Source organism: Pseudarthrobacter sp. GQ63 (assembly GCF_059758765.1).
In genome coordinates, this window is record NZ_JCAXEF010000006.1 from 1 (window position 1) to 210,446 (window position 210,446).

Here is a 210,446-nt window from a genome sequence, read left to right on the forward strand (position 1 = left end):
TGAATTTGATCATGGCTGGTTCTCCATCGAACTGGCTAGCGCTGGCGTTGCCCCACGGCTGCCCCTGGGGGCCGCCGTGGGGCGGCTGCTGTGGAACCTACTTCGCGGGGGAGTAGTTGTAGATCGACGGGACGGCCTGCTGGAGCTGCGGCGTCACGTTGACTTTGTCGTTGTAGTAGTACATCTGGTTGATCCGGAACAGCGGGGCAAACCATGCCTCCTCAACGAGGTACCGGTTGACTTCCTCCGCCAGCTTGTCCGCGTCCTCCCCGCCGTTCTGCACCGCGTCAATCTTGGCCTGCAGCTCAGGAGTGGTGTTCTTGAACGGGTTGTAGAAGGCCGTGGTGGAAGCAAGCTGGTTGATGGCAACCCACGGCTCCCCCTGGAACAGCGAGAAGTACATGCTGGGGTACTTGCGGGCGGCGACGTCACTGGAGAAGGTGGGCCCCGACCAGGCACCGGCGTTCAAGGTGATGCCCACATCAGCCAGTTGCTGCTTGAGGATATTGATCTGCGTTTCGAAGGCCGGAACCAGCGGAACTTCCAGGACAACTCCTGATTCGTAGCCGGCTTCCTTCAGCAGGGCCTTGGCCTTCGCGGGATCGTACGGGTACTTGTCCTCAAGTTCCTCAACCCACGCCCCGCTTTCCTTGCCGAAAGGCTGGGACGTGGGCGTTCCCTCACCCAGCAACACCTGTTCCAGGATGGTCTTCCTGTCGAACGCGTGGTTGATGGCCTGCCGGACCCGCACGTCTTTCAGGGCGGGGTTCGCAGTGCCGTCACGGTCGAACAGCAGCAGCCCCTGCCAGTCCACCTCGTTGCTGGCGAGCCGCATCCCGGCACCCTCCGCCTGCTTGCCGGTTTTCGGGTCAAGAATTGCAGCATCCACCTGGCCGGAGACCAGCGCGTTGGTGCGTGCGGTGATGTCGTTCAAAACCTTGTACGAGAACTTGGAGTACTTCTGCAGGTCCTTGTTCCAATAACCCTCGCGGGCAGTGAAAACGGCCACCGAGTCCTTGACGGTTGACGCCTTGTCCATGACGTAGGGACCGCTGCCCACGGGCTCAGTCTTGATGGCCTCGGTTCCTAACGCCTCGGGGCTGCCCATGAAGCCGGCTGCCTGGCTCAGGTAGTACTCAAGGGCCGGGTCCGGTGCGCTGAGGTTGAGCTCCACCGTGTCCGCGTCCACCACCTTGACCTCCGAGACGGATGCCAGTTGGGACATCTGGGGACCGTTCGCCTTCTTGAAATGGTCTATGTTGGACTTCGCCGCTTCTGCATCAAACTTCGCGCCGTCGCTGAAGGTGACGTCGGTCCGCAGATCCAGGGTAAGAACGGTGTTGGTCTCGTTATACTTCCAGTCCGTTGCCAGCATCGGGCTGAGCTTCCCATCCGGTTCGCGGAGAAGGAGCGAGTCGTAGGCGATCTGGTAGGGCTGCAGACCGTTGCCGACGTGTGCCTGCGCGGGGTCCCAAGAGCGGACATCCTGCAGCGCTCCGAGGGTCAGGGACGTGACCGTCGGGTTCTCCGGGCTTGAGCCCTGAGTACTTCCTCCACTGGCGCCGTTGCCGCCGCAGGCGGTCAACGCCAGTGCGGCGCTGAGGGTGATTGCGGTCGCTGCCGCCTTGGGACCTAACTTCATCGTTGGCTCCTGATTCATCGCTGATTGGTTGGTGTGTTTGAACCGGCGATGGCACAGAAACCCTGATGGCATTTCCGTGACAACCGGTTGTCAAACTTGTTGCAATCAACAATTGCCCATCAGTCGCGAGTCGGGAACCTTCCAATCTATCTAGCTGGTATTCGTGGTGCGAATACTTGGATGTCAGCACGCGGTATTTCGGCGACCAAAGCCGGCGATCCCCTGCCGCGCATAGCAAAGGGAGCCCGCGGAGGTTTCAGGTCCGCGGGCTCCCTTAATCAGAACTGATTAGTGCGCGCGCTCTCGCGTGGCGGCTTCGATCACGGCATGCCCGGGTTGCGCGCTGGACCGCGCCCCGGCCAGGCGCATTCGCAGGTCAGGACCCAAGCTCCGCAGCGATTTTCCGGGCGCCGCGCACCGCGATGGCCACACTCATCAGCGTGGGATTCATGGCAGTCGCCGTCGGAATCAGCGCATTCCCACCCACCACCAGGTTCTCGTAACCCCACACACGCGACCACGGATCCGCCACGGAAGTACCGTCGTCGGCCTGGCCCATCCGCATGGTGCCCTGGTAGTGCAGGCTGGAGCCGTTCGGCATCAGCCTGGGCTCGGCAACAAAGGCGCCCAGGGCTTTGCCGGCACGCCGCAGCCGCTCGGTGGCCTCGGCAATCTCCTTCTCTTCCCGTTCGGTGAGTGCGTACTCAATGGTCATGTTCGGGAAGCCACGGTAGTCCGGCTCATTGTCGTCGAAGGTGACCGCGTCCTCGTAGCGCGGGTGCTTGCGCATGCCGTAGCCCATGTTGACGTAGCCCCAGCGGTTCTCGGCGTACGGTGTGCCCGGTTCCATGGGGAACGGAGTGGATTCTGAGTACATGACCTGGACGGAGAAGGGATGCTCGGGCTCGGAGAACGGGATGCGGTTCACTGCCGCCACCGGATCCGCCGGGTTGTGTGCACGCCGCGCCAGTTCGGCCTCAAGGTCCTCCCCGGTGGCGTACCGCTCCATCTTTTCGGCGTCGAGCGCCACTGTGGAGATGACCACGGGGTGTTCGGTCAGGTAGTGCCCCAGCGCCTTGGGCCGGACGCCCGAGGCCCACAGCAGCTGCGGGGAGCGGAAGGCGTCGGCGGCCACCACAACGATGTCCGCCGGCACAAAGGACGCCTCCCCCGTCCGGAGGTCCTGGACGGTGATCCCTGTGACGCGGCGTCCGTCCAGCTCCACGCGGCGGACCAGGGTGAGGTCGCGCAGTTCAAACCGCTTCGAGAGCGGGCTGTCCTGATCGATCAGCGGGCCGAGGACGACGTCGGCACCCGCCCAGCGCACGGATCCGTCAGGCTGCGGGTCCCCGGCCACCGGAAGGGTGCCCACACCGTAGCCGCCCGGCAGTTCCGCGCCGAACTCTTCGTCCAGGAGCGAGCGGATCGCCTCGCCAACTTTGGAGTCAGCGAACGCGGCGCTGTGGACGTGGAGCAGCTGCTTGGCGTCCTCAATGAGGCCGTCCCACTCATCATCAGCGATGAACGGAACCTTTTCGCTGAAGGCGGGCGACGGCGTCGCGCAGGTCCAGTGCGCGCCCTGGCCTCCCACGTTGGTTGCCGCAGCCGCGGCCGGGAAGGACGGGGCGTGCGCCGAACCCGCGCCGCCGAAGTCCAGCAGGTGGGTCCCCTGGCGGGCGGTGAACATGCCCTCGGTGACGGTGGCTGCGGGGATCCCGAGCGACTCGCGGTAGGCCCCTGCCTGCGGCCCCTGCGACATCTCCCGGGCACGCGCCTTCTCGGCGGGGTCGGGGATGTTGCGGACGCTTTCGCCGGGAACGTCGGTGAGTTGCGGCCCGGCCTCGAACATCACCACCCGCGCGTTCGGTACATGCTCCAGGAGCAGGCGTGCGTAGGTGGAACCGATGGGTCCGCTGCCGACAATGGCGATAGTGGGGTTGGACATGATGTCTCCTTTGAGATCAGGCCGAAAGGGAGGTGGACGGTGCTTCGGGAGCGGGTACGGGGTCGTCGGAAAGCCGGCCGTGCGGAAGCAGGACCGCCGCAACAATGCCCAGGGCGTAGACGGCTGCCAGGGCGATGAAGATGGGCGTAAAGACCGAGCTGTAGATCTGGGCGACGCCGGCCTGGACTTCCGGCGCCGCCGCGTGGACCAGCTGCGGGGTCAGCGTGGCCGCGTCAAGGCTTGACGGCAGAAGCGCCGCGACACCAAAGCCGATCACTCCGCCAATGATGGCCGTCGCCACTGTTGAACCGATCTGCCGCACCAGGTTGATGGTGGCGGTGATGGTGCCGGTCTGGCTTGCCGGTGCAGCTCCCTGGACTACTGCAACGATCAGGCTCATGAAGGCCCCGGTGCCCATACCCACCACACCCATCACAATCATGGGAGCCCACAGTGGAAGCCCGGCGGGCAGCAACGCCATCACAAAGAGCCCGACGGCCCCCATTGAGGTTCCCAGGATGGGGAAAATCCGGTACCGCCCTGTCCGGCTGGCCAGCCAGCCGGTGAGCAGGTTGCTGATCAGCATGCCGAACACCGTTGCTATGGGAACAAGCCCGGACACCGTGGCAGTGGTCTGGTACGCCATTTGGAAGTACGTGGGCAGGTACGCGGTGATGGAGAAGAGGCCGACGCCGATAATCGCCGAAAGTGCCGTGCCCGCCGCAATTGTTCGGTTGGCGAAGAAGTGGAGCGGCACCATGGGCTCCGCCGCCCGCCGCTCGATCAGGAAGAAGGCGATGAAGCCGGCGATGCTCACCGCGAGCGCAGCAGCGGTGGCAAGTCCTCCGCTGCTTTCGGCGGCCCACGAGACAGCCAGTACCAGCGCCACCAGCGCGGTGGTGAACACAGCTGCCCCTGCAATATCGAAGTGGCGGGGCATGGGGCCGGGCTCCAGGTGCGGAACCGCGACGAGTGCGAGGGCCAGCGCCGCGGCACCCACCGGGATGTTGATCCAGAAAACCCACTGCCAGCCCCAGTAATCGGTGATGGCACCGCCGAGCACCGGGCCCACCAGGATGGCTATAGGGAAAGCTGCGCCGATGATGGCCATATAGCGCGGCCGCTCACGCTGGGTGGTGACGCGGGCAATGATGGTCTGGGACATCAGCTGCAGGCCTGCTGAGCTCATGCCCTGCAGGACGCGTGCGGCGATGAGCCAGGTCATGTCGGCGGCGAAACCGCAGGCCAGGGAGGCGGCAAGGAACATCACGAGCGAACCGAGGAAGATGCGGCGCGCCCCCAGGACATCACCGAGTTTGCCGAGTACTGGCAGCAGCACGGTGCTGGCGAGCGTGTAGCCCACCACAACCCAGCTCATCAGCGTCAGCGCGCCCAGTTCACCGGCAATGGTGGCCAGCGACGTGGACACCACTGTGTGGTCCAGGGCGCCGAGGAAGGAGACCGAGAGCAGTGAAACAACAAGGAGACGGAGTCTCAAAGGTGAAAGTGGCATAGTGATCTGCCCGAACGATCGGGCCGTCGACGCGACGTGGTGTGCCTCCGGCGCAGCATCACGGCGGAGAACGGGTCCGGAAAGAACCCCGGCGCCGTCTCCATTATACGTCACTTTAGTCTGAAAGCAACATAAGAATGTTTGGATTAGACCTGATGCCCGGACGTCGTGCTACCCGAGGTCCGGGCTCCAAAGCCCGCCGCCTCCCCCTCTTATGCTTTTATTATTCATAAGTCGGAAAAATTCTGGCTATAGTCCCATCTAACCGCACCTTAGTGTGCCTCCGTGTGTGAGAATTGTGATCATGACGACAGAGTCCACCCTCCGCTTTGGAGCCCAGACCGATGAAGTGACCAGCCTCCTGCGGATCGTCAACCTGGTGCGCACCGGCGAGGCAACCACCCGCCCCGAAATCGGCAAGGTCACGGGCCTCGGCCGGGGTGTCGTCAGCCAGCGCGTGGACCAGGCCATCCAGTTCGGCTTCCTCGGCGAGGGGGAATTTGGCGCCTCTTCAGGTGGCCGCGCGCCCCGGACCCTGCGCTTTCGCTCCGAGCAGGGGCGCATCATCATCTGCGCCCTCGGGGCGGCCCATATTCGGGTTGGCGTGGCCGCGCTTGACGGGGACATCCTGGAACACACGCACCGCACCTGGGATATCACCCAAGGGCCGGAGAAGACCATCGACGCCGTCATGGCCCTCGTGGACGAGGTCCTGAAAAAGGATTCCGATGTGCCCGTCTGGGCTGTGGTGGTGGGACTTCCCGGTCCGGTCGACTTTGCCTCCGGGCAGCCCGTGTCGCCTCCGATCATGCCCGGGTGGAATGGATTCGACATCCGCACGCCCTTCGAGGAGCGCTTCAACGCCCCGGTCTGGGTGGATAACGACGTCAACCTGCTGGCCCTCGGCGAACGTGCCCGCCGCCGCGAATCCCTGGCAGACCTCATCTACTGCAAGATCGGCTCGGGAATCGGCGCGGGCCTGTTGTCCCAGGGCCGGATCCACCGCGGGGCCAACGGTGCCGCCGGCGACATCGGCCATGTCCGGGTGCTTGACTCCCAAGCGCAGTGCCGCTGCGGAAAGATCGGCTGCCTGGAGGCTGTCGCCAGCGGCTGGGCCCTGGTAAGGGATGTGGAACAGGCCATCCGGGAAGGTGCCACCAGCTCCATGGCGGCGCTGGTGGAAAAGGGGGCACTGACGTTCGAGGACATCACCCTGGCGGCCCAGGCCGGCGACCCGCTGGCCATTTCGTTGATTCAGAAGTCGGCACGCGTGGCGGGCGAGACCATCGCGGCCCTGGTGAACATGTTCAACCCTGGAGTCATCGTGGTCGGCGGGGCCATGGGCTCGGCCGGCGAGGTGTTCCTGGCGGAAGTGCGCCAGCGGGTTTACGAGCTCTCGCTGCCGCTCGCCACCCGGGACCTGACGATCACCCCCTCCGTGAATGACGTGCGCGAACCCCTCCGCGGCGGCGCCGAACTGGCGCGGGAGCAGCTGTTCGATGTCACCTTCCCGCGCTGGTTCGCAGGCGGCCGGCCCTCACCGGAACGGGTGGCAGTTCCTGCCTAGGGTTCCACGGGACACTCCGGGCGCTCCCCCTCAGGCAACGTCGCGGGACACGCTGGGCACAGGCGCGCCGTCAAGTTCGAGCAGGGCCTCCAGGCGGAACGGCAGGACCAGCGGAGTGCCTGGCCGCGCCTGCAGGTAGGGCACCAACAGCTGGAAACCGACCGCGACCGCATGCGGCCCGCCGGAAAGGTGCCGCTGGACGGCGAGCACCAGCCTGTCCTGGATGAACCACCAGCCGGGTTCCTTCGGCAGGGCTTCCGCCGGGACCTGCCGCACGCCCAGCGCGACCGCCAGCTCCCGCCCCACCACCGGAACGCCGTCGACTTCCACCGCCAGCCCCGCCACGGAGGACAGGGGCATCGAGCGGATCCACGGCAGCCCCACCCGCAGTTCGAAGCCGCCCGAAGCGGAGGTCAACGCATCTTCGCGTAAAGCTGTTTGCAACAAGGCTTCCATCCTTTATCCTAAAAGTGACATAAGTTTGTCACTAACAGACATAAAAGGGAAGGCTACCCATGGCTCCCGAAATTCCGTTCGGATGGACGCTCTGCGCCAGCTCGTTCAATTGGGCCCCGGACATCATCTCCGCCCGCAGGACGGCCCGCGATATCGTGACTGGCATCGCGGCTTCGGTGGCACAAACGGTTGAGCTTGAGCCGGGACTGGTCTGGCGGTCCTTCCCCGCGCCGCAGGACGCCGAGGTGGACCAACTGCGCCACGGCCTCGCCGCGGTCCGGGGACGGATCAGCATCGTGGGCGCCAGCTTGGACGACTTCACCTCCCCCGTCGAACGCCGCCCGCTGCAGGAGCGCCTGGATTTCCTGGTTCCCCAGCTCCGCGCTGCGCACCGCGTTGGAGCCAGCGGGGTCCGGCTCCCGATCGGACAGGCGGGAACGGAACTGCTCATGCTGCTGCAACCCCTGCTGCACGAGCTGGACCTGGTGCTCTACGAGGAAATCCAGGGGCAGCAGGCTCCGGGCAATCCGGCGGTCGCTCCGGCCCTTGACGCGATAGCACGGCTGGCTGATGAACGCGTGCGGGTCCTCGTGGATATCAGCATGCTGATGCCCGCCCTTCCCGTGACCTACCTCGAAGAAATGCGCCAGGGCGGACTGTCCCCGGATCTCATGGCGCGCCTGGAGAATGACTGGCGCGATCCCGCAACGCACAACGCCATCACCGCCGTGCTGCGTTCGGGCAACGTGCCGCCGCGGATCCACACCCTTTTCATGAACCTGCTCATCCGCTTCGGCCGCAGCGGCACGGCGGACCTGCAGGACATCCTCCCCCTGGTAGGCGCCTTCCACCTGAAGTTCTGGGACCTGGACGACGACGGCGGGCGCGTTTCCCGGCCGCTGCGGGACCTGGGCGGCCTGCTGGGCAGGAGCGGCTTCACCGGCACACTGACCAGCGAGTGGGGTGGACACGAGTGGTTGCAGAAGGACCCCACGGAGATGACGCGGCGGCACCTCACCCTGGCGGAGGCAACCCTGGCACAGTCAGCGCTGGCGGCCACGGCCTCCAGCTGACAGAAAACAGCCAGCTGACACACACAGAAACGGCCGGCCCCGGGTTTACCGGGACCGGCCGTTCTGCGCAGCGGTGCTGTTTGGTGCTGCCTGTGCTACTTCGTGCTGAAGGCGGCGTCGAATGCCGCTGCTGAAGGTTCATAGCCGGACAGCCTGCGTACGAATGCCAGGGCTTCGGGGGCACCGTCCAGCCTGTCCATGCCGGCATCCTCCCACTCCACGGACAGCGGGCCACGGTAACCGATGGAATTGAGCATGCGGAACGCGTCCTCCCAGGGCACATCGCCGTGGCCCGTGGAAATGAAATCCCAGCCGCGGCGGGGGTCCGCCCAGGCCAGGTGCGATGAGAGGCGGCCATTGCGGCCGTTGGACAGCCGCTTCTTCGTATCCTTGCAGTGCACGTGGTAGATGCGGTCCTTGAAGTCCCACAAGAACCCCACCGGATCGATGTCCTGCCACACCATATGGCTCGGGTCCCAGTTCAGGCCAAACGCCTCACGGTGTCCGATGGCCTCCACGGTGCGCTGGGTGGTCCAGTAGTCGTACGCGATCTCGGACGGGTGGACTTCGTGGGCGAACCTGACCCCCACCTCGTCGAACACATCGAGGATGGGATTCCACCGGTCGGCGAAGTCCTGGTAGCCGGCGTCGACCATCTTCTCGGAGGCGGGCGGGAACATGGCCACGTACTTCCAGATGGAAGAGCCCGTGAAGCCCGTCACCGTCTTCACGCCGAGCCTGGCGGCAAGCCGGGCTGTGTTCTTCAGCTCCTCCGCGGCTCGGCGGCGGACACCTTCAGGGTCGCCATCGCCCCACACCACGTCCGGCAGGATTCCGCGGTGCCGCTCGTCGATGGGATCATCGCAGACGGCCTGGCCCTTGAGGTGGTTGGAGATGGTCCACACCTTGAGGCCGTTGCGCTCCAGGACGTCGAGCTTGCCCTGCACATAGGCGTCGTCGTCCCAGCGCCAAGGGTCCAGGTGGCCACCCCAGCAGGCGATTTCCAGCCCGTCGTAGCCCCACTCGCCTGCGAGCCGGGCCACTTCCTCGAACGGCAGGTCGGCCCATTGGCCGGTGAACAGGGTGATTGGTCGTGCCACGTATTTTCCCTCCCTAGGTGGCCTGGACGGGGACGCCGGAAGCGACCCGGGTCCAGGCGGAATCATTGTCGGAACTGCGTTCGACGGCGTCGAGCACACGCTGCACCTTCAGCCCGTCGCCGAACGTGGGGTGGGGGTCGGTGCCGCCCACGATACCCTCCACCAGGTCCTTGACCTGGTGGGAGAACCCATGTTCGTAGCCGAGCATGTGGCCGGCCGGCCACCATGCCGAGACGTAGGGATGCCCGGCCTCGGTAACCAGGATCTTCCTGAACCCCTGGCGGTCTGCGGGTGCCGTGCGGTCGTAGAACTGGACGCTGTTGAGGTCCTCCAGGTCGAATGCCAGGGCGCCTTTGTCCCCGGAGACCTCAATCTGGAGCGCGTTCTTCCGTCCGGTGGCGAAGCGCGTGGCCTCGAAGGATGCCAGCGCACCGGATTCCAGGCGGCCGGTAAAGATGGCGACATCGTCCACCGTCACCTGGCCGTATCCGCTGCCGGCGGTGCCCGCGAGCCCGGAACCCGAGGAGGATCCCTCCACACGGGGCCGTTCCTTCACGATGGTGTCAATGACACCGGATACCTGCGTGACGTCCTGCCCGGTGACGAACTGGGCGAGGTCGATGGCGTGGGCCCCGATGTCCCCCAGCGCACCGGACCCTGCGTGGTCCTTCTGCAGGCGCCAGGCCAGCGGCGTCTCCGGGTCCACCAGCCAGTCCTGCCGGTAGGAGGCGCGCACCTGGTTGACCGTCCCCACCGCACCTTCAGCGATCAGGTTGCGCAGGAACGTCACGGCGGGAACCCTGCGGTACGTGAACCCCACCATGGCCCTGACGCCCCGGGCGGCGGCCCGTTCCGCGGCTTCGGCCATCGCCTCGGCCTCGGCCACCGTGTTGGCGAGCGGCTTTTCGCACAGGACGTGCTTGCCTGCCTCAAGCGCAGCGATGGCGATCTCGGCATGTGAATCGCCGGGGGTGACAATGTCCACGACGTCGATATCGTCGCGGGCGATGACCTCACGCCAGTCAGTGGCTGACTCGGCCCAGCCCCACTTTTGGGCCGCGGCAGCCACGGCGTCGGCGTTCCTGCCAACGATGACTGCCATCTCCGGCTCGGCGGGCAGGCCGAACACCCGTGGGGCCGTGCGCCAGCCCTGGGAATGGGCGGCGCCCATAAAGCCGTAGCCGATCATGGCCACGCGCAGGGTGTTCATGCGAGCACTACCTTGCGCTCAACCGCCACCCGGTTGCCGACGTAGCGCATGGGTGCGATCTGCATGTACAGCAGGCGCAGGGTGAGGATGACCTCGACGTCGATTTCCTCGCCTGCGTCCGGGACACGGTCCAGCGGGATGATGATGTCCGGCTTGTCGGCAACAAACCAGAGGGTGTCCCACTGGTCCGGAAGTTCGGCAATGGAGTAGCTCTTGCCCTGCAGTTCAAACCGCAGGGCCTCCTTGGGGATCTGCACCCCATTGACGGTGGCTGCTACGTCATCCACGGCGGACAGCCAAAGGCTGCGGTACCAGGGAAGCTGCACCGAGACGGAAATGCCCTCGGGGTGCCTGCGGACGTCGGCGTCCTGGAACAGGGAGTTGTGGGTAGCCATGGTTTTCCTTACTTCGCAGTCTCGACCAGGGTCGGGTGGGAGACAGTTGGATCTGCTGCTTCTTCGATGGCCTGCCGCATGAGGGCGTGCTGCTTCTTGACGAGGTCGATCGGGTCCGATTCGCCCAGGTCGGCAAAGGCGTGGCCTTCCCATTCGCTGGAGAGGAAGCCGGTGTAGCCGCCCTTGACGAACTGCCGGACGATCCGGGGGATGTCCATGGCGGGCTCATTGCCGTTTTCGTCGATGTCATAGAACTTGGCGTGGACGTGGAACATCTGCGGCATGATGTCCAGCCATTCCTCCGGCGGAACCAGCCCGTGCATGTTGAATGCGAGCCGGGTGAACGGCCCCAGCCGGGCAGGGTCGAAGTTGTTCTCCCGCAGATAGTCCTCGAACTCCTGGTTGCGTTCCTGCATGGGCAGGGGCTTGCGCCAGATGTCCTGCATAACGGCGAAATGCTCCTCCGGCAGCCCCATCTGGGTAAGGGTGCGGAACAGCGTGGGCGAGAGGCTGTGCATGGTTGAGCTGAAGTCCGCGGTGAACCCGAGGCGGTCGCTGCCGAGCTCCTCATACATCTCGCGGATCTGCAGGATCTTGGGATCGTTCGGGCCCTGGGGCGCGTGGATCTCGTAGCCGAGCTTCTGGTCGTACTTCTCGGCCAGCGGAAGCAGCCGGCGGAGCAGGTCCTTGCCCGCGGACCGGATAACGATCTTGTTGAAGCCCAGCGTGTTGGCGGTCTTGAGCTGCCTGGCGAAGAAGTCGAACTCCTCGTCGGGCGTCATATCCCGGTCCTTACGGCGGCCCATGTCCAGGTTGGTGCCCACGGCGCTGGGGGTCAGGCCGTAGCGGTCCATGCTGTCCCGCCAGAGCTTCACGAAGTCGTCGTCAACGTCGGGGTAGGTGCGGAGCATCTGGGCGATGTTGAATTCGACGCCGGGGCCAAGGCCTTCGTCGGCGACGGCCTTGATCAGGGTCTCCGGCGTGTAGATACCGGCGGCGAATTCCGAGGTGAGCGAATAGAGGGTGATGCCAAGCTGGATGCCCGAGCCGGCGATGCCTTCTGTCATGGTGTGTGGTCCCTTCATTGGTCAGCCGCGGACGGGCTGGGCCAGGTGGCTGTTGAGGATGCGGCGTGCTTCTGAGGCGTCGGTGATCATGGCTGAGCCGGCGTCCGCCGCAGCCGACCGCTGGACGGCCTGTTCGCCGCGGATAATGTCGAACGGGTCCTGCCAGTTGTTCCAGTGCCAGCCTTCGTATTCGCTGGAGATGGCGCCGGAGTAGCCGTTCTCCACGAGTTGCTTGACTAGGCCGCGGACCGGCACCGACGGTTCCTCCCCGTTCTCGTCAATGCCGAAGAACTTGCCGTGAACGTGGCGGACCCACGGCATGATCTCCAGCCAGGTGTCCAGCGGCGCTGGACCGAAGAGCCCGGTTCCGTTGATGCCAAAGTCGATGCCGAGGTCCGGGCGGCCATTGCGGGCTGCCAGTCCGATGAACGCACCGAAGCGTTCGCCGTGGACCTTCTGGGTGTTGGGCGGACCCTCGGCGTAGAAGCCGTTCCACAGCTCCACCACCTGGCGGAGGAGGTCCTCCGAAGCTCCGCGGCGGCGGTACGCCTCCAGCAGGGAGGGGGCAAAACCGGTGACAGTGGCCCCCCAGTCAGCGGTAAAGCCAAGCAGCGGGGAATCAAGCAGCTCAAAGCGGTCGCGGAGCGCCAGGATCCGTTCGTGCGCGCCATGCTGGTCCGCATGGACCTCCAGGGCCAGGGTGACGCCGTACTGCTCGGCCACCGGAAGCAGGCTCTCCATGGCGTCCGGGGTCAGCGAGATCTGCACCCGGGCAATCGGGAAGCCGAGCCGGGCAGCCACCTCAATCTGTCTGCGCATGTAGTCGACCAGTTCATCGTGGTTCATCAGCCGGTCGCGGCGGAGGCCGGTATCAACATTGACGGCCAGGGACGTGGGGACCAGGTCCACCTCGGCCACAAGATCGCGGAACTGCCCCACGAAGGCGTCGTCTATCCGGTCCGGGAAGCCACGCAGGCTGGAGAAGCCTATAACTTCCAGGCCGGGACCAAAACCTTCCGCCGCCACCTTGCGGATCAGCCCGTCGAGATCGTACTGCCGGGCGTGGAACGCCCGGGTGAAGCTATAAAGGGTAACGCCCTGGATAGGCGTGCCGAGGCTGGTCATCGCTGGGCCACCTTCATGGTCTTGGTGTCGTGCTCTTCGATATGCAGCACGCCGTGGTCGGTGATGATGTACGGGATATAGAGCTTCAGGTCCACCCGGACCTCGTGCTCGGCCTGGCCGTCTTGGACCGGAAGGTCGCCGGAAAGGACGGCCGAGTCCAGCGGGAACCACCATTCGCTGGTCTCATCCACGAGCTCGTCAAAGCTGAACGTGCGGTTGTTCATGGTCCAGCGCAGCGTGTCCGCCGGCGCGGCAACGCCGTCAACCGTCAACGCTGCGCCGGCGATGCATGAGCCCGGAAGGGCGCGGTACCAGGGGATGCGGACTTCGACTGCGGTCCGGCCGTCCTGGGTGGTGAGTGTTCCCTGCTCGATAATGCGGTCGGCGATCATCGAGACCTCCTTGTCTGCGGCATTGCGCGCTTGTGATTGGGCGAATGCCGGTGCTTGATCGGAATGGCAGCAACGTGCCACTTATTCCTTATTTAGTCAGTCTAATGTCTGATTCAGACGTAAGTAAAGCGTTGCTGAGGTCCCGCGCGATTTTCCGCGCTCCGCGTACAGCGAGCGCAACCGCTGTCAGCGTCGGATTGCACGCCGTGGCGGTGGGAATGACACCGTTTCCGGCCACGAACAGACGGGGAACCTGCCATACCTGGCTGTCCGGGGAACAGACGCTTTCGCCGTCGTCCGCCTGCCCCATGCGCGTGGTCCCCTGGTAGTGCAGGGATGCCCCCGGAGGAAGGACGAACGGGCGCTCGTCCAGCGGTTCACCCACCGCCTTGCCCAGGCGGACAATTTCCTGCCGGGCGCGTTCAAGCACCTGCTTGTCCCGGTCCGTAAGGCGGTAGTGGATGCGCATGGCAGGCATTCCGTACGAGTCCCGGGCGCCGTCGTCGAACGCCACGCGGTCCTCGCGCTGCAGGTCTTTGGCACAGAACAAACCAAGCCCCACGATTGAGCCCGGGACAACGGGGTCATCGTCCGCCAGGGGAATCGGGGATGCGTCAAGCTGCATGATCTGGCCGTGGAAAGGCGCCTCGTCCGTGTAGGGAACCCAGGCCACCCCGGCCTGCTCGCTGAGCGCACCGCCGGCGGCTGCCGGCGCAATCTCGGCTTGGACGTCACGCAACCTGCTCGCGAAGACCACCTGAGCCTGGTCATTGAGGTACCGGCCAAGGGCGTCGGGCCGGATTCCTGAGGCCCACAGCAACTGCGGCGTGCGCAAGGCGTCGCCGCCCACCACCACGTACCGGGCGGCCACCCTGCGCGTCTCCCCGCTGCGGCGGTCCTGGACCTCGATACCGGCGGCGGCGCCGTCTTCCACCAGCACACGGGTCACCAGGGACTCATCAAAGAGTTGAAACTGCGGGTTTTCCCGGGTGGCTTCACCCATCACGACGTCGGAACCTGACCAGGCAAGGGCGCCGTCCTCCCGCCGGTGTACTGCGAGCGGCATGGGCTGGACCCGGTAGGCGGGGCCGCGGCCCTTATCCACGGCGGCTGCGAGCCGGTTACGGACGAGGTCCGCGAACGGGGCACCGTCGAAGGCATGGGTGGTGACCCCCAGGAGGCGTTCGGCATCGCCCAGGAGTTGCTCCAGGTCGGCGAGGAACGGGATGCGCTCCTTGCCTCCGGGCCGTGGGCAGGCCGCGGTCCAGTGCGCGGCCATACCCCCCACGTTGCTGGACATGGCAGCGACGGGCATTCCGTCTTCGCCGGGGAAGGCGTACCCGTCCTGCAGAAGGTAGGTTCCGGGGCGTGCCCGGCGTTCCCCGCTCTTGACGGCGCCGGGAGAGCTCACCGTTTCAGCGCCGGCGCCGGGACCTTCCGATGCGCGCTGTGCGATGCTGCGGCGTTCGGGATCCGCGATGTTCTTCACGTGGGCCCCGGGCGGATTGCTGACTGTGGGGCCCACCTCGAACATGGCAATGGTGGCACCGGGGGCTTCCTCGCTAAGGATCCGGGCGTAAGCCGAGGCCGTGGGACCGCTGCCAACGATGGCGACGTCTACGGCGTCCGGATACCGGCTTCCGCTCATCGCCCTGCCACCAGTTCCTGGATGCGCCGCACCGACTTTGCCGAGTCGATGGTGGGGTAGTACTCCAGCCCGATCGGGCCGGTGTAGCCGCTGTTCCGCAGGTCTTCGAAGCGGGCCGGCCAGTCGATGGACCCGGAACCGGGCTCGCCGCGGCCGGGGGCATCTGCGATCTGAACGTACTTGATGAGGTCGCCGGCGTTGGCTAGCTCGGCGGCCACGTCCTCACCCTCCACGGTGGAGTGGTAGAGGTCGTAGAGGACTCCGAAATTCGGTGAGTTGACGCCCTTGGCGACGTAGACGGCTTCTGCTGTCCGGTCAAGGAGTGCCCCGGGGTGGTCCACCCGGATGTTGACGGGCTCCAGGACCAGGGTGATGCCGGAGCCGGCGATGTGCGCTGTGCCCTTGGTGAAGATCTCGATCAGCTCGTCCAGCTGGTCCTGCCGCTTCCGCCCGCCGAAGCCGGTTCCGCTGCCCACCACGATCCGGGGGCAGCCCAGCTGCTGCGCTACCTCGACGCCGGCATCGAGGCCCGAGAAGAAGGGAGCGTGGTCCTTGGGCGGGATCATGAACTGCATCCGGGGTTCGGCAAGTTGGGCGGTGAGCTGGATCCCGGTTTCCTCGAGGGCGTCCTTGAGTGCGGGGATGTCCTTGCCGGTGGGACCCCACATTTCCACCGCGTCGAAGCCCGCGGCTGCTGCGGCACGAACGCGGTCTGCAGGGCTGCTGCCGGCCTCCGAGAACAATAGGTCGATGTTGGGCGCAAGCTGGTACATGCGTGTCTCCTGGGATGTCGGGAATTGGGCAAAAATGGGATGGCGGCGGGCGGGAATGGCCCGTTTTGGGGCGCGGAGGACCGCCGCGGTGCGTTTCAAGCGCTGCGTGGTGGCCGACCGGCGAAGGGTCAGCCCTTCAGGCCGCCGGAAAAGCCTTGGATGAAGCGCTTCTGCGCGAACAGGAACAGGGCAAGGATGGGGACCATGGACACAATCACGATGGCGAAGATTGAGTTCCACTGGGAGACCAGTGAGCCGATGTAGTAGTACATGGCCACCGGCAGCGTCTGGTTGGCCGAGCCTCCCAGGAAGATCAGGGAGGTGAAGAAGTCATTCCAGACGATCAGTCCGGCGAAGATGGTGACCGTTCCCGTGGCGGGGGCCATCATGGGAAACACCACCTTGGAGAAGATCTGCGACTTGGTGGCGCCGTCAATGGTGGCGGCTTCCTCGTAGTCCGTGCCCAGGCCTCGGAAAAAGTTGGCGTACAGGAAGATCGAGAGCGGCAGGAGCATGCCGGTGTAGAGGACGATCAGGCCCCAGGCCGAGCCCGTCAGGCCGATGGCACGCGCACCCATGTAGAGAGGGACGGCGCCGAGCTGCCCGGGCAGGATGATGGCAATCAGAAAGAGGTAGTACGTGGCCTTGCTCCAGCGGCGGGTACTGCGGGAAATGACGTATCCGGTGATGGAGCCAAGGGCAATCAGCCCAACGATGCTGCCTGCGGTGATAATGGTGCTGTTGACGAGGCCCATGACCACGTTGGAGTTGCCGGTGGCGGTCAGGACATCAACAAAATTGCTGAAATCCGGGCTGTTGGGCGGGGCCAGTGGCGACGTCGTGTACATCTCGCTGTCCGGCTTCAGTGCCGTGGTCACCAGGAAGTAGAAGGGTGCCAGGAAGATCAGCGCCAGGGCCCAGAGGCCAACTTCGCGCAGCACGGTGATTTTGGTGTAGCGGAACATCGTTAATCCTCGGGGCTCGTACGCGTCAGCCGCTGCTGGATGACGGCGAAAAACAGGATGATGAAGGCGAGCACCAATGCCAGCGCGGCTCCGCCGCCAAAGTTGCCGAGTGCGAACGCCTGCTTGTAGACCTGGGTGGCGAGTGTTTCGGTGGCCCCGGCGGGGCCTCCCCCGGTCAGCGCCATGATGGGGTCGAAGACCCGGAGTCCCTGGACGATGCCGAGCGTGGTGGCGATGGCGACGGCGGGGCGGATGGCCGGGAGCGTGACGTTGCGGAAGCGCTGCCACAGGTTTGCGCCGTCAATAGCGGCGGCTTCCTCGACCTCCACCGGGACGCCGGCAAGTCCGGCCATAAAGATCACCATGGCGAAGCCAGTGGTGCCCCAGACGAGGACCACCAGTACGGTCCAAATGGCCCACTGCGGGTCAGCAAGCCAGGGTTTGGCCAGGTCGCCTGCACCAATCGAGGCGAGGAAGACGTTGATGGGTCCGTCGAAGTCGAAAATGTACTTCCAGATGTAGGCGGTGGCGAGCGGGCTGAGCACCACCGGCATAAAAAAGAGGGTCCGGAGGATGTACCGCGTCTTCAGGACCCGGTTCAGGCCAAGGGCGATGATGAGCCCGGCGACATTGCCGAGCAGGACGGAGCCGAACGCGAGGAACAGCGTGTTGGACAGTGCCCCCACCTTGGCAGGGTCCTTGAAAATGGCTTCGAAGTTCTGCCATCCCACGATCTGGAACGAGCCAATGCCGGTCCAGTTGGTGAAGGCGAAGAAGCCCCCGATGCCGGTGGCTACGTAGTGGATGGCGAAAACGAGTGCGATGCCGGGCAGGGCCCACCACCAGTGTCCGAACTGCAGGCCGCGCCCGCGGGGGCGGGCGTTGGTGCCCGCCCCCGGGGTGCGTCCGCCTCGCCGGGGTGCTTCAGCTGCTTCGCTCTTGGGTTGCATCGTCGCAGTCATGGTAATCCTTGCTTGTCCCTTGGAGTCGACGGACCGTTGGTGATGGAGAACTGTCACTGTCCCCAGGCTGCGTCCATGGCCTGCAGGACCTGGTCAGGGGTCTTCTGGCCCGTGATGATGCCCTGGACGCCGGTGGCAAGTGCGTCGTAGACCGCGGAGTTGGGCCACTGGATGTTGGGCAGCGGTCCGTACTTTCCGTCCTTGATCAGGTCGCCGACGTTCTTGTAGGCGCCGCCGTCGAAGTCGTAGCTGTCGAGTCCGCTGACCGGCAGGGCGCCGTCGATCTCGGCAAAGGCTTTGGTCTGCTCCGGTTCGGCGGCCCATTCGAGGAATGCCTTGGCGGCATCCTTGTTCTTGGACGCCGCGTTGATGGAGAAGGCGTAGTTGGCGCTGGCATACAGGTATTCGTTGCCCGAGCCTTCAGCCGGAAGCGCGCGCACGTTGAATTCGGAGCCGGCAGCAGCGGACTGCAGCTGCTTCCAGCTGGTGGCCGGGATGAATCCTGCCAGTGACGTCCCGCTGGCAAGGCCCTTGGTAATGGCGTCAAAACCGGCGCCGGCGGCACCCTTCTGGAAGCAGCCGGCGTCCTTCAGGGTGTTGACTGCTTCCAGCGCTGACTTCCAGCCGTCCGAACCTGCGAAGGTAACTTCCTTGGCTGCGCGCTTTTCGTTCCACTGGGGGTCTTCCGCGTAGACGCGGGAGGCTGCGAGGGACATCGCAGTGAGGCCCGTGTTGGGAGGCGCCGCGCCGGCAAGGGCGAAGAGGGATTTCCCGGACGATTCGAGGGATTTGCACTGCTCTTCAAGGGCCGTGAAGTCCGCGGGGAACTCTCCGGCCTCTTTAACCGCGGCCTCGTTCGTGACCAGCGCGGAGACGGTGATGGCCGTTGCCTGGCCGAAAACCTTGCCCTCCGGGCCGAAGGTGCTGGCGCTGCCTTCCGGCAGGAGGTCCTTGGCGGAGTCATCCAGGGGCTCAAGGAACCCGGCCTCCGCCAGCGGAAGGATGCTGCGCCCCTGGCCGCTGCCCGGGGAGGTCACCACGATGTCTGAGGCGTTTCCGGCCTGGAGCTGCGTGCGCAGGGTCTGGTCATAGGAGTCATTGGGCTGCGGGTTGAACGTGATCTTCACGTTCGGGTTAGCCTCCATGTATTTCTCCCCCAAAACCTGGAAAGGGCTCTCAATGGTGTTGGAGGTGGCGAACGACAGGGAGAATTCCTGCGATCCCTGAGCGGAGGAGGTGGTTCCGGTGGAGGCTGCGCAGCCGGTAAGAGCGAGGGCTGCGATGGTGGGAACTGCAAGGGCGCCGGCCTTGAGACCCGAGTAGCGGCGGTGCTGTGTCATGTCCAGCCTTTCTGACTTCGTTGTCGAAAACTATCCGGGAGCCGTGAGCCCGGTCACTCACCAGTATGAGGGAGATGTGCAGAAAAAGCACATAAGTATTGCCGATGACAGACATAAGTCTCACGGGGGTCTGCAGAACCGTTCTGCATCGGTAAATGTGATGGAAACCACCACTCCTATTGATCCCGCTGATAGACTGGCCTGACGAAAATTCACCGTTGAAAGATCGCCGTGCCGTGACAAATAATGTCCTGCTTTCCCGGCTCGACCTCAACCTGCTGATCTCGCTGGATGCCCTCATTACGGAGCGGAGCGTGACGAGGGCGGCCGAGCGGCTCCACCTGAGCCAGCCGGCCTTGAGCGCCTCGCTGGCGCGGCTCCGATCCCATTTCGGGGATCCCATCCTGGCCCGCCGCGGCAACGCCTATGAGCTGACGCCTTTCGCCCTGCGCCTGGCGGAACACACCACCACGGCATTGGAAGCTGCGCGCCGGGTTTTCGAAAGCCAGGCAACGTGGGAGCCCGCCGAGTCCGAGCGCGAGTTTTCCATCTACGGCTCGGATTACGGCTTCACCACCATCGGGCGGGTTGTTTCCGAGCTCGCTGCCGAACGCGCCCACGGAGTCCGGTTCCGTTTTATGCTGCACAACCCGATGGTGGTGGAGGATGCCGCCAACCGCCTGCGCTCGGTGGACGGCATGGTGATTCCGCACGGCTTCCTCACCGGGCTCCCCTACCTGGACCTGTGGCGGGACGGCTGGGTCGCCGTCGTTTCTTCCTCCAACGCCGCCGTCGGCGAGAAAATCACCATGGAGAACATCGCAGAGCTCCCGTGGGTGATGACCTACCAGACCCGCTCGGCGTCAACCTCGGCCGAACGCCACATCATGCAGCTCGGCGTGGAGCCCCGCGTGGACGTGGTGGTGGAGAGCTTCCAGTCCCTGCCGCACTTCGTGGTGGGGACCAACCGGATCGCCCTGATCCAGGCGGCGCTGGCGCCCCTTGCGCTGCGCGTGGGCGGGGTGCGGATCCTGCCGCTGCCCTTCGATGCCACGCCGTTGGTCAACGCCCTGTGGTGGCACCCGGTGCACAACCGGGATTCGGAGCACGAGTGGATGCGGGATCTCTTCAAGGAGGCTGCCGGAATCGTGGCGGCGGCCACCGCCACGGACGCCCCGTAGAAGCCCGGTGCGCTTAAACGCCCCAGTGCCCCTGCCGGCTGACCGGAGGGGCACGGGGCAGTCGGCTCGTTACGCTGGCGCCGGCACTGACCGCATGCTCTTGCGGATCAGGTCGTGCTGCTTCCGGACCAGTACCAGCGGATCCACCTCGCCGAGCTCGGCAAAAGCGTGGCCTTCCCACTCACTGGACCAGTTGCCGCGGTAGCCGCCCTCCACAAAGACCCGGACGAGTTCCGGGTAATTGATCGCCGGTTCGTTGCCCTCTTCATCGATGTCGTAGAACTTGGCGTGGACATGCATGATCTGCGGCATGATGTCCGCCCACTCCGTTGGGCTGACGTGGCCGTGCATGTTGAAGGCGAGGTGTGCGAAGGATCCCAGGCGGGCAGGGTCGAAGTCCTGTCCCCGGAGGTAGTCGATGAACTCCTCCTGCCGTGCGCGCATCGGGGCGTCGGTTGCCCAGATGGCCTGCAACGTCCGGACGGCGTCCTCATCCAGGCCCGCACGGCGGACGGCCCGCAGGAGTGTCGGCGACATGCTGTGCATGGTTGACGAAAAGTCCGCCACGAATCCCAGCAGTGGTGAATCCAGCTCGGCGTACACGTCGCGTACCTTCATGATTTCAGTCGCATTGGGTCCCAGCGGTGCGTGGATCTCGTAGGCAAGTTTGAGCTCCAGGTCCTCTGCCAGCGGCAGGAGCCGGCGCAGCAGGTCCGGTTTTGCGCTTTGGATGCGCACCAGCGGGAATCCCAGCCTCTTGGCGCCGTGGAAGAGGGTCTCTGTGAACTCGTATTCCTCGTCCGGCGTCATGTCGCGGTCGCGACGGCGTCCCATGTCCAGGTTGGCGCCGAAGGAGCTTGCGGTGAAGCCGTGCTTGTCAAAGGCTTCCTGCCACGAGCGGGCGAAGTCTTCGGTGACCCTCGGATAGGTGGGCAGGACCTGGGAGGCAACGATCTCGATGCCCGGGCCGATGCCCAGCTCGGCCACCCTGTTCAAGAGGCCGTCAAAGTCGTACCAGCCGGCCCGGAACTCGGCACTGGCTGAGTACAGGGTCAGCCCCAGCGAGAACGGGTCCTCTGCCGCTTTGGGAGGCGGCGGCGTGAAAGCCGTGGTCAATGCCGGAGCCGGTGCAGACTTGTCCGTGACCACCAGGTCCAGCGTCTGGTTGACGAAGTTGGGCACATACACGCCCGGGCCGCCGTCCTGCCCCGGCGCGATCTGCATATAGGGCAGGCGCAGCTCTCCCAGCAGTTGGACCGTGTGCTGCTCCCCCAGCGCAAGCGGGTTCTCCCTCCTGGCGATGAGCAGGGGATGCTCCTGGAGGTACCAGAGGGTTTCGCCCTGGGCGGGCAGGTCCGGGAGGGCATACCGGACGCCGCCCAGTTCCAGGGACAGGTCCGCGGCGGGGACCTCGTCGCCGTCAACCGTCAGTTTGAGGCTGGAGACGGATGAGAGCCAGAGGCTCCGGTACCAGGGGATGGTCAGGGAAAGAGCTAGGCCCTCCGGGTGGGTGCGCAGGCTTGCATCGTCAAGAAGTCCGTTGGGCATGGTTGTTCTCTTTGCTGGGAGGAGGAGTGGAATTCAGGGAAGTTCCGCGGTGATCCTGCGGATCAGTGCGTGCTGGCGGCGGACCTGTTCGGTGGCCCGCCAGGGCGTGCGTTCGCCCTCGTATTCGCTGGACAGATAACCGGTGTAGCCCGAGTCCTTGAGCACCTTGAGCACGGGCAGCCAGGGAATCTGCTGGTCCTCCAGCTGCTCGTTGATGTCGTGGAATTTCGCCTGGACGAACACCACGTACTGCGCGATGTCCTTGAAATCTGCGGGGTCGACGCCGATGCCGTCCAGGAAGGCGGGCCGGGTTTCACGGGTCTCGCCTTCGCGGAGCGGGATGGGCCGGTCCTGGAAAATCCCGGTGTCGATGAGCAGGCCGAAGTTTTTGGTTCCGGTCCGCTCGATGAGGCCGATGTAGTCATCAACCACCGCATGTTTGATGGGTGTGGGCGAATGGATTTCAGGGCAGATGATGATCCCGAGCTCATGGGCCAGGTCCAGGGAACGCTCCACGGATTCGGTCCAGATGGGGTCCGGCACCAGGTCGCTGGATACGACGCCGATCTTGGGGCGGACGAAACCGAAGCCCAGCCGGCGGGCAAGACGCAGGTCGCGCTGGAGCGCCTCGGCACCCTCGGCAGCGGTCATACTGCGGCCCGGGTGCAGCCGGGTATCAATCCAGGAGCCGTAATTGGTGGGCTCCAGCGAGTACTTCTCGAGCAAGCCGAACCAGGTATCGAGCCAGGCAGGAGACGGTTCAGGATAGCTGGGCATGTGCCCTTCGCCGAGGATTTCGACACCGGTGGCCCCAACGTCGGCAACGGAGGCCAGTGCGGTTTCCAGGTCCATCACGGTGCCGTAGTCACCCATGTAGCTGTAGAGGGAAACACCGTAGCGGAAGGTGCCCCCGCCGCCTTCCGGAGCCAGCGTGATTGAGCGGCTGACGCGGTGGATGGTGGGCTGGTGCTCGACCGGAATGTAGGACATCCGCAGCCGCAGCTCAATGGTGACCTCGTGGACGCCCTGGGGCAGGCCGCCGTCGAAAGGGACGGTAACCAATGCCGCTTCTTCAAGGGGCCAGCGCACGCCCTCGCTATCCCAGAGCTGCTGGAGCGTGTAGGTCCGCCCGCCGAATGTCCACAGCGGAAGGTCCGGGCCGACGTCGACGATGTCGCCTACCCGGACCGCGATGCCGTCGATCAGGGACGCCGCCATGCCACGGTACGACGGCATCCGGACCCGGAACTGGAAGCCGGTCACGCGCCCGCCCTCGGTGACATTGCGGAAGCCGACGGACTGGATGAGGTCTCTTTCGAGAAGCATCATTGCTCACTCTCTGTAGGTGCGACACCAGACTAACAGCATTATGTCGGTTTCACACCTAAGTGAGATGCTTTTCTACTGAACTAGAGAACCGCATCCAGTTCAGCCCGCGTGGGCGGGTTGGCCCCGGGCCGGGAAACCGTCACCGCTGCGGCCCGGGCAGCATGCGCCAGGAGCTCGGCCAGCCCCTCGGCCGGCAGTTCGCGAAGGTCCTTCCGGTTCTGTGCACCGTCCAGGCCGCGGTCCACCAGGCCTGAGAGCAGTGCCGCCATGAACGAATCGCCAGCGCCCACGGTGTCCGCCACCTCAACCCGGGGTGCCGGCACTTTTGCTTCACCGGCATGGCACACTCCCCAGGGCCCTTCTGCGCCGCGCGTGACCACCACCATGGCGGGTCCCTCGGATCCGCCCAGCGACAACCAGCGCCGTGCGGCATCCAGCACGTCCATGTCCGGGTACAGCCAGGCGAGGTCCTCATCGGAGGCCTTGACCACGTCCGCCAGGGTCACGAACTTTTCCGTGTGCCGGCGCGCGTAGTCCACGTCGGTGATGATGCTTGGCCGGCAGTTGGGGTCGAAGCTGATGGTGGCGTGCGGGTGGGCGTATTCGACGGCGGCCAGCACGTCCGTCGCGCCGGGCGCCAGCATGGTGGCGATGGAGCCGGTGTGCAGCAGGGTGGTGCCCTGCAGCATGAAGGCAAGCCGGTCGGCGATGCCGGGAAGCTCCCAGGTGAGGTCGAACGTGTAGGTGGCGGCGCCGTCGTCGTCAATCAGGGCGGTGGCCACGCTGGTGGGCAGGTCATCGGGGCCCATTGGAACCATGACGGAGCTGGCGCGCAGGTGCGCCGCGACGGAATCGCCGTAGGCGTCACGGCCGTACCGGCCGATGAACTGCACCGGGTGGTCAAGGCGGGCCAGGCCCACCGCCACGTTCAGCGGGCTGCCGCCCACGTGGGCTTCAATTCCCGAGGCGCGCTGGACAACGTCAACAAGGCCTTCGCCAATAACAGTGAGCATGGTCATACTCTGCCAGAAAGAGGGCAGCCAACGGCGGTCCGTGACGACGTCCGGGGACGGCAGGCGGGCGTCAGTGCAGGGCGCCGTCGGCTTCCGTGGTCCGCCAGGCGTGGAAGGGAACGGCCAGGCCTGACCTGGTCGGGGCACAGATGAGGGGCCCGGCGTGGGCATCCGCGGCGGGATCGAGCGGGACCAGCCGGACCAACTGCAGGGGCCCGTCGGCGGCGCTTGCCCGGATGGTGAGCGCGTCACCGGCGCGGCTAATCCTGATGAGCACCCGCATCCCCCTCCAGTCCGGAACGGGAGCCAGGGACCAGTCAGACATCCCATCGGTGACCACCGCCCCGAGCTGGCAGGAGCCGTCGGCAAACTCGACGCCGGCCTTGACCCACTGCCCGGCAGAGATGCGCACGAAGATCCCGGCCTGGTCGAACTGCTCGGAAAAGTCAGCGGTAAATTCCACTTCCACCGCGGAATCCGGCGGAAAAGGTGCCAGGAGGGCGTGCTCACTGTCGTGGATAAAACCGTACGAGGTGGTTCGCCAGGCGTCGCTGCCTTCCTTGGCGGTGACCAGCAGATCCGTGCCGTGCTCGACGGCGGAAACGGGCGGGTGGGTCCAGGCACCGTGCTGCCAGGGAATGTCCATGGCCGTCACTGTACTTCAGGACAACTGCGGGCTCGGCACGCCGAGCGCCTCACCGCAGCAGCTCCTGCACAAATCCGCGGCACCTTCTGTAGGCCTGGGACCCTGGATCGATCAGCGCATAGTGGTCCCCGGACACTGTGACCAGCCGCGCAGGCACTGGTCCGGACTTGCCCGCCTCCACGTAGGAAGTGGACATGGCCAACGGCACGTCCTCGTCCTCCGTGGCGTGGACGGCGAAGACGGGAACATCCAGCGGGAGCGCGGCCATGGGGTCCGCGTACCGGTACCGGCCGGGGAATTCCGACGACGGCCCGCCAAGGAAGTTGGCCACGGCACCATCGCTGAGGTTTAGCTTTTCCGCTTCCGCCAGGTCCAGGACGCCGGACTGGCTCACCACCCCGGTGAGGCGGACGCCGTCGTTCTTCACACTCACCTCCCGGTGCTCCGCTTGCAGCCCCAGGTGGGGCAGCCGGCCGCGGCCTGCCGCCCACACGGCGAGGTGCCCGCCGGCGGAGTGGCCCAGCGCCACCACCCTGGCCAGGTCCAGGGCATGGGGACCGGCCAGCTCCTGCAGTTTGTCGATGCCCGCCAGGATGTCCCGGAACGTATGCGGCCAGCCGGCCCCGTTCCCTGCCCGGCGGTACTCCAGGTTCCAGGCCGCCATCCCGTGCGCCGCGAGGTCCCCAGCCAGCGGCTCCCCCAACTCCGCCCCGTACTTTGACCGCCAGTAGCCTCCATGGATCACCACCACCACACCCCGGTGGGCACCGCCGCCGGGCACCTCAGGGAGGAACAGCTCGCCCCACTGGCTGGGGTCTTCACCGTAGTAATGCCTATGCCGCTGCACCATGTGCCGAACGTACCGCCAGCCCATGACAAAGCCCGTTGCCGTGCCATCAGCGCACTGCCATTCTGGGTGAATCCGCACTCCAGAACTCAATGAAGGGACAGGAAAAATGCCTCTGTATTTGTCAAGGTTCAGCTACACACCGGAGACCTGGGGCCGGCTGATCAACAACCCCGAAGACCGGCGGAAAGCCGCGCAGGCGTACATCGAATCGGTAGGCGGAAAGCTGCACGGATTCTGGTATGCCTTCGGCAGCCATGACGGCTACAACCTGTGGGAAGCCCCGGACAACGTCTCCATGGCAGCGGTGGCACTGGCCATCAGCGGAGGCGGCGCGCTGAGCACGTTTGAAACCACGGTGCTGATGAGTGTGGAGGAGACCATGGAAGCCCTGCAGAAAGCCGGTGAGATTAGGTACCGACCTCCCGGCTCCTGAATTCCCAGGCGCCGCCGGACCCACGTGTGCTTCTGCGGCTAGGCTCGGAAACTACATTGCCGCCAAAGGGGACCACAATGACCAGCATCACCGAGCCGGAAACCACGCCGGCAGCAACCGGCCACAGGCTTGCAGCGCCTGCGGATCTTTATCACCTGCCGGACCTGGTGACCTGCGGACCGGGCCGGCCCACGCAGGACTCCCATTCCCCGCTGGACGGCAGCACGGTGGGCGCCGTCCCCGTCTGCACGCCGGATGACGTGGCGGCCGCCGTCGAAAGTGCCCGGGCAGCCCAGCGCGAGTGGGCCGCTGTTCCCCTCCGCGAGCGCCGCGCCGTCGTCGGCCGGTTCCACGCGCTGCTGCTCCAGCGGGAGGCGGGGATCCTGGACCTGGTCCAGGCGGAGAGCGGCAAGTCGCGGCTCAATGCCTTCGAGGAGCTCGCGGACGCCGCCCTGACCGCCGCCTACTACCGGCGCACGGCCGGACGCTTCCTCCGCCCCGCCCGCCGCACCGGAGCGGCGCCGGGCCTGACCCGGACCGTGGAGTACCGGCTCCCCAAAGGCGTGGTGGGCATCATCAGCCCGTGGAACTACCCGCTGACCCTTGCCGTCTCGGATGCGATCCCCGCCCTGCTGGCTGGCAACGCCTGCGTCCTCAAGCCGGATTCCCAGACCCCGTTCACGGCACTGCTCGCCCTGGAGCTGCTGCGGGAAGCCGGGCTTCCCCGGGACCTGTTCCAGATCGTGACCGGTGACGGGCCGACGCTGGGCCCGGCACTGATCAGCGGCGTGGACTTCCTCATGTTCACGGGCTCCTCCGGGACCGGGAAGATCGTGGCACAGCAGTGCGCCGAACGGCTGATCGGCTTCTCGGGTGAGCTGGGCGGGAAGAACGCCACCCTGGTCCTCGCCGATGCCGTTCTCGACAAGGCGGCCAGGGGTGCGGCGCAGGGCTGCTTCTCCAACTCCGGACAGCTGTGCATCAGCATGGAACGCATCTACGTCCACCGCGCCGTCTTCGAGGACTTCCTGGCAACTTTCACTGCGCATGTGGAAGGGATCCGTTTGGGGTCCGGGCCGGGCTGGGACATCGACATGGGCTCGCTCACGGGCCAACGGCAGCTGGACCGGGTCAGCGCGCATGTAGAGGACGCCCGGGCGAAGGGCGCCCGCGTGATCACGGGCGGGCGGCCCCGGCCGGACCTCGGCCCGTACTTCTACGAGCCCACCATCCTCACCGGCGTCACCGGGGAGATGGTGGTTGCGCGGGAGGAGACGTTCGGGCCCGTGGTGGCGGTCTACCAGGTGGAGGACAACGACGAAGCTGTGGCCCTGGCCAACGACTCCCACTATGGACTCAACGCCAGCGTCTGGTCCGCGCGGCACGGCCAGGACGTAGCGCGGCGCCTGCTCGCCGGGACGGTCAACATTAACGACGGCTACTCCGCCGCGTGGGCGTCCCACGATGCCCCCATGGGCGGGATGAAGGATTCCGGTGTGGGGCGGCGCCACGGGAAGGAAGGCATCCTCAAGTACACGGAAGCCCAAACGGTGGCCCAGCAGCGGCTGGTTCCCGTGGGGCCGCCGCCCGGCATGGCCAACCAGCGGTACACCAGGATGGTCAAGGGCGCGCTCATGCTGATGGGACGGCTGCGCTGATGGCCGGCGGGACGCCGCTCTCCGGCAGCACCGTGCTCATCACCGGTGGCGGCAGCGGGCTGGGCCGCCGCATGGCTTTGGCGGCGGCCCGGCGGGGTGCGCGGGTGGTCATCTGGGACGTCTCGGCCAAAGGCGGCAGGGAGGTCCGCGATGAAATCCGCAGCGCCGGCGGCCTGGCGGAAGCGCAGACCGTGAACGTTGCGGACAGGGAGGCCGTGCAGGCGGCGGCCACCGTTGCCGGTCCGGTGGACGTGCTGATCAACAATGCAGGCGTGGTCACGGGCAGGCTGCTTTTGGACGCTGCCGACGAGGATATTGTGCGGACCTTCAACGTCAATGTCCTGGCACTGTACTGGGTGACGCGCGCATTCCTCCCCGGCATGGCTGCCCGCCGCCGCGGCACGGTAGTGACAGTTGCCAGCGCCGCCGGGCTGGTGGGCGTCGCCAGGCAGACCGATTACTCCGCCAGCAAATTCGCGGCGTTCGGCTTCAACGAGTCGCTGCGTGCCGAGCTGCGGGCGGGCAGGACCGGCGTCAACACCCTGGTGGTCTGCCCCTATTACATCGATACGGGCATGTTCGACGGCGTCCGGACCCGGTTCCCGCGCCTGCTTCCCATCCTCAAAGAGGAGGCCGTGGCGGCCAAGGTGCTGGACGCCGTCGAACGCGGGCGGCAGAAGCTGGTCCTCCCGCCGCTCGTTAACCTGGTCCCGGCAGCCCGGCTGCTTCCGGTCGCCGCCTTCGACCGGCTCATGGACGTGCTGGGCATCAACCGGACCATGGACCGTTTCACCGGGCGCCCCGCCGAAGTACCGGGGGCACCCGGCATCAAGCACGACGGCGGCCCCTGACCGGCCGGGGTCCACGGGAGCCACCGCAGTAAACCACGACCCATCCGAAAGACAGCCTGCTGACGAATGAGTTAACGTTCGGCCACGGACGCCGATCCCAACTCACAGTCGGAGGCTCTTCATGACAGAAGTTACTGCCCATCACGGCCTGTTCAAGGACACCAACCTGCACGTCGACGACACGGGCGGCACGGGCCGGCCTGTGGTCCTCATCCATGGGTGGCCCCTGTCCGGGGAATCCTTCGCCGCCCAGGTTCCGGCACTGCAGGCTGCCGGCTACAGGGTCATCACCTACGACCGGCGAGGCTTCGGGCGCAGCGACAAGCCCCACGGCGGCTACACGTATGACACCCTCACGGAGGACCTGAACGCCCTCCTCGAGGCACTGGACCTTAACGACGCGACGCTGGTGGGGTTCTCCATGGGCGGCGGCGAGGTAGCCCGCTACTTCACCAAGTTCGGTTCCGACCGGGTGCGCAGCGTTGTTTTCGCCGCGGCCGTCCCCCCGTACATGATGCAGGGCGAAGACAACCCGGAGGGGCCCCTCACCAAGGAAGCAGCAGCCGAAATGACCGCCGGCCTGAGCAAGGATGAAGAGTCCTTCTACGACGATTTCACCCGCCAGTTCTTCTCCGTCAACGGCGAGCTGAAGGTCACCGAGCAGCAGCGGCAGGATGCCCTCCGGCTGTGCAAGCAGGCTGACAAGAAAGCCGCCCTGGCCTGCATGGAGGCCTTCGGTACCACCGACTTCCGCGGCGACCTGCCCAACGTCACCGTCCCGGCGCTCGTCCTTCATGGCGACGGGGACGGAACCGTGCCCCTCGAAGGATCCGGCGCCCGGACCCATGCAGCACTGCCCAGCAGCGACCTGCACGTCCTCCGTGACGCCCCGCACGGCTGCAATGTGAGCCACCCCGATGAGTTCAACCAGGCGCTCCTGACCTTCTTGGCCAAGTAGGGAATCGGCTGCAAAACGGGAGAGGGTGGGGAGGCCGCAGCGGCCTCCCCACCCTCTCCGTGTTTCCTGGCGTCGCGCACCACGGCGGCGCCTGACGTTACTCCCTAGGCCCGCAGCACCCGCTGCACGTCCGCCGCCTCCGGGTAGGCAGCCTGGGTTCCCTTCCGAGTGGTGGCCAGTGCCGCAGCCACGGACGCATAGGCAGCCGCTCCGGCGAGCGCGTCCCCGGCGGCCAGCCGGACGGCAACGGCACCGGTGAAGGCGTCACCCGCCCCGGTGGTATCCACGGCCTTGACCGTAGTGGGCGCAATCCGGACCACCCGGGAACTCTCGGGCGCAACCGAGTCCAGCACCACTGAGCCCTGCGAACCGAGCGTCACCAGCACCTGCCGGATCCCCTGCTCCGCAAAGCGCAGGCGCACCCTGTCCCACTCGGAATCAGCAGCACCGGGGTCCGGGGCCGCGGCACCGTCGCCCAGGAACAGCGCGGCCTCATGCGCGTTGACCAGCAGGACATCGGTGAGGACGGTCAGCTCCTCCGGCACCTCGCCGTACGGCGAGAGATTGAGCAGGACTGTTGCGCCGGCGTCGTGCCCTGCTTGTGCCGCGGCGAGCACCGTCTCCATGCGCACCTCCAGGCAAAGGCAGACGACGGCGGCCTGCTCCAGGACGTCCGAGGCCTCCGCCACGTCCGCCGGGGACAGGGTGCCGTTGGCGCCTGCCGAGATGATGATGTTGTTCTCGCCGCCGGCATCGACCGCGATGACCGCCACGCCCGTGGGCTCGGACGCTGTGCGGACGTGCCCGACGTCCACCCCGGCGCGGGCGGCGGAGGAGAGCAGCATGGCGCCGTTGGGGTCCTCCCCCACCGCGCCCACCAGGCTGACGCTCCCGCCCAGCTGGCTCGCGGCAACTGCCTGGTTGGCGCTCTTCCCGCCCGGGTTCACCGCGAAGCCGTTGCCGTGCACCGTCTCGCCGGGGAGCGGAAGGCGTTCGCAGTAGATGGTGAGGTCGGCATTCAGGGAGCCGACGACGACGATCCGGCCTGCCTTGTCGACGGCGGCGTTCACTCCGCCACCTCGGCTTCAACCGGCTTGGGGATCAGGAGCGAGGCGGCGAACGCGGCGATGGTGAGCGCGAGGCCGACCACCACGACGGTCAGGTAGGACGCCTTCGCATCGCCGAGGGCCGCCGTCGCCACAAGGACGGCGGGCAGCACCAGGAAGCTGAGGCCTGCGCCGAGGTTGAAGGCGCCCGCGTTCATGCCCGGCAGGAAGCCCGGGTTGCCGGCGGGTGAAAGGACAACACCGAGTCCGTTGAGCATGATGTTGACCGTACCGGCGTACATGATGCCCAGCAACACCGTGCCGGCGATCATCAGGGGCAGGCTGTTCAGGCCGAAGAACGCGATGATGGCCAGCGCCGCGATGCTGCCCAGGAGGCCGATGCGCAGCACCTTGGTGTAGCCGAGCACGGGGGCGAGCCTGCCGCTGAGTGGCCCCACCGCCCAGCCGAGAAGGGCATACGGCGTGAGGATGATGAGCGACATTTCGGTGGGTCCGATGCCGAAACCGGGGTCGGCGGCCTGGACGTAGGCGGGGACGATGCCGTTGATGACGGCGAAGATGCCGGTCATGGTCAGCGTGGTGGTGAGCAGCGGCGCCCAGGTGGAGCGCTGGCGCAGGTGCACGGTCTCAACCATTGGCTGGCTGGCCCGCTTTTCGGTCCGCCAGAACAGGTAGAACGCGGCGGCGGACACCAGCACCAGCGTGAGGCTCAGCATCAGGGTGCCGGAGGAGAAGGCGCCCACCAGCTTGGCGCCTTCGTTCAGGGCGGTGAGCAGCGCGCCCACGGCGACGACAATGAAGAACACACCCTGCCAGTCCATCCGGGTGCCGGCGGCCGGCTTGCTTTCACCGGCCAGGAACGCGATCAGCGCGGAGGCAGCCAGGGCCAGCACCACCATGAGCCAGAAGATGCTGCGGAAGCCGAAGTTCTCGGCGAAGTAGCCGCCCACAAAGGAGTCCACACCGGCCACGCCGCCGTTGACGGCCGTGATCAGGCCCATGAGGGTGCCGTATTTGCGGGGGTTGCTGACCGCGGAGCGCAGCATGATGAGGCAGAGCGGAACGGTGGGGCCGCTGACGCCCTGGATGATGCGGCCCACGAAGAGCCACGTGACGTCCGGTGCGAGGGCTGCGATGACGGATCCCACGGCCATCAGGAGCATCATGCCCATCAGGATCTTCTTGCGGCCCACGATGTCGCTCAGGCGGGGCAGGAACAGGGAGAACAGGGCGGCCGCGGTGAAGAACCAGGTCTGGGAGAGGCCGATGACGGCCTGGTCCGTGTTGAGCTCCTCGCCCATGGTCACCAGGGCGGGACTGAGCATGGAGGCGTTGAGCTGGAAGGCCACGCAGGCTGCCAGCAGGGCGACCATCAGGGCGGTGACGTTGCCCTTGGCGGTTCGGGTTTCGAGGACGGTGGCGGTCATTTACTTCACGCCTCCTACGGTGAGGTCGGCACGTTCCTGGCGGTCGACGTCGGCCGCGTTCTGTGTGGTGCGCGCGGCACCGGTGAGCGGATCACCGATGTTGACCAAGGCCTCGGTGACCAGGTTCCAGAACTTTTCGTGGTCCAGGTCCACGGCGACGCTGGTGTGGCAGTCCGCCGGCGCGGTGGCGCGGAAGTCCGCCACCGTCATGCCGAGCGTCAGCTTGCCCTGCAGCTCAATGTCCACCGGCACCTTGCGGGTGGTGACGATGCTGGGGTCGATCACGTAGGCCACGGCGCAGGGGTCGTGGACCGGCGGGTGGTCGAAGCCCTGGGCGTCCTTGTAGGTATGGGCGAAGAAGTCCATCAGTTCGGTGACGAATTTTGCGGGCCTGGTGCCGATCGCAGCAATTTTTTCCACGACGTCCGGGGTGGCGAGCGCCTGGTGGGTCAGGTCCAGGCCCACCATCACCACCGGCCACTTTTCGTTGAAGACGATGTGCGCGGCCTCGGGGTCGATGATGATGTTGAACTCCGCCACGGCGCTCCAGTTGCCCACGTGGTAGCCGCCGCCCATGAGGACAACTTCCTTCACGCGTTCCACGATGCGCGGTTCCTTGCGGGCGGCGAGGGCGATGTTGGTCAGGCCGGCGGTGGGCACCAGGGTGACGGTGCCGGGCTCGTGCGCCATGACGGTATCGATGATGAGCTCCACCGCGTGGCGGGGGTCCAGGTCAATGTCCGACGGCGGAAGTTCCGGGCCGTCCATGCCGCTGTCCCCGTGGATGTCCGGGGCGGTTTCGGTGCTGCGCACCAGGGGGCGTCCGCAGCCGGCGGCGAAGGGCACACCGGTGATGCCGGCGATGGTGCCGACGGCCAGGGCGTTGCGGGTGACCTTTTCCAGGGTCTGGTTTCCCACGACCGTTGTCACGGCCAGCAGGTCGATGTCCGGGTTGCCGTGCGCGAGCAGCAACGCCACAGCGTCGTCATGCCCGGGGTCGCAGTCAAGAATGATCTTCCTGCGGCCGGGGGATTGCCGGTCAAGGGAAGGGGCAGTGGGTTCCACGATGATCTCCACGTCTTTGGGGCCCGCAGGGGTGCGGGGAGCTGAAGCGTTCAGGAGAGATCATGGCAGTGTTGTGTGGCGTACGTCAAACGCTTGACGTTAACGCAGGTCAAGCGCTTGATGCCAGCGCCTGCCTGGAGGGGTGCTGGATGGTGTGGCGCGTGTATGGGGCCGGGCTAGTGGCGCTTTTCCTTGCCGGGGTGCCCGGCTTCGGGGTGGGCCTGGGCCTCGTGCTGTTCGTACCTTTGGCGGGCTTCCTGGAGGTGCTGTTCAAGCTTCTCCTCCGCCTCCCGCCGGCGCTGCCCAATGGTCCGGATCTCCTGGGTGGTCGGCGCAACGTGGGCGTGCTGGCGGGGGCCAAGGTCCCGCGCTGTTGCATGGCTGGTATCGCTCATACGGGCATCGTCCCACCAGAGCCCCCTGTCCGGAAGGCCTGCATGACTCCCATTTTTCGGGGCGCCGGGGAGCGCCCATTTTCCTGTCCGGCGGCCGCCTCCGCGGCGCGGGATTGCCGTGCCATGTGTGGCCGTGGAGGACAGCCTGCGGGCCCGCCTCCTACTACGATCGAGGTATGGAATCCGCGGAACAGCTGCAGCAGCCCGCGCGTTCGCGGCGGATCACGGCGGCGATGGTGGCCGCGCGGGCAGGGGTTTCCACGGCCACGGTCTCGCTGGTGGCCAACGGCAAGACCGCCGGCCGGGTCTCCGAGGACAACATTTCCAGGGTCCGGGAGGCAATCGCTGAACTTGGCTACGTGGTGGACGGCATCGGCAGTTCGCTGGCCAAGGGCGTGAGCTCGATCGTGATCCTGGTGGCGCCGGATATCTCCAACCCGTTCTTCGCCAAGGTGATCGCCGGGGTGCGGGAGTCCCTGGGCCCGCAGTACCAGCTGCTGCTGTCCGTCACGGAGGCCGGCGAGTCCCCACGGGCCGACGACGTCCGGCGGCTGATGTCCCTGCGTCCGGCAGGGCTCCTGGTGGACGCACCCAGCGCAGGCTTCCTCGAGGACCTCGCGTCGCCGTCGCCCGTTGTGCTGCTGGACGCGCCCGGGCTGGAGGCCTACGCGCCGTCGGTGAACCTGGATGTGGCAAGCGGTGCGCGGGAACTCGCCGCGCACCTGGCGGACGCCGGGCACCGCGAGGCGGCGTACATGGACAGCGTCACGGGCACGGAAACCTTCGCGCTCCGGCGGAAAGCCTTCCTGGAAGAGGCGGCCGCCCGCGGCATCGCTGTGGGGGCGGAACGCATTATCAGCACCACCATCGACGTCGGCACGGCGGCCGCCGCCTTCGCCGCCGCCTGGCCGGGGTGGCAGCGGGAGGGGGTGACCGCCGTCGTCTGCGGCACCGACACGCACGCCTACGGTGTGCTGCAGGAGGCCCGCGTGGCCGGCGTGCGGATTCCGGAGGAGCTGGCGGTGGCCGGCTTCGACGACCTCCCGTATTCGGCCACGAGCAATCCAGGCCTCACCAGCGTCCACCTGCCCGCCACTCCCCTGGGCCTGAAGGCCGGGGAGCAGCTGCGCCTCCTCATGGAAGGCGGGGTGCTCGAACAGGCCGGGGTCACGCTGGAGAGTTCACTGGTGGTGCGGGGATCCACCGCCGCGGCGGAACGCTGAAGGCGCCCGCCGCCGCCGTTCTGTCAGTGCCCGGCCGTAAGCTGGAACCATGCCGAGTCATTGGGACAGCCTGGACGCGAGCCTGCGCGAATCCGTGGAGCAGAACGTTGAGATCTACGAGCGCGTCCGCCCTGCCCTGAAACTGGTCACCCGGGACGTCCTGTTAACCCTGCGGGACATGCTGAAGGACTCCGAGGTCACCCCGCTGTTCGTCACCGGACGCACCAAAACGGTGGAATCGTTCAAGGAGAAGATTTCACGGATCGAGGAACCTCTGGAACCGGGCGGCCCGCCGGTCCTGAAGTTCCCGGACCCGTTCCGGACGCTCAATGACATGGTGGGGATCCGGGTGATCACCAAGCTCCCGGCCGAGAATGCGGTGGTGGCCAACATCATCAAGCACCAGCGCCAGCTCTTCGACTGCCGCGGGGACCGGGAAAAGGACATCGGCTCCATCGAATCCGGCACCTACGGGTATTCCAGCCGGCACCTGATCCTGCGGACCATCCAGAATGAGGCCGTCAAGGAGTACCAGCAGGTTTTCAACCCGGACACCGTACCCAACGGCAGCTACTTCTTTGAGTGCCAGATCCGGACGATCTTTGCCCACGCGTGGAGCGAGATCGAGCACGACATCCGGTTCAAGGCCGAGGACCCGCGCGCGTGGACCCCGCACTTCGACCGGCAGTTCACCGCCACGGCCGCCATGCTGGAGACGGTGGAGACAGCTTTTGCAGACCTCCACGAGCGCTACGAGGAAGTCCGCAGTTTCTGGGATGCCGACGGCGAGGGCGCCGCGCCGCTGACCCCCAACCGTATCCGGGACGTCTGGCGCACCCTGCTTCCCCATGTGGACCGCAAGGTGGACGACGACTGGGGCTGGGCCGCCGAACTCCTGGCCGCGCACGGCCTCAACCAGACCATGCAGCTGGCCGGGCTGCTAAGCGCCAACCGCATCACCGAGGTCCGGAAGGCCCTGGACCACCGCTACTCCCCCGGCCCCGACCGGCTGCTGGACGACCTGCTGCTGTGGCAGTACGGCACCAAGCACATCGACCTCACCGCGGAAGCGTCCGAAGCCGTCCCGCACCCGCGGCGCGACAGCCTGATGCGGCGGCTGCGGCAGATAGAGCGGTACCGGCTCACCAAGAAATAGGATTCCAGGTCTGCCGTTGCCCGGTGACTGCCCCGTGAGTTCCGCCACCTTATTTTGATGCACTCAAAATAAGCCGTACCGTTGATGGCAGGCCACCGAAGCCCTGTCCGGGCTGTATGCGGGTGAACAGTTCCCCGAGCGCCAACGCGCCGGCTCCCCGCGCTGCATCGAACCCCACCCCCATTGCCCCCTGCGGACACCCGCAAGGCTGACGCACATGGGAACGGCAGGGACCCGGATGGCAGCCACCCAATCCTCACGCATCAGGAGAACACCATGACCCAGATCCTCGAACGCCCAGTGACCATCGAAGCAGCCCCTTCCGCCGTGACCGGGACACCCCGGGGCGGCAGCTATGTCACCCTGCCCGGCCACTTGGCCGACTTCCGCCCCACCGAGGCAGGCTACATCTCCCTGCCCGGCAGCGGCACCCGCACCGGGAACACAGCGCAGGGCAGTTACGTGACACTGCACTCTGCACCCCTGGGCGCGACCGACATCAGCTACACGCGCCGGGGCTAAATCATCCGCTTGACGCCGGAGCCCCCATCTCCAGCTGAGACAGGTAGCTGAACAAGGCCGTAATCCCAAAGGTCCAGGGATCCATGTCTTCGGTCCTGCCTGTCCGGTTGATGAGCGCCCCGAGGTGGGGGCTGCTGATGGTGACGACGTCCCCGGGCTTGTGAGTGAAGCCGAGCCCTTCAGCATCGCGGTCCTGGGTGGGGGCGAACAGCGTTCCCGTGAAGAGAGCAAAACCATCGGGGTACTGGTGGTGGCTGCCCCTGGCCGCAGCGATGAGCTCCTCAAAGGGGCGGCTGATGCGGGCCAGGCTGTTGCGGCCTTCCAGGCGGTATCCGTCTGTGCCCTCCACGGTGAGGATGATTTCCTCGGTCCGCAGTGAGTCCAGGGTGAAGCCCTGATGGAATAGCCGGATGAGTGGGCCGATGGCACAGGATGCGTTATTGTCCTTTGCCATGCCGAGCAGAAGCGCGCTTCGGCCCTCTATGTCCCGCAGGTTCACGTCGTTTCCAAGCGTTGCACCCCGAACCCGCCCGGCAGAGTCGGCAATCAGGACAAGCTCGGGTTCAGGGTTGTTCCACAAAGAGAAACCGGGAATCCCCACCCTGGAACCGAACCCCACGGAGGACAGGACCGGGGCTTTGGTAAAAACCTCCGGGTCCGGGCCAAGCCCAACCTCCAAATACTGGGACCACATGCCCTGGCCCGACAACACTTTTTTGACCTCCTGCGCCTCTTCGGACCCGGGCCGCAGTGTGTCCAGGCTTTCCCCGAGAACCTCGGTAACAGTCTTACGGACTTCTGCGGCACGGTTGAAGTCTCCGCCGCAATGCTCTTCGATGACCCGTTCAATCATGCTTTCAACGAACGTCACTCCGCAGGCCTTGACTACCTGAAGGTCGATAGGGGACAGCAGGTAGGGCCTATTGCGGTCCATCGCCAACGAAGCTTCTACCAGTTCGGTCAGGTCCCAGCGGGGAGCGTCAGTTCTGTGGAGTACAAACTCCAGAGGGTTTTCGTGGTCCACAAGCTCTGCAACAGTGCGGACCTCGGGTGTCAGATCGAATACCTTCCCATCCTGAACACAGACAACCCGCGGACCCTGGGAAACCGGGTCCCAGATGCGGCCGATCAGGATCGCGTCCGCAGAGTCGGCCGGAACGATTTGCCGAGGTGCCATGCTCGTCATTTGGCGTTCCCGGCTGCCGCCTTGCGCTCAAGGTTGAAGTAGGAGCGGGCATCCGGGGGCCTAATGTCTGCGACTGCGTCATTGAAGATGCGCATGGGATGCGGTGTGTACGGGTGCTCGGCAATCGCGTCGAAGTCGAGTTCGATGCCCAGGCCCACACCCTCCGGAATGAGGATGTCACCCTCCTCGGTCAACTGGAGTCGCTCATTGGAGATCTCGCTCCGCCAAGGTACGTCCGAGGCCATGATTTCCAGATATCGGAAATTGGGCAGCATCGCGCCCAACTGCAGCGTCGCCGCCGTACTGAGGGGCCCGCTCGGGTTGTGGGGCGCGAAGGGAATGTAATGGGCCGCGGCAAGCGTAGAGATGAATGACAGCTCCAGCAGGCCGCCGGCATGCGTGACGTCCGGCTGAACATAGTCCACGGCATGCCGTGCCAGTGCGGGGACAAAAGTGTTGCGGCCAAACCAGCGCTCACCGGCGGCGATCGGGACCGGCGATTTTGAGCGGATCTCTACGAGGGAATCGATCCCGTCCGGCGGACATGGCTCTTCGAAGAACACTGGCTGGAACTGCTCGATTTCGCGGGCCACCCTGATGGCCGTGGGGACGTCGAACCGGCCGTGCCCTTCAATGAACAGCTCGATATCATCGCCTACAGCTTCCCGGACGGCGGCGACGGGCTCGAGCATCCGCCGCAGGTCCCGCGGCTCAAGGGTGAGGTCAGCGGCTTCGAACGGATCCCATTTAAGTCCGCGGAAGCCCTGCGCAACTGTCTGCACCGCGGCATCGGCGAAATCCTCAGGTGATGTGGCTCCCGAGAACCAACCGTTGGCATAGGCGCGGACCCTGTCGCGGACCTGGCCACCGAGCATGCGGTGGACAGGCACACCCAGCGCGCGTGCCGAAACGTCCCACATAGCCATTTCCAAGGCGCTCAAAGCGGTCATGGTCACAGGCCCGCCGCGCCAGTAAGCATCGCGGTTGAGTTCATAGATATTCTGCGCTATTCGGGTGGGGTCCTTGCCGCGGACAGCGTCGGCAAGGACCGCAATTGCGCCGCGAACGGCGTGCTCCTGGCCTTCAAGCGTTGCTTCAGCGACGCCGGTAAGGCCCTCGTCGGTGCTGAGGCGGACAAAGATAAGGTTCGTCCGGTAGAAGTCGACGACGACTGTGTCGAGGTTGGTGATTTTCATAGGTGGAATGTCATCCCTTAACAGTGCCCGCGGTCATACCGCTGACGACATATCGTTGTGCGAAAAGGTAGAAGGCGACGGCGGGCAGCGTGAAGGGGACCTCAGTCCGCGGGAGGCGCCGTGGAATCGCGGACGATCAGGTGCGTGGCGAGCTCCACGCGGTGGGAGTCCAGGACTTCCCCCCGCGCCTGGCGCAGCACCGACCGAAGCGCTGCGCGCCCCATCTCCTCCAGAGGCTGGGCTACGGAACTCAACGAAGGCACCGATTCTTCGCCCTGGTTCGTCCCGTCAAAACCGATCAGGCTCAGGTCTTCGGGAACCCGGATACCGTGCCGGGCGGCCTCACCAAGAATGCCCAGGGCGATGGTGTCACTGCCGGCGAAGATCGCCGTCGGGAGCTTGTCCAGCTCGAGTAGCGCCTTCAAGCCCTTGACACCGCTTTCCCGGCGGAACCTGCCGCCGGAATAGATGTACTGCGGGTCCACCTGCACGCCGTGCGCCATGAGTGCGGCCATGTAGCCGTGCAGCCGCGCCTGGTTGCATTCGGCCTTCTCTATGCCGCCGATGTACGCGATGCGGCGGTGCCCCAGCGCCAGCAGGTGTTCCGTGGCCGCCTTGCCGCCGGCCCAATTGGTGGCCCCTATGCTGACCACGTCAGCGGAGGGCGGGTTCAGCGGGTCAATCACGACTACGGGAATCTGGCGGCGCCGGAAAGGGTGCAGCTGCGTTTCGCTGAAGGCTGAGGTCACCACGATCATTCCGGCCCTGCCCTCGTCCACCATGCGCTGCGCGCGGCGCTCCGGGCTGCGCCGGCCATGGCTTGCGGGGCCGGTGACGCTGACGAGAATCTCGACGTCGGCATCGGCCGCGGACTGCAGCACGCCGTTAAGCACCTGGATGGTGTACGCGGAATCGAGGACATCGATGACCACCTCCACCACCGTGCCGGTCTCACCGGCGGAACGGCGCTGCAGCGGGGACTGGTACCCGGCCTGCTCAAGCACGGCCAATACGCGGGCCCGGGTTTCCGGCGACACATCCTCGCGGCCGTTCACCACCTTCGAGACAGTGGGCGCGGAGACGCCTGCCTGCTGGGCAACGGAGGCAAGCGTCGGCTTGGCCCGTTCCGGGATCTTCGTTGCCATCTGGTGAGACCTTTCGAAAAGTTTCGTTGACTCATTGTTCAGATTTGCGCTGGCGCGGTCAAGGGGTGCCCAAGTGACCGCGAAACAAATCTGCCAAATTAGGCCTTGACCTTTGCTACTCCGGACCTTTAGTTTAGACCGTGACCTAAATCACGTAGTCGAAATATTTCGAAACCGCTGGTGGAGCTCACGCCCAAACATTTGCAACGAAGCAATTTCAGATGGAGAAGCAATGAAGCAATCCCAGACCTCCCGCCGGTCATTCCTCGCCCTTGCTGCCCTCACCCCCTTCGCCGCCATGACGGCCACTGCCTGTGGGACATCGGGACCGGGTTCCTCCAGCAGCGGCGGGGGCGCCAGCATGTGGTACCTCTCCGGCGAACCCAACCAGACCACCATGCAGAAGGCCGTGGACGCCTTCACCGCGGCGAACCCGGACGACAAGCTCGCCGTCACGTACTTCCAGAACGACGCCTACAAGACCAAGATCAAGACCGCCATCGGCGCCGGCCAGGCACCCACCATCATCTACGGCTGGGGCGGCGGCACCCTGAAGACCTACGCCGAGGCCAGCCAGGTGGACGACCTGACGGGCTGGTTCGACGAGAACCCGGACCTGAAGGACAAGTTCTTCCCGGCGTCGTTCGGTGCAGCCACGGTCGACGGAAAGATCTACGCACTGCCCAACCAGTACGTCGCCCCGATCGTCCTGTTCTACAACAAGGAACTGTTCGAACAGGCGGGCGTCCAGCCCCCCAAGACCTGGGATGACGTCATGTCCCTGGTCAAGACCTTTAACGACATGGGCGTTGCACCCTTCTCCCTCGGCGGGCAGTCCCGCTGGACCTCCATGATGTGGCTGGAATACATCCTGGACCGCATCGGCGGCGCCGAGGTCTTCACTGCCATCTTCGAAGGCAAGCCCAACTCCTGGATGGATCCCGCCGTTATCGAGACCGGAACCAAGATCCAGGAGCTCGTCTCTGCAGATGGGTTCATCAAGGGCTTCTCCTCCATCGCGGCAGACTCCAATGCGGACCAGGCCCTGCTGTTCACGGGCAAGGCGGCCATGATGCTGCACGGCTCCTGGACCTACGGCGCAATGAAAAAGGGCGGCCAGAACTTCGTCCAGGACGGAAAGCTGGGGTTCGTCCAGTTCCCAACCATTGCCGGCGGCAAGGGCGATCCGAAGAACGGCGTGGGAAACCCCGCCCAGTACATGTCGATCTCCTCCAAGGCCACCGACGCGGAAAAGGAGACGGCGAAGAAGTTCTTCAAGGAAGGCATCCTGACCGAGACGGTCATCGATACCTACATCAATTCCGGCTCCGTCCCGATCGTCAACGGCATCGAGGACAAGCTCAACACCTCTGAAGACAAGGACTTCCTGAACTTTGTCTATGACCTGGCCAAGAACGCCCCCAACTTCCAGCAGTCGTGGGACCAGGCCCTCAGCCCCACCGCAGCCGAAGCCCTGCTCAACAACATCGACCAGCTGTTCCTGAAGTCGATCACCCCGCAGCAGTTCGCCGAGAACATGAATGCAACCCTGGGCAAATGAGTAACGCCGCCTCCACCACCCGTAAGCCGGCCGCCCGGGCCGCCCGCCCCAAGGGCGACCCGGGCCACAGCGGACAACGCAACACCGCCCTCGCCTGGCTGACAGTGCCCGCACTGTTCTTCTTCCTGGCGTTCGCCGTGGTGCCGCTGGCCGGTGTCCTCATCCTGAGCTTCGCCAGCTGGGACGGCATCGGCGCCATCGGGTCGGCAGGGCTGGGCAACTGGTTCTCCGTGCTCGCGGACCCCGGGCTGTACAACGCACTGGGGCTGACCTTCCTGATCATGATCGCCTCCTGGCTGGTCCAGACGCCCATCAGCCTCCTTTTGGGTGTCTTCACCGCGGGAAGCCAGCGCTACCGGGCTGCCCTGGCCGTGCTGTACTTCCTGCCGCTGCTGCTTTCATCGGCAGCGGTCGCCATCGCCTTCAAAGCCTTGCTGGACCCGAACTTCGGCCTGGCCACCGGGCTGGGACTCCCCTTCCTGGCGCAGGACTGGCTGGGTGTCCCCCACCTGGCCCTTGGGTTGGTCATCTTCGTGATCGCCTGGCAGTTCGTGCCGTTCCACACGCTCATCTACCAGGGCGGGGTGCGGCAGATCCCCAGGTCCCTCTACGAAGCAGCGGAAATCGATGGGGCGGGAACCATCAAGCAGTTCTTCCACATCACCCTCCCCCAGCTGAAGTACACCATCATCACCTCCTCCACCCTGATGGTGGTGGGGTCCCTGACGTACTTCGACCTGATCTTCGTCCTCACCGGCGGCGGCCCGGGCAACTCCACCCGGATCCTGGCACTGGACATGTACCTGCGGGGCTTCCGGGCCAACCTCATGGGCCCTGCCAGCGTCATTGCAGTCATTCTCGTACTCATCGGCCTTGCACTCGCCTTGTTCCTCCAGCGCCTTGGAGGCAAGGACAAGCAGGGCAGCCAATTGGAAGGTATGTAGGGTGAGCACCGTCCTGAAAAGCAGCACCGAGGAAGTTCCCGCCGGCCCCCGGACCACCGCCGCCGCCCCAAAGCGGGGGCTGGGATCCCGGATGCGGAAGTTGAACGTCCCGGCAGGCCTGGGTGGCTGGATCTGGCTGGCCATCATCATCATCCCGGTGTACTACGTGGTGATCACCAGCCTGAAGACCCAGGAAGGGTACTTCGGCCAGAATCCGCTGGCGCTTCCCACCTCCCCGACGCTGGAAAACTACCAGATGGTCCTCGAGGCGGATTTCGCGCAGTACTTCATGAACAGCACCATCGTCACACTCGGTGCCGTCATCCCCACGGTCCTGATCTCGTTCATGGCCGCCTTCGCGATTGTCCGGGGCAAGGGCAGGTTCCTGAAACTGGTCAATGGCATGTTCCTGATGGGACTGGCCATTCCGCTGCAGGCCACGATCATCCCGATCTACCTGATGATCATCCGCCTGAACCTGTACGACAGCCTGCTGGCACTCATGCTTCCCTCCATTGCCTTTGCCATCCCGCTGACCGTACTGATCCTGTCCAACTTCATCCGCGACGTGCCGAATGAACTGTTCGAATCGATGCGGCTGGACGGCTGCAGCGAATGGCAGACCATGTGGCGGCTTGCCCTGCCGCTGACCCGCCCCGCAATCGTGACGGTCGCCATCTACAACGGCCTGCATGTCTGGAACGGCTTCCTGCTCCCGCTGGTCCTCACGCAGAGCCCGGGCCTGCGCGTCCTGCCCCTGGCGTTGTGGACCTTCCAGGGCGAATACAGCGTCAACATCCCGGCCGTGCTTGCCTCGGTGGTGCTCAGCACCCTGCCCATCCTGGTGCTCTACGTCGTGGGCCGCCGGCAGCTGCTCAGCGGCCTCACCGCCGGCTTCAGCAAGTAACACCCTGGAACTTCACGAAAGGACAGACACATGACCCCCGCACAGCCCCTTCGCGTCGGCATGGTGGGTTACGCCTTCATGGGCGCAGCACACTCCCACGCCTGGCGCACCGCACCACGGTTTTTCGACCTGCCGCTGCAGCCGCAGCTGACCGCCGTCGCGGGCCGGAATGCCGATGCCGCCAGGGCAGCCGCGGACAAGCTGGGGTGGGACTCGGTGGAGACGGACTGGCGCCGCCTGATCGAGCGCGACGACATCGACCTGATCGATATCTGCACACCCGGCGACACCCACGCCGAGATCGCCATCGCAGCCCTCGAGGCAGGCAAGCACGTGCTGTGCGAGAAGCCGCTGGCGAACTCGGTGGAGGAAGCCGAGCGGATGACCCTCGCTGCCGAGACCGCCGCCAAGCAGGGAGTCATGTCCATGTGCGGCTTCAGCTACCGCCGCACCCCGGCACTGGCGCTGGCCAAGCGGTTCGTGGAGCAGGGCCGGCTGGGCGAGATCCGCCACATCCGGGCGCAGTACCTGCAGGACTGGCTCTCCGACGCCAACGCCCCGATGACCTGGCGGCTGGACAAGAGCAAGTCCGGGTCCGGGTCCCTCGGCGACATCGGTGCGCACAGCATCGACGCCGCCCAGTGGGTGGCCGGGCAGAGCATCACCGGCGTTTCGGCACTGCTCGAAACGTTTGTCCCGGAACGCCCGCTGGCCGGGGACCTCGTGGGCCTGGGCGGCCACGGCGACCTCAGCGGGGATGCGCCCCGCGGGAAGGTCACCGTGGATGACGCCGCCATCTTCAGTGCAAAGTTCGACGGCGGTGCCTCCGCAGGCGCGATCGGCGTCTTTGAAGCCACGCGGTACGCGCTGGGCCGGAAGAACGCCATGCGTTTGGAACTAAACGGCACCAAAGGCTCCCTCGCCTTCGATTTCGAGGACATGAACGTCCTGTCCTTCTACGATGCGGCGGACTCCCCGGACGCCGGCTTCCGGAAAATCTTCGTCACCGAACCCGAGCACCCGTACGTCGGCAACTGGTGGCCCACCGGCCACGGCCTGGGCTACGAGCACGGCTTCACCCACCAGGTGGTGGACCTGGTCACCGCAATCGGTGAGGGCCGCCAGCCGGAGCCGTCCTTCGCGGACGCCCTGCAGGTCCAGCGGGTCCTGGCCGCCGTGGAGGCCAGCGCCGCCAATTCCAGCCAGTGGCAGAAGGTCTAGGACCGTGAACACGGGAACAGGAGAAGAAACAGCCATGACACGACCAATCACGCTCTTTACGGGCCAGTGGGCCGACCTGCCCTTCGAGGAGGTGGCCCGGCTCGCCGGCGAGTGGGGCTTCGACGGCCTCGAGATCGCCTGCTGGGGCGACCACCTGGACCCCCGCCGGGCGGCGGAGGACGACAACTACCTCCAGGGCAGGCTGGACATCCTCGAGAAGAACCACCTGAAGGTCTTCGCCATCGCCAACCACCTCACCGGCCAGGCCGTATGCGATGACCCCATCGACGAACGCCACCAGGGCATCCTGTCCGCGGAGATCTGGGGCGACGGGGACGCCGAAGGTGTGCGACGCCGGGCCGCGGAGTCCATGAAGGACACAGCACGGGCCGCCGCGCGCCTGGGCGTCAAGACCGTAACAGGCTTCACCGGCTCGTCCATCTGGAAGGCGGTGGCCATGTTCCCGCCCGCCTCCGAGGCAATGATCGACGCCGGCTACCAGGACTTCGCGGACCGCTGGAACCCCATCCTGGACGTCTTCGACGAGGTGGGTGTCCGTTTCGCCCTGGAGGTCCACCCGTCCGAGATCGCCTACGACTACTGGACCGCCAAGCGCACCCTGGAGGCGATCGGGCACCGCAAGAGCTTTGGGCTTAACTTCGACCCGTCCCACTTCATCTGGCAGGACCTGGATCCGGTGATGTTCCTCCAGGACTTCGCGGACCACATCCTGCACGTGCACGTCAAGGAATCAGTCCGCCAGCTCGATGGCCGCAACGGGCGCCTGGGCTCCCACCTGGCCTGGGCGGACCCGCGGCGCGGCTGGGACTTCGTCACTGCCGGGCACGGGGACGTCCAGTGGAACCGGATCTTCCGTACCTTGAACGCCATCGGCTACACCGGGCCCACCAGCATCGAGTGGGAGGACGCCGGGATGGACCGGCTCGTCGGCGCACCGCAGGCGCTGGCCATGGTCAAGGAACTCGCCCAAATCGCCCCGCCGGCGGCCGCTTTCGACGCCGCCTTCTCCAGCCGCTGACCCAGACCGTCCGGCCCAGACTTTCCGGCCCAGGCCGGCAGCCAAACAAAAGGAAACCCCCGACATGACAGAACGCAAGAACGCCCTGGTGGTCCGCGGCGGCTGGGACGGCCACCAGCCGTACGAGGCCACGGAACTCTTCATCCCCTACCTCAAGGACAACGGCTACGACGTCCGCGTCGAGGAATCCCCCAAGGTCTATGCCGACGCCGAATACATGGCAGGAGTGGACCTGATCATGCAGTGCATGACCATGACCACCATCGAAAAGGACGAGTTCGCCGGGCTGCGGACCGCCGTCGAAAACGGCACCGGCCTGGCCGGCTGGCACGGCGGCATCGCCGATTCCTACCGCAACAACTCGGATTACCTGCACCTGATCGGCGGCCAGTTCGCCTGCCACCCCGGCAAGCACCCGGACGAGTGCGTCGGCGAGCAGTCGGACAACTATGTTCCCTACACGGTCAACATGCTCCCCGCCGCCGCGGAACACCCCATCACCCAGGGCATCTCCGATTTCGACCTGGTCACCGAGCAGTATTGGGTGCTCTCCGACGACTACATCGACGTCCTGGCCACCACCACCCAGAAGGTCCGCGAGTGGGACCCCTGGAACCGCGAAGTCACTTCACCGGCCATTTGGACCCGCCAGTGGGGCAAGGGCCGAATCTTCGTTGCCACCCCCGGACACCGGGTCGACATCCTCCAGGACACCAACGTCCGCACCATCATCGAAAGGGGCCTGCTGTGGGCAAGCCGTTGAAAGTCGGAATCATTGGCTGCGGAGCCATCATCGCGCAGTACCTGGCGAACTTCCGCAAACTCGGACAGATCGACCTGGTGGCCGTGGCGGACCTGGACCCCGCACGCGCCCAGGCCGTGGCGGATGACTACGAGGGCGTCCGCGCCATCTCCGTCGAGGAACTCCTCGCCGCGGACGACGTCGAACTGGTCCTGAACCTGACCATCCCCGCCGCCCACGCCGACGTGGCGTTGAAGGCCATCGCCGCCGGGAAGAGCGTGTACGGCGAGAAGCCGCTCGCCGCAACCACTGCCGAGGCACGCCAGGTGCTGGACGCGGCCCGCGAGGCGGGCGTCGCCGTCGGCTGCGCTCCTGACACGGTGCTCGGCACCGGCATCCAGACCGCGCGCAAGGCGATCGACGACGGACTGATCGGCGCACCCATCTCGGCGAGCGCCACGATGGTGACCCCGGGCCATGAACGGTGGCACCCCAACCCGGACTTCTACTACCAGCCCGGCGGCGGACCCCTCCTGGACATGGGCCCGTACTACGTGACCGCCCTGGTCACCCTGCTGGGCCCGGTGGTCTCGGTCATCGGCGCGGCAAGCCACACCCGCAACGAACGCACCATCGGCTCCGGACCCAGGCAGGGCGGGAAGGTCCCCGTCAACATCGATTCCCATGTCACCGGTGTCCTGGTGCACGCCTCCGGCGCGCTCTCCACCCTGTTCATGAGCTTCGACGCCGTGAAGTCCAAGTCGCCCAACATCGAGATCCACGGCGAGCGCGGCTCCCTGGTGGTCCCGGACCCCAACCACTTCGACGGCGACGTCCAGCTGTTTTCCCTCGGGGCGGAGGACTGGGAAACCCTTCCGGTGTCCGCCGGGTATGTTGACTCCGGGCGCGGCTTCGGCATCGCGGACCTGGCGTCCACTCCTGCGGGCGCCGAGCCCCGGGCAGGCGGGGCCATGGCCTACCACGCCCTCGAGGTCATGGAATCGGTCCTCGAATCAGCCCACAGCGGCGCAGCGGTAGCCATCCGCAGCACCGTTGAGCGGCCGGCGGGCGTCGAACTGGCCGTCCTGGCGGAGGAACTGGACAGGCTCCAGACGCAGGAAGCGGTCTAGGCATGGCCTACACCGCCGAGAACTGGCCCATTACCGCGGCCATGCTGCCCTTCCCGGGCACCAGCGCGCAGGGAACCCACATCAACGACGCCGATCCGTCCGCCTGGGCGGAGGTGCTGACCGAGGTCAAGGAGGCCGGGTTCGCCAACGCGGACCTGACGGACAGTTGGGTCCGCCCGGGCGACCTGAGCCCTGACCGGCTGGCTGAGTTCAAACAGACGGCACAGGACGTGGGCATCGGCACCCCTGCCATCTCCGCCATCCGCCGCAGCGTCATTGACGGGCGGAACTGGGAAACCAACCTGGCGTACAGCCACCGGACCATTGACGCGGCGGCGGAGCTGGGCTGCGAGGTTGTGTCCTTTGGACTCCACCAGGCCATCACGCCGGAGCAGCAGAAACAGCTGTGGTTCTGGACGGTTGAAGGGCACAAGGATCCGGAGGGAGACCGGGAAACCTGGGGCAACGCCGTCACCCGCCTCCGGGAACTCGGCCGGCACGCCGCCGAGGTGGGCCTCCTGCTCTCACTCGAAATGTACGAGGACACGTACCTGGGCACCGCAGATTCGTCCGTGCGCCTTGTCCAGGACATTGGTCTCCCGAATGTGGGCCTCAACCCGGACCTTGGAAACCTGATCCGGCTGCACCGGCCGGTGGAGGACTGGCGGGAACTGGTGGCCAAAACGCTCCCGTACGCCAACTTCTGGCACATGAAGAACTACCTCCGGGACGAGGACGCGTCCCGGGACATGTATGTGGCGATGCCGTCTCCCATGGAGAGCGGACTCATCAACTACCGGGAGGCCTTCAAGGTGGCCCTGGCAGCCGGGTTCCAGGGGATCCTCTGCACCGAGCACTACGGCGGGGACGGACTGAGTGTCTCCGCCAGCAACCAGGACTACCTCCGCCGGCACGTCCTCCCCAAGACCGATGGATACGCCCTGGGCAGCAGCCAGGTAGCCCAGGGCCGGCAGCAGCCGGCCCGGCCCGCCCGCGTGTAATCGCTGCACCACGGCCTATCCCAACCCGAGGATTCGATGAGGAAACCATGACCCAGATCTTTGACAACCCCGCAGACTTTGCGGAGGAGGCACTGGACGGCCTGGTGGCAGCCAACCGCGGCTACGTGGCCAGGGTGGACGGCGGCGTTGTCCGCTCCACCGAGGTGCCCGCCGGCCAGGTGGCCGTGGTGGTGGGCGGCGGCTCCGGCCACTACCCGGCCTTCGCCGGCCTGGTGGGTCCCGGCCTCGCCGCAGGCGCCGTGTGCGGCAACATCTTCACGTCGCCGTCAGCCGGGCAGGCGTACCGGGTGGCCAAGGCGGCCAACGCGGGCGGCGGCGTTCTGTTCAGCTTCGGCAACTACGCCGGGGACGTGATCCACTTCGGCGAGGCGCAGCAGCGCCTCAACGCCGAAGGCATCGAGACCCGCACCGTTTTGGTCACGGATGACATCGCCAGCGCCCCGCTGGACCAGATCGAGAAACGCCGCGGGATCGCCGGGGACCTGACGGTCTTCAAGATCGCCGGCGCCGCAGCTGAAGCGGGACTGGACCTGGACGGCGTCGAACGGCTTGCCGTGCTGGCCAACCACCGCACGCGGTCCCTCGGCGTGGCGTTCGACGGCTGCACCCTGCCGGGCGCTGCCGAACCCCTGTTCCATGTGCCGGCCGGTGGGATGTCGCTCGGGCTGGGCATCCATGGCGAACCCGGAATCTCGGACCATCCCATGCCCACGGCGTCCGAACTGGCCGAACTGCTGGTTTCCGGCCTGCTCCGGGACAAGCCCGATGATGCCGGGAACCGTGTGGTGGCCATCCTTAACGGACTGGGCCGGGTGAAGTACGAGGAACTGTTCCTGCTGTTCGGCAAGATCGACAAGCTCCTCACCGCCGAGGGCCTGACCATCGTGGAGCCGGAATGCGGCGAGCTGGTCACCAGCCTGGACATGTCCGGCCTGTCCCTCACGCTGCTGTGGCTGGATGACGAACTGGAGCGATACTGGACAGCCCCGGCCGACACCCCCGGGTACCGCAAGGGCAGCATAGCACCGCGGGCACGGCGGGAAGTGGCCGCACCGGAAGGTGCCTTGGACGCCGAGGGGGAAGATACGACGGCGGCAGCCGCCGGGCTGGGCCGGCTGGCAGCCGCCGTGCTCGCCCAGGCGAGGGACGCCGTCGTCGACCATGAACGTGAACTGGGCAGGCTGGATGCCATTGCCGGCGACGGCGACCATGGCGTCGGCATGCGCCGGGGCGTGGACGCCGCGGTGGCGGCGGCCGGAGAAGCTGTTGGCGCGGGACTTTCGGTTCACCGCGTCCTTACCGCGGCAGGCGAAGCATGGAGCGAGCGCGCCGGCGGCACGTCGGGGGCGCTCTGGGGATCGGCCCTGGCGGCGGCAGGGCGGGCCCTCGGCAACAAGGACTCGTACAGCGGCGGGGACGCGGCGGCCGCAGTGACCGCCTTCGCGGACGCCGTCACCATCCTGGGCAAGGCTGATGTGGGCGACAAGACCATGGTGGACGCGCTGCTTCCCTTCCGGAACGCCTTCGTTGCTGCGTTCGACGGCGGCACGCCAGTGACCGGGGCGCTGGCCTCCGCGGTGACCGCCGCCCGGCAGGCGGCCGACGCCACCGCATCCCTGCGCCCGCTGAAGGGAAGGGCGCGGCCGCTGGCCGAAAAGAGCCTGGGCCACCCGGATCCGGGAGCGGTGTCCTTTGCACTGATCGCCACCCGGGTCTCTGACTACTTCGAGTCGTCACCATCGCTGTCCTCTCCCAGGGCGGCCGCTGTGGCTGCCGGACAGGGGGCCCAGGCATGAGCGCCGGCGCTGCGGCGGGATGGCGGATCGTCATCGGAAACGACGAGGCCGGCGTCGAGTACAAGGACGCGCTGAAGGCGATGCTCGAGGCCGACAGCCGCGTTGCGTCCGTCCTGGACGTGGGCGTTGGTGCCGGCGACACCACCGCGTACCCGCACGTCGCCGTCGACGCCGCCCGCAAGGTGGCCCAGGGCGAGGCGGACCGCGCCCTGCTGATCTGCGGCACCGGGCTGGGCGTGGCCATCGCGGCCAACAAGGTCCCGGGAATCCGGGCGGTCACGGCCCACGACGGGTACTCGGTGGAGCGCTCGGTGCTGAGCAACAACGCGCAGGTCCTCACCATGGGCCAGCGCGTCATCGGCCTGGAACTGGCCAAAAAACTGGTGGGCGAGTGGCTCGGCTACCGGTTTGACGAGACCTCGGCCTCCGCCGCGAAGGTGGACGCCATCTGCTCCTACGAACCCGAATCCACGAAAGCAGTCTGATCATGACCGAAAATTCATCCCACCCATCTATCGGTTCCAGCTCTGGCGCTCCCGGCGCCCGGAAGATCGCCATCGTGGGCTCTGGCTACATGGGCGGCGGGATCGCGCAGGTCCTGGCGCTGGGAGGTGCCCGCGTGGCTCTTTCCGATGTGTCCGCGGAGGTGGCCCAGGGAAACTACGACCGGCTCCTGGTTGAGTCAGACCAGTTCGTGGCCGATGGGCTGTTCCCTGCCGGTTCCACCGAGATCCTGAAGCAGAACCTGTGGGCCGCGAAGGACATCGAGGAGGCAGTGGCGGACGCGGACTTCATCGAGGAGGCGGTCCCCGAAATACTGGCCATCAAGCACCAGACGCTGGCCCGCATCAGCGCAGCGGCCCGGCCGGACGCCATCATCGGCTCCAACACCTCCACCATTTCCATTGCCGAACTGTCCGCGCCGGTCAGCAACCCGGAGCGGTTCCTGGGCGTGCATTTTTCCAACCCGTCGCCCTTCATTCCCGGCGTGGAGATCATCCCGCACGCCGGAACGTCCGCCGCCACCGTGGGCGCCGTCCGCGAGCTGGTCCATGCCGCCGGCAAGCAGACCGCCGTGGTCAAGGACACCACCGGTTTTGTGCTCAACCGCCTGCAGTACGCGCTGTTCCACGAGGCGGCGCAGCTGGTGGAGCAGGGCATCGCGACGGCGGACGACGTGGACACCCTGGTGCGCACCACGTTCGGCTTCCGGCTGCCGTTCTTCGGGCCGTTCGCCATTGCGGACATGGCCGGGCTGGACGTGTACAACTTCTGCTACAAATCCCTGCAGAAGGAGTTCCCGGAGCGGTTCGCAACGCCTGCGATCCTTTCCGACCTGGTGGAGGCCGGGAAGCTCGGCACCAAGACCGGTGCCGGCTTCCTCAACGTCCCGGCAGAGCGCACCCCCGAGCTGATCGCGTACCGCAACAAGGCTTATGTGGCCATGCAGAAGCTGCTCGATGAGCTGGGGCCGGCGCCTATTGGGTGAGGTGGGTTCTCGTCTTTCGTGAGGGTTTTCAGGTCTCCGTGAAAGCGCGGTTGCGCTGAGCAAGGGTCCGTAGGATGCCGGTGTGGTCGAGGGCACCGTCGCCCCGCGCAACCATATCGTCGAAAAGATCCTTGATTACCGTGCTCAGGGGTAGCTCCAGATGTGCTGCTCCAGCCGCCCCCAGCACGAAGTTGAGGTCCTTCAGCTGGTTTTGGGCGCTGCCGCCACCAGTGAAGTCGCCGTCAATCCATCTGTGCCCTTTTTGACGCAGCACCTCGGAATTCGCCAGCCCACCCCGAAGCAGTTCAAGCATCACCGATGGATCCAGTCCGCCGCCGCGTGCGAGAAGCATGGCTTCGGAAACTGCCGTGACCGTGCCGGCGACCACGATTTGGTTGCAGGCCTTGGCCAGTGCGCCCGAACCTCCGGGGCCCATGTGCCGGATGGTGCTGCCCATGAACCCGAACGCCGGGGTGACCGAGCTAAACGTGTCCTCGTCCCCGCCCACCATGATGCTCAGGGTGCCGTTTTCGGCGCCCACAGTGCCGCCACTGACGGGAGCGTCCAGGACTCGGACGCCATGTTCGCGAAGCATCCGTTCGCCAAAGGCCGCCACTGCCCCCGGCGAGACGGTCCCGTGCACAACGAGTATCGGCCGGGCAATTCCCCGGGCTGTCCATCCGGCTATCAGGCCCTCTTCTCCCGGAAGCAACGATTCGACGTGGCTGAGGTCCGGCAACACGGTGAGAACTATGTCGGCGGCCGCCTCAAAAGGTGAGGCCGCAACGCGGGCGCCCAGGCCCACCAAGGCTTCGGCCTTCGAAGCAGTCCGGTTCCAGACTGTCAGCTCGCCGTAGCCCTTCAGCAGCCGGCGGGCCATGGGTTCCCCCATCGGCCCCAATCCCATCAGGGTAAGCGCTGGGTGGTCATGTTCAGGCATTGGAATCCCTTAGCGATTGGGGCGAGCAGATAGGTTTTGGATTACGAACTGAGGCGTTACTGGTTGGTCAGGAGATCAGCTGGCCACAGGATGAGCTGCGGGAAGATGGCCAGCATGACGACGGCAACCACCATGACCACGTAGAGCGGCACCGCGGCCTTCACAATCTTCTCCATCGACAGCCCGCTCACATAAGACGTGGCAAACAATGCAACACCCACAGGTGGGGTGACGAGCCCGACAGCCAGTGCGGCGACAAGGTAGACCACAAAGTGAACGGGATCGATGCCGGCCGCGGTGGCCGCAGGCAACAGCACCGGTGAGCAGAGCAGGATAGCGGCGACGATGTCCATCACGGTTCCGATAATGATCAGGATCAGCCCGATCAGCAGCATCACGACGATGGGGTTGGTGCTGACGCCGAGGAGCCAGCCGCTCACCTTAACCGGCAGCCCATCGATGGTGAAAATGTAGGAGGCAACGCCGGCGATCATGGCGATGAGCAGGATGGTTCCGGTGGTGAGGCCGGCGTCGATGATCATTTTGGGCATTTGACGCCACTTCATGTCCCGGTAGACGTAGATGCCTACCAGCAGGCTGTAGATGACGGCCACAGCGGCAGCCTCCGTGGGCGTGAAGAACCCACTGAACATGCCGACCAGGATCACTACCGGTCCACCCATGGCCGGTATGCCGGCCAGAATGATGGCGATGCCCTTCTTGAAGGTGGTTGTTGAAATTTCCCCGTAACCGCGGCGGGCCGAAATGATGAAGTTCATGATCATCAGCACGACAATCAGGACCAAGGACGGGCCAAGCCCTCCTGCGAGCGCGGCACCTACGGAAACGCTCGCAGTTGAGGCCGCAATGATGATAAGGATGCTCGGCGGCATGAGGGACGAAAGGGTGGACGTCACCATGGTCATGGCGGCAGCGTAGGGTCGTGGGTACTTGTGGTCCGTCATGGCTTTGATCTCGATTTTGCCAAGGCTGACGACGTCGGCCACAGATGAACCGGAAATTCCACCGAAGATCGCACTGGCAGCGATGTTGACCTGACCAAGTCCGCCGCGGAAGCGTCCGAAAATTACTTCCGCGCCCTGGAAGATCCGGTCTGATATGCCGCCGCCCGCCATGAGGTTGCCGGCGAGCACGAACAGCGGAACGGCCACCAGCAGGAAGCTGTTCATCGAACTCATCATGGACTGCGGGAGCAGATCCAGCGGGATATCGAAGATCAGCAAGGTGGCGATGACTCCGATGCCCAGGGACACTGCAAGGGGAACGCCCAGCAGCAGGAGCACAAGAAAGATGCCCAGCAGGGTCAGGCTCACGCGATCATCTCTCCTTCGAGGATCTTCGCCCGCATGAACGGGGAGAAGTAAACAGTCTTGATGTGGGCGAGGATGGCCAATCCGGCGCTGACCACAAGGGGCAGCGTTACGAGGAACATCTGCAAGCCGATGGCGGGGCTGGATTCCCCGCTGGCGATCTGCTGCATCATCAGTTCCCACGTCTTGTAAATCAGGACGCTGAAGAACACGACGCCGCAGAGGGCATAGAGGTGGAGGCTGAACTTTTTGAGCCAGCCCGGCCCCCACGCCAGCGCAAAGCTGACGCGGGGGTGGGCTGCAGCCCGGAAGCCTGCTGCCATGCCCAGGAAGGTGGTGTCCATAAACAGGAAGCGCGTCAGTTCCTCGGTCCACGGGAGCGAAGCTCCCATCTGCCGGGTGACCACCTGGATGGCGACACTGATCAGCATGGCTGTGATTCCGATGAAGAGGAAGGCGTCAACGGTCTTCCAGATCACGCCTTGCGGCTCCGGGATGTCGCTGACCGGAACCACCTTGATGCTATGTTCGGCCGCCTGGTGTTCGGCCCCCCGGGTGGGCGTGGTTCCATCATCATGCACTGAACTCGTCTCCTGCACTGGACCCGTCACTTTATCGTCCGAGGAATTCAAGGCTTGACTGGACGAATTCCTTGCCCACCTTGCCCTCAAGCTCGGGGTAGACCTTCTGCGCTGCCGCCTGGAACTTTTCCCTGGCTTCGGGCGTCAGCTCATTGATCTTCACGCCTTCGCCCTTCAGCTTCTCGAGGGTTTTGGTGGCTTCGTCGTTGTCGTACTTTGTCTTGAAGTCAGCGGTCTCGTCTGCAGCTTCCTGCAGGACCTTCCGGGTGTCCTCATCGAAGGAGTCCCACTTCTTCTTGCTGAACCCGAGGACGAATGCGTCGGAGATGTGGCTCGTCAGAGAGAGGTAGTCCTGGACTTCGAAGAACTTGTTGTTGACTGGAACTTCCAAGGGGTTTTCCTGGCCGTCGATAGTGCCGAGCTGCAGGGCGGTGTAAACCTCTTTGAAGTCCATCGGCGTCGGGTTGGCGCCCAGTGAGCCAAAGAACTTAACCCAGAGGTCGTTCTGCGGTACGCGGAGCTTCAGGTCCTTGAAGTCCTCAGGCTGGGTGATGGGACGCACCGAGTTGGTGGTGTGCCGCGGAGTACGGGTCAGCATGGTCACGCCCTTGATGCCCAGCTTGTCCAGTGAGCCCAGCAGTTCCTTGCCCGGCTCGCCCTCAAGGTAGTTGGTGACCTCCTCCGTGTCCTTGAAAAGGTAGGGAAGGCTGATTGCATTCATCTTCGGCTCGAAAGACGCGTACACCGAGGTGGACATGATGGTCGAGTCCAGCGTGCCGTTTCCAAGCAGGTTGACGGCTGCGTTCTGGTCCCCGCCGAAGAGGGTGCCGTCGGGGAAGGTCTCGACCTTGACCTTGCCGTCGCTCAGCTCGGCAACCTTGTCGGCAAAATGCTTTGCGGAGACGCCCATGGAAGAGGCTGCGGGGTCCCCGAGGCCGAGGCGCACGGTGGTGCTGGCCGCGCCGGCGCCGCCGGTCGCGCCCCCGCCGCAACCGGTGAGGGCAGTACTAACGGTGAGTGCAACGGCCACAGCTACGGTGGCCAGGATGCGCTTTGGCATCTGATTCTCCTTTGAATACTTGCTGGTTCCTGGCCTTTACGGACAGGGGTACTGATGCATTGATGGCGGTGGTGGAAAGCATTTTGGGCTGTGCGGACATGGTCGAGAAAGTCGCTCTTGCTGCTTTCTCGTCCCGCTTGCCTAGTGCCTTGCAGACGCGGCGGTGCTCGCGCAGGCTGTCTTCCCGCCGTGAATCATCCCGAAGTGGAACCGGTACACTTTTTTACCACAGGGCGGGCGCGGCTGTAAACCATTGAGGAGGGGATGCCAGCTTGTTACTTCGAGAACTGCAGCCGGGCGACGCTGGATCGTTCGACAAGTTCGGCAGCTACGCGTATGATGTTGGGTTTTCCCGGCGTCTTGCCCTGCGTGTTGGACAATGCGAGCTGCACGGAATGCCGGGCGAGCAGATCTATGGGCTGCCTGACGATTGTCAGGGCCGGGGTCATGAGTTCGGTCCAGGGTGAATCGTCGAAGACGATGACGGACAGGGCGCTCGGGATGTCGATTCCGGCGTGGGAGAGGCGCCGTAGAACTTCGGTTACCTGGGCGGTGTTTGCCACCACCAGAGCGGTGGGCGGCTCCTCGATATTGAGCAGCGCGGACGCGGCGTCTCCTCCCGCTGGCCCGCGGAACGCGGCGTGCCGGACGAGGAGCTCATCCTGCTCCAGGCCGGCTGTTTCCAGGGCTTGCCGGTAGCCGGCGATCCGGTCCCTTCCGGTAGTGGAGGCAGCCGGCCCTGAGATTATCCCAATGCGGCGGTGGCCGTGGGCGGCCAGCAGCGCCGTTGCGGACCGAGCGGATTCAAAGTTGTCGATGCTGACAACATCAACTTCGGGGAGCGAAGGTATGGATCGGTCGACAAAAACCACCTCAGTGCCCAGATCCTGGAGCTGCTTCCAGATGGCCAGATTGTTGCCGGTCGGGGTAGCGATAATCCCGCTGACCCTGCGTTCGATCAGGGTCGCAAGACGCTCCGACTCCAGCTGGTCATCCTCCTGCGTCGTCATCAGCAGCACCTGGATTCCGCGGGCGTGCGCTTCCTGCACCACCTGGTCCGCGAGTCGGGCGAAAAAGGGGTTGGAGACATCGGCGAGCAGCAGCCCCAGCGTAGTAGGCGGGCCAAACTTAAGCTCCCTGGCTGCCGTGCGGGGGTGGTAGCCCAGGTTCTTCATGACGTCGTTCACCCTGCTGCGGGTAGCTGCAGCGACTGGACCTGACCCCGGATTCAGCACCCGGGAGACCACTGCAACGGACACCCCGGCCGCCTGGGCAACATCGCGGATGGTCGGTTGTTTCTGCACGCCTACTCCTTTGTCTGGCACTTCCTGGACATCTGGAACCTTTTTCAGCCTAGGGCTTGACCTTGGGCCTGCCCCTGTGACATAAAAGTGTACCGGTTCCACTTATTTTACCTTAGTTCGATTCGATCCCGCCTGTTCTGCAGCCTCACTACAAATGGCGGCGAGCCGCAAGGTGAAAAGTAAGTGCCCCAAAAGCTGCGGTTGATCCCAGACCAACCCGCATCCCTTCCGGAACAGCGCCGTATCCCTTGAAAGGCAACCCATGAATCTGCACCATCTCCTGACCCAGCGCGAGACCGACGGAAAGCCCATCCGGGTCGGCCTGATCGGCGCCGGACGCTACGGGACGATGTACCTGGCCCAGGCAAACAACATCCCGGGCATCCACGTCGTCGCCATCGCAGACATCAACGTCAAGCGCGCTGAAGGTGCTTTTGAACTCGTTGCATGGCCCAAAGACCAGATCGCGCCCGACATAGCAACCGCCCTGAGGGACCGCTCAACCGCGATCGTGGCCAATGCTGACGAGCTTTTCGACGTCGACATCGACATCATCGTGGAAGCCACCGGAAACCCCATCGTTGGCGTCAAGCACGCGTTGCGCGCCATCGAAACGAAGAAGCACATCATCATGGTCACGGTTGAAGCCGACGCTTTGGCAGGGCCCGCTCTTGCCAAGCGGGCAGAAGCAGCCGGTGTTGTCTACTCAATGGCGTACGGCGACCAGCCGGCCCTCATCATGGAACTTGTCGACTGGGCCCGCACCAGCGGATTCGACGTCGTCTGCGCCGGCAAGGGCGCCAAATTCCTTGAGCACTACCACGAGATGAACCCCGACAACGTCTGGGAAAACTGGGAATTCTCCAAGGAACTCACCGACTCCGGGCAGCTGAACCCCAACATGCACACCTCCTTCCGCGACGGCACCAAGGCCGCCATCGAGATGGCTGCCGTCGCCAACGGGGCAGGACTGGTCCCCTCTGACACCGGGCTGACGTTCACGCCCGGAGACGTTGAGGAAATCGCCTCAATCTGCCGCCCCGCCGACGTCGGAGGAGCCCTCGCACATGAAGGGACCGTCGACGTCATGTCCAGTGTTAACCGTGACGGCACCTGGATCCCCCACAACACCCAGGAAGGCGTCTTCGTCGTCGTGAAGGCAACCAACGCCTACGTCTCCGGTTGCTTCAACGAATACCCCTGGCACCCGGACCCCACCGGCCAGTACGCCGCCCTCTACCGCCCCTACCACTATGTCGGCCTGGAACTGAACGTATCAATCGCCAACGCCGTCCTCCGCGGAATCCCCACGGGTTCACCCATCGGGTTCTTCGGCGACGTCGTCGCCACCGCCAAGAAAGACCTCAAAGCCGGTGAATTCCTCGACGGCGAAGGCGGATACACCGTCTGGGGCCAGCTCGTTTCCGCAAAGCACTCCGTCACTACCGGTGCACTGCCGGTCGCGCTGGCCCACCACGTGGAACTGCGTAGTGACGTCGCCAAGGGCGGGATCGTCCGCTGGGACGACGTCATCATGGACGACTCACTCGCCCAGGCCCTCGAACTGCGCCGCGAAACCGAGGCCCTTGCCCTTGAGACAGCGTCGAAGTAGCTAAGTCTGAAAACCACCCTGCGGATGTTCGGCGCGGACCGGCGGGCTTTAGCCGTCGGTCCGCGCCGCGTCCTCAAGGACCCTCCCCCGCCCCTCAAGGGGCGCCCTTAAAGCTAAGGACAACTCACCATGACCGTCGTCGTCACCGCTGCTTTCAGCCCGAAGGAAGGCGCCTTCGACCAGGTCGTCGCCGCCCTCTCCCCCGCAATCAGCGAAGTGCACCAGGAACCCGGCTGCCTGCTCTACGCGATCCACGAAGCCCCCAACAACCAGATTCTCATGATCGAGAAATGGGAATCGGCTGCGCTGCTCGATGCCCACGGCCAAGGCGAACCGGTCAAACGCCTGAACGCATCCCTCGAAGGCCTGTTGGAAAAACCCGTCGAAGTGACCCGGCTGACGCCGATCCCCGCAGGAACAGCACAACAAGGAGCCCTGTAGTGCATAGCCCCATCGTCGTCATGGGCGTCTCGGGTGCAGGCAAGACTGAGGTCGGCGCTGCCCTGGCAGCCCGGCTCGGGGCAACCTTCAAGGACGCTGACGACCTGCATCCCTTGCCGAACGTCGAAAAGATGACGGCTGGCGTACCGCTCACCGATGAAGACAGATGGCCCTGGCTTCGCCTGGTCGGCTCAGAACTCGCGGCCGAACACCCGCATGGGATCGTGGTTGCGTGTTCGGCCCTGAAACGCGCATACCGCGACGCGATCCGCGCCGCCGCTCCTTCCACCAGGTTCATCCTCTTAAAGGTTGACCCTTCGGTGCTGATGGAGCGGCTGGTCCAGCGCCCAGGACACTTCATGCCTCCTTCTCTTCTCACCTCACAGCTGGAGACACTTGAGGCCCTGGAGGCATCCGAAGCCGGAATGACTGTGACCTCCGAAGGCGGCATTGAGGCACTGGTTGATCAGATTCTCGCAAATTTGCGCCAAGAACATCTTGCAGTACCGGCCGGTACCGATCAGAACCAAAGATGAATTTCTAATCCAACGGCGCGCAGGAAGGCCACTTCAAAAATCCGAAACTACGGGCTTGATTCTGCGCGAAGACGTCCCACTGCCCATACTGGGGACGATACGACTTCGGCGACAGCTGGCTTCACCGGCTCGAGGTCGTTTACCGCCGGCCCGCGGACGACGACAGTTTTCCGGCCCGACTGAGGGGCGGCGCCCGACGCGGCCCGCTGGAAGACTCCGCAGGCTTCCCCGGCTATGAGGAGATCATGGATGCCTTGGCAGACCCGTCGTAGCCCGGGTGGTCCACACAGTCGGCACCGATGCGTCTTTTGACCCGGCCTTCCTGGACATTCCCGCCGGAAACCGGGCACTGGCAAAGCAGTTCTGATCCCGCGTATTCCGGTGAAAATCGCCACTAACGACGGGCGCATCAGCCCCTTTGGAGGCTCCCTTCCTGTTTCAAAAGGCCGATAACGGACCTTCCGTTCAAGCTACGGCCGGCCCGACTATGTCACAACGATGGCGACAGCGGGGGCGCGGTTCAGGCCAGTTTGGCGTGGCGCAGGTAATGGTAGACCGTCTCCCTGCTGATCCCGTAGTCACGGGCAAGGATGGCTTTTGGAACACCGGTTTCGGCACGCTGGACCAGCTCGGCGGCGAGATGCCCCAAATATCAAGGTGTCCCGCCGCCGGCCGTACGGATGAAGGAGACCTTGTGGCATGTAAGGCATCGTGGAGGCCAAATGATGCATCTGATGCAATACGCAGCCCTTAGCTTTACATAACGTCGGTTATCGGCTTTTTTAAAATTGGCGGGGGAGTGCCCCGAAAAGGGGCTGTTTCTGCCCGTCACTTACCGCGTTTTTCCCAGACCGCGTACGTCGGAACTGCTCAGCCAGCGTCCGGTTCACGGTGGGAATGTCGAGAAAAGCAGGGTCAAAAGGCGCGTCGGAGCCGGTTATGTCAGCGACCCAGGCTGAGTGCTCGGCGTGGTCTGCATGCGTCGGGTCGGCCAGCGTATCCATGATCTCTTCGTACCCGGGAAAACCGCCGGAGTCTTCCAGCGGGCCGCGCCGCGCGCCGTCAATCAACCGGGCCAGCGGACTATCTTCGTCCGCCGGCCGACGGGAAACCAGCTCAAGCCGGTGAAGCCAGCTGTCACCAAAGTCGTACTCGTAAAACACCTCGGCAGAACCCAGCGCGAGCAACTGATCCAGGGAGCAATCCTCCTCATGCCTGTCCGCCGGTTCTTCACATTCCTGCCCTGGGAGCCGCTGCAGGACTTCCGGGAATTCGCCGTCAACCGGCCGCAGCGGCGCAAACGGGTCGCTTGCTACAAACCTGTGCAGGTGCGCGTCCTCCCAGCCAAAGGCTGTCTGCAGGACCTGGTGCACCTGGTTCAGAGCCAAGGAGCTCCGAAGCTGGAATAGGCGCCAAATCTCAGGCTCGCTGTCGATCAGCACCACGCGCACCTCCAGAATCGAGTCCTGGTCGGCCCCCGCCCCGGCGTTGAAGATGTCCATGAAATCCATTCTTACAGGGGGCCGCTGCCATACCTGTAAGTCGGAGTGACCTCTACCCACGGGGTCTCCTAGTTTGGCGACAGGTCAGTTATTGGCGTTTTTCACCTGCCGATGAGGGATCTGTCGGCAGGCGGCGGGACCGCCCCCGGGTCCGCGTCGATGCTGTAGATGGTGTCGAAGGTGTCAGTAATCCTGGTGATGTCCTCAAGCGTGATGTTGATGGACGCGGACCGTTTCTTCAGGTGCCGGACCAGTTCGGTCTGCGGCCACATCAGCTGGTCCATGTAGGTGTTGAATGATCGTCCGGTGGCCTTGGTGTAGTCCGAGAGCGCCTGCCGGTCTGTGATTTTTCTGCCGTACGTGAGCTCGAGGTCGACGTCGCCGAGTGGATCGATGCCCGGGCTGAGGTAGCTTCCGAAAACCCTGAGCGTGCCGATGAACAGGGGTTTGCCCGGATCACCGTTGTAGGTGTGCGCCCGTTCCACCGACCCTGCTACCAGGCGGTCTGCGGTTTTTCTGCTGATGGGCTTTCCGAAGCTTGCCATTGCCAGGGCATTGCCCTGGATGGTCGAGTCCCACCAGACGTCGCCCTGAGTGTCGACCCGGACCTTCTCCATGTACCCGGCAGCTTCCAGTTCCGCAAGGACGGCTTCATATTCGTATCCGGTCCCTTCGAGCAGATCCGCCACCATTTCACGGCCTCTAAATTTGCGGACAATCGAGCGGGTCAGCACGGCCGGCAGCACGGCGACGGTGTCGGTCTTTACAACCCTCATGCCCAAAGCGTAAGCATCAAAAGTGGAAGCATCGACCGGGATGACGGTCCGTGATGCCTCGAGAACCGTTCACCCTTCCCAGCCAACTTCAAGGTTCAGCCTGCAGGATGTGGAATGGAACTTCGGCCAACCGCTATTTGGCCGGAGTTTCGCCATTTCCGGCACCTGCCACAAGATGCGGAGTGATTCGGCGCGGCCCCGTTCTACAAATGCTCCCCCTGCCGGGGCAGCACAGAACCACGCGCAGACCCCTCGACCGGCCTCGGTCGTCAAGCTAGCTTGACTTCATGAAGGAGGGTGCGGGGTCGGTCGAGCAAGCGCTCAGCGGCGGAGATGTCCACGAGCTGCTTAGAGTGTGGGAAGACTTCAACCGCGGTGAGACCTGGCGGGAAGTTTCTTTCAGCGGCAGTGACGAAGCCCGGGTGGCGGCCGCGCAGTTCCTCGCGGAGGTAAGAGAAGTCGCAGCGCTGGAGGCGCTGCGTGCAAACGCGAAGGCCGTCGAGCTGCTCACCGCCCGGCGCTGGTACGTCATAAAATCCACCCGAGAGGCCGGCGCGACGTGGGCCCAGATCGGCGAAGCGCTGGGGATCACGAAACAAGCCGCCCATGACTTCTACCGGTGCAGGATTGAAGAGCAGGAAACATGGCTGCTGGTCCTTCACGACACCCCAGCGGCACGTGCAGTCTTGGAAGGAGCGAAGGAAGACTAGCGGCGTAGACCGCGAGGGCCCTCCAATAGCTGGCAGTGGGCCCCACCAAACACTCCCCCAACTCGCCAACCTTTACAGGACTTGTATGATCGGCTAAGAATCAGGCTAGTTTCTGGCCGGACTTTTGGCTATTATTGACGTGTGAGAACTGTACCGCTCAGTGAGGCCAAGGACAAGCTTTCGGCTTTGGTTGAGGAAGCTGACAAGACGCACGAGATCATCCAGATCACCCGGCACGGACATCCGTCTGCGGTGCTAATGTCTGCCGATGACCTGGAGTCGCTGCAGGAAACGATTCACTGGCTGTCGCAGCCCGGGATCCGCGAGGACCTAGAACAGGCGAAGCGGGACATCTCGTCCGGCGAGACTGTCAGCGGTGAGGAGCTGCGTCGAGAGTTCGGGCTGCCGCCGAGGTGAATGAAGCAGCCCCGGCTTCCGATACTGGACCATGGAGAGTTGAAGTTACCAGCCCTGCGCTGAAAGGATTCCGGCGGCTGCCGGAGAAGGCTGCCGCCGCGATCGTCGAGTTCGTTACCGGCGTCCTGGCCGACAATCCCTACCGACTCAGCAAACCGCTGACCAACGAACTGCTGGGCTTGCGCACCGCCCGCCGGGGTGACTATCGTGTCCTTTTCACCCTCGATGTCGAAGTCCACGTTCTCTACGTGCACCGCATCGAGCACCGTTCAGACGTCTACAAACCGCGCTGATGCTTAGACCAGGGCGACCGCTTCGTCCGTTGTGAAGCCTGCTCCGTTAGGACCACAGAATGCTGACTGCGGCCGCTATCTGGCGTGTGGTATTGCAGCGGGTGCATTGGGTGGTGGCTCCTGGCCCTTTTACCCACCTGTGCGTTTCCTCCAGTCGATATTCGTAGTGGATGCCAAGCTGCTGCAGCCGGTTGAGCGCGCGGCTCGCTGTCTCCCAGGAGCTCCAGCGGCCGATAATCTCTCTGCTGCCGTTGAATATGACGTTGCACCCACCATCGCCCAGTTCGGCGGTGGTTCTCTTGCGCTTCGGCGGTCCGTCACCGCCGTGCACTGCCCTGTACTCATCAATGGTTGCCATGTTCATCGATTCCCAGTTCAAGAGCTCAAGGCGTGGGATGGAGGGGTGCGCCTTTCGTCGCGGCGCCCGCGACGTGGATAAGGGGACGTCAGCGGCCACGGCTGCTCCTTTCCGAAACCCGTCCCGCGCCCCCAATCCAGGACGGGGGTTTTGCTTCGATGTTTTCCGCCACGTTCGGCCTGCATTGGAACACTGTTCGCGATATCCGTTAGGGTCAAAAGCTATGTGACAGGATGGCAGGCCTTCCCCAGTCGGGTACAGGGTCTAAAGTCCCGTGACGGCTGGTCTCGGTACTAATCGGCAGGTGGGCTCCGCCGCGATCGGCTCAGCCCATGTTTGCCCAGCCGCGGCGGCAGAGCACAGAGGAGTCGGTGGCGGCGGCGAACCGGGGCCCCGTTCGAGCCGACAGCGAGTGATGCGGTCCACCTAAGTCTGGATTCCCCTGGGAGTTTCCGCATCATGTGTCAACAACATTTGCAGATGCTGTTCTGTGCACTCTCCCTGCCGGCAGGGGTCGGAGACATGAGTGACCAACCTGTGGTCTACGCTGTGGGCCGCGTATTTCAGCAGGTTGAACGCGAGCTTTCCCAGCGCGTCTCCCCTTTGATGACGACGTTCTGGGAATTTGTGCGGCACGTCCCGCCGTCCTCGGTCACAGTGCTTTGGCTGCTTAACTTTGTCACGGTGTCCGTGACGGTGTAGTGAGTTTTGTCGTCGAAGGACGATCCGGCGATTGTTAGCTGGTCGCGGGCGTTGGTCGTGTAGTGACCTTCGACGTTTCGGGTCGCGGCGCGGTACTCAGAGGTGAAAGTCCCGTCAGGGCTGCCGGATTCGACATGTTCTACCTGGGCGCTGTTGCTGCCCGGCTCGGATCCTGGGGCAGCCAATGCCGGCGAGGCCGTGACAGCGAGGGTCAGCCCGGCGCTGGAGGCGAGGATGAAGCGGATCAAACGGTTCATGGTGGGGCCCTTCCGCTACTTGTCGGGCTCCCCAGCGCGCAGTCTGGGAAGTCTAACGACCGGTTTGAACTCCGTCAGCAAGTTGCGTAGTCACTCCCTAAATGGATCGGGTTACCACCCAGTCTCCGAAGTTGTTGGCGGTAAGTCGCCGGGTGCAAGTCGAACGCCCTGGGCAGGCCAGCTCAGCTAAGGAACCAGTACTGGGCCGGTGTGGCCCCCAGATAACGTGGCCGTTGCACCGTCCACAGGGACGCGGCACTGCGGTGCCATACTATCGACCCGGCTGGCAGGGCATCCTCAATGCGCCCGTGTCAGCCCGGGCGTTTTTTGAAAGGCTTGACTAAATATTGAGCCGTTCCCTGCGAAATGTGTTGCCACCCTTGAGCATGGCAACGCAAAGTAGTTCGTGAAAGGTCTGGCGAGCACGGTTGTGCACCTGGATGCTGGGTCCAGTAGGTCAGGGCTTGGTCGGGGGTAACCCGATGGTTTCAGCGCTTGGCGGTGTCATGCAGCAGCAGGCACCGCCAAGCCGAACCCATTGCAGGCTGGGCCAGCCAAAGACTGGGTCGATTCTTCACCCACATTTTGGATCACAACGGGGCAGCCCGGGCCATCATTGAAAACCAAGAGCTGAAGTCCCGCACGACATCGCCTACCCCGAATTGAAGCATCGTGTTAACCCACCGCCGGGCTTTGTGCGGGCCGCGTGCCCGTGGGCTCTCACCGGCCCCGGCCACGACCAGCGGAACGTCACAACGGATACCAGGCGGGGCACCAGGATGATGTACAGGGTAGCCAGCGCGGCGCAGCCGATAAGCAACCCGCAGCAGCCAAACGCAGGGGAAAAAAACCCTTCACGCTGTGAGGTTGGCCATCCCGTGATGGCGGCTTCAGTATTGCTTGCCGCAATTTTCCACCAAATGACCTGACCTGTTCGGGTGCCGACTGGCTGAAGCGATCTGTCGTCAGTTCGCGCCCGACTGCTGTTCCGGGTCTTCACCCTCGACGGGCCAGGGTTCGGTTCCCGGCTGATGGTGGATGTCGCCCACTTCTGGTGACGGACAGACAGGAAAGGTGCCGCCCGTCCCCTGATCGGGCGTGCGGCACCTTTTCTGTGGGATACGGCTGGGCCCATCCAAGAAGACAGCTACTGGGCAAAGGGTTCCCCACGACGAAGCCCAGTCATAAGATTGAGGGGCTGGGGCGACGGTGCCGCCGCAGGTCTGGCCGGATCCGGTGCCGCGGGCGGCCCCGAACCTGTAACGACGTCCCGAGTGGATGCGGCAATGAGCACGAAAAACCGCGTGTGGAGGCGGGCGGCCCTCGCAGTCGTCCTCCTTGTATCTGGCTGTACCTCGTCCACCGATGAGCCCGCACAGTCATCAAGCTCACCGAATCCCTTCGCTTCCTTGGAGCATCAGGTCCAGCTGTTTCTTGACGAGGGCGCGGTGGCCGCTGTCGTCCAGATTCGCTGGCCCGAGGGCGAGTGGTCTAGGGCCTACGGTGTGCGTGACCTTGAGACCAGGACCCCGGCGCAGCCAACGGACCGTGCTGCTGTCGCCAGCGTCACCAAGACGGTGACGGCTGTGGCCGTGCTGAAGCTCGTGGATGACAACCTCATCGGCCTCGACGATCGCGTCAACGACGTCATTCCCGGATTCACGACTTCACTCACGCCACCAGCCCCGATCACTGTGAGGCAGCTGCTTAGCCATACCTCCGGAATGCCCGAAGTCACCGATGCCCTGCCGAAGGATGTTGACTTCCGCCCTGTGCTCGCCCAAACGTTGACGATGGAGCGGGGCCTGCAACTGGCAGGGACCCTTCCCTGGAGCTCTGATGATGTGGGGGCATTCAAGTACTCGAACACCAACTATCTCGCACTCGGCCTCCTCATCCAGACGCTGCGGGACAAGCCCATCGTCCACGTGCTGCAGGAGGAGGTCTTAGGCCCTCTCGGTTTGAAGAACACCAGCCTGGACCGTATTGACCCGCACGAAACCGGTATTCTGCACGGCTACGTGACCCTGCGCGGTGAACTAGTAGACACCACTGACAACACCTTCATGGTCGGCAACCCGGCCGGGGGCGCTATTTCGACGATGGCGGACCTGAACCTCCTCATGGCTGGAATCTTCCAGGGGCGGGCGGTTTCAGCGTCGTCCCTGCGGGAAATGAAGACCAGCCCAGGCTTTCACCCGTACGGGCTGGGCGTGTGGGGGCATGCGGACGGTTGCTCGAAGGACTCGCGGCACGAGGGCCGTGGCGGGTTCTGGGATTACCAGACCGTCGCGGTCAGCAGCGCGGACGGGCGGTATCAGGCCGCGATGACAGTCACAACACCACCAATGCCCACGGAACTTGAGGACCCCTCCACCCAAGACAAGCGTGACTCCCTGAACGACCGGATCGAGTCCACACTCAACGAAACATTGGACCGCATCTGCAAGCCGCCCAACTGAAGGCGGTTTGGCCCCGCTGACGCCGCCTTCGTTAGCTTACTAAGCATTAGTGCAGCCCCGGGAGCGTCCAAATGCTGCCTGGTTGGACCGTGGGGTCTAGGTACTCACAGTGAAGAAGCTTGTCGGGTCCTCGGCGCCCAGCAGGTCGTAGTGGAAGGCGATGGCATCGACAGCCCCGTGTGTCTACGAACAGCAACAGTCGCAGGGTGGGCGATGACCTGAACAGCGCTGCCGCGTTTCACGCGCCTGTCCAAGCACCAAAATTACCCCCTCCCCTGGTGTGTTCATCGTCGTCTTTGCCGCACCGCCGACAGCGCTTGTACACATTTCCGTCTTCGGCGTGTTCGACATGCCAGTCGTGACGGATATTCAGCTTGCAGAGCAGGGCCCGGATCATGACAGTCTCCGATTCAAAACACAGCGGACTGTACCTCTTATCATGGGCCTCCTACCCCTCCCCGGGGAACGGGCAATAGACCGGGGAGCGGTCGTCCCCACGACGGAAGTCTGCTTGTTGGTTTCCCTTCGGGCGACCTACCACCACCTACGTAGAGCCCAACCGTTGGTGACCCCGTCCCCACCGCCGCCATCCCTGCCGCAATAAAGACAGCGCTTGTACAGGCCTCCATCCTCGGTGTGTTCGACGTGCCAGTGGTGATGGAGGTTGAGCTTGCACAGCAGTCCTGTGATCATGACGATCTGCGCGGCCCTAGTAGTAGTCGCAGGTGTGAGGACTTTCGGGGTGGTCCCCTTTTGAGGGCCTCCCCGCCCATCGGGCGGTGTGGGGGTCTTCCTTCCCGCAGTAAATGCAGTGGCGGCGAAATTCGCCATCGTTCATGTGGGCCAGCCGGTGGTGGCCGATCCCGCATCTGCAAAGCAGTTTTCGGATCATGGTGATGTTCTTTTCTAGAATTGCCCAGCGTTCTCCTGCTGGTAGCCGGCGCAATGGGGCCGCTAAGACTCAATCATGGCCTTCGCGAAGCACCAGGAGAAGAAGCAATCAGGACAGCGACATCCTGGGAGTGGACCACTGTGTAGCGGGTGAGGGTCTTCCACCCAGGAAATGGATCCCGGTGTAATCCTCGACGGACAACCCGTCACCGAGCAAGCCCCGCTCCTCGAGCGGGTCGTAGACAAGATTCCAGGCGAGATCCATCAGTTCATGGATGGCTGCCTCAACAGTTGGAGCCGTCATAGCTCCATGGTGCTCCCGGGCACCGACAGTCTTGTGGAGCTGGAGGCGTGTGTCTTCGCCCTGTTTCGCGCCCCAAGGCCAAGCGCCCGGTCTACGTTTTACCGCATCACGGCGGCGACATATTGGGGGAAATTATGTCGTTCGGCTGGCCAGCGCTGTTGTCGTTCGAACCAAGGGAGCTTGACGGAAGCTCCATTATCGGCCTTCTAAAACAGGCGGGGAGTGCCCGAAAAGGGGCTGTTTCCTGCCCGTCACTTACAGCGTTTTTCCGCAGACTGCGTACGTCGGAACTGCTCAGCCAGCGTCCGGTTCACGGCGGGAGTACCGAGGAATGCAGGGTTAAAAGGCGCACCGGAGCCGGTTATGTCGGCGACCCAGGCTGAGTGCTCGGCGTGGTGAGGATGCGTCGGGTCGGCCAGTGCGTCCATGATCTCTTTGTAGCCGGGAAAACCGCCGGAGTCCTCCAGCGGGCCGGGCCGGGCGCCGTCAATCAGCCGGCCCGGCGGACTGTCTTCATCTGCCGGCTGGCGGGAAACGAGCTCGAGCCGGTGAAGCCAGCTGTCACCAAAGTCGTGTTCGTAGAACGCTTTGCCTGAGCCCAATGTAAGCAGCTGATCCAGGGAGCAATCCTCCTCAGGCCTGTCCGCCGGTTCTTCACACTCCTCCCCTGGAAGCCACTGTGGGACTTCCGGAACTTCGCCGTCGACCGGCCGCAGCGGCGCGAACGGGTCGCTTGCGACAAACCTGTGCAGGTGCGCGTCCTCCCAGCCAAATGCTGCCTGCAGGACCTGTATGCGCCTGATCCAAAGCCAGAGAGCCCCGGAGCTCGAGCTGACGCCAAATCTTCGGCTCGCTGTCGACCAGCTCCACGCGAACTTCCAGAATCGTGTCCTGTCCAGCGCTGGGCGCGGCCTCAAATTTGTCCATGCCACCCATTTTTACAGGCCTCACGGCCCTACTACTAAGACCGGTAACCGCTCCCCCGCGGCTCCCCCCAATGCCTCGGCCTTGCTTATTCTTCGCCAGCCTGCCCCCAAAAGGCGCCGAAGGGATACGGCTCGCTATGGTAGCGACAAGTTAGGCTGCTGCAACGGTAAGGCACCTCAACTACTTCAGCACCTCGGTCCAGGCTGCGCCTCTCTAAGGCCCTGGTGACGACCCCCGCGCCACACTCAGGGCAGTGAACCTTTGTCATTTCAGCCACCTTTCGAACTCGGCGGAAGGCCCCCGCCAAGGCCTAACACGCCACGCTAGCCTCCACCAAACCAATGCTTCGCGTTAGGGTCCATGTACCCCAAGAATTGAGTTGACGCCGGCAGCATTGAGACCGGCGGTGGCATTTCTTGCGTCCGCAAACCGTCCCACCGCCTAGCTGGCAGCGGCGCCCATTTCGATGGTCCTGGTGTTGCCGGTTCGGAACAGCTTAACCAGGGCCTGGTTCACGGCGGAAATGTCCAGGAAGGCTGGGTCAAAAGGCGCATCGGAACCGGTTATGTCGGCCACCCTCCTGCGTGTTCGGCGTAGTCAGGAGCGATTCTATTCAGCGGAATCCGGCAACGGATTAGACAGAACCGGTGGCTGCCCCGCTGCGGGACTAGGAGGTCCAGAAAAGGGGTGCCAAGGCAAATCCCACGGACCTATCATGGCACTGTGGATACGCCGTCTGGCCCTCACGTCGTCCGGGCAGGTGAGGGCGACGTTAGTGGAGAACCAGGGTTCCAGGACCGGTACCTTCTCGAGAGCGCAGCTTCCTCTGGCAGGGTTGCGCTGGTCGAGCACGTGCTCGGGCCAAAGATGTTGGCCGCACCTATGCACCGGCACAGCCGCGAAGACGAATACACCTTCGTGCTGGCCGGCACACTCGGGGTGATCGAGGAGGGCATCGAGATCACGGCAGCGCCGGGCGATTTGGTAGCCAAGCCCCGCGGACGCTGGCACACCTTCTGGAACGCCGGCGACGACGAACTCCGTGTGCTCGAGATCATCGTTCCGGGCGGCATCGAGGCACTGTTCCGCCGACTCGGGGAGCCTGGCGGCGAATACTCCCCCGATACACTTCCCGCCCTCGCAGCTGAGTACGGCGGCGAGGTGGATTTCGAGGCAACAATGCCGCTAATCGAGCGGCACGGGCTCATCTTCTAGGGGGTAACTGAAGTGTCAGGGATGTCGCAATCGGAAGTAGCACAAGCTATCAGCAGGTCTCGGCAGTACTTGAACGAAAACCCCGAGAAGGCCCACTCCCGCGACTCAACGGCCACCGCCGTCCTGGAAGATGGGCTCCGGGTCCGGGTCGGCGGCCCCCACGGCTGGTCCTTGGTCACGGACATGGGGGCAGGAGTTGGCGGGAAGGGTTCCGCACCTACTCCAGGATGGATGCTGCGCTCGGCAAGCGCCGCCTGCTTGGTCTCGCTCATCGCCATGCGTGCCGCCGAAAAGGGAGTCAGCCTAAACCTACTCGAAGTTGATGTTGACAGTGATTCAGATGACCGCGGTCTGCTGGGAGTCGGTAAGGACACTCCTGCAGGACCCCTCGCTCTGCGCACAGTGGTCCGCATAGCGGCCAATGACACGGAAGAAGCCGCTCTCCACGACATTGTTCGATGGGCAGACGAGCACTCCCCCGTTGACGACGCGCTCCGCCGCGCTGTCCCAGTGGAGCTGACCGTTGTGATCGGCCGAGCGGAGAACGGCTGACGAGAAGGCAGCATCCAGAAGCGTTCAACGGTAAGAGGTTTGCAGTGTTCTCGCAGCGGCCGCCGTCTTGTGGAGGGCTTCGAGCCTAGGCGCAGTACGCCGTGCGGGGCGACGTTGCCCGGTCTGCCGATTTCCTCGCCGATCGCCCGTAGGACAGCGGTCTTTTCCCGCTTCAGCGTGTGCACTGAGTTAACGGGATATCAATTATTGGGCATTCCAAAAATGTCTGGCAGGGCCTGAAGGGCATTCCTTCACTTGGGCGGGTTGTTGTGCCCAAAAACTCTGTCGGCGTTCCGTTCGTGCTGGTGAACACCGGTACGTCGAGGCTCGCGTTACAGCTTCATAGCGAGTCTCGTTCCTCCACTCCCGGTTGTATGCCTCGTGTCATTTCCGGCATCCGTTGGATCGCTGCAGTCACCAAGGTTGTTGGCGGGTAAGTCGCCGGGTGCAAATCGCACGCCTGGGCGGGTCAGCTCAAGTAAGCAGCCAGTACTGGGCGGGTATGGCCCTAGCTGACGTGGCCGTTGCACCGTCCGCAGGGACGCGGCACTGCGGTGCCATGCAGCTATTGACCCGGCTGGCAGGGCATCCTCCATGCGCCCGTGTCAGCTCTGGCGTTTTTGCAAGGCTTGACGGAACATTGAGCCGTTCCCTGCGAAATGTGTTGCCACCCTTGAGCATGGCAACGCAAAGTAGTTCATGTGAGGTCTGCCGCGCACAACTGCGCACCTGGACGCTGGATCCAGTCGGTCAGAGCTTGGTCGGGGGGGTAACCCTGACGGTTTCAGCGCTTGGCGGTGTTGAGCAGCAGGTACCGCCAAGCCGAACCGATAACGGCTGGGACGAGGTTTCGCCGCAGGCCCTAGTGGTTAGCCAGTGCTGCGCAGCCGATGAGAACCCCTAGCAGTCAAGGCAGGACCCAATGCCATAACTATTCTGGGAGCCGACCTTGCCGTCCTGGTTCTTGATGACAGGCTCAACCTTGTTGGCCGGGGCAGCCGACCTGCAGTTTCTGCCTCACCTCTGGTGCCGTGGCCACTGGAGCGTCCGCATGGCCAAGAGTTCCTACGGTGAGATAAAGGGCGAGGAAGGAGCAATTCCGTTCAAGCCGCCGTCACCGGGATTTTCCGGACCGCCCCTGCCGATGCGACCAGGAACCATCCTGCTGTGGCGATCGTACTTTCCGCACCACGTGCAACGCCTGCGGAAGTAGCCGTCCTGGACCTCTGTGGCTAACCAGTGATGCGCCAAGTTCATTCTACAAAGCAATGTTTTGAACATGGTCATTCCATCCTTGCTACGCGGCATTAAAACGAACGCACCGCATGTTCCAATATTAGGCTTGCAGATGGGAACTAACCACGCCTAAGGACTGCACTGGACAGAAGAACAGCAACACCCTCCGGCAGCGGCCAGAGCTGTGCGCGTAGGGTATCGGCCCATCACGGGGTGCGGCCACCGCCCAGTAATGAAGACGCTACTCCTGGGCCCTCGTCGAGGCTGATGGACCCGCTGGCGGGAGGAAGGGACGGTATGCCTGCAGCGTGCCGTCCAACACCGGGGTGGAGAACTCTTCCTTCTCCGAACCGACAGCCACCGAGATGGCGACCCTGGAACCTGTGATGTCACTGACTGAGGAGAGGAGAAGCGGGTTGGTATCAAAACCCAGTTCTCCCTGAGGTCCAACGCGGACAGTGACACTTTCATCAGAGTCCGACAAGACCACATCCACGGGCTCGGTCGAGGTATTGAAAAGAGTGCCAAGGAACCGTCCGGGGTGGCTTGCGTCCCGGGAGACGATCAACAGGCTACGCACGTCCACGGTCCCAACGTCCCCGTCGACGCCGTTCGCTATTGCATGCCAGTCCTCATCAGGGGTAGCAGTGCTGCATCCCAACAGGCCGACCAGAATCACACCCATAAAACCGGCGCCGAGCAGCTGACTGCTGGGCCAATGAAGTCCTCGCATGCCCCCTCCTGACTACGCTGACCCTACCTCATGGACCGGAAAGTCCCATCAGCCTGCCACCATCTTCGTGGAGCAACAAGTGCATGCTTGGTCGCGGAATCCGTGGGCGGCTGGCGGGTTACGGGTACATCCACCTGGGCACTGGCGTTCCCGACCTTCACCGTGACCGGCCGGGTTGCGGCTCAGCGACGTGCGTTGATCGGCTCTATGGCACTGCCAGCGTGGAAAGAGGGAATCACAAAAACCCAAGCAAATCTTCCTAACCGACGGTCTGCAGGTATGGCTGTGGGCTCTCATCGCCACGGTTATCGCCGCGGCTCCTGCAGCTCTGGCCAGGACCGCGTTCCATCGTGTGGAACGATTGAGTGATCCCGAGCAGCAGGGATGCAGAGAGAGCGGCCAGCGCTGGACCCGTGGACCCGTGGACCCGTGGACCCGAGCTGAGAGTAGTCTTTGTGGAAGACCCGCGACTGACAGTGCGATCCATGATTGAACGCGGCGAAGTTGACGTCTGTGAACTCTGGCTTCAGTACATCGCCAACGGCGGTAACGCATCGCAATTAGAGTTCGAAGCATTCCTCTACGACGCTTCTGAGCCCAGTGCCTTAGACCTGAACCTTCTTGGGCTCACAGTAAGAGGGCTGCTCGCCTTCAGGAAGCCGTCCTAGTTCAGGCCCCGCTCTCAATCTGACGAAAACATGTGACTGCACTGCTGCCTATCACTGACAGGCCCTCACGCCGGCGCGGCCAAGATGACAAATACCGCCGCAAAATGCGGCCATTTATCTGCGATCCACAACGCGGGGTCAGCATTCTGTTGGCGGCAGCGGACGGATGTCTTGAAAAACTTTTGTCTATCAGGACAGCGTATTAGCTGAACTTGAGGACTCCAGTGGAGAGTTGACCCCCCTCAAGCACGATGATGGCGGTTGGGCTCGTTCACCTTTACGCTGTCCATAAGAAACAGCCGTTGATGACTTGATAGGTAATTTAGATGAAGACGTTCGTGAAGACTCTTGGCATTACCAGCGTTTTAGTTCTTCTAACGGCATCATGCAGTGGATCGCCGAATGCTCAAAGCACCACGGCGGCAGTTCTCATGCCTGCAGAGACTTCCGCCCCGGCGCCGGCCACACCGACGCTTGGAAGCAAGCCTACTCAGACACAGTCATCTGCGTCGCAAGCAACTTCACGCTTTTACGCAGAAGGATGCGCGGACGCAATTGGTACCGCCGGCTATACATACAACTTGTGCTACATAGGCCGGAGCGAAGGTTTCTACAGCAAGGTCACAAATGCTGCGCCCGGTTTTACTGACATCTTCTATAGAGAAGGAAAATCCTCAGGATCGCTCAAAAACACCACACCCCAGAGGCAGGCGCCACGCAATCAACTGCAGTTCAGCTTTCATGCTATTTATCCCACCGATTCTCTTGTTTGCCAAGCCAGCGACGGGTCCGAGAAACTGATCGGTACCCCCCTTGATCTTGACGATGACGACAATCCCGAATACTGCTCGGTTGCATGGAGCGATGAGGCGTCCAGCACTCAACCACCAGGCACTGGGGACCTCCCCGTTGATGGAGTCATCAAGTTTCATTCTTTTGGTACAGCCATCGAGAACATTCCCGAGGCGACCGCGCCTGCGCTTCTCGAGGCGCTGAACAACCCGCAATCACTCGGCGTGTTCGTAAGATATGGGGGCACTCTGACTTTGCCCGGCGCATGTGAACTCAAGGCGATGGACTCATTCCTCATCCCGGTCGAGGGATATAAGCCCATTTGCTGAGTGCCACCAGCCCTTGACCCCATTCCTCAGCGGCTGCTCGCGCTGGTACTCTACCGAGTGGTCGACCTGGAGGGACAGCGGGCTGTCGTCGCAGTGGGCCACATCGACGAATCGATCAATCCGGAGCTGGTGAGAGAGGCACGCGCCGTTTTCGACTCGATCGTGTTCAGGTCCTACAAGTGACCAGCTGATCCGATCGGCGATCCCGCCTGCGGGCTCCTGCTCCTTCTCTGAACTCACCGGGGGTGTCTCGTACCCCAGCGTCTCGAAACGCTGGGGTACGAGAGTGAGGTACTAGGCCAGAGCCTCGGTCCGTGATGATTCTAGGAGCCATTTACCGATCACAAAACGCCGCCAATTAGCGCCAAGAGCCACAGGGTTGAAACCCGGACTTCAGCACACGCCCGTGAGAGGGTCTTAGATCTCAACTGGGCGTTTTGGGTTGCTGATATGGCTGCCCGCGCCATGGTCTTGAGCAAGGGAGTGATGTGTGTGCGGCTGGTTCAAATTGTTGCCCAGCCCCGGGTGGTTCCTCTGACCTTGCTCCAGCGGCTGGAGTAGGGCCAAAATAGCGCTCAGGCTGGGCTTACTTCGACGGCATGCCTCGTCAGTCCTTGAAACGGAGTTTTGTGATGTCTAGCAAATGGGATCAAATCGCCACCATGTGCGCAGCTGCGGGTCTGATCGTTACCAGTTATTTCTCATGGCAAGCTCAACTCCTTTCTGAAAGGTCTGTGAGAATAGCGCAGGACGCTTACGCCGTTAGCGAGTCCGCTTACACATCAGCACACGCCAGTAAGTTCTATTTAGGGGAAGTGCCGCCATCGGAGGGTGAAACTGCTGGCAAATTGGCCGCTATCAACGCAAATCCTATCGATATCTACCAAGTGTGGGTTGAGGGAAGCTTGAACGGAGAACCTGCGGTTGCCCGAATCTGGACAGTTCAAGCCTGCACAGGGTACCGGTTCCCTTCCGGGTACCAGCCTGACCTCCTGTACTTTTTTGACGGTACAAACTGGTGGACGCGCAGCAGCGATGGTCAACTGACTAGGAGTACCAATAAAAACCCTGTTCCCATTACGGGCAGCTTTGTCGACACGTACACCTTCAAATCCTCGGGGTGTGCATAAGTTTTTCGTTTGATGGGCTTCCTGCTGGCGCGGTCAGCTAGCTTTACGTTCCCGAGACGGGCCCTGACTTGAGGCTGGCGGACTTACGCGCTTTGCGTTCCGTGTAGTCCTCGATGCAGAATTTGCTCAACTACGCCTGGTCGCGCTTCTACACGCCAGGATCGACCGTCTCGAAATGTTGGGCATGTTCCCTGCCGTGGCTTCGTTCTTCACGTACGACAGCGGGTTCCACCACCAGCGACGGCTCTTCCTCAGGGCTGATGACGTCGAGGCTGTCACGTTTGTTCGACGTGGCGATCACCGCGCCTGGTGCGTCCAGAATGGCGGGGCGGCGTAGGAGGTGGTTTTCATTGTGCTGGGCACGGCGATGAAGATCAGCATGTCCTTCCATAATGCCCAGAGTGGGCGCACGGCCGTGGCCGTGGCGCCTTGATTGAGAGGTGGTTCAGGTCCTTGCCCCGGAGGGTCCGGAAGACAGTTTCTGCACTTCCTCTGCAAACAGTCTCAGATCAAACCGACAGCCGACCCTGGTGATGAGCTTGAGTCGGCGGGTGCCTGACAATTGTGCAACAGTCTGTTGCGCAATTGTCCAGAGACTGTCTGGACAATCAGTTCCGCTGCCCACAACCGGGGACAATCCTGATGGGTTATCCACCGCTACGGCTGCTGGGGGAGCTACCCCAATGGCTCCCAATTTCCAGCCGTGGATAACCCGGATTGACCCCAACCGTGGACTGCTCCGTTCTCTGCGTGCCGTTACGACATGGACCCCGCTCCCCCATTTTCGTTCAATTGTTCAACAAACTGATAACCTTATTCCATGGCAAAAAAGACAGTAGTGCTGCTGGAAGACGATATTGACGGCTCGAAAGCTAGCGAAACGTTATCTTTCGCCCTTGACGGCAGTGACTATGAAATTGACCTCAACGAGGGTCACGCTAATGAACTGCGTGAAGCCCTGGCCCGCTTTACCAGCGCTGGCCGCAAGGTAGCTGGCGGACGTGGCCGTCCGGCAGCTCGAACCAAGTCCTCCTCGCACGGTGGCCCGGACGCGAAAGCGGTACGGTTGTGGGCTGCTGAGAACGGTATACCAGTAAATACGCGTGGTCGTATCCAAGCGGAAGTTGTAGAGAAGTATGAAGCGGCTCACTAGAGTCAAGAAAAAAGAAAATCAGGGCTGGAATTCATTACCGATTCCGGCCCTGATTTTTTATTTGCCCCTATACAAGCCGCATCTAGTCTTTTAGGCAGAGATAGTCATCACATCGGGAAACCAACCATCCGGAGCCTTTTTGGGTTCGAGGTGTTCGGGGTCCCGGTGTTTTTGCATGTCGCATTTGTAGAACGGGCCGCGTGGGTCGAGGAGCACGCTCATGTGGTGGTCGGCGTGGTCTTTGAACCAGACGCTGATGCCGGTGGCTCCGTCGAGTCGTAGGTGTTCCCAGGCCCCGCCACAGTGCTTCCACACGGGAGACAGCTTCCGGGTGGAAATACCATTCGATGCACCATTTTGCTGCACGCCCGTCAACATCGCGGACGTAAGTGGGGAGCAACTGCTCGTGCAGGAACTCTTCGGCTGAGCCGTAGAGCAGCTGCGGGGGTTTCTGCTGTTCGGCGGCCTTAGCGCCAGTGTCCTCGGCGTCCGAGCTGGGAGCTTCACTGAACCGGCCAATTTCGATGGTCATGCCCTACTCCCTTACCCGGTCACCCATGGATTTGCGGCCGGTGCCGCTGCTACCGGTACGGGTTCTTCCTCTGGCTGCGGGCTGTACTTTTTGATGGAAGCTTCCACAAAGTCCTTGTGGGGCCCCCTGTACCAGGGCATGGTCCGTACCAGGGTGGCGGGTGCACCGGAGGCGAGGATCACGGCGCGGCCGCGGTCCAGCTCGGCCAGGTTGGAGACACCGAAGATGCGTTCCTTGCTCTCCTGCCGGGGTAGTTCTCGGTATCTGGCAGGCCGTTTACCCGATAATCCAGGCCGAGCTGTTCCCGGCCTCAGTCCGGGTAGCAGGCATCGGTTTCGCGCACCAGATCGTCATCGCCGTCTTCGGTGGCACCGCACCACTGATCGCCGCTGCATTCGTCGGCGCCGGACAGCCCATGTTCGTTGCGTACTACATGATCGCCATTGTCACCCTCTCCCTCATCGTCTACTTCACGCTCCCCGAGACCGGCAGCAAGGGCCCGCGTGCCACTGTCGCACCGGCAGACCCCGAAGTACTGGAAGGAGAACACCTGCTCTTCGATACTCCACACGGCGGAATCCAGACGAAGGATTCCAGGCCGTAGGCGTCCTTCTCCTGCCCCCGTGACCATATAACGCCCCCGCACTTCGGGGATCGCCCTCGACCGAGACTCTGGTCGAGGGCGATCCCCTGCCCGGCCAAGGCCAGCAACGGGCACAAGTGATTCGCGGACACCTTTAAAGTTCACCCTTTCCGGAAACAGGCGCAGTCCGGCGGAACCTCGTATCCCGATTGAGCTACACCCAAACCTGACAAAATTCGAGGCTGGTCTTGACTTCTTTCTAAGACGAGCCTAGAACTCAACCTGACGGGTTCGGGGTTGGAGGCAATCAGTGGCCGGACAGCGGATTGGGTACGTGCGTGTCAGCACGCTGGACCAGAACGAGAAGCGCCAGCTCGAAGGCCAGGTGCTGGACCGTGTGTTCACGGACAAGGCATCCGGCCGGGACACGTCCAGGCCAGAACTGACCGAGCTGTTGCGGTTCGCCCGCGACGGAGACACCGTCGTGGTTCACAGCATGGACCGGCTCGCCCGCAATCTCGATGACCTGCGTGCCCTCGTTCAGGGCCTCACCCGTAAAGGCGTCCGAGTGGAGTTTATTAAGGAGAGCCTGGTCTTCACCGGCGAAGACTCCCCCATGGCCAACCTCATGCTCTCCGTCATGGGCGCCTTCGCCGAATTCGAACGTTCCCTCATCAGGGAACGCCAGAAGGAAGGGATCGCTCTGGCCAAGCAACGCGGCGCCTACAAGGGGCGAAAAAAGACCCTGACGCCGGAGCGGGCGGCCGAGCTCGTCCAGCGCGGCGGCAGCGGCATTTCAAAAGTCGTCCTTGCCCGCGATTACGGGATCAGCAGGGAGACGGTCTACCAGTATCTGCGCCAAGCCAGGACGTCGGGAACCCCCTCCCCTGCCGAGTCAAACCACTTGCCGCAGCCTACGGAACGGCCACCGTCGGCGTTAGAGCAGGACGAATAAATGCGGATGAGGAGATGGGTTTCATCCTGTTTTGTAAGCCGGGCTCGTTGGCCGGACGACTAGCTTCCCTCCGCTTTGGGGACTACCATGAGTCGAAACGAACAAAACGATAATTTCGTAGAAAACGGATAAGCGAGCAAACCATGGCTACGAGTACAGCGACCAAGGAAACCTTCCTCGCACCAGAGGCGCCTCAAACGGGGAAGATCTACAACTTCATGGAGGCCCATGCCGAGAAGAACGGCTCTCAACCTTCTCCTCAGTTCTTTCTTTCCGGCGTTGATGCCGGCGACCAGGTTGAGATCCCCCACGAAATTTATGAAGTTCTCGTTAAAACCGTGGAAGCAATGCGTAAGGGCCTGGCCATTACCATCACACCCAGTTCCATGACTTTGACTACTCAGCAGGCGGCAGAGCTGTTGGGTGTTACGCGTCCAACACTCGTTCGCCTCCTCGATGCAGGAAAGATCCCCTTCGAAAAGCCTGGTACTCACCGGCGCATCAAGCTTGAAGACGTCCTAGCTTTCAAGGAAGTCCGAAAGGCGGAGCAATACGAAGCTTTGGATTCCTTGGGAGCGCTTGACGATGAAAACCCCGAAGCAGCGATGACCAGGATGAAGAAGGCTCGTGCTGTAGCGGCGGAGCGCCGCCGACAGCACAAGGAATGACACGATAGGAACCATGTTCACCGCCCTTCTTGACAGCTGCGTCCTTTGGCCGAGTACGCAACGCGATTTTCTGTTATCTCTGGCATTCGAGGGGGCTTACCGCTTCATCTTTAGCGATGCCATCCTCATGGAGGTCGAGGCAAACGAAGAGATTAAGCGTGTCGAGCGAGGGGACAGCGTGGAAGAAGCACGGGAAAAGGCCTTGCATCTGGTCGACCGCATGCGTTCCAGCTTCGGAGACGCGATCGTCACGAATTGGGAAGGGCTCGAGGGGACCTACGGTTTGCCTGATCCTGATGACGAGCATGTGTTGGCTGCAGCAGTTGTGGGCGGCGCTGGCAGCATCGTAACCGAGAATTACCGCGACTTCCCTGAAGAAAAAATGCCTGCTGGCATCCAGGTAGTGAGTGCCAATGACTTTGCCTTTGACACGGTGTCCATGAGGCCGGATCTGGGTCTCCATGCCGTCCTGGCCATGTCTACCCGGTCAGGGCGCAAGGGTACAGCGTCCTCCCCAGAGGACATTCTGGATACCTTGAACAAGCTGTACGGCATGGATGCGGCCACGGCACTAATTCGGGATCTCCTCTAGCGAACTGGCAGACCCCTAACAAGCCAGACCTCGAATTGTCCAAGGCACTTTGGACAATTGGCCACAGCCGTTCTCCGTCCATTGACCGCGATCCGAAATCCCGTCACAATCCGCAGCTTAAGTAGCTCATGTCAGCGACCTGACCCCAAGTGCGCTACTTGACGGAAGATCCGTTATCGGCCTTAGAAACCTGCCGGGAGAGTGGCCTAAATAAGGCCCGTTTTGCCAGTATTTACGCGGCTTTTTGCTCTGAAAGTAGCGCGACTTCCTCAACCTCGCTGTGGGGGTGTCCGGGCACTCGCGACTGTGTTGCCGCCTGGGATCGGTTCTGGGACGTCTTGATGTCGGAACAGACTCGTCGTAGTCCGTGCCCTACTTAACACCTGGGCATGGCCGACACTAGTTGCGCTGCTTTCGCCTATGCTGCTCGCTCGAGTGCTCCGTTTGCGCAGTTTGGTTCGCTGCAACTTCCTGCATTGTCGCTGGCCAAGGAAGGTCGATGTGCCTCCCATACTCGTTTCATCTCAACCGAATCCAGCCCACGACGCATCTGCAACAAAGCGTTGTCAGAGAACCCACTTATTTTTTGGGCACCGAATACAAACTCGTGCCGACAGTTCGTGTCTGCATCGATGCCCAAGTGCTTTCTCAAAGCTAGGGACTTCGGTTGAGAAATGCCCAGCGACGCTGCCAAATCACTTGCAGAGCGATGGAACTTCTTCTGCAGGTCAACTTCCCTTATTGCCGCGGCGGACTGTGCGTCCGCGACGAAATGGACGGCTGCGCCTTGTTTCTTAGTGAAGTGCACCTTTACCGAGACACCTTCGCCAGCGACCATGGTGCCAATTTTCTCCAAGACCGGGAAGACCGCGTGGCGATCTTGGCCGCTGCGTATGCCCTTTTCTACCCTGTCAACGTCCTTGCTTGATACTCGCGTCTCGGAGTCGAGGTGGGCTTCCATTGCAAGCAGTGTGCGTATCCGCGCCCTTGCCTCGTGGCGGGCTCTCCTCCCGGGTGCCAAAAGTAGCCGAATCTGCGAGTATTCCTCATCCATAAGGAGGTCCAGGTTTCGGGGCGCATCCACGGAAATTGGCAGCACTCTGCCCGGCAAGAAATCTGCGAGGTGCTGTCCGAAAACTCTTTCAAGGATGTCATCGAACAGAGTGATTGCCGCGCGAGCGTGGATGTAGAGGAGTTGCTCGCTGACTTGGTTGAACCAATGTTGCTCGTCGTCCCTTAGCGCATCGATGGCCCGGACAGTTCCGGCTTCTTCAGGGGTAAGCCTGATAGTCGCATTCCCAATGGCCAGTTTTACGCAGTCCTCAAATCCGAGCGACCGTCCAAGCTTCTTATCGAAGACCGTTTTACCAGAGTGAACGAGGGCCGCTTTGAGCAGCATTTCAAACGCATGCTGGAACCCAAGAAGCACTCTAGTGGGGCGACCATCGTCGTCTGGAGAGTTGAAGGAGGCGGTAGCCCAACGCACCGATGACAGAGCCTTTGTGTGCAGAACCTTGACCTCTTGTTTAAGCCGCAAACTGACTCCCCTGATATCTCGATGCGTCTATTTTTGCGAATGATTATCAAGAACAGGCAGACCTGCGCTCAGTTTTCGCTCAAGGTTTGATGACGGGCAGCACGGCACCGCCCCTGTTGGTCCAGTGGGCCGGCAGCGGCATTTCAAAAGTCGTCCGTGGGCCGCGATTACGGGTCAGCAGGGAGACGGCTCACCAGTGCCTACGCCAATCCAGGCCAACGGGAACCCACTCCCCCGCCGAGCCGCCCCTCTTGCTGTCGCTTTACGGAATCACCATTATCGGCGCTTTAAATCACGGAGAAAAGCCCGCTAAAGAGGCCGTGTAGAGTGCCTTCTGATTCGCGACTTGGGCCGACCGAAGTAACTGCCAGTAATGGTCAGAACCTTCACTGGGTTGTCCCGTCGCAGGTCAGTGCGCTGTCACCGCGCCAGGTTGAGCAAAATTGGGCAGAAGATGCCCGCGCCCCCGCAGGTCCGCCCGGGAACGTGTTCACCGCGTATCCTCCATCGCCATTTGGCGTCGCCCGAAGTCCGAAGCAGGATGTGATCTTGACAACATTGGCACGTGTACCTTCTAATGGATTCGAATCCATTTTCCCGCCAGCAGTCACGGCGGGCCTGTGGTGGATTCGAATCCACTGCAACGACGTAAACTTGAAAGCAGGCCAACGTTGACCTCCACTCCTTTCTCACTGCTCATGCACCTTGTCGGCGACGCCCGACAGGCCGAGCTCTTTTCTCCGGCGGAAGCTGTTGAGTCCTGGCTTGCCGCCGAAAGGGCGCTGGCTCTGGCCCAGGGCGAGCTGGGCATCATTTCCCGCGGTGATGCCCAGGCCATAGCCAGGGCAGCTGTTCCGGCCAACATCGATCCGGACCGCCTATGGGCCTCGGCACGGAACGTGGGCTACCCGATTCTGGGTGTGGTCCGTGAAATTGCCGCTGTGCTGCCCGAGGGCGCCAACGGCCGCGTGCACTATGGCGCAACCACGCAGGACATCATGGACACTGGTCTGGCCCTGCAGCTCCAGCGCTCCCTCAGGCTTTTGGATGAGGACTTGGAACGGTTGGGTGACCGTCTTGCGGAGCAGGTCCTGGCTCACAGCGAGACCATTATGGCCGGGCGCACGCACGCCCAGCAGGCAGTCCCGACAACGTTCGGCGCCACGCTCGCTACGATGCTGAACCAGTTCACCCGGCAGCGGGAGCGCATCGCACAGGCGCTCCCCCGCATCGCCGTTATTTCAATGTTCGGCGCCGGCGGTACCTCTGCAGCCTACGGTCCACAGTCCGCGGTACTGCGTACCCGGGTCGCGGAACTTCTTGGCCTCGAGGACACGGACGTGCCGTGGCATGTGGAACGTGACAGCCTGGCGGAGTTCGGCTGGCTCTGCGTCACCATTACCGCCTCCTGCGCGAAGTTTGCCCGTAACATCGTGGATCTGTCCCGCACCGAGATCGCCGAAGTCTTCGAGCCTTACACCCCGCACCGGGGAGCATCGTCGACCATGCCGCAGAAGGTCAACCCGATCTCATCCGAACTGGTCATCGGGCTCTCGGGAACGGCGGGGGCACTTGCTTCCTCGCTGGCCCGGATCCAGGAAGCAGGCCACGAACGCAGCGCCGGGGAATGGCAGATCGAATGGCAGGTCATCCCCCAGCTTGCCTCCCTGGCCGGAAGCGCCCTCCGGGAAACGCTGGTCATCGTTGATGGCATGCGTGTCGATGCCGACCGGATGCGCCGGAACATGGAACTCGACGGCGGCCTCGTCCTCGCCGAGGCCCAAATGATCCAGCTCGCCGACAAGGTCGGCCGCGAGGACGCCCACGACCTCCTCTACGCAGCATCCACACGCGCCCGGGAAACCGGCACCGTGCTCAGCGAAGCACTCCGCGCCGTGGCCGCGGAGCAGGGCATGTCAGAGCTGCTCCCCGAATCCCTCGTACAGGCCCGCGATTACCTGGGCGAAGCGGATTCGATCTGTAAGACTGCCGTCAGCATCTGGCACTCGCACACGCCACTGCAGGCTGCCTGCCCTCCCATCGCTGATCTCGCAACAGCCCCCAGCGGAGCCGAAGGAGACCCCGCATGAGCGCAACAGAAGTAACCACCCACAACGACGTCGGCGAAGCCAGCCGCTTCGACTACCTCCGCGCACGCGCCGGCCTCTGGGCAGCGCTGCCGCTCATGGCCCTGGCACTCTTCCTGGCCCAGGAACTGCCCTGGGAACAGCGGGCCATGCTCGGGGTCCTGAGCTTCATCGTCCTTTTCTGGATCACCGAGACCATCCCTATTCCGGCGACCGCCCTCATCGGCATCGCACTGCTTGTACTCCTCGGCGTTGGTTCCCCGTCCGAGGTGTACTCCGCCTTCGGGTCCCCCACCGTGTTCCTGGTCATCGGCGCTTTCATCCTCGCCCGCGCCATGACCGTCCACGGTCTGGACCGCAGGTTCGCACTCCGCGTCCTGTCCCTCCCCAGGGTCGGTGACAGCACCCACCTGACCGCGCTGGCCTTCATGGTCGTGGCAACCCTGCTCGCCATGCTGGTCTCGGCCTCCGCAACCGCCGCCATGCTCCTCCCCATCGGCATCGGCGTCGTCCGCACCGTCGGAGACCTCATCCACGACCCGGCCAGCGGACGGAAGAGCTACCAGACCCGCTTCTCCTGCATGCTGATGCTGGCCATCGCATATGGCGCCGGCGTCGGCTCCGTCCTCACCCCCGTCACGGGCATCGCCAACGTCATCGGCCGCGGCACCGTCGAACAAATGACCGGCTACCAGATTCCCCTCTTCGACTGGGTATCCATCTCCGGTCCCTACGTCCTGGGCCTCGGCACCCTCATGTTCATCGCTCTGGTGCTCATGAACAAACCCGAAACCCACCACATCCCCAACGGCACAGCCTCATTCCGGCAGCAGTACGCCGAACTTGGACCCATGACGCGGGGAGAGAAGACCGTTGCGCTCGTCTTCGCCCTCACCGTCCTGTTGTGGACCTTCCCGGCCGTCGTCACAACCTTCGACATCACCAATCCGGTCATCAAGACGATCGCCTCCCACCTCAATGAGGGATCCGTTGTGGTCCTGCTCGCCGGTCTGTTGTTCCTTATCCCCTCAGCGAAGAAAACCCCTACGCTCGAGTGGAGCGAAGCGGCAAAGATTGACTGGGGAACCGTGATCCTGGTTGGCGTGGGACTCACAGTCGGGGCCATGATGAAAGCCACCGGCCTCGCTGAAACCATCGGGACCGCCGTCGCAGACGTCACCGGCGTCAACAGCGTCCTGCTGCTCTGCCTCGTCGCCGTGGTTCTCGGGATGGTCATCTCCGAAACCACCAGCAACACCGCCAGCGTCGGCATCGTGGTGCCGATCATCATCCCGATTGCCCTGGCGATCGGTGTGGACCCGCTCATTCCCGCCATGGCAGCCATCTTCGGCGGCAACGCCGGGGCCATGCTCCCCGTCTCCACTCCCCCGAACGCGATCGTCTACGGCTCCGGCTACGTGCCCATGCTCCGCATGATCAAAACCGGTGTCGTGGCCGACCTGCTTACCATTCCGCTGATCCTCCTGACCGTCATCGGCGTCGGCTCAGCCATCGGGCTGTCCCTGCCGTAACCACTCCGTACCCGACCCCGCGAATAGGATGAAGTCCATGGTCAAACTCACGGACGTCGCCCGAGCCGCCGGGGTCGGGTACGGCACAGCGTCGCGCGCACTGAGCGGTAAAGGCCCCGTGGGTGGTGACGCACGTACCCGCGTCCTTGAAGCAGCACGATCGCTGGGCTACACCACCGACGCCACCGCCCGCGCACTGCGCGAACGCCGCACCCGAAGCGTCGGGCTCATCGTCCCCGACATGACCAACGAGTTCTATACCGCCAGCGCCGAGGTCCTCCAGGAGGTCCTGCGGGCCGCCGGCCACCACCTCTTCGTCGCAACCACCGGCAACCACCCAGGACGTGAGCAGGAAGCCCTGCAGGAAATGGCCGCCCGGCGCGTCGACGGCGTCGTCCACGTCCCTTCCGGAGCCGCCGCCACCCAGCCGTCCCCTGTCCCGGTAGTCGAGCTGAACCGCTACAGCGGACGGAACGTCCCGGCCGTGGTCAGTGACGACTACACGGGTGTCAAAGAACTGACCCAACTGGCCATTGACGCCGGCTACACCGACATCGTTGCCATCGTCGGCCCCGACGCCTACAGCACCAGCCGCGACAGGCTCGCCGGCTTCAGGGCAGCCGCCGAACAGGCCGGCTTCGACGAAAACGCCGCAACCGGTAAACGCCTCCGCGTGGTGTCCACCGACTTCACAGCCGAAGGCGGCGCCGGTGCAATGCGCACCCTGCTGGCCAAGCCGCCCCAGGCCGTCCTTCCACTGAGTAGCCGGCTCGTCATGGGCGTCCTGCGCACCACGCGGGAAGCCGGCATCAGCGTCCCCGATGACCTTGCCCTTGCCGGATACGGGGACCCTGACTGGTTCGAAATCTGGGGACCAGGGATTACGACGTTCGCTCCCCCACTTGCCGAAATGGGCGCACGAGCAGCTCAAATACTGCTGGACCTCATCAACGGAGACCACCCGGTACCCGAAGTCAACAGGATCAAAGGCCAACTACGCCTTCGTGGAACCCTGGATCAGAGGACTCCTACAAACCGATCCGCCTAGGCATCTTGGTCAGTGCGAACTGCTTCTGTGAGTTCTCGGAGTCCACCTCATGCTCCTGCCCAACGCCTGAGTTGCCCGCCACGCCAAGCTGGAGTGGCCGCTCCCTGCCGGCGCCGTCACGGCTGAGCTTTACGATCAGCCGATAACAATCTTGATTGTGTTCAATGCGTCTTCAGGGGTGGATCCCGGGGTGTTATGGATGGCAGCTGAGTAATAATGCCCGTCAGTGCATAGCATCGCCTGTTGTGCGCCATCCAACCCTCCCGTCCAGCCAATCCAACCGCGTGACACGACCCAGTCTTCATCGATGTTTTTGGCGTTAGCAGGTGCAGGCTTGGCTCCCGCGCAGACTTCCCTGAACCTCGTGTAATTCTCACTGCCAGGGGCGGCCCGCATGGCGTGGAGTGAGGCAAGTCGGGTGGGAAACTGGGACGAATGGTAAGTGCAGCTCCCCTCCAGTATTGGATCCGAAGTTTCGCCAGCTATTGGCTTTAGGAGTTCGAAGCCGGGGAATTTGGCCAGCTGCTCTGTAACACCTTCACAGAATTCTTCAGAAGGAGTTCCGTTCCTCGGCAGTTGCTGCTCCTGCTGAGGAGAGGGCCCTGCCGTCGCAAACTGGGAGGCATTTGGAGAAGACCCTTGGTCAGCCACGGGACTGCTGGGCACCTCGGCCGTCGACTGGGAGCCGCAGCCCGTTAGGACTAGCACTGAAAGGGCAGAAAGTATGGCGAAGCGACGCTGCATGTCATCCCTCGGTTCGTTGAAAGTGGCTTCACACTAGCAGTAGACATCTTGTCTACCGCTTCTCGGCTCTCCGCCCTTTAGTAGACCCCTTTATGGGCCACGAATCTCGACCTCATTCTGCTGCTTAGGTAAGGCACCTCGGACAGCAGCGCCGCGACCACCTGCGGGGACACACCTGAGCCGAACTTCGACCTACGAATTTTCCTGGGCGGTCGAAGTAGTAGCCGGTTGAGGTAAGCGGCGGCGCTCCAGCCCGGTCCGGTGATCGCACAGCCTCGCTTGGGACACCACTGCTTCCCGGCCGAAGGCTAGCTGTAGCTGCTTCCGACTACCAATAGCGGCCGGGCTGCTGCGCCTGACGGGCCTGAGAGCCAAGAACGATGAATCTTGCTCCCCTGCTGAAGGATCCTGCCACGGTGGACCCAGGCTGCACTTCACGAGGCCAGCGTGAACTCCAACGGCTCCCAATTCCAGCCGCGGATAACCTGCATTGACCCCGCCATGGACGGATCAGAGTCGCCGCCAGTTCCGGTCGCGCAATCAGCCAGCGCGGGGTTGCCCTGCAGAGGCAGGTTGACGGAATCACGGTTATCGGCGTTTAGAAATGGCCGGGGGAGAGGTCGGAAATAGGCCCTCCGCCTATCTACCGCCCGGTAGGATGGTCAGCGCCGTCCGGATGAGGGCGTTATTGGGGGAGAAGTAATGAAAGTTCCAGTCAGGCATGGGCTCGGCAGAAAAATCATGACGGCGGCTGCCGCAGTTGTGCTGCTGCCCGGCATCAGCGGCTGCAGCCTGTTCCCGTCGCCGCCGCCTCTGCCGGATATCGCTCCGGCCACGCCTGTGTCGGCGCTTCCGCCGGAGTGCCCCTTCGTTGGCCAGAACGACCTAACGCCGGTCCGGATCCCCCTGGGCACCCCGCGCGAGACGATCGGCAGTGTCCTGAACGCTTACAGCGGCTGGTTCAACGCCGGTTCCGAGCTGATCGCCGCCTGGAGTCCAGGCACGGCCGTCCCAGAGAGCTGTGTTGAGCGGCTCGCCGCAAGGAACGCGGAGGCCTACTCGGCCACCCTGTTCACCACGCACAGCGACGTGGCCTGGCAGCAATACTTCACCTCTGTAAAGGTGATGAACCAGCAGAACCTGGCAGCGGTCCGCTCTGCCGAGCCGGAGGGCAGCGGGCGGGGGAAGTTCGAACTGTTGCAGGAGATCGATTCGAGCGCCACAGACAGCGGAACGTTCCTGAAGTTCGATGCCGTCTACCGCCCCGTAGTGGCCGGCGAGGGCAATTGGGAGGACCTGGACAAGCCGACCCGCTGGTACGTGGAACTGGTCCCGGCGGGAGAGTTCCTGGTCATCAACTACATCGAGACCAAACCCGCCGCCGGTTAGAGACTCTCCTTAGCATCACTGGCTTGCCCGGCCGGGGCGCCCGTCTTGCCGTAGCTTTACCGAATATCCGTTATCGGCCTTTTAGAATCGGTGGGGGATAGCTGCATGTCCTCGGACAACCGCGACTCGTTGATCGCGTCGTTGGGTCTGATATCAAGGGTGATAATTCTCTCCGGAATGACCCAGTGGGTGGGCAAGGCGGCCTATTGATTCGGTGACGCAAGCACCCGTTCCGCGTCGGCTTACGCATCGATGTACGTCGTAAGCACGGTGCACCGCTCAGGTTATTTTCTCGAGGTTGTCCATGCATTTTGTGACTTCCCTCGGTGGAGAGTAACAGGCACGCTGATGGCCACGCGACAGAGGTAAAGGCAGTGTCACCGCCGTTTCGGCTGTGACACTGCCTTTGTTTGTTGGGGGTCGGACTTCTAGCCGATGAGGGTGGTGATGAGTCTGATGGAGGAGGCGATGTTGTAGCGGTGGTATCCGACGGCCTGGCGGGAGATGTGCCAGTTCTTCTGTTCCACGTGCGCCCCGTCGTCTTGTTCCCTGAACGGGACCTGGTGAAGGTCAGTTTCTCCTTGGCCTAACCTCATCGATGGGAATGCCCTTGCTTTGAACGGCGAACATATCTCGTCTGGATGTCTGTCGCGACGTGCATGCTACGCCTTCTTTCCGGACTTAGGACACTTCTTCAAACGAGACGTGAGCGAAGCGCCTCATCCCACCGATGGCGAACCCCGCGACTCCGATGACCGGCACAAACAGCCACAACCATTGGGCAGCGGGTGCATCCCCCGCCAGCAGTTCGTAGTTGCTCAGGGCGAGCCAAACGGCCGCCCCGAAGATCAGGGTGGACAGGGCCGGTGCGATGTAGGCGTTCCAGATGTTCTCCTCGTGTCGCTCGCGGACGTGATAGACGAGCGTCGCGGCGGAGCTGAGGACGATGAGGAAGAGCGAACCAACAGTGGCCAGTCCGATCAGCCAGGTATAGAGGTGCTTATATGGATCAGCACCGACGAGCCCGAAGACGAGCACGAGGACGAGCGTGATAACACCGGTCGAAACTACGCCGAGGTGCGGGGACTGGAACCGCGGGTGAGTGACACCTAGCCGCGGCGGCAGAAGGCCCGCGCGTCCGAGGGCAAACTGGTACCGGGAGGAGATATTCGTGAAACCGATGAGGATTCCCGCGAAGCTGACGATGACGATGACATTGAGGATGTCGCTCCATACTCCGCCGAGGGTCTCGGCGGTCAATGTGAAGATGAACCCGCCCGGATTCGCAGCCGCAGCCTCCGCGATGCGGTCGCCACCGATGCCTGCGACAACCGCCCAGGTGCTCACCACGTAGAAGGCGCCGATCACAATGATGGCAATGTAGAGGCTTCGTGTGATGGTCTTGCGCCGATCTTTGACCTCTTCCGAGTAAACAGCGACGGATTCAATCCCCCCGAAGGAACCCAACGCGAAAAGCATGGCCGCACCCAACGCCGGGCCAAAGACGGCACCTGGCCCGAAGGAATCGAAACTCACCGCACCGCTGGTCGCAGCGTTGGAAATCACGGCTCCGTCAAACACGAGCACCACCAAGACTCCGGCAATGAGGATGACGCCGAGGAACCGAACGCTCATTTCAATCCGTGCATAGCTCACAGCAGTGAAGATCACGAGGCTTATGATGGCGATCAGGACCCAGTTCACGTCGAGCGAGAAGTACTGCAACAGAGCCTGTTGGACGAAGAGGGTAAAGATCCCGTAGAGAGCAGTCAGGAACAGCGGGTAGGTGAGGAGCGTGATGTACGCGGCCGCGACACCTGCCCGCCGTCCGAATCCATGCGCGATGAAAGCCACGAAGCCACTCGCGCTCCCAAACTTCCTCGCCATGGCCAGGTAGCCTCCAGCGAAGATGGCGTAAGCGACAACCGCGATGACGTACACACCCGGCGCGCCTTCTCCGGCCATAATGAAAACTAGGGGTGTCGCACCTATAAATGCGGCCACCATGCCAATCGTTGCAGCGACCGTGAAAACTAGCGCCGACACACCTAGGGCGTTTGCACGCAGCCCGCGCGTCTGTTGCTTTTCGTCCATAGTCGACAGATGTTGCGTCATTGCAGGAGTCCTTCAATTAGTTGTGTGGAGCAAAGGAAGTGGGCCGGTCAGCCGACCAGGGTGACGAGAGACCGCAGAACCTTGTGTGCTGTCGAAATCCCGGTGTCGATTGCCCCGTCGATCAGCGGTAGGAGCCTGTGGCAAAGTCCGCCCCCGGAAGGCTAGTCGTCCGCTGAGATCGGCTACCTTGAGCAACGTGTCCAGCTGATTCGTCCGGGGAACTGCCTCAGCTCAGTGTGGCTGCGTCTCGCCCGGCGCGGACTCCCGTTGCGATAGCACCATCGATGAGGGCGTACGATCCGCTGGCGATGTCAGCCCCTGCGAGGAGCACACGTCCGTCGCGTGCTTCGATCGCGTCCAATTGTTCTCGAAGCTGTCCAGGACCTGGAACTGCCCAGGTACCACGGTAAAGATCGTCCTTCGTCCAGTTGTGGGTGGCGACTTCGAGAACCTCGATGTCGGGAAGCCACGTCCGCAAGACTCGCTCGACTTCGGCAGGAGACGAGCCGTCAACGGCGCTGGCGTTGGAGCCGAAGGCAACCGCAATGTGGTCTCCGTCGATAGGGCGGTCGTATTGCACAAGTACAAAGGGATGGCCTTCAGGTGCGAAAGCCATGTAGGGAGTCCGGTTGCCCTTGATCCGACAAACTACTTTTTGTCCGCCCGATATTTGACCTGATGCGGCCAGCTTCTCAGCGTGAGGGTGGCTTGGATTAAAGGTGATACGCGACAAAACGTTCACCGGCACTGCGCAAACCACAGCAGCGGCGGAAACTGTCGAGTTGTCCGCCAAGGTCAAGGTTACTTGGGTCCCCTCCTCCGAAACATGCGTGACCGCTTTGCCCATGATGAAATCGGCTTTGGTGTCCGAAAGGATTCCATCGGACAGGAGCCCCATGCCGCCGACGATCTTGTACCTCGAGATCACGTCCAGCATTACGCGCCAGTCCCAGCCAGCCAGTGCCAGCCACCGCAGAGGCAGGGTAAGACCTGCCTTCTCCAACGGAGCCTGGCAAGCTGCAGCCCAGAAGGATGACGTCATGTCCCGCTCAAGCCTGGACATCGTGACTCCGTCGAGGAACTCCCCCAAGGTCAGCTTGTCGTAGTCGATCGCTGCGTTCGAGAAACGGGGCTCGTGTGGACGTTCGTAGAGAGTTCTCGCAAGATCTGCCAGGGCCGACATACCCTTTTCCATCAGACCGAAGACAGTTTCCTCAGATCCCTCCCGCACTTGTCCATCGTCCAGGTAGAGGAGTTGTTCCGGCGGGGTGAACTCCTCGAGATTCAATTGGTACCGCTTGATTTCGGACCAGACGTGAGGCTGGAGCCAGTGGACGTCTGTTCCGCCGAGTTCAATGCGTGTGCCAAGACGGTTTTCGGTCCAAGTTCGTCCGCCGAGGCGTTCGGATGCTTCAATCAGGACAACGGATTTGCCCAGGCTGCTGGCTTCGCGTGCTGCGGCCAGACCTGCGAAGCCGCCTCCTATGACGGCCACGTCGTAGTTCTTGCTCATGCCCCGGCCCTCTGGATCTCGACCGAGAATTTGCGGAATGGTGCGTGGAAAGTCCAGGTGGACTCGCTACCTTGGGGGAAGAACGCCGAGTCGCCGGCACGCAACACCACCTCTTCGCCATCTCCCGAGGAGATGTGCACTTCACCCTCGATGACCCAGATGTACTCATCGGTCTCAAAGAGGTAAGGGACCGGAACCCTGTCGGGGTATTGGCCCTCGAGCACGCGGAAAACACCGGTGCGGACGTCATCGCGGCCGGGAACTTCAGAGAGTTCCCCTGTTACTTCACCTTCGACAATGAAGGGTTTGTATCCTGCCGACAGTTGGTCGGCGAAGATCAGATGGCGTGGGGTTGTCATGGTGATTCTTTCGTAAGGATGTCAGGCTGTTTAGTGATCCACTGCAGCGCTTGCGGGCGTACTTACTGGTAGGGGTAGTTCCGCCGTCCGTGGTTGACGGAGATCCACTTGAGGCTGGTCAATTCGTCAATGCTGGAATGGCCGTTGAGCCGGCCAACGCCCGATTGCTTCTCTCCGCCGAAGGGAACGATGGGCTCATCGGCAATGGTGGTGTCGTTGACGTGGATCATGCCGCTCTGAATCTCTTTGGCGATCCGCACACCGCGGGCGATATCGCGGGTATGAACGGCGCCGCTGAGACCGAAATCTGTGTCGTTGGCGATATCAATGGCTTCCTGGTCATCGTCGAACTCAAGCACGATGATGACGGGCCCGAACAGTTCGTCGTGTGCGATCAGGGATCTCCGGTCGACGTTCTCAAGAACCACAGGCGGGAAGATATTGCCGTCAGGTTCTCCGCGCAGTATGGCCGTGGCTCCCGCTGCGACCGCGGCGGTGACCTTGTCGTCCAGTGCTGCGACCTGCCGTGCGTTGATAAGTGGTCCGATGATGGTGCCGGGCAAGGACGGGTCACCCGTAGGAAGGGCCGCAACCTTTTCGATGAACCGCTTCTTGAACTCTGCAGCGATGCTGGAGTGCACGAGCAGGCGGTTGGCTGACATGCAGATCTGTCCCTGATGTGTGAATCGGCTAAAGACTGCTGCGTCCACGGCGTATTCAATGTCGGCATCTTCGCAGACAATGAAGGCGCTGTTGCCGCCAAGTTCGAGGATTGACTTTTTGAAATGGCGGGCGGCTACCTCACCGACGTGCCGGCCCACACCGGTGGAACCGGTGAACGCGATGACCCGCGGAACCGGGTGTTCCAGGAAATAATCGCCGATGACCGGGATTTCTGTCACTGTCACGTTCAGCAGCCCGGCAGGCAGACCGGCCTCTTCGAAAATCGAGGCCAGGAGGGTGCCACCTGTGATCGGTGTTTCCTCGTGAGGCTTGATAACCACACCGTTGCCCGTAGCCAGGGCGGGAGCCACGGACTTCATCGAGAGGAAGAACGGGAAGTTGAAAGGGCTGATGACGCCAACCACGCCGACAGGGACGCGGTAGACGAAGTTTTCCGTGTCTTCCACGGGCGACGGGTAAATGCGACCTTCAATGCGCAGCGGCAACGTTGCCGCCTCTTTGAGGGCGTCGATCACAAGGCCAATTTCGAAACCCGCTTTGAGCGCGGTTCCTCCTACTTCCGCCGTGATGAGCTTTGTGATTTCTTCCCGGCGTTCTTCAACGATCGTTGCTGCCGCTTCGAAGACACTTCTCTTCGCATAGGCATTGACCTTGTTCCAAGCCGTTTGTGCCGCAGCAGCAGCAGCGTAGGCCTCATCGATGTCGTCGGTGGTTGCGACAGGGAACTCACCTAGGGTCTTGCCCGTAAACGGGTTCAGGTCGACCAGTACTTTCTCTCCTGAACCGGCACGCCAAGCGCCCCCAATGTACTGCTGTGCAAGCTGCGCGGTGTCCATGTGTTTCTCTACCTTTCGGGCTCACTTCCAAGCCATACCGAATTTGTTTGCCAACAATGACATGCGTCACATAGCATGCGCGTCCGTATTTCCACGGAGGTGCTTACGGATCTTTCCGGGAAAACCACAACGCTGCGAGCGTGGCTGAAGGACGGTCTCCAGTTGCAGCGCCCATTTGTCTTGGGTCTGCTGCGGCTGCGCCCCTTGGGCTTGGCCTCAGCACTCGCCCCACACTGATACCTCGCAAGATCCCCCGAGACCTTGCGACGGGGCCAGGTACCGCGTGCTGCTGTTACGACTAGGGGCAGTCATTTGGCATGTGAAGGGCTTGCTACGGCGAGAGAGAGTTTGTCCACACCATGCATGGCATCCGCGGCGCGGACAAGGGCCAAATGCGAAAATGCCTGAGGGAAGTTACCGGCCATGCGCTTTGTCTTAGGGTCAAATTCTTCGCTGAGAAGCCCCAAGTCATTAGCGATCCCCACAAGCTTGGACATCAGGACGCCGGCTTCCTTCCGACGTCCACTGTGGGCATACTGCTCGACCAACCAGAAAGAACAAGCGAGGAACGGGTTTTCGCCCGGCGCCAGTCCGTCAACTCCGCTATGGGTCTGATACCGGAGTAGGAGACCGCTTTCTGTCAGCAGTTCCGCCTCCAGCTGCGCGACGGTCCCAAGCATGCGTTCATCGTCGTATGGCAAGAAACCAACTTGCGGCAAAGCTAGCAATGCAGCGTCCATGTTTGATCGACCGTAGGTCTGGGTAAACGAGTTCAGCTTCCGGTCGAAACCGCGATTCAGGATCTCCAGCCTCAACCGTTCACGGAGATCAACCCAGTGCTCTATTGGGCCAGAGAGCCCGTGGTCGCGGACGGCGCGGATCCCGCAGTCGAAGGCGACCCACATCATGAGTCTGGAATGGGTGAAGTATCGCACTGGACCGCGCACTTCCCATAGGCCACAATCCTTATCGTGGTAATGCTTCTCCACGAATTCCAGCAGCGTCCGCTGCAGAGTCCAGGAAAAGGTGTCTTCCTTGCCGCCGGCGAGCCGAAGCTTCTCGAGGGCCACCATAACCTCGCCGATGACATCGGCTTGGTACTGCGAAACTGCCGCATTGCCGATGCGCACTGGACTGGCGCCCTCATAGCCTGGGAGATGAGGAAGAACTTTCTCTGGCAAGTCCCTTTCGCCTGCTATCCCGTACATAATCTGAATGTCTTCCGGGTCCCCCGCGAGTGCCCGCAAAAGCCAGTTCCGCCACTTGAGGGCCTCTGTTTCGTACCCGTGAGTCAGCATCGACTCAAGGGTCAGAGCCGCGTCGCGAAGCCAGCAGTATCGGTAGTCCCAGTTGCGGGAACCCCCGAATTTCTCCGGCAATGAGGTCGTAGGTGCCGCGACGATGCCGCCTGTTTCGAAGTTCGTCAGTGCGCGCAGGACCAGCAGCGATCGTTGGACACAATCGCCGTAAACTCCTTCTGAGCGGCAGTGGCCACCCCACTCGGACCAGTAGTCAGCGGTCTCCTGAAGGTTTATGTCGAAATCTAGGCGTGGAGGAGCCTTGCGATACGAAGGGAACCAAGTCAGTTCGAAATCGAGATGTTCTTCCGCCGAAACCGCGAACTCCCCCACGTGACGGTCACCTTCCGCTTCAGGAAGTCTCACACCCCTCATCGCCCACGCGTCCGGGCCGGCCATGGCAAGCAGCACTTCCTCGCTGCCGGCCCGGGTATTTTCACGACCGCGGCTTATCCACGGTAATGCTGCACCATACCGAGGACGGATCCTGAGTTCCTGACGCAAACGAACACGGCCCCCAATGCCGCTGACTCGCCGCAGAAGAGAAGAGAGACCTCTTCCAACAGGCATGAAGTCGATGACGCGGATTTGCCCGGCACCTGTTTCCCAGATCGTTTCCAGGACAAAGGTTGATTTCAGATACCGTCGGCTTACGACCCGGGCGTCCGCGTCAGCCGGAGCAAGCAGCCATCGGCCATGTTCTTCGGTGCCCAAGAGCGAGGCAAAGACAGATTCGGAGTCAAAGCGGGGAAAACAAAGCCAATCGATACTCCCATGTCGGGAGACGAGGGCTCCGGTGGAGAGATCTGACAAGAACGCGTAGTCCTCGATCAGGACTGCCATACGCCCACTAAATCACAACGGGGATCTCCGTGAAAGATACGGCGAAATGGAACGACTAAGTCTCGGGGTAATCCCACTCATTGGAAGTCGGTAGAACTACCCATGTTCTAAGTCGGGTAGGAAACCAAGTAGATTCCCCCACGCGGATAGCAGACGCCGCGAGACATAGTGATGGAGAAGCAGCGGCCGGTAGACAGATCAGAAGGAGCGCCGAGATGACCCGCGAAGAAGCATACTCTCATTGCCCACCTGACTCCTATGTGGAGTACTACAGAAGCCAGTGGCTCATCATCCCGTTCGCGCCCGTTGAACAGCCAGCATTTTTCACATGCGCGCCCAACACCGAACGATCTTTGCCTGCCTCAACCGGACACTGATTCTTACCCCAGAGATTGGGCAATTCGCGTTCTGAAATGGCTGGGAAACGCTGACCATCAACGCATGATGACTTCACTCTCGAAGTGATGCGAGCATCTCCGCTGCACGGTAGTCTCGCAGATCAACCCAGTGTAATGAATCGGTCAGGGACGGCGGGAGCGCGGGTACTGATCGCCTCAGCCAGTAACTGCATGAGCTGTCCCCTGGGTGTCCTGGGCTTCGCCCTAGACGCAGACGATGCGCTGGCGGATTCCCTCGGTAGCTCGACATCGGGTGGGTGCCCGAGTACTAATAGGGCCTCCTCCAGCCTGTCCTTCTGTATGTCGAATAGCAGATCGTGTCCCGTTTACAAGATCCCCGCCGGAGGTGTGGCCCGGTTTCCAGGTCTTCCGCAGGCGCATGACGTAGTACGATTCCCCCGCGCCCACCGCAGCCAGCCGCGGAAGAGATTTTTGTTTTCATGAGCTGGACGCTTGAGGAACCCTCACCAGTGGCATCCCACGCCCGTCTCCAATTGGTTTTACGCAGCACGGGACGCTTTCCGGCCAAGGCCTGGGTGGGGCGGAGAAATCCGACCCCGGTCTGAGTAATGGTAAGCCATCGCACTTCGTCGTTACGCAGCGCTGCAGCAGCCGACCTGGCCTGGCCTGGTGAGGCTAGAGCCGCATCAGTACTTCCTGCGTCGAAAGCAGGCGGAACGTCTGCACACGCATTGAATCGGCGGAGCCTCTCATATTCCTGATCGATTCTCGGGTGCTTGCCGACGTTTCATGCATGCGGTTCTTCAGGGTTTCAAGCCACTGTTGCAGGTCGTTTTCCGTGCTCGGACCAATCTGCATCGTTTCCACAAGTTCCCTCCCCGACATCGGTGCGTATCGGGCGAAGGTATCCTCTGGACGCAGCGCCCACGTGGACATGCGCTCCAGCTCGGCGGCGGAGGACTGGATTTTCCAATCGTAGGAAGCCACAGTTCCACTGCTGTCGTAAGCCCAGGCAGTGGCCAGGTTTTCAAGAATGAGTGACTCCTCAGACCAGCCAGTCAGGGCCGCATGAAGAAAATCAGTGCTGTGAGGGGGCATATCAGGTACGGCCAGGCGTGTTATTGCGCGATCGTTGATTTCAGCAAGAAGGGCTGCGGGATCCTCTTTAACCAAGATCTCGTGCCGGGGTGGCCACACGTCGAAGCTACTGTGGTCTCCGTGCATTCGGCCTACATGAAAAACGTAGATTTGAGGGTACTGTGCTGATCTTTCTCGTCTCTCTGGCCGCGCTTCGTAATGCAGCAGAGCGCCAAGCTGCATCAGGAGGCTCGCACCGAGAGATCCCCATGGTTCACGTACGACGATTCCAAGCCGGTCCCGCAATGACCAGTCGGGGAGAATCTCATCCGTACCGACACGGTTGCCGTGGACGGAAATAGTAAACATGTCTTTGCGGATGTCGGTAGCAACGTGCATCTTTCACTCCACTCCAAATCACCTGGCAGTCCTCATCTGCGGCGTGAGCGCAGCGGACAGGTCGTAAAACAGTGGCACACGAAGACGACGCGTGCGTCCGTATAAACACTGATTTGGCTACTGAGCTTCGGCTCGAGGCCTCTGGGGAGGAGCACGCCGTTGGCCCCGGCAACGACGGGGTCAAGATCCGGTCGAGTCGGGGTGCAGGCGCGCCCACGCGGCGGCCATTTGTGCACGGTTCTCAAGGCCAAACTTCGCGAGGATGTTCTCAACGTGCGTTTCTGCAGTTCGCGGAGAAATGGTCAACTCTGACGCTATTTCGCGGTTACTTAATCCGCGGCCTAACAAGGCGGCTACTTCCTTTTCGCGGCGTGTGAGGCGGACGGCAGTCTCGGGCTCAGGGCCGGTGATCCGATCCTGACCTGCAGCCTCCTGCAGAAGAAGGTCGCTGGCGTCTGTTTGAAAACCTTCCGCATAAGCCGAATCGAATGCTTTTTGCCCGAGCGCATCACGGCAACGCTCGAAGGATTCCCGACGTTGAGCCCCTATGTTGTGAAAGCCTGAGAAATCTCCACCCATAAACTTCCAGAGCCGGTCGGCGCCTCCGAACAGGATCGCCGCTCGGGTATTTTGCCCGCCCTGCTGGGCGCACCATGCCAGAAGTTCGATACAGTGCGCCAGCAGCAGCTGGTCGTGGACATAACCAGCAACCTTTAACGCCAATTCGCGGGCATGGGTGGGTTCATTTTGAATCCAGTCGTGAACGGCCAGGGCATATTCGATGTACCCGCGCCACATGTAGTCATCGAAGTCATCGCAAAGCTCCAGCCCCGCCCTGCTCAGGTCGGCTACTCGACCGTTGTCACGATCGAACGCGGCGAGCAGCACCGCGATGCCGATAGCGTCCATCGTGAAAATCTCCGCCGCAGGCCCCGGGACGCGTTTGTAAGTAGCGAGAGCTTCGTCCAGTAGCTCACGGGCTAACGTGACCCGGCCATGTCCTGCCTCTACGACCCCGGAAACCTGAAGCGCCAGGGCATGATTCAGGACATCCCCGGTCATTGCCTGACTTGAAGCGGCCAGTTCAAGAAGTTTCTCCGCAGACCGCAATTTGCTTTGTAGAACGCACAGATAGGCATGAATACAGAGGGCATACTCACGCTCTCGGGGGTAAGCGTCGGTATTTGCCGAGGCCAGCACCCTTCCCAAGGTGGAACGCCCCTCCGAGAGCTGGCCTACGGCAAACCAGAAAAACCACAGTCCCGCCGCCATCCGAAGGCTCCCGGCACTGAGATCCGGGTCGTGTAGACCATAATCAATGGCGGCCAGAATATTGGGGTACTCCAGGCGTAGACGCTCTATGCGTTCGCGCTCACTGCTGCCGGGAAAATCAGTGGTGATTCGATTGAACGATCCCTCGTAATAGGCGAGGTGCTTGTTGTGCAGATCCTGCCTTTCACCGAGGTCATCCAATCGGGACTCGCCATAGTCGCGGATGAGACGCAGGAGACGGTACCTCACTTGGTCACCGACGTTATCCGCCACAACAACTGATTGGTCCACTAAAGAGGCCAGCAGGTCCAGAAGGTCCGGAGCTGTCAACGGCGGTTGTCCGCAGACCGCCTCCACAGCGGGAAGGTCAAACGTATTCTCGAAAACGGTAAGACGGGACCACAGCAACTTCTCATCGTCACTGCACAGTTCATAGCTTCCTGCCGTCAGGGTCCGCAGCGTCCTGTGACGAGGTTCGGTTGATCCTGCCCCGGCACGTGGGAAGTCCCGATGGCCTTCCATTCGTTCGATAATTTGCTCTATCGACAACGCTCGCGTCCACGCCGCTGCGAGTTCTATTGCCAGAGGCAACCCGTCAAGCCTGTGGCAAAGCCGTGAAAGCGCTTGAGCTTGTGACTCGGCAACAGTGAATCCGGGCCGAACCAGCCTGGCGCGGGCAAGAAAGAGCTTGGCCGACTCGGTCCCCAGAACATCGGAAAGGTGAACTTCGGACGTCGTATCCGCAGGAAGTGACAACGGAGAGAGGTTGACCACCTGGCCGCCGTCCACGTAGAGCGCGCGCCGACTGGTCGCCAATATCGTGCTTTGAGTGCCGGACGCGACGAGATCCTGAAGCAGGAGCACGCAGTCTGAGTCCAGAGAGTCACAACTGTCCAAAACAACAAGAGCTTCAAGATCCTGCATGAAGTCGTGCAACAGTACTGGTGAAACCTGCCCACTGTTCCGCATGCCAAAAGCAGCGGCTGTCCGGGCACAAAATTCCGCGGGATGACTGACTCCAGCAAGGTCCGCGAAGAATACGCCCTCGGCAAACCTCTCTCCCAGCCGCTGAACCAGGTCAGAAACGAGCCGCGTTTTCCCAACTCCACCAGGGCCAACCAGGGTAACGAAGCGGCTGACCTCAAGCGCGCTGCCCAGCGTTGACCGCTCGGCCTCTCGTCCAATGAACGTGGTCACATACCTGGGAAGTTGGGCCCTCAGGGTCTGGTCGGTCATTGAATAACCCCTCTCGTCAAGACAACCTGCCCCTCGGAGGCTCCCTTTGTCATCCAGCGGACAGGCGTCCTAGCCCTTTTGTGAGGGGTTCCGCGGCATGTGCGGGCCAACCCATAACCGTTCGGCTGTTCACGCCTGGGCAAGCTACCGGCCCGGCGGCGATCTGTGCTCAGTTACAGCCCATCATGGACCCAGCTCCTGTGCCGCCAGCACCGGCAACGTTGCCGCTGCCGAAGCGCGGACGTGGTCGATGCACGCCAGCCGCGCCTGGATAGGATCACCGGCGAGAATAGCGTTAACAATGCGCTGAAGACCTTCAATCGTGGGCTGGGCACGGTCCCTCATGGACAACGAGACCCGGCGAATCTGATGGATGCGCACGTGCAGACGGTTAACAGCTTCGCGCAGCTCTGTGTTACCGGACCCGGCCAGAAGGTAATCATAAAAAACGTCGCTCGCCTGCAACATGGTAGTCGTGTCGGGGCCTTCAAGAGCCTCCCGTACAGGCTCGAGAGACTCAGCAAACAGTTTTTTCGCCGACGCCGATCCACGAATGGCGAACAGCTCGCCGGCCAAGCCCTCCAAGACCGCCCGGATGTCATAAATATCTGCGGCTTCTGCGTAATCGAGCTCCCGCACCCGTGCACCCCTGTTCTCGGTAAGAACAACTATGCGTTCTGCAGCCAGATGCCGCAGGGCATCACGTACCGCGGTACGGCCGACCCCGTACTTCACGGCCAGCTCCCGTTCGCCGAGTTTTGTGCCCGGGACAAGGTCACCGTCGGCAATGGCACGCCTCAGCATTTCCGGAAGATCCCGAACGTCGTCCGGCGCCTCATTCGTCTGCACAAGCGACATGGCCTTCGGTGCTCCTGGGTCGGTGAGTGGTGGTTCTTGATTGAGCATACAGATCTCATCGTGAATTGAAACGGGTAAATCGGAATTTTGTCGACAAATATCTGAGCAGGGACCCGCCCTCTTGTTGGGGTATTCCGAAGCTAAAGCGGAACGTACCCGCCGTATTGGGCGGAGGAGGTCGCTGGATTTAGGGAGTTTGGGAGGGCGGTGTCTCCACCGCTTCTGCAGGAGATCCAGAAGATACGTGGAAATACGGAGTTTTTTTGTCGACATTTGTCCCTAAGCTGGCTCCATTGCTCGACGCGGTGCAGGGATCGACTCAGATCTGCGCTGGTCGGGAACCGCGCCAAGAGTCATCCGATCCATTCGGGACCGAAGTAACTGGCGCAGCACAGCACCGAATGAGGAATGGAGGAGCACCGGTTGTACAACTTGCACAAGCTGCTGTGGGACATCCGCAAAGATCCCACTCTCGCAGAAAGTTTTCGGAGCGACCCGGGTCCGATTCTCGATCAATACGGGGTGGACGGCGAGGCACGGACGGCAATGCTGGAGCTCGATTTCAAGAAGCTCCACAAGATCGGAGCGAACCCGTATCTGATCTACTTCTGCGCCATCCAGCTGGCTGTTGATCGTGCCGCGTATTACACACAGATCCGTGAGGAGGAGAACTGATGGGCAAGATCGTAGGAGCATTCGCAGCATCGCATTCCCCTGGAGTGACCGGCTGGCCGGAACGGGCCGAGCCACGCAAAAGGGAAGCAATCGAAGGAGCCTTCGCTGAGGCCCGCCGGCGCATCGACGCTTTGGAACCCGAAGCAATCATCGCCATTTCCGTCGAACACTTCACCAACTTCAACTTCGGAAACCTGCCGGCGTTCGCGATTGCCACCGCGGACTCCTACCTGGGGCCTGTAACCCCGGAGATGAGCAACTTCCTGAGGGTGGAGCAGCACCAGTATCCCGGGAACGGAAAACTCGGCCGCCACATCTACGAGTTCGCCATCTCGAATGAGTTCGACCCCTCCCTTGTGGAAGGTGGCCTCGATTTCGACGAAAACTTCTGCGTTCCGTTCAAACACCTCGATCCCGACTCCAAGTACCCGCTCGTTCCCATCATCGTGAACGGCGTGAACCCGCCCTGGCCCACAGCAAAGCGCAGCTACGAATTTGGCGAAATGCTTCGCCGCGCCGTTGAAGCGCAGGACGCGGTCGAACGTGTTGTGGTCGTCGGAACCGGTGGCCTCTCCCACTGGGTAGGGCTGCCCGAAGCAGGCCAGGTGAACGAGGAATTCGACCGCGACTTTATTACCCGAATCGAGAGCGGCGACCCCGAGCAGCTCAAGAGCTACTCGCCGAAGGAAATCGACGCAGCAGGCAACGGGGCTCACGAAGTCCGCACATGGATTGCCGCTGCCGGCGCCATTGGCGCCCCCTTCGAGGTACTCGCCTACGAACCGGTTCCTGAATGGCTGACCGGGACCGCCGTCGCAGCAGCAACGCCCGGTTTGAAGCTCTAAGACCCCAACCCCAGACGGCTCCGCACCCGCGGAAGCCGAGCACCACCAAGGAGAAACAAGAACATGAGCAAACTTCCCAAGATCACAGGTCGCGATATGCGTGGCGTCATGTCCTACCCGCCCACGCCTGCTCTGCCCGGCGCGGACCAGGTGGAGGCACAGAACACCGTCGATCTCGCCGAGACCGAGCGCATGGTCCGCCAGCTGATCGCCGATGGCGTAGACGCCATCGCGTTGAACGGCACCCTCGGCGAAATGGCCACGCTGACTCTTGACGAATGGAAGGCCTTCGCTGAGTGCGCGGTACAAACAGCGCACTCTGTAAATCCCGACTTCCCCATCTTCGTCGGCTCAACTACCCTGAGCACCCGCGAAACCATCTCCCGGATGCGGTTCCTCTCGGAGCTCGGCGCCACCGGTACCCTCCTGGGCCGCCCAATGTGGGGCGAGATGGTGGCCCCTGTCATGGAGAAGTTCTACCGTGACGTCGCCGAGGCCGTTCCCGAAATGGCCATCGTGGTCTACGACAACACCGCAGCCTTTGGCGGCATCATCCCGCGCTCGGTTTACCGCACGCTGGTCCAGCTGCCCCAGGTAGTGGCCGTGAAGTACGCCGGTGGCGCCTCTGTCGGCTTCCGGTACCACAACGACATGGCCCACACCGGGGACAAGTTCCCGCTGATGCCCATCGAGACCGACTGGTTCCCGGCTTGGGAGATGTACGGCGAGGAACTCGTTGGCATGGCCTGGTCGTCCACCACCGCCATGGGCCCGGACCCTGTCCTGCACCTGCGCGATGCACTGCAGCAGGGTCGCACCGATGACGCCCGCTGGCTCACCGAGCGGTTGCGCTGGGCACATGAGCCCTTCATCGTTGGCCAGGACTTCTTTGAGTTCGCCAAGTACAACATCCCGCTCGAGAAGATCCGCGTCAACAAGGCAGGCTACATCAACGTAGGCCAGAGCCGAGTTCCGTACACCGAGGACCTCGTACCCCAGGCGCACTGGGACTCCACCGCAGAACACGTCGAGCGTTACCGCAAGATCGGCGCGGAGATCGAAGCGCGACTCGGATCCCGCAAGAAGTAAAGACCAGGAATAGATAGAGGAATCAGCGAGGTCATCAAAATGACAACGGAGTCGGTAAACCCGGACACGGATGCTCATCTGCGCGAGATCCGGGAAGGGATCAAGCAGGGGCGGTTTCCGGCCCATGTCTTCAACGATCAGCAGATCTTCGACCTGGAGCAGGAACGGCTGTTCGGCCAAGCGTGGACCTTCTTGGCCCACGAATCGGAGATCCCGAAGCCGGGTGACTACGTCACCCGGTACATCGGAAACAACAACATGATCGTTGCCCGGGACGAGCACGGCGAGATCCACGCAAATCTCAACATGTGCCGGCATCGCGGCAACATGATGTGCAAGTCGGAGATGGGGAACGCCTCCCACTTCCGTTGCTCATACCACGGCTGGGTGTACAAGAACTCTGGTGAGCTCATCGGAGTTCCGTACATGGCCGAGGGTTATGAAGGCCGGCTGAAGAGGAAGGACTGGAGCCTGGTGGGGGCCCGTGTGGACAGTTACGCGGGTTTGGTGTTCGGAACGTTCAACCAGGACGCTCCAACACTGGAAGAGTACCTCGGCGGGTTCCAGTTCTACCTCGACCTCTACCTCAAACAGGGCTTGGCCGGCAGTGAAGTGCACGGTCCGCCCGATCACTGGATCACCGAAACTGACTGGAAAATTGCGGCCGAGAACTTCGCGGGCGATGGCTACCACACCCCTGTCGCCCACCAGTTCGGCTTCAACCTGGGGTACTTCCCCTCATCAGGCGCGACACACAGCCAAGGCTGGGCTGCCAGCATCCCCGGCAAGGGACATGGCATCGGACTCGGGCACACACCTGGACTTACCCCCTTTGCAGGCTTTCCGGATGACCTGACCGAAGAGATGCGTCGCAGCTTATCCCCTGAACAGGTAGAAGTGTTCAGCAACACCCGTACAGCGGTTGGCACAGTGTTTCCAAACTTGTCCTTCCTGATGCAGCCCTTCAGCCTGACACCCGGTGAGACGGGTGTGCGGTTCGTGACGATGCGGCTGTATCATCCGATCGGCCCGGGAAAAACGGAAATGTACTCCTGGTGCCTAGTCCCCAAGGACGCCTCCGAAGAGTACAAGGAAGCTGCCTACCAGGCATACACCCTCGCATTCGCCCAGGCAGGTACGTTCGAGCAGGACGACCTGGAGAACTGGGCGCGCGTAACCCGCATGGCAAAGTCCTCGGCAGTGCGCGGCATCGAATTCCCGTACATGATGGGTATCGAGAGTAAACAGGATCCCGACTTCCCCGGTCCCGGCCACGTCGTCAAGCCCTACGTCAACGACTCCAACTTCCGGAACCTGTGGACCCGGTGGGCGGACTACCTGCTGGGTGAGGCCTGATCATGACCGTACTCAGTGCCGTTGACCGGACCGTGCAACAAGACATTCAGGAATTCATGTTCCGGGAAGCACTCGCTTTGGATGAGCGCCGCTTCCGCGACTGGCTCGAATTTCTCTCCGAAGACATTACCTATGATGTGCCCCTTCGGGTGGTTCGTGAAGGACTGGCCGAATGGGAACTCTCCCCCAACGGCAGGATCTTCCAGGACAACAAGCAGACCCTCGAAGTCCGGGTGCGTCGCCTCGAAACCGACTTTGCCTGGGCCGAACAACCGCCCTCGCGCACACGTCACTACGTGACAAACGTGCTCGTGGACGCCGGTGAGCAGGACGCCGAGTACGAAGTCAGCTCTTACTGCCTCATTTACCGCAGCCGCGGAGACAGTATCGAGCCGAACTTCGTCTCGGTGTTCCGGAAGGACCTCGTGCGCAAAACGTCCGACGGTTACGAGATCGCACGCCGCTGGGCAGCCATTGACCAGGCGGTCATCAACGCCCACAACCTGTCCATCTTCATCTAGGAGGAATGAATCATGTCCGAATCGACAGCAAGGCCTCAGGCGGAGAACCCGGACACCGGTGAAGTGCTTGAGGTTCCGAAGGACGGCGGCAACAGCGGCCCGATCGTGATTGCCAACGAGTTCGCGGATGTCGTTGTCCGCAAGGTCGAAACACGAAACGGCGTCCGCCTTGAGCTGTGGTCCCCCCGTCGTGGGACCTGCGTACGCTTTGACGCCGTTGCCCTTGATGTTTTGAGCTACCAGGAACCGGAGTTCATCACCAAGCTGCTGAGCAGGACGCCAGGCGCATGAGCGAAACACTTTCAGGGCAGCACATTCTGGTCACGGGCGGGGGGTCAGGAATCGCCCGGGCGGCCGCCGAACGCTACCACCGTGAAGGGGCAAAAGTTACTGTCCTGAACCGGTCCGCAGGTGGTGCCCAAGCAGTCTCGGAGTCCTCCGGCGGCGCCGTTCAGGCCCTCGTAGGCGACGCTACCGACGCCGGCGTCCTCCGGGACGCCATCGCGGCCGCGGCTGACGCAGAGGGACGACTGCACAACATCACTTGCGGCGTCGGAGTGTTCGACAACTACGCCAAGGTCAATGAGCTGTCGTCAGAGGAGCTCTTGACCGCGGCCGAGGAGGTGTGGCGGGTCAACGTGCGCTCAACGTTGCTCGCGGTCAATCTCGCCGTGCCGGCACTGCGCGCAGCGGGGGGATCTGTCACCCTCACCCTCTCCGAATCCGCGTTCAACGCCATCGGAGGCGGCGTGCTTTACGGCAGCTCCAAGTGGGCACTGCGCGGAATTGTTGACCACCTCGCTGCCGAGTTGGCACCGGAAATCCGGGTCAATGGCGTGGCACCAGGCGGCACTGGGGGAACCCGTTTCGGCGGATTGTCGACGCTCGGGCAAACCTTGACAGCTGACCGTGTGGAAGGCCGCGACGAGCGAATCGCCGCCCACACTCTGCTCGGCTTCACCGCCACACCTGAAGACCACAGCGGGGCCTACCGCTTCCTGGCCGACCCTGTCGACGCCCGCGTTGTCACCGGAGTGGTGATCCGCACCGACGGCGGACGACGCCTCTAGCAGACCCCCCAAAAAACCAGGAAAGCGGTACGCCGTCGTACCGAAACCAGAATGAGGAACACAAATGGTTCAGAAGTCCATCGAAATCCGTAAGACCTTCGCACAGGTCGAAGAAATCCGCACATCGGCCGGAAAGGGCGACAGCGGCGGGCCGCTGCGTAAAGTCGCCGTCTGCGCCGTGATCACAAACCCCTACGCCGGGCAGGGCTTTGTCCAGGACCTCTCAGCACTGGTCGAGGCATCGCAGGAAATCGGAACGCTGCTGGGCAAAGAGGCACTGGGGCTGCTCGGCGGCCCCGTCGAAAGCTACGGCAAGGCAGGCCTCGTCGGGAGTGCAGGCGAACAGGAACACATCAACGCCGCCCTTACCTCAGTATTCGGAGACGCCTTCCGCGAGGCCATTGGTGGAGGTGCGGCCTGGATCACGTCGGTGACCAAGCCCGCCTCCGCAGGTACCGTCATCGACGTGCCGACGGCTTTCAAGGACGAAGTCTGGGTCCGCTCGCACTACGACGCCATGGAAGTACGGGTGCCGGACGCACCTCACCCCGACGAACTGGTCGTCATCGCCGCCGTAACAAATCGTGGACGGCTGAACGCACGCGTCGGCGGCATGTCCATCGCAGAGGCGAAGGAGAAGGGGCTGTGACAGGATCGATCGCAGTCGTCGGAGCGGGCACAATCCTCTCCGGAGACTGGCAGTCACCCATCATTAGGGACGCTGATACCGTCATCACCAGGGACGGGATCATCACAGCCGTTGGCCGCAGGCAGGATCTGCTTGCCGAAATTGACGCCTCGTCCCATGTTATCGACGCCAAGGGCACCACACTCGCACCCGGGCTCATCGACTCTCACTGCCACGTGGTCATCGGCGACTACACACCCCGCCAGAAAACCGTGGACTTCCTCGCCAGCTACGTTCACGGCGGCATCACTAGCGTCGTATCCCCCGGCGAAATCCACGCACCCGGCCGGCCAAGCACCGCCATAGGAGTCAAAGCTCTCGCCATTGCAGCGAAAGAGTGCTTCGATAACTTCCACCCCAACGGCATGACCGTCCACGCCGGTGCCGTTGTCCTTGAACCGACACTGCAGGAAAAGGACTTCGTTGACCTGCAGGAGGCCGGGGTTCACCTGGCCAAGTTCGGGTTCGGCCGCTACATGGATCCCGCCGACGGCGTAGACCAGGTCCGGTGGGCAAAAGAACACGGGATCACCGTCATGTGTCACTCGGGAGGGGCGAGCATCCCGGGAAGTAAGCCGATCACTCCGAAGCACCTCCTCTTGCTGGCCCCGCACGTTTGCGGCCATGTCAACGGTGGACCGACCTCACTCGATGAGGCCGGCGTGGACCTCATCATGGACGAGACTGACATGGCTCTGCAGCTCGTGCAGGCCGGCAACCTGCGCTCTGCAGTGCGGATTATTAACCGTGCCGCTGACAAGGGCATGTTCGAGCGTGTGGTGATAGGTTCGGACACCCCAACAGGTACCGGCGTCATGCCCCTAGGTGTGATGAAGACCGTAGCGGAGCTGTCATCGCTCTCCGACGTCGACCCGGCTCTCGTATGGGCGGCTGCCACCGGCAACAACGCCCGGGTATGGGACCTGCCAGCAGGTTTCATCGCCCCCGGACGCGCCGCCGACCTCGTGGTTCTCGACGCCCCTTGGGGATCAACCCGTGACGACGCCCTCGGCGCGCTGTCCGTAGGAGACATCCCGGGCATTTCAGCAGTCATCACCGGCGGAGTTGTCCGTACTCTCCGCAGCCGGAACACACCACAAGCTGCACGCGCGGCCGAGGTCACGCCACGCATCGAGCACCTCGAATCCTCAGGCCACTGAGAATTCGAGCATCAAAGGAGACAAAGACATGGCATTCAAGATCACGGTTGATCTTCCGGCTTGCCAGGGTTACGCAAACTGCCTCATCGAAGGTCCTGCACTTTTCGACATCGATGATGACACCAACAAAGCGGTAGTGATCGGCTCTGACGAACACGACGAAGCTTTGCGGGCCCAGGCAGAAGCAGCCCGGCGCGGGTGCCCGGCACACGCCATCTTCATCGAGGACATCTGATGCAGCGAATCGTCGTGGTCGGAGGCTCACTCGCCGGAGTGCACGCAGCTGAAGCGCTCCGCGAGCGTGGGTTTGACGGGGAACTGACACTCGTGTCCGCTGAGCAGGGGCTGCCGTATGACCGCCCGCCCCTGTCCAAGGAACTCCTGCTTGACGGCATGACGCCCGAGCAACTTCTGCTCCGCCCGGCCCCCTGGTACGAGGCACAAGGCATTGAGCTGCGGCTCAACACAGCCGCCCGTGGCATAGATGCCGACAAAGGGTTGCTCGCCCTCACCGACGGATCCGACCTTCCCTACGACGGCATGGTCATTGCCACAGGCTCCGCCGCCCGCCGCTTCCCCAGTGCCGCCCAGGCCCGTGTGCACGTGCTCCGGACCCTCGACGATGCCCTCGAACTCCGTCCCGAACTCATACCGGGCAGGCACCTCGTAATGATCGGTGGTGGATTCGTTGGCCTCGAAGTCGCGGCCGTAGCCCGGGGGCTCGGACTGGACGTCACCTTGATCGAAGGATCCCCCATGCCCCTGGCACGGGCCTTCGGCACCGAGATTGGCTCATGGTACCGGGAGCTTCACGAAGGCAACGGCGTCCGCCTGATCTGCGGGTCATCCGTGCAAAGCCTGCAGGACTCTCCCGGCGGGGTCACGGTCACCCTCAGCAACGGTGAACGCCTCAGCGCTGACGTCGTAGCGGCAGGCATCGGTGCCACTCCCGCTGTCGAGTGGCTCGCCGGAAGCGCCGTCGAGGTTGCCAACGGTGTTAGCTGCACACCAGAACTGCTGACCTCGGTTCCGAACATCGTCGCTGCCGGAGACGTCGCCGCATGGCGCAACCCGGTCTTTGACGAGGAAATGCGCATCGAACACTGGTCCAACGCAGTGGATCAAGGCCGGCATGCAGCAGCAACACTGCTTGGCGAGAGGGACCCGTTTGCGTCAGTGCCGTACTTCTGGACAGACCAACATGACAAAAAGATGCGGTTTGTGGGCCGCACCGTCGGTGCCACCGACATCCGAATCGAAGAAATGTCGGACGACAAACTGGTTGCCACCCTCGGCCGCGACGGGCTGCTAATTGGTGCACTCTGCGTTTGCGCTCCCCGGCACCTCGCCAAATACAAAGTCGCGATCCAAAACCGCACACCTTGGGAAGCCACCGACGCAACCCGGCTGGCCCCGGCCAACTAAATCTTCCTTTCCCACCCGAATCCAACCAAGGAGACACACATGAACACCGTCAAAACGGGCGACGCACTCTCGCTCATCGAGCTCTTCCCCCAGGACGAAGACTGGTCCCTGCAGACCATGAGGCTGCTTTCCCAGGTCGCAGTCGGCGGTTCCGACCTGTTTGAATGCGCACGTACCGCAGCCCGCATCGGCCGCGAAACAACCGACGGCGAAACCTGGCACCGCGAGTGGAGCCAAACAGCAAAAGACATCGCAGCCACCGGCTACGAAGCCCTCGAACGCGGCGACATCACAACTGCCCGGCGGGCCCTGTTCCGCTCCATGAGCTACTGGCGCCACTCCGAATTCTTCCTCGACTCCTTCGACGAGCGACGCACCGAAGCCTACGTCGAGGGCACCAAAAACTTCCAGAAGGCTGCCGAGCTGTCCGACGGACTGATCGAGCGGATCGCCGTACCGTTTGAGGGCAAGGAAATGGAGGGCTACATCGTCCGCCCCGACAACTCCGGTCAGGCCCGCCCCACGGTCCTCTTTCTTGGCGGCGCCGACTCTTGGGCCGAAGAACTCTACTTCCTGGGCGGAACCGAATTCCCGGCTCGCGGCATGAACGTGGTCATGATCGACACCCCCGGACGCGGCAGCTCGCTGCGCTTCAAGGAAATGTACAGCAGGCCCGACTATGAAGTACCCGTCGCCGCCATCTTCGACTTCCTTGAGAAGCGCAGCGATGTCGACGCGGACCGGTTCGGTCTCGCCGGCGTGAGCTTCGGTGGCTACTACGCCCCGCGTGCTGCAGCCTTCGAACCCCGAGTGAAGGCAGTAGCCGCCTGGTGTGGAACGTGGAGTATCCTCACGGACTTCTACGAGTTCTACCCGCCCCTGCAGAAGCAGCTCCAGTGGCTCAGCGGCTCAAAAGACGATGCAGAAGCCCGCGAGAAGCTGGCCAAATTCACCCTGGACGGTGTTGCAGACAAGCTCAAGATCCCCGTCTACGTTATGCACGGCACCGCCGACATCATCATGGACATCAAGGGCGCCGACCGCTTCGTTGAGGCGCTTACCTCCGATGATGTCACCGTCGATATCTACGACGGTGCCGGATCGCTGCACTGCAGCTACGACTACATGTCAGTAGCAGGTGCACGACTGAGCGACTGGTTCCTCCACCGCATCTAACTGCATCCCGGCTGGTTCCCAGCAGTCATTTTTCGAGGATGCATCTCGTCTCCCCTGCCACTCCAACGTTCCGCGTTGGGGTGGCAGGGGAACCCGCGAACCGCACTTGCGGAGGTGATGAGGAACCGCGCACCACTCGCGCCCGGACCGGAGCGCTGAGGTAAATGACAGATTCAAGGAAGAAGGACCCTCACGTGGCAGATCTTTTGGTCCAGCGCGAAATCGCAGAGATATTGCCCTCCCTCACCCCATACCCGCCATTGAAAGCGAAGGATTGGGCTGGTTTTACTCCTGGGGACAGGCTGTACGTCCAAAGGGAAAATCAGCTGCTCATGCGTGGCACTGTGGACGACATGGTTCCGGATGGATCGATCTTCTGGATCTGGATCGACGGCGGAGGCGGCCGGATCGCCGTCCACAAGGATGATGACGTCCGTGTGTGGCTGGCGGAGGAGCCTTCCGGTTCCCGCATCAAGAGACGCTTCAACGGTGCTGCACTGACGCCTACGGCAGAGGTCCGGTAAGAACGGGATGCAGTCCCTGCGACCGGCAAGGAATTTCAGATGTACGTCGAGCCTATTGATCCCTTCCTGATGCATCCCCTCGCTGAGCCGGGAGGAGCCTGGGGCTTTATCTTCGGCGAAGATGCTGATCCTACTGCCAGTATCACCCTTGCCGTGGTCACAGTCGTTGGCCTGGCAGTCCAGCTATGGCTGATCTATAGGACGGGCCGCAGAGGAGAGCAGACCATGAAGGACTCTGAGGCAGCCGTACACGTCTACCTTCCTGTCTGCCTGCACGGCGACCCCCTTTTCTATCATCGACCCCCTTCGGAAGATGAACCGGAGTAAGCCAGGCCCGCTCAAAATTCACCACCAGAACCACCGCCTCCATCGGATGCGCACAACGTAACTATTGGGTATAGGAGCCAAGATGCCGATACAGACTTCGATTACCGTCGTTGCCCGGGACCGCGTCTCACGAGACCAGCAACTCGATGAAGCGACTCGCCTGCTCCGTGAGGAGCAGCCTCATTGCGGCATCCTGGTAACACGACACACCTTTACAACCTTCACCGTTGCTTTACACCCAGAAATCGGGCACGAAATGATCCAAGAGAAGGATTTAGTGACGTTGTAGGCGATCTGCGTTGCGCCCATCCAACGCCCCTATCGCTCTACTGCTCTCGAAGCGCCCACCTGGCCCATAAACGCCTACGCCGTTGAAAGCCCCATTGTTTCGACGCCGGATCGTCCCGCGGCTCCTTTGGACTGTGTTCTACAGCATCATCCTCGCGGCGCCGAAGTATAAAACCTGGCATCGCACACTTATTGAGGAGACCTCCCGCATGACCACTTCAACCGTAATAGCCCCTGCCATAAAATCCGAACGCGAGCAGAAGCTCCTTGCTTCCGTGCCGACCGGCCTGTTGATTGGTGGTGAGTGGCGAGACGCATCCGACGGCGGAACGTTCGACGTGCACGATCCCGCCACCGGCGAGGTGCTTGCCACCCTCGCCTCGGCCACAAGTGAGGATGCAATCGCCGCGCTGGACGCCGCTGACGCGGCCCAAGCGTTCTGGGCGCAGACCGCACCACGGGTGCGGGCAGAGATTCTCCGCCGTGCGTTCGACCTCGTGACCGAACGGGCGGAGGACTTCGCGCTGTTGATGACCCTGGAAATGGGCAAGCCTCTGGCCGAAGCCCGCGGCGAGGTGACCTACGGGGCCGAGTTCCTGCGCTGGTTCTCCGAAGAAACCGTCCGGGACTACGGCCGCTACCTCACCACCCCCGAGGGCAAGAACAAAATCCTCGTCCAGCACAAACCCGTCGGCCCCTGCCTGCTCATCACACCCTGGAACTTCCCCCTTGCGATGGCGACCCGCAAGGTCGCACCCGCCGTCGCCGCAGGCTGCACCATGGTCCTCAAACCAGCCAAGCTCACCCCGCTCACGGCACAGCTTTTCGCCCAGACGATGAGGGAAGCCGGCCTTCCCGCCGGCGTCCTGAACGTCGTCCCGTCATCCTCCGCGGCAGGGATCTCGGGGCCGCTGCTGAAAGACTCCCGGCTCCGGAAAGTGTCGTTCACCGGGTCCACTCCGGTCGGTAAGCGGCTGATCGCCGACGCCGCCCAGAACGTGCTGCGCACCTCCATGGAACTCGGCGGAAACGCCCCGTTCATCGTGTTCGAAGATGCCGACCTCGACAAGGCGGTCGAAGGCGCTATGGCGGCCAAGATGAGGAACATGGGCGAAGCATGCACCGCAGCCAACCGGTTCCTCGTCCACGCCTCCATCGCGCAGGAATTCACCCGGAAGTTCGCAGCCGCGATGGGCGCCCTCACTACCGGACGCGGCACCGACCCCGCTTCACAGGTCGGCCCGCTCATTGACGCCAGCGCACGCGCCGATGTCCACAACCTCGTCACGGCCGCAGTCGACGCTGGAGCAGTGGTCGTCACCGGCGGCGCGCGCGTGGATGGGCCCGGTTACTTCTACCAGCCCACTGTCCTCGCCGACGTGCCCAACAATGCGGTGATCCTAAGCCAGGAGATCTTCGGCCCCGTCGCCCCCGTCACCACCTTCACCACCGAGCAAGAAGCCATCAAACTGGCCAACGCCTCCGAGTACGGACTCGCGTCCTACCTCTACAGCAAGGATCTCAACAAGCTCCTCCGGGTCGCGGAACAGATCGAATTCGGCATGGTCGGGTTCAACGCCGGCGTCATCTCCAACGCCGCAGCACCGTTCGGCGGCGTCAAGCAATCAGGTCTCGGCCGAGAAGGCGGATCGGAAGGCATCGCCGAGTACACCACCACCCAATACATCGGCATCACCGACCCTTACGCCCGCTAACAAACTACTTGTAAGCGCCCTCGGGCAACTTTGCACGGTTACAGAAAGGCCTGGCCATGGCACAAACCACGACTGGACAAGAAGACCCCAGCTCCCTGGCTTATGCACTCCGGAATGGAAAAATGAACCGGAGAGCATGGACTATCACCGGCATGCTGGTAGTCCTCCAAATTATTGCATTTGCAGACCGGGCGGTACTCGGACTCGTAGCCCCCTCAGCAATCGCCGAACTTGGGATGACGACTACCCAGTTTGGCTTTATCGGAAGCTCCTTCTACTTCCTCTACGCGGTCATAGCCGTCGTAACGGGCGTCCTAGCCAGCAAATTCTCAGTCAAGTGGATCCTGTTCGTCCTTGGACTGACTTGGGCATTGATGCAGTTTCCATTGCTGTTTGGCGGAGGCGCCGCAGCGCTTCTCGTCACCCGCATCATCCTGGGAGGTGCGGAAGGTCCTGCCACTCCGACATCGTTGGCAGCAGTTCACTCGTGGTTTCCGGCATCACGTCGCGCCCTACCCTCAAACCTTGTTGCAATCGGGTCAACTCTCGGGCCGGTAATCGCCGCCCCGCTGCTGGGTTTTGTTATCGCCGCTTGGGGATGGCGCTGGGCTTTTGGTGTCTTGGGGATCCTCGGTTTGCTGTGGCTGGTCGCCTGGCTGGTCCTAGGTAAAGACGGACCATACGCCCCTAATGCCAGGACCGCATCCCCGGCCGAAAATGACAACACAAGAAGCACTGATGCACACGAAAGCAGTGCGTACACCTGGTTCGACACACAAACCCAGGTGCCGATATTCAAGGCGCTCCTCAGCGGAACCTTCCTCATCACCGCTTTCGGCGTATTCACCAACTTCTGGACCATGGGCTTCTTGACAACATGGCTGCCTCAGTACCTGAAAGTATCCGCAAACCTCACGATCGAGCAGGTAGGCATCGTTACAGTATTCCCCTGGCTTTTCGGCGCCACAGTCCTGCTGGTCCTGGGAATTATCAGCCGCCAGCTCATGAAGAAGGAAAAAAGCGTGCGTCAGGCGATGGGCGCCCCCTACAGTCTGACGCTCGTCACCGGCGGACTAGGTTTCGTGCTTGCAACCCAAACATCGGGAGTGCTCGCCATCGTGCTCCTTACCATTGCCGCCGGGTGCAGCATCATTTATCCAATGGGAGCAGCCATGGTCGCTTACATTGTCGGCATGAAACAACGGCCCATAGTCATGAGCGTCTTGGGTGCAACCGGATCCATAGGTGCCATTGTTTCGCCAGTTTTGGTCGGTTGGCTCATGGAGAACGCCGGATATCGAACTGCCCCCGCAGGAACGGCACAGACCGCAGAAATGGTCGGCCACATGGTCACCGGAGTGAACCAATCCTTCCTGATTGCAGGGCTACTTCTTCTGGTCTCCGGTCTGCTCGGGCTGGCCTTTATCCGCCCTGACCGAACTGCCAAGAAGCTGCAGGGGCCCGCCACCCTTTAGCGTGCAACTCCTGCTGCGCCAAAGCACACAATGCGAATGAGCACCCCGACACTTCGCGGACACCGTGAGTTCGCGCAAAAGATGGGAGCGCGCCACACCGCGATCGCGGCGGAGCGGGAAACGCTGGCCAAGGTAGCCCAGTAGGCGGCTTTTCGGAGTGACCACATACTAGGGAAAGGCGCGCCGGGAATCCCGGGGCGCCTTTCCTGCCGCCCGAACGAAGCACGACATTTGCCGGTCCGCTGACTTTCTTGGCCGTCGCAAGAGTTCGAGCCAACCAGCGCTGAAATGTCTGTAGTCAGAAGGTGTCTACGATCACCTGCGCTCTGCCAGTCAGCTTTCGATGCCGCTGACAATCTCCTTGGTGGTTTCGACAAAGGCCGTGATGTCGTCGTCGGTCATTGGCAATGACAACGAGAAGTCACCACGAGCGACCGGGAAGAAACCTCGATTAGCAAGTTCCAGCGAACAAATTTGTGTTCCGGTACCGTCGAAGTTCCGCCAGTAGTCGCGATGAGTCCGAATGCTCAAGCCAGGTTCACGCATGAATCCATAAGCGAGGTGGGAGATGCCCTTGCCGTACACGGCGAAGCTGCTACCCCGCTGGTTGCTCCAGTCGTTGAGCTCCTCCATCACGCGCGTGGCCATTCCATTCAGCCGGTCGAAAGCCCCTTGGGTGAGCTCCCTCATCGTGGAAATACCGGCGGCCAAGGCGATCTTATGGCCGTGGTGAGTGCCGGAGATGGAGACAAGCCCTGACTCCAGGACGCTCATGATCTCGGCAGATCCGCCTACTGCACCGAGTGGGAAGCCTCCACCGATGATTTTGCCCATTACCGTGAGGTCAGGTGCCACCCCGTACTCCCCCTGCATCCCCTGATAGCCGGCACGAAGGGTTACGGTCTCATCGAAGATCAGGACAATTCCCAGCTCCGAGGTCAGTTCACGAAGGCTCTCGACATAGTCCTGCTCAAGGGTAACAACGCCGCCGGAAGCACTTTCGAGCTCGAGGATAACGCAGGCGATCTCACTTGCATGAGCTCGCAGGATTCGCTCCGTCCCCCCGCGATCGTTCTGGCTTAACACGACCACGTTGGCCACGTCCTCCGCAGGGATGCCTCCACTGTCAGGGATGGCCTTTGGGGCGTCATCGGGACCGCAGTCTCCATCGTGGTCGGGGTGCCACGAGACCTGAAGCGGATCAGTGAAACCGTGGTATCCGCCTTCGAACTTCGCGATCTTAGTGCGGCCCGTGAAGGCACGCGCTACACGGACCGCAGACATGCAAGATTCAGATGCGGAGCAGGAGAATTGCACCCGTTCAATGGATGGAATCCGATCAACAAGCAGTTGCGCGAGTTCGGTCTCCAGAGCCACGGGGTTACCAAATGACACCCCCGTTTCGATGGACTCGCGTAAGGCCCTCTGCACCGCCGGGTGGTTGTGCCCGAGCACATTCACGGTGAAATTGTTGTTCAGGTCCAGGAGCCGGTGCCCTTCGACTGTAGAGATGTAAGCACCGTCTCCGCTCTCGACATAGATCGCGTGCGGGCCGAAATTGAAGGAGTTGCGGCTGTAGCCGCCGGGGATAACTTGCTTCCCACGCTCTGTCAGCTTCGCCGATACCTCAAAACGACGGGAGAACGTCGCGAGGGAAGATTCGAGGGTAATGGCGCTCATGTCCAATGCTCCTTGGTACGTTGCGGGTAGCCGCCCTGCAGAGATGCCAGGCGGCGCCGGACTGCCATACACCAACGCACCGAGACTGGGAGTCGTCATAGTCGACCTAGATAGCTGGTACAGCCTTCCGCCGCTATGAGATTAGAGCCGGACAACCAAAGACGGTCAGTCCCCGTTCGGCTACAGTTTGGGCACCCCTCGTTCGAGGGGGGGGTAACTATTCGATGTCGGCGGCCACAGCCATGCGAACAAGCTCTACTCTGGAACGTGCACCGGTTTTCTTGAAGATCTCCCGAATGTGGCCCTTGATAGTGTGCACGCTGAGATTTAGATGCTGCGCTATCTCGGAGTCACGCAGCCCCTTGCTCGCCAGCATCATCACTTCCGTCTCGCGTGACGTCAGGGACTGCCGAAGCCATTCCGGCGGTCCTTCTGTACGTGAGCCGGTGCGAAGGAAGGCAACAATGCCTTCACCGCACCGGAGCGGCACGATGCGCGAAACTAATCCATCGTCCGAGACCTGTCGATGTTCACGGTTTTGGAACTTGATGACCGCTTCGTCAAAAGACGGGGCGTCGCGTTGCTGTCCCTCCAGCACGCGCTGGGCAGCACGATTCATATAGCGGGTGGCTCGCCTCACATCGCTGATTACGACTGCCTCGTTCCCCAGGTCGAATGCAGCGCGCAGAATCCCGATTTCATGTTCAAGGAGCTCCTGTCGCTGCAGCGATTCCATCAGTGAACTCAGGAGCCCGGCGATTTCCTTCGCATCCTGCAATTCCGTCTGTGAGAAAGGGCTCCGCCCCTCGGCGCGCCCTAGGTTGAGCGTCCCAGCCACTTTGCCGGCGACAACGACCGGCACATACACGAGGTTCGTCATCCGGTGTAGCGAGAAAGCCTCGCGATAGACCGGCAGCTCCCGCCATTCCACCTCAGACATCATGGCGAGGTTGTATGCGATATCCCCGCTGAGAATAGCGTGGTTCAACACTGGGTCGGAGGCCCGGCCAACACTGTCGTATCGAGCGAGAAAGAACTCGCTCACGCCGTGGGCTGAGGTGGACAGTAAGCGATGGGTATCCGGGTCGAGTAGATCAAAGCCCACGACAACCGAGTCAAAGACTTCATCAATCTCCGAGTAGAGGCGTTGAATGAGATCCTCGACAGAACGGGCTTGCGAAAGTTTCACCGCAAACTGCAGTTTGCTGGTTCTGCGGTGTTGCATCTCATGTTTATAGGGGAGCGCGCTGCCCCAGTCAAGCAACATGCCCTCCTCTCGGATATGAGTATTAGAAAGTCGGCGGTGCGGCGTTTTAGCCGATGCCAGGGTGCCCCGAGGGGGCAACTAGTACAGATAGAGCACACCCCAACCTGACAGCCGGGCAGTGATTCCCGCTTTACCCTGAGAGTAGAGGAGGCAACCACCGCCCACAGCCGGGGACAATTTCTCATAGGTTATTCACCGCTACTGCTGCCAGGGAGCTACTCCAACGGCTCCCAATTTCCAGCCGTGGATAACCTGAATTGACCCCAGCCATGGACGATCAGAGTCACAACCACTTCCGGCCGGATAATCAGCAAGCCAGGGTTGGCCCCGCCGGGCAGGTTGACGGAATCTTTAAATTGCTCTGCGGACAACCATGGGCAGCGCCCATTAGGCCATAAAAGATCATGCCAGCTTCAAGGCCTCCAGTCGGCAGCGAAAGCTGGAGGTGGCGGATTGCCCCGTCATTCCTTCTGACATGTGTGTTGTTTCCTTTTGTTTCAGCCGTGGACGGGCTGGGCGAGGTGGCTGCTGAGGATGCGGCGGGCGTCCGTTGCGTCGGTGATCATGGCGGAACCGGCATCGGCTGCGGCCGAACGCTGGACGGCCTGCTCGTTGCGGATGATGTCGAACGGGTCCTGCCAGTTGTTCCAGTGCCAGCCTTCGTATTCGCTCGAGATGGCGCCGGTGTAGCCATTCTCGACAAGCTGGCGGACCAGGCCGCGCACCGGCACCGAAGGCTCTTCACCGTTTTCGTCAATGCCGAAGAACTTGCCGTGCACGTGGCGGACCCACGGCATGATTTCCAGCCACGTGTCCAGCGGTGCAGGGCCGAACAGTCCCGTTCCGTTGATCCCGAAGTCGATGCCCAGGTCCGGCCGGCCGTTCCGCGCGGCCAGGCCAATGAAGGCGCCGAAACGTTCGCCGTGGACCTTCTGGGTGTTGGGCGGACCTTCTGCATAGAAGCCGTCCCACAGCTCAACCACCTGCCGGAGCAGGTCCTCGGATGCACCACGACGTCGGTAGGCCTCCAGCAGGGAAGGGGCGAAGCCGGTGACCGTGGCGCCCCAGTCCGCGGTAAAGCCAAGCAGCGGCGAATCGAGCTTCTCGTAGCGGTCGCGGAGGGCAAGAACGCGCTCATGGGCGCCGTGCTGGTCAGCATGGACTTCCAAGGCCAAGGTGACGCCGTACTTCTCGGCGACCGGCAGCAGGCTTTCCATAGCATCGGGTGTCAGCGAGATCTGCACGCGGGCAATCGGGAAGCCGAGCCTGGCCGCCACCTCGATCTGCTTGCGCATGTACTCGACCAGTTCGTCATGGTTCATCAGCCGGTCCCGGCGGATGCCCGTGTCCACGTTGACTGCCAGGGACGTGGGGACCAGGTCCACCTCAGCCACCAGGTCGCGGAACTGGCCCACAAAGGTGTCGTCGATGCGGTCCGGGAAACCGCGCAGGCTGGAGAACCCGATTATTTCAAGCCCCGGGCCGAAACCCTCAGCCGCCACCTTCCGGATGAGGCCATCGAGGTCGTACTGCCGGGCGTGGAAGGCCCGGGTGAAGCTGTAAAGGGTGACGCCCTGGATCGGCGTGCCGAGGCTGGTCATCGCTGTGCCACCTTCATGGTCTTGGTGTCGTGCTCTTCGATGTGCAGCACGCCGTGGTCGGTGATGATGTACGGAATGTAGAGCTTCAGGTCCACCCGGACCTCGTGCTCTACATCGGCATCCTGAACTGGAAGGTCGCCGGAGAGGATGGCCGAGTCCAGCGGGTACCACCACTCGCCGGTCTCATCCACGAGCTCCTCGAAGCTGAACGTCCGGTTGTTCATGGTCCAGCGCAGCGTGTCCTCGGGGGCGGCGATGCCGTCAACCGTCAGCGCTGCCCCGGCGATGCACGAGCCCGGAAGGGCGCGGTACCAGGGGATGCGGACTTCCACGGCGGTACGGCCGTCCTGGGTGCTGAGTGTTCCCTGCTCGATCATGCGGTCGGCGATCATCGAGACCTCCTTGTCTGTAGTGATGGTGTCATTGGTACCGAGGCGGCCAATGGCGTCTCGAGTTCCTTGGAAATCCTGCGGGCCCCGCGCACGGCTAGGGCTACGGCTGTCAGTGTGGGGTTGCATGCTGTGGCGGTGGGGATGACGCCGTTGCCGGCCACGAAGAGGCCGGGGACCTGCCACACCTGGCTGTCCGGGGAACAGACGCTCTCGCCGTCGTCCGTCTCGCCCATGCGCGTGGTGCCCTGATAGTGCAGCGAGGCACCCGGCGGCATCACAAATGGGCGCTCATCGATCGGTTCGCCCACAGCCTTGCCCAGGCGGACAATCTCCTGCCTCGCGCGGTCCAGTAACTCGTGGTCCCGCTGGGTGAGGCGGTAGTGGATGCGCATGGCGGGCATGCCGTAGGAGTCGCGGGTATCGTCGTCGAACGCTACCCGGTCCTCGCGCTGCAGGTCCTTGGCGCAGAACAGGCCCAGCCCCACGATTGAGCCGGGAACGATGGGATCATCCTCGGCCAGTGGCACCGGGGAAGCGTCCAGCTGCATGATCTGGCCGTGGAAGGGTGTCTCGTCCGTGTAGGGAACCCAGGCCACGCCGCTCTGTTCGCTGAGCGCGCCGTCCGCGGCCGCATGGCCCTGCGGCGCCGTGACGCCCCGCAGCCTACTGGCGAACACCACCTGCGCCTGGTCGTTGAGGTAGCGGCCCAGGGCGTCGGGCCGGATGCCGGAAGCCCACAACAACTGTGGCGTGCGGAGCGCGTCCCCGCCCACCACTACGTACCGGGCGACCACCTGGTGAGTTTCGCCGCTGTGGCGGTCCTGGACTTCGACGCCGACGGCAGCGCCGTCCTCCACCAGAATGCGGGTCACCAGTGACTCGTCAAAGAGCTCAAACTGCGGGTTTTCGCGGGTCACGTCCCCCATCACGACGTCAGAGCCTGACCAGACGAGGCCGCCGTCCTGCCGCCGGTGTACAGCAAGCGGCATGGGCTGGACGCGGTAGGCAGGCTTTCGGCCCTGATCCACTACCGTGGCGAGTCGTTCACGGACCAGGTCCGAGAAGGGGGCGCCGTTGAAGGCGGAGGTGGTGACGCCCAGGAGGCGGTCGGCGTCGTCAAGGAGCTCGTCCAGGTCCGGCAGGAACGATATGCGTTCCTTGCCGCCCGGGCGGGGGCAGGCGGCGGTCCAGTGCGCGGCCATGCCGCCTACGTTGCTGGACATGGCCGCGACGGGCATGCCGTCCTCGCCGGGGAAGGCGTAGCCATCCTGCAGCAGGTAGGTTCCAGGCCGTGCGCGGCGTTCTCCGCTTTTGACGGCGCCGGGCGAGTTCACGGTTGCGGCACCTGCGCCGGGTCCTTCCGACGCCCGTTGGGCCAGGCCGCGCCGCTCGGGGTCCGCAATGTTCTTGACGTGCGCCCCGGGCGGATTGCTGACGGTGGGGCCCACCTCGAACATGGCAATAGTGGCGCCGGGGGCTTCCTCGCTGAGGATCCGCGCGTATGCCGATGCCGTGGGGCCGCTGCCAACGATGGCAACATCGACAGCCGCGGGATAACGGTTGCCGCTCACCGCCCCGCCACCAATTCCGGGATGCGGCGGGTGGATTTTGCATGGCTGCGGCGGGAAGCTCCGGTACCACTACCGATAACGGCAAGGTCCTGGCGGCGGGGAAAAGATCTAGTCATTCCTGCTCTTTTCGGGTCAAGGGTTTGTAGAAAGAGGAAATCCAAAGGGTTAGTCTCCGTGGCGGGAGGGCTTAGAACCGCTCATGTCAGGCGTCCAACTCTTTCGCGACTTGATTGATCACGTGGGGTGGCACCGAAAACAACGCAATCTGCAAGGGCGTGCTTAAGGTCCAGTCGGTGCGCCGGCGGACCATTTCGGCGAGGTGGCCGTCGTGGCTGGCGAGTACCTTCATGACAGATGCGAACGCCTCCGGGTTGTCCACGACCTCGGATACAGGTGACCACATATGCACAGAGGCGGCGGCCGCCCGTGTGGGCTCGGTTGTGGTCCATTCGTGGACGCCCGGCCCGACCTCCAGCTCGACGCCCGGGAGGCGCACCGCGGCTGTCGCGTGGGCGGGCACTCTGAGCTTCCAGTGGATTACCCCCTGTTCACGCCGCCAGCCTCCTTCTGTGCGTCCTGCGGGTGTGTCCACGATTGCTGTTGCATGGTCGAGGCCAGGAAGAATGGTCGGGGTGAAATGGATTTTCGAGTAGCCCGGAGCTGCGGGGGCGATTCCTGCTAGACGTCGATACAGCCAATCGGCTACTGCCCCCAGCGCATAGTGGTTGAATGAGGTCATCTCGCCTGGGTTGATTGACCCGTCGGGGAGCATTGAGTCCCAGCGTTCCCAAACGGTTGTCGCGCCCATGGAGACGGGGTAGAGCCAGGATGGGCAGCGCGTTTGCAGCAGGAGCGCTGCTGCATGGCTGTCGTACCCGAAGTCCGTGAGCGCGTCGAGTACCAATGGGGTACCAATGAACCCGGTTGAGATGTGGTAAGCGTCCCTTTTTATGACGTGCGCGAGACGACGTGCGAGAGCTTCCCGCGTGGACAGGTCCTGAATCAGGCCGAACTGCAGGGCCAAGGCATAGGCAGTCGGGGCGTCCGAGACCAGTCGGCCTTCACTGGTGAGGTAGGCGGCTGCGAACGCTGCCCGGACGTCGTCGGCTGACGTACGGGCCCGGGCTGCAGTTTCGTCCTCGCCGAGGTGCGCCGCTGCCTTGGATAGGAGGTCAAGGGACCGGTACAGGTACGCGGTTGCCACCAGCCCGGGCTGGGTTTTGGCGGCACCGGCCATGTCAGCGGGTGCGTCGGGGTCGAGCCAGTCACCAAACTGGAGGGTCGTTTCCCACAGCCCCGGACCGCCCGCTGCTGTCAGCTCGGATGAGACCCACGCCTGCATACTGTCCAGGGACTTGGTGAGCAAGTCATCGTCGGCGAACCGTTCGGCCAGCACGGTCGGGATCACGGTTGCGGCATCTCCCCATGCCGCGGCAGGCCAAGCGAAACCAAAAACGTTGGGCACAATGTTCGGCACGACGCCGCCGGCCCTATCCTGTTCAGCGCGGAGGTCGACGAGCCAGTTGGCGAGGAAGCCGTTGCAGTCGAAGAGTGTCGCAGCGGTCGGGGCGAATATCTGGGCGTCTCCAGTCCATCCGAGTCGTTCGTCGCGCTGCGGGCAATCCGTGGGCAGGCTGAGAAAGTTCCCCCGCATGCTCCACACAATGTTTTCGTGAAGCTGGTTCAGGAGCGGATTGGAGGTTTCCAGCCAACCGGTGCGGCGCAGGTCGCTTTGGAGCACAATGGCGCGCACCCGCTCAGGGTCCACGTCTCCTGGATGCCCTGATATCTCTGCGTATCTGAAGCCATGGAAAGTACCAACGGGTTCGAACACCTCGGTTCCGGTTCCGGAGAGAATAAACGTGTCCGTCGCCGCCGCCCGGCGCAACGGCCGGGTTGCAAGTTCCCCGTCTTCCAGGACCTCGGCGTGACGGATATCGATCCTTGTGCCGGCGTCACCTTGGACCTCGATGCGAAGTCGTCCAACGAGGTTCTGGCCAAAATCGAGGATGGTGCCGGCGGCGGAGGACGACACTTTTACGGGCGCCAAGGTGTCTACCCGCCGGACGGGCTCATTCATGCGGGCGACGGGAACCGGCTGGTCGGGTCCGACGGCGGCAGCCTCCCAGTCACCCTCCTGTGGGTCCCACCAGCGGAGGCTTCGGCGGTGGTCGATGGTGTCGCCTTCGTATATGCCGGAGGCGACCACTTCGCCACCCGCAGTCGTCTCCCAGTCATCACCCGAGGCAATGATTTCTTCTGACCCGTCGTCGAACTGCAGGTGCAGCTGTGCCGCGGCGTAGGGTTGCTCTCCGTAGAACCGGCGGGCCTCGTCGGCAAAGCCGTAAACCTCTGTATACCAGCCGCCTGTGACTTCGAGCCCGATCGTGCGCCATCCAGGCTCCAGCAGGGCAGTTACGTCTGTTGTCTCATGAAGCACCCTGTCTGCATAGCTCGTCCAACCCGGTGCCAGAACAGAGTCGTCAACGTCGACTCCATCAATCCGGGCTTTTACCGCACCAAGGGCGGACCAGTACAAGGTGGCCCGCGCTGGCTTCCGATCAAGCAGGAACCGGTGGCGGATAACAAAGGGTTGAGCCTCTTGACGTGGTGCGGTCAGTCCGCTGAAACGAGCCTGCCACTCCCCCTGCACGAGTGTACCCAGCCGAATATCCAGCGGGTCGCTCCAATCGGTCCAGATCCCATCTGTGCCTTGGAGCCGAACCTGCACCTGGTATGTTTCGCGGGCTACGAGGTCCTCAAAGGGCCAGTCGACGAACACGTTCAGGGTCCCGTTGATCTGCTCGATCCGGTCGTCATTGAGACGCAGTTCGGCTGCGGCCTGGCACCAACCCGGCGGCGCCTGGGTGAAGACCCAACTCAGGCGCGGCCTCGATGTTGCCACCCACGGACTGTCCCGCCGATATTCTGCGCTTAGTTGCAGTCCGCTCCCGGTCACTGTGCTCCTGCTTTGCTCAGCTCTGGGTTACGGCTGGAAAGCGATAGCCCCCACCCGGCCGGGAACAACGGGTCCGCCGTGTCATTTGCCACATCCGGGTTGCTGGCTTCAACCGCTGCCATGTTCCTGGGCAACTCGAACGGCAGTCGGCCTTCTGCGGCACGCCCACCTGTCAAGACTTCCAGGAGAACGTCATCTGCAATGCCAAATTCCACCAGGAGCGCATCGACAGCATCCACCAGTGGTGTCAGGATCGTCGGCCGATTCAATGTCACAACGAGGATTGTGGGAAGACGCCGTCCCAAAGCGGCGATTCGCTCAACTTCCTCCTCCGGAAAGTCGAGCGAGCCCTGCTGCATCCCGGCCTCGAGAAAGTAGCGGTCACGATGTTCGTACGGGGCGGATACGCGAACAATAGCCACTTCAGCCGTGTCCGCGTCCACAGCGGACCACCCGGCCGGAAGGGCTTCCTCGGACAGGTTGACCAGGTGCACCTTGCGGGGCCCGGCAAGGGGCAGGAGGGGAAGGTCGTCACTTCCGTTTGTCAGCACGGTCACTGCCCGGGCTTGGGCCTGTTTTCCCAAGGACACGTCTTGTGGAAGCGGGAGCAGCGCCGCTGAAGGCCTGGTGTCCGTTTCGTTGTCGATGAGGCCAAGGTCGAGCATCAATTTTACCAACCGCGTCGCGGAGACCTTCACCCGTTCGGGGCTCACGAGCCCTTCGGCTACAGCGCGCAGGATAAGCGGAGCGTCCAGCTCACCCCCGAGCTGGTCGACACCGGCGTTAAACAGTCGCCCGACCCGTTCGAGCGGCGAGAGATGCTCTACACCCCATGCACAGGCGGGAAAGGGTTTGCCGCCGATTTCGATGTCGGTCACCAGCCCGAAGTCACTTAGCACAACACCGTCGTAGCCAAGCTTCTCCCGCAAGAGGTTTGTGATGATCTGGCGATTGAAAGCGAATCCGACGGGCTCGATGAGCTCGCCGTCCACCGTAAGGTCAACGGGCATCCCGTAGTACGGCATTATCGCTGCTGCGCCCGCTTCGATGGCAGCGCGGAAAGGCGCGAGGTGTTCTTCGAATCTGCCCCCGGGATACACCTGCTCGCGGCCATAAGGGAAGTGCGGGTCCTCGCCGCCGAGTTGAGGTCCTCCCCCGGGAAAGTGCTTCACGGTGGCGGCGATGCCTTCCGGCCCGAGGGCCGGACCCTGCAACCCTTCAAGGAAGGCCAGGAGCAGTTCGGTTGTCCGGGCAGGATCCGCCCCGAAGCTTTGTGCCTGCCTTGCCCAGCGCGGCTCCGTTGTGAGGTCGACCTGCGGGTGCAACGCCATTCTGATACCCATCGCGAGGTAATCCTTGCGCAGGATGTTGGCGTAGTTGCGAACCAGCTCCGTGTCGCCGATGGCGCCCAGGCCCAAGTTTTCAGGCCATTGTGAGACGCCGGCGGCACGGTGCGCGGCCCCGTCATTCTGCATGAACGAATGGCGGGGATCTGTCGAGAACACAAGGGGAAGTCGCGATCCGCTTCCCCGTGCAATGTCCTGCAACCGGTTGAGGATTCGGGAGGTGGAAGCAGGGTCGGGAATACTGCCAAGGCAAAAGAACCTGATGCCGTACTCTTCAATGAGCTGGCGGAGCGTTGGCCCACCAAAGCCTGAAGAGGCGTCGGGGTCCCCATCGTTGTCAATGATGATGATGGGATGCAGAAGCAAACCCACCTGCTGCTCGAGTGTCATGGCGTCTGCCAGGGCACGAGCTGCGGCGGTATTTGAGTGAGTCACGGATCAGACCATTTCTCCGGCTGCCTGCCGGGTGTTCAGAGATTGAAAGTACGCGGCGCGGCGGGCCGACTGGAGCGCCGGGTCGGCTACCGGCGCTGCGAGTAGGAGTTGCTGCGTATATGGATGCCTCGGGTTGGAGGTGACTTCGCCGGCTGTCCCGCTCTCGAGGATCTTTCCGCCGCGCATGACCGCAACACGGTGGCTCATTACCCGCACAACCGACAAGTCGTGGGAAATGAACAGGTATGAAACGCCGGTGCGCTCCTGAACCTCAAGGAAGAGTTGAAGGACGAGCGACTGAGTGGTCAGGTCCAGAGCCGAGACAGGTTCGTCACAGACGATGAGGCGTGGTTCAAGAACGAGGGCACGTGCAATGGCAATTCGTTGCCGCTGCCCGCCGGAAAACTCGCGTGGAAGCCGCTGGATCGCGTCGAACGGAAGGCGAACAAGGTCCAGGGCTTCCGCTATCCGCGCATTTGCATCACTACGGCGGACGTTACGCACCCGCAACGGCTCGGCAAGAGTCTCACCGACTGTCAACGATGGGCTGAGCGAGGAGTAAGGGTCTTGAAATACGACCTGAATCCGTGATGCAAGCTTTCGGCGTTCTTGGGTGCTGGCCTGGGCAAGGTCACGCCCGTCGAAGAGGATCTTTCCTCCGCTTACGGGTGCAAGTCCGAGGACGGCCCGGCCCAGCGTCGACTTTCCGGAACCGGATTCACCGACCAAGCCGACCGTCTCACCTTCACGGACGTCAAGTGATACCTGATGCAGGGCCTGGAAAGGGGGCTTTCGCCAACCACGCCGGGGATATGTGACCGAGACGTCCTGGATATCCAGCAAACTCACTGTCGGGCCTCCGTTTTCGATGTCAAGGGCTGGCGGGTGGGTGCGTGATCAAGAACCGCCTCGAACAGTCCCTGCGTATAGGGATGCTTCGGCCTGGCGAACACGTCGGCAACCGTTCCGGACTCGACAACGGTTCCGGCGCGCATGACCGAGACCCGGTCGGCGAGATCCGCGACCACCCCGAAGTTATGGGTGACCAGCAAGACAGCAACCTGCAAATCAGCTTGAAGGTCACGCAAGACCTCCAGCACCTCCGCCTGGACGGTGACGTCAAGCGCTGTCGTGGGTTCATCGGCAATGATCAGCGAAGGGTTACAGGAAATCGCTCCGGCGATCAGGATTCTTTGCGCCATCCCGCCGGAAATCTGGTGCGGGTAGGATTTCATCGTCCGTTCCGGGTCGACAATACCTACCCGGTCCAGCAGTTCCAGAGCCCGCCGTCGCGCCTGGTCTTTCGACATTCCTCCAACGACCCGCATGGGTTCCATCAGCTGAAAGCCGATGGTGTAGGACGGGTCAAGGTTTGAAAGAGGTTCCTGAGGGATGTAGGCGATGCGCCGACCCCGCAATTTCGCGAGCTCCTCGGCACCTTTTGATGTAAGTTCCTCCCCGTCGAGTTGAATGGATCCGGAAACAACCCGGCCGCCCTCGGGAAGGAGACCCAGCGTGGCCCATGCCGTCTGCGTCTTGCCTGACCCGGACTCGCCAATAAGGGCGTGGACTTCGCCAGGAGCGACGGTGAGGGAAACTCCATCAACGACCGTGGTCCATTGGTTTTCCGAGGGATACGCCACAGCAAGGTCTGTAATTCTTAGCAGGGGCGGCTCGGAGGCGTGGTCTCCGTGGACGACCGGCGGGGCCGGGCGCGGTTGGAGCGGGACCCAGGGGGCGCGGGCTCTGGATGCCCGATCACCGGTGAGCTCGAGTTCGTCCCGCAGCGCTGTACCGAGCAGGGTCAGTGCGATGCAGGTAATTCCGATTGCCAGGCTGGGCCAGAGCATGAGCCAGGGAGCGCGGAAAATATTGTAGAAACCCTCGCCCAGCATTCCGCCCCAAGTGGGCAGGGACGGGTCGCCGAGGCCAAGGAAATCCAGGATTGCCTGGATGCCAACACCGACGGCGAAGATGCCGGCCACCAGAAGCACTGCGGGGGCACGAACAGCCGTGAGCACGTGACGGCCGATGATCCGGGCATCGCTGAGGCCGGCCACTTTCGCTGCATCAATGTAGAGTTCCTCCCGCACGGCCCGAACCGATCCGGAAACAACACGGTAAAACGAGGGTGAAATGAGCACCCCAAGAATTGCCATCACCAGCCACATGGATGGGCCGACCACAGCGCGGACTGCAAGCAAGACAACAAGCGCCGGCAGAGCCATCAGGAGTCCGGAAACCCACGCGGCAGCGGTATCAAACCAACCTCCGTAGTAACCAGCAATCAGGCCCGCCGGAACGCCCACGAGGGCAGCGATGGCCACGGTCAGCAGCGCCCCGCCCAGGCTGACGGAACTGGCAACTACGAGTCGTGAGAACACGTCACGACCAGCGCTGTCGCTCCCGAGGAAGTGCCCGTCACCCGGACCAGCGAGGACGTTGGATAATTTCGCCTCGTTGGGATCGAACGGAATCATCAACGGACCCGCAACAGCGACAAGCGCCAGCAACACCAGATACACGATGGCGATCATGCCAATGGGGTTGCGCATGAGTCGGCGGAAGAGTCCGCGCCGTAGCGGCGCAGGGCCCTGAGGTAAGGGACTAGCCAAAACTTCACTCATGAGAGTCGCACCTTGGGGTTGAGCCAGCCCTGCAGGAGGTCGATGGCGAGATTGACGAGAACAACGAGCACGGCGGTGACGATGACGACGCCCATGACGACGGGAAGGTCCCCCTGTGTGGTGGCTTTTACCGCTGTCTGTCCGATTCCGGGGAGCGAGAAGACCTGTTCGATGATCACGGCGCCACCGAAGATGACGACGAACTGCAAGCCAAGGACCCCAAGAGCGGGCCCGGCAGCGTTGCGCAGTACATGGCCGTATACCACCCGGTGTGTGGGAATGCCGCGGGAGCGAAGGGTGCGCACGTAATCCATTCTGAGTACGTCAATCATCGAGCCGCGGACCTGCTGGGCCACCCCGGCTGTCGCCCCAATCGAAAGGGCGATGATCGGTAGCGTCACAGTCGACAACCAGCCGGTGATGGACTCCGAAGCGGAGATGTAGCCAGTGGCAGGCAACCAGCGAAGGATAAGACCGAAAACCGTGGCCAGGGCAAGGGCGAAGAGAAAACCGGGCACGGCAGCGGCGATGACCGACGCGATCTGGATGGTGCGGTCCAACCAGCCACGCTGCCCGGCAGCGAGGGCGCCTAGCAGGACCGCCAGAATGCCGGACACCAGCGTTGCGCCGATGGTGATTGAAAGCGTAACCGGCACGCGCACTGCGAGAGTCTGTAAAACCGGTTCGCCGGTGAACCACGACCGGCCTAGGTCGCCGACGATAACCTGCCCCAGCCAATCGCCGAATTGTACGATCAGCGGTTTGTCGATGCCGAGTTCGGCGGCCTTGCGGGCTAGGGTCTCAGCCGACGCCGACTGGCCAACGATGTTACGTGCCGTGTCCGTCGCGCCCAGGTACAGCAGAAAGAAAGCGAGTGCGCAGAGCGTCGCGACAGTGACGATGCCGGCTCCGAGCCGACGAAGGATGAAAGCAATCATGGGGGTCCCGTCCGGGTCGGGGCGGGCGTAGCATCACACCCGCCCCGGCGATTATTTTTTGGGCTCGATGTTCCAGAGGTAAGGCGCGATGTTGTCGTCCTGCATGACAACCTTCGTGTCCGCGTCGCTGAAGAATGCGCTCTGGAGACGGTAACTCGGCGCGAACCATGCCTGGTCCACAATCCACTCGTTTACCTGCTTGGCGGCAGACGCAGCATCCTCGCCCTTCGCCGTCTGCAGTTTCGCGGCCAGTGCCGACAATTCGTCGTTCGCGACGTGGAATGGGTTCCATGTCGCGGATGGCAGTACGGCGAACTGCAGCGTTTGCCATGCAGTCGGGTCAGACTGGAGCTGGAACGGGAACGCCGACCAGGTGCCGCCCAGCATCTTCGGGAAGAGGTCGTCTCCGGTCTGCTCCCATTGGACCTTGATGCCGACCGCTCCGAGCTGTTCGGCGTAGACAGCAAATTCGGACTCGGGCACGAAATTGTTCCGCGGCATGACCAGAGTAAAGCCCTCCGGGTAGCCCGCCTCAGCGAGAAGCTTCTTAGCCTTGTCCGGGTCATACGGATAGCGTTCGTCGAGGTCGGCAACGTAGGCATCGCTGCTGGCGGAAACGATTTGGGTTGTTGGCGTGGCATATCCAGCAGCGAGAGCTTGTACAAGTCCATCGCGGTCAAGAGCGTGGTTGATGGCCCGGCGAACGCGGACGTCACCAAGGGCCGGGTTAGTTTTTCCTTCTCTGTCGACCAGCAAGAACCCGGCCCAGTTCAACTCAGTAAGGTTGGCTTCGTAGCCGGAAGCTTTGGCGTCAGGGATTTGGGTGGGTGTGTTTGATGCGCTTACGTCCAGCTGGCCACTCTTGAGCGCATTAACAAGCGCCGTCGAATCGGCATAGACGTTCACAACGATCTCGTCGTAATGGACGGACTCCGAATCCCAATAATCGGCCTTCTTGTCAAAGACGTACTTCGAACCCACCACGGACTCTTCCTTATTGAGTTCGTAAGGGCCCGAGCCGACCGGGGTGGTTTTGGCCTCAGGAGAGTTCCACATCGACGGGCTTCCGATGATTCCAGCATTCTGCGACAGATAGACGAGGAATGCCGGGTCGGGCTCCGACAGTGTCAGGACGAGAGTATGCTCGTCTGCTGCCTCGGCGGTCTTCAAAGCGCGCAGGAATGAAGCGTTGTCGCTGGTACCGTCGCGGAAACGAGTAAGGTTCCCGGCGGCGACGTCTGCGGTTAGCGCCTGGCCATCACTAAACTTCACGTCGTCACGCAGTTTCAAAGTGAGTTTGGTCAGCGTCTCGTCCCAGTCCCACGTGGAAGCCAAACCCGGCTGTATGTTGCCGTCCGGATCCGCTCGAAGAAGCGTGTCATAGACCGGTTGGAGATAAGCAACATCCCCTGCCCAACGCGCTTCCCAAGGGGCAAAAGAGTTGAGAGCGGCTGCCGAGCCGTAACGAAGGGTTGTCTGCTCCTGCGCGGTTCCTCCCCCGCCAGCTCCGGAGCAGGCAGAGAGGGCAAGAGCGCATGACAGCCCAACCCCTACAGCCCAATGCTTGCTTGTGTTGTGCTTCATTGCACGTCCTTTCGACGTTGAACGGGATCGATGTGACGGTCGATACATTTACCGTAGCACGAAAAACGGATGATCTTCCGGTTTTCGTTGAATGATTGGTATTGTCAAAGGATGAGTACCAATACGACTCGGCGTGGAGAGTACGCAAAGACGGCCCGCCGCCGGCAGCAGATTGTGGACGCCGCATCCGTTGTCTTCGCCAAGGTAGGTTTTCTAAACGCTCCTTTGGGTGAAATCGCGTCCTTGGCGGGCATGAGCGTTGCTGGCTTGAACCATCACTTCCCAACCAAGACCTCTTTGTTGGAAGCCGTCTTTGAACAGCGTGACGCTGAAGCGGAGACGTTTTTCGAGGGGAACAGGGGGGCCGCGTTGCTGCAAGGCCTAATTGATGTCGCTGAACGAGATCAGGCCAACCCATCAGTAACCCGCTTTTTCGCAATGATGTCCGCAGAGTCGACGGCAGAAGACCACCCAGCAAACGCGTATTTCAAGCGTCGCTACGAAGCCATTCTCAGCCACGTGGAAGGGGCGTTCAGGGATGCCCAGGCCGAAGGGGAACTTCATCCTGGAATCGAACCGATCGAAGCAGCACGCGCATATGTTGCCCTTTCAGACGGGCTGCAGATCCAGGGCCTCTACCAACCCGGCGCCTTCTCACTGCCTCAGATTACGCGGAAGCTCCTTGAATCGTTCTTGGTTCATCCCCTCTCACCATGAGTGTAGGCACCGCGGCCAGTCAGCTATGGCGGATCGGAGGTCCCGAGCGTAAGCCCTGTCAGCTGCGATGCCAGCCTTTCCTTCCCACCTTTCAAACGTTCCGACGGTGGAAGCCCAAGGCGCCAGGGCACGGTGTTTCAAATGCGCTATCGTCTGAATGCATCCGAGGGGTGAGACCGCTTTTGGACGTAGGAAGTACACCCCAACCTGACGTCAGATTTGCACGACAAAAGCGTCAGATTGGGATCCCTAACGAGCATCCCGGACACACCCCGTGGAAGGCCTCAGACCCCAACCTGACACTCATCCGAACGGGTCTGGAGCGGCCGGTCCTCTACGGCAGGCCTGGAAAGCCCCAAGCCCCAACCGCCTCAGCCCTTCCGGTCCGCCCGGTACGCGCTGGGGCTTACCCCGTGCAGCCGGCGGAACTGGCGCGAGAAGTAGAACTGGTCTGCCAGCCCGATTTCCCGGCCCACCTCCGCAATCGTCAGGTCGGTTGTGTCGAGCAGGAGCCGGGCCCGGGCCATCTTCAAAGCTGTGTGATGGGCCAGCACGCCCCCGCCCGTCGCCTCCCGGAACAGCTTGCTCAGGTGCGACGGCGAAACACCCACCACCCTGGCCAGGTCCGGCAGCCGGATGGCGCCGTCCACCCGGTCCTCGAGGAACTTCACGGCCTGCTGCAGCGGCGTTCCCTGTTCCGGGAGGCGGCGGTCCACCGCCAGGGTGGCCAGCAGCTTCCAAGCCATCCCGGCCGTCGCCACCAGGCGGGCCGGCGACTGATCCTGCTCCAGGGCAGTGATGATCTCGTCCAGCATGGCGGTCAGCCGGTCCACCGCCACCAGCGGGATGATGGGCCGGCCGGCGCGCACCCCGGATTCTGCAACGAGTTCGGCAACATCGGAGCCACGGATGTGGCACCACCAGATGGTCCAGGGGTCCTCAGCAGAGGCACCGTACGCATGGGCCTCACCCGTGTTGCCGGGAAGTACGACGGCGGTTGCCTTGCCGACGTCGTAACGGTTACCGCCGGTTTCCACCCACCCCGTTCCCGCGACGCAGAGGATGACGATGGTTTCCTCCGCGCCTTGGGGACGGTACCGCCCGTGCTCCCCGGCGGCCGGAAAGACGCCGGCGTCCGTGACCACCAGCCGTCGCGTAATGGGACGCTCCAGAGCCTCCCGGACTAAGGGCCGGGGAACAACCACCAGGCGCTGGTTGGGAAACCCCGTTGCCCGCTCCACCCCGCACTCCTTCCGCCACGAAGTGTCCATGCTATGGCACAACGCGGCAGCTCAAGCGGGCTCCTCCGTCCACCTTGCCCACTGGAGGAGTTCCAGGCTGTCCAGGGAAAACAGGTCACCGGCAACCGTGTCCCGCCGGCGCTGCGCCTCGGCCGGCAGCCCAACCTCTGCATCTTTCGGGAGAGGCAGGATCTGGAGCCTTACGTCCGAGCCCGGGCGTATTCCAGCGTCGTTGGTTTCGATAATCCATGGAGAACCATCCCAGAACCTGTCCGCCACCACGGTCCCGTCAACCACCAGGCGGGCGACATCCCCGGCCCAGGAAACCTCCAGTTCCGTATGGTCCCCGGACAGGTCCGCCCCCGCCACGTCCACCGCATAAACAGCTGCCAGCTCGTCAATGTCCGCCTCCGCGGGCGCGGCAGCGCGGCCAGCCAGGGAGCCGAAGGACTCCGGGACGGGCTTCGCGGCGCGGATCCGCTCGGCAGGCAGCGTCCGGCGAAAGGGTTCAGGCTTCAAGGTGCCTGTCCGCACGTCCTCGAACAGACCGGTCGCGGTGGAGTAGCGCCGGACGGCGGGTTCTCCCTGCGACCTACCGGCCAGGCGGCCATCCGCACCTACCCAGAGCGGGCCTGCGGACAGGACCAGCTGCCGCCCCTGCGGTGTTTCCAAAGCCCACGCCTGGCTGTCCAGATGGGAGGGCAGGACAAGAATGGCCAACGAGCCGGCGTCCGAGCTCGCCGTCAACGTGACCGGACCGCCGCCGTCAACGGCGTACACGCCCCCACCCAGCGCGGTTGCCGGACCGTCCAGAACGGTTCCTTCCGGCAGGCACAGCTGCGGCACTATTCCTGCCTCGGCAGCGAGGACCAGCGTGGGCGCACCATCCGGGTCCAGCAGTGTGAAGGCCGACGCCGTTGCCCATCGAAGGCGGACACCTGCCACTTCCAGTTTAACGGGCCAGCGCGCGATGGTTCCGGCAGGAATGGTGAGGCCCCCGCGCGGAAAAATGAGTGTTTCCCCGTCCAGGAGGAGCCTGAACTGGGCTCCCGGGTAATCCGGCAGGGGAATGTGCGGCTGGTGCCAGGTGACGAACAGGAATCCGGACCGGCCGTCCGAGCGCATGGCCCAGCGGAGCGTGGCCGCGTCATCAATGCTTGCAGGAAGGTCATCCGGCATGGTGGACGGCATCGGGGCAAGCCGGGCACCAAACGCCGCCAGGAACGCGTGCTGCTTCCGCAGTTCTGCGAAGCTGGGCGCCAGCCGTCCCGCCGCACCGATGGGGGCGTGGAAATCGTAGTCAAACACCGGAAGATCGTTGGGGTAGCCCGTTGCCTGGGATTCCTGTATTCCGCCCGGGGGATTAATTCCGCCGGTGAACATGTAGTAGCCCTGCCACGCGGAGCCACTGCCGATCTTGTTGTTGGCTACCGCCGCAACATCCTTTCCGCTGGGCCACGGCCGCCGCTGGTAGGCCGTTGCCATGCCGCCGGTGAGTTCGCAGGTTGCCGGGGGATAGAGAGTGGACGGGGAGCGGGACGGTGCCGCGCCGCTACCCGAGAAGTGTTCTCGCAGGTCCGCACCGATCCCCGGGTCATCCCACCCGTGGCTGAAGAAGTAATGCTCCCGGAAGGTGGGGTCCCACGGGGCGTCGGCATCGACCCAGAAACCGTCCCCGTAGCCACCGAAGACCGGCATGACGTCGTCCTCCGGGATGTCGGCTGCGCCCCAGGCCGTTGCCGTCCAGACGGGTGCGCCCAGCCCTGCCGCCCTGGCCAGTTTCTTGAGCTCGGTGATGTGCCGGGGCTGGTCGTAGAGCTCATTTTCCAGCTGGATGCCAATGACGTTGCTGTCCGGGCCAGTGAGGCCGTCCAGTTCCCTGCCGATGCGGTTAAACCAGCGCTCCACCATGGCCAAGTAGGCGGGGTCATTGGTCCGGTGCGCCACCGGCGCGGCCTGCACCCAGTCCGGGAAGCCGCCGTTGCGGGCCTCGCCGTGGCACCAGGGGCCAAGGCGCAGCACCACGTCCAGGCCAACGTCAGCGCAGCGCCGGACGAACGCGGCCACGTCCAGGTTGCCGTCAAAGCGTGCCTCGCCCTCGGCCGGCTCGTGGTGGATCCAGAAGATGTAGCACGCCACCACGGTGATCCCTCCGGCCTTCATCAGCCGCAGCCGCTCTTCCCAGCGGGACCGGGGCAGGCGGCTGTAGTGCAGCTCCCCGGAGACCGGCACGGCCGGGACGCCGTCGTGTTCGATGTACTGGCTGGTGAGCCGCCACCTCTTGTGACGGTCCTCGATGTTGCTCATGGGCGGGAACTGCAGTGCCAGTTCATGCGGCCGGTGCGCGGCGCTAAGCACCCCGGCGCCGGGCTTGCTGGTGTTGGGCATCCCAAGGGTGACGTGTTCGGTTGGCATGGACAGTTCCTTCAACTTGTGGGGGCGGTAAGGATGCGGCGGTTGATGCGGAGTTGCCACGGTTCGTCGGCCCACAGGGGGTGGTGCGGGGCGGCATTGGAACAGAGGACCATCCCCCAGACTCCGTGGTCCAGCGCCGCACTGATGCCGCGCTCGGCGAGGTCCCGCCCCACAGGGCCTTCCTCGAACGTCCCATGGAGGGGCGTGTAGCCGATCCAGCCTTCACCCACGACGGCCGGGACACTCTTCCAGCGCGCCCAGGCGGCGATGGCGATGACACGGGACTCGATCTCCCGCCGCATGACCTCCCTGTACTCGCCAAACCCGTTGTACAGCCAGGCGTCCCACGCGTCCGGATCGATCCAGTCGTACCCGTAGAACATCTGGTCTGTGACCACCGTTGCCCGGTATTTCCACTCGGCCAGCCGCCCGTAGTCTGCCGCCGAGGGTGCTCCGGGCCGCAGCAGGGCGGCCAGGGCAGGGTTGGGAAAGGCAGGGTTGGGGAAGCCGGCGGCGCCCTCGGACCTGATATCGATCTCCTGCTGGAGGGCGTCCAGCACGCCGTAGCTGTAGACGTGGAACTGCGCTGCTCCCAGCCCGTCCGGGACTGTGTGCATGGCCAGGTGCGGGGGCTTGCCATAGCTTGCGGTGACCAGAAGGTCGGGGTGGAGTCCCCGGAGGCGTTCCAGTTCCTGGGTGCCGCCCTCCGCGAGCGCGGGCAGGATGGAGAAGTCCACCTCGTTGTGCAGCTCCACCATGGCGATCCGGTCCCGGTGGCCCGCCGTTGTCAGCGCGCCGATGAGCCGGTCCCACGAGTCCGCGAGGACCCGGTACCTGTCCTGCAGCGGGACGGCGTCGATCGCTTCGAACCACCGCGGTGAACGGGCGAAGACCGACGACTGCTGGTACTCCCAGCTGGCGAGGATCACCACCAGGCCGTGGCGTGCGGCGGCGTCGAAAAGCTCCAGCAGCCGCTCCCGCAGGTTGAGCCGGTAGCCGCCGGGCGCGTCGTACCAGCGCGTGCCGCGGCCGTAGAAGCCGCCGTCCGGCGCCGTTCCGAGCCCCTCGATCTCCAGGTCAGCGGCCAGATCGTCGAGGCCGAGGGCACCGAAGAGGAGCAGCGGCGCGGCGCAGATGCGGAGGGTGTTGTACCCCAGCTGCGCAGCCTTCGCGCAGGCAGCGTCCAGGCTGGCGTACGGGCCGCCATCTTCGGCCCGCGTGTACCAGGAGAAGTCCCAGAGGGTGATGGTCAGCCGGGAGGGAAGGTGCGACGGCGGTGCGCCCGTGAGGGATACGGCTTCAGTGTCGCGTTCCATGGTTCCGGAGCCGAGGTATCTCGGTGCGTCGGTCAAGAGTTTGCCTTTTCTTTGAGGTGGGAGCGGCGGCCCTCTGCGGCCAGCGTGCGCAGGAGTGCAGCTGCTTCGAGGCGGGCACCGGCCGCGTCCGTGGTGAACAGCAGGAGCTCGGGCAGGGATGTTGCAAAGTAGTCAGGCGCTGCGGGAGCAGTTTCCAGTTCAGCGGCCCGGGCGTCGAGTTGTTGCCAGATCCGTTCAGCGTCAGCGTGCCTGCCCAGCCTGCTGCAGGCAACGCCTTTCCAGTAGTCGGCGGGTCCCGCCGGAGCGGAGCCGGCGGCCAGCGGGGAGCCTTCCCGGCAGGCGTCGTTCCATGCCTCGGCTGCCGCTTCACCGTCCCCTGCCCGGCTGAGGGCGTCCCCCAGCGCCACCAGCCGCTCGGCCAGGCTCCCGGCAGGGTGCCGCCCTTCACCCAGGTTCGCCGGCGCCTCCATGCCCTTCCGCAACAGGTCGACGGCCGCCGTCGGACTCTGCTCCGTGAGCGCGCGTGCAACCTCCACGGAGGCGCGGTCATAGGCCGCCAGGGCCAGTCCTTCGCCTCCCTCGAACGGCTGGAAGTTGCGGGTGGTCATGATGCCCAGGGCTTCGTCCGCCCGGCCGGCGTCAACCAGCAGGTTGGCATAGAGGAGGGTCAGGTCGTCGCGGTGGAGGACGGCGGGGCCGTGCCGCTCAATGGCGTCGAGGCGCTCCTGGACTGGCACACCTCGGAGGCCGGCCAGGACGGCACGCTCGAACACCAGCCGGGCATCATCCGGACTGAGCTCCAGGGCCCGCCCAAAGAAGGAGTCCGCTGCTGCCGCGTCCCCGCCGGTGTTGATGTGGGCGATCGCGGCGTTCCGCCACACCACGGGGTCCTCCGATCCGCTGGCCATGGAGGCCTGCAGATGGGCAAGCGCTTCCGGGGTTCGGCCGCTGTCCAGCAGCCAGCATCCCAGCAGCCCGTGTGCCACCGCGTCTTTGGGATAAGCCTGGAGGGCGCGGTGCAACGCGTCATAGTGGTCCAACCCGTGGGGGAAGGCATAGGTGGTGTCGCTCCGCCGGGCAGCAGCGCGTTCCCGCGATGCCGCTTCCGGGTCCAGCAGCTCGTCCAGCCAGCAGGCCCGGAGGTAGCGGCGGAGGGGTTCCGGGTTGCCGAACCCCTTGTTGCCGGACCGGGCAGGCTCCTCCGTCAGGTCCAGGGCACGCTGCCACTGGCCCGCGCCGGCCAGCCAGCATGCCACGGTCAGGGAGGTCTTGGGGTCCGAAACGTCCAGGGCGCCGTCCAGGGCCAGGGCCACGGGGTCCAGTGGGTCGGCGCTGCGGATGTGCTGGAGCTGGCGGGCGGCCTCATCCAGGCGCCCGGCCTGGCCCAGTGCAAGGTGGAGCAGGTGCTTGGCCGCAGGGCTGGCCGGGTCCAGGCCCAGCGCCGCTTCGGCCTGCCGGAGGGCTTCGGCCGGCTGCCCCGACCGGAGGGCCAGGCGCGCCAGCGCGAGGCGGGCCGGATGCGCCCAGGCCCTGTCCCAGGCGGCCTTCGCAAAATGTTCGGCGGCTTTCTCCGGTTGCCCGGTACGCTCCAGCACCAGGCCGAGCCGGTAGCTGGCCTCACCGCTGGGCGGATTCAGGTTGCGGCGGGTCAGCCGGGCCAATGCGTTCTCCAGCAGCCTCCGCGCTTCCGTGTACTGGCCGGTGGCGTATCTCGCTGCACCCAGTGCGATCGATGCGCGCGAATCCATGGGGTCCCGCCGGAGCATCTCCTCGAAATAGGGCAGGGGCGATCTGGTGGGGTGCCGGTTCTGGGCCAAGTGTGTGCCGGTGACGTAGAGCTCGTCCTGGCTTTCGATCTCCGCCGGACGACCGGGCTCGGTGGCCACCCACGGCTCCTCCCGGACATCGCCGGACAGGGCATCACCGGACGGGGCATCGCCGGACGGGGCATCACCGGGCCGGGCCGGGGACCATGCCAACAGCTCCGCTCCCCCGTCAAGGACCCGGACCGTGAGGTCGGCGGCCTCCGCCCGGCCGTCAAGCTCACACACTTCCGCGAAGGGGCGGGCTGGGGAGATCCGGGCATTCCAGGACCGGATGGCCAGCCCGTGGTGTTGAAGCACCACCGTGGCATTGGCCCGGTCCGCCGTGGTGGCGACCCCCACTGCGGCGTTGCGTCCGGCGTCGTCCAACTCGAGTGAGACGGCGGCGTCGAGGTTCGCCTGGTGCGCCGGGCCGATCCTGCGGATCGGGTACCAGAACTCGCTGAAGGTGCGGGTCTCGCCGGGGGCGAGGTAGCTGAAGTCGGGCTGGTTGTCCGTGAAGACGCCGGACATCAGCTCAACGTAAGGGCCGTCGTCGTCAGTTAAGTGCGCGTCCCAAGCCTTGCCCACCGGACCGTTGCCCCACGTCCACTGCTTCTTGCCCGGGGAAATGCCGCGGTCCGCCCAGTGGACGAACCCGGCACCCGCCTCATGGTCGTAGCCGCCGAAGAAGCTGTCCCTGGTGTCGGTGACCATGTAGGAGGTGGGGACGGGAATGTTGGCGTAGAAATCGATGCGGTCCGCTTCCGGGCTGCCCTCCCCTGCCAGGGCGGGGTAGTCCACGCCGTAATAGGGGCGGTCCGCGCGGGGAAAAGCCGTGATGGCCCGGCGGGCATGGTCCGCCACGTAGCGGACATCGGCCGGGAAGAACGACTGGTATTTGTCGTGGACGCGGGCCGCGGCGTTCGCCCACCAGAGGAAGGTCTGCGGCAGATCCGTGCAGTTGTAGAGCCGTGCCTCCACCTCGATCAGCGAACTGCCCGGGCGGAGCCGGACCCCGTGGGTCCCCCGCATCCGCTGCAGCGGATCGAGGTCGCTGTGCCACACCACCACGGCCCCATCAGCGCCGTGCTCGATGGATGTTTGCACGGGAAGGAACGTTGCCGGGCGGTGGTGCTGGGGCCAGTTGAATTCCACGCCACCTGAGATCCAGGGCCCTGCGAGGCCCACCAGGCCGGGCTTGATCACGTTGTTCCGGTAGAAGACGTCGTACCCGGCCGTCTTGTCGAAGCCGATGTGGATGCGTCCTCCGATCTCCGGCAGCAGCATGATCCGGAGATATTCGTTCTCCAGGTGGATCGCCTGCCAGAGCCGGGGTTCCTTCGAGCCGGCGATGCTGTCAATGAACGGCATCGGGTAGACCTTGCCGCTGGACCCCTGGTACACGCGGCGGTCCAGGAACATCGGGTACCGGTCCGGCACACCGGGCGCATAGGTATCGATGGACACCGGCTCGCTCCAGCAGGCAACGCCGCCGGCCTCCAGGACAGCCCGCTGGTCCGGCGGCGCATCGGGCAAATGAATCTGGCTCTTGAGGTCGTTAGCGTCCGTCACCTCTTCACACTATGAACAAAAATCCCGGCTTCCCATGGCAGAAAAGTGCAACTATATGGACGATCTTCTTCGCGCCCGCGCCCCGCACGCCTTCACCGGAAGTCGGCCGTCGCGTCCTTTGCGACCTCCAGGAGGGTCGTCTGGAAGGCAATTTCGGCAGCCGCACGGACCCTGTCATGGCGGTGTGCCAGCAGGACCCGCCGGGACGGGGCCGACGCGCCGAGCGAAACGATGCTCACGCCGGGGTGTTTATTGACGACGGCGGTGCGGGGCGCCAGCGCGACGCCCAGGCCAACACTCACCATGGCCTGGGCTTCCTGGTAGTCATTGGCATGGAAGGCGATCCGCGGCGTAAATCCTGCAGCGCTGGCGCTGCGCTGCAGGACCTCCACTACGGGGTGTTCCTGGCCGCGGACAATCCACTCCTCGTCCGCCAGGTCCGCCATGTCCACCTGCTTCCGGCGGGCCAGGCGGTGGTCCTTGCCGACGATCAACGCTGTTGAGTCTTCGAACACCGTAGTCAGCGCAAAGTCCTCCGAATTCATCCGGTTCCATTCGTAGTCCCACAGCAGGGACATTCCCACCTGGCCGTTCTCCAGCATCTCAATCAGGTCCTCGAACCTGCTGCTACGGACGTGCAGCTCGATGGCCGGGTACTCCTTCTTGAACCTGCTGATGACGACGGGGAGGAAGGAACCTCCCAGGGTGGGAAAGGTTCCCATGGTGAGGCTGCCCCGATTAAGGCCGGCGATTTCCGCAAGATCCGCCTCGGCCGCTGCCATCTGCCGGAGGATGCGGCGGGTGTGTGCGGCCAGGACGTGTCCGGCATCCGTGGGGACCATGCCGCGGGTCTGCCTCTGCAGAAGGGGCTGACCGATTTCGGCTTCCAGGCGCCGGAGCTGCTGGGACACCCCGGAAGGCGAGTACACGTGCTTCTCCGCCGCGGCGGTGATTGACCCGAGTTCAACAACATCAAGCAGCAGTTCGAGCCTGCGGACGTTCAACATGGCGGCCTTCCGATTGAAGCGTTTGTTCCATACCCCTCACTATTCTAATTCGATACTTCATGGACAGCGGAACATAGCGCCCCTGCTGACGTGGTCCGTGCCAACCATCCGCAGGAAGCTCGAAAAGACGCTGCAAACGGCCACCTGACTGAAGAAGAAGTGCATAGCGGTGCACAATTTGGCGTTTGTAATTCATACGAGGCTCGGATCACACTGGTGAATGCCGATACGGCGTGATGGCCCAAAGACGGGCCCAAAAGATGTGAAGGGCAATCATGTTTAAGATCCCAGCAGTGTGGATGCGGGGCGGAACCAGCAAGTGCTGGGTCTTCGAATGGGACAACCTCCAGGTCCCCGGAAAGAGCGTGGACGAGGTTCTCCTCCGCCTCTTTGGCAGCCCCGACCACCGCCAGGTGGACGGAGTGGGCGGCGGGACGTCCACGACGAGCAAGGCCGTCATCCTGTCCCGCTCCGTCGGCGAGGACGCCGACGTCGACTACACATTCGCCCAGGTGTCCATCGATGAACAAAAAGTGGACTGGGGAAGCAACTGCGGCAACTGCTCGGCAGTGGTGGCCCCGTACGCCATCGAACGGGGCTGGGTGGAACCCGGCCAGGAAAGCACATCAGTCAGGACGCTGAACACCAACACCGATCAGCTCATCCTGCAGAAAGTCCCCACCCCCGGCGGCGCACTCCAGGATCCCGGAACCCAGCTGATCCCGGGTGTCCCTTTCCCCGGACTTCCGGTCGGCATGGGTTTCCTTGACCCTGCAGGGCGCACCACCGGGAAGCTGTTTCCCACCGGCGAGCCCCTGGACAAGGTGACCTTCGACGGCCGGCAGGTCCCTGCCACGCTCATTGATGCCGGGGCACCGCTGATCATCATCGACGCCGCGTCCATCGGACTCACCGGCCACGAAACCGCGGCGGACATCGACAGCCAGGCGGCGTTGCTGGTGCACCTCGATGACGTGCGCAGGGACGCGGCCGTCCGCATGGGCCTTGCCGCGAGCCGGGCCGAGGCTGAGCGGGCCATCCCCAAGCTGGCGATCGTGGCCACGGCATCCCCTGACGACGAGGCTGACCTTGTTGTCCGAATGCTGTCCATGGGCAGACTGCACCCCGCCCTCGCGATCACCGGAAGCGTGGCCCTGACCATGGCCGCGCAGCATGAGGGCACGGTGGTCCGGGACCTGCTCGCCACAGATTCCTCCTCAGGCCTGACCATGCGGACACCGGCCGGCATCGTCCAGACATGGGCGGAAGTACGTGACGGCGTCCCCGTCGTCGGCACCCTTCGCAGCGCCCGCCGCATCGCTGACGCGGAACTGCTGCTTCCACAGACCTGGTAACCCCCCAACAGCCTCCCCGCCCAGCTGCACCGGACTGGTGTTTCATGGAAGGAAGGCACCAACCCCAAAGGATTCCTCAATGACGAGCAATAAGTCATCCTTGGAGCCGCCCGGAACCTCCCCGGACGGCGCTGCCGACCCTGCAGAGCAGACCCAACAGACAGAGCTGCCAGATCCCCCGAAGCACTCCCGGCGCACGATTCTTGCCGCAGTAGGAGCCTTCGCACTGCTGGGAACTGCCACCACCGTCCTGGGCGGAAGCCTGCTGAACCCGCCCTCCAGCACCGAAGACGGCGATTTCAGCGGCGAGACCCTCGAATTCCTCATTCCGCTGGCATCAGGCGGTGGCACGGACACGTGGGCGCGCTTCATCGGCACAGAGCTCACCAACTACGTGGCCGGCCGCCCCGGCTTTGCCCCCGTGAATGAAGCCGGCGGTGAAGGCATCCTGGGGACCAACCGGTTCGCCCGCTCCGCCAAGACTGACGGGACTGAGATCCTGGTAGGCACCGCATCGACGGTTGTGCCCTGGGTGCTGGGCCGCTCAGCGGTGAAGTACTCGTTCGAAGACCTGAAGCCCGTCGTCGTCAATGGAACCGGCGGCGTCATCTACGCCCGGGCTGAAGCCGGGGTGGCCGGCCTGCAGGACCTGATCAACCGGGACACCCCGCTGGAATTCGGCGGCATCAGCGCCACGGGCCTAGACATCACCACCCTGGTGGCTTTCGACCTGCTCGAGGCGGACGTCACCAGCACCTTCGGCTTCGAAGGCCGCGGACCCGTCAACCTGGCCCTCCAGCGCGGGGAAATCGATCTGGACTACCAGACGACGTCGGCCTACGGCTCGGCGGTCGAAGGCATCGCCAAGGAAGGCAAAGCCGTTGTCCTGATGTCGTTCGGCCAGCTGGACGAGGCCGGGGAAGTAGTCCGCGACCCGAACTTTCCGGACGTTCCCACGGTTGCAGAAGCTTACGAGACGCTGCACGGATCAAAGCCCTCGGGTGAAAAGTACGAGGCCTACAAGACCCTGCTTGGACTCACCTACACCTACCAAAAAGGGCTCTGGGTTCCGCAAGAGACACCCGAGAAGGCGTACCAGCTGCTGCGCGAGTCCAGCGAAAAGCTCGGCACGGACCCGGCATTCCAGGAGAAGGCCGCCAAAGTACTCGGCGGCTATCCCCTGGTGGCCGATTCCGGCGTGGCCGAACGGGTCCGCGAGGCCTACACCGTCAGCAGCTCCGTCCGGTCCTATGTCACGGGACTGCTCGCGGACAAATACAACATCCACGTTGAATAAGGACCATCATGCTTGACTCCGCAATGGCAGCGCTGGCATCCCTCGCTGATCCTTCCCTCCTCATCATGCTCCTGATCGGCACCGTCGCCGGCCTGGTCATGGGACTCATCCCGGGCCTCGGCGGCACAGGCGCCGTCGCCATCCTCCTGCCCATCACGTTCGGCATGGAACCGCCCCAGGCGCTTGCCCTGCTCATTGGCGCCCTCGCCGTCGTGCACACCTCAGACACTGTTTCCGCTGTCCTGCTCGGGGCACCAGGCTCCGCCTCCGCCAGCGTCACGATGCTCGACGGTTACTCGATGGCGAAGAAAGGCCAGGCAGCACGCGCCCTGACCCTGGCGTTCCTGTCCTCCATGGCCGGCGGCATCATCGGTGCCATCGGACTGACCCTGGCCATCCCCCTTGCCCGGCCGCTGGTCCTCTCCTTCGCCAGCCCCGAGCTCTTTATGCTGACCGTCCTGGGCGTCGCCCTGGCAGCAGTACTGTCCCGGGGAAACATCATCAAGGGCGTCTCCGCAGGCCTCCTGGGCCTGGTCCTGGGCATGGTGGGAACCTCGCCCACCACCGCTGAGGAGCGCTTCACCTTCGGCAGCCTCTTCCTCGGCGACGGCCTGTCACTTGTGGCCGTGGCGCTGGGCATCTTCGGCCTGGCCGAAATCGCCTCGCGGGCAAGCCAGCGCCGCGGACAGAAGGAAACCATCAGCCTGGGCGGGGGATGGGGCCGCGGCATCCGCGAATGGCTCAGCCACTGGACCCAGGTGATCCGGGGAGCACTCATCGGCATCTGGGCAGGTGTCCTGCCCGGCGTCGGCGCCACCGCCGGAACCTGGCTGGCCTACGGCCAGGCCGTCGCAACGGCCAAGGACAAGCGCAAGTTCGGCAAGGGAGACCCCCGCGGGATCGTCGGCCCCGAAAGCGCCAACAACTCCGTGGAAGCCGGCGACCTGATCCCAACCCTCCTGTTTGGTATCCCCGGCGGCGTCCCGTCGGCGATGCTCCTGGGCATGCTCCTCACCTACGGCATCCAGCCGGGCCCCTCCATCATCACCGAACACCTGGACCTGATGTACCTGATCGTGTGGTCCTTCGCTATCGCCTCCATCCTGGGCGCACTGTTCTGCTTCCTCAGCGTCAAGCAGCTCGCCAAGCTCACCAAGGTTCCCTTCGCGGTCCTGGCAGCAGGCCTGGTGGCCGTGATGCTCCTGGGCTCCTTCCAGGAAGGCGGCCAGCTCGGCGACCTCTGGATCATGATCATCCTGGGCGTCTTTGGCTGGCTCCTGAAGTCCACCGGCTTCCCCCGGGCACCGTTCCTGATCGGTTTCGTCCTGGCCATCCCGCTGGAGCGGTACTACTTCCTGACGGACAGCCTCTACGAAGGATTCGACTGGATGCTGCGTCCCGGTGTCCTGGTGTTCCTGGCCATCCTGGTCCTCCCCATCGTCTGGGCGTTCATCAAGTTCATCCGCGCCCGCCGCAAGACCAATTTCGACGACGGCCACAGGGACGAACAGCCGGAAGATGATGAAGCACCGCTGAAGAACTCCAACTGGTCCCTCGTTGCGGCAGGCATCTTCACCGCGGCCTTCGCTGCGGCACTGATATCGTCCACGTCATTCTCGCCGGAGGCCCGGCTGGTGCCGCAGCTGGTGAGTATCGGCGGCCTGGTGTTCTCCGGGATCCTGTTGTCCACCGAGATCCGCACCCGGCTCCGGGCACGGACCCAAGGGGCAGGCTGGACCCTTGACGCAGGGTTCGCGTTCAAGACGTTCGCATGGATGACCGGCTTCCTCGCGCTGACGGCCGTCTTCGGGTACCTGATCGCGGTAACGATCTTCATCCCCGCCTTCCTGCTGGTGGTTGCAAGGGCACGGCTGAAAGTCGCCGTGATCTATACAGGCGTCCTGTACCTCGTGCTCCTCGCACTCCCGTCGCTGCTGCCGATCGACCTGCCGCAGGGCTGGTTCAACACCCTCGTTTAGATGTCCGCCACTCACTTTGGCCATTGGAGATAAGAAATGACGGTACTCGTCGCCTATGCACCTGCTTCAGAAGGCAGGGAAGCCCTGTCAGAAGGAATCAAGGAAGCGCACCTCAGGAAGTCGGACCTGCTGATTGTGAATATCGGCCGCGGCCACCACGACCTGGAGCCGGAGGAAGTGCGCGGGCTGGAAACCCGGCTGGGCGAGGCCGGCCTGGGCCTGACCATCGAGTCCTCGGTCCTGTCTGATCCCGGGGATGCTGTCATCCAGATCGCCCAGGACCGCAACGTCGACATGATCGTGATCGGCCTTCGGCACCGGTCGATGGTGGGAAAGCTCATCCTCGGAAGCACCGTGCAGAGGATCCTTCTCGATGCCACCTGCCCCGTGCTGGCGGTCCGCTCCGACAAGCTCTGACCGGAGCCCGCAGACCGCCGGACTTCTTGTCCGGCCTGCGTGCTGCCGTTCCCGCACTCCATCGCAACAGGTAGCCCGAAGGACGGGCGCAGGGACGCCACAGCACGCAAAGGAGGCAGGGTGACCGCCGGTCACCCTGCCTCCTCCCATGAACTTTCCGAAGGCAGTCCGGCAAGGACAAACCCCCAACCAAGGAGAATGAGAAAACCTTGTACAACCGTCCCCAGCCCGTCGGACGGGGTGCCGCACCCCTTTCTCCTGAACCGGTTCCCAACTGGTGCAAACTTTCGCGAAGCGACCAGGTGGAAATCCACCGCCAGGGGCGGCCCATCGCATCGGGACGCATCGACATGCTCGCCCTGGACGGCAGCCTCCTCTGGCTCCAGCAGGACGAAGGAAAAGGCCGCGCCCTGTTCCTGCACAGTGACGGCCTGCGTGTTTACCGCCGGCCCGCAGCCAGGAACGCGTAGAGCCAACCACCTTGCGGATGACCGGCGGAGGCCTTCAGTGCGCCAGCCGCTGCCCGTCAGCCATGGCAGGCATGGAGACGGCGGGCATGGAACCGGTAAGAACCTCGACGACGGCCATCTGTCCCGTGGTGTCCGGGACACCCGGGAACTGGACCTGCGGATCTGCGGCCACCGCCGCCGGGCTGTTCTCAGGACGCATCCGGACAAGCGCCACGGCGGAGATGAGGAACCAGGCCACATTCGTCACCACGGAAGGCCAGGCCCCGTGGAAGGTTCCGTTGATGATGAAGGCGACCGCGCCAACTAGGTTCGCGGTCTGGAATCCTTTGCCGGCCTTCAGCCAGCCCATGGAAACGGCCAGGTACGCGCTGAGAATCGCAGCCGCGCCGGCCCAGCCGGCGATTTCCCACAGGAGTTCCATGGGGTCCTTTCAGGGTGCTGCCCGCGCAGTATCCGGGCAGGGTCTTTGACAGTGATGAAAAGGGTTTGGTTTCGCCGGATGCCACTGCTCAGTGAACGGACATCATCCAACACTGCGTTGACTCGAGCCCTGTTCGGGCGAGGACCTCGTGCCGGCTGGCGGCACAATCATACCCCGCAGAAAGGGGCCGTTTTGCGCAGCCACCGCGCCCTAAAAAGTCTGGACAACTCCCCCGCCAGGGAGCACCATCTGAAGGGTGACTACCGACCCCCAGCTGCGCGAGCTGATGCTCCTTCGCCGGGTCAAGGACCGGATCGACCGGGAGTACGCGCAGCCCCTGGACGTCGAGGCCCTGGCCCGCGGTGTCCACATGTCCGCCGGCCACCTCAGCCGCAGGTTCAAGGCCGCGTACCAGGAATCGCCGTACAGCTACCTGATGACCCGCCGGATCGAACGGGCCATGGCCCTGCTGCGCCGCGGTGACCTTTCCGTCACGGAGGTATGCTTCGCCGTCGGCTGTTCCTCGCTGGGCACCTTCAGCACCCGCTTCAGTGAGCTGGTGGGCATGCCGCCCAGCGCCTACAAGCAGGAGGCAAAAAGCACGGCGGCGGGCATCCCCGCGTGCGTGGCAAAGCAGGTCACCAGACCGGTCAGGAATCGAGAAGCGCCGGTTCCGGAGCCGCAGCTAGCATGACTGCCATGAACAACATCACCATCTCCTCAACGTTCCTTCCGCACACCGATCCCGACGCTTCCCTGGCGTTCTACCGCGACGCCCTGGGCTTCGAGGTCCGCAACGATGTGGGCCGCGGCGCCATGCGCTGGATCACGGTGGGCCCCGCCGGGCAGCCCGGCGTTTCCATCGTCCTTCACCCGCCGGCCGTGGACCCGGGCATCACCGACGATGAGCGCCGCACCATCACCGAAATGATGGCCAAGGGCACCTACGCCACCGTGATCCTCTCCGCCCCGGATGTCGACGCCGCCTTCGCCCAGGTGGAGGCGAGCGGGGCCGACGTCGTGCAGGAACCGGTGGACCAGCCCTACGGAATCCGCGACTGCGCCTTCCGCGACCCCGCCGGGAACACCGTACGGATCAACCAGCAGGCCTAGGCTGATACAAACGACGGCGGCCGGCGGCTGGGCACGCAGCTTCCGGTCAGCGCAGCCCAACAGATAGCGCAGCCCAACAGATGGAGACCCGATGAGCACGGACACCGGCACCACCACCCAGGCCAACGGGCTGCACGTCGCCGACACCCACGACCTGATCCGCGTGCAGGGTGCGCGGGAGAACAACCTCAAGAACATCAGCGTTGAGCTGCCCAAGCGCCGGCTGACGGTGTTTACCGGGGTGTCCGGCTCAGGCAAGAGCTCCCTGGTGTTCGCCACCATCGCCGCAGAGTCGCAGCGCATGATCAACGAGACCTACAGCGCGTTTGTCCAGGGCTTCATGCCGAACCTGGCCCGCCCGGAGGTGGACTTCCTGGAAGGCCTGACGACGGCGATCATCGTTGACCAGGAGCGCATGGGCGCCAACCCTCGGTCCACCGTGGGCACCGCCACCGATGCCAACGCCATGCTCCGCATCCTCTTCAGCCGGCTCGGCACCCCGTACGCCGGCCCGCCCACGGCGTTCTCCTTCAACGTTCCCACCCGGAAGGCCAGCGGCGTCATGTCCACGGACAAGGGCGGCCGGGTGGAGAAGGCGGTGGTCAACCATGCCGTCTACCTCGGCGGCATGTGCCCGCGCTGTGAGGGCATGGGCAACGTCAGCGACATTGACCGCACGGCACTGTACGACGACGCCAAGTCCCTGAACGAGGGAGCGCTGACAGTTCCGGGGTACTCCATGGACGGGTGGTACGGGCGCTTGTTCGAGGGCATGGGCCTGCCGATGGACAAGCCCATCGCCAAGTTCACCGCCAAGCAGCTGGACACGATGCTCTACGCGGAGCCCACCAAGATCAAGGTGGAAGGCGTCAACCTGACCTTCGAGGGGATCATCCCCAAGATCCAGAAGTCCATGCTGTCCAAGGACCCCGAGGCCATGCAGCCGCACGTCCGCCGGTTCGTGGAGCGGGCCGTCACGTTCCAGACCTGCCCCGAGTGCGAGGGGACCCGGCTGACCCAGCAGGCCCTCTCCTCCAAAATCAACGGCAGGAACATTGCCGAGCTGTGCCAGATGCAGATCAGCGACCTTGCCGGGTGGGTCCGGGACGTGAAGGACCCCTCGGTGGCTCCCCTGCTCAAGGGCCTCCAGCACCTGCTCGACTCCTTTTCGGAGATCGGCCTCGGATACCTCAGCCTGGACCGGCCGGCCGGCACCCTGTCCGGCGGCGAGGCCCAGCGCACCAAAATGATCCGCCACCTCGGCTCCTCGCTCACGGACGTTACGTACGTCTTCGACGAGCCGTCCATCGGCCTCCATCCGCACGACATCGAAAGGATGAACCAGCTCCTGCTCCAGCTGCGGGACAAAGGCAACACCGTCCTGGTGGTGGAGCACAAGCCGGAGATGATCACCATCGCGGACCACGTCGTCGACCTTGGTCCCGGGGCCGGGACCAACGGCGGCGAGGTCTGCTTCGAGGGCACCGTGGAGGGCCTGCGGAGCAGCGACACCATCACCGGGCACCACCTGGAGGACCGCGCGGCCCTGAAGGAGGCCGTCCGGAAGGCGTCCGGGGCGCTGGAGGTCCGCGGCGCCTCGACGCACAACCTCCAGGACGTCGACGTCGATATTCCCCTGGGTGTCCTGACGGTCGTCACCGGGGTGGCCGGCTCGGGCAAGAGCTCCCTGATCCACGGTTCCGTGGCCAAGCGCGAGGGCGTGGTGGTGATCGACCAGGGCGCCATCCGAGGTTCGCGCCGCAGCAACCCGGCCACCTACACCGGGCTGCTGGAGCCCATCCGCAAGACGTTCGCCAAGGTCAACGGCGTGAAACCGGCCCTGTTCAGCTCCAACTCCGAGGGCGCCTGCCCCACCTGCAACGGCGCGGGCGTCATTTTCACCGAGCTCGGCGTGATGGCCACCGTGGAGTCACCCTGCGAGGACTGCGAGGGCCGCCGCTTCCAGGCCGCCGTGCTGGAATACACCGTGGGCGGGCGGAACATCGCCGAGGTCCTCGCCATGTCCGTGACCGAGGCTGCGGCGTTCTTTGCCGAGGGTGAGGCCAAGACACCCGCCGCCCGGACCATCCTGGCGCGGCTCGAGGATGTCGGCCTGGGCTACCTCAGCCTCGGCCAGCCGCTCACCACGCTCTCCGGCGGCGAGCGCCAGCGGCTCAAGCTCGCCACCCAGATGGCCGAGAAGGGCGACGTGTACGTCCTGGACGAGCCCACCACCGGCCTTCACCTGGCCGATGTGGAGAACCTGCTGGGCCTGCTGGACCGGCTGGTTGAGTCCGGCAAGTCCGTGATCGTGATCGAGCACCACCAGGCCGTGATGGCGCACGCGGACTGGATCATCGACCTTGGCCCGGGAGCAGGGCACGACGGCGGCCGGATCGTTTTCGAGGGCACGCCGGCTGAGCTTGTGGCCGGATCCCCGACGCTCACCGGCAAGCACCTGGCGGCGTACGTCGGTGCGTAAGCAGTATTCCGCCTGCACCAGCAGGAACCTCCGTATACCGGAGCACCGCATCACGCCGTGAAAGCCCCGCCCCAGCGTATGACTTTGGCAATAAGTAAAGTTGTGTTAGTTTCCTCGCTGAGGACGGCACGAGGTTGTTCTCATTAATTGATTGGGGAAATTAATGCAGCTCAGGATCGAGAAGCCCAAGGAACAGAAGATCGATTTTGCCGTTCTTTATGGCGGTAAAGCCACCACCATCTAGTTCCGTTGCAGGGGTGCCGGTTGCAGATCGGCACCCCTGCTTTGGCTACATTTAAGGATCTACTTGTTCTGCGTTAGCGCCTCAATCCATTCCCCCATCTCATTCGGTGTTGTAAAAACCGTCCTGCAACATTTCAACTTAACTCCGGACGAACACCCCGACGACTTATCCCTGAGCCTTCGGCTTCTCTACCCCCTGAACACCAAACTGGCCGCCAAAGTGCGGATCGGCACAACCAGCCTTACGGATGCTGCGACGTCCAACGAGCAGATCCGGTTCTTCCAGCACCAGCGGGCCCGACGAAGCTACATCAAAATTGCCCGATACGTCCGCGAAGCCTTCGGTCCCATCGAAATAGACGTGACAGACGCTGAGGCCTTGGACCGGCCCAGCCGCGATTTCCTGGACGCGGCAGTTCGCGTAGGCGGCTGGTCAGTCCAACTGCGTTTTGACAGCGGCGGCCATGAATCCGTCCCTCATTTCTCGGCCGAGGAACAGTCCTTGCTGAACATGCTGTCACCGTCCGCGAGGAAGGACCATGCGGGACAGATCGTCACCATGGCCTTCGACTACGTCAACTCAGGAGATGCATGGACAGCGCTGAATCTTGGACATCTGCTGCAAGAGGTTGAGCAGTCACCCCGGGTGTGGAACCTCCTGGCGCTCGCGCACGCCATGGTGAACGAGACAGTCCAGGCCGAGTTCTATTACGACCGCTGGAGCACATCCAAAGAGCCTCTCGACGCAATCCGGGCCCTCTACGGAAAAGCCATGCTTTACGCCCGCCACCACCCGGACGGCCTTCGAAGTTTGGCTCGTAGCGAGGCGTTGCTGAATGAGGCCTATGCCCTCATCCAGAAACTGGGCTCCCAAGAGCGCGCCGAGGACCGCGTTGTCTTTGACGAGGTTTTCAACAGGAACGGCTATGCACTCATACTCTTCCGCCGCGGCCACGTGGACGAGGCCATCCGGCTCCTTCGCGAGGGCATCAAAAGGCTCACGCAGACCGGCGAGAAAGTGGCCATCCACCGATCCGTCCTCATTTACAACCTTGCCCAGTGCTACAAGCAAACCGGAAACCTGACCGCTGCCATTGCCACCTACGCTGAACTCCTGGACGTTGACCCCCGCATGCCCGAATACCACTTGGAAGCAGCAAAATGCCACGCGTCGACCGGAGACTTAGAGGCCGCACTGGCTGCCTGCCGGCAAGCCGTGGAATTGGATGACAGTCTCGCCTCTGCATGGTGCCTGATCGGGGTATACGAAGGGGAAATCGGTTCACATGGGGTAGCCGCGGACGCGCACGCACGGGCCGCGTCGCTCGATCCCGCCTCTTACGTCCATCCCACCAATCTGGTTTACAGCCTCATCCTCGCGGACCGCGTCGATGAAGCCACCCAGCATGTTGACGGCTGGATCCACAGCACCCTGCCAAAGGAAGAAGCCGAACGCCGTGCATCGCTGAGCGCAGAGATTGCAATCCGGCAAGACCGCTGCGCTGAGGCTCTGGAACTGATAGAAGCAGGACTCGCATTGTTCCCTGACTCCGACGTCCTGGCAGCAAACCGGGAAGCACTTCTGGGCATGCACGTATGAGCCTCGGATTGCGGGGACAACTGGGAGTCTTCACCGTTCTGTTTGCCGGTGGAATGTGGATGTCAAAAGTTGCACAACCACTCTATTTTGAGCAGGTGAATGCGTTAGTAGCATTCGGTATTGGTTACGCCGTTATGGCAGTCGTAGGCGGGTTCTCTTTCGCGTGGGGCGCCTTTGCAGACCGCTTTGGCGGCTTGAATGCTGTTCGTCTGGGAACGCTTCTATACGCTATCGGAATTGCTGGCCGCCTTTTCACGGACGTTATTCCGGTAGTGATTTTCTCAGGGGTTGCAGGCGCAGGCGCATCCCTGGTTCTTGTAGCTATTAGGCCTTGGGTGCGATCCACAGCCTCCGATGAGGAAATTCCCAAAATTGTCGGAGCCCGAAACCTCGGGAATCAGACGGGTCTCCTGCTGGGCACAGTCGGGGCTGCATCTATCTTCGCGTTGTCGGCAACCCAAGGGGACGGGGCGAAGACCGCTTTGCTGATTGCCCCCGCACTCGTGGCAGCAGCGTTTGTGTGGGTGCTGCTCGCGCCGAATTCCCAAGCCCGCAGTCTGCCGAACTCCGTGCCGGAAGAGGCAGACGAGGCCGCCGATAGGCGGCGCTACAAGGCCTTGGCCGTAAAGCTGGCCGTCATCGGCTTGCTCTCTGGCTTCTATGTCAGTCTGGTGGCACCTTATTTGCCGTTGATTCTCACCAATGGTGGCGCCACCGCCGCGCAGGCAGCCTTGATCATGGCGCTCATGAGCGTTGCTCAAATCTGCGCCACCTGGATCTTCTCCCGCTACAGCACCAGCAGCCGGCCCTTCGCGCTGTTTGCTGTGTCCGAGGTTCTTACAGGAGTCATTACGCTGGCTGCCGCGCTGGCCTTGGGGTTGGGAGCTCCGTGGATAGCAGTTATCTTCATCGCGCGGGCTGCTTTCGTGTCGCTTGCCATCGCATCAGAGGAAACGATCCAGTACGCCATTATCCCGGCCCAGGCAACAGGTTTTGTTTTCGGGATTTCGCAAACTGCGTTCTTGGTTGGAGATACGCTTGGTGGCGTCCTCGGCGCCCCTCTTTGGCTCAACGCGGGCCCGGAGGGACTGCTGTTCACTGCTGGCGCAGTTACGTTGTTCAATGCAGTGCTTCTGCCTGCGCTTCTGCGCAGCGTTCGCAGCGAATCGACAGTGAAGGCGGCCTGATCATGCCGGTCGAGTCCCTTTTCGAGGAGGACCACCTCGTTCCCCTCGCACTTGTAGGCTCTACCCTCTTCACCTTCAGCCAACTCGATGGGTGCCTCTACCGAATATCAACCCAGGGACAGGATGAGCCCGGCGGGTATGAGCAGATATTGTTGTCCGGCTTTTTGGCGCCCTTTTGTGTACCTGGCCACCCTTTCGTCTATGACCTCATCCATGATTCGGTCACGTTGACGGTAAGGGAGTTTCCCCTTGTAGCAACGGGCCTGGGCCAACCCCTTGAGCGTGCCATCCCGTCGCCATCTAATCAGACGCACCGCATTGTCAGCCTCATCCCAGATGCAGAAGAAGCGACACTACGTGTGGTTTTCGAGTCATTGACCGCAGCGGGGGACACTCTCCTCCTCGATCTGGGGTGTGGGGATCTGCGGCCGGTCGCACCCAGCCACGGCGCACCAAAATGCATATTCGCTGACGGGACCCTGGTTGCCGAATCGGAGGTCGGGTGGAGCATGGTCCGCGACGGGAACAGCGTGGGGCATGGTGCCGGTTTGATCGTTGCCGCCGCATCCGAGTTCGTTGTTATTAAGCGGTCGAATAAGTCCGGTGCCCGATTCTCCGTAGTCCGCGGCGCCGGCGAGGCGGAAATCGTGGCTCCGCCGGGCTGGTCCCTGATCTCTGTCGCTGCGTCGGACACGCGTATAACGGCCTATGGCATCCACGCAGAAAAGGGACAACACCTGCTGCATATGGATCCCTGCGACGATTGCTTCACGTTAGCTGAAGCTCAATGCGGAACGTCCCAGGTTTTCGCCATGGGAGCGGCTGCTGACCCGGTCATCCGGTCCACGGGTCTCGCAATTGGATCGTGCTGGCGGACCCAACGGGGCCTTATCGCCGGGATCGCCGCTGTAAGGAGGGAACTGACGGTGAGCCAGATCACCCCGGCCGGATTGCCGTGCGTTTACGTGCATGCCGGACGGCCGCCGCGTGGCCAGGAGCTCGTCGTCTGTCTTCACGGTGGCCCGGACAGCCATGAGCTCGACGACCTCAGATATGGCGGTACCTATCGAACCGTTATTGATGCAGGTTTTGACCTGCTCATCATCAATTATCCCGGCTCTGCCGGCTTTGGCTCCGACTTCCAGGAACGCGCCTGGCTCAACTGGCAGGCCGCGATTCGGGAAACGGCGAAGGCAGTCGCCGAGGTCATGGCCACGCGCAGAACGCCAGAGGTCTCCATTTTCGGCGTCAGTTTCGGAGCGTGGGTGGGCCTTCAGCTTGCCGAGCATGTCGAGCCGAGGCAGGTGGTTGCTATGTCTCCCATCATCAACCTCCAAGATCATCTTCAGCTACACGGGGATGAGCCGGAGTTCAGGAGGTGGGCGGCGGTTCGTTTCGGACTGACCGCGGGAGGGCCTGACGACGGCGAACAACACACCCGGAAATGCCCTGCGCGCGTGGTGGTCATCGCTCCGGACGAAGATGAAGTCGTGCTGCCGAGTTCCACCCGGAGATCCACGGACCGTGCAACAGGGCACGGACGGGAGTGGTACCTGGTGCCGGTCCCGGGTCACCACTACCCGAGAACCTCCGCTGCAGCCGAGCATCGTTGGGCATCGTTGGTCAACGCCATTGTTCAGCGCCGTGACAGTAATGCACGAGCATTCAGCGCTATCGACGCAAGTACCGGGAGTTCCTGAACGCGGCACACGATTTCTCCGGCCCGTTCATCCTGCTCCACAGGCTGGGAGGCCGCCGCCTTTAACCGTATTTGTGGGGCAGGCTGGCCTAGGCTGTGGACATGTCAGCTAAGTACCGGTGCGGCGTCGAAATCCTGCACCTGCTGGTGTCACCCGGGCACGCCTACTTCGGCCGGGCACGCGACGGCGCCGCCGATGTGCCCACCTTCGACGCCGGGAGCGCGGAAGTGGTGGCGGGCAAGGGCATTGTGGGCGACCGTTTTTTCGGCAAAGCGGCCCATATGGACGCTGCGGTGACACTGTTCGCCGTCGAGGCCCTCGAAGCCATGGCCGGGGAACTGGGCGCCGGACCGTTCGATCCGTTGGCCACCCGGCGGAACGTCATCCTCCGCGGAGCCCACCTGGCTCCGCTGCTCAACCAGGACTTCGCGCTGGAATCCGGCGGTTCCCGGGTTGAGTTCCACGGCGGCCGGCCCGCACACCCCTGCGCCTGGATGAACGAGGTGCTGGCCCCCGGCGCCCACGCATCAATGCGGGGCCGGGGCGGCATCCGCTGCCGGGCACTCTCAAGCGGAACGCTCCATCGCGGCCCGGCAGTACTGGTCAGCCCTGTTCCACTGGATCCGGAGCAGGCCGGCGTGCCCACCCTGCTGCGGCCAAGTCGGCTGCCGTAGTTAGTCGTCCAGCCGAACGCCGCGGAGCAGCAAAAGCGTCCCGCCCACTGCGGCCGCGGACGCCAGGAAAACCCCCATCGCGCCAACTCCTGCCGCTGCCACACCGATAACACTGGGAAGCACCACCTGGCCCACCCGGTTGCCGGCGAGCCGGAGGGCAAGGGCACGTCCGCGCTGCCCGGCGGGTGCCTGCGCCGAAAGCCAGGACATGGTGAGCGGCTGGCCAATGCCAAGGCCCAGTCCAAGCACGGCCATGACCGCAAAGAGCAGCAGCACCGGCATGGGAACCGCCATGGCGGCCAAAGCGATGGTGGACAGCGCCAGGCTGGCCACGAGCAGCCGCTTGCGCCCGAGTTTCCGGGATACCTGCCCCAGCAGGATGCGGGACACCATTGAGTACACGGCGCGGACGGCGAGCAGGGCGCCAACGGTTGCCGCGCTGAGCCCGCGTTCGGATCCAAGCACCGGGAGGTAGACCATGGTCAGATCCACCACGGCAAGGACAGTGGCGCTGGTGGCCAGGGCCCGCGCCACGCCGGGAGTCTTCAGCAGCGAGGCCACGTTGCCTTTGCCGCCGTTCGCCGGGGCTGCCGTTCCCTTCCTGGCGCTGACAGTTGCCGAGATGCCAAAGGTGGTCACCAGGAGCACCAGGCCCATGCAGGCCGAGAGGAGGAAGATCGCCTGGGTGTCGGGGCGGATGGCCGCCCCTCCCACCAGGGAGATGGCCAGCGGCCCTACTGCCTGTCCCAGGGACGCCGCGAAGGTGAGGTAGCCGAAGGCCGAATCCATCCGGGATGAGGCGGCGTTGTTGGCCACCACCGCCTGTTGCCCCACCACACAGGTCAGTTGGCCGACGCCCAGGAGGGCGGTTCCGATGATCAGGGCGGCGATGGACGAACCCCACAGCAGCAGGAACAAAGCGCTGGCCAGGACGACGGCGGCACCGGCCGCCATGAGGCGGCGTTCACCCAGGCGGTCCACCAGGGCGCCTGTGGGGACGGCGAGCAGCAGCGGGAAGACGGCGTAGCTGGCCGCCAGGAGCCCAAGGGCGAAGCCGGGGACGTCCAGTTCCAGCGCGCGGTACGTGGCGGCCGGCCGCAGCAGGAAGGTCAGTGCCTGAATCAGGGTGGAATGGACCAGGAGGGCCGCAGTCGAGCGCCGCCCCAGTTCGCCGATCATGCAGTGGTGCCGGAGATGGCCCGCACCGCCGCATCGCGGGCGCCCATGACGTGGTCGAAGGCGATCCTTGCAGCCTGGTCCGGGTCGCCGGCGGCCACGGCCGCCACCAGGGTCCGGTGCTGGGCCAGGGCCTGCTCCCGCCGTTCCTGGGTGCTGTTGGTGAAGTGCCGGTACCGCTCCATCTGGTTTGAGATCTGGTCATGGAACCGCCGGGCCCACAAATTGCCGGCAATCCCGGCGATCTTCCCGTGCAGCGACATCCCCTGCTTCATCGCTTCATCGGCGAAGCCCACCATGGCGGCGTTGCGCTCCAGGATGCCTTCGAGTGCGTCGATGTCAGCCAGCGTCGCTTTGAGGCAGGCGTTCCGCGCCATGAGGGACTCCATTGCAGCGCGGACCTCGTACAGCTCGGAAATTGCTGCCTCATCCAAGGCCGGCACCAGAACGCCGCCGGTGGTTTGCTGTTCCAGGAGGCTCTCCGAGATCAGCCGCCGGATGGCTTCCCTCAGCGGCGTCCGGCTCACCTGCAGGGCAGACGCCATCGCGGGTTCGTAAACGCGCTCCCCCGGCTTCAGCTCCAGGCTGATGATCTGCCGCTTCAGCTCGGCGTAGACGAAATCCGCTCCGGTATTGCGGGTGGTTGCACCAGGCATGTTGTTACCTCCACAGCAACCCTAGCGCTAGGTGCATACTTGTATACAACTTGAGGAGGACCAGTGGCGCGCATCTTTATCACCGGCTCCGCAGATGGGCTGGGACGGCACACAGCCGCGACGCTCATCGAGGAGGGGCACGACGTCGTCGTGCATGCCCGCAGTGCGGAACGCCTGGCTTCCGTCCAGGATCTCCTGGACCGCGGCGCGGACGGCATTGTTGGCGACTTGGCGGCCATGGACCAAATCCGCGATATCGCCGGTCAGGTGAACCGGGTGGGCCAGATGGACGCCGTCATCCACAACGCCGGGGTGCTCCACGGCCCGGACATTTTCCAGGTCAACGTCGCCGCCCCCTACCTCCTCACCGCACTCATGCAACAGCCGCGGCGGCTGATATATGTCAGTAGCGGCATGCACCGCGGCGGCCACGCCGGGCTCGCGGCCCTCGGCACGGGCGCCCGGAAGGTGACCTATTCGGACAGCAAGCTCTACCTCACGGCCCTGGCAGCCGCCGTCGCCCGCTTATGGCCGGACGTCCTCAGCAACGCCGTCGATCCCGGCTGGGTGCCCACCAGGATGGGCGGGGCCGGCGCCCCGGACGACCTCCGGCTCGGCCACCTCACCCAGGAGTGGCTGGCCGCCAGCGATGACCCGGAGGCCCTGACGAGCGGCGGCTACTGGTACCACCAGCACCGGGAAAAGCCGCATCCCGCCGTCCGCGACGAGCGGTTCCAGAACGAACTCCTGGACCACCTGGCCGGTGTGACCGGCGAGCGCCTGCGCTGACCCGACAAGCCAGCCCGGCGGGCCTCACAGCAAGGCAATGGCGTTCGCTGGTGACCCGGTCGCGCCGATGATGTTCAGCGGCTTGATGGTGATGAAGGCGTCCCATTGGCCGGCACTCCCCATGTGCCGGGCGAGGGGACCCAGCCGCCAAAGTTCACCCAGGGGCATGCCAAGTTTGGCCAGGAGCTGCTGATGCATCATGCCGTGGTCGTTCGGTGCTGACTCACGGTAAGGGCTTGCGGGCACGGCGGGCAGGCATTCGACGGCGAAGTTGTCCGCCGCGAGAAGCGCCAGCCGGTGGTCCCAGGCCCAGGCGACGAACTCCTCCGACTGGGCAACCCCCGTGGCGCGCCTGCTATCCCGCATGCGTTGCTTGTCCTCCGGCGCCAGATCCAGGAACCATTCGCACCAGCCCGTGTGCAGCATCAGGATGTCGCCCTGCCGGAGGTCCATGGACTGGGCGGCCAGCGCCCCCTCGATCAGGTCAAGGCCCAGCGGTTCACCGGCAGCATGGTCAATCGGAGCGCCCTGCCCGGCCCGGTACCCGGCCAGGTCCACCAGGACTCCCCTGCCAACTATGGGATGGTCTGCCCATTCCTGGATCCCCAGGTCCGGCGTGCCCGCGGTGATGCGGTCATCCGGCGTGCCGTTGTAGAAGCCGGCATCGTCCGCCCGGCGGTGCCGCAGCCCGTCGATCTGACTGGATCCCTGCAGGTAGTACCCGTCCAGGAAGTCGTCGCGGTGGGCCGGGTGCGAGGAGTAGATGGTATGCCGGGGCGCGCCGCGCTTGAGGGACATGCCAGGATCAAAGGCATCGGCCGGATAGTCGAGGCCAATGGCCGTGCCCATGCGGATGCAGGTGCGTGCCGCCAGCACCGCCTGGGGAGTAATGAACGACGGCGTCCCCCGGGTTGGGTCCGGAAAGAGCCCCCAGGAGGTCCCCGCCAGGGCACCCTCCCGCTCCAGCAACCCGGCGAACGTTGGGTAGGTTCCCTCTCCGGGATTCACCGTGCCCCTGCTTCCTGCGGCTGCTCCTGGTTCTGGCGGCGCTTGTAGCTGAGCAGGAAACCGGCCACGGCACAGATGGACGCCGCAATGCACATAGGCGCCTTGATGGTGTCATTAAGCAGCGTGAGCCAGTCGCCCTGGCCCGCCGCCAGGGCGATGGCCTGCCCGGCCACGAACACAATGCCGCCAGCCAGCAGCGCTGCGAGGGTGAGGACGAAGAGGACTTCGATGGCCCTCCGGATGGTATGCATGGTGGTGGTCCTTAAACGGGCAGGATGCCGAGGATGATCAGCACGCCGATGCCCAGCAGCGGCATGGCGTAGTGGGTGAACAGCCGGAGAAACGTGGTGATCGGGTCCACGTCTGCGATGCCGCAGGCCACGTACAGCGGGGCACCGCCCGGCGGGACCGCCGCCTCGCAGGAGGAGAAGACCAGGACGGCCACGGCCGCAGTGGTGGCCGGCACTCCGGCCGCCACCAGGGCGGCCACGCCGACCGTTCCGACGGCGGCCATGGTGGCCGTCGCGGACAGCGGCGCAGCCACAGCGATGACAATCAGGCCGATCAGGATGGCCAGGAGCCACAGCGGCAAGTTCATCCCGTTGAGCAGTTCGGTCATCTGCTGTGGAAGTCCGGTGGCTGCCAGTGCGTTGGCACCGGCGAAAGCGAACACCACGGTCACCCCCACAATCCCGAAGCGCGGCGCGGAGTCCTGCAGCAGCGCCCACCACGCCCTGCCGTCCCTGGGCAGCTTCTTCCGGCCCAGCAGGAGGCCGGTGACGATCAGGACCACGGGAATCCACACGATGACGCTGACAGCCTTGGTGACATCGCCCCCGGTCCAGCCGGAAAGACCCTTGGCGATGGCACCGGAGGTGAGGACCAGCGGAATGGCCACCACAATGAAGAGCAGCAGCGTGGTCCAGCCGCGGCCGAACGCCGCCCGGACGGGCAGCCGGTGCGCTGCATCGAGGGAAGCCATGCCGCTCTTGCGGACCAGCAGCCAGGTGACGATCAGCCGGTGCACGAAGCACCACAGGCCGCCGAACAGCAACGGGAGGACCAGAGCGTTGATGTCCAGCAGGGGCCCCACGGTGGCGGAACCGACCAGGACGAACATGGATGCGCTGAACGGGAACGTGATGCCCATGCCGGCGTTGCCCGCCACGAGCGTCGCCGCCGCGGGCTTGTCCAGCTTGGACTTTTCCATCCAGGGTATGGTGACCGAGCCAACCGTTGCTGCGATGGCGGCCTGGTTGTGGACCACGCTGCCCAGCCCCGCCGATGCCACGGTGGATACCCACGCCGGACCGCCCTTGACCCCGCCGATCAGGGAGTTGAGCAGGTCGATCAGCCGGTCCAGCACACCTGTTCTGTCCAGCAGGTAGCCCATGAACACGAATGCCATGGTGGCGTAGACAATTTCATCGGTGATTGCCGAGTACAGCGAATCCCAGCCGGTCTGCGGCGCTGCCGCCCCTGTGAAGGGAAGCACGGCCAGGAACCCGAGGATCATCGCCTCCCCCACGCTGCGCCTGAAGACCGTGGTCCACATCAGAATGACGGCAAGGTAGGCGGCGAGTGCCCAGATGCCGATCATGCTGCTGCTCCTGACGGCGGGACGCCGGTTATGTGGTCGGACACGAAATACCCGCTCCTGATTGTCCCCGACTCTGCGGTCAGCGCAAGGCCGGCGCTGGTTCCCGGGCCATCCGGCCCAAGGCGGCGGCGGACGCCGTGGTCATCTCTGCGGGCACCCCAAGGTCGCCCAGGTAGTTGGCAGTGTCCTGCATCTCCTTGGAGCGGCGCACTGCGTGCTTGGCAGTGCCGGTGAGGAACCGGTCGATGACGGCCTGCCCGTTGCCTGCCAACTGGCTGGCGATCTGGGCCCGGATCCACTCTTCGAGTCCGGCTGCCCGGCCGGCAGTGACGGCCTCAACCACCACCGAGGCCAGCCCCTTCATCAGGACGCTGCGAAGGAGCTTGTGGGCCATTGCCGCTCCGGGTTCACCCTCGGCAATTTCGACGTCGACACCCAGCGGGGCGAGGAGGTCCGCCACAGCCTGGGCTCCAGGCCCACTGGTCATGAGGGGCGTTTTCTCTCCCAGTGCAGAGACCGGGCCAAGGATGGCGACGTCGGCGAAGTCGGCCCTGCTTGGCAGCTGTCCGAGTTCCTGCATGACTCCGGGAGAGGACGAGGTGAAGTCCGCGTAGCTGCTGCCGGGACCGAGAACCGGAAGGCACTCTGCGGCGACGCTGCGTGCGGCGGCGGCGCCCGTCATCACCAGGACGATGTCCGCGCCGGCGCAGGCTTCTGCGGCGGTGCCGGCCCTGGTGATGCCGGCAGGAGTGGTGGGGGCGACGGGGTCGAATCCCGTGATCTTGTGCCCGGCGGCGTGGAGTGCCGCGGCGTAGGTGGCTCCGGCTTCGCCGAGGCCAATAACGGTTACCGCTGTCATGGTTTTCTCTGTCTCTCGTGGTTCAGCCGCGGGCTGCGACGATGGCTCGGCGGCGGTTCGTTTCATCAGCGAAGACTGCTTCCGCGGCATCTGCGACCGCGGCCGCCTGCTCCCGCGGGATCACCACGACGCCGTCGGAGTCGCCGATGACCACGTCACCGGGCAGGACGGGGACGCCACCGAAGGCGAGGGGCGTCCCCAGGCGGAACGGACCGTTCTTGTAGGGACCAGCGGGGGAAGTAGCCCGGGCGAAGACGGGCATGCCTATCTCACGCAGCGCATCGGCGTCGCGCGCTGCCCCGTCCAGCGCGAAGCCCGCGATGCCAAGGTTGATGGCACGCTCACCGATGAGCTCCCCCAACAGGGCGCGGGACGAATCCCCTCCGCCGGCAACAACCAGCACGTCACCGGGGCGGGCCAGCTCAAGGGCCCTGTGGATTCCCTGGTTGTCCCCGGGCCGGGTCCACACCGTAAAAGCGGGGCCGGCCAGCAGGGCACCCGGCCAGATGGCCTGGATCGCGGAGTCGGCGACGCCGAGCCGGTCCATGGCGTCGCCGATGTTGGCGGCGGGCAGTTTGGCGAGGCGCTCCACCACGCCCCTCTCGGGGCGGGGGAAATCGGCGGTGAGGGTGTCTATGGCTGGGCTGGTCATGATGCTTCTTCCGTCCGGTAATTGCGGGAGGTTCAGTCGGTCTTCTGGACCATCGGCAGGACCTTCTTGAAGTCCTCTTCCTGCCCGGCCCAGTACTGCTTGTAGTCTTCGCCGGAGAGGTAGCTGGTCTGCAGGCCAAGGTCCTGCATCTTCTGCACCACGGCGGGGTCCTCGATGGCTTTCTGGATTGCGGCCTCGAGCTTTTTGGCCACCTCATCCGGCAGCCCGGCAGGCGCCGAGTAACCGCGCGTGGTGCCCGCCTCGAGGTCGTAGCCGGATTCCTTGAAGGTGGGGACGTCCGGCAGTGCCGGCGCGCGCTCCGAGGTCATGACGCCCAGGACGCGGGCCTTGCCCTGCTTGGTCAGGTCAACAACGTCGCTGACGTTGGCCACGAGGATGTCCACGTGCTTGCCCAGGAATGCAGTGGTGGCCTGCGAAGCCCCTTCCGAAAAGTGCACGGGGGCGAATTCGGAGCCGGTGCTTTCCTGGATCTGGGCCATGGCGAAGTGTTCACCGGTCTGGAGCCCGGTGGTGCTGGCGGTCATGGACTTCGGGTTCGCCTTTGCGGCGTCCAGGAGGTCCTTCAGCGTCTGGTAGGGGCTGTCCGGCTGCACTGCGATGACGGTGGGATCGATGACCTGGCGGCCCAGGGGCTGGAAGCTGTCCCGCGTGTACTTGGCCCCGCGTGAGGGGTCCAGCGGGGAGACGACGACGGACGGGGAGCCTGTGGCGCCGATGGTGTAGCCGTCGGGGGCGGCGCTGGTCAGCTGGGTGTAGCCGATCTGGCCGCCTGCGCCGGGCTTGTTGATGACCTCAACGTTGGTGCCGAGTTCCTTTTCGAGGATGGGCTGGATGAGCCGGGCTGCCGTGTCCACGGCGCCGCCGGAGGAAAAAGCCACAACGAGGTCAATCGTCTTGCCCTTCTTCGGGAAGTCGCTGCCGGCGGCGTTCGTGGCTCCGGCGTTGGCGCCGCAGCCGGTGAGTGCGATCAGGGATGCCGCGGCGAGTGCGGCGGCGATGCGGGAACGGGTTTTCATGGTGTTCTTCTCCTTTGAAGGGGGTATTCGGGGGTTGAGGTGTGGTTTAGGTTTCCGGGTCCTCGTTGAGCGCTTTGGGCTTCCGGAGCTTCAGGAGCGGGCTAAAGATGATCAGCAGCCCCAGGCCGATCAGGACTGCCGATATGGGACGGCTGGTGAAGATGCCGAAGTCGCCCTGGGAGATTTCGAGGGACTCGCGGAGGGAGCGTTCCATCAGGGGGCCGAGCACCAGGGTCAGCACCATGGGCGCCAGCGGGATGTCCAGGTGCCGGAGCGCGAGGCCCAGGAGGCCGAAGCCGATCATGACGAAGACATCAAAGACGCTGAAGTTGATGGTGTAGGCGCCGATGACCATGAAGAGCAGGATCAGGGCGGTGAGGATGGTGGTGGGGACCCTCAGGATGGAGGTCCACAGTCCCACCAGCGGAACATTCAGCACCAGCAGGAGCAGGTTCCCGATGAACAGGCTGGCGATGATGGCCCAGGCAATCTCGGAGTGCTCGGTGAAGAGGGTGGGCCCCGGGGTGAGGCCCTGCTGGAGGAAGGCGCCCATCAGGACGGCGATGGTGGGTGATGCCGGGATACCCAGGGTGAACAGCGGGATCAGGGCGGCGTTGGCGTGGGAGTTGTTGGCCGTTTCGGGCCCGGCCACGCCTTCAATGGCGCCCTTGCCCAATTCGTTGCGGTGGCGGGAGAACTTCTTTTCCGCGCCGTAGGCCAGCAGGGATGAGACGGAGCCGGTCATTCCCGGAATGAGGCCGAGCCCGAAGCCGATTCCGGTTCCGCGGGCCATGGCGGGCGCACTCCGGCGCCATTCCCTCCCTGTCGGAAGCAGGGAACGGAGGTTTGGGGCGTGCACGTTGGGGGTGGCGGTGCCCTTGCGGTAGGACAACAGCTCGGAGAGGCCGAAGACGCCCACGATCACGGCAACAAAGCTGACGCCGTCCAGGAGGCGGTCCATGCCGAAGGTGAAGCGCGGCGCCCCGGCCACGGGATCGATTCCGACCATCGCAATCAGCAGGCCCAGGGCTCCGGAGATAACGGCCTTGACCATGGACTTTCCGGCGAGCGCCACGAGCAGGGAGATGCCCACCACCATCAGCGCAAAGAACTCCGGCGGACCCACCAGCAGCCCCAGCTCGCCCAGCGGTTTGGCGGCCATCACCAGGCCCAGTGTGGCGACGGTGCCGCCCACGAAGGATCCAACGGCGGCAATGGTCAGGGCTGCACCGGCCTTGCCGAGCTTTGTCATTGCGTAGCCGTCAATGGTGGTGATGGCGGAGGCGGCTTCGCCGGGGGTGTTCAGCAGGACGCTGGTGATGGTTCCGCCGTAGGCCGTGCCGTAGAAGATGGCGCAGAGCATGATGATCGCCCCGGTGGCATCAAGGTTCAGGGTGAGGGGAATGAGGAGCGCGACGCCGGCTACCGGACCGATGCCGGGCAGCACGCCGATGATGGTGCCCAGCAGGCAGCCCAGGAAGGCGAACAGCAGGTTTTGCCAGGTCATGGCGGCCGCGAAGCCGCCCATAAGTTCGTTGAGGGTATCCACGTTCAGAGTCCGATCGTGTTCAGCAGGGGGAAGGCGGAAACGGGCAGTGCCACGTTGAGGCCGTAGTTGAAGGCGTAGAACGCGCCCACGCTGCCCGCGAGGGCGGTGACCACGGAGGAGGGCCAGGCCCTGCGGCCGCGCAGCTTCAGGTGGTACATGAGGAAGAGGAACATGCTCAGCTGGAAGCCGAGCAGGTCCATGACGGCGGCGAGGAGCACCAGGCTGGCGACGACGGCGATCACGAGTGCGCGGTCAACGCCCTCTGCCGTTTCGCTGGGGCGGCGGAGTTCCTGGAGGAGCCAGACAGCGGACATCGCGGCGAGGACTGCCCCCATGGCAAAGGGGAACAGTCCCGGGCCGGGTCCAAGGGAGGTCCACAGGCCCAGGCCCACCGAGCTGGTGAGGACGTACACGCCGACGGCCGCGAACGCGCCGATGCCTGCCAGCACGGAGGGTGCCACCCTGGCGGCGGTCTTCGATGTGGCTGTGACTGACTCCGTTGTCATGGTTCCTTCTCACTCGGATTCGCTTTCACGCTGCGTCGTTGCATTTCACAGAATGAAACTATATTGCGTACTGAGAAATAGTGACACCAGACACACGCACTGTCAAGCGCAAGGAAGTTACATAGAATGAAAGAATGGCGACGACGACTTCCACCTCCCCCCACCCTTCGGCTGAGGAGGGACCCAAGGCGTCAAACATGCGCTCCCTGTCCCGGGCGCTGGAGGTCTTTGCGGAACTGCAGCGCGCCGAACGGCCCCAGCGGCTCAGCGACCTGGCCCGGAACTGCGGGATGAGCCTGCCCACCACGCTGCGGATCCTGCGCGTGCTGCAGGATTTCGGCATGGTGAGCCAGACGGACAAGTCCTACCGGATCGGGCCTGCGGTCCTGCCGGCCGCACGGAGTTTCCTGGAAAACGATCCCCTGGTGGTGGCGGCCCGTCCCATCCTGCAGCAGGTCGCCTCGCAGACCGGGCTCACGGCGTCGCTCTACACACGGCTGGGATTCGAACGCATCCTCGTGGCTCGCGTGGACGGCGAGGTGCCCCTCCGCTACGACCTCCCGCTGGGCAAGCGCCTCCCCCTCACGGTCGGCGCCGCCGGCAAGATCCTGCTTGCGTCATCGTCCGATGACGAGCTGCAGCAGGTGGTCGCGGCGGCCGTCGCCGGGGGCCATGAGGAACCCGGCCTGACGGCGGCCGCGCTGCGCTCCCGGTTGCCCGAAGCCGGGGCCGAATATGCGTACTCGGCTGATGAACGGGCTACAGGGGTGCTCTCCGTGGCCGTAGCCGTACCGAGCAGGCCGGGGCGGCGCCCCAGCGAATCCATTTCCCTGACCAGCCCGGTGGAGGCCGCCAACGAGGAAACCCTCAGGGCCGGCGTCCCGGAACTGCGGCGCGCCGCCGGCAGGCTCTCGGAACTGCTGGAGGGCTCCGTCTACTAGGAGTCCTGAACCACGGTGGAATCCGCCGGCGTTGTACTGTGATGGCGTGATCGTCCCCGAAATTTCCCAGAACGCCGCGGCGGTCGCGGATCACTACGACGAACTCGATCCGATTTATCGTCGGGTGTGGGGTGAGCATGTCCATCACGGCCTGTGGGCAACCGGTCGCGAGACGCCCGCTCAGGCCGTCGAGGCGCTGGTGGACACCGTCGGCGATCGGCTGCGCCTTCTGCCCGGCCAGGCGTGCGTCGACATCGGCTGCGGCTATGGCTCCACCGCACGGCGGCTCGCGGTGACACGCAGGGTCCGCGATACCGGCTTCACGCTGTCCGCTGAGCAGGCCCACTATGCCGCCGCGCATCCTGTACCAGACGTGGACATCCGTCTTCGCGACTGGCTCGCCAACGGGCTGCCCGATGCCTCAGCCGATGCCGCGTGGGCGATCGAGTCGAGCGAGCACATGGTCGATAAGCCCAGGTTCTTCGCCGAGGCCCATCGTGTGCTGTCGCCCGGCGGCCGCTTCGTCGTCTGCGCGTGGCTTGCCGAGACTGAAGCCACAGGTTGGAAGGTTCGCCACCTGCTCGAGCCGATCTGCCGCGAAGGGCGCCTGCCGTCGATGGGCACGCGCGAGGAGTATGAGGCGATGGCCGTCGCGGCGGGCTTCGTGATCACCGGCTATGAGGATGTCAGCCGCCGCGTCGCGCGCACCTGGCCGGTCTGCGCCCGTCGACTGGCGAAGGCCCTGCTCGTCGATCGCGAGACCCGCCGCCTCGCCCTTGGGGCCCGCAATCGCATCTTCGCTTTAAGCATCCCCCGCCTGATCCTGGCCTACCGCACCGGCGCAATGCGCTATGGGATATTCACGCTGGCGAAGGCGGGCGGAAACGGGGCACCACGCGTACCCGGCCAATCGACGCAGCATGGGCCGGCCTGACCGCGCTCTCCGTCCCCAAACTATTTCACAGGGCACGGGCTTGGGCGATCCATATGGGTCTAGTGTGGGGAAGGTCGGCACTCGCCGCGAATAGCCCTCAGGGAGGGTGCATGAACTCCAGACAGTCCAGCTCCGAGCAATTTATGCAGTACTTGAAAAGTGTTGGGGGCTCGGAGGCGGACGTCGCCGGAGCTTCATACGTGGTCAGCGACGCGGACACCGTGGAGAGCGTGGTTTCAGCGCTGCGGATGGAACAACAGCAGCATGGCAGCGCGGCCAAGGACCCGTCCTTCCTCCATGCTTTGGCACAGGTGATGGTCAGCAGGCGCGATGAGCGGGATCCTGGCCACCATGCCGGAGCGTCGCAGTCCGGGGAGTACCAGCTGGACATCCATTTCAGCGCCGGAAACAACACCCGCGAAGGCATTCCGGAGAAGGACATCGACGACGCCCAAGCATGGGCGCGCCAACGGATCGAATCTGAAGGCGCCGAGTTTGGGGCCATCTACTTCCCCGCGGGCGGGGATGGCGCGCCAGGCACAGGGGCGCTGGTGTCCAGCTACGACCGTTCGGTGGGCTGGTACCGCTAGCCGGATTCCCCGCGCTGGTGTCCGCCAGCAGCCAGGAAGGCATCGAGCTGGGCGGACAGATGCGCCTGGAAGGCTTTGTCGGCGCTCACGTTCGTGCTGGCGAGCGGCGGTATGTCCAGGCTCGCGTTGCAGCCGCGGCAGCGGATCTCGTCAGTCCACACCCAGCTGTACGCCGCGTGCCTTTCGCGCACCCTCTGCATCGCTGAGGTGATTGCTTCCGTTGTGGCCGCAAAGTGCGCTGCGTCCTCATTGCTGAGGCTTGTACCAATCTCGATGTCGATGCTCATCGTGCCTCTTCCGTCGTCCCCGATGGTGCTGTCGACAGTAGCGGGCGTTGCACCGGGAAGGAACGACCTGAAGGTCACGGTTGCCTAACCCTTCAAGCCGCACAGGGACCGAGCCATGGAGGCATCGGAACGGAAGGGTGCCGGAAGAAATCCCGGCAACGCCGGGGGAGGCTGCAGCGCCGGTTACGCGAACCCGCGCTGCAGTACTACCAAGCCTGCTGTTCGCGGGTGAGGCCGAAGGGAACGGCGTCGCTGAGCGCCACGGTGAACGTGTCCACGCCGTGCCGCGTCACCAGGATGCCGTGACTCTTCCCGGCGAGTGCGCGGGCCTTGGCGGCGGTAACAGCGGCGTCGAGCTCGCTGTCCATGCTCGCGCGGTCGGCAACGGTGAGGGTCAAGGGGAAGTCAGCGGTCATGGGTGGGCCTTAGTGTTTTAGGGATGGGACGCGCGTCATTCCGCTCCCCCAAGCTACCGACGCGGCAGGGCATCTTACCGCCCACCTCATAATGCACCAGCATGGGGTCCCCAGCAACTTGAAAAATCAAGTAACAAGGAACCGCAGGTCAAGGGCGTCCGCTCCACCGCCCAAGCGCCGCAGTTACTGGGCCCCGGGCTGGTCACTTACAGTTGATAGGGAGTGGGAGCCCTTGTGGAACGCCTCCCATGCCGCCGGAGAAACCCCCGGCAAGACCCGTGCACCACTGCGCAACACACGGCTGTGCAACGATCTGATAAGGACCCGCCATCTCTACGGACGCTTTCTTCGGCCGACTTACCCGGATCCGCGACGCCGTTCTTCCCGCGCCTGCCCGGACCCGGCTGAACACCGGCCGCGGGCTGCTGGGCGGTTTCATCGTGGTGCACCTGGTTTTCCTGGTCTTCGCGGCATCCCTCTCGCTTCGCGGTGAGGCCTTCAGCGATACTTTTATCTACCGCGACTGGGCCATGGCAGGGTTCAACGACGCGAACCTCACCGGCGGGCCCAGCCCTTGGGTCTACCCGATCCTTGCGCTGATCCCCATGGCCATCGCGGGCGTCGCCGGCCCCGGTCCGTTCTTTTTCCTGTGGGTCCTCATGACCACGGTCCTGAACGGCTGGGCACTGTTGAAACTTACCAACAGCGGCCGGGACCGCCAGGCCATCCCAGCAGGCTGGTGGTGGCTGGTCTTCACCTTCCTCATGGGGTGGCTGGGGTTCGCCCGCGTGGACGGCCTCACCGCCCCGCTGGTCCTGGTGGCCCTTGCCTATGGCGTCGGCCGCCCGTTCATCGCCTCCGTCCTACTCGCCATCGGAACCTGGGTGAAGGTCTGGCCCGCCGCCGTCATGCTGGCCCTGTTCGCCGTCGTAAAAAACCGCGTCCTGGTGGTGCTCGCCGGACTTGCGACGACGGCGGGGGTGGTCGCGCTGGCCGCTGCGGTGGGCAGCGTCCCCAAGCTTTTGAACTTCCTCACCCAGCAGGGTGACCGCGGCATGCAGCTGGAGGCCACCTTCACCACGCCCTGGCTCTGGCTGTCCGTCCTGAACATCGGCGACTCCCGCATGTACATGAACACGGACATCAACTCCATGCAGGTGGACGGCCCCGGCACCGCACTGATGTCAGTGCTGATGCAGCCCCTCCTGATCCTGGCCGCACTGCTGGTGGCCGGCCTGACGTTCTGGGCACTCCACAACGGAAACCAGCACAAGGGCCGGCTCAACGGCGGCGTGGACCGCACCGAACTGCTCCTGGCCGGCGCCTTGACCCTGGCCACCGCGTTCGTTGTGTTCAACAAGGTGGGCTCCCCGCAGTTCATGGTGTGGCTCGCCCCGGCCGTCGCCGTCGGCCTCGCCCACAGCTGGCGTGATTGGCGGGTCCCGGCCGCCATGCTGATCGTCATCGCCGTGGCAACGTACTTCATCTACCCCCTGTTCTACGACGCCCTCAGCCACAACAATCCCTGGATGGCCCTGGTGCTGACCATCCGCAACGTCCTCCTGGTGGTCCTGTTCATCTGGAGCGTCCGGCGCCTCTACCTGCTGGGCAAGAAGGCGCCTGCTGCCGCCCCCGCGCTCAAGGAGTCCTAAGATTTCCGCGAGGTTCTTCGACCGCCTGGTCAGCGTCCGCAGCAAAGTCCTGCCCGCAAAGGTGGTGGACTGGTTCGCCCGCCCTTCCAGCGTGTGGTGGGGATTCGCCGTCGTCCATCTGTACTTCCTGGGCTGGATGGCGTCCTTCTTCCTGCACGGCGGCACGTTCAGCGACACAGAGCAGTACCGCCAGTGGGCCATGGACGGCTACAACCCCGCGGACCTCGACGGGAAGATCAGCCCCTGGGTGTACCCCGTGCTGGCGCAGATCCCCATCTTCCTGGCCAACATCGCGGGGCCGGACCTGTACCTCCTGGTGTGGTTCCTGATCATCACAGCCCTGAACGCCGTCGGCCTCGCTTTCCTCACCCGCGGACCGCGCAAGGTGGGCGGCATCGCCCCGGCCTGGTGGTGGCTGTTCTTCACGGTCTTCATGGGCTACCTCAGCTTCGCCCGCGTTGAAGGCATCACCGCCCCCATCGTGCTCATCGCCCTGCTGTACGCGGCGCAGCGGCCGGTGGTGGCCGGCGTCCTGCTCAGCATCGCCACCTGGATCAAGGTGTGGCCGGCGGCCGTCCTCGTGCCCATCGTGATCGCCAGCCGGAAGCGGGTCCACATCCTCCTTTCCGGGGTGGCGGTGACGGCGGTTGTGGCCCTGGGGACCTGGCTGTCCGGCGGGCTGCCGCACATCATGGACTTCCTCACCAACCAGGGCGAGCGCGGCATGCAGCTGGAAGCCACCTTCTCCACGCCGTGGGTGTGGCTGAGCGTCTTCAACATCGCAGGCTCGAAGATGGCGGACAACACCGCCATCAACTCCACCGAGGTTTACGGACCCGGCGCTAGTGTGGCGGCTTTCCTGATGCAGCCGCTGCTGATCCTCGCGGCCGTCATCGCCGCTGTCCTGCTGGTCCGCGCCCTGAACCGCGGGGCCGAAAGGGAGGAACTGTTCCTCGAGGGCTCCCTGATGATGGTCACCGCGTTCATTGTGTTCAACAAGGTGGGCTCCCCGCAGTTCATCATCTGGCTGGCGCCGGTGATCATCGCCGGGCTGACCCACGACTGGGACCGGTGGAAGGTCCCCGCGGCGCTGCTGATGGGCATCGCCATGACCACGTTCGTGATCTACCCGCTGTTTTACACCCCGCTGATCCACGCCCATCCGGTGATGGCAGCCATCCTCACCACGCGCAACGTGCTCCTGGTGGTGCTGCTGTGGTGGTCGGTGAAGCGGACCGCCGAGCTGGGCCGGAAACCTGCAGCGGTGCCTGCCGGCGCGTAGCTGAAGGCCTAGGAAACCCCCGGGGCACCTTCCGCGGCAGCCTCCGGCGTCAGGTAGCGCGAGAACCATTCCCTGGCCAGAGCTGCCACCTGGCCCAGCGTGCCGGGCTCCTCGAAGAGGTGGGTGGCTCCCGGGATGGTCTCCAGGTGCACCGGGGCCCGCATAAGGTCCATGGCCTGCCGGTTCAGGGCCAGGACCTGGGTGTCGGCACCCCCCACCAGCAGCAGGGTAGGCGCACGCACCGCTGCGAGGCGCGGCCCAGCAAGGTCCGGCCTGCCGCCGCGGGAAACCACGGCGTCCACGTGCGCGCCCGGTTCGGCCGCGGCCCACAGCGCGGCGCCTGCGCCGGTGCTGGCCCCGAAATACCCCACCCGGCACACAGCGGTGTCCTCCCTGCCGTTCAGCCATCGGGTTGCTGCGCTGAGCCGCTGTGCCAGCAGGGGGATGTCGAAGACGTTTTCGCGGTTGACTTCCTCTGCGGGAGTCAGCAGATCCAGCAGCAGGGTGCCCAGACCTGCTCCCTGGAGGACGGAAGCAACGTAGCGGTTGCGGGGGCTGTGCCGGCTGCTGCCGCTGCCGTGGGCAAAGACCACCACGGCCCGGCACCGGTCCGGAAGGTGCAGGTCGCCGTTGATTGACACGCCGTCCACGGCGATGTGGACGTCCTGGTCGACGCCGGTCACCTGCCCCGGTCGCTCAGGGTGCTCCCGCCGTGCTACGGCGTCGAGGAGGCGGACCACTTCCTCGTCGCTGGTGGGCGAAAAGTCGCGGTAGTAGTATCCCACCGCCTGGAAGTTGCGGGGGGAGATCAGGGAGAGAACCTGGTCCGCCTCCGGCAGGGCGTCCATGGCCCGTTCCGGGGCTACTGGGACAGCTAGGATGACTCTTGCTGCGCCCAGCTGCCGCGCCACCTTGCATGCCACCCGCGCCGTTGATCCGGTGGCGATGCCATCGTCCACGATGATGGCCGTACGTCCCGTGAGGTCCGTGGGAGGCCGTCCCTGGCGGTACCGTTCCAGCCTGGATTCCAGCAGCGCCCGCTCGCGCGCCTCAACTGTCCGGAGATCATCCTCTGTAACCCTGGCAAGGGAAACGACCCGCTGGTCCAGTACCCGGGCACCGCCCTCCCCGATGGCACCCATGGCCACCTCCGGCTGGAACGGCACCCCCAGTTTGCGCACAACAATCACGTCCAAGGGGGCGTCCAGGGCTTTAGCGACCTCGGCCGCCACAGGAACACCGCCCCGGGGCAGGCCCAGGACCACCACGTCCTTCCCGCGCAGGCCGGCCAGGGCGAGCCCGAGCTTCCGGCCCGCTTCCACCCGGTCCCGGAACTCATACATCCGGCCACCTCCTCGCGTGGAGACCCGTCATCTGCTGCTGCGTCCCGGAAGACCTCCGGTCCTGCAGGCCGGCGAATTCTTCCCCGGACAAGACATCCGGGGAGGCCGGCCCCTTTTCACTACACACCTGCCCCGGACAGCGGAACAGGGTCAAAAGGCCCGCAGACCCGCACGTCACCGCCCACGGATGACCACCTGGGTCAGCGGCTTCCCAGCTTCTCGCGGCCGGGCTCTCCCGCCCGGCCCCGCCTGGCCTCCCGCATCGCCATCAGCCACGTCCAGCCCCGCCTGGCCAGGTCCAGGGGCTTGCCTTCGATCAGCAGCTTCCGTGTATGCACGTCGAGGAATAGAAGGTAGAACGTAAATGCCAGGGCCGTGATGAACGCCAGCGACGACGCATCGATGGGGAGCTCCACGAAGGACCAGACGGAGAGCTGGTCCTGCGCCCCGAACACCACAAAGAACGTCACGCCGACGTATAGCGACCTGATCTGCCAGTCGTCACGGATTCCCGTGACGGCCAGGAACGGCAGGAACCAGAGGATGTACCACGGCTGGATGATGGGGGACAGCATCACGACGGCGGTGAACGCCAGCGCCATCCGGCGTACCGCCAGCGAATAGTCACCCCGGAACATCAGCAGCAGGACCAGCCCGATCGCGGCCCATTTCATGCCCGTCCGCAACAGGGTGGCGAAGGTTCCGCCGGGGAGTCCCAGGACGTTGGCAAGGAACTCCACCTGTTGGCCCAGGAAGCCGGACGGCGAGTAGCCCGTGTACCCCGGAGTGGGGTCCATGATGGCCCAGGTCCAGCCGATGCCAAGGTTGTAGGGGATGCCGCTCAGGACCAGCACGCCGAAGCTGATGCCCGCCGTCGCAGCCCAGATCAGGAACTTGCGCGGCCACGACGCGGACGGTCCCGCCCACATCACGCCGATGAACGGCAGCAGGAGCACAGTAATCGGCTTGATGCCGATTGACGCGGTGACCAGGAGGATGCCCACCAGGTAGCGGCGCGTGGCCGCGAAGTAGACGCCGGCGACGGCGAGCCCCACCATGAGGGCGTCATTGTGGGCGCTGGCAATAAAGCTGATCAGGAACAGCGGGTTGGCCACCGAGATCCAGAGGGCCCGGGCGCCGTTGATGCCGTGCAGTTCCGCCAGTTTGGGGACATAGATGACGCAGAGCAGGACTCCGACGCCGGCCAGGAGGCGGAAGAGCAGCACGGACACGTCGGGCTGGGCACCTGTCAGCCCCACCACCCCGCGTGCCAGCCAGAGGAAGTAGGGGCCGTACGGTGTCCGGTTTTCAGCCCATGCAGGGTCTGCCCCCAGCGAGAACCAGTTGCTGAGGCTGGAGATGCCCACCTCGTACGGGTTTTGGCCCTCCATCACCAGCCTGCCCTGGCCGGTGTAGGCGTACACGTCCCGTGAAAACACCGGGACGCAGAACAGCAGCGGCAGCGACCAGGCGGAGATGGCCACCACCACGGACCGCAGCGCGGACTGCCCCCAGTCCGCCAGCCGCTGGCCCAGCCGAAGCCAGGAACGGATCAGCACCATGGCGCCTACGGTCAGCAGCACGGTGGACACCGTCACTCCCCAGCCTTCCGTGCGGAGGGCAATGACCACCGGCTGGCGGATCATGGGTGAGCCGTTGGCGATCCAGCCCGTGCCGATGGAGCCGGTAAACATCATGAGGGCTCCGATGAAGCCCTCAAGGGTAGCGAGGTAGGCGCGGCCCGTGGCCGGGCCGGAGGCTTTGGCCGGCGCACCCGGCTGAGTCTCCGAAGTCCCGGGGTGTGACCCGCCTGCCGTCATGAGTGTCTGGTCCCTTACTTGGTTACGGCGCTGGTTGGACCAGCAATAAGGCCGCCCTGCAACCCCGCCATTTTATCAGCAGGGTTTCCCGCTGCCCTTGGGTTACGGACCGCCCGGAAGCCACAGTTTGGCAACAGGCCAAGGGGGCACGGCCTGCGCGCGCCCCGGTCCGCTGGCACCTGCTAGCGCAACCTGTCGCTGCGGGCAGTCTGGTTCCGGCCCAGCGACTTGGCCATGTAGAGTGCGGCGTCGGCTGAGGCGATCAGGCGCTCCACGTCCGTCGAGGCGCCGTCGTAGGTGGAAATCCCGTAGCTGGCGGTGGGCATCTCCATCCCGTCCGCCGTGGTTGCCGCCGCAAGGCGGTTGCTGATCGACTCGGCGATGAGTTCCGCCCGTTCTGCGCTGGCACCGGGGACGAGGATGACGAATTCCTCCCCGCCGTAGCGGCCCACCAGGTCGGTGGGACGCACCGTGGAGGTGCACGCATCGGCGAAGGTCTGCAGGGCGAGGTCCCCGGCGGCATGCCCATAGGTGTCGTTGACGGACTTGAAGTGGTCCAGGTCTGCCAGGACCAGGGCGCCGGACCCCTTGGTGATGGACAGGTCCGCCAGCTGCTCCGCCGCCATTTCCAGGAAGGCCTTGCGGTTCAGCAGCCCCGTGAGATCGTCGCGGGAAGCCACCACCCGCAGGGCCCTGGTCTGCTGTTCGCTGCTGAGGGCCGCCATGCTGAAGGAGACCACCACCAGCAGGACCATGGTCACCAGGGTGGTGACCGCGGAACCGAAGACGCTCTGAAAGACCGGCCCGTGCTGGCCTTCCAGCATGAAGGCAACCCAGCGCAGCAGGTAGAACACGGACAGTCCGCCCGCGGCCACGGCCATGGGGATCCGGACCCGGGAGTAACCCGGTTCCAGGCGCCAGAGTTCGCGGGATGCCAGTCCGATGGTGAGGCTCATGGCTGCCAGGAACACCGGCCCGCCGGACCAGGTGTTGGTGGCCGGGTGATCGAGGACCGAGGCCACCAGGGTAGCCAGGGGGATGCCGGTGAAGGCCCACTTTGGCGGCGGCACGGTCCGGAGCGACCGGGCACCCGCCCACACGGCCACCCCGCCGTGCACCAGCAGCACGTTCCCCAGCGGGTTGGCCCAGACCTGGTGGGCCGTGCCGTCCAGCAGGAAGCACGCCGATCCTGACAGGAAAAACAGCAGCGCCAGGCACCACCAGCCGCTGTACGGCGAGCGCGTCACCCGGTAGGCGGAGAAATAGAAAAGGAACACCAGCACCAGCGCCATCAGGCCGAACGCTATCCGAAGGGTCGCGGTATCCAGAACCATGTTTGCCGAAATCCCCCTGATAACGAACAGTGCGCGGACCCTCAGTATCGCACCGGTGCGGGAGGCTGTCAGGATGGCGCTATCGGCCGGCCCAGGGCCTAAGGTTGTCAGATCAGCCAGCAGGACTGCCCCGAAAGGCTAAACCCATGTTCCTTCTCTTTGGTTTGAAGACGGTGCTGAAAGCGCTGCCCGGTAAACCGGCCACCTGCCAGTACTGCCGCTCCTTCGTCCACCACAGCCTTGAGGAGCGGGCCACCAAGTTCACGCTCTTCTTCATCCCGGTGTTCACCACGTCGCGGAAATACAACATCACCTGCACCAACTGCGGGTACGTTTCGAGCATCTCGGCGCGGCAGAAGCGGGCGCTGGAACTGCAGCGGTAGGCCAGGCCCCGGAAGGGGCCGCAGCCGGACTTTAGCCGCCGAACAGCGGCGAGAGGGACGTCCAGAACTGCCGGAGGCCCAGGACGATGAACAGCAGGGCACAGACCCCCAGTGCGATGTTGGAGTGGAGCTTGTTGGCCCACGCCTTGGGAATCCGCCGGCCGTTCAGCAGCCCCAGCAGGGTCAGTGCAAGGAACGGCATGAACAGCGAACCCAGCGCCCCGTACAGCAGGATCAGGCCGATCGGCTGGCCCAGCGCGAACAGGACCATGGGCGGGAACGTCAGCCACAGGATGTAGAACCTGAAGTATTTTCCGCCCACGCGGGTATCCGGGTGTCCGGATTCCTTGCCCCGCAATGTTGCCCCAGAAGTCGGCGAACATCAGGGAGACGCCGTTCCAGACGCCGATGATGGAGGAGAAGGACGCGGCCCAGAAACCCACCAGGAACCCGGTGCCCACAACGTCTCCGTATTCCGCCTTCAGCACACCGTAGAGGTCAAGCAGCCCTTCGTCACTGGCGGAGAGGGACACACCTGCGGAGCGCACAACCTCCGCGCCCACAATCAGCATGGCGATGACGAAGATGCCGGTCATGACGTAAGCCATGGAGTTGTCGATCCGCATGACCTTCATCCACTTGGGCGTGTACCAGCCCTTCTCGCGAAGCCAGTAGCCGTAGGCGGCGAGCGTAATGGTGCCGCCCACGCCGCCGGCCAGCGCGAGCGTGTAGAAGATGCCGCCGTCCGTCGAGGGGATCATCGGGATGAGCCCGGCGAGCATTTCCGGAATGTTCGGGGCGGCAATCACGGCCAGCCCCACCACGGTCACGAACATCATGCCCACCAGCACGGCGGTGATCTTCTCGAAGGTGGCGTATTTGCCCCACCACACCATCGCGAAGCCGGCGAGGCCCATCAGGATGGCCCACGCCCACAGCGGCAGGAAAGGGAACACGGCCGCCAGCGGCAGGGCCGCGGAGGACATGGCCGTGGCCCCGTACACGAATCCCCAGATCATGATGTACGGGCCGAAGTACCAGGTGGTCCATTTGCCCAGGGACCGCCAGCCCTCAAAGATCGTCTTTCCGGTTGCCAGCGTGTACCTGCCGGCCCCCTCGACGAGGATGATTTTCAGGACCACACCCACAATGACTGCCCAGAACAGGCCGTAGCCGTAGCGGGAGCCCGCCACCAGGGTAGCCACCATGTCAGCGGCACCAACGCCCGTGGCCGCCACCACCAGGCCGGGGCCGACGATGCGCCACTTCGCCGGACGGCCGCCGTCGTCATCAATCCTGTCCGCATGGCTGACGCCGGGCTGGCTCTCCTTGCCCGCGTTCACCACCGCGTCGTTCCGTGCAGCGGCCCTGTCCATGGCGTCATCGCCCATGGTTCCTCCTCGATTGTCCTGCAGCGTGGAAAACACAACTGCAGCCAACCTATGCCCGAACCGGTGCCCCATCAAAGGACTACGGGTTGGTCCGGGGCACTTTACGGGAATCGATGTCCGTTCCCGGACTCTGGTGGATTCCGCCAGCCGGGGCTAAAGTGGGATCCGCCGGATGACGCCGGCGGAACCGGGAGACCTGATACCGGTCACCCACGGCAGGAGAGGGAGGTGGTTTTGATGACTGTTGCAGCCCCGCGCACTGAGCGCTCCGCACCCCTCATCCAGACTCCTTCCCTGTACTGCACCGGCCCCGCCTGACCTCTCAGCGGAGCGCCACAACACCCGGGCCCACTGCGGCCGGTGCGCAGGGGCTTCCCCTGAGGTATCACAGTGAACACATCATCAGGCCGTGCCCTGGACAGCATCACCACCCCACACAAGGCTTCTCCAAGCGGACCGCTTGCCTACGGCTACACCCCGGCGGTCGCCCGGCACTTCGACAACCACCCCCTGCCAGGGGCAACGGAGCGCGGCCGCGTGGTCCGCGTGGACCGTTCCCTGCTCCTGGTGGCGGCGGGATCTGACCTGCTCCACCTTCCGTACCCGCTGACCGGTGACGCGGCAGTTACCGGTGACTGGGTGTGGATGGGGCCCAACAGGGCCGGCGACCGCCAGGTCCTCGGCGTCCTTCCACGGCTTTCGGAGCTCAGCCGGAAACGCGCCTTCGAGGACTCCTCCGAGGCGCAGGTCCTTGCCGCCAACATGGATATGGTGGGCGTGGTGGTGCCCGTGGACCGGCCGCTGACGCACAACCGGCTGGAACGGACCCTCGTGGCAGCCTGGGACTCCGGCGCCACTCCCCTGGTGATCGTCACCAAGGCGGACCTCGCCGGGGTGGCGGACGACGTCGTCGGGAAAGTCATCCTGCAGGCGGCGGGCGTGGAGGTGGTGACCACCTCAGCCGGAACCGGTGACGGCATCCCCGAGCTGCTGGCGCACATCCCTGCGGGCGGCACCATCGTCCTCCTGGGGCCGTCCGGCGCCGGGAAGTCCACGCTCATCAACGCCCTGGTGGGCCACGATGTCCAGCACACCGGGGAGGTGCGGTCCGGCGACTTCAGGGGTAAACACACCACCACATCCCGGGAACTCGTGCCCCTTCCCAACGGGACGGTCCTCATGGATACACCCGGCGTGCGGGGCTTCGGATTGTTCGACGCAGAGGACGGCATCGGCGGGATGTTCGGCGACATTGAAGCGCTGGCCGGCCAGTGCAGGTTCACGGACTGCGCCCACCAGAGCGAGCCGGGCTGTGCCGTGCAGGAGGCGATAGCGCACGGTGTGCTGGAGGAACGCCGCTGGCACAACTACCTGAAACTGCAGCGGGAGCTTGCCGCCCTGGCCCGCCGGAGCGACGCCGCAGCGCAGCGTGCCTACCAGCGGGAATGGCACCAGAAGGTGGTGATGGCAGGAAAGTCCCAGCGTTCCGCCGAACGCGACCTCTCCGAACAGCGTGGACGGAAGGACCGGCCGGGGCGCAAGCGGCGCTGAACCGCGGCGGTGCCCTGCAGCGGCGGGGCACCGCCGTCCCCTGCAACCGGTTGAGTCGATTCAACGTTGTAAAGTGGGCGGTACTGGCCTGCGGGCCGCGGTTGAAACTAAGGAACTGGGATGGCGGCAACTCTTCACGATGTGGCGCGTGTGGCGGGCGTGTCCTTCAAGACCGTCTCCAACGTGATCAACAACCACCCGCACGTCCGGGACACCACCCGCGCCAAGGTGGAAAAGGCCATTGCCGAGCTGGGTTACCGCCCCAACCTCACTGCCCGCAGCCTCCGCTCCGGGCACACCGGCGCCATCACCCTGGCCCTGCCGCAACTGAGCCTGCCGTACTTCGCGGAACTCGCGGACGCGGTCATCGAGGCTGCCGCCAAGCACGGGCTGGTGGTGCTGATCGAGCAGACCGGCGCTGACCGGAAGCGCGAGCTTGAGGTGATGGCCAGTCCGCGCCTCAAGATGTCCGACGGCCTGATTTTCAGCCCGCTGGCGCTCGGCCAGGAGGACGCAGACCTGATCAAGGCCGATGTCCCGGTAGTCCTGCTCGGCGAGCGCATCTTCGGCAGTTCCTCGGACCACGTCACCATGCAGAACGTGACGGCCGCCCGGGCCGCCACCGAACACCTGCTGGACCTCGGGAAGAAGCGCATCGCCGTCGTCGGCGCCCACGAGGGCGAGGTCATCGGCTCGGCCGGCCTGCGCCTGCGCGGATACAGGGAGGCGCTGGAAGGGCGCGGCATTGCGTACGACGACGGGATCGTCGCCTACGTGGTGGACTGGCACCGGTCCAACGGTGCGGCGGCCATGCACGACCTGCTGGACCGCGGCGCCTCCTTCGACGCCGTCTTTGGCCTGAACGACACCCTGGCCCAGGGCGCCGTGCGCGTCCTGCAGGAAGCCGGCTACCGGGTCCCGGACGACGTCGCGGTGATCGGCTTCGACGATCTGGATGAAACCCGGTACACCCTCCCCACCCTGAGCACGGTGGACCCCGGCCGGACCGAGATCGCCGAGACCGCCATCCACATGCTGATGGAACGGATCAAGAACCCGGACGGACTGCCGCCCCGGGAAGTTGAGACGGCGTTCCGGGTGGTCCCGCGGGAATCGACCGTGGGCGCCAACAGGGGTTGACGCACCGCCCGGCTGGGCACCCCGGGCTAGCTCACTCCGCTCTGCCGGGGTGATCTAGCCGCCGTGTCCCGCGGTGCTGCCGCGAACAACCAGCTCGGCCGGGTAAATGACCGGTTCCAGCTCCTCTTCCGGGTTTTCGATCGCGCGGATCAGGAGCTGCCCGGCTGTCACGGCCATGTCCACCATGGGCTGGGTCACCGTGGTGAGGCCCAGGCCGTTGGCGGCCAGGAGGGAATGGTTGTCGAACCCCACAACGGCAACATCCTCCGGAACCTTCCGGCCCCCGCCCCGTACCACGTCGATAACACCCAGTGCCATCAGGTCAGAGGCGGCGAAAACACCGTCCAGCTCCGGCGACCCGGAGAACAGGTCCCGTGCCGCTTCGGCGCCGCCCGCCGTCGTAAAGTCACCGTGGATGACGGGCCCGGGCGGCAGCCCGGCCTCCCGGACACCCTGCATCCATCCTTCCAGGCGGTCAACTGCCGCTGTCATGTCTGCGGGCCCAGCCACCGTTCCCAGCCGGGCGCGCCCGGTGGCGGCCAGGTGGCGGGCGGCAAGTCGGCCGCCCTCGAAGTTGTCCAGGTCCACATAAGGGACCCCGAAGCCCGTGGCCCAGGGCCGGCCGATGAAGACGGTGGGCAGGCCAGTTGTGCCAAGGGTCTCCGCCCAGTCGTCCGCCTCGTGGAACGAAACCACGATCGCGCCATCGACGTGCCCGCCCCGCAGGTACCGCATGGTCCGGGCGGAGTCATCCCCCGCCCGGGACATCAGCAGCACCAGCTGCATGTCGGTGCCCCGGAGTGCCTCGTTGACGCCGGTGATGACGGCTGCGAAGAACGGATCCATCATCACCCGTGCGTCCGGCTCCGGAATGACCAGCGCAACGGATCCGGTGCGCCTGGTCACCAGGCTCCGGGCCGCACGGTTCGGCGTGTACCCGAGGGCCACGATCGCGGCGTCGACGGCGGCCTGCGCCTCCGGACTGACCTTCAGCCCGCCGTTGATCGCCCTGGACGCGGTGGAGCGGGACACTCCGGCGGCCGTGGCAAGATCCTCGAGCGTGGGGCTGGGCCGCCCTGCTTGCAGGAGACCGGGCCGGCGGGACTTTTGGTTCATTACACAGACAATACGACACCCGGCTCCGAAGGCAGCACGGGGTTGGCGCCGGCCGGAACGGCGTTGGAAGCAGCGACTTCCGAATACCACCAGGCGCTGGCTTTCGGGATGCGTTTCTGGGTTGCATAGTCCACCCGCACCAGGCCAAAGCGCTGGTGGTAGCCGAAGGACCACTCGAAATTGTCCAGCAGGGACCAGGCCAGGTACCCGCGGACGTCCACGCCGTCTGCAATGGCGCCGTGCACTGCCTGGAGGTGGGCCGCGAAGAACCCCAGCCGGTCCTGGTCGTCCACGAAGCCCGCCTCGTCGGGGACGTCATCGTACGCTGCACCGTTTTCGGTGATGTAGATGGGGATCCCGGCCGGACCCGTGTACTCCCCCTGCAGCCTGTTGAGCAGGCGCCGCAGCCCCTCCGGCTGGACCTCCCAGCCCATTCCCGTCACCGGCAGGCCCCGTGGTGCCGAGCGGGCGCCGTCGGCTGCCACGAACGGGGAGGACACCGGGCGGGCTGCCTGCCCCGGAGCCGACGTCGTCTCCTGCCCCGCCTGTTCCCCGGGTCCCGCCGGGTCTTTCGTGAGGGATTCCCCGTGGTAGTAGTTGACGCCCAGCAGGTCCAGCGGCGTGGATATGATCTCGAGGTCCCCGTCCTGCACCAGGTCAGCCATTCCAAGGTGCGCCACGTCTGCCAGCAGGTCTGCCGGGTACTCGCCCCTGAACAGCGGATCCAGGAAGATCCTGTTGAACTGGCCGTCGATCCGCCTGGTCGCGTCCCGGTCGCCCTCGCTGCCGGGATCCCGCGGATCCGGGACCGTCAGGTTCAGGGTGATGCCCACAGACGCGTCCGGAGCCTCGCGGCGCAGCACGCGGGCTGCCAGTCCGTGGCCGAGCAGCAGGTGGTGGGCGGCGGCCAGTCCTGCCCGCGGGTCCTGCCGTCCCGGCGCATGGACACCCGCCGCATAGCCCAGGAACGCCGAGCACCACGGTTCGTTGAGGGTGGTCCAGATCCGGACCCGGTCGCCCAGGACACCGTGCATGAGTGCCGCGTACTCGGCGAAACGGTAGGCGGTGTCCCGGTTGGCCCAGCCGCCCTTGTCCTCAAGCGCCTGGGGCAGGTCCCAGTGGTAGAGGGTCAGCCACGGCGTGATTCCGGCAGCCAGCAGTTCATCCACCAGGCGGGAGTAGAAGGCGAGCCCTTCCGGATTGGGCGTCACGCCGTCGGGCATGCAGCGTGCCCAGGACGTGGAGAACCGGTAGGCCTTCATGTGCAGCCGGCCCATGAGCGCCACGTCCTGCTTGTAGCGCCGGTAGTGGTCGCACGCCACGTCACCGTTGTGGCCGTCTGCCACGGCGCCGGGCAGCCGGGCGAACACATCCCAGATGGAGTCCTGCCGGCCGCCGGTGTGTGCTGCGCCTTCGATCTGATAGGCAGCTGTTGCCGCGCCCCAGAGAAAGCCCTCCGGGAACGGAAGTTGGGTGGAACTCATCCTTTAACTGCTCCTTGCATAATTCCAGATACGAGTTGACGGCCTGCCGCGATAAACAGGAGCAGGAGCGGGACGGTGGCCAGGACGGCGCCGGCAAGGACCACGGAGTAGTCCACGAAGTGGGCGGCCTGCAGCAGCTGCAGCGCCACCGGGAGGGTGGGGTTTGACGGGTCAAGGACAATGAACGGCCAGAAGAAGTTCGTCCAGGTGGCCACGAAGGTGAACAGGGCGAGCATGGCGGCAGCGGGGCGCGCCGCCGGGAATCCGATGTACCAGAAGGCCTGGATCATGGAGGCCCCGTCCATCCGTACGGCCTCGATGAGCTCATCCGGGAGGGCGTCACGGAGGTATTGGGTCATCCAAAAGACGCCGAAGGCGGTAACCACACCCGGAATGATGACGGCCCACAGCGAGCCGGTCCACCCCAGCTTGGACATCACGATGAACAGCGGGACGACGCCGAGCTGGGTGGGAACGGCCATGGTTGCGATGACGAACACCAGCAGCCCCTTGCTGCCGCGGAAGCGGAGCTTGGCAAAGGCGAATCCGGCAAGGGTGGAGAACACGACGACGGACGCCGCGGTCACGCACGAGACGATGAGGCTGTTGCCCATTGCCTTCCAGAACGGGATGCTGTCAAAGACTTTCGCCGCGTTGGCCAGGAAGTTCCCCCCGGGCAGCAGCGGGATGCCGCGGCTCAGGACCGTGTTGTCATGGCTGCCCACCAGGAAGGACCAGTAGAGCGGAAAGAGGGACGCCAGCAGGACCGCACCCAGGAAGCCGTAGGTGAGGAAGCCGGGCCGGCGGTCACTTCCGTGGCCGGACCTTGGTTTCCGGGCACCTGGCCCGCGCCGCGCTGCTGCCTTGGCTGCCCCTTTCCCGGCGGTCTGTTCGATCATGGGGATGGAGCTCACTTGCGGCCTCCCTGGCTTGCGATGCGCTTGGTGATGAGGAAGTTGAGCAGGGCGATCAGCACAATGATCAGGAAGAGCAGCCAGGCCACGGCAGAGGCCCTGCCGAAGTTGCGCTGGCCCCAGCCGAGTTCCCAGATGTACATGGTCAGCGTCTGCCACTGCCGGTCCGCTCCGCCCAGGCCGGACTGGTCAAAGACCCGCGGCTCGTCGAAGATCTGCAGGCCGCCGATAGTGGAGGTGATCACCACGAAGATCACCGTTGGCCGCAGCATGGGGACAGTGACGGAGAAGAACTGCCGCAGCCGGCCGGCGCCGTCGATCGTTGCCGCCTCGAACACGTCGCGCGGGATGGCCTGCATGGCCGCGAGGAAGATCAGCGCGTTGTAGCCGGTCCAGCGGAAGTTCACCATGGTGGCGATGGCCAGGTGGCTCGCAACGGAGTCGGAATGCCACCGGACCGGGTCCAGCCCTGCCGCCTTCAGCATCTCGTTGATCAGCCCAAACTGGTCCGCGAAAAGGTTGTTGAAGATCAGGCCTACCGCTACCGGCGCCACCACGAACGGAACCAGGACCCCCATCCGCCAGAACGTCCTGGCCCTCAGGTTCGCGTCCAGCACCGCCGCTATCACCAGGGCGATAACAACCTGGGGAACGGAGGACAGGATGAAGATGCTGAAGGTGTTGCCCACCGCGTTCCAGAAGTAGGGCTGGGCTACGACGAAGGCATAGTTTTCCAGGCCCGTGAACTTCCCCTGCCCGCCAATGAGGTTCCAGTTGTGCAGGGAAACCCAAGCCGTATACACCAGCGGAAAGAGCCCGGTGACGGCAAACAGGAGAAAGAACGGCGAGATGTAGAGGTAGGGGGACAGCTTGACGTCCCATTTGGAGACCTGCTGCGAGAAGGCCAGGCGCCGGACACCCTTCGTGTCCTCAGGCGGGACCTGCCCCGCAGCGCTCCGTGGCCGGACCCGGTCGGTGACAGCCATGCCTAGAGGGACTTCACTGCGGTGACGAACTTCTCCCAGGAGGAGGCGGCGTCGTCCGACTTGTCAACGTCCACGCGGGTGAGGGCCTGCTGCATGGCGTCATTGATGGCGAAGTACTTGGTGCCCTTGAAAGGCGTCACGTCAACAGCCTTGGCGCGTTCGGCGAAGATCTCGCCGGTGGGCGCGCCGTTGAAGAACTCATTCGTCTGGCCCAGCAGTTCGCTGCTTTCCAGCGCCTCTTTCTGGCTGGGGAAGGTGCCCTTGGCGGTGAAGGCCTTGATCTGCTGCTCGGGAGCGGTCAGCCAGCCTGCCAGCTTCTTGGCCTCGGCCTGGTGTTCGCCCTGGGTGGGGACCGTCAGGTAGGACCCGCCCCAGTTTCCGCCGCCGCCGGGGAAGACGTTCGCCACATCCCAGCCGGTGACCCCGGCCGCGTTACCCTCGATAACCCCCAGCATCCAGCCCGGGCAGAGGGTTGTTGCGAAGGCGCCTGTCTGGAAGCCGGAGGCCCAGTCATCGCTCCACTGGCTGAGGTGGGCGGACAGCCCGTCCTCGGTGGAGGCCTTCAGGACCTGGTTGTAGGTCTCCTTGACCTTCTGGTTCTCCGTGGCGATGACAGTGCCGTCCTCCTCCTCGTAGACCTTCTCAAGCTGGTTGCTCATGCCCTGGTAGATTGCCCCTGCCGAGTCGAACCAGGCGGAATCAGGGTTTGCGGCCTTATAGGCCTTGCCGGCTTCGAAGTAGCTGTCCCAGGTGGTTCCCAGCATCGTGGCGACTTCCCCACGTTCGGTGGGCATGCCGGCCTTCTTCAGCAGTTCGGCGTTGTAGCAGACGGCCTCGGGGCCGGAGTCCGTCCCGTAGCCAAGCAGCTTGCCGTCGGCAGTGGTGGCGGCCTCGGCCTTCCAGTCCAGCCAGCGTCCTTCCACGGCGGGGTCGGCCAAGTCGGCAAAGCGGTCCGGGTACTGCAGGAGCTCCGGAAGCCAGTCCACCTCAACGGCCTCAATATCGGACAAACCGGAGCCGGCGGCCAGGCGGGTGGTCAGGTTGTCCCGTGCTTCGTTGGTGGTTGCCGCTTTTTTGTGCTCAATGGTCACGTTCGGGTTCAGCGTTTCGTACTCTTCGAAAAGCTCCTCGTAGCCGAACTCATTGAAGGTGCCCACCGTGAGCGTGACGGGATCGGAACCGGTGGCGTCGTTGACGCCGCCCTTTTCGGGCGCTGCTGATCCGCAGGCCGTCAGCGACAGGGCCAGGCAGGCGGCCGCAGCGGACAGCACGGTGAACTTGGTTGGGTTTTTCACGGGAAAGACTCCTTCGTCAGGAAAAATGCCCCGTCGACCGGCATGACGGTCGGAGGCGAAGAGGTGGTGAGCGGTGGAACCGCGCCCGGCGGCGACCGGGAGTGGGAGCGCTCTCACCACATGGTGTCCCACCTCACAGCAGCTTGTCAAGAATCGGTAGGAGCGCTTCCACGCAACCCTTGCCGGTGCTCCTTCGCGGTGTTACGCTTCCCCGACGAGAGCGCTCCCACCGCCGCAGCTTCAGCTGCCGCCCAGGCTCGACGAATCCCACCAACGAACAGGACCAGCAATGCCGCTAGCCCACGTCCCCCATCCTCCGCGTGCAAATAGTCCCCAGGAACCGCACCTGTGGCGCGGCCAAGGCCGGCGCCGGCACGTCGCCGGCACCGTCGCCCTCCTGGCCGGCCTGGTCGCCAGCGGAGGAAGCATGGCCACCGCTGCGCCGGCCGCTCCCGCCGTTCCGCAGGCCTTGGTGCAACAGGCTCCCGCACCGGCCGCTCCCCCCGCCCTTCCCCAGGCTGCAGAGCCGGACTTTGGCCCCAATGTCCGGATTTTCGATCCCAGCATGCCGGTGGCCGATATCCAGGCCGCGGTTGATTCCATCGCTGCTGAACAGGTGGACGATGAAATGGGGTCCAAACGCTACTCACTGCTGTTCAAGCCGGGAACCTACGGCAGCGCCGAGGAGCCGCTCATCGTCCAGGTGGGCTACTCCACCGAAGTGGCAGGGCTGGGGGCTTCCCCTACGGATGTCACCATCAACGGGCACGTGGACGTCTACAACCGGTGCCTCACCGCGGATAACTGCATCGCCCTGAACAACTTCTGGCGGTCCCTGTCCAATCTCACCATCAACGTCACCGGCCTCGAGGGCTGCCGCGGCTCCGCGAATTTCTGGGCGGCCTCGCAGGCGTCGCCCATGCGGCGGATCAACATCACCGGCGGCAACCTCTCCCTCATGGACTACTGCACCGCCGGGCCGCAGTACGCCAGCGGCGGCTTCATCTCCGATTCGAAGACGGGCGATGTCATCAACGGCTCGCAGCAGCAGTACTTCGTGCGAGACAGCAGCATTGGCAGCTGGTCCAACGGGGTCTGGAACCAGGTCTTCTCCGGAGTGGACGGGGCGCCGGCGCAGTCCTTCCCGAACCCGCCGTACACCACCCTGGCCAATACACCGATCAGCCGCGAGAAGCCCTACCTCACCCTGGATTCCGCGGGTGAGTACAGCGTGTTCGTTCCCGCCGTCCGCATGGACTCCTCCGGGACCACCTGGGAGAACGGCCCGACGGCGGGGCGCAGCATCCCGCTGTCCGATTTCTATGTGGCCCGCCCCTCCGATTCCGTCAAAACCATCAACTCCCAGCTGGCACGCGGGAAGAACCTGCTGCTCACCCCGGGGGTCTACGGCATCGATGAGAGCATCGAGGTCAAAAGGGCCAACACGGTCGTCCTGGGGCTGGGCATTGCCACCCTCACCGCCGTCAACGGCGCCGTCCCGCTGACCGTCGCGGACGTGCCCGGCGTGGACATTGCCGCCGTCACGATCGACGCCGGTGAAGTGAATTCACCGGCTCTGATGCGGATCGGAAAGGCGCAGCAGGGCGAGGGCAGCGGATCTGCGAACTCGGCTGTCCACACTGATCCTGCCAATCCCACCACGCTTCACGACGTGTTTTTCCGCATCGGCGGGCCGCACGTGGGCAAAGCCTCTGTCAGCCTGGAGGTCAACAGCGACAACGTCCTCCTGGACCACATCTGGGCCTGGCGCGCCGACCACGGTAACGGCGTGGGCTGGACCACCAACACCGGCAGGAACGGCGTGATCATCAACGGAGACAATGTCACTGCCACCGGCCTGTTCGTGGAGCACTACCAGGCGTACAACGTCATCTGGAACGGCGAAAACGGCCGGACCGTCTTCTTCCAGAATGAACTGCCCTACGACGCGCCCAACCAGGCCGCCTGGCAGCACGACGGGGTCCTGGGCTGGGCCGGCTACAAGATCGCAGACTCCGTCACAACCCACGAACTCTGGGGCGGAGGCAGCTACGTCTACAACAACGTGGACCCCACCATCCATGCCACCCGGGGCTTTGAGGTGCCGGTGACACCGGGCGTGAAGCTGCACAGCCTGCTGACGGTCAACCTGGGCGCCGGCACGCTGGACCACGTCATCAATGACACCGGCGCACCCGTATCAACGGACGCCGTCGGGGTGCCCAGCTACGTACCCAGCTTCCCCTAGGAAAGAGCCGTCAGATTTTGTCCGGATGCGGGGGTAACAACCAAGATCCCGTATCTGGACAAAACCTGGGCTCACTCCCACCGCGCAGCAGGCCAACCGTCCTTCCACTCCAGCTCGGCGAGGCCCAGCCGGAAGGCGCCATCGAGTTCTTCCGCGTAGTAGTGGAAGGCGAGGGTGTTCCCTGAAACGGACTGCCCGCCTGGCCCCACGCGCCCGCCGTCGGATGCCAGCAGCGGCGTGCCGCCGCCGTCGAGCAGTTCCCTGCCCTCGGCGTCAACGTACGGCCCGGTGATGGTGTCCGCGCGCCCCACCGCAATGTTGTAGGTGCTGTCCAGCCCCTGGCAGCAGAAGTCGCGGGAGAAAAACAGGTAGTACTTCCCGCCGTGCGGCAGGATGTACGGTGCTTCGATGGCGTTGGGCGGCGCCTTCCGGTCCGCGATGGCCAGCGGTTCAGCGGCGTCCGCGCGCAGGCCCGTGGGCCATTCGAGTTCCACGAGCCGCAGCCCTGTCCAGAACGATCCGAAGGACATCCACGGCGTGCCGTTGTGGTCCTCCGCGATGCCGGGATCGATGGCGTTGAAGCGTTCTCCCTTGGAGGAGACCACCTGCCCGCGGTCCACCCATTCGTACGCGGGGTCCCCGGGATCCAGGGTGCTGTTCGTCGCCAGCGCGATCACCGACAGGTTCTTCCCGAACGTGGACGCCGAGTAGTACAGGTACCAGATGCCGTCATGCTCATACAGCTCGGGCGCCCAGAGGTTGTCCACGCCCGGCACCGCTGCGCTGAGCCAGGCCGGCTTCTCCTGCCAGACTTCGCCGGCGTATTCCCAGTCCACACCGTCGTCGGAGCGGCGCACCTGGATGTTGCCGTCCGCCACCTGGCCGTTGCCGGTGGAGTAGATGAACCAGGGTTCCCCGGCCTCCCCTTTCACGAGCGCGGGGTCATGGGTGAAGAAGTCGCCGGTTAGTTCGGCGGCGCTTGCCTTCGGCGCCGGACCCGCTGCCGGGGCAGCGCAACCGGCCAGGACCAGCACGACGACGGCGGCCAGCACCGCTGCCAGCCGCATCCTCACGCGGCCGGCAGCGGATCCCTGTGTTTCCCGGGGCATGTCAGCCAAGCGCGACGGCGGACCAGGACACGGGCGGCAGGGTTACGGTGAGCGTGCCCTCGTCCAGGACGGCGCCGTGGAGCTGCTTGAGTCCCACCCGGTCCTGGTCCTGGAGGGTGTTCTTGGCGTACACGTCCTCGTCGTGGAGGGTGACGGCCTCGGCGATCACCTTCGCGTTGAGGTCGGAGACGTTGATGGTCACGTCAATCGCCTCGGTCTGGCTGCGGTTCACCAGGAAGAGGGCAGACTCTCCCGTGGCGGCGTCGGCGGTTGCCACCGCGTCCACCAGCGGTGCCTCGCCGTAAACCGCTGTCGTGTAGGTTCCGGCGTCGATGCGGGGGCGGAGTACCTCCCCCTTGGCGAGCCGTGAGGTGACGGAGAAAGGGAAAAACGTGGTCTGGCGCCAGGTGTCGCCCCCCGGTTCGGTCATGATGGGCGCGATCACGTTCACCAGCTGGGCGAGGGAAGCGGCAGCAACGCGGTCGTGGTTCTTCAGGAGCGTCATGAGCAGGTTGCCGAACACCACGGCGTCCGCCACGGAGTAGGTGTCCTCCAGCTGGCGCGGCGCGTGGGTCCATTCCTCGTTGACCTCGTCGGAGGCCTGGTGCTCGTCCAGGTACCAGATGTTCCATTCGTCAAAGGACAGCTGGATGGTCTTTTTGCTCTTCAACTTGTGCTTGACGTGGTCTGCGGTGGCCACCACGGTCTCGATGAAGTACTGCATGTCCAGCGAGGACGCCAGGTAGGAGCCCAGGTCGCCGTTGCGCTCCTGGTAGTAGGCGTGGCAGGAAATGTAGTCCACGTAGTTGTAGCTGTGTTCCAGGACCACCCGTTCCCACTCGCCGAAGGTGGGCATGGCGGACCCGGACGAGCCGCAGACCACCAGCTCCAGGTTCTTGTCCGCCGTCTTCATGGCCGAAGCGGTGCGGGCGGCGAGCTTTCCGTAGTCCTCGGCTGACATGTGGCCGATCTGCCAGGGACCGTCCATCTCGTTGCCCAGGCACCACATGCGGATGTTGTAGGGATCCGTGGCTCCGTTGGCGATGCGCTGCTCGCTGAGTGCGGTGCCGGAGGGGTGGTTGGTGTACTCCAGCAGGTCAAGGGCTGCCTCGATGCCCCGGGTGCCCAGGTTCACGGCCATCATCAGTTCGGAACCGGTGAGCTTGCACCAGCGGGCGAACTCGTCCAGGCCCACCTGGTTTGATTCAAGCGAGTGCCACGCGAGGTCCCGGCGTACGGGACGCTGGTCCCGCGGTCCCACGCCGTCCTCCCAGCGGTAGCCGGAAACGAAGTTGCCGCCGGGGTAGCGGATGGTGCTTGACCCGAGCTCCTTGACCAGTTCGATGACGTCCAGGCGGAAGCCGTCCTCGTTGGCGGTGGGATGGCCGGGTTCGTAGATGCCGTCATAGACGCAGCGGCCCAGGTGCTCCACGAAGGAGCCAAAGATGCGGCGGTTGACGGGCGCCACGACGGCGGAGCGGTCCACGGTGATGACGGTGGGTGCCACGACAGCCAGGTCGGCCTGTTCAGTGGCGGCGGAAGTGATGGTCACGGTGTGTATTCCTGTTCTATTCAACGTTGTAATAAGACGGTGGGTCTGGTGGAGATTTTTGATGGGTGGTTCTAGGCGTGGGCAGGACCTGTGGCTTCCAGCCCGGCGAGCCTGTGGCCCACCAGCCATCCGGAGATGAGCAGCGGGACCGACGCGCCAATGAGGGGCACCAGCACCGTCATTCCGGAGAAGACGACGGCGGCCGCTGCCAGGGTCGCCAGCAGGGAAAGGCTCATGGCGGGTGATACAAGCGGGAGCATCAAGGCAGTCCGCCACGTCCTGGCCACGGAATCCCGGTAGCGGCTGCACAGGCCCACAGCGGTGGCGGCAGCAGCCAGTGCGACTCCCGCGGCAGCTGTGGACAGCGCCAGGAGGACGGCGTGTACGGGCGCCGGCATGGCTGTCCCGGCAGGTCCCAGCAATGATGCGAAGTCCAGGACAAGGACGACGCCGGCAATCCAGAAGGCGCTTCCCACCCGGTTGGCGTGCCGGAACTGGAAGCGGTAGGAGGTGATGAAGTCCCGCACCAGGCTGTCCCCGGCCGAACCGTTCCGCAGCCTGCCCAGGACGGTGGTGGCAGCCACCGCGGCAGGAAAGACGCCCAGGACCACCAGCCCGGCCAGGGCTCCGGCCACAAAGAGCACGTTGACCAGGACCAGCCGGGTGGAAAAGCGGAGCCAGTCCATCAGCCGCCCGGCCCACCCCAGGGGAGCATCAGTCACAGCAGCCCCTCCCGGGTTCCGGACCAGGCCACTCCGCGCTGGTCGATGCCGCTGAAGGAAAGGGCCGGGCTGTTGCGGGACCAGTCCCACGAGCTGAAGACCACGGCGTCTATCTCCGTGCCCGGTTCGCAGCCAGGCCCCGTGGGACGCAGGCGGACAGCCAGTGGATGCCCCCGGAAGTGCGCGGGACGAAGGTCAACGCACTCCACGTTCATCCGGGCGGCCGGCACAACGTCCGTGGATTCAGGGTCGAAGCGCAGGACCTGCCACGTTCCGGCCACTTCGGCAGGAACGGGAACAGCCTCGCTCCGGAGCCCGGCGAACGGCTGGGGTGAGATGGCGGGCCAGCCGCCGGCAGTGAAGAAGAGCCGGCGCAGCTGGACCACGTGCTGGCTGGGATCCGCTCCAAACCGGACATGGTGGACCATAAAGTGCTCGGCGGCTCCGTCCGGCCCCTTCTGACTCAGGACTGAATTGTGGCCGGGCGCCAGCCAGGCCGTTCCGCCGTCGAACTGGTAGCTGCCCAGCACCTTGGTGCCTACCGCAGCAGGCGGTGCGTCCAGGTCGGTCATCTCCAGCCCCCGGAAATCCCAGTAGGGCCCGGTGATGTGGTCCGCGACAGCCACCCTCACGTTGTAGGTGCTGAACAGCGAATCATAGGACGTGAACAGGAGGTAGCGGCCATCGTGGGGGCTCCGGAGGATGAAGGCGCCTTCCACTGCCCCTTCCACAGACCGTGGGCGCCGGGCAATGACGGAGCCCAGGTCGCCTTCCACCCTGGGCAGCCCGGAGCTGGGGTCCAGGGGCAGGATGTAGATGCCCGAGAAGAAGGATCCGTAGGTCAGCCAGGGGTTGCCGCCGGCGTCGAAGGCAACCGCGGCATCTATGGCGTTTTGGGAATGTTCACCCTTCCGGGTTGCCACCACCAGGCCGCGGTCCTCCCACGGGCCCTTGGGCGATGCGGCGACGGCGAGGCCGATGGCAGAGGTGTTGGAGCCAAAGGTCGACGCCGAGTAATACATATGCCATTCCCCGGTGGGCCAGCGGACCACCTCCGGCGCCCACAACCCCTGGGCGCCGGACCACGCCGCTGCCGCCTCCGGCACTCCGCCGAGTGCGGTTCCGAGGTACGTCCACCGCACCAGGTCGGCGGATGTACGGATATGTACCCCGGAAGGAATGTCTTTCGTATTGGCCACGGCGTCGGTGGAGAACATGAAGTAGGTGCCGTCGTCGTCCCGGACAACGGTGGGGTCATGCGCATGCCGCGCGCCCCAGGAGGACGGCTCCTGGCCGGCGCCCGCGGGGAGCGGAAGCAGCTCCGCCGCGGTATCGGTGTTGGTATCCACTGGCACGGTTCAGCCCTTGGATCCGGAAAGCGCGATGGATTCGATGATCTGGCGCTGGAACACTACAAAGACAATGAGCACCGGCAGGAGCGCCACGAAGGATGCGGCCATGATCAGCGGGTAATCCGTCTGGATGGCGTACTGCGCATTGAAATTGGCGATGACCAGTTGAAGGGTCTGCGTGCCCGGGGAGTTCAGGTAGATGATCGGCGCCAGGTAGTCGTTCCACATGGCCATGAACCAGAGGATGAACTGGGCGGCGAGCGCCGGGCGGATGGCGGGCAGGATGAGCGTCCAAAAGATCTGCAGGTAGGAGGCGCCGTCGATCCGGGCCGCCTCCACGATGGAGTCCGGGATGCTGTTCAGGAACTGGCGCAGGAAGAAGATCATGATGATGTTGCCGAAAAGCCCCGGCACGATCAGCGGCAGCAGCGTATCCACCCAGCCGATGCTCGCGAAGATGGTGAACTGCGGAATCATCAGGGTGGGAAACGGGATCATGAGCCCGGACAGGAGCCCCAGGAACAGGACGTTCTTGAAGGGCATCCGCATCTTGGCAAAGGCAAAAGCGGCGAGCGCGGACGTCAGCGAGCCCACGATGGTCACCGAACAGGCCACGATCAGGCTGTTCTGGATGCCGCTCAGCAGCGGGCCCGCGGTCCAGATGCGTGCGTAGTTCTCCCACACAAAGGGGTCCGGAATCCACTGGGGCGGAAGTTCGAAGACGCCGTCCTTCGTCTTGAGCGAGGTGGAGAAGGTCCAGGCGAGCGGGGCGATCATCACGATTGCGCCGACGCTGAGGACCAGGGTGGTGAGGATGTTGCCCAGGCGGAGTGTTTCCTTCGCGGACCGGGAGCCCCTGCCCGCCCGCCGGGGACCGGCAGGTTTTCCGCTCCCGGCACTGCCGGGGATTTCGTGGGCGGGCTCCAGCGGGGGTGTGGTGATGACGTTCTGTGCGGACATGGCTGCCTGCCTCAATCGATCGAAAACTGGTTGCGGCGGTTGAGCCGGAACTGGATGAAGGTGATGACGAAGACCAGCAGCCCCAGGACCACGGACATGGCGGACGCATACCCCATCTGGAGGTTGTCGAACGCCTTTTGCCAGATGTACCAAACGATGGAGGCGGACTGGAACTCAGGGCCGCCGGTGGGGGTCATGATGTTGATTTCGACGAAGATCTGGGAGCCGCCGATGATGCTGGTGACAATCAGGAAGAAGGTGACCGGCCGGACCATGGGGATGGTGATATGCCGGAACTGCTGCCAGGCAGTTGCACCGTCCAGTGCTGCGGCCTCGTACAGGTAGCGGGGCACCGACTGGAGGGCCGCCAGGTACAGCAGCATGGAATATCCCAGGCCTTTCCAGATGGCCATGATGATGAGGGCGGGCTTCACGGTGGCGGTGTCCTGCAGCCAGTTGGGGCCGTCGATGCCCACCAGGGCCAGGCCCTGGTTGATGAGGCCGAAGTCGCCGTTGAAGGCCCACTGCCAGAGGATGGCGACGGCGGCGATGGAGGAGATCACGGGCAAGTAGTACACGGTGCGGAAGAACGTGGTGCCGCGCATCTTCCGGTTCATTGCCAGCGCCAGGCCCAGTGAGATGACCAGTCCGATGGGGATGCCGATCATCATGTACAGGGTGTTCCAGAGCGACTGCAGGAAGTAGCGGTCGCCGAACATCTTGATGTAGTTGTCCAGGCCCTTGAAGACCGGGGCGGAGATGCCGTTCCAGTTGGTGAAGGAGGCGTACACCGAGAAGAGGAGCGGGAAGAGCGTAAAGAGGAGGAACCCGATCACCGGTATGGCAACGAAAGCGAGGGCTGCCCGGTGTTCCTTCCGGTGAAGCCGCGAGCGGCGGGTGATGGTTGTTGTCATACCGGTGATCCCCCTAGTTGCCGGCCTGCTGGTTGGCGGCGTCCAGGAATTCCTGCATCCTGGGCTGGGCTTCCTTCAGGTAGTCGGCAGCGGTCTGCTTGCCGTCCAGCACGGGCTGGATGTTGGTGAACAGCTCGTCATACCACTCGGCGTTGAAGGTGTTGCCGCCGGGCAAAGCGCGGCCGTAGTCCTTGACGACCTGCAGGAACTCTTCCTTGTTGGCCGGCTTGGTGCTGGTGTCCGCTGCCCAGGTCTCGGCCATGTCCTTCAGGTTGGGGATCTGGATGCCCGCATCCACCAGGCTTTGCTGGGCTTCCTTGTTGGCAGTGAGGTACTCCACCAGCTTGACTGCCTCTTCGGGGTGCTTGGTGCTTTCGGAGACCGCGACGCCGAGCGTCCCGATCCAGCTGGCCGTCTCGCCGGTGTCGCCTGCAGGGTAGGGGATGACGTCCCACTCGAAGCCGAGCTTCTGGTAGGTGGAGAGGTCCCAGGGGGCGATGGGGAAGAAGCCGATTTCGCCCTTCATCCAGCGCTGGTACGTGTCCAGGGTCTGTGCCTCAGCGACAGAAGGGGTTACGCCGTGGACATTTTGCAGGTCTGCGAACCACTGCAGCGACTCGGCGAATTCGGGGGTGTCCACGGTGACCTTGGTGCGGTCCTCGTTGAGCCAGTCCCCGCCGTTGGACCAGACGAACGGCTGCAGGTTCCACTGGACATTCAGGCCTGTTCCCCACTGGTCCAGTGTGCCGTCGCCGTTGGTATCGGCTGTAAGCTTCTTGGCCGCAGCCACGAACTCGTCAAAGGTGTAGGGCTTGTCCTTGTCAGGAAGCGGAACCCCGGCCTTTTCCAGCATGGTCTTGTTGTAGCCGAAGGAGAAGGGGCCCACGTCCTTGGGGAGGGCATAAATGGAACCTTCACCCACGCGCTTGCCGTCGTAGCGGTAGCTGTCCACGCCGTATTCCCAGATATTATCCAGGTCAATCGTGTCCGAGCCTTCCACGTATTCGGTGATGTCCTTGACGATTCCGTTCTGCACGTACGCCTGCACGTCGCCTGGCCCGATATAAAACACGTCCGGGACCTGCTTGCCGGCAATTGCGGCCTTCAGCTTGGTGGCGTACTGGTCCGCTGTTGTGACGATGATGTCAACGTCAACACCGTTTGCGGCCTCGAACTGTTCAACGGCCTTCTCGTAGGCCTTCTTCTCGTCTTCACCCCCGCGGAACATAAAGGTGAGCTTCTTTTCGCCGCCGGCGTCCCCGCCAGAGGGGGCGGAGCAGCCGCCGAGCATAAGGCCGGCGGCGGTAAAAAGCGCCAGGGTCGCGGCCATGGGACGTGACTTCATCATCACGCAGTCCTTCCGGGTTGGGTGGAGCAAACAAGTTTATTGGGCTGGGCGGTACCGGGCTCCGCGGTCCGCGGTAGCGGACCGCCATCGGAGCAGCTGCTGCTTTGCAACGTTGTAAGAAACCATCACACACGACAAGAAGAATCGTCAAGGGCGCTCCGGCAATTACTTTCTCCTGCCCCAACGCCTCCTTGACGTGACCCACGCCGCATGCCATATTCTTCGTTACAACGTTGCAAAATGTTGCCTGTTCCCTGCGGTTGAAACCGCTCCACCTCCCGGAAGGACCACGTGATGATGAAGTCACGTCCATGGGCGCTCCGCGCTGCAGGATTGGCTGCAGCCCTGGGCCTCACGCTCACAGCGGCAGCGCTCCCGACGGCGGCCAGTCCCCACATAGCCGCAACCGCCCCGGCCCTGAAGGTTGCTGGGACGGTGTCAGCTCCGGCCGCAAAGAACGACCCCAGCCTGGCGGACCTGCCGGGCGGAAAGACGGTCGTTGGCCAGACCACCCCCATCCACGATCCTGCCCTGATCATCGACGATGATGGCACCTGGTACGTCTACTCCACAGGCCTGGTGAACCGGGAAAACGGCGGCACCATCCAGGCCTGGTCTTCCCATGACCAGGGAACCACGTGGGAGTACAGCGGCACCGTCTGGGACCGGATTCCCGCCTGGATCGATGAGCACTTCGCCGACGGCGAGCTCCCCGGCAACCTGTGGGCGCCGGAGATCACGGAGCATAACGGCACCTACTACCTGTACTACTCGGCGTCGCGCTTTGGCGGCAACAAGTCCCTGACTGCCCTGGCCACCAACACCACGCTGGATCCCACCCATCCGGATTACGAGTGGGTGGACCGGGGCCTGGTGGTCTCCTCCCCCGCTACCGGCTTGGACCCGGACAACCCCGGGAAGACCTTCAACGCGATCGACGCTGGAATCATCGAAGATGCCGACGGCACACCGTACATGGCCATCGGATCGTTCTGGTACGGGATCTTCCTGGTGCCCATCGAATGGCCCAGCGGCAAGCCGGTGGCTGGCTGGCAGTCACAAACCGTGAACATTGCGGACCGGTTCATGCCCGGCAACCCCATCGAGGCGCCGTACATCACCAGGCACGGCGGCTACTACTACCTGTTTGTCTCCTTCGACTCCTGCTGCCGCGGCGCCGACTCCACCTACAAGGTGGCCGTGGGGCGTTCCACCTCCGTCAAGGGCCCCTACCTGGACAAGGACCGCCGCGACATGTTCGGCGGCGGCGGGTCCGTGGTCCTGGATTCGCACGGTGCCGTCACCGGCCCGGGCGGCCAGTCCGTGTTTGGCGATTACCTGGCCTTCCACTACTACGACGGCTCCAACCAGGACATCCCCTACTTCCCTACCCTCGGCCTCCAGAAAATCGACTGGGTGGACGGCTGGCCCGCCTTCGACCAGACAGTGGAACTGCCGCAGGTTTCCAAGCAGCCAAAGGCCAGGGCGGCGGGCAGCACAGCCAGTGTGGCCGCTACGGCCACCGGCACCCCGGGCCCGGTGGCAGTGTGGGAAACCTCGTCCGACGGCGGGGCAAACTGGCAGAAGGCATGCCGCCAGCCCGTGACGAAACGGACGGATGAGGGCACCTACACCTCAACGCTTGGGCTGCCCGCCGCGGCGCCCGGCCAGCCGGCGGTCCTGGTGCGGGCGGTGTTCCAGAACGCCCATGGCAAGGCGGTGACTGACGCCGTCGTCCTGCCCGCCGCCAACCACGGCAGCACCGGCAAGGGACAGCCCAACCCGTAACCATGGCAGCCCCGGGCCCCGGCACCCGGGCCCTCGCCCGCAAAGGTGGGTCAGAGCTCGGGTGCGTACTCTTCGGGCAGGGCGCCCTCGTCCTCCGGGTGCCTCTTGAGGTTGACCAGCGCGAGCGCCAGCCCGCCCCAGACAGTGAGGATCGCAATGATCATCATGGTGATGGCGATGGGTGTCATGGTGCCGTCTCCTGTGCATCCTCTTTGACCACGTCGTCGTATTCGGGGTCATGGTGGGCTTTGGAGCTGCGGCTCCAGGGAATGGCCGTCAGGATGAGGGCCAGGACCACCAGCGCGCCGGCCATGCCCCAGCCAAACAGGCCCACGAACCACTCGGGGTACCCCTCGTAGGTGGTGGTGATCTTGCTGATGAATTCGTTGGCCACCATATAGATCAGGGCGAGGGGCACCACGCCGGCCACCAGAACTATCCACGCCCGCCCCATCTTGATGGTTGAGACACGGTTCAGGTGGGCCGAGAGCAGCGGCAGCTTGCGCAGGAACCACGCGAGCACCACCACGGTGACCAGCGCGCCGAGGGTGATCCCGAAGCTGTTGACGAAAGCATCCGAGGTGTCCAGCAGGTAAAGGCCCGTAGCAGTGGGGAACAGGCCCAGGGAGACAACTGCCACCAGCACGCTGACCACCACTGAAGCCTTGACCCGGCCCCAGCCCAGCTTGTCCTGCACCGCGGCCACGATCACCTCCAGCACGGAGATCAGGGAGGTGATCCCCGCGAACACCAGTGATCCGAAGAAGAGCACGCCCATGAGCCCGCCGAAGGGTGCCTGGGACACGATGGTGGGGAATGCGACGAAGGCAAGGCCGATGCCCTGGGTCACGACGTCGTTCACGCCTGTGCCTGCTGCCTGCGCCATGAACCCAAGAGCCGCGAAAACACCGATGCCGGCGAGGATTTCGAATCCGGAGTTGGAAAAGGCAACCACCATGCCGGAACCGGTGAGGTCCGTCCGGCGCTTGAGGTAGGAGGAATACGTGACCATGATGCCGTAGCCCACGGACAGCGAGAAGAAGATGTGTCCGTAGGCTGCAGCCCACACAGAGGGGTCTGCGAGTGCGGCCCAGTCCGGCGTGAAGAACGCGTTCAGGCCTTCCGCTGCGCCGGGAAGGAAGAGCGACTGGACCACCAGGAGAAGGAACATCACCATCAGCAAGGGCAGGAGGATGGAGTTGGCGCGGGAGATGCCCTTGCGGATTCCTGCCACCATGATGATGATGACCGCCACCCAGATCAGCAGGAGCGGGAAGAAGACGGACGGCACGTAGGTGAAGCCGATGCCCGGGGCCTCCGCGACGGCCAGGAAGTTCCCGAAGAAGTAGCCCTCGGCGTCGTCACCCCATGCCTCCGTGAAGGAAAAGATGGTGTACATCAGCGACCAGGCGATGATCACTGCGTAGTAGGCCGCGATGACGAAGCACACCAGCACCTGCCACCATCCCAGCGGCTCAGCTGCCCGGTGGAGCCGGCGGTAGGCCAGCGGCGCCGAGCCGCGGAACTTGTGGCCCACGGCGTAGTCGAGGAACAGCAGCGGGATGCCGGCCGTCAGCAGTGCCACCAGGTAGGGAATCAGGAAGGCGCCGCCGCCATTGTCATAGGCGATATAGGGAAAGCGCCAGATATTGCCCAGGCCGACTGCCGAGCCGATGGCCGAGAGGATAAAGAGCCGGCGCGAGGAGAACGTTTCACGCTTCGCCGGCGCGGCCTGGCCCTGCGATGGTGAGCCGCTCATGCCTCCACACCTCCGGCCCCGGCTGGGCCCGGCACGGTGCCGGCGGGTCCGCAAAAGCATTCTGGCCGTTTCATGAGGGCTCCCTCTCAGGTCACGTCGGAGAAACGCAGGCTACTCGGGGACTTTACTGCCCGTCGAGGCTGCGCGAAAGCCCTGCTGCTCCCGATGCCCCGCACTCCGCCCGGATGACCCGCGGCCGTCTCCGCCGGGAGTAGGGTTCCATCATGGACATCATCCTGGTTCCCGGTTTCTGGTTGGATGCTTCCTCGTGGGAGGAGGTGGCGCCGCCGCTTGAGGCCGCGGGCCACCGGACGCACCCGCTCACGCTTCCCGGGATGCAATCGGTGGACGCAGACCGCTCCGGCATCCGCCTCATGGACCACATCGATGCCGTGGTTGCCGCCATTGATGCCCTGGACAACAAGGTGGTGCTGGTGGGCCATTCCGGCGGCGGCGCCATCATCCACGGCGCCCTGGACTCCCGCCCGGACCGGGTGGAGCGGGCGGTCTACGTGGACAGCGGACCGCTGGGTGAGGGCGGCGTGATCAACGATGAACTGCCGGCCGACGGCGACGACGTCCCGCTGCCGCCGTGGGAAGCGTTCGAGGACGCCGACCTGGTGGACCTCGACGACGGCCTCCGCGAGGCGTTCCGGGCACGGGCCGTTCCGCAGCCCAAGGGTGTTGCCTACGACCAGCAGCATCTGCATGACGACCGGCGCTACGACGTGCCGGCCACCGTCATTGCATGCGAGTTCCCGTCGTCGCTGCTGCAGGAGTGGATCCAGGCCGGCCATCCCTTTGTGGCGGAGCTTTCCAGGATGCGCGACGTGGAGTACGTGGACCTGCCCACCGGCCACTGGCCCCAGTTCACCAAGCCAGCGGAACTGGCCCGGGCCATCCTGGCTGCCGTGGACAGGACACCCGCCAGGTAGCAGTAGCTTAATTTTCCCCGCATCCCTTGCCTGCGGGCATCCTCGAATCCATAATAAATGAATGTCATTCATTTATTCCTCCCCACTAGCCTCTCCGGGTGCCGCTGCCACCGACGACACGGCCACCCACATGCCTGCCGAATGGGACCTCCACCACCGCACCTGGATGGCCTTTCCGCCGCCCAACGAAACCTTTGGCCCCCTGGGAAGTCCTTCGCTGGACCGCGCCCGTGCCGCCTGGTCCACAGTTGCCCGCACCATCGCCCGCCACGAGCCCGTGACCGTCGTGGCAGACCCCCGGGACGCCACCGCCGCACGGGAATGGCTTGGCGGGGGCATCACCGTGGCTGAAGTTCCGCTCGACGACGCGTGGATCCGGGACAGCGGACCCACCTTCGTCCACCGTCCGGACGGCTCGCTGGCCGCCGTCGACTGGGTCTTCAACGGGTGGGGCGCGCAGGAGTGGGCCGCCTGGGACAGGGACGCAGACGTGGCCCGCGCGGTCGCCGGGAAGGCCGGGGCCCCGGCCACATCCAGTCCACTGGTCAATGAGGGCGGCGGATTCCATGTGGACGGCGAGGGAACGGTGCTGCTGACGGAGACGGTCCAGCTGGATCCGGGACGCAACCCCGGAGCCACCAAAGAATCTGTCGAGGCCGAAATCCACGCAGCCCTGGGCACCACCAAGGCCATCTGGCTCCCGCGTGGCCTCACCCGCGACTACGGCGAGTTCGGCACCCGCGGCCACGTGGATATCGTGGCGGCCTTCGCCGGCCCCGGAACCGTCCTCCTCCACCGCCAGGACAACGCAGTCCACCCGGATTACGAGGTGTACCGGGAGCTTTCCGCGGTCCTCGCCGGAGAAGTGGATGCCAAGGGCCGTCCGCTGCGCGTCATCGACGTCCCCGCCCCCACCGTGCTCGAGGACGGCGAAGGGTTTGTGGACTGGTCCTACATCAACCACTACGTGGCGAACAATGCAGTGGTACTGTGCGCTTTCGATGACCCCAATGACACCATTGCCGCCGGCATCCTGGAACGCGCCTACCCTGGCCGGACGGTGGAGCTGGTGGATGCCCGCGACATCTTCGCCTTCGGCGGGGGCATCCACTGCATCACGCAGCAGCAGCCGGCGCCCGCAGCCCAAGGAGGCGCAGAATGAAGCCCGCCCCAACGGCCGGCGCGCCGGGCACCCAGGCCAGCTTCGACGTCGTCGAGGCCTCCGTCCGCAAACTCCGTACGGCACTGGAGGCGGGAGAGGTCACCAGCGAGGACCTGGTCCGCCTCTATGTGGAACGGATCGAGAAGTATGACTCGTCGGGCATATGCCTGAACGCAGTCGTTGTGATGAACCCGGACGCCCTTGCTGAAGCCCGGGCGTCGGACATGCGGCGCGCCCAGGGGTCCACGCTCGGACCCCTGGACGGCATCCCCTATACAGCCAAGGACAGTTATAAGGTGCGCGGCCTGACCGTCGCTGCCGGATCGCCGGCTTTCAAGGATCTGGTGGCACAGCAGGACGCGTTCACCATCGAGCGGCTGCGGGCCGGCGGCGCTGTCCTTATCGGACTGACCAACATGCCCCCAATGGCCAACGGAGGTATGCAGCGCGGCGTATATGGACGTGCCGAAAGCCCGTACAACGCCGACTACCTCACGGCAGCCTTCGCCTCCGGATCCTCCAACGGGTCAGGAACGGCCACCGCGGCCAGCTTCGCCGCCTTCGGGCTCGCGGAGGAGACCTGGTCCTCCGGCCGGGCGCCGGCGTCGAACAACGCCCTCTGCGCCTACACCCCGTCTCGGGGCGTGATCTCTGTCCGCGGCAACTGGCCGCTGGTGCCCACCATGGACGTGGTGGTGCCGCATGCCCGCACCATGGCGGACCTCCTGGAGGTGCTGGATGTTGTGGTGGCTGATGATGCCGAAACCCGGGGCGACTTCTGGCGGATGCAGCCATGGGTCGGGCTGCCCAAAGCATCCGAAGTGCGCCCTGGTTCCTACGTGGAGCTGGCGGCACCGGACCGGGTTGCGGCTGAAAGCGTCCTGGCCGGCAAACGCTTTGGGGTCCCCCGGATGTACGTCAACGCGGATCCTGATGCCGGAACCGCCCCTACTCCGGTGATTGGCGGGCCTACGGGGCAGCGGATCAAGACCAGGGCTTCGATCATCGGGCTCTGGGAGGCTGCGCGGCGCGATCTCGTGGCCGCGGGAGCCGAGGTTATCGAGGTGGACTTCCCGGTGGTGTCCAACTATGAAGGCGACCGTCCCGGGGCCCCCAGCATTTCGACCAGGGGCCTGGTGTCCCCCGACTACCTGCGCAGGGAAATCGTAGACCTCTCGGCCTGGGCCTGGAACGACTTCCTGGACGCAAACGGGGACCCGGATCTCTGCCGGCTGTCCGACGTGGACGGCGCGGCCATCTTTCCCGCGCCGGACGGCTCACTCCCGGACCGGTACCACGGGTTCGACGACGACATCAGCGACTACCCCGCGTGGATCCGGGAGAACGGCGTGCCCGAACTGGCCGGGATACCGCACCTGGCCGAGGGACTGCGCGGGCTGGAGGAGACACGCCGGGTTGACCTGGAGCAGTGGATGGACGGCCTGGGCCTCGACGCCGTGGTGTTCCCGGCAGCTGCCGACATCGGCCCTTCCGACGCGGACCGCAACAAGCGCTCGGCTGACCTGGCCTGGCGCAACGGCGTTTGGGTGTCCAACGGGAACCTGGTTCCGCGGCATCTCGGCATTCCCACCGTGACGGTTCCCATGGGGCTTGCCGCGGACATCGCCATGCCCGTGGGCCTGACCTTCGCCGGCAAGGCTTACAGCGACACCGCCCTGCTGCGGGTCGCGGCCGCGTTTGAAGCCACCGGCAGGCGCAGGGTCCCGCCGCCCCGCACCGGCACACAGGACGGCGGGAGCTAAGACCGGGTGCGGGAGAACCGGTAGAACTGCACGCCGTGCGCAGGGGGATCCACCGCGAGGGCCGGGGCACCGTATAGCCGGGTGAGCCCGGCCCCGGCGCCGCTCCACGCCTCCCGGGCTGTCCAGCTCCCCGGACCCGGGAGGCCAAGGTCAGCGAGCGGCAGTGTCCGGGCCACGCCGGCCGTCCCGGTGTTGAAGACCGCCACGAACCTGTCCTCCGACGTCGTACTTTCCGCCGCCCACAGCACGAGGTGCCCGTCCCGCAGCAGTTCGCGGTTGTTGCGGCTCTCCGTGAGTACGTCAAGGACGTCCCGGTTGGTCAGCAGCCCAAGGGTTTCCGGGGGTGAGGAGGGAAGGTCGCAGCCGAGCATGAGCGGGGAACGGGCGATACACCAGAGTGACAGCATGGTCCGTTGTTCGTCGGGCGTCAGGCGCGTGAGCCGCGCATGTCCCCGCTCGGCGCGCAGCGCGATCCGTCCCACCGGGAGCATGTCCGCGTCCGCCCAGCTTCCGGGCCTTTGGTGGGGAGCCCACCGTGCCATCCGGCCAAACTGGGCCTCAATGTCCTCCCAGCTGTCCCAGAGATCGTCCGAAACCCGCCACATGTCTGCGTTCGCGCGCAGGTGGTCGAGGTGTGCCAGGGACAGGGCCCTGCCCGGCGACAGGCTAAGGACCATGTCCCTGCCGCTGCGGTCTATCGCGCGGCGGTAGGCCGCGATCTCCCCGGCGAAGTAGGGGCCCACCATGTCATCGGCTTTGATGAAGTCCACGCCCCACGAAGCGAAGAGCCGCAGCTGGGAATCGTAGTAGGCCTGTGCGCCGGGGTGGCTGTGGTCCAGGCCGTAATTATCCGTGTTCCATGCGCAGACGGAGGACGTGTCAGCGACCTGGTGTGCAGTGGCGTCCGTCCCTTCAACGGGGAGGGCATCCCGGACCGCCTGGCGGGGGATGCCGCGCATAATGTGAAGGCCGAACTTGAGGCCCAGGGCGTGGATCCGGTCGGCGAGCGGTTTGAAGCCGAGCCCGCCGGCGGCGGACGGGAACCTGTTGGTCGCCGGAAGCTGCCGGCCGTACCCGTCCAGGTCCAGTTCTGCGCCGTCGTTGTAGCCTCCGGCCCGGGCCGCGGGTTCGTACCACTGAATGTCCACCACCACGGTGTCCCACCCGAAAGGCAGCAGGTGCCCGGCCATGAAGGAGGCATTGGCCATGACCTCGTCCTCGGTCACGGAGGTGCCGTAACAGTCCCAGCTGTTCCATCCCATCGGAGGGGTGCCCACACGTGTCATCCGGCAAATTTACAACGATAGAAAGACAAGCGCCAGTGTGTCGCGGCGCACCGTGGCCCGCTGTGGGCGGGCAGCGTGAACGCGCCTTGACAGTGGGATTGTTAGCGCTGACAGTTGAGGGAGCCAATTTGCACCTCCAACCGGAAAGCCGACTCGATGAAGAACTGGGCAGGGAACCTTGAATACGCCTCCGCGGAGGTCCGGCGGCCAGCCTCGGTGGACGAACTTGCCGGAATCGTGGCCGCTGCCGGGCGGGTCAAGGCCTTGGGATCGCGGCACTCGTTCAATCGGGTGGGCGACACGGACGGCGTGCATGTTCTCCTGGATGCGCTGCCCCAGCGGATCGAACTCTCCCCGGACCGCACAACGGTGCGGGTCAGCGGCGGCGTCAGCTACGGGGAACTGTGCCGCGCCCTGGAGCAGTCCGGCGCCGCCATTCATAATCTCGCGTCACTCCCGCACATCTCCGTGGCGGGCGCAGTCCAGACCGGAACGCACGGCTCAGGCGTCAACAACCAGTCCCTGGCCGGAGCAGTCCAGTCCATCGACTTGGTGCGGCCCTCCGGCGAACAGGTTTCCCTCACACGCGCCGATGGCGACGAATTCCTGGCCAGCGTGGTGGGGCTCGGGGCCCTGGGGATTGTGACCGGCCTGGAACTCGCCGTCCAGCCGAGCTTCCGGATGCGCCAGCGCGTTCTGGAGGACCTGCCGTGGGACCATGCACTGGCCAGCTTCCGCGAACTCGTGTCCAGCGCCTACAGCGTCAGCCTTTTCACGGACTATGCCGGGGATTCCATCAGTCAGGTCTGGCTCAAGGCGCTGGACTCGGAGCCGCCCCTGGACGGACTGTTTGGTGCCACTGCGGCCGTGAGCCCGCGGCACCCGCTGCCGGACATGTCCGCGGAAAATTGCACCGTGCAGTTGGACGAACCCGGCCAGTGGCTGGACCGCCTTCCCCACTTCCGCCACGAGTTCACGCCGAGCAAGGGTGAGGAGCTGCAGAGCGAGTTCATCCTTCCGCTGGAGCATGCCCCGGCCGCCATTGAGGCAGTCCGCGGACTCGCGGACAAGCTCGCTCCGCTGCTCTTTGTGTCGGAGATCCGTACCGGTGCCGCGGACGAGTTCTGGCTCAGTCCTTTCTACCGGCAGCAGAGCGTTGCCCTGCACTTTACGTGGAGGCCGCTGCAGCCCGAAGTGGAGGCTGTCCTGCCGGAACTCGAGGATCTACTGAGGCCCTTCGGCGCCCGTCCGCACTGGGGCAAGCTCTTCTCCCCGGCAGAGCACGACTGGGAATCGCTGTACCCGCGCTTCGCCGACTTCCGTTCACTGGCATCGTCGCACGATCCGGACGGCAAATTCCGGAACGGGCTGCTGGACAGCATCCTGGGGGTGCCGGCGGCCAGCGCGCGGTAGCACCTTGTGCGCACCCGATAGGCTGGGCGCATGAACCGCCGCCTCGCAGTCCTGACCGCCGCACCCCTGCTCCTGCTCCTTTCCGGCTGTGGTGCCGTTGAGGAGGCCGCAGGCAATGCCGTCAGCGACGCCGCCTCGAAGGTGGCAACGGCCGGCGCCGCCGAACTGAACCGCCAGATCTGCGCCGTGGTCCAGGACGGGCTGGTCAGCGTCGAGGACAAGCAGCTGCTGGCGGGGCTCGTCTCTGCAGCATCCACTGCCGGGGTCCCGGCTGAAATTACGACGCCGTTGGGCCAGATCGCGGAAGCCGGAGACGAGGTGCCGGCAGAGTCCGTCCAGGCACTTAAGGATGCCTGCTCGGCCTAGCCGCCCGGCGTGGACCGGCGGACTACGGCATTAGGGCGTTGCACTGCCGACTTCAGCGTCCGTGCCAGCGCGCCTCAGTGGCCAGCCTGGTCCATGCCGCGAAGGCCTGTTCCGCGCGTCCCCTGGGGGCGCCTCCCGGTGCGGTGCTCAGGCGGAGCGAACGGGACCACCTCCTGGTTCCGGCTTGCCGGCAGCGCGTTCACGAACTTTGCGAGCTCCTCGCTGAGGACCTTCCAACCGATGTTCGGATCATCAGGGTAGGCATTGGTTTCTTCCCGGCGGGCAGCCTCAAGGATGGCTTCCCCTGATTCCGTAAGTTCCACCTTGAACTGCCTGCGGTCGGTGGACTGGCGCGTCCTGGTGATGTGGCCGGCGCCCTCCAGCCGGAGCAGGACCCGTCCCAACGTCTGGCTCTGGACGCGTATTGCTTCGGCGAGCTGTTCCTGGTTCAAGGGCCCGCCGGCCAGGCCTTCAAGGGCTATCACGGCCGCCCGGGTGAGGCCCAAGTGCGCCAGGGCGTCGTCCTGGCGCCGTTGAACCAGCCTGGCCGCCACAGAAATAAGGCGGTAGCTGGTGCGGGCATCTGGATCGAGATTGCTGGTCATCGGGCCGTGGCCTTCCTGTGGGTGGCGAAGTGCAGGGTGTGATCACCTCTTGTTGCGTCGCTACGTTCTCTACAATAAGCATGCTTAGCATCTAATTCGCAAGTAGGCTTACTATCCGCCGGGCCCAGAGCCGTTCCTGAAGGCCTTTATTAGGCGACCCTCTTGCGCTTCAAAAGGAAAGTGTGCTTAGTATCTAATTAGTAATCATGCTTACTACTAGCCAGCGTTGCTGGTTCTTGATCGCCAGCTGACCCTTCAGGAAAGAGAGCCCGATGACAGAGAACCAATGGCCCCAGACCCCCGGCACTGCAACCACCGATCCCTATGGTGTGACCGCAGCAGGTGCCGAAGAGAACTTTGGCACCACCCCCGTTGAGGGTTCTGCCGGAACCTCCAAGAGCCAGGCGGCGAAGGAAGAGGCATCAAACGTTGCCGGCCAGGCCGCGGCGTCAGCCCAGAACGTTGCGCAGACTGCCAAGGACGAAGCCGCGAACGTGGCGGCCGAGGCGAAGTCCAGTGCGCAGGATCTTCTGCACCAGGCGAAGTCGGGCCTGACAAGCCAGGCTGGGACCCAGCAGCAGAAGGCCGCCGAGGGCATCCGCACCATTTCCAGCCAGCTGCACAGCATGGCCGACGCGCCGGACCAGCAGGGCATGGCCAGCGACCTGATCCGCCAGGCCGCCGGCACTACCGACACCGTGGCCTCCTGGCTGGAGAACAAGCAGCCGGGCGACATTCTCGGCGAAGTCCAGCGGTTCGCCCGCAACAACCCCGGCACCTTCCTGCTGCTTGCAGCCGGAGCCGGCGTCCTTGCCGGCCGGCTCACCCGCGGCCTGACCGCAGGCGCACCGGATTCCCACGGTGCAGCGAATGGGTCACCGTCGCAGCGGTCCGTGCAGAACCAGCCGGTTGCACCCCTCCGCCAGGAGACCGTGTACGCAGCCGGAAATGACGACCTCTACAGCGAGCCTGTTGTAGGCGCCGGCGCTCCGGTATCCACCACTTCCCTGCCCTCCGGCACTGCTGAAGAGACTCCCCTCCGGTTCGAGGATGACCCCTACCGGGACGAGGACGGCTCCTACCGCAGCACTGACGGCGGTTACCGCTCTTCGGAAGGACGCCAGCTG

At 64.0% G+C, this 210,446-nt stretch carries 186 protein-coding genes and 5 pseudogenes; 89 read left to right on the top strand and 102 right to left on the bottom strand.

Annotation, left to right across the window (positions count from 1 at the left end):
• Window positions 1-97: 97 nt before the first annotated feature.
• The 3 genes from AC6CHP_RS11670 to AC6CHP_RS11680 form a co-directional block, all read right to left on the bottom strand.
• On the bottom strand, window positions 98-1,642 hold the full coding sequence (locus AC6CHP_RS11670) for an ABC transporter substrate-binding protein (protein WP_498229984.1): 1,545 nt from the start codon (window positions 1,640-1,642) through the stop codon (window positions 98-100).
• A gap of 376 nt (window positions 1,643-2,018) precedes the next feature.
• Entirely contained in the window at window positions 2,019-3,587 is a 1,569-nt protein-coding gene (locus tag AC6CHP_RS11675; RefSeq protein ID WP_498229986.1) for a GMC oxidoreductase, read from the bottom strand.
• Window positions 3,588-3,603: 16 nt separating this feature from the next.
• Window positions 3,604-5,085 (bottom strand): MFS transporter, encoded by a 1,482-nt coding sequence (locus tag AC6CHP_RS11680; RefSeq protein WP_498229988.1) that lies wholly within the window; start codon window positions 5,083-5,085, stop codon window positions 3,604-3,606.
• 319 nt (window positions 5,086-5,404) lie between these two features.
• On the opposite strand from AC6CHP_RS11680, the gene AC6CHP_RS11685 reads away from it, so the two are divergent.
• A complete protein-coding gene (locus AC6CHP_RS11685) occupies window positions 5,405-6,667 on the top strand; it encodes an ROK family protein (RefSeq protein ID WP_104185800.1) in 1,263 nt (420 codons plus the stop codon).
• Between the two features lie 30 nt (window positions 6,668-6,697).
• Here AC6CHP_RS11685 and AC6CHP_RS11690 read toward each other — a convergent pair whose 3' ends face one another.
• Window positions 6,698-7,114: a C-glycoside deglycosidase beta subunit domain-containing protein gene (locus tag AC6CHP_RS11690; protein WP_188729197.1), complete on the bottom strand. Its 417-nt coding sequence runs from the start codon at window positions 7,112-7,114 to the stop codon at window positions 6,698-6,700.
• Between the two features lie 68 nt (window positions 7,115-7,182).
• Between AC6CHP_RS11690 and AC6CHP_RS11695 the strand changes: the two genes are divergently transcribed.
• Window positions 7,183-8,196, top strand: a complete 1,014-nt coding sequence (locus AC6CHP_RS11695; RefSeq protein ID WP_498229991.1) for a restriction endonuclease subunit R — start codon at window positions 7,183-7,185, stop codon at window positions 8,194-8,196.
• A gap of 95 nt (window positions 8,197-8,291) precedes the next feature.
• Here the strand turns inward: AC6CHP_RS11695 and AC6CHP_RS11700 are convergent, their stop codons facing one another.
• The 11 genes from AC6CHP_RS11700 to AC6CHP_RS11750 form a co-directional block, all read right to left on the bottom strand.
• Window positions 8,292-9,296 (bottom strand): sugar phosphate isomerase/epimerase family protein, encoded by a 1,005-nt coding sequence (locus tag AC6CHP_RS11700; RefSeq protein WP_498229993.1) that lies wholly within the window; start codon window positions 9,294-9,296, stop codon window positions 8,292-8,294.
• 13 nt (window positions 9,297-9,309) lie between these two features.
• A complete protein-coding gene (locus AC6CHP_RS11705; RefSeq protein ID WP_498229995.1) occupies window positions 9,310-10,506 on the bottom strand; it encodes a Gfo/Idh/MocA family protein in 1,197 nt (398 codons plus the stop codon).
• Window positions 10,503-10,901 (bottom strand): C-glycoside deglycosidase beta subunit domain-containing protein, encoded by a 399-nt coding sequence (locus AC6CHP_RS11710; protein WP_188728716.1) that lies wholly within the window; start codon window positions 10,899-10,901, stop codon window positions 10,503-10,505. Before AC6CHP_RS11710 ends, AC6CHP_RS11705 begins: the two co-directional genes overlap by 4 nt.
• 8 nt (window positions 10,902-10,909) lie before the next feature.
• Entirely contained in the window at window positions 10,910-11,968 is a 1,059-nt protein-coding gene (locus AC6CHP_RS11715) for a sugar phosphate isomerase/epimerase family protein (protein ID WP_188728714.1), read from the bottom strand.
• A gap of 21 nt (window positions 11,969-11,989) precedes the next feature.
• A complete protein-coding gene (locus AC6CHP_RS11720) occupies window positions 11,990-13,093 on the bottom strand; it encodes a sugar phosphate isomerase/epimerase family protein (RefSeq protein ID WP_188728712.1) in 1,104 nt (367 codons plus the stop codon).
• The gene (locus tag AC6CHP_RS11725; protein WP_188728710.1) at window positions 13,090-13,485 is read right to left on the bottom strand and encodes a C-glycoside deglycosidase beta subunit domain-containing protein; all 396 of its coding nucleotides are present in this window, start codon (window positions 13,483-13,485) and stop codon (window positions 13,090-13,092) included. The genes AC6CHP_RS11720 and AC6CHP_RS11725 overlap by 4 nt, the downstream gene beginning before the upstream one ends.
• A gap of 88 nt (window positions 13,486-13,573) precedes the next feature.
• Entirely contained in the window at window positions 13,574-15,133 is a 1,560-nt protein-coding gene (gene carA / locus AC6CHP_RS11730; RefSeq protein ID WP_188728708.1) for a c-glycoside 3-oxidase CarA, read from the bottom strand.
• Window positions 15,130-15,906, bottom strand: coding sequence for a TIM barrel protein (locus AC6CHP_RS11735; RefSeq protein ID WP_188728706.1), 777 nt, complete (start codon window positions 15,904-15,906; stop codon window positions 15,130-15,132). Before AC6CHP_RS11735 ends, carA (AC6CHP_RS11730) begins: the two co-directional genes overlap by 4 nt.
• 128 nt (window positions 15,907-16,034) lie before the next feature.
• A complete protein-coding gene (locus AC6CHP_RS11740) occupies window positions 16,035-16,871 on the bottom strand; it encodes a carbohydrate ABC transporter permease (protein ID WP_188728704.1) in 837 nt (278 codons plus the stop codon).
• A 2-nt stretch (window positions 16,872-16,873) separates the two neighbouring features.
• Window positions 16,874-17,833 (bottom strand): carbohydrate ABC transporter permease, encoded by a 960-nt coding sequence (locus AC6CHP_RS11745; protein ID WP_188728702.1) that lies wholly within the window; start codon window positions 17,831-17,833, stop codon window positions 16,874-16,876.
• Window positions 17,834-17,886: 53 nt separating this feature from the next.
• Entirely contained in the window at window positions 17,887-19,173 is a 1,287-nt protein-coding gene (locus AC6CHP_RS11750) for an ABC transporter substrate-binding protein (RefSeq protein WP_188728700.1), read from the bottom strand.
• A 236-nt stretch (window positions 19,174-19,409) separates the two neighbouring features.
• On the opposite strand from AC6CHP_RS11750, the gene AC6CHP_RS11755 reads away from it, so the two are divergent.
• Window positions 19,410-20,354 (top strand): LysR family transcriptional regulator, encoded by a 945-nt coding sequence (locus AC6CHP_RS11755; RefSeq protein ID WP_498230001.1) that lies wholly within the window; start codon window positions 19,410-19,412, stop codon window positions 20,352-20,354.
• A 69-nt stretch (window positions 20,355-20,423) separates the two neighbouring features.
• Here AC6CHP_RS11755 and AC6CHP_RS11760 read toward each other — a convergent pair whose 3' ends face one another.
• The 5 genes from AC6CHP_RS11760 to AC6CHP_RS11780 all read right to left on the bottom strand — a co-directional run bounded on the left by AC6CHP_RS11760 (window position 20,424) and on the right by AC6CHP_RS11780 (window position 25,740).
• Complete coding sequence (locus AC6CHP_RS11760; RefSeq protein WP_498230003.1) at window positions 20,424-21,902, bottom strand: C-glycoside deglycosidase beta subunit domain-containing protein; 1,479 nt, start codon at window positions 21,900-21,902, stop codon at window positions 20,424-20,426.
• Window positions 21,903-21,935: 33 nt separating this feature from the next.
• On the bottom strand, window positions 21,936-23,228 hold the full coding sequence (locus AC6CHP_RS11765; RefSeq protein ID WP_498230227.1) for a C-glycoside deglycosidase beta subunit domain-containing protein: 1,293 nt from the start codon (window positions 23,226-23,228) through the stop codon (window positions 21,936-21,938).
• Window positions 23,229-23,311: 83 nt separating this feature from the next.
• Window positions 23,312-24,415: a carbohydrate kinase family protein gene (locus AC6CHP_RS11770; RefSeq protein ID WP_498230005.1), complete on the bottom strand. Its 1,104-nt coding sequence runs from the start codon at window positions 24,413-24,415 to the stop codon at window positions 23,312-23,314.
• A complete protein-coding gene (locus AC6CHP_RS11775) occupies window positions 24,315-24,890 on the bottom strand; it encodes a DUF1349 domain-containing protein (RefSeq protein ID WP_498230007.1) in 576 nt (191 codons plus the stop codon). The genes AC6CHP_RS11770 and AC6CHP_RS11775 overlap by 101 nt, the downstream gene beginning before the upstream one ends.
• A 49-nt stretch (window positions 24,891-24,939) precedes the next feature.
• Window positions 24,940-25,740, bottom strand: a complete 801-nt coding sequence (locus AC6CHP_RS11780; protein WP_498230008.1) for an alpha/beta hydrolase — start codon at window positions 25,738-25,740, stop codon at window positions 24,940-24,942.
• A gap of 106 nt (window positions 25,741-25,846) precedes the next feature.
• Here AC6CHP_RS11780 and AC6CHP_RS11785 point away from each other — a divergent pair, with 106 nt between their 5' ends.
• The 4 genes from AC6CHP_RS11785 (at window position 25,847) to AC6CHP_RS11800 (ending at window position 29,640) form a co-directional block, all read left to right on the top strand.
• A complete protein-coding gene (locus tag AC6CHP_RS11785) occupies window positions 25,847-26,173 on the top strand; it encodes a GYD domain-containing protein (RefSeq protein WP_188813658.1) in 327 nt (108 codons plus the stop codon).
• A 77-nt stretch (window positions 26,174-26,250) separates the two neighbouring features.
• On the top strand, window positions 26,251-27,831 hold the full coding sequence (locus tag AC6CHP_RS11790; protein WP_498230011.1) for a succinic semialdehyde dehydrogenase: 1,581 nt from the start codon (window positions 26,251-26,253) through the stop codon (window positions 27,829-27,831).
• A complete protein-coding gene (locus AC6CHP_RS11795) occupies window positions 27,831-28,682 on the top strand; it encodes an SDR family oxidoreductase (protein WP_498230013.1) in 852 nt (283 codons plus the stop codon). The genes AC6CHP_RS11790 and AC6CHP_RS11795 overlap by 1 nt, the downstream gene beginning before the upstream one ends.
• A 121-nt stretch (window positions 28,683-28,803) precedes the next feature.
• Entirely contained in the window at window positions 28,804-29,640 is an 837-nt protein-coding gene (locus AC6CHP_RS11800; protein WP_427117682.1) for an alpha/beta fold hydrolase, read from the top strand.
• A 104-nt stretch (window positions 29,641-29,744) separates the two neighbouring features.
• Here the strand turns inward: AC6CHP_RS11800 and AC6CHP_RS11805 are convergent, their stop codons facing one another.
• From AC6CHP_RS11805 to AC6CHP_RS11820, 4 genes are all read right to left on the bottom strand, one after another.
• Window positions 29,745-30,710 carry a ribokinase gene (locus tag AC6CHP_RS11805; protein WP_498230015.1) on the bottom strand — a complete coding sequence of 322 codons (966 nt, stop codon included), beginning with the start codon at window positions 30,708-30,710 and terminating at the stop codon, window positions 29,745-29,747.
• The gene (gene uriT / locus AC6CHP_RS11810; protein WP_498230017.1) at window positions 30,707-32,134 is read right to left on the bottom strand and encodes a uridine transporter UriT; all 1,428 of its coding nucleotides are present in this window, start codon (window positions 32,132-32,134) and stop codon (window positions 30,707-30,709) included. The genes AC6CHP_RS11805 and uriT overlap by 4 nt, the downstream gene beginning before the upstream one ends.
• Window positions 32,135-33,199 carry a uridine-preferring nucleoside hydrolase UriH gene (uriH, locus tag AC6CHP_RS11815; protein ID WP_498230019.1) on the bottom strand — a complete coding sequence of 355 codons (1,065 nt, stop codon included), beginning with the start codon at window positions 33,197-33,199 and terminating at the stop codon, window positions 32,135-32,137.
• 176 nt (window positions 33,200-33,375) lie between these two features.
• The gene (locus AC6CHP_RS11820; RefSeq protein ID WP_498230021.1) at window positions 33,376-33,594 is read right to left on the bottom strand and encodes a hypothetical protein; all 219 of its coding nucleotides are present in this window, start codon (window positions 33,592-33,594) and stop codon (window positions 33,376-33,378) included.
• Window positions 33,595-33,770: 176 nt separating this feature from the next.
• Between AC6CHP_RS11820 and AC6CHP_RS11825 the strand changes: the two genes are divergently transcribed.
• The 3 genes from AC6CHP_RS11825 (at window position 33,771) to AC6CHP_RS11835 (ending at window position 36,495) form a co-directional block, all read left to right on the top strand.
• The gene (locus AC6CHP_RS11825; protein ID WP_498230023.1) at window positions 33,771-34,817 is read left to right on the top strand and encodes a LacI family DNA-binding transcriptional regulator; all 1,047 of its coding nucleotides are present in this window, start codon (window positions 33,771-33,773) and stop codon (window positions 34,815-34,817) included.
• Window positions 34,818-34,866: 49 nt separating this feature from the next.
• A complete protein-coding gene (locus tag AC6CHP_RS11830; protein ID WP_498230025.1) occupies window positions 34,867-35,973 on the top strand; it encodes a GTP pyrophosphokinase in 1,107 nt (368 codons plus the stop codon).
• 276 nt (window positions 35,974-36,249) lie between these two features.
• On the top strand, window positions 36,250-36,495 hold the full coding sequence (locus tag AC6CHP_RS11835) for a hypothetical protein (protein WP_498230027.1): 246 nt from the start codon (window positions 36,250-36,252) through the stop codon (window positions 36,493-36,495).
• Window position 36,496: 1 nt separating this feature from the next.
• Here the strand turns inward: AC6CHP_RS11835 and AC6CHP_RS11840 are convergent, their stop codons facing one another.
• From AC6CHP_RS11840 to AC6CHP_RS11850, 3 genes are all read right to left on the bottom strand, one after another.
• Window positions 36,497-37,681, bottom strand: a complete 1,185-nt coding sequence (locus AC6CHP_RS11840; RefSeq protein WP_498230028.1) for a fumarylacetoacetate hydrolase family protein — start codon at window positions 37,679-37,681, stop codon at window positions 36,497-36,499.
• Complete coding sequence (locus tag AC6CHP_RS11845; protein ID WP_498230030.1) at window positions 37,678-38,877, bottom strand: mandelate racemase/muconate lactonizing enzyme family protein; 1,200 nt, start codon at window positions 38,875-38,877, stop codon at window positions 37,678-37,680. The genes AC6CHP_RS11840 and AC6CHP_RS11845 overlap by 4 nt, the downstream gene beginning before the upstream one ends.
• Before the next feature lie 101 nt (window positions 38,878-38,978).
• Window positions 38,979-40,022 (bottom strand): LacI family DNA-binding transcriptional regulator, encoded by a 1,044-nt coding sequence (locus tag AC6CHP_RS11850; RefSeq protein WP_498230032.1) that lies wholly within the window; start codon window positions 40,020-40,022, stop codon window positions 38,979-38,981.
• A 232-nt stretch (window positions 40,023-40,254) separates the two neighbouring features.
• Here AC6CHP_RS11850 and AC6CHP_RS11855 point away from each other — a divergent pair, with 232 nt between their 5' ends.
• The 11 genes from AC6CHP_RS11855 to AC6CHP_RS11905 all read left to right on the top strand — a co-directional run bounded on the left by AC6CHP_RS11855 (window position 40,255) and on the right by AC6CHP_RS11905 (window position 51,873).
• The gene (locus tag AC6CHP_RS11855; RefSeq protein ID WP_188728661.1) at window positions 40,255-41,583 is read left to right on the top strand and encodes an extracellular solute-binding protein; all 1,329 of its coding nucleotides are present in this window, start codon (window positions 40,255-40,257) and stop codon (window positions 41,581-41,583) included.
• Window positions 41,580-42,527 (top strand): carbohydrate ABC transporter permease, encoded by a 948-nt coding sequence (locus tag AC6CHP_RS11860; protein ID WP_188728658.1) that lies wholly within the window; start codon window positions 41,580-41,582, stop codon window positions 42,525-42,527. The genes AC6CHP_RS11855 and AC6CHP_RS11860 overlap by 4 nt, the downstream gene beginning before the upstream one ends.
• Window position 42,528: 1 nt before the next feature.
• Window positions 42,529-43,434, top strand: coding sequence for a carbohydrate ABC transporter permease (locus AC6CHP_RS11865; protein WP_498230035.1), 906 nt, complete (start codon window positions 42,529-42,531; stop codon window positions 43,432-43,434).
• Between the two features lie 30 nt (window positions 43,435-43,464).
• Complete coding sequence (locus tag AC6CHP_RS11870; RefSeq protein ID WP_498230037.1) at window positions 43,465-44,655, top strand: Gfo/Idh/MocA family protein; 1,191 nt, start codon at window positions 43,465-43,467, stop codon at window positions 44,653-44,655.
• 34 nt (window positions 44,656-44,689) lie between these two features.
• The gene (locus AC6CHP_RS11875; protein ID WP_498230039.1) at window positions 44,690-45,694 is read left to right on the top strand and encodes a sugar phosphate isomerase/epimerase family protein; all 1,005 of its coding nucleotides are present in this window, start codon (window positions 44,690-44,692) and stop codon (window positions 45,692-45,694) included.
• Window positions 45,695-45,758: 64 nt separating this feature from the next.
• Window positions 45,759-46,457, top strand: a complete 699-nt coding sequence (locus tag AC6CHP_RS11880; protein ID WP_104185831.1) for a ThuA domain-containing protein — start codon at window positions 45,759-45,761, stop codon at window positions 46,455-46,457.
• Complete coding sequence (locus tag AC6CHP_RS11885) at window positions 46,442-47,566, top strand: Gfo/Idh/MocA family protein (protein ID WP_498230042.1); 1,125 nt, start codon at window positions 46,442-46,444, stop codon at window positions 47,564-47,566. The genes AC6CHP_RS11880 and AC6CHP_RS11885 overlap by 16 nt, the downstream gene beginning before the upstream one ends.
• A gap of 2 nt (window positions 47,567-47,568) precedes the next feature.
• A complete protein-coding gene (locus AC6CHP_RS11890; RefSeq protein ID WP_498230044.1) occupies window positions 47,569-48,567 on the top strand; it encodes a sugar phosphate isomerase/epimerase family protein in 999 nt (332 codons plus the stop codon).
• A gap of 47 nt (window positions 48,568-48,614) precedes the next feature.
• Window positions 48,615-50,384, top strand: a complete 1,770-nt coding sequence (locus AC6CHP_RS11895) for a dihydroxyacetone kinase family protein (RefSeq protein ID WP_498230046.1) — start codon at window positions 48,615-48,617, stop codon at window positions 50,382-50,384.
• Complete coding sequence (locus AC6CHP_RS11900) at window positions 50,381-50,869, top strand: ribose-5-phosphate isomerase (protein WP_188728648.1); 489 nt, start codon at window positions 50,381-50,383, stop codon at window positions 50,867-50,869. The genes AC6CHP_RS11895 and AC6CHP_RS11900 overlap by 4 nt, the downstream gene beginning before the upstream one ends.
• A 2-nt stretch (window positions 50,870-50,871) precedes the next feature.
• Window positions 50,872-51,873, top strand: a complete 1,002-nt coding sequence (locus tag AC6CHP_RS11905) for a 3-hydroxyacyl-CoA dehydrogenase family protein (RefSeq protein ID WP_498230049.1) — start codon at window positions 50,872-50,874, stop codon at window positions 51,871-51,873.
• 28 nt (window positions 51,874-51,901) lie between these two features.
• Here the strand turns inward: AC6CHP_RS11905 and AC6CHP_RS11910 are convergent, their stop codons facing one another.
• The 5 genes from AC6CHP_RS11910 to AC6CHP_RS11930 form a co-directional block, all read right to left on the bottom strand.
• Window positions 51,902-52,813 (bottom strand): NAD(P)-dependent oxidoreductase, encoded by a 912-nt coding sequence (locus AC6CHP_RS11910; RefSeq protein WP_498230051.1) that lies wholly within the window; start codon window positions 52,811-52,813, stop codon window positions 51,902-51,904.
• Window positions 52,814-52,869: 56 nt separating this feature from the next.
• The gene (locus tag AC6CHP_RS11915) at window positions 52,870-54,147 is read right to left on the bottom strand and encodes a TRAP transporter large permease (protein WP_498230053.1); all 1,278 of its coding nucleotides are present in this window, start codon (window positions 54,145-54,147) and stop codon (window positions 52,870-52,872) included.
• A complete protein-coding gene (locus AC6CHP_RS11920; protein WP_498230055.1) occupies window positions 54,144-54,725 on the bottom strand; it encodes a TRAP transporter small permease in 582 nt (193 codons plus the stop codon). The genes AC6CHP_RS11915 and AC6CHP_RS11920 overlap by 4 nt, the downstream gene beginning before the upstream one ends.
• 31 nt (window positions 54,726-54,756) lie before the next feature.
• On the bottom strand, window positions 54,757-55,785 hold the full coding sequence (locus AC6CHP_RS11925; protein ID WP_498230057.1) for a DctP family TRAP transporter solute-binding subunit: 1,029 nt from the start codon (window positions 55,783-55,785) through the stop codon (window positions 54,757-54,759).
• A 275-nt stretch (window positions 55,786-56,060) separates the two neighbouring features.
• Window positions 56,061-57,089 (bottom strand): LacI family DNA-binding transcriptional regulator, encoded by a 1,029-nt coding sequence (locus AC6CHP_RS11930; RefSeq protein WP_498230059.1) that lies wholly within the window; start codon window positions 57,087-57,089, stop codon window positions 56,061-56,063.
• Window positions 57,090-57,351: 262 nt separating this feature from the next.
• Here AC6CHP_RS11930 and AC6CHP_RS11935 point away from each other — a divergent pair, with 262 nt between their 5' ends.
• The 4 genes and pseudogenes from AC6CHP_RS11935 to AC6CHP_RS11950 form a co-directional block, all read left to right on the top strand.
• Window positions 57,352-58,701, top strand: coding sequence for an NAD(P)H-dependent oxidoreductase (locus AC6CHP_RS11935; protein ID WP_498230061.1), 1,350 nt, complete (start codon window positions 57,352-57,354; stop codon window positions 58,699-58,701).
• A gap of 129 nt (window positions 58,702-58,830) precedes the next feature.
• Window positions 58,831-59,142, top strand: coding sequence for a putative quinol monooxygenase (locus tag AC6CHP_RS11940; RefSeq protein ID WP_498230063.1), 312 nt, complete (start codon window positions 58,831-58,833; stop codon window positions 59,140-59,142).
• On the top strand, window positions 59,142-59,678 hold the full coding sequence (locus AC6CHP_RS11945) for a gluconokinase (protein WP_498230065.1): 537 nt from the start codon (window positions 59,142-59,144) through the stop codon (window positions 59,676-59,678). The genes AC6CHP_RS11940 and AC6CHP_RS11945 overlap by 1 nt, the downstream gene beginning before the upstream one ends.
• Window positions 59,679-59,833: 155 nt before the next feature.
• A pseudogene (locus tag AC6CHP_RS11950) lies at window positions 59,834-59,950 on the top strand (plasmid pRiA4b ORF-3 family protein); the annotation flags it as partial.
• A gap of 248 nt (window positions 59,951-60,198) precedes the next feature.
• On the opposite strand, the pseudogene AC6CHP_RS11955 reads toward AC6CHP_RS11950, so the two are convergent.
• The 3 genes and pseudogenes from AC6CHP_RS11955 to AC6CHP_RS11965 all read right to left on the bottom strand — a co-directional run.
• Window positions 60,199-60,315 (bottom strand): annotated as a pseudogene (locus AC6CHP_RS11955) (helix-turn-helix domain-containing protein); the annotation flags it as partial.
• A gap of 145 nt (window positions 60,316-60,460) precedes the next feature.
• A complete protein-coding gene (locus tag AC6CHP_RS11960; RefSeq protein WP_436055945.1) occupies window positions 60,461-61,180 on the bottom strand; it encodes a plasmid pRiA4b ORF-3 family protein in 720 nt (239 codons plus the stop codon).
• Between the two features lie 101 nt (window positions 61,181-61,281).
• The gene (locus AC6CHP_RS11965; RefSeq protein ID WP_498230067.1) at window positions 61,282-61,956 is read right to left on the bottom strand and encodes a hypothetical protein; all 675 of its coding nucleotides are present in this window, start codon (window positions 61,954-61,956) and stop codon (window positions 61,282-61,284) included.
• Window positions 61,957-62,243: 287 nt separating this feature from the next.
• On the opposite strand from AC6CHP_RS11965, the gene AC6CHP_RS11970 reads away from it, so the two are divergent.
• From AC6CHP_RS11970 to AC6CHP_RS11980, 3 genes are all read left to right on the top strand, one after another.
• Window positions 62,244-62,666 (top strand): hypothetical protein, encoded by a 423-nt coding sequence (locus AC6CHP_RS11970; RefSeq protein ID WP_436055943.1) that lies wholly within the window; start codon window positions 62,244-62,246, stop codon window positions 62,664-62,666.
• 141 nt (window positions 62,667-62,807) lie between these two features.
• Window positions 62,808-63,083, top strand: a complete 276-nt coding sequence (locus AC6CHP_RS11975; RefSeq protein WP_436055942.1) for a type II toxin-antitoxin system Phd/YefM family antitoxin — start codon at window positions 62,808-62,810, stop codon at window positions 63,081-63,083.
• Window positions 63,080-63,376: a type II toxin-antitoxin system RelE family toxin gene (locus AC6CHP_RS11980; protein ID WP_436055941.1), complete on the top strand. Its 297-nt coding sequence runs from the start codon at window positions 63,080-63,082 to the stop codon at window positions 63,374-63,376. Before AC6CHP_RS11975 ends, AC6CHP_RS11980 begins: the two co-directional genes overlap by 4 nt.
• Window positions 63,377-63,422: 46 nt before the next feature.
• Here the strand turns inward: AC6CHP_RS11980 and AC6CHP_RS11985 are convergent, their stop codons facing one another.
• The gene (locus AC6CHP_RS11985; RefSeq protein WP_498230070.1) at window positions 63,423-63,833 is read right to left on the bottom strand and encodes a hypothetical protein; all 411 of its coding nucleotides are present in this window, start codon (window positions 63,831-63,833) and stop codon (window positions 63,423-63,425) included.
• Window positions 63,834-64,297: 464 nt separating this feature from the next.
• On the bottom strand, window positions 64,298-64,693 hold the full coding sequence (locus AC6CHP_RS11990) for a hypothetical protein (RefSeq protein ID WP_436055939.1): 396 nt from the start codon (window positions 64,691-64,693) through the stop codon (window positions 64,298-64,300).
• Between the two features lie 968 nt (window positions 64,694-65,661).
• Between AC6CHP_RS11990 and AC6CHP_RS11995 the strand changes: the two are divergent.
• Window positions 65,662-65,751: pseudogene (locus AC6CHP_RS11995) on the top strand (AMIN-like domain-containing (lipo)protein); the annotation flags it as partial.
• Between the two features lie 228 nt (window positions 65,752-65,979).
• Entirely contained in the window at window positions 65,980-67,155 is a 1,176-nt protein-coding gene (locus AC6CHP_RS12000; protein WP_498230072.1) for a serine hydrolase domain-containing protein, read from the top strand.
• Between the two features lie 1,000 nt (window positions 67,156-68,155).
• On the opposite strand, the gene AC6CHP_RS12005 is transcribed toward AC6CHP_RS12000, so the two are convergent.
• The 3 genes from AC6CHP_RS12005 to AC6CHP_RS12015 all read right to left on the bottom strand — a co-directional run bounded on the left by AC6CHP_RS12005 (window position 68,156) and on the right by AC6CHP_RS12015 (window position 69,853).
• Entirely contained in the window at window positions 68,156-68,350 is a 195-nt protein-coding gene (locus AC6CHP_RS12005; protein WP_498230074.1) for a hypothetical protein, read from the bottom strand.
• Window positions 68,351-68,601: 251 nt separating this feature from the next.
• Window positions 68,602-69,282 (bottom strand): plasmid pRiA4b ORF-3 family protein, encoded by a 681-nt coding sequence (locus AC6CHP_RS12010; protein ID WP_436055936.1) that lies wholly within the window; start codon window positions 69,280-69,282, stop codon window positions 68,602-68,604.
• A gap of 436 nt (window positions 69,283-69,718) precedes the next feature.
• Window positions 69,719-69,853 carry a hypothetical protein gene (locus tag AC6CHP_RS12015; RefSeq protein ID WP_436055935.1) on the bottom strand — a complete coding sequence of 45 codons (135 nt, stop codon included), beginning with the start codon at window positions 69,851-69,853 and terminating at the stop codon, window positions 69,719-69,721.
• A gap of 147 nt (window positions 69,854-70,000) precedes the next feature.
• Between AC6CHP_RS12015 and AC6CHP_RS12020 the strand changes: the two genes are divergently transcribed.
• On the top strand, window positions 70,001-70,492 hold the full coding sequence (locus AC6CHP_RS12020) for a cupin domain-containing protein (protein WP_498230077.1): 492 nt from the start codon (window positions 70,001-70,003) through the stop codon (window positions 70,490-70,492).
• Window positions 70,493-70,561: 69 nt separating this feature from the next.
• Entirely contained in the window at window positions 70,562-71,044 is a 483-nt protein-coding gene (locus AC6CHP_RS12025; RefSeq protein ID WP_436055933.1) for an OsmC family protein, read from the top strand.
• Window positions 71,045-72,521: 1,477 nt separating this feature from the next.
• Here the strand turns inward: AC6CHP_RS12025 and AC6CHP_RS12030 are convergent.
• Entirely contained in the window at window positions 72,522-73,013 is a 492-nt protein-coding gene (locus tag AC6CHP_RS12030; protein ID WP_498230079.1) for a hypothetical protein, read from the bottom strand.
• A gap of 485 nt (window positions 73,014-73,498) precedes the next feature.
• On the opposite strand from AC6CHP_RS12030, the gene AC6CHP_RS12035 reads away from it, so the two are divergent.
• Window positions 73,499-73,681, top strand: a complete 183-nt coding sequence (locus tag AC6CHP_RS12035; protein WP_436055931.1) for a hypothetical protein — start codon at window positions 73,499-73,501, stop codon at window positions 73,679-73,681.
• 326 nt (window positions 73,682-74,007) lie between these two features.
• Entirely contained in the window at window positions 74,008-74,802 is a 795-nt protein-coding gene (locus AC6CHP_RS12040; RefSeq protein ID WP_498230082.1) for a hypothetical protein, read from the top strand.
• Window positions 74,803-76,080: 1,278 nt separating this feature from the next.
• On the opposite strand, the gene AC6CHP_RS12045 is transcribed toward AC6CHP_RS12040, so the two are convergent.
• Window positions 76,081-76,323: a hypothetical protein gene (locus AC6CHP_RS12045; RefSeq protein WP_436055928.1), complete on the bottom strand. Its 243-nt coding sequence runs from the start codon at window positions 76,321-76,323 to the stop codon at window positions 76,081-76,083.
• A 429-nt stretch (window positions 76,324-76,752) separates the two neighbouring features.
• On the opposite strand from AC6CHP_RS12045, the gene AC6CHP_RS12050 reads away from it, so the two are divergent.
• The gene (locus AC6CHP_RS12050) at window positions 76,753-77,085 is read left to right on the top strand and encodes a histone-like nucleoid-structuring protein Lsr2 (protein WP_436055927.1); all 333 of its coding nucleotides are present in this window, start codon (window positions 76,753-76,755) and stop codon (window positions 77,083-77,085) included.
• A gap of 90 nt (window positions 77,086-77,175) precedes the next feature.
• Here AC6CHP_RS12050 and AC6CHP_RS12055 read toward each other — a convergent pair whose 3' ends face one another.
• Both AC6CHP_RS12055 and AC6CHP_RS12060 read right to left on the bottom strand, forming a co-directional pair.
• Complete coding sequence (locus AC6CHP_RS12055; protein WP_436055926.1) at window positions 77,176-77,463, bottom strand: DUF4913 domain-containing protein; 288 nt, start codon at window positions 77,461-77,463, stop codon at window positions 77,176-77,178.
• Window positions 77,438-77,617 (bottom strand): annotated as a pseudogene (locus AC6CHP_RS12060) (DUF4913 domain-containing protein); the annotation flags it as partial. The gene AC6CHP_RS12055 and the pseudogene AC6CHP_RS12060, both read right to left, overlap by 26 nt.
• A gap of 415 nt (window positions 77,618-78,032) precedes the next feature.
• Here AC6CHP_RS12060 and AC6CHP_RS12065 point away from each other — a divergent pair.
• From AC6CHP_RS12065 to AC6CHP_RS12080, 4 genes are all read left to right on the top strand, one after another.
• Window positions 78,033-78,221, top strand: coding sequence for a hypothetical protein (locus AC6CHP_RS12065; RefSeq protein ID WP_436055925.1), 189 nt, complete (start codon window positions 78,033-78,035; stop codon window positions 78,219-78,221).
• A 289-nt stretch (window positions 78,222-78,510) separates the two neighbouring features.
• Window positions 78,511-79,155, top strand: a complete 645-nt coding sequence (locus AC6CHP_RS12070) for a recombinase family protein (RefSeq protein WP_436055924.1) — start codon at window positions 78,511-78,513, stop codon at window positions 79,153-79,155.
• 143 nt (window positions 79,156-79,298) lie between these two features.
• Window positions 79,299-79,823 (top strand): helix-turn-helix domain-containing protein, encoded by a 525-nt coding sequence (locus AC6CHP_RS12075; RefSeq protein ID WP_436055923.1) that lies wholly within the window; start codon window positions 79,299-79,301, stop codon window positions 79,821-79,823.
• 13 nt (window positions 79,824-79,836) lie between these two features.
• A complete protein-coding gene (locus AC6CHP_RS12080) occupies window positions 79,837-80,415 on the top strand; it encodes a PIN domain-containing protein (protein ID WP_436055922.1) in 579 nt (192 codons plus the stop codon).
• Window positions 80,416-80,833: 418 nt separating this feature from the next.
• Here the strand turns inward: AC6CHP_RS12080 and AC6CHP_RS12085 are convergent, their stop codons facing one another.
• Window positions 80,834-81,814 carry a DUF8611 domain-containing protein gene (locus AC6CHP_RS12085; RefSeq protein WP_498230086.1) on the bottom strand — a complete coding sequence of 327 codons (981 nt, stop codon included), beginning with the start codon at window positions 81,812-81,814 and terminating at the stop codon, window positions 80,834-80,836.
• An 809-nt stretch (window positions 81,815-82,623) separates the two neighbouring features.
• On the opposite strand from AC6CHP_RS12085, the gene AC6CHP_RS12090 reads away from it, so the two are divergent.
• The 4 genes from AC6CHP_RS12090 to AC6CHP_RS12105 all read left to right on the top strand — a co-directional run bounded on the left by AC6CHP_RS12090 (window position 82,624) and on the right by AC6CHP_RS12105 (window position 88,752).
• Window positions 82,624-84,042, top strand: coding sequence for a lyase family protein (locus tag AC6CHP_RS12090; RefSeq protein WP_436055920.1), 1,419 nt, complete (start codon window positions 82,624-82,626; stop codon window positions 84,040-84,042).
• Complete coding sequence (locus AC6CHP_RS12095) at window positions 84,039-85,571, top strand: SLC13 family permease (RefSeq protein ID WP_498230088.1); 1,533 nt, start codon at window positions 84,039-84,041, stop codon at window positions 85,569-85,571. Before AC6CHP_RS12090 ends, AC6CHP_RS12095 begins: the two co-directional genes overlap by 4 nt.
• 37 nt (window positions 85,572-85,608) lie before the next feature.
• Window positions 85,609-86,619, top strand: a complete 1,011-nt coding sequence (locus AC6CHP_RS12100; RefSeq protein WP_436055918.1) for a LacI family DNA-binding transcriptional regulator — start codon at window positions 85,609-85,611, stop codon at window positions 86,617-86,619.
• Window positions 86,620-88,065: 1,446 nt separating this feature from the next.
• Window positions 88,066-88,752: a hypothetical protein gene (locus tag AC6CHP_RS12105; protein ID WP_498230091.1), complete on the top strand. Its 687-nt coding sequence runs from the start codon at window positions 88,066-88,068 to the stop codon at window positions 88,750-88,752.
• 681 nt (window positions 88,753-89,433) lie between these two features.
• Here the strand turns inward: AC6CHP_RS12105 and AC6CHP_RS12110 are convergent.
• From AC6CHP_RS12110 to AC6CHP_RS12145, 8 genes are all read right to left on the bottom strand, one after another.
• Window positions 89,434-90,867: an APC family permease gene (locus AC6CHP_RS12110; protein ID WP_498230093.1), complete on the bottom strand. Its 1,434-nt coding sequence runs from the start codon at window positions 90,865-90,867 to the stop codon at window positions 89,434-89,436.
• Window positions 90,868-91,093: 226 nt separating this feature from the next.
• A complete protein-coding gene (locus AC6CHP_RS12115; RefSeq protein ID WP_498230095.1) occupies window positions 91,094-92,380 on the bottom strand; it encodes a flavin monoamine oxidase family protein in 1,287 nt (428 codons plus the stop codon).
• A complete protein-coding gene (locus AC6CHP_RS12120) occupies window positions 92,377-92,739 on the bottom strand; it encodes a cupin domain-containing protein (protein ID WP_498230097.1) in 363 nt (120 codons plus the stop codon). Before AC6CHP_RS12120 ends, AC6CHP_RS12115 begins: the two co-directional genes overlap by 4 nt.
• Before the next feature lie 62 nt (window positions 92,740-92,801).
• Window positions 92,802-94,259: an aldehyde dehydrogenase family protein gene (locus AC6CHP_RS12125; protein WP_498230099.1), complete on the bottom strand. Its 1,458-nt coding sequence runs from the start codon at window positions 94,257-94,259 to the stop codon at window positions 92,802-92,804.
• A gap of 308 nt (window positions 94,260-94,567) precedes the next feature.
• Window positions 94,568-96,400 carry a glycoside hydrolase family 15 protein gene (locus AC6CHP_RS12130; protein WP_498230101.1) on the bottom strand — a complete coding sequence of 611 codons (1,833 nt, stop codon included), beginning with the start codon at window positions 96,398-96,400 and terminating at the stop codon, window positions 94,568-94,570.
• Between the two features lie 1,034 nt (window positions 96,401-97,434).
• Entirely contained in the window at window positions 97,435-98,235 is an 801-nt protein-coding gene (locus AC6CHP_RS12135; protein WP_498230103.1) for a hypothetical protein, read from the bottom strand.
• Between the two features lie 180 nt (window positions 98,236-98,415).
• Window positions 98,416-100,743, bottom strand: coding sequence for an ATP-binding protein (locus AC6CHP_RS12140; RefSeq protein ID WP_498230105.1), 2,328 nt, complete (start codon window positions 100,741-100,743; stop codon window positions 98,416-98,418).
• 183 nt (window positions 100,744-100,926) lie between these two features.
• Entirely contained in the window at window positions 100,927-101,649 is a 723-nt protein-coding gene (locus tag AC6CHP_RS12145) for a GntR family transcriptional regulator (protein WP_498230107.1), read from the bottom strand.
• A gap of 360 nt (window positions 101,650-102,009) precedes the next feature.
• Here AC6CHP_RS12145 and AC6CHP_RS12150 point away from each other — a divergent pair, with 360 nt between their 5' ends.
• The 16 genes from AC6CHP_RS12150 (at window position 102,010) to AC6CHP_RS12225 (ending at window position 115,935) form a co-directional block, all read left to right on the top strand.
• Window positions 102,010-102,276, top strand: a complete 267-nt coding sequence (locus AC6CHP_RS12150; protein WP_498230109.1) for a hypothetical protein — start codon at window positions 102,010-102,012, stop codon at window positions 102,274-102,276.
• Window positions 102,276-103,121 (top strand): DODA-type extradiol aromatic ring-opening family dioxygenase, encoded by an 846-nt coding sequence (locus AC6CHP_RS12155; protein ID WP_498230111.1) that lies wholly within the window; start codon window positions 102,276-102,278, stop codon window positions 103,119-103,121. The genes AC6CHP_RS12150 and AC6CHP_RS12155 overlap by 1 nt, the downstream gene beginning before the upstream one ends.
• Before the next feature lie 63 nt (window positions 103,122-103,184).
• Window positions 103,185-104,210, top strand: a complete 1,026-nt coding sequence (locus tag AC6CHP_RS12160) for a dihydrodipicolinate synthase family protein (protein ID WP_498230113.1) — start codon at window positions 103,185-103,187, stop codon at window positions 104,208-104,210.
• Window positions 104,211-104,249: 39 nt separating this feature from the next.
• The gene (locus AC6CHP_RS12165; RefSeq protein ID WP_498230115.1) at window positions 104,250-105,566 is read left to right on the top strand and encodes an aromatic ring-hydroxylating oxygenase subunit alpha; all 1,317 of its coding nucleotides are present in this window, start codon (window positions 104,250-104,252) and stop codon (window positions 105,564-105,566) included.
• A gap of 2 nt (window positions 105,567-105,568) precedes the next feature.
• Window positions 105,569-106,087, top strand: coding sequence for an aromatic-ring-hydroxylating dioxygenase subunit beta (locus tag AC6CHP_RS12170; RefSeq protein WP_498230117.1), 519 nt, complete (start codon window positions 105,569-105,571; stop codon window positions 106,085-106,087).
• Window positions 106,088-106,099: 12 nt separating this feature from the next.
• Entirely contained in the window at window positions 106,100-106,378 is a 279-nt protein-coding gene (locus tag AC6CHP_RS12175; protein ID WP_498230119.1) for a hypothetical protein, read from the top strand.
• Entirely contained in the window at window positions 106,375-107,157 is a 783-nt protein-coding gene (locus AC6CHP_RS12180) for an SDR family NAD(P)-dependent oxidoreductase (RefSeq protein WP_498230121.1), read from the top strand. The genes AC6CHP_RS12175 and AC6CHP_RS12180 overlap by 4 nt, the downstream gene beginning before the upstream one ends.
• A 64-nt stretch (window positions 107,158-107,221) precedes the next feature.
• Window positions 107,222-107,806, top strand: coding sequence for an amino acid synthesis family protein (locus tag AC6CHP_RS12185; protein ID WP_498230123.1), 585 nt, complete (start codon window positions 107,222-107,224; stop codon window positions 107,804-107,806).
• Entirely contained in the window at window positions 107,803-109,005 is a 1,203-nt protein-coding gene (locus AC6CHP_RS12190; protein ID WP_498230125.1) for an amidohydrolase family protein, read from the top strand. The genes AC6CHP_RS12185 and AC6CHP_RS12190 overlap by 4 nt, the downstream gene beginning before the upstream one ends.
• A 28-nt stretch (window positions 109,006-109,033) precedes the next feature.
• Window positions 109,034-109,240 carry a ferredoxin gene (locus AC6CHP_RS12195; RefSeq protein ID WP_268002285.1) on the top strand — a complete coding sequence of 69 codons (207 nt, stop codon included), beginning with the start codon at window positions 109,034-109,036 and terminating at the stop codon, window positions 109,238-109,240.
• Window positions 109,240-110,430, top strand: coding sequence for an NAD(P)/FAD-dependent oxidoreductase (locus AC6CHP_RS12200; RefSeq protein ID WP_498230128.1), 1,191 nt, complete (start codon window positions 109,240-109,242; stop codon window positions 110,428-110,430). Before AC6CHP_RS12195 ends, AC6CHP_RS12200 begins: the two co-directional genes overlap by 1 nt.
• Before the next feature lie 39 nt (window positions 110,431-110,469).
• Window positions 110,470-111,606: an alpha/beta hydrolase family protein gene (locus tag AC6CHP_RS12205; RefSeq protein WP_498230130.1), complete on the top strand. Its 1,137-nt coding sequence runs from the start codon at window positions 110,470-110,472 to the stop codon at window positions 111,604-111,606.
• A gap of 332 nt (window positions 111,607-111,938) precedes the next feature.
• Window positions 111,939-112,130 carry a hypothetical protein gene (locus tag AC6CHP_RS12210; protein ID WP_498230132.1) on the top strand — a complete coding sequence of 64 codons (192 nt, stop codon included), beginning with the start codon at window positions 111,939-111,941 and terminating at the stop codon, window positions 112,128-112,130.
• Between the two features lie 39 nt (window positions 112,131-112,169).
• On the top strand, window positions 112,170-112,457 hold the full coding sequence (locus tag AC6CHP_RS12215; protein WP_498230134.1) for a hypothetical protein: 288 nt from the start codon (window positions 112,170-112,172) through the stop codon (window positions 112,455-112,457).
• 497 nt (window positions 112,458-112,954) lie between these two features.
• The gene (locus AC6CHP_RS12220) at window positions 112,955-114,460 is read left to right on the top strand and encodes an NAD-dependent succinate-semialdehyde dehydrogenase (protein ID WP_498230136.1); all 1,506 of its coding nucleotides are present in this window, start codon (window positions 112,955-112,957) and stop codon (window positions 114,458-114,460) included.
• Between the two features lie 56 nt (window positions 114,461-114,516).
• The gene (locus AC6CHP_RS12225) at window positions 114,517-115,935 is read left to right on the top strand and encodes an MFS transporter (protein ID WP_430228751.1); all 1,419 of its coding nucleotides are present in this window, start codon (window positions 114,517-114,519) and stop codon (window positions 115,933-115,935) included.
• Window positions 115,936-116,268: 333 nt separating this feature from the next.
• On the opposite strand, the gene AC6CHP_RS12230 is transcribed toward AC6CHP_RS12225, so the two are convergent.
• From AC6CHP_RS12230 to AC6CHP_RS12280, 11 genes are all read right to left on the bottom strand, one after another.
• Window positions 116,269-117,615 (bottom strand): aspartate aminotransferase family protein, encoded by a 1,347-nt coding sequence (locus tag AC6CHP_RS12230; protein ID WP_498230138.1) that lies wholly within the window; start codon window positions 117,613-117,615, stop codon window positions 116,269-116,271.
• 217 nt (window positions 117,616-117,832) lie between these two features.
• A complete protein-coding gene (locus tag AC6CHP_RS12235; RefSeq protein WP_430228754.1) occupies window positions 117,833-118,882 on the bottom strand; it encodes a LuxR C-terminal-related transcriptional regulator in 1,050 nt (349 codons plus the stop codon).
• A gap of 497 nt (window positions 118,883-119,379) precedes the next feature.
• Window positions 119,380-120,483: a sugar phosphate isomerase/epimerase family protein gene (locus tag AC6CHP_RS12240; protein WP_430228756.1), complete on the bottom strand. Its 1,104-nt coding sequence runs from the start codon at window positions 120,481-120,483 to the stop codon at window positions 119,380-119,382.
• The gene (locus AC6CHP_RS12245) at window positions 120,480-120,875 is read right to left on the bottom strand and encodes a C-glycoside deglycosidase beta subunit domain-containing protein (RefSeq protein WP_430228759.1); all 396 of its coding nucleotides are present in this window, start codon (window positions 120,873-120,875) and stop codon (window positions 120,480-120,482) included. The genes AC6CHP_RS12240 and AC6CHP_RS12245 overlap by 4 nt, the downstream gene beginning before the upstream one ends.
• Window positions 120,872-122,446, bottom strand: a complete 1,575-nt coding sequence (gene carA / locus AC6CHP_RS12250; RefSeq protein WP_498230141.1) for a c-glycoside 3-oxidase CarA — start codon at window positions 122,444-122,446, stop codon at window positions 120,872-120,874. Before carA (AC6CHP_RS12250) ends, AC6CHP_RS12245 begins: the two co-directional genes overlap by 4 nt.
• 202 nt (window positions 122,447-122,648) lie before the next feature.
• Entirely contained in the window at window positions 122,649-125,405 is a 2,757-nt protein-coding gene (locus AC6CHP_RS12255) for a family 78 glycoside hydrolase catalytic domain (protein ID WP_498230143.1), read from the bottom strand.
• Entirely contained in the window at window positions 125,402-127,141 is a 1,740-nt protein-coding gene (locus AC6CHP_RS12260) for a glycoside hydrolase family 3 protein (RefSeq protein ID WP_498230145.1), read from the bottom strand. Before AC6CHP_RS12260 ends, AC6CHP_RS12255 begins: the two co-directional genes overlap by 4 nt.
• 48 nt (window positions 127,142-127,189) lie before the next feature.
• The gene (locus AC6CHP_RS12265; protein WP_430228769.1) at window positions 127,190-128,035 is read right to left on the bottom strand and encodes an ATP-binding cassette domain-containing protein; all 846 of its coding nucleotides are present in this window, start codon (window positions 128,033-128,035) and stop codon (window positions 127,190-127,192) included.
• Window positions 128,032-129,813 (bottom strand): dipeptide/oligopeptide/nickel ABC transporter permease/ATP-binding protein, encoded by a 1,782-nt coding sequence (locus AC6CHP_RS12270; RefSeq protein ID WP_498230148.1) that lies wholly within the window; start codon window positions 129,811-129,813, stop codon window positions 128,032-128,034. Before AC6CHP_RS12270 ends, AC6CHP_RS12265 begins: the two co-directional genes overlap by 4 nt.
• Entirely contained in the window at window positions 129,810-130,751 is a 942-nt protein-coding gene (locus tag AC6CHP_RS12275; RefSeq protein ID WP_430228772.1) for an ABC transporter permease, read from the bottom strand. The genes AC6CHP_RS12270 and AC6CHP_RS12275 overlap by 4 nt, the downstream gene beginning before the upstream one ends.
• 51 nt (window positions 130,752-130,802) lie before the next feature.
• On the bottom strand, window positions 130,803-132,335 hold the full coding sequence (locus tag AC6CHP_RS12280) for an ABC transporter substrate-binding protein (RefSeq protein WP_430228774.1): 1,533 nt from the start codon (window positions 132,333-132,335) through the stop codon (window positions 130,803-130,805).
• Window positions 132,336-132,446: 111 nt separating this feature from the next.
• On the opposite strand from AC6CHP_RS12280, the gene AC6CHP_RS12285 reads away from it, so the two are divergent.
• Complete coding sequence (locus AC6CHP_RS12285) at window positions 132,447-133,052, top strand: TetR/AcrR family transcriptional regulator (protein ID WP_498230150.1); 606 nt, start codon at window positions 132,447-132,449, stop codon at window positions 133,050-133,052.
• Window positions 133,053-133,423: 371 nt separating this feature from the next.
• Here AC6CHP_RS12285 and AC6CHP_RS12290 read toward each other — a convergent pair whose 3' ends face one another.
• The 5 genes from AC6CHP_RS12290 to AC6CHP_RS12310 form a co-directional block, all read right to left on the bottom strand.
• Entirely contained in the window at window positions 133,424-134,293 is an 870-nt protein-coding gene (locus AC6CHP_RS12290) for an AraC family transcriptional regulator (protein ID WP_498230152.1), read from the bottom strand.
• Between the two features lie 51 nt (window positions 134,294-134,344).
• Entirely contained in the window at window positions 134,345-136,708 is a 2,364-nt protein-coding gene (locus AC6CHP_RS12295) for a beta-galactosidase (RefSeq protein ID WP_498230154.1), read from the bottom strand.
• An 11-nt stretch (window positions 136,709-136,719) separates the two neighbouring features.
• A complete protein-coding gene (locus tag AC6CHP_RS12300) occupies window positions 136,720-138,060 on the bottom strand; it encodes a cellulase-like family protein (protein WP_498230156.1) in 1,341 nt (446 codons plus the stop codon).
• Window positions 138,057-141,401: a DUF5107 domain-containing protein gene (locus tag AC6CHP_RS12305; protein ID WP_498230157.1), complete on the bottom strand. Its 3,345-nt coding sequence runs from the start codon at window positions 141,399-141,401 to the stop codon at window positions 138,057-138,059. The genes AC6CHP_RS12300 and AC6CHP_RS12305 overlap by 4 nt, the downstream gene beginning before the upstream one ends.
• Before the next feature lie 92 nt (window positions 141,402-141,493).
• Window positions 141,494-142,408 (bottom strand): LysR family transcriptional regulator, encoded by a 915-nt coding sequence (locus tag AC6CHP_RS12310; RefSeq protein ID WP_498230159.1) that lies wholly within the window; start codon window positions 142,406-142,408, stop codon window positions 141,494-141,496.
• Window positions 142,409-142,683: 275 nt separating this feature from the next.
• On the opposite strand from AC6CHP_RS12310, the gene AC6CHP_RS12315 reads away from it, so the two are divergent.
• The 5 genes from AC6CHP_RS12315 (at window position 142,684) to AC6CHP_RS12335 (ending at window position 147,926) form a co-directional block, all read left to right on the top strand.
• Window positions 142,684-143,763 (top strand): PrpF domain-containing protein, encoded by a 1,080-nt coding sequence (locus tag AC6CHP_RS12315; protein WP_498230161.1) that lies wholly within the window; start codon window positions 142,684-142,686, stop codon window positions 143,761-143,763.
• A gap of 79 nt (window positions 143,764-143,842) precedes the next feature.
• Entirely contained in the window at window positions 143,843-145,060 is a 1,218-nt protein-coding gene (locus tag AC6CHP_RS12320) for a Bug family tripartite tricarboxylate transporter substrate binding protein (RefSeq protein ID WP_188728584.1), read from the top strand.
• Window positions 145,061-145,068: 8 nt separating this feature from the next.
• Window positions 145,069-147,039 carry a tripartite tricarboxylate transporter permease gene (locus AC6CHP_RS12325; RefSeq protein WP_498230163.1) on the top strand — a complete coding sequence of 657 codons (1,971 nt, stop codon included), beginning with the start codon at window positions 145,069-145,071 and terminating at the stop codon, window positions 147,037-147,039.
• Window positions 147,040-147,075: 36 nt separating this feature from the next.
• Window positions 147,076-147,456 (top strand): universal stress protein, encoded by a 381-nt coding sequence (locus tag AC6CHP_RS12330; protein WP_498230165.1) that lies wholly within the window; start codon window positions 147,076-147,078, stop codon window positions 147,454-147,456.
• A gap of 209 nt (window positions 147,457-147,665) precedes the next feature.
• On the top strand, window positions 147,666-147,926 hold the full coding sequence (locus AC6CHP_RS12335; RefSeq protein WP_427116709.1) for a hypothetical protein: 261 nt from the start codon (window positions 147,666-147,668) through the stop codon (window positions 147,924-147,926).
• A gap of 34 nt (window positions 147,927-147,960) precedes the next feature.
• Here the strand turns inward: AC6CHP_RS12335 and AC6CHP_RS12340 are convergent, their stop codons facing one another.
• Window positions 147,961-148,347, bottom strand: coding sequence for a CBU_0592 family membrane protein (locus AC6CHP_RS12340; RefSeq protein ID WP_498230168.1), 387 nt, complete (start codon window positions 148,345-148,347; stop codon window positions 147,961-147,963).
• 286 nt (window positions 148,348-148,633) lie between these two features.
• Here AC6CHP_RS12340 and AC6CHP_RS12345 point away from each other — a divergent pair, with 286 nt between their 5' ends.
• From AC6CHP_RS12345 to AC6CHP_RS12375, 7 genes are all read left to right on the top strand, one after another.
• Window positions 148,634-149,041, top strand: a complete 408-nt coding sequence (locus AC6CHP_RS12345; protein ID WP_377192685.1) for a helix-turn-helix transcriptional regulator — start codon at window positions 148,634-148,636, stop codon at window positions 149,039-149,041.
• Window positions 149,038-149,460, top strand: coding sequence for a VOC family protein (locus AC6CHP_RS12350; RefSeq protein ID WP_188728574.1), 423 nt, complete (start codon window positions 149,038-149,040; stop codon window positions 149,458-149,460). Before AC6CHP_RS12345 ends, AC6CHP_RS12350 begins: the two co-directional genes overlap by 4 nt.
• 91 nt (window positions 149,461-149,551) lie before the next feature.
• Complete coding sequence (locus tag AC6CHP_RS12355; RefSeq protein ID WP_427116706.1) at window positions 149,552-151,942, top strand: ATP-binding cassette domain-containing protein; 2,391 nt, start codon at window positions 149,552-149,554, stop codon at window positions 151,940-151,942.
• A gap of 463 nt (window positions 151,943-152,405) precedes the next feature.
• A complete protein-coding gene (locus AC6CHP_RS12360) occupies window positions 152,406-153,785 on the top strand; it encodes a tetratricopeptide repeat protein (RefSeq protein ID WP_498230171.1) in 1,380 nt (459 codons plus the stop codon).
• The gene (locus AC6CHP_RS12365; RefSeq protein WP_427116703.1) at window positions 153,782-154,972 is read left to right on the top strand and encodes an MFS transporter; all 1,191 of its coding nucleotides are present in this window, start codon (window positions 153,782-153,784) and stop codon (window positions 154,970-154,972) included. Before AC6CHP_RS12360 ends, AC6CHP_RS12365 begins: the two co-directional genes overlap by 4 nt.
• A gap of 2 nt (window positions 154,973-154,974) precedes the next feature.
• Complete coding sequence (locus tag AC6CHP_RS12370; protein WP_498230173.1) at window positions 154,975-156,672, top strand: alpha/beta hydrolase; 1,698 nt, start codon at window positions 154,975-154,977, stop codon at window positions 156,670-156,672.
• A 101-nt stretch (window positions 156,673-156,773) separates the two neighbouring features.
• Window positions 156,774-157,346, top strand: a complete 573-nt coding sequence (locus AC6CHP_RS12375) for an MOSC domain-containing protein (RefSeq protein ID WP_498230175.1) — start codon at window positions 156,774-156,776, stop codon at window positions 157,344-157,346.
• On the opposite strand, the gene AC6CHP_RS12380 is transcribed toward AC6CHP_RS12375, so the two are convergent.
• Window positions 157,347-158,525, bottom strand: a complete 1,179-nt coding sequence (locus tag AC6CHP_RS12380; protein ID WP_498230177.1) for an MFS transporter — start codon at window positions 158,523-158,525, stop codon at window positions 157,347-157,349.
• Window positions 158,522-159,178, bottom strand: coding sequence for a GntR family transcriptional regulator (locus AC6CHP_RS12385; protein ID WP_427116697.1), 657 nt, complete (start codon window positions 159,176-159,178; stop codon window positions 158,522-158,524). Before AC6CHP_RS12385 ends, AC6CHP_RS12380 begins: the two co-directional genes overlap by 4 nt.
• Before the next feature lie 63 nt (window positions 159,179-159,241).
• Here AC6CHP_RS12385 and AC6CHP_RS12390 point away from each other — a divergent pair, with 63 nt between their 5' ends.
• On the top strand, window positions 159,242-159,967 hold the full coding sequence (locus AC6CHP_RS12390) for an SDR family NAD(P)-dependent oxidoreductase (RefSeq protein WP_427116696.1): 726 nt from the start codon (window positions 159,242-159,244) through the stop codon (window positions 159,965-159,967).
• A 24-nt stretch (window positions 159,968-159,991) separates the two neighbouring features.
• On the opposite strand, the gene AC6CHP_RS12395 is transcribed toward AC6CHP_RS12390, so the two are convergent.
• From AC6CHP_RS12395 to AC6CHP_RS12430, 8 genes are all read right to left on the bottom strand, one after another.
• A complete protein-coding gene (locus AC6CHP_RS12395; protein WP_427116694.1) occupies window positions 159,992-160,975 on the bottom strand; it encodes a cyclase family protein in 984 nt (327 codons plus the stop codon).
• Window positions 160,972-161,226, bottom strand: a complete 255-nt coding sequence (locus tag AC6CHP_RS12400; protein WP_188728554.1) for a hypothetical protein — start codon at window positions 161,224-161,226, stop codon at window positions 160,972-160,974. Before AC6CHP_RS12400 ends, AC6CHP_RS12395 begins: the two co-directional genes overlap by 4 nt.
• A gap of 11 nt (window positions 161,227-161,237) precedes the next feature.
• Window positions 161,238-162,575, bottom strand: a complete 1,338-nt coding sequence (locus AC6CHP_RS12405) for a TRAP transporter large permease subunit (protein WP_498230180.1) — start codon at window positions 162,573-162,575, stop codon at window positions 161,238-161,240.
• Window positions 162,576-162,654: 79 nt separating this feature from the next.
• Complete coding sequence (locus tag AC6CHP_RS12410; protein WP_498230182.1) at window positions 162,655-163,434, bottom strand: NAD(P)-dependent oxidoreductase; 780 nt, start codon at window positions 163,432-163,434, stop codon at window positions 162,655-162,657.
• A 22-nt stretch (window positions 163,435-163,456) separates the two neighbouring features.
• A complete protein-coding gene (locus AC6CHP_RS12415; RefSeq protein ID WP_188728549.1) occupies window positions 163,457-164,086 on the bottom strand; it encodes an RraA family protein in 630 nt (209 codons plus the stop codon).
• Window positions 164,087-164,118: 32 nt separating this feature from the next.
• Complete coding sequence (locus AC6CHP_RS12420; RefSeq protein ID WP_498230184.1) at window positions 164,119-165,123, bottom strand: tripartite tricarboxylate transporter substrate binding protein; 1,005 nt, start codon at window positions 165,121-165,123, stop codon at window positions 164,119-164,121.
• A 46-nt stretch (window positions 165,124-165,169) separates the two neighbouring features.
• Window positions 165,170-166,672 carry a tripartite tricarboxylate transporter permease gene (locus AC6CHP_RS12425; protein WP_104188914.1) on the bottom strand — a complete coding sequence of 501 codons (1,503 nt, stop codon included), beginning with the start codon at window positions 166,670-166,672 and terminating at the stop codon, window positions 165,170-165,172.
• 2 nt (window positions 166,673-166,674) lie between these two features.
• Entirely contained in the window at window positions 166,675-167,178 is a 504-nt protein-coding gene (locus AC6CHP_RS12430; protein ID WP_498230186.1) for a tripartite tricarboxylate transporter TctB family protein, read from the bottom strand.
• A gap of 134 nt (window positions 167,179-167,312) precedes the next feature.
• On the opposite strand from AC6CHP_RS12430, the gene AC6CHP_RS12435 reads away from it, so the two are divergent.
• The 3 genes from AC6CHP_RS12435 (at window position 167,313) to AC6CHP_RS12445 (ending at window position 169,643) form a co-directional block, all read left to right on the top strand.
• The gene (locus AC6CHP_RS12435; RefSeq protein ID WP_498230188.1) at window positions 167,313-168,119 is read left to right on the top strand and encodes an IclR family transcriptional regulator; all 807 of its coding nucleotides are present in this window, start codon (window positions 167,313-167,315) and stop codon (window positions 168,117-168,119) included.
• 46 nt (window positions 168,120-168,165) lie between these two features.
• Window positions 168,166-169,053, top strand: coding sequence for a class I SAM-dependent methyltransferase (locus tag AC6CHP_RS12440; protein ID WP_498230190.1), 888 nt, complete (start codon window positions 168,166-168,168; stop codon window positions 169,051-169,053).
• A gap of 110 nt (window positions 169,054-169,163) precedes the next feature.
• Window positions 169,164-169,643: a hypothetical protein gene (locus AC6CHP_RS12445; RefSeq protein WP_188728536.1), complete on the top strand. Its 480-nt coding sequence runs from the start codon at window positions 169,164-169,166 to the stop codon at window positions 169,641-169,643.
• On the opposite strand, the gene AC6CHP_RS12450 is transcribed toward AC6CHP_RS12445, so the two are convergent.
• Together AC6CHP_RS12450 and AC6CHP_RS12455 are read right to left on the bottom strand one after the other, a co-directional pair.
• Window positions 169,640-170,008: a hypothetical protein gene (locus AC6CHP_RS12450; protein ID WP_498230192.1), complete on the bottom strand. Its 369-nt coding sequence runs from the start codon at window positions 170,006-170,008 to the stop codon at window positions 169,640-169,642. The genes AC6CHP_RS12445 and AC6CHP_RS12450 overlap by 4 nt on opposite strands.
• Before the next feature lie 128 nt (window positions 170,009-170,136).
• Window positions 170,137-170,346: a hypothetical protein gene (locus AC6CHP_RS12455; RefSeq protein ID WP_377192402.1), complete on the bottom strand. Its 210-nt coding sequence runs from the start codon at window positions 170,344-170,346 to the stop codon at window positions 170,137-170,139.
• Between the two features lie 365 nt (window positions 170,347-170,711).
• Between AC6CHP_RS12455 and AC6CHP_RS12460 the strand changes: the two genes are divergently transcribed.
• Both AC6CHP_RS12460 and AC6CHP_RS12465 read left to right on the top strand, forming a co-directional pair.
• The gene (locus AC6CHP_RS12460; protein WP_498230230.1) at window positions 170,712-171,998 is read left to right on the top strand and encodes a glycosyltransferase family 87 protein; all 1,287 of its coding nucleotides are present in this window, start codon (window positions 170,712-170,714) and stop codon (window positions 171,996-171,998) included.
• 61 nt (window positions 171,999-172,059) lie between these two features.
• On the top strand, window positions 172,060-173,280 hold the full coding sequence (locus tag AC6CHP_RS12465) for a glycosyltransferase 87 family protein (RefSeq protein WP_498230195.1): 1,221 nt from the start codon (window positions 172,060-172,062) through the stop codon (window positions 173,278-173,280).
• 8 nt (window positions 173,281-173,288) lie between these two features.
• On the opposite strand, the gene AC6CHP_RS12470 is transcribed toward AC6CHP_RS12465, so the two are convergent.
• From AC6CHP_RS12470 to AC6CHP_RS12480, 3 genes are all read right to left on the bottom strand, one after another.
• A complete protein-coding gene (locus tag AC6CHP_RS12470) occupies window positions 173,289-174,623 on the bottom strand; it encodes a phosphoribosyltransferase family protein (protein WP_498230197.1) in 1,335 nt (444 codons plus the stop codon).
• A gap of 200 nt (window positions 174,624-174,823) precedes the next feature.
• Entirely contained in the window at window positions 174,824-176,443 is a 1,620-nt protein-coding gene (gene mptB / locus AC6CHP_RS12475; protein WP_104188931.1) for a polyprenol phosphomannose-dependent alpha 1,6 mannosyltransferase MptB, read from the bottom strand.
• A gap of 182 nt (window positions 176,444-176,625) precedes the next feature.
• Window positions 176,626-177,777: a GGDEF domain-containing protein gene (locus AC6CHP_RS12480; protein WP_188728524.1), complete on the bottom strand. Its 1,152-nt coding sequence runs from the start codon at window positions 177,775-177,777 to the stop codon at window positions 176,626-176,628.
• 146 nt (window positions 177,778-177,923) lie between these two features.
• On the opposite strand from AC6CHP_RS12480, the gene AC6CHP_RS12485 reads away from it, so the two are divergent.
• Window positions 177,924-178,160, top strand: a complete 237-nt coding sequence (locus AC6CHP_RS12485) for a zinc-ribbon domain-containing protein (RefSeq protein WP_104188935.1) — start codon at window positions 177,924-177,926, stop codon at window positions 178,158-178,160.
• 31 nt (window positions 178,161-178,191) lie between these two features.
• Here AC6CHP_RS12485 and AC6CHP_RS12490 read toward each other — a convergent pair.
• A pseudogene (locus AC6CHP_RS12490) lies at window positions 178,192-179,536 on the bottom strand (Nramp family divalent metal transporter).
• Between the two features lie 405 nt (window positions 179,537-179,941).
• Here AC6CHP_RS12490 and rsgA point away from each other — a divergent pair.
• Complete coding sequence (gene rsgA / locus AC6CHP_RS12495) at window positions 179,942-181,102, top strand: ribosome small subunit-dependent GTPase A (RefSeq protein WP_188728521.1); 1,161 nt, start codon at window positions 179,942-179,944, stop codon at window positions 181,100-181,102.
• A 120-nt stretch (window positions 181,103-181,222) separates the two neighbouring features.
• Window positions 181,223-182,242: a LacI family DNA-binding transcriptional regulator gene (locus AC6CHP_RS12500; protein ID WP_498230201.1), complete on the top strand. Its 1,020-nt coding sequence runs from the start codon at window positions 181,223-181,225 to the stop codon at window positions 182,240-182,242.
• 54 nt (window positions 182,243-182,296) lie between these two features.
• Here AC6CHP_RS12500 and AC6CHP_RS12505 read toward each other — a convergent pair whose 3' ends face one another.
• From AC6CHP_RS12505 to AC6CHP_RS12525, 5 genes are read right to left on the bottom strand one after another with little or no spacing between them, the layout of a single operon-like run.
• Window positions 182,297-183,358: a LacI family DNA-binding transcriptional regulator gene (locus tag AC6CHP_RS12505; RefSeq protein ID WP_377192416.1), complete on the bottom strand. Its 1,062-nt coding sequence runs from the start codon at window positions 183,356-183,358 to the stop codon at window positions 182,297-182,299.
• Window positions 183,358-184,842, bottom strand: coding sequence for a glycoside hydrolase family 1 protein (locus tag AC6CHP_RS12510; RefSeq protein WP_498230203.1), 1,485 nt, complete (start codon window positions 184,840-184,842; stop codon window positions 183,358-183,360). The genes AC6CHP_RS12505 and AC6CHP_RS12510 overlap by 1 nt, the downstream gene beginning before the upstream one ends.
• Complete coding sequence (locus tag AC6CHP_RS12515) at window positions 184,839-185,756, bottom strand: carbohydrate ABC transporter permease (protein ID WP_174180806.1); 918 nt, start codon at window positions 185,754-185,756, stop codon at window positions 184,839-184,841. The genes AC6CHP_RS12510 and AC6CHP_RS12515 overlap by 4 nt, the downstream gene beginning before the upstream one ends.
• Window positions 185,753-186,742, bottom strand: coding sequence for a carbohydrate ABC transporter permease (locus AC6CHP_RS12520; protein ID WP_188810566.1), 990 nt, complete (start codon window positions 186,740-186,742; stop codon window positions 185,753-185,755). The genes AC6CHP_RS12515 and AC6CHP_RS12520 overlap by 4 nt, the downstream gene beginning before the upstream one ends.
• 2 nt (window positions 186,743-186,744) lie before the next feature.
• Window positions 186,745-188,037, bottom strand: coding sequence for an ABC transporter substrate-binding protein (locus AC6CHP_RS12525; RefSeq protein ID WP_498230205.1), 1,293 nt, complete (start codon window positions 188,035-188,037; stop codon window positions 186,745-186,747).
• A 289-nt stretch (window positions 188,038-188,326) separates the two neighbouring features.
• Here AC6CHP_RS12525 and AC6CHP_RS12530 point away from each other — a divergent pair, with 289 nt between their 5' ends.
• Window positions 188,327-190,285 carry a pectate lyase-like domain-containing protein gene (locus AC6CHP_RS12530; RefSeq protein ID WP_498230206.1) on the top strand — a complete coding sequence of 653 codons (1,959 nt, stop codon included), beginning with the start codon at window positions 188,327-188,329 and terminating at the stop codon, window positions 190,283-190,285.
• Between the two features lie 71 nt (window positions 190,286-190,356).
• On the opposite strand, the gene AC6CHP_RS12535 is transcribed toward AC6CHP_RS12530, so the two are convergent.
• The 7 genes from AC6CHP_RS12535 to AC6CHP_RS12565 form a co-directional block, all read right to left on the bottom strand.
• On the bottom strand, window positions 190,357-191,394 hold the full coding sequence (locus tag AC6CHP_RS12535) for an arabinan endo-1,5-alpha-L-arabinosidase (protein ID WP_498230207.1): 1,038 nt from the start codon (window positions 191,392-191,394) through the stop codon (window positions 190,357-190,359).
• A 1-nt stretch (window position 191,395) separates the two neighbouring features.
• Window positions 191,396-192,946, bottom strand: a complete 1,551-nt coding sequence (gene arfA / locus AC6CHP_RS12540; RefSeq protein ID WP_498230208.1) for an arabinosylfuranosidase ArfA — start codon at window positions 192,944-192,946, stop codon at window positions 191,396-191,398.
• 71 nt (window positions 192,947-193,017) lie between these two features.
• Entirely contained in the window at window positions 193,018-193,668 is a 651-nt protein-coding gene (locus tag AC6CHP_RS12545) for a YesL family protein (RefSeq protein ID WP_498230209.1), read from the bottom strand.
• The gene (locus AC6CHP_RS12550) at window positions 193,665-195,017 is read right to left on the bottom strand and encodes an arabinan endo-1,5-alpha-L-arabinosidase (protein WP_498230210.1); all 1,353 of its coding nucleotides are present in this window, start codon (window positions 195,015-195,017) and stop codon (window positions 193,665-193,667) included. The genes AC6CHP_RS12545 and AC6CHP_RS12550 overlap by 4 nt, the downstream gene beginning before the upstream one ends.
• A gap of 9 nt (window positions 195,018-195,026) precedes the next feature.
• Window positions 195,027-195,980 (bottom strand): carbohydrate ABC transporter permease, encoded by a 954-nt coding sequence (locus AC6CHP_RS12555; protein WP_188728515.1) that lies wholly within the window; start codon window positions 195,978-195,980, stop codon window positions 195,027-195,029.
• Window positions 195,981-195,991: 11 nt separating this feature from the next.
• Window positions 195,992-196,894 (bottom strand): carbohydrate ABC transporter permease, encoded by a 903-nt coding sequence (locus AC6CHP_RS12560; protein ID WP_188728513.1) that lies wholly within the window; start codon window positions 196,892-196,894, stop codon window positions 195,992-195,994.
• Window positions 196,895-196,907: 13 nt separating this feature from the next.
• Entirely contained in the window at window positions 196,908-198,242 is a 1,335-nt protein-coding gene (locus AC6CHP_RS12565; RefSeq protein ID WP_104188949.1) for an ABC transporter substrate-binding protein, read from the bottom strand.
• Window positions 198,243-198,536: 294 nt separating this feature from the next.
• Here AC6CHP_RS12565 and AC6CHP_RS12570 point away from each other — a divergent pair, with 294 nt between their 5' ends.
• Complete coding sequence (locus AC6CHP_RS12570) at window positions 198,537-200,030, top strand: arabinan endo-1,5-alpha-L-arabinosidase (protein WP_498230213.1); 1,494 nt, start codon at window positions 198,537-198,539, stop codon at window positions 200,028-200,030.
• A gap of 50 nt (window positions 200,031-200,080) precedes the next feature.
• Here the strand turns inward: AC6CHP_RS12570 and AC6CHP_RS12575 are convergent, their stop codons facing one another.
• Window positions 200,081-200,218, bottom strand: coding sequence for a methionine/alanine import family NSS transporter small subunit (locus AC6CHP_RS12575; RefSeq protein WP_498230215.1), 138 nt, complete (start codon window positions 200,216-200,218; stop codon window positions 200,081-200,083).
• Window positions 200,215-201,789, bottom strand: coding sequence for a sodium-dependent transporter (locus tag AC6CHP_RS12580; RefSeq protein ID WP_188810582.1), 1,575 nt, complete (start codon window positions 201,787-201,789; stop codon window positions 200,215-200,217). The genes AC6CHP_RS12575 and AC6CHP_RS12580 overlap by 4 nt, the downstream gene beginning before the upstream one ends.
• Before the next feature lie 224 nt (window positions 201,790-202,013).
• On the opposite strand from AC6CHP_RS12580, the gene AC6CHP_RS12585 reads away from it, so the two are divergent.
• The 3 genes from AC6CHP_RS12585 (at window position 202,014) to AC6CHP_RS12595 (ending at window position 205,649) form a co-directional block, all read left to right on the top strand.
• Complete coding sequence (locus AC6CHP_RS12585) at window positions 202,014-202,724, top strand: alpha/beta fold hydrolase (RefSeq protein WP_498230217.1); 711 nt, start codon at window positions 202,014-202,016, stop codon at window positions 202,722-202,724.
• Between the two features lie 61 nt (window positions 202,725-202,785).
• Complete coding sequence (locus AC6CHP_RS12590; protein WP_498230219.1) at window positions 202,786-203,886, top strand: agmatine deiminase family protein; 1,101 nt, start codon at window positions 202,786-202,788, stop codon at window positions 203,884-203,886.
• Window positions 203,883-205,649: an amidase gene (locus AC6CHP_RS12595; RefSeq protein ID WP_498230221.1), complete on the top strand. Its 1,767-nt coding sequence runs from the start codon at window positions 203,883-203,885 to the stop codon at window positions 205,647-205,649. Before AC6CHP_RS12590 ends, AC6CHP_RS12595 begins: the two co-directional genes overlap by 4 nt.
• Here the strand turns inward: AC6CHP_RS12595 and AC6CHP_RS12600 are convergent.
• On the bottom strand, window positions 205,646-206,935 hold the full coding sequence (locus tag AC6CHP_RS12600) for a glycoside hydrolase family 27 protein (protein WP_498230223.1): 1,290 nt from the start codon (window positions 206,933-206,935) through the stop codon (window positions 205,646-205,648). The genes AC6CHP_RS12595 and AC6CHP_RS12600 overlap by 4 nt on opposite strands.
• Before the next feature lie 156 nt (window positions 206,936-207,091).
• Between AC6CHP_RS12600 and AC6CHP_RS12605 the strand changes: the two genes are divergently transcribed.
• Window positions 207,092-208,348, top strand: coding sequence for a D-arabinono-1,4-lactone oxidase (locus AC6CHP_RS12605; protein WP_498230232.1), 1,257 nt, complete (start codon window positions 207,092-207,094; stop codon window positions 208,346-208,348).
• 30 nt (window positions 208,349-208,378) lie between these two features.
• Window positions 208,379-208,714 (top strand): hypothetical protein, encoded by a 336-nt coding sequence (locus AC6CHP_RS12610; protein WP_498230225.1) that lies wholly within the window; start codon window positions 208,379-208,381, stop codon window positions 208,712-208,714.
• 74 nt (window positions 208,715-208,788) lie between these two features.
• Here AC6CHP_RS12610 and AC6CHP_RS12615 read toward each other — a convergent pair whose 3' ends face one another.
• A complete protein-coding gene (locus AC6CHP_RS12615) occupies window positions 208,789-209,319 on the bottom strand; it encodes a MarR family winged helix-turn-helix transcriptional regulator (protein WP_427116656.1) in 531 nt (176 codons plus the stop codon).
• 272 nt (window positions 209,320-209,591) lie between these two features.
• On the opposite strand from AC6CHP_RS12615, the gene AC6CHP_RS12620 reads away from it, so the two are divergent.
• A partial coding sequence (locus AC6CHP_RS12620; RefSeq protein ID WP_188728499.1) for a hypothetical protein occupies window positions 209,592-210,446 on the top strand: 855 nt, incomplete at its 3' end.

Coding starts and splice junctions, on each gene's coding strand:
- AC6CHP_RS11670 (WP_498229984.1), bottom strand. CDS start 1,642: ATGAAGTTAGGTCCCAAGGCGGCAGCGACCGCAATCACCCTCAGCGCC.
- AC6CHP_RS11675 (WP_498229986.1), bottom strand. CDS start 3,587: ATGTCCAACCCCACTATCGCCATTGTCGGCAGCGGACCCATCGGTTCC.
- AC6CHP_RS11685 (WP_104185800.1), top strand. CDS start 5,405: ATGACGACAGAGTCCACCCTCCGCTTTGGAGCCCAGACCGATGAAGTG.
- AC6CHP_RS11695 (WP_498229991.1), top strand. CDS start 7,183: ATGGCTCCCGAAATTCCGTTCGGATGGACGCTCTGCGCCAGCTCGTTC.
- AC6CHP_RS11705 (WP_498229995.1), bottom strand. CDS start 10,506: ATGAACACCCTGCGCGTGGCCATGATCGGCTACGGCTTTATGGGCGCC.
- AC6CHP_RS11710 (WP_188728716.1), bottom strand. CDS start 10,901: ATGGCTACCCACAACTCCCTGTTCCAGGACGCCGACGTCCGCAGGCAC.
- AC6CHP_RS11715 (WP_188728714.1), bottom strand. CDS start 11,968: ATGACAGAAGGCATCGCCGGCTCGGGCATCCAGCTTGGCATCACCCTC.
- AC6CHP_RS11720 (WP_188728712.1), bottom strand. CDS start 13,093: ATGACCAGCCTCGGCACGCCTATCCAGGGCGTTACCCTTTATAGCTTC.
- AC6CHP_RS11725 (WP_188728710.1), bottom strand. CDS start 13,485: ATGATCGCCGACCGCATTATCGAGCAGGGAACACTCACCACCCAGGAC.
- carA (WP_188728708.1), bottom strand. CDS start 15,133: ATGAGCGGAAGCCGGTATCCGGACGCCGTAGACGTCGCCATCGTTGGC.
- AC6CHP_RS11735 (WP_188728706.1), bottom strand. CDS start 15,906: ATGTACCAGCTTGCGCCCAACATCGACCTATTGTTCTCGGAGGCCGGC.
- AC6CHP_RS11740 (WP_188728704.1), bottom strand. CDS start 16,871: ATGTTCCGCTACACCAAAATCACCGTGCTGCGCGAAGTTGGCCTCTGG.
- AC6CHP_RS11745 (WP_188728702.1), bottom strand. CDS start 17,833: ATGACTGCGACGATGCAACCCAAGAGCGAAGCAGCTGAAGCACCCCGG.
- AC6CHP_RS11750 (WP_188728700.1), bottom strand. CDS start 19,173: ATGACACAGCACCGCCGCTACTCGGGTCTCAAGGCCGGCGCCCTTGCA.
- AC6CHP_RS11760 (WP_498230003.1), bottom strand. CDS start 21,902: ATGCCCAACGGACTTCTTGACGATGCAAGCCTGCGCACCCACCCGGAG.
- AC6CHP_RS11765 (WP_498230227.1), bottom strand. CDS start 23,228: ATGCTTCTCGAAAGAGACCTCATCCAGTCCGTCGGCTTCCGCAATGTC.
- AC6CHP_RS11770 (WP_498230005.1), bottom strand. CDS start 24,415: ATGCCCACGCCGGGCCCCTCATCTGTGCCCCGACCAGGTCAGGCCTGG.
- AC6CHP_RS11775 (WP_498230007.1), bottom strand. CDS start 24,890: ATGGACATTCCCTGGCAGCACGGTGCCTGGACCCACCCGCCCGTTTCC.
- AC6CHP_RS11780 (WP_498230008.1), bottom strand. CDS start 25,740: ATGGTGCAGCGGCATAGGCATTACTACGGTGAAGACCCCAGCCAGTGG.
- AC6CHP_RS11785 (WP_188813658.1), top strand. CDS start 25,847: ATGCCTCTGTATTTGTCAAGGTTCAGCTACACACCGGAGACCTGGGGC.
- AC6CHP_RS11790 (WP_498230011.1), top strand. CDS start 26,251: ATGACCAGCATCACCGAGCCGGAAACCACGCCGGCAGCAACCGGCCAC.
- AC6CHP_RS11795 (WP_498230013.1), top strand. CDS start 27,831: ATGGCCGGCGGGACGCCGCTCTCCGGCAGCACCGTGCTCATCACCGGT.
- AC6CHP_RS11800 (WP_427117682.1), top strand. CDS start 28,804: ATGACAGAAGTTACTGCCCATCACGGCCTGTTCAAGGACACCAACCTG.
- uriT (WP_498230017.1), bottom strand. CDS start 32,134: ATGACCGCCACCGTCCTCGAAACCCGAACCGCCAAGGGCAACGTCACC.
- AC6CHP_RS11820 (WP_498230021.1), bottom strand. CDS start 33,594: ATGAGCGATACCAGCCATGCAACAGCGCGGGACCTTGGCCCCCGCCAG.
- AC6CHP_RS11825 (WP_498230023.1), top strand. CDS start 33,771: ATGGAATCCGCGGAACAGCTGCAGCAGCCCGCGCGTTCGCGGCGGATC.
- AC6CHP_RS11830 (WP_498230025.1), top strand. CDS start 34,867: ATGCCGAGTCATTGGGACAGCCTGGACGCGAGCCTGCGCGAATCCGTG.
- AC6CHP_RS11835 (WP_498230027.1), top strand. CDS start 36,250: ATGACCCAGATCCTCGAACGCCCAGTGACCATCGAAGCAGCCCCTTCC.
- AC6CHP_RS11840 (WP_498230028.1), bottom strand. CDS start 37,681: ATGACGAGCATGGCACCTCGGCAAATCGTTCCGGCCGACTCTGCGGAC.
- AC6CHP_RS11845 (WP_498230030.1), bottom strand. CDS start 38,877: ATGAAAATCACCAACCTCGACACAGTCGTCGTCGACTTCTACCGGACG.
- AC6CHP_RS11850 (WP_498230032.1), bottom strand. CDS start 40,022: ATGGCAACGAAGATCCCGGAACGGGCCAAGCCGACGCTTGCCTCCGTT.
- AC6CHP_RS11855 (WP_188728661.1), top strand. CDS start 40,255: ATGAAGCAATCCCAGACCTCCCGCCGGTCATTCCTCGCCCTTGCTGCC.
- AC6CHP_RS11860 (WP_188728658.1), top strand. CDS start 41,580: ATGAGTAACGCCGCCTCCACCACCCGTAAGCCGGCCGCCCGGGCCGCC.
- AC6CHP_RS11870 (WP_498230037.1), top strand. CDS start 43,465: ATGACCCCCGCACAGCCCCTTCGCGTCGGCATGGTGGGTTACGCCTTC.
- AC6CHP_RS11875 (WP_498230039.1), top strand. CDS start 44,690: ATGACACGACCAATCACGCTCTTTACGGGCCAGTGGGCCGACCTGCCC.
- AC6CHP_RS11880 (WP_104185831.1), top strand. CDS start 45,759: ATGACAGAACGCAAGAACGCCCTGGTGGTCCGCGGCGGCTGGGACGGC.
- AC6CHP_RS11890 (WP_498230044.1), top strand. CDS start 47,569: ATGGCCTACACCGCCGAGAACTGGCCCATTACCGCGGCCATGCTGCCC.
- AC6CHP_RS11895 (WP_498230046.1), top strand. CDS start 48,615: ATGACCCAGATCTTTGACAACCCCGCAGACTTTGCGGAGGAGGCACTG.
- AC6CHP_RS11900 (WP_188728648.1), top strand. CDS start 50,381: ATGAGCGCCGGCGCTGCGGCGGGATGGCGGATCGTCATCGGAAACGAC.
- AC6CHP_RS11905 (WP_498230049.1), top strand. CDS start 50,872: ATGACCGAAAATTCATCCCACCCATCTATCGGTTCCAGCTCTGGCGCT.
- AC6CHP_RS11910 (WP_498230051.1), bottom strand. CDS start 52,813: ATGCCTGAACATGACCACCCAGCGCTTACCCTGATGGGATTGGGGCCG.
- AC6CHP_RS11925 (WP_498230057.1), bottom strand. CDS start 55,785: ATGCCAAAGCGCATCCTGGCCACCGTAGCTGTGGCCGTTGCACTCACC.
- AC6CHP_RS11935 (WP_498230061.1), top strand. CDS start 57,352: ATGAATCTGCACCATCTCCTGACCCAGCGCGAGACCGACGGAAAGCCC.
- AC6CHP_RS11940 (WP_498230063.1), top strand. CDS start 58,831: ATGACCGTCGTCGTCACCGCTGCTTTCAGCCCGAAGGAAGGCGCCTTC.
- AC6CHP_RS11960 (WP_436055945.1), bottom strand. CDS start 61,180: ATGGACATCTTCAACGCCGGGGCGGGGGCCGACCAGGACTCGATTCTG.
- AC6CHP_RS11965 (WP_498230067.1), bottom strand. CDS start 61,956: ATGAGGGTTGTAAAGACCGACACCGTCGCCGTGCTGCCGGCCGTGCTG.
- AC6CHP_RS11970 (WP_436055943.1), top strand. CDS start 62,244: ATGAAGGAGGGTGCGGGGTCGGTCGAGCAAGCGCTCAGCGGCGGAGAT.
- AC6CHP_RS11990 (WP_436055939.1), bottom strand. CDS start 64,693: ATGAACCGTTTGATCCGCTTCATCCTCGCCTCCAGCGCCGGGCTGACC.
- AC6CHP_RS12000 (WP_498230072.1), top strand. CDS start 65,980: ATGAGCACGAAAAACCGCGTGTGGAGGCGGGCGGCCCTCGCAGTCGTC.
- AC6CHP_RS12005 (WP_498230074.1), bottom strand. CDS start 68,350: ATGACGGCTCCAACTGTTGAGGCAGCCATCCATGAACTGATGGATCTC.
- AC6CHP_RS12030 (WP_498230079.1), bottom strand. CDS start 73,013: ATGCGAGGACTTCATTGGCCCAGCAGTCAGCTGCTCGGCGCCGGTTTT.
- AC6CHP_RS12035 (WP_436055931.1), top strand. CDS start 73,499: ATGATTGAACGCGGCGAAGTTGACGTCTGTGAACTCTGGCTTCAGTAC.
- AC6CHP_RS12040 (WP_498230082.1), top strand. CDS start 74,008: ATGAAGACGTTCGTGAAGACTCTTGGCATTACCAGCGTTTTAGTTCTT.
- AC6CHP_RS12045 (WP_436055928.1), bottom strand. CDS start 76,323: ATGGAAGGACATGCTGATCTTCATCGCCGTGCCCAGCACAATGAAAAC.
- AC6CHP_RS12050 (WP_436055927.1), top strand. CDS start 76,753: ATGGCAAAAAAGACAGTAGTGCTGCTGGAAGACGATATTGACGGCTCG.
- AC6CHP_RS12055 (WP_436055926.1), bottom strand. CDS start 77,463: ATGTTGACGGGCGTGCAGCAAAATGGTGCATCGAATGGTATTTCCACC.
- AC6CHP_RS12065 (WP_436055925.1), top strand. CDS start 78,033: ATGTTCGTTGCGTACTACATGATCGCCATTGTCACCCTCTCCCTCATC.
- AC6CHP_RS12075 (WP_436055923.1), top strand. CDS start 79,299: ATGGCTACGAGTACAGCGACCAAGGAAACCTTCCTCGCACCAGAGGCG.
- AC6CHP_RS12080 (WP_436055922.1), top strand. CDS start 79,837: ATGTTCACCGCCCTTCTTGACAGCTGCGTCCTTTGGCCGAGTACGCAA.
- AC6CHP_RS12085 (WP_498230086.1), bottom strand. CDS start 81,814: ATGCTGCTCAAAGCGGCCCTCGTTCACTCTGGTAAAACGGTCTTCGAT.
- AC6CHP_RS12095 (WP_498230088.1), top strand. CDS start 84,039: ATGAGCGCAACAGAAGTAACCACCCACAACGACGTCGGCGAAGCCAGC.
- AC6CHP_RS12100 (WP_436055918.1), top strand. CDS start 85,609: ATGGTCAAACTCACGGACGTCGCCCGAGCCGCCGGGGTCGGGTACGGC.
- AC6CHP_RS12105 (WP_498230091.1), top strand. CDS start 88,066: ATGAAAGTTCCAGTCAGGCATGGGCTCGGCAGAAAAATCATGACGGCG.
- AC6CHP_RS12110 (WP_498230093.1), bottom strand. CDS start 90,867: ATGACGCAACATCTGTCGACTATGGACGAAAAGCAACAGACGCGCGGG.
- AC6CHP_RS12115 (WP_498230095.1), bottom strand. CDS start 92,380: ATGAGCAAGAACTACGACGTGGCCGTCATAGGAGGCGGCTTCGCAGGT.
- AC6CHP_RS12120 (WP_498230097.1), bottom strand. CDS start 92,739: ATGACAACCCCACGCCATCTGATCTTCGCCGACCAACTGTCGGCAGGA.
- AC6CHP_RS12125 (WP_498230099.1), bottom strand. CDS start 94,259: ATGGACACCGCGCAGCTTGCACAGCAGTACATTGGGGGCGCTTGGCGT.
- AC6CHP_RS12130 (WP_498230101.1), bottom strand. CDS start 96,400: ATGGCAGTCCTGATCGAGGACTACGCGTTCTTGTCAGATCTCTCCACC.
- AC6CHP_RS12135 (WP_498230103.1), bottom strand. CDS start 98,235: ATGCACGTTGCTACCGACATCCGCAAAGACATGTTTACTATTTCCGTC.
- AC6CHP_RS12140 (WP_498230105.1), bottom strand. CDS start 100,743: ATGACCGACCAGACCCTGAGGGCCCAACTTCCCAGGTATGTGACCACG.
- AC6CHP_RS12145 (WP_498230107.1), bottom strand. CDS start 101,649: ATGCTCAATCAAGAACCACCACTCACCGACCCAGGAGCACCGAAGGCC.
- AC6CHP_RS12150 (WP_498230109.1), top strand. CDS start 102,010: ATGGAGGAGCACCGGTTGTACAACTTGCACAAGCTGCTGTGGGACATC.
- AC6CHP_RS12155 (WP_498230111.1), top strand. CDS start 102,276: ATGGGCAAGATCGTAGGAGCATTCGCAGCATCGCATTCCCCTGGAGTG.
- AC6CHP_RS12160 (WP_498230113.1), top strand. CDS start 103,185: ATGAGCAAACTTCCCAAGATCACAGGTCGCGATATGCGTGGCGTCATG.
- AC6CHP_RS12165 (WP_498230115.1), top strand. CDS start 104,250: ATGACAACGGAGTCGGTAAACCCGGACACGGATGCTCATCTGCGCGAG.
- AC6CHP_RS12170 (WP_498230117.1), top strand. CDS start 105,569: ATGACCGTACTCAGTGCCGTTGACCGGACCGTGCAACAAGACATTCAG.
- AC6CHP_RS12175 (WP_498230119.1), top strand. CDS start 106,100: ATGTCCGAATCGACAGCAAGGCCTCAGGCGGAGAACCCGGACACCGGT.
- AC6CHP_RS12180 (WP_498230121.1), top strand. CDS start 106,375: ATGAGCGAAACACTTTCAGGGCAGCACATTCTGGTCACGGGCGGGGGG.
- AC6CHP_RS12185 (WP_498230123.1), top strand. CDS start 107,222: ATGGTTCAGAAGTCCATCGAAATCCGTAAGACCTTCGCACAGGTCGAA.
- AC6CHP_RS12195 (WP_268002285.1), top strand. CDS start 109,034: ATGGCATTCAAGATCACGGTTGATCTTCCGGCTTGCCAGGGTTACGCA.
- AC6CHP_RS12200 (WP_498230128.1), top strand. CDS start 109,240: ATGCAGCGAATCGTCGTGGTCGGAGGCTCACTCGCCGGAGTGCACGCA.
- AC6CHP_RS12205 (WP_498230130.1), top strand. CDS start 110,470: ATGAACACCGTCAAAACGGGCGACGCACTCTCGCTCATCGAGCTCTTC.
- AC6CHP_RS12210 (WP_498230132.1), top strand. CDS start 111,939: ATGCGTGGCACTGTGGACGACATGGTTCCGGATGGATCGATCTTCTGG.
- AC6CHP_RS12215 (WP_498230134.1), top strand. CDS start 112,170: ATGTACGTCGAGCCTATTGATCCCTTCCTGATGCATCCCCTCGCTGAG.
- AC6CHP_RS12220 (WP_498230136.1), top strand. CDS start 112,955: ATGACCACTTCAACCGTAATAGCCCCTGCCATAAAATCCGAACGCGAG.
- AC6CHP_RS12225 (WP_430228751.1), top strand. CDS start 114,517: ATGGCACAAACCACGACTGGACAAGAAGACCCCAGCTCCCTGGCTTAT.
- AC6CHP_RS12230 (WP_498230138.1), bottom strand. CDS start 117,615: ATGAGCGCCATTACCCTCGAATCTTCCCTCGCGACGTTCTCCCGTCGT.
- AC6CHP_RS12235 (WP_430228754.1), bottom strand. CDS start 118,882: ATGTTGCTTGACTGGGGCAGCGCGCTCCCCTATAAACATGAGATGCAA.
- AC6CHP_RS12240 (WP_430228756.1), bottom strand. CDS start 120,483: ATGACCAGCCTCGGCACGCCGATCCAGGGCGTCACCCTTTACAGCTTC.
- AC6CHP_RS12245 (WP_430228759.1), bottom strand. CDS start 120,875: ATGATCGCCGACCGCATGATCGAGCAGGGAACACTCAGCACCCAGGAC.
- AC6CHP_RS12260 (WP_498230145.1), bottom strand. CDS start 127,141: ATGACACTCGAGCAGCAGGTGGGTTTGCTTCTGCATCCCATCATCATC.
- AC6CHP_RS12270 (WP_498230148.1), bottom strand. CDS start 129,813: ATGAGTGAAGTTTTGGCTAGTCCCTTACCTCAGGGCCCTGCGCCGCTA.
- AC6CHP_RS12275 (WP_430228772.1), bottom strand. CDS start 130,751: ATGATTGCTTTCATCCTTCGTCGGCTCGGAGCCGGCATCGTCACTGTC.
- AC6CHP_RS12280 (WP_430228774.1), bottom strand. CDS start 132,335: ATGAAGCACAACACAAGCAAGCATTGGGCTGTAGGGGTTGGGCTGTCA.
- AC6CHP_RS12285 (WP_498230150.1), top strand. CDS start 132,447: ATGAGTACCAATACGACTCGGCGTGGAGAGTACGCAAAGACGGCCCGC.
- AC6CHP_RS12295 (WP_498230154.1), bottom strand. CDS start 136,708: ATGCCAACCGAACACGTCACCCTTGGGATGCCCAACACCAGCAAGCCC.
- AC6CHP_RS12310 (WP_498230159.1), bottom strand. CDS start 142,408: ATGTTGAACGTCCGCAGGCTCGAACTGCTGCTTGATGTTGTTGAACTC.
- AC6CHP_RS12315 (WP_498230161.1), top strand. CDS start 142,684: ATGTTTAAGATCCCAGCAGTGTGGATGCGGGGCGGAACCAGCAAGTGC.
- AC6CHP_RS12320 (WP_188728584.1), top strand. CDS start 143,843: ATGACGAGCAATAAGTCATCCTTGGAGCCGCCCGGAACCTCCCCGGAC.
- AC6CHP_RS12325 (WP_498230163.1), top strand. CDS start 145,069: ATGCTTGACTCCGCAATGGCAGCGCTGGCATCCCTCGCTGATCCTTCC.
- AC6CHP_RS12330 (WP_498230165.1), top strand. CDS start 147,076: ATGACGGTACTCGTCGCCTATGCACCTGCTTCAGAAGGCAGGGAAGCC.
- AC6CHP_RS12340 (WP_498230168.1), bottom strand. CDS start 148,347: ATGGAACTCCTGTGGGAAATCGCCGGCTGGGCCGGCGCGGCTGCGATT.
- AC6CHP_RS12345 (WP_377192685.1), top strand. CDS start 148,634: ATGCTCCTTCGCCGGGTCAAGGACCGGATCGACCGGGAGTACGCGCAG.
- AC6CHP_RS12350 (WP_188728574.1), top strand. CDS start 149,038: ATGACTGCCATGAACAACATCACCATCTCCTCAACGTTCCTTCCGCAC.
- AC6CHP_RS12355 (WP_427116706.1), top strand. CDS start 149,552: ATGAGCACGGACACCGGCACCACCACCCAGGCCAACGGGCTGCACGTC.
- AC6CHP_RS12365 (WP_427116703.1), top strand. CDS start 153,782: ATGAGCCTCGGATTGCGGGGACAACTGGGAGTCTTCACCGTTCTGTTT.
- AC6CHP_RS12370 (WP_498230173.1), top strand. CDS start 154,975: ATGCCGGTCGAGTCCCTTTTCGAGGAGGACCACCTCGTTCCCCTCGCA.
- AC6CHP_RS12375 (WP_498230175.1), top strand. CDS start 156,774: ATGTCAGCTAAGTACCGGTGCGGCGTCGAAATCCTGCACCTGCTGGTG.
- AC6CHP_RS12380 (WP_498230177.1), bottom strand. CDS start 158,525: ATGATCGGCGAACTGGGGCGGCGCTCGACTGCGGCCCTCCTGGTCCAT.
- AC6CHP_RS12385 (WP_427116697.1), bottom strand. CDS start 159,178: ATGCCTGGTGCAACCACCCGCAATACCGGAGCGGATTTCGTCTACGCC.
- AC6CHP_RS12400 (WP_188728554.1), bottom strand. CDS start 161,226: ATGCATACCATCCGGAGGGCCATCGAAGTCCTCTTCGTCCTCACCCTC.
- AC6CHP_RS12405 (WP_498230180.1), bottom strand. CDS start 162,575: ATGATCGGCATCTGGGCACTCGCCGCCTACCTTGCCGTCATTCTGATG.
- AC6CHP_RS12410 (WP_498230182.1), bottom strand. CDS start 163,434: ATGACAGCGGTAACCGTTATTGGCCTCGGCGAAGCCGGAGCCACCTAC.
- AC6CHP_RS12415 (WP_188728549.1), bottom strand. CDS start 164,086: ATGACCAGCCCAGCCATAGACACCCTCACCGCCGATTTCCCCCGCCCC.
- AC6CHP_RS12420 (WP_498230184.1), bottom strand. CDS start 165,123: ATGAAAACCCGTTCCCGCATCGCCGCCGCACTCGCCGCGGCATCCCTG.
- AC6CHP_RS12430 (WP_498230186.1), bottom strand. CDS start 167,178: ATGACAACGGAGTCAGTCACAGCCACATCGAAGACCGCCGCCAGGGTG.
- AC6CHP_RS12435 (WP_498230188.1), top strand. CDS start 167,313: ATGGCGACGACGACTTCCACCTCCCCCCACCCTTCGGCTGAGGAGGGA.
- AC6CHP_RS12445 (WP_188728536.1), top strand. CDS start 169,164: ATGAACTCCAGACAGTCCAGCTCCGAGCAATTTATGCAGTACTTGAAA.
- AC6CHP_RS12455 (WP_377192402.1), bottom strand. CDS start 170,346: ATGACCGCTGACTTCCCCTTGACCCTCACCGTTGCCGACCGCGCGAGC.
- AC6CHP_RS12470 (WP_498230197.1), bottom strand. CDS start 174,623: ATGTATGAGTTCCGGGACCGGGTGGAAGCGGGCCGGAAGCTCGGGCTC.
- mptB (WP_104188931.1), bottom strand. CDS start 176,443: ATGACGGCAGGCGGGTCACACCCCGGGACTTCGGAGACTCAGCCGGGT.
- AC6CHP_RS12480 (WP_188728524.1), bottom strand. CDS start 177,777: ATGGTTCTGGATACCGCGACCCTTCGGATAGCGTTCGGCCTGATGGCG.
- AC6CHP_RS12485 (WP_104188935.1), top strand. CDS start 177,924: ATGTTCCTTCTCTTTGGTTTGAAGACGGTGCTGAAAGCGCTGCCCGGT.
- AC6CHP_RS12500 (WP_498230201.1), top strand. CDS start 181,223: ATGGCGGCAACTCTTCACGATGTGGCGCGTGTGGCGGGCGTGTCCTTC.
- AC6CHP_RS12505 (WP_377192416.1), bottom strand. CDS start 183,358: ATGAACCAAAAGTCCCGCCGGCCCGGTCTCCTGCAAGCAGGGCGGCCC.
- AC6CHP_RS12510 (WP_498230203.1), bottom strand. CDS start 184,842: ATGAGTTCCACCCAACTTCCGTTCCCGGAGGGCTTTCTCTGGGGCGCG.
- AC6CHP_RS12520 (WP_188810566.1), bottom strand. CDS start 186,742: ATGGCTGTCACCGACCGGGTCCGGCCACGGAGCGCTGCGGGGCAGGTC.
- AC6CHP_RS12530 (WP_498230206.1), top strand. CDS start 188,327: ATGCCGCTAGCCCACGTCCCCCATCCTCCGCGTGCAAATAGTCCCCAG.
- AC6CHP_RS12535 (WP_498230207.1), bottom strand. CDS start 191,394: ATGCCCCGGGAAACACAGGGATCCGCTGCCGGCCGCGTGAGGATGCGG.
- AC6CHP_RS12555 (WP_188728515.1), bottom strand. CDS start 195,980: ATGTCCGCACAGAACGTCATCACCACACCCCCGCTGGAGCCCGCCCAC.
- AC6CHP_RS12560 (WP_188728513.1), bottom strand. CDS start 196,894: ATGACAACAACCATCACCCGCCGCTCGCGGCTTCACCGGAAGGAACAC.
- AC6CHP_RS12565 (WP_104188949.1), bottom strand. CDS start 198,242: ATGATGAAGTCACGTCCCATGGCCGCGACCCTGGCGCTTTTTACCGCC.
- AC6CHP_RS12570 (WP_498230213.1), top strand. CDS start 198,537: ATGATGAAGTCACGTCCATGGGCGCTCCGCGCTGCAGGATTGGCTGCA.
- AC6CHP_RS12575 (WP_498230215.1), bottom strand. CDS start 200,218: ATGACACCCATCGCCATCACCATGATGATCATTGCGATCCTCACTGTC.
- AC6CHP_RS12580 (WP_188810582.1), bottom strand. CDS start 201,789: ATGAGCGGCTCACCATCGCAGGGCCAGGCCGCGCCGGCGAAGCGTGAA.
- AC6CHP_RS12585 (WP_498230217.1), top strand. CDS start 202,014: ATGGACATCATCCTGGTTCCCGGTTTCTGGTTGGATGCTTCCTCGTGG.
- AC6CHP_RS12590 (WP_498230219.1), top strand. CDS start 202,786: ATGTCATTCATTTATTCCTCCCCACTAGCCTCTCCGGGTGCCGCTGCC.
- AC6CHP_RS12595 (WP_498230221.1), top strand. CDS start 203,883: ATGAAGCCCGCCCCAACGGCCGGCGCGCCGGGCACCCAGGCCAGCTTC.
- AC6CHP_RS12600 (WP_498230223.1), bottom strand. CDS start 206,935: ATGACACGTGTGGGCACCCCTCCGATGGGATGGAACAGCTGGGACTGT.
- AC6CHP_RS12605 (WP_498230232.1), top strand. CDS start 207,092: ATGAAGAACTGGGCAGGGAACCTTGAATACGCCTCCGCGGAGGTCCGG.
- AC6CHP_RS12610 (WP_498230225.1), top strand. CDS start 208,379: ATGAACCGCCGCCTCGCAGTCCTGACCGCCGCACCCCTGCTCCTGCTC.
- AC6CHP_RS12615 (WP_427116656.1), bottom strand. CDS start 209,319: ATGACCAGCAATCTCGATCCAGATGCCCGCACCAGCTACCGCCTTATT.